195 protein-coding genes, 3 tRNA genes and 2 pseudogenes are annotated in these 213,404 nt (G+C 53.7%); 60 read left to right on the top strand and 140 right to left on the bottom strand.

The features are described 5' to 3' along the window. Nucleotides 1-78: 78 nt before the first annotated feature. From glnK to NP603_RS04710, 3 genes are all read right to left on the bottom strand, one after another. The gene (gene glnK / locus NP603_RS04720) at nt 79-417 is read right to left on the bottom strand and encodes a P-II family nitrogen regulator (protein ID WP_140913263.1); all 339 of its coding nucleotides are present in this window, start codon (nt 415-417) and stop codon (nt 79-81) included. 171 nt (nt 418-588) lie between these two features. After that, on the bottom strand, nt 589-1,992 hold the full coding sequence (locus NP603_RS04715) for an ammonium transporter (protein ID WP_256609769.1): 1,404 nt from the start codon (nt 1,990-1,992) through the stop codon (nt 589-591). A 22-nt stretch (nt 1,993-2,014) separates the two neighbouring features. Further along, complete coding sequence (locus NP603_RS04710; RefSeq protein ID WP_054758519.1) at nt 2,015-2,353, bottom strand: P-II family nitrogen regulator; 339 nt, start codon at nt 2,351-2,353, stop codon at nt 2,015-2,017. A gap of 396 nt (nt 2,354-2,749) precedes the next feature. On the opposite strand from NP603_RS04710, the gene NP603_RS04705 reads away from it, so the two are divergent. The 3 genes from NP603_RS04705 (at nt 2,750) to NP603_RS04695 (ending at nt 6,527) form a co-directional block, all read left to right on the top strand. After that, nucleotides 2,750-4,105 (top strand): porin, encoded by a 1,356-nt coding sequence (locus NP603_RS04705; protein ID WP_256609768.1) that lies wholly within the window; start codon nt 2,750-2,752, stop codon nt 4,103-4,105. 149 nt (nt 4,106-4,254) lie between these two features. Then, on the top strand, nt 4,255-5,664 hold the full coding sequence (glnA, locus tag NP603_RS04700) for a glutamate--ammonia ligase (protein WP_140913261.1): 1,410 nt from the start codon (nt 4,255-4,257) through the stop codon (nt 5,662-5,664). Nucleotides 5,665-5,753: 89 nt separating this feature from the next. After that, entirely contained in the window at nt 5,754-6,527 is a 774-nt protein-coding gene (locus NP603_RS04695; RefSeq protein ID WP_256609767.1) for an exodeoxyribonuclease III, read from the top strand. Here NP603_RS04695 and NP603_RS04690 read toward each other — a convergent pair. Next, the gene (locus tag NP603_RS04690; RefSeq protein ID WP_256609766.1) at nt 6,524-7,711 is read right to left on the bottom strand and encodes an outer membrane beta-barrel protein; all 1,188 of its coding nucleotides are present in this window, start codon (nt 7,709-7,711) and stop codon (nt 6,524-6,526) included. The two genes, NP603_RS04695 and NP603_RS04690, sit on opposite strands and share 4 nt — an antisense overlap. A gap of 133 nt (nt 7,712-7,844) precedes the next feature. On the opposite strand from NP603_RS04690, the gene NP603_RS04685 reads away from it, so the two are divergent. The 6 genes from NP603_RS04685 to NP603_RS04660 all read left to right on the top strand — a co-directional run bounded on the left by NP603_RS04685 (nt 7,845) and on the right by NP603_RS04660 (nt 14,234). After that, nucleotides 7,845-9,143: an ammonium transporter gene (locus NP603_RS04685; RefSeq protein WP_256609765.1), complete on the top strand. Its 1,299-nt coding sequence runs from the start codon at nt 7,845-7,847 to the stop codon at nt 9,141-9,143. 49 nt (nt 9,144-9,192) lie between these two features. Further along, nucleotides 9,193-9,552, top strand: a complete 360-nt coding sequence (locus tag NP603_RS04680; RefSeq protein WP_256609764.1) for a hypothetical protein — start codon at nt 9,193-9,195, stop codon at nt 9,550-9,552. 185 nt (nt 9,553-9,737) lie between these two features. Continuing rightward, entirely contained in the window at nt 9,738-10,793 is a 1,056-nt protein-coding gene (gene glnL / locus NP603_RS04675) for a nitrogen regulation protein NR(II) (RefSeq protein WP_256609763.1), read from the top strand. After that, complete coding sequence (gene ntrC, locus NP603_RS04670; RefSeq protein ID WP_256609762.1) at nt 10,780-12,201, top strand: nitrogen regulation protein NR(I); 1,422 nt, start codon at nt 10,780-10,782, stop codon at nt 12,199-12,201. The genes glnL and ntrC overlap by 14 nt, the downstream gene beginning before the upstream one ends. A 140-nt stretch (nt 12,202-12,341) precedes the next feature. Beyond that, nucleotides 12,342-13,706: a P-loop NTPase family protein gene (locus NP603_RS04665; RefSeq protein ID WP_256609761.1), complete on the top strand. Its 1,365-nt coding sequence runs from the start codon at nt 12,342-12,344 to the stop codon at nt 13,704-13,706. 27 nt (nt 13,707-13,733) lie between these two features. Then, nucleotides 13,734-14,234: a hypothetical protein gene (locus tag NP603_RS04660; RefSeq protein ID WP_256609760.1), complete on the top strand. Its 501-nt coding sequence runs from the start codon at nt 13,734-13,736 to the stop codon at nt 14,232-14,234. On the opposite strand, the gene NP603_RS04655 is transcribed toward NP603_RS04660, so the two are convergent. After that, nucleotides 14,220-15,029, bottom strand: coding sequence for a DUF2066 domain-containing protein (locus tag NP603_RS04655; protein WP_256609759.1), 810 nt, complete (start codon nt 15,027-15,029; stop codon nt 14,220-14,222). The genes NP603_RS04660 and NP603_RS04655 overlap by 15 nt on opposite strands. Before the next feature lie 96 nt (nt 15,030-15,125). Here NP603_RS04655 and purM point away from each other — a divergent pair, with 96 nt between their 5' ends. The 3 genes from purM to NP603_RS04640 all read left to right on the top strand — a co-directional run bounded on the left by purM (nt 15,126) and on the right by NP603_RS04640 (nt 17,487). Beyond that, nucleotides 15,126-16,166, top strand: coding sequence for a phosphoribosylformylglycinamidine cyclo-ligase (purM, locus tag NP603_RS04650; RefSeq protein WP_256609758.1), 1,041 nt, complete (start codon nt 15,126-15,128; stop codon nt 16,164-16,166). A 154-nt stretch (nt 16,167-16,320) separates the two neighbouring features. Continuing rightward, entirely contained in the window at nt 16,321-16,662 is a 342-nt protein-coding gene (locus NP603_RS04645; RefSeq protein ID WP_256609757.1) for a zinc ribbon domain-containing protein YjdM, read from the top strand. A gap of 447 nt (nt 16,663-17,109) precedes the next feature. Continuing rightward, a complete protein-coding gene (locus NP603_RS04640) occupies nt 17,110-17,487 on the top strand; it encodes a hypothetical protein (protein WP_256609756.1) in 378 nt (125 codons plus the stop codon). A gap of 48 nt (nt 17,488-17,535) precedes the next feature. Here the strand turns inward: NP603_RS04640 and trmL are convergent, their stop codons facing one another. The 3 genes from trmL to secA all read right to left on the bottom strand — a co-directional run bounded on the left by trmL (nt 17,536) and on the right by secA (nt 23,400). After that, a complete protein-coding gene (gene trmL, locus NP603_RS04635) occupies nt 17,536-18,018 on the bottom strand; it encodes a tRNA (uridine(34)/cytosine(34)/5-carboxymethylaminomethyluridine(34)-2'-O)-methyltransferase TrmL (RefSeq protein WP_256609775.1) in 483 nt (160 codons plus the stop codon). Nucleotides 18,019-18,025: 7 nt separating this feature from the next. After that, the gene (locus NP603_RS04630; protein ID WP_256609755.1) at nt 18,026-20,527 is read right to left on the bottom strand and encodes a glycogen/starch/alpha-glucan phosphorylase; all 2,502 of its coding nucleotides are present in this window, start codon (nt 20,525-20,527) and stop codon (nt 18,026-18,028) included. 128 nt (nt 20,528-20,655) lie between these two features. Beyond that, nucleotides 20,656-23,400, bottom strand: a complete 2,745-nt coding sequence (gene secA, locus NP603_RS04625; RefSeq protein ID WP_256609754.1) for a preprotein translocase subunit SecA — start codon at nt 23,398-23,400, stop codon at nt 20,656-20,658. Between the two features lie 335 nt (nt 23,401-23,735). Between secA and trkA the strand changes: the two genes are divergently transcribed. Next, nucleotides 23,736-25,091 (top strand): Trk system potassium transporter TrkA, encoded by a 1,356-nt coding sequence (trkA, locus tag NP603_RS04620; protein ID WP_256609753.1) that lies wholly within the window; start codon nt 23,736-23,738, stop codon nt 25,089-25,091. Here trkA and NP603_RS04615 read toward each other — a convergent pair. Genes NP603_RS04615 through NP603_RS04590 form a run of 6 tightly spaced genes read right to left on the bottom strand, consistent with a single transcriptional unit; the run spans nt 25,079 to nt 28,743 of the window. Next, nucleotides 25,079-25,630 carry a hypothetical protein gene (locus tag NP603_RS04615; RefSeq protein ID WP_256609752.1) on the bottom strand — a complete coding sequence of 184 codons (552 nt, stop codon included), beginning with the start codon at nt 25,628-25,630 and terminating at the stop codon, nt 25,079-25,081. The genes trkA and NP603_RS04615 overlap by 13 nt on opposite strands. Next, entirely contained in the window at nt 25,621-26,154 is a 534-nt protein-coding gene (locus tag NP603_RS04610; protein ID WP_256609751.1) for a hypothetical protein, read from the bottom strand. The genes NP603_RS04615 and NP603_RS04610 overlap by 10 nt, the downstream gene beginning before the upstream one ends. 4 nt (nt 26,155-26,158) lie before the next feature. After that, the gene (locus NP603_RS04605; RefSeq protein WP_256609750.1) at nt 26,159-26,533 is read right to left on the bottom strand and encodes a VOC family protein; all 375 of its coding nucleotides are present in this window, start codon (nt 26,531-26,533) and stop codon (nt 26,159-26,161) included. Between the two features lie 29 nt (nt 26,534-26,562). Further along, nucleotides 26,563-27,360, bottom strand: a complete 798-nt coding sequence (locus NP603_RS04600) for a hydroxypyruvate isomerase family protein (RefSeq protein WP_256609749.1) — start codon at nt 27,358-27,360, stop codon at nt 26,563-26,565. Continuing rightward, the gene (locus NP603_RS04595) at nt 27,360-28,238 is read right to left on the bottom strand and encodes an NAD(P)-dependent oxidoreductase (RefSeq protein ID WP_256609748.1); all 879 of its coding nucleotides are present in this window, start codon (nt 28,236-28,238) and stop codon (nt 27,360-27,362) included. The genes NP603_RS04600 and NP603_RS04595 overlap by 1 nt, the downstream gene beginning before the upstream one ends. A gap of 10 nt (nt 28,239-28,248) precedes the next feature. After that, entirely contained in the window at nt 28,249-28,743 is a 495-nt protein-coding gene (locus NP603_RS04590; RefSeq protein ID WP_256609747.1) for a nucleoside triphosphate pyrophosphohydrolase family protein, read from the bottom strand. A 224-nt stretch (nt 28,744-28,967) separates the two neighbouring features. Between NP603_RS04590 and NP603_RS04585 the strand changes: the two genes are divergently transcribed. Further along, a complete protein-coding gene (locus NP603_RS04585; protein ID WP_256609746.1) occupies nt 28,968-31,145 on the top strand; it encodes a TonB-dependent receptor family protein in 2,178 nt (725 codons plus the stop codon). 75 nt (nt 31,146-31,220) lie between these two features. On the opposite strand, the gene NP603_RS04580 is transcribed toward NP603_RS04585, so the two are convergent. From NP603_RS04580 to NP603_RS04565, 4 genes are read right to left on the bottom strand one after another with little or no spacing between them, the layout of a single operon-like run. Beyond that, a complete protein-coding gene (locus NP603_RS04580) occupies nt 31,221-31,472 on the bottom strand; it encodes a GIY-YIG nuclease family protein (protein ID WP_256609745.1) in 252 nt (83 codons plus the stop codon). Between the two features lie 13 nt (nt 31,473-31,485). Continuing rightward, entirely contained in the window at nt 31,486-31,758 is a 273-nt protein-coding gene (locus tag NP603_RS04575; protein WP_256609744.1) for a hypothetical protein, read from the bottom strand. Between the two features lie 22 nt (nt 31,759-31,780). After that, complete coding sequence (gene rnhA, locus NP603_RS04570) at nt 31,781-32,224, bottom strand: ribonuclease HI (protein ID WP_256609743.1); 444 nt, start codon at nt 32,222-32,224, stop codon at nt 31,781-31,783. Nucleotides 32,225-32,227: 3 nt separating this feature from the next. Further along, nucleotides 32,228-32,941: a class I SAM-dependent methyltransferase gene (locus NP603_RS04565; RefSeq protein WP_256609742.1), complete on the bottom strand. Its 714-nt coding sequence runs from the start codon at nt 32,939-32,941 to the stop codon at nt 32,228-32,230. Between the two features lie 185 nt (nt 32,942-33,126). Here NP603_RS04565 and NP603_RS04560 point away from each other — a divergent pair, with 185 nt between their 5' ends. Further along, nucleotides 33,127-34,623: a LysM peptidoglycan-binding domain-containing protein gene (locus tag NP603_RS04560; RefSeq protein ID WP_256609741.1), complete on the top strand. Its 1,497-nt coding sequence runs from the start codon at nt 33,127-33,129 to the stop codon at nt 34,621-34,623. A gap of 149 nt (nt 34,624-34,772) precedes the next feature. Here the strand turns inward: NP603_RS04560 and NP603_RS04555 are convergent, their stop codons facing one another. The 11 genes from NP603_RS04555 to rsxA all read right to left on the bottom strand — a co-directional run bounded on the left by NP603_RS04555 (nt 34,773) and on the right by rsxA (nt 43,604). Then, entirely contained in the window at nt 34,773-35,699 is a 927-nt protein-coding gene (locus NP603_RS04555; RefSeq protein WP_256609740.1) for an HDOD domain-containing protein, read from the bottom strand. 16 nt (nt 35,700-35,715) lie between these two features. Then, the gene (locus tag NP603_RS04550) at nt 35,716-37,011 is read right to left on the bottom strand and encodes a sigma-54 interaction domain-containing protein (protein ID WP_256609739.1); all 1,296 of its coding nucleotides are present in this window, start codon (nt 37,009-37,011) and stop codon (nt 35,716-35,718) included. 325 nt (nt 37,012-37,336) lie between these two features. Then, entirely contained in the window at nt 37,337-37,801 is a 465-nt protein-coding gene (gene bfr / locus NP603_RS04545; protein ID WP_256609738.1) for a bacterioferritin, read from the bottom strand. A 28-nt stretch (nt 37,802-37,829) separates the two neighbouring features. After that, entirely contained in the window at nt 37,830-38,027 is a 198-nt protein-coding gene (locus NP603_RS04540) for a (2Fe-2S)-binding protein (protein WP_256609737.1), read from the bottom strand. A gap of 2 nt (nt 38,028-38,029) precedes the next feature. Further along, complete coding sequence (locus NP603_RS04535) at nt 38,030-38,293, bottom strand: RnfH family protein (RefSeq protein ID WP_054758476.1); 264 nt, start codon at nt 38,291-38,293, stop codon at nt 38,030-38,032. A gap of 12 nt (nt 38,294-38,305) precedes the next feature. Next, the gene (locus NP603_RS04530; RefSeq protein ID WP_256609736.1) at nt 38,306-39,028 is read right to left on the bottom strand and encodes an electron transport complex subunit E; all 723 of its coding nucleotides are present in this window, start codon (nt 39,026-39,028) and stop codon (nt 38,306-38,308) included. Nucleotides 39,029-39,118: 90 nt separating this feature from the next. Further along, a complete protein-coding gene (rsxG, locus tag NP603_RS04525; RefSeq protein ID WP_256609735.1) occupies nt 39,119-39,862 on the bottom strand; it encodes an electron transport complex subunit RsxG in 744 nt (247 codons plus the stop codon). Between the two features lie 8 nt (nt 39,863-39,870). Continuing rightward, nucleotides 39,871-40,932 (bottom strand): RnfABCDGE type electron transport complex subunit D, encoded by a 1,062-nt coding sequence (locus tag NP603_RS04520; RefSeq protein WP_256609734.1) that lies wholly within the window; start codon nt 40,930-40,932, stop codon nt 39,871-39,873. Further along, on the bottom strand, nt 40,929-42,467 hold the full coding sequence (gene rsxC / locus NP603_RS04515; protein WP_256609733.1) for an electron transport complex subunit RsxC: 1,539 nt from the start codon (nt 42,465-42,467) through the stop codon (nt 40,929-40,931). The genes NP603_RS04520 and rsxC overlap by 4 nt, the downstream gene beginning before the upstream one ends. Nucleotides 42,468-42,478: 11 nt before the next feature. Then, complete coding sequence (gene rsxB, locus NP603_RS04510) at nt 42,479-43,012, bottom strand: electron transport complex subunit RsxB (protein WP_256609732.1); 534 nt, start codon at nt 43,010-43,012, stop codon at nt 42,479-42,481. A 10-nt stretch (nt 43,013-43,022) separates the two neighbouring features. Continuing rightward, a complete protein-coding gene (gene rsxA, locus NP603_RS04505; RefSeq protein ID WP_256609731.1) occupies nt 43,023-43,604 on the bottom strand; it encodes an electron transport complex subunit RsxA in 582 nt (193 codons plus the stop codon). A gap of 268 nt (nt 43,605-43,872) precedes the next feature. On the opposite strand from rsxA, the gene nifL reads away from it, so the two are divergent. From nifL to NP603_RS04475, 7 genes and pseudogenes are all read left to right on the top strand, one after another. Beyond that, nucleotides 43,873-45,510, top strand: a complete 1,638-nt coding sequence (gene nifL, locus NP603_RS04500) for a nitrogen fixation negative regulator NifL (protein WP_256609730.1) — start codon at nt 43,873-43,875, stop codon at nt 45,508-45,510. Further along, on the top strand, nt 45,503-47,029 hold the full coding sequence (gene nifA / locus NP603_RS04495; protein WP_256609729.1) for a nif-specific transcriptional activator NifA: 1,527 nt from the start codon (nt 45,503-45,505) through the stop codon (nt 47,027-47,029). The genes nifL and nifA overlap by 8 nt, the downstream gene beginning before the upstream one ends. Nucleotides 47,030-47,378: 349 nt before the next feature. Continuing rightward, nucleotides 47,379-48,455 (top strand): acyltransferase family protein, encoded by a 1,077-nt coding sequence (locus tag NP603_RS04490; protein ID WP_256609728.1) that lies wholly within the window; start codon nt 47,379-47,381, stop codon nt 48,453-48,455. Between the two features lie 95 nt (nt 48,456-48,550). After that, the gene (locus NP603_RS21970) at nt 48,551-48,748 is read left to right on the top strand and encodes a helix-turn-helix domain-containing protein (protein ID WP_371928743.1); all 198 of its coding nucleotides are present in this window, start codon (nt 48,551-48,553) and stop codon (nt 48,746-48,748) included. Continuing rightward, a pseudogene (locus tag NP603_RS04485) lies at nt 48,712-48,846 on the top strand (IS256 family transposase); the annotation flags it as partial. The gene NP603_RS21970 and the pseudogene NP603_RS04485, both read left to right, overlap by 37 nt. 43 nt (nt 48,847-48,889) lie before the next feature. Further along, nucleotides 48,890-49,057: pseudogene (locus NP603_RS04480) on the top strand (transposase); the annotation flags it as partial. An 82-nt stretch (nt 49,058-49,139) separates the two neighbouring features. After that, nucleotides 49,140-50,237: an IS5 family transposase gene (locus NP603_RS04475; RefSeq protein WP_256609727.1), complete on the top strand. Its 1,098-nt coding sequence runs from the start codon at nt 49,140-49,142 to the stop codon at nt 50,235-50,237. Between the two features lie 402 nt (nt 50,238-50,639). On the opposite strand, the gene fchA is transcribed toward NP603_RS04475, so the two are convergent. Both fchA and cysS read right to left on the bottom strand, forming a co-directional pair. Next, nucleotides 50,640-51,269 carry a methenyltetrahydrofolate cyclohydrolase gene (gene fchA / locus NP603_RS04470; RefSeq protein WP_256609726.1) on the bottom strand — a complete coding sequence of 210 codons (630 nt, stop codon included), beginning with the start codon at nt 51,267-51,269 and terminating at the stop codon, nt 50,640-50,642. A gap of 7 nt (nt 51,270-51,276) precedes the next feature. After that, nucleotides 51,277-52,650: a cysteine--tRNA ligase gene (gene cysS / locus NP603_RS04465; RefSeq protein WP_256609725.1), complete on the bottom strand. Its 1,374-nt coding sequence runs from the start codon at nt 52,648-52,650 to the stop codon at nt 51,277-51,279. 112 nt (nt 52,651-52,762) lie between these two features. On the opposite strand from cysS, the gene NP603_RS04460 reads away from it, so the two are divergent. The 6 genes from NP603_RS04460 (at nt 52,763) to NP603_RS04435 (ending at nt 58,664) form a co-directional block, all read left to right on the top strand. After that, a complete protein-coding gene (locus NP603_RS04460) occupies nt 52,763-53,344 on the top strand; it encodes a peptidylprolyl isomerase (protein ID WP_305891327.1) in 582 nt (193 codons plus the stop codon). Nucleotides 53,345-53,383: 39 nt separating this feature from the next. Further along, the gene (locus NP603_RS04455; protein ID WP_256609724.1) at nt 53,384-54,133 is read left to right on the top strand and encodes a UDP-2,3-diacylglucosamine diphosphatase; all 750 of its coding nucleotides are present in this window, start codon (nt 53,384-53,386) and stop codon (nt 54,131-54,133) included. A gap of 413 nt (nt 54,134-54,546) precedes the next feature. Next, a complete protein-coding gene (locus tag NP603_RS04450; RefSeq protein WP_256609723.1) occupies nt 54,547-55,164 on the top strand; it encodes a S1C family serine protease in 618 nt (205 codons plus the stop codon). 30 nt (nt 55,165-55,194) lie between these two features. After that, complete coding sequence (locus NP603_RS04445; RefSeq protein WP_256609722.1) at nt 55,195-56,583, top strand: TIGR03013 family XrtA/PEP-CTERM system glycosyltransferase; 1,389 nt, start codon at nt 55,195-55,197, stop codon at nt 56,581-56,583. 129 nt (nt 56,584-56,712) lie between these two features. Continuing rightward, nucleotides 56,713-57,591, top strand: a complete 879-nt coding sequence (locus tag NP603_RS04440) for a ThiF family adenylyltransferase (protein WP_256609721.1) — start codon at nt 56,713-56,715, stop codon at nt 57,589-57,591. 8 nt (nt 57,592-57,599) lie between these two features. Continuing rightward, a complete protein-coding gene (locus NP603_RS04435) occupies nt 57,600-58,664 on the top strand; it encodes a hypothetical protein (RefSeq protein ID WP_256609720.1) in 1,065 nt (354 codons plus the stop codon). Here NP603_RS04435 and NP603_RS04430 read toward each other — a convergent pair. From NP603_RS04430 to NP603_RS04420, 3 genes are all read right to left on the bottom strand, one after another. Continuing rightward, complete coding sequence (locus NP603_RS04430) at nt 58,659-59,570, bottom strand: class I SAM-dependent methyltransferase (protein WP_256609719.1); 912 nt, start codon at nt 59,568-59,570, stop codon at nt 58,659-58,661. The genes NP603_RS04435 and NP603_RS04430 overlap by 6 nt on opposite strands. A 138-nt stretch (nt 59,571-59,708) precedes the next feature. Continuing rightward, nucleotides 59,709-61,532 (bottom strand): XrtA/PEP-CTERM system TPR-repeat protein PrsT, encoded by a 1,824-nt coding sequence (prsT, locus tag NP603_RS04425; RefSeq protein WP_256609718.1) that lies wholly within the window; start codon nt 61,530-61,532, stop codon nt 59,709-59,711. A gap of 343 nt (nt 61,533-61,875) precedes the next feature. Next, entirely contained in the window at nt 61,876-62,922 is a 1,047-nt protein-coding gene (locus NP603_RS04420; RefSeq protein WP_256609717.1) for an EDSAP-1 family PEP-CTERM protein, read from the bottom strand. A gap of 319 nt (nt 62,923-63,241) precedes the next feature. Here NP603_RS04420 and NP603_RS04415 point away from each other — a divergent pair, with 319 nt between their 5' ends. The 3 genes from NP603_RS04415 to NP603_RS04405 all read left to right on the top strand — a co-directional run bounded on the left by NP603_RS04415 (nt 63,242) and on the right by NP603_RS04405 (nt 66,083). Continuing rightward, complete coding sequence (locus tag NP603_RS04415; protein WP_256609716.1) at nt 63,242-64,342, top strand: ABC transporter permease; 1,101 nt, start codon at nt 63,242-63,244, stop codon at nt 64,340-64,342. Beyond that, nucleotides 64,342-65,085 carry an ABC transporter ATP-binding protein gene (locus NP603_RS04410; protein WP_256609715.1) on the top strand — a complete coding sequence of 248 codons (744 nt, stop codon included), beginning with the start codon at nt 64,342-64,344 and terminating at the stop codon, nt 65,083-65,085. The genes NP603_RS04415 and NP603_RS04410 overlap by 1 nt, the downstream gene beginning before the upstream one ends. Nucleotides 65,086-65,390: 305 nt before the next feature. Further along, nucleotides 65,391-66,083, top strand: a complete 693-nt coding sequence (locus NP603_RS04405) for an HlyD family secretion protein (RefSeq protein ID WP_504137668.1) — start codon at nt 65,391-65,393, stop codon at nt 66,081-66,083. Between the two features lie 10 nt (nt 66,084-66,093). Here NP603_RS04405 and NP603_RS04400 read toward each other — a convergent pair whose 3' ends face one another. The 3 genes from NP603_RS04400 to cysC all read right to left on the bottom strand — a co-directional run bounded on the left by NP603_RS04400 (nt 66,094) and on the right by cysC (nt 68,787). Further along, nucleotides 66,094-67,101, bottom strand: coding sequence for a hypothetical protein (locus NP603_RS04400; protein ID WP_256609714.1), 1,008 nt, complete (start codon nt 67,099-67,101; stop codon nt 66,094-66,096). A gap of 104 nt (nt 67,102-67,205) precedes the next feature. Then, nucleotides 67,206-68,159, bottom strand: coding sequence for a DHH family phosphoesterase (locus NP603_RS04395; protein WP_256609713.1), 954 nt, complete (start codon nt 68,157-68,159; stop codon nt 67,206-67,208). Beyond that, complete coding sequence (cysC, locus tag NP603_RS04390) at nt 68,149-68,787, bottom strand: adenylyl-sulfate kinase (RefSeq protein WP_256609712.1); 639 nt, start codon at nt 68,785-68,787, stop codon at nt 68,149-68,151. Before cysC ends, NP603_RS04395 begins: the two co-directional genes overlap by 11 nt. A 211-nt stretch (nt 68,788-68,998) precedes the next feature. Between cysC and dusB the strand changes: the two genes are divergently transcribed. From dusB to purD, 4 genes are all read left to right on the top strand, one after another. Next, on the top strand, nt 68,999-69,976 hold the full coding sequence (gene dusB / locus NP603_RS04385) for a tRNA dihydrouridine synthase DusB (protein WP_256609711.1): 978 nt from the start codon (nt 68,999-69,001) through the stop codon (nt 69,974-69,976). Then, nucleotides 69,977-70,240 (top strand): helix-turn-helix domain-containing protein, encoded by a 264-nt coding sequence (locus tag NP603_RS04380; RefSeq protein WP_256609710.1) that lies wholly within the window; start codon nt 69,977-69,979, stop codon nt 70,238-70,240. It abuts the gene before it with no gap. Nucleotides 70,241-70,269: 29 nt separating this feature from the next. Beyond that, on the top strand, nt 70,270-71,826 hold the full coding sequence (gene purH / locus NP603_RS04375; RefSeq protein ID WP_256609709.1) for a bifunctional phosphoribosylaminoimidazolecarboxamide formyltransferase/IMP cyclohydrolase: 1,557 nt from the start codon (nt 70,270-70,272) through the stop codon (nt 71,824-71,826). 81 nt (nt 71,827-71,907) lie between these two features. Next, complete coding sequence (gene purD / locus NP603_RS04370) at nt 71,908-73,194, top strand: phosphoribosylamine--glycine ligase (RefSeq protein WP_256609708.1); 1,287 nt, start codon at nt 71,908-71,910, stop codon at nt 73,192-73,194. 69 nt (nt 73,195-73,263) lie between these two features. On the opposite strand, the gene NP603_RS04365 is transcribed toward purD, so the two are convergent. Further along, the gene (locus tag NP603_RS04365) at nt 73,264-73,668 is read right to left on the bottom strand and encodes a septal ring lytic transglycosylase RlpA family protein (protein ID WP_256609707.1); all 405 of its coding nucleotides are present in this window, start codon (nt 73,666-73,668) and stop codon (nt 73,264-73,266) included. 158 nt (nt 73,669-73,826) lie between these two features. After that, nucleotides 73,827-74,189 carry a SirB2 family protein gene (locus NP603_RS04360; RefSeq protein WP_256609706.1) on the bottom strand — a complete coding sequence of 121 codons (363 nt, stop codon included), beginning with the start codon at nt 74,187-74,189 and terminating at the stop codon, nt 73,827-73,829. Nucleotides 74,190-74,590: 401 nt separating this feature from the next. Here NP603_RS04360 and NP603_RS04355 point away from each other — a divergent pair, with 401 nt between their 5' ends. From NP603_RS04355 to NP603_RS04345, 3 genes are all read left to right on the top strand, one after another. After that, entirely contained in the window at nt 74,591-74,788 is a 198-nt protein-coding gene (locus tag NP603_RS04355; protein ID WP_054760411.1) for a hypothetical protein, read from the top strand. A 137-nt stretch (nt 74,789-74,925) separates the two neighbouring features. Continuing rightward, entirely contained in the window at nt 74,926-77,202 is a 2,277-nt protein-coding gene (locus NP603_RS04350; protein ID WP_256609705.1) for a Tex family protein, read from the top strand. A 97-nt stretch (nt 77,203-77,299) separates the two neighbouring features. After that, a complete protein-coding gene (locus NP603_RS04345; protein ID WP_256609704.1) occupies nt 77,300-77,680 on the top strand; it encodes an exosortase system-associated protein, TIGR04073 family in 381 nt (126 codons plus the stop codon). A gap of 48 nt (nt 77,681-77,728) precedes the next feature. On the opposite strand, the gene NP603_RS04340 is transcribed toward NP603_RS04345, so the two are convergent. From NP603_RS04340 to NP603_RS04220, 25 genes are all read right to left on the bottom strand, one after another. Next, nucleotides 77,729-81,175, bottom strand: coding sequence for an AAA family ATPase (locus NP603_RS04340; RefSeq protein WP_256609703.1), 3,447 nt, complete (start codon nt 81,173-81,175; stop codon nt 77,729-77,731). Nucleotides 81,176-81,279: 104 nt separating this feature from the next. Next, nucleotides 81,280-83,310, bottom strand: coding sequence for a tetratricopeptide repeat protein (locus NP603_RS04335; protein ID WP_256609702.1), 2,031 nt, complete (start codon nt 83,308-83,310; stop codon nt 81,280-81,282). A gap of 88 nt (nt 83,311-83,398) precedes the next feature. Then, a complete protein-coding gene (locus NP603_RS21865; protein WP_305891316.1) occupies nt 83,399-83,875 on the bottom strand; it encodes a pilin in 477 nt (158 codons plus the stop codon). A gap of 198 nt (nt 83,876-84,073) precedes the next feature. Beyond that, complete coding sequence (locus NP603_RS04325; protein WP_256609701.1) at nt 84,074-85,699, bottom strand: asparagine synthetase B family protein; 1,626 nt, start codon at nt 85,697-85,699, stop codon at nt 84,074-84,076. 170 nt (nt 85,700-85,869) lie between these two features. Continuing rightward, the gene (locus NP603_RS04320) at nt 85,870-86,892 is read right to left on the bottom strand and encodes a phenylacetate--CoA ligase family protein (protein WP_256609700.1); all 1,023 of its coding nucleotides are present in this window, start codon (nt 86,890-86,892) and stop codon (nt 85,870-85,872) included. A 322-nt stretch (nt 86,893-87,214) separates the two neighbouring features. After that, the gene (locus NP603_RS04315; RefSeq protein ID WP_256609699.1) at nt 87,215-88,243 is read right to left on the bottom strand and encodes a glycosyltransferase family 4 protein; all 1,029 of its coding nucleotides are present in this window, start codon (nt 88,241-88,243) and stop codon (nt 87,215-87,217) included. A gap of 164 nt (nt 88,244-88,407) precedes the next feature. Continuing rightward, nucleotides 88,408-89,613: a TIGR04063 family PEP-CTERM/XrtA system glycosyltransferase gene (locus NP603_RS04310; protein WP_256609698.1), complete on the bottom strand. Its 1,206-nt coding sequence runs from the start codon at nt 89,611-89,613 to the stop codon at nt 88,408-88,410. A gap of 49 nt (nt 89,614-89,662) precedes the next feature. Further along, the gene (locus NP603_RS04305) at nt 89,663-90,790 is read right to left on the bottom strand and encodes a nucleotidyltransferase domain-containing protein (RefSeq protein WP_256609697.1); all 1,128 of its coding nucleotides are present in this window, start codon (nt 90,788-90,790) and stop codon (nt 89,663-89,665) included. A 4-nt stretch (nt 90,791-90,794) separates the two neighbouring features. Then, nucleotides 90,795-91,715: an HprK-related kinase A gene (locus NP603_RS04300; RefSeq protein ID WP_256609696.1), complete on the bottom strand. Its 921-nt coding sequence runs from the start codon at nt 91,713-91,715 to the stop codon at nt 90,795-90,797. Nucleotides 91,716-91,720: 5 nt separating this feature from the next. Then, entirely contained in the window at nt 91,721-91,990 is a 270-nt protein-coding gene (locus tag NP603_RS04295) for a hypothetical protein (protein ID WP_256609695.1), read from the bottom strand. Nucleotides 91,991-92,001: 11 nt separating this feature from the next. Continuing rightward, nucleotides 92,002-92,637 carry a hypothetical protein gene (locus tag NP603_RS04290; RefSeq protein ID WP_256609694.1) on the bottom strand — a complete coding sequence of 212 codons (636 nt, stop codon included), beginning with the start codon at nt 92,635-92,637 and terminating at the stop codon, nt 92,002-92,004. Between the two features lie 87 nt (nt 92,638-92,724). Further along, nucleotides 92,725-94,617, bottom strand: a complete 1,893-nt coding sequence (locus tag NP603_RS04285) for an XrtA/PEP-CTERM system amidotransferase (protein ID WP_256609693.1) — start codon at nt 94,615-94,617, stop codon at nt 92,725-92,727. A gap of 21 nt (nt 94,618-94,638) precedes the next feature. After that, nucleotides 94,639-95,775: a TIGR03088 family PEP-CTERM/XrtA system glycosyltransferase gene (locus tag NP603_RS04280; protein ID WP_256609692.1), complete on the bottom strand. Its 1,137-nt coding sequence runs from the start codon at nt 95,773-95,775 to the stop codon at nt 94,639-94,641. 4 nt (nt 95,776-95,779) lie between these two features. Continuing rightward, the gene (locus NP603_RS04275) at nt 95,780-96,976 is read right to left on the bottom strand and encodes a TIGR03087 family PEP-CTERM/XrtA system glycosyltransferase (RefSeq protein ID WP_256609691.1); all 1,197 of its coding nucleotides are present in this window, start codon (nt 96,974-96,976) and stop codon (nt 95,780-95,782) included. A gap of 2 nt (nt 96,977-96,978) precedes the next feature. Further along, nucleotides 96,979-97,998, bottom strand: coding sequence for a FemAB family XrtA/PEP-CTERM system-associated protein (locus NP603_RS04270; protein WP_256609690.1), 1,020 nt, complete (start codon nt 97,996-97,998; stop codon nt 96,979-96,981). Nucleotides 97,999-98,000: 2 nt separating this feature from the next. Beyond that, nucleotides 98,001-98,864: an XrtA system polysaccharide deacetylase gene (locus NP603_RS04265; protein WP_256609689.1), complete on the bottom strand. Its 864-nt coding sequence runs from the start codon at nt 98,862-98,864 to the stop codon at nt 98,001-98,003. A gap of 16 nt (nt 98,865-98,880) precedes the next feature. Next, a complete protein-coding gene (gene wecB / locus NP603_RS04260; protein ID WP_256609688.1) occupies nt 98,881-99,999 on the bottom strand; it encodes a non-hydrolyzing UDP-N-acetylglucosamine 2-epimerase in 1,119 nt (372 codons plus the stop codon). A gap of 7 nt (nt 100,000-100,006) precedes the next feature. Then, nucleotides 100,007-101,035 carry an XrtA/PEP-CTERM system-associated ATPase gene (locus NP603_RS04255; RefSeq protein WP_256609687.1) on the bottom strand — a complete coding sequence of 343 codons (1,029 nt, stop codon included), beginning with the start codon at nt 101,033-101,035 and terminating at the stop codon, nt 100,007-100,009. An 11-nt stretch (nt 101,036-101,046) separates the two neighbouring features. Continuing rightward, nucleotides 101,047-102,741, bottom strand: a complete 1,695-nt coding sequence (locus tag NP603_RS04250; protein WP_256609686.1) for a TIGR03016 family PEP-CTERM system-associated outer membrane protein — start codon at nt 102,739-102,741, stop codon at nt 101,047-101,049. Then, complete coding sequence (locus tag NP603_RS04245) at nt 102,701-103,609, bottom strand: XrtA-associated tyrosine autokinase (protein ID WP_256609685.1); 909 nt, start codon at nt 103,607-103,609, stop codon at nt 102,701-102,703. The genes NP603_RS04250 and NP603_RS04245 overlap by 41 nt, the downstream gene beginning before the upstream one ends. A 10-nt stretch (nt 103,610-103,619) precedes the next feature. Beyond that, entirely contained in the window at nt 103,620-105,173 is a 1,554-nt protein-coding gene (locus NP603_RS04240) for an XrtA system polysaccharide chain length determinant (RefSeq protein ID WP_256609684.1), read from the bottom strand. A gap of 58 nt (nt 105,174-105,231) precedes the next feature. Further along, complete coding sequence (locus tag NP603_RS04235) at nt 105,232-105,903, bottom strand: polysaccharide biosynthesis/export family protein (RefSeq protein WP_256609683.1); 672 nt, start codon at nt 105,901-105,903, stop codon at nt 105,232-105,234. Nucleotides 105,904-105,924: 21 nt separating this feature from the next. Beyond that, a complete protein-coding gene (locus tag NP603_RS04230; RefSeq protein WP_256609682.1) occupies nt 105,925-108,345 on the bottom strand; it encodes a tetratricopeptide repeat protein in 2,421 nt (806 codons plus the stop codon). 40 nt (nt 108,346-108,385) lie between these two features. Beyond that, nucleotides 108,386-109,123: a PEP-CTERM/exosortase system-associated acyltransferase gene (locus NP603_RS04225; RefSeq protein ID WP_256609681.1), complete on the bottom strand. Its 738-nt coding sequence runs from the start codon at nt 109,121-109,123 to the stop codon at nt 108,386-108,388. Nucleotides 109,124-109,155: 32 nt separating this feature from the next. Continuing rightward, complete coding sequence (locus tag NP603_RS04220) at nt 109,156-109,629, bottom strand: Crp/Fnr family transcriptional regulator (RefSeq protein ID WP_256609680.1); 474 nt, start codon at nt 109,627-109,629, stop codon at nt 109,156-109,158. Between the two features lie 77 nt (nt 109,630-109,706). Between NP603_RS04220 and prsK the strand changes: the two genes are divergently transcribed. Both prsK and prsR read left to right on the top strand, forming a co-directional pair. Continuing rightward, nucleotides 109,707-111,800: an XrtA/PEP-CTERM system histidine kinase PrsK gene (gene prsK / locus NP603_RS04215; RefSeq protein WP_256609679.1), complete on the top strand. Its 2,094-nt coding sequence runs from the start codon at nt 109,707-109,709 to the stop codon at nt 111,798-111,800. After that, nucleotides 111,800-113,167: a PEP-CTERM-box response regulator transcription factor gene (prsR, locus tag NP603_RS04210; protein WP_256609678.1), complete on the top strand. Its 1,368-nt coding sequence runs from the start codon at nt 111,800-111,802 to the stop codon at nt 113,165-113,167. Before prsK ends, prsR begins: the two co-directional genes overlap by 1 nt. 21 nt (nt 113,168-113,188) lie before the next feature. Here the strand turns inward: prsR and NP603_RS04205 are convergent, their stop codons facing one another. The 5 genes from NP603_RS04205 to NP603_RS04185 form a co-directional block, all read right to left on the bottom strand. Further along, complete coding sequence (locus NP603_RS04205; protein WP_256609677.1) at nt 113,189-113,962, bottom strand: PEP-CTERM/exosortase system-associated acyltransferase; 774 nt, start codon at nt 113,960-113,962, stop codon at nt 113,189-113,191. Nucleotides 113,963-114,108: 146 nt separating this feature from the next. Further along, nucleotides 114,109-117,420, bottom strand: a complete 3,312-nt coding sequence (locus NP603_RS04200) for a transglutaminase family protein (RefSeq protein WP_256609676.1) — start codon at nt 117,418-117,420, stop codon at nt 114,109-114,111. Beyond that, nucleotides 117,417-118,673 carry a hypothetical protein gene (locus tag NP603_RS04195; protein WP_256609675.1) on the bottom strand — a complete coding sequence of 419 codons (1,257 nt, stop codon included), beginning with the start codon at nt 118,671-118,673 and terminating at the stop codon, nt 117,417-117,419. The genes NP603_RS04200 and NP603_RS04195 overlap by 4 nt, the downstream gene beginning before the upstream one ends. A 102-nt stretch (nt 118,674-118,775) precedes the next feature. Beyond that, nucleotides 118,776-119,717 carry an alpha-E domain-containing protein gene (locus NP603_RS04190; protein ID WP_256609674.1) on the bottom strand — a complete coding sequence of 314 codons (942 nt, stop codon included), beginning with the start codon at nt 119,715-119,717 and terminating at the stop codon, nt 118,776-118,778. After that, nucleotides 119,711-121,138, bottom strand: coding sequence for a circularly permuted type 2 ATP-grasp protein (locus NP603_RS04185; protein ID WP_256609673.1), 1,428 nt, complete (start codon nt 121,136-121,138; stop codon nt 119,711-119,713). The genes NP603_RS04190 and NP603_RS04185 overlap by 7 nt, the downstream gene beginning before the upstream one ends. Before the next feature lie 224 nt (nt 121,139-121,362). On the opposite strand from NP603_RS04185, the gene NP603_RS04180 reads away from it, so the two are divergent. Next, the gene (locus NP603_RS04180; RefSeq protein WP_256609672.1) at nt 121,363-122,244 is read left to right on the top strand and encodes a carbohydrate kinase family protein; all 882 of its coding nucleotides are present in this window, start codon (nt 121,363-121,365) and stop codon (nt 122,242-122,244) included. 4 nt (nt 122,245-122,248) lie between these two features. Here the strand turns inward: NP603_RS04180 and NP603_RS04175 are convergent, their stop codons facing one another. The 5 genes from NP603_RS04175 to NP603_RS04155 form a co-directional block, all read right to left on the bottom strand. Further along, a complete protein-coding gene (locus NP603_RS04175) occupies nt 122,249-122,983 on the bottom strand; it encodes a DUF5765 domain-containing protein (protein ID WP_256609671.1) in 735 nt (244 codons plus the stop codon). Nucleotides 122,984-123,144: 161 nt separating this feature from the next. Continuing rightward, entirely contained in the window at nt 123,145-124,302 is a 1,158-nt protein-coding gene (locus NP603_RS04170) for an HlyD family secretion protein (RefSeq protein WP_256609670.1), read from the bottom strand. Between the two features lie 6 nt (nt 124,303-124,308). Then, nucleotides 124,309-125,757, bottom strand: coding sequence for an efflux transporter outer membrane subunit (locus NP603_RS04165; RefSeq protein ID WP_256609669.1), 1,449 nt, complete (start codon nt 125,755-125,757; stop codon nt 124,309-124,311). Beyond that, nucleotides 125,757-127,334 carry a DHA2 family efflux MFS transporter permease subunit gene (locus NP603_RS04160; RefSeq protein WP_256609668.1) on the bottom strand — a complete coding sequence of 526 codons (1,578 nt, stop codon included), beginning with the start codon at nt 127,332-127,334 and terminating at the stop codon, nt 125,757-125,759. The genes NP603_RS04165 and NP603_RS04160 overlap by 1 nt, the downstream gene beginning before the upstream one ends. An 18-nt stretch (nt 127,335-127,352) precedes the next feature. Further along, nucleotides 127,353-128,201, bottom strand: coding sequence for a hypothetical protein (locus NP603_RS04155; protein WP_256609667.1), 849 nt, complete (start codon nt 128,199-128,201; stop codon nt 127,353-127,355). Between the two features lie 120 nt (nt 128,202-128,321). Between NP603_RS04155 and NP603_RS04150 the strand changes: the two genes are divergently transcribed. Then, the gene (locus NP603_RS04150; protein WP_256609666.1) at nt 128,322-129,197 is read left to right on the top strand and encodes a LysR family transcriptional regulator; all 876 of its coding nucleotides are present in this window, start codon (nt 128,322-128,324) and stop codon (nt 129,195-129,197) included. On the opposite strand, the gene NP603_RS04145 is transcribed toward NP603_RS04150, so the two are convergent. Then, nucleotides 129,194-130,180, bottom strand: a complete 987-nt coding sequence (locus NP603_RS04145) for a 2Fe-2S iron-sulfur cluster-binding protein (RefSeq protein ID WP_256609665.1) — start codon at nt 130,178-130,180, stop codon at nt 129,194-129,196. The two genes, NP603_RS04150 and NP603_RS04145, sit on opposite strands and share 4 nt — an antisense overlap. 15 nt (nt 130,181-130,195) lie before the next feature. Next, nucleotides 130,196-130,576 carry a group I truncated hemoglobin gene (locus tag NP603_RS04140; RefSeq protein ID WP_256609664.1) on the bottom strand — a complete coding sequence of 127 codons (381 nt, stop codon included), beginning with the start codon at nt 130,574-130,576 and terminating at the stop codon, nt 130,196-130,198. 198 nt (nt 130,577-130,774) lie between these two features. Between NP603_RS04140 and NP603_RS04135 the strand changes: the two genes are divergently transcribed. The 9 genes from NP603_RS04135 to NP603_RS04095 all read left to right on the top strand — a co-directional run bounded on the left by NP603_RS04135 (nt 130,775) and on the right by NP603_RS04095 (nt 136,932). Beyond that, complete coding sequence (locus NP603_RS04135; protein WP_256609663.1) at nt 130,775-131,407, top strand: helix-turn-helix transcriptional regulator; 633 nt, start codon at nt 130,775-130,777, stop codon at nt 131,405-131,407. 124 nt (nt 131,408-131,531) lie between these two features. Beyond that, nucleotides 131,532-132,695: a D-alanyl-D-alanine carboxypeptidase family protein gene (locus NP603_RS04130; RefSeq protein WP_256609662.1), complete on the top strand. Its 1,164-nt coding sequence runs from the start codon at nt 131,532-131,534 to the stop codon at nt 132,693-132,695. Beyond that, nucleotides 132,692-133,534, top strand: a complete 843-nt coding sequence (locus NP603_RS04125) for a D-amino acid aminotransferase (RefSeq protein WP_256609661.1) — start codon at nt 132,692-132,694, stop codon at nt 133,532-133,534. The genes NP603_RS04130 and NP603_RS04125 overlap by 4 nt, the downstream gene beginning before the upstream one ends. Next, entirely contained in the window at nt 133,531-133,797 is a 267-nt protein-coding gene (locus NP603_RS04120; protein WP_256609660.1) for a YbeD family protein, read from the top strand. The genes NP603_RS04125 and NP603_RS04120 overlap by 4 nt, the downstream gene beginning before the upstream one ends. A gap of 8 nt (nt 133,798-133,805) precedes the next feature. Continuing rightward, a complete protein-coding gene (gene lipB / locus NP603_RS04115) occupies nt 133,806-134,420 on the top strand; it encodes a lipoyl(octanoyl) transferase LipB (protein ID WP_371928732.1) in 615 nt (204 codons plus the stop codon). Further along, nucleotides 134,417-135,379: a lipoyl synthase gene (gene lipA, locus NP603_RS04110; RefSeq protein ID WP_256609659.1), complete on the top strand. Its 963-nt coding sequence runs from the start codon at nt 134,417-134,419 to the stop codon at nt 135,377-135,379. The genes lipB and lipA overlap by 4 nt, the downstream gene beginning before the upstream one ends. Nucleotides 135,380-135,743: 364 nt before the next feature. After that, the gene (locus tag NP603_RS04105; protein WP_256609658.1) at nt 135,744-136,043 is read left to right on the top strand and encodes a PilZ domain-containing protein; all 300 of its coding nucleotides are present in this window, start codon (nt 135,744-135,746) and stop codon (nt 136,041-136,043) included. Nucleotides 136,044-136,078: 35 nt separating this feature from the next. After that, nucleotides 136,079-136,483, top strand: a complete 405-nt coding sequence (locus NP603_RS04100; protein ID WP_256609657.1) for a 6-pyruvoyl trahydropterin synthase family protein — start codon at nt 136,079-136,081, stop codon at nt 136,481-136,483. Between the two features lie 2 nt (nt 136,484-136,485). Then, the gene (locus tag NP603_RS04095; protein ID WP_256609656.1) at nt 136,486-136,932 is read left to right on the top strand and encodes a DUF1249 domain-containing protein; all 447 of its coding nucleotides are present in this window, start codon (nt 136,486-136,488) and stop codon (nt 136,930-136,932) included. Here the strand turns inward: NP603_RS04095 and recQ are convergent. Next, entirely contained in the window at nt 136,929-139,064 is a 2,136-nt protein-coding gene (recQ, locus tag NP603_RS04090; RefSeq protein WP_256609655.1) for a DNA helicase RecQ, read from the bottom strand. The genes NP603_RS04095 and recQ overlap by 4 nt on opposite strands. Here recQ and NP603_RS04085 point away from each other — a divergent pair. The 4 genes from NP603_RS04085 to NP603_RS04070 are packed head-to-tail and all read left to right on the top strand — an operon-like array spanning nt 139,063 to nt 142,350. Continuing rightward, nucleotides 139,063-139,347, top strand: coding sequence for a hypothetical protein (locus NP603_RS04085; RefSeq protein ID WP_256609654.1), 285 nt, complete (start codon nt 139,063-139,065; stop codon nt 139,345-139,347). The genes recQ and NP603_RS04085 overlap by 2 nt on opposite strands. Beyond that, entirely contained in the window at nt 139,310-140,896 is a 1,587-nt protein-coding gene (gshA, locus tag NP603_RS04080) for a glutamate--cysteine ligase (protein ID WP_256609653.1), read from the top strand. The genes NP603_RS04085 and gshA overlap by 38 nt, the downstream gene beginning before the upstream one ends. Before the next feature lie 3 nt (nt 140,897-140,899). Then, nucleotides 140,900-141,622 (top strand): phosphoadenylyl-sulfate reductase, encoded by a 723-nt coding sequence (locus NP603_RS04075; protein ID WP_256609652.1) that lies wholly within the window; start codon nt 140,900-140,902, stop codon nt 141,620-141,622. 44 nt (nt 141,623-141,666) lie between these two features. Further along, nucleotides 141,667-142,350: a DUF4336 domain-containing protein gene (locus NP603_RS04070; protein WP_256609651.1), complete on the top strand. Its 684-nt coding sequence runs from the start codon at nt 141,667-141,669 to the stop codon at nt 142,348-142,350. A 178-nt stretch (nt 142,351-142,528) separates the two neighbouring features. Here the strand turns inward: NP603_RS04070 and NP603_RS04065 are convergent. From NP603_RS04065 to NP603_RS04045, 5 genes are all read right to left on the bottom strand, one after another. Next, nucleotides 142,529-142,604: transfer RNA gene (locus tag NP603_RS04065), tRNA-Glu, on the bottom strand. Between the two features lie 70 nt (nt 142,605-142,674). After that, nucleotides 142,675-142,750, bottom strand: a tRNA-Glu gene (locus NP603_RS04060). A 20-nt stretch (nt 142,751-142,770) separates the two neighbouring features. Then, nucleotides 142,771-142,846 (bottom strand) — tRNA-Ala (locus NP603_RS04055). A gap of 50 nt (nt 142,847-142,896) precedes the next feature. Beyond that, complete coding sequence (gene gltX, locus NP603_RS04050; RefSeq protein ID WP_256609650.1) at nt 142,897-144,294, bottom strand: glutamate--tRNA ligase; 1,398 nt, start codon at nt 144,292-144,294, stop codon at nt 142,897-142,899. A gap of 7 nt (nt 144,295-144,301) precedes the next feature. Then, nucleotides 144,302-144,745: a tetratricopeptide repeat protein gene (locus NP603_RS04045; RefSeq protein ID WP_256609649.1), complete on the bottom strand. Its 444-nt coding sequence runs from the start codon at nt 144,743-144,745 to the stop codon at nt 144,302-144,304. Nucleotides 144,746-144,914: 169 nt separating this feature from the next. Between NP603_RS04045 and NP603_RS04040 the strand changes: the two genes are divergently transcribed. Both NP603_RS04040 and NP603_RS04035 read left to right on the top strand, forming a co-directional pair. Then, nucleotides 144,915-146,099: an OmpA family protein gene (locus NP603_RS04040; protein ID WP_256609648.1), complete on the top strand. Its 1,185-nt coding sequence runs from the start codon at nt 144,915-144,917 to the stop codon at nt 146,097-146,099. Nucleotides 146,100-146,218: 119 nt separating this feature from the next. Further along, entirely contained in the window at nt 146,219-146,749 is a 531-nt protein-coding gene (locus tag NP603_RS04035; RefSeq protein WP_256609647.1) for a hypothetical protein, read from the top strand. Nucleotides 146,750-146,790: 41 nt separating this feature from the next. Here NP603_RS04035 and NP603_RS04030 read toward each other — a convergent pair whose 3' ends face one another. The 58 genes from NP603_RS04030 to NP603_RS03745 all read right to left on the bottom strand — a co-directional run bounded on the left by NP603_RS04030 (nt 146,791) and on the right by NP603_RS03745 (nt 210,614). Next, nucleotides 146,791-147,453, bottom strand: coding sequence for a retropepsin-like aspartic protease family protein (locus tag NP603_RS04030; RefSeq protein WP_256609646.1), 663 nt, complete (start codon nt 147,451-147,453; stop codon nt 146,791-146,793). A 137-nt stretch (nt 147,454-147,590) separates the two neighbouring features. Further along, nucleotides 147,591-151,079, bottom strand: a complete 3,489-nt coding sequence (gene dnaE / locus NP603_RS04025) for a DNA polymerase III subunit alpha (protein WP_256609645.1) — start codon at nt 151,077-151,079, stop codon at nt 147,591-147,593. 4 nt (nt 151,080-151,083) lie between these two features. Next, on the bottom strand, nt 151,084-151,674 hold the full coding sequence (rnhB, locus tag NP603_RS04020) for a ribonuclease HII (RefSeq protein WP_256609644.1): 591 nt from the start codon (nt 151,672-151,674) through the stop codon (nt 151,084-151,086). Continuing rightward, nucleotides 151,649-152,419 (bottom strand): acyl-ACP--UDP-N-acetylglucosamine O-acyltransferase, encoded by a 771-nt coding sequence (gene lpxA, locus NP603_RS04015; protein WP_256609643.1) that lies wholly within the window; start codon nt 152,417-152,419, stop codon nt 151,649-151,651. Before lpxA ends, rnhB begins: the two co-directional genes overlap by 26 nt. Next, nucleotides 152,420-152,863 (bottom strand): 3-hydroxyacyl-ACP dehydratase FabZ, encoded by a 444-nt coding sequence (gene fabZ, locus NP603_RS04010; RefSeq protein ID WP_256609642.1) that lies wholly within the window; start codon nt 152,861-152,863, stop codon nt 152,420-152,422. A gap of 107 nt (nt 152,864-152,970) precedes the next feature. Further along, entirely contained in the window at nt 152,971-153,471 is a 501-nt protein-coding gene (locus NP603_RS04005; RefSeq protein WP_256609641.1) for an OmpH/Skp family outer membrane protein, read from the bottom strand. A 79-nt stretch (nt 153,472-153,550) separates the two neighbouring features. After that, nucleotides 153,551-155,884 carry an outer membrane protein assembly factor BamA gene (gene bamA / locus NP603_RS04000; RefSeq protein WP_371928751.1) on the bottom strand — a complete coding sequence of 778 codons (2,334 nt, stop codon included), beginning with the start codon at nt 155,882-155,884 and terminating at the stop codon, nt 153,551-153,553. 201 nt (nt 155,885-156,085) lie between these two features. Next, a complete protein-coding gene (locus NP603_RS03995) occupies nt 156,086-157,387 on the bottom strand; it encodes an NAD(P)/FAD-dependent oxidoreductase (protein WP_256609639.1) in 1,302 nt (433 codons plus the stop codon). Next, complete coding sequence (locus NP603_RS03990) at nt 157,387-157,590, bottom strand: c-type cytochrome (protein ID WP_256609638.1); 204 nt, start codon at nt 157,588-157,590, stop codon at nt 157,387-157,389. The genes NP603_RS03995 and NP603_RS03990 overlap by 1 nt, the downstream gene beginning before the upstream one ends. 91 nt (nt 157,591-157,681) lie before the next feature. After that, the gene (gene rlmB / locus NP603_RS03985) at nt 157,682-158,425 is read right to left on the bottom strand and encodes a 23S rRNA (guanosine(2251)-2'-O)-methyltransferase RlmB (RefSeq protein WP_256609637.1); all 744 of its coding nucleotides are present in this window, start codon (nt 158,423-158,425) and stop codon (nt 157,682-157,684) included. Further along, nucleotides 158,422-160,746 (bottom strand): ribonuclease R, encoded by a 2,325-nt coding sequence (gene rnr / locus NP603_RS03980; protein WP_256609636.1) that lies wholly within the window; start codon nt 160,744-160,746, stop codon nt 158,422-158,424. Before rnr ends, rlmB begins: the two co-directional genes overlap by 4 nt. A 62-nt stretch (nt 160,747-160,808) precedes the next feature. After that, a complete protein-coding gene (locus NP603_RS03975; RefSeq protein ID WP_256609635.1) occupies nt 160,809-162,404 on the bottom strand; it encodes a cyclic-di-GMP receptor FimW-related protein in 1,596 nt (531 codons plus the stop codon). 92 nt (nt 162,405-162,496) lie between these two features. Further along, entirely contained in the window at nt 162,497-162,754 is a 258-nt protein-coding gene (locus NP603_RS03970) for a hypothetical protein (RefSeq protein ID WP_256609634.1), read from the bottom strand. A 133-nt stretch (nt 162,755-162,887) separates the two neighbouring features. Next, nucleotides 162,888-163,334 carry a hypothetical protein gene (locus tag NP603_RS03965; protein ID WP_256609633.1) on the bottom strand — a complete coding sequence of 149 codons (447 nt, stop codon included), beginning with the start codon at nt 163,332-163,334 and terminating at the stop codon, nt 162,888-162,890. A 93-nt stretch (nt 163,335-163,427) separates the two neighbouring features. Continuing rightward, nucleotides 163,428-166,406, bottom strand: a complete 2,979-nt coding sequence (locus NP603_RS03960; protein WP_256609632.1) for a DUF748 domain-containing protein — start codon at nt 166,404-166,406, stop codon at nt 163,428-163,430. A 13-nt stretch (nt 166,407-166,419) separates the two neighbouring features. Next, nucleotides 166,420-168,195 carry a hypothetical protein gene (locus NP603_RS03955; RefSeq protein WP_256609631.1) on the bottom strand — a complete coding sequence of 592 codons (1,776 nt, stop codon included), beginning with the start codon at nt 168,193-168,195 and terminating at the stop codon, nt 166,420-166,422. 218 nt (nt 168,196-168,413) lie between these two features. Continuing rightward, nucleotides 168,414-168,812, bottom strand: coding sequence for an RNA-binding S4 domain-containing protein (locus NP603_RS03950; RefSeq protein WP_256609630.1), 399 nt, complete (start codon nt 168,810-168,812; stop codon nt 168,414-168,416). Beyond that, complete coding sequence (locus NP603_RS03945) at nt 168,805-169,164, bottom strand: rhodanese-like domain-containing protein (RefSeq protein ID WP_256609629.1); 360 nt, start codon at nt 169,162-169,164, stop codon at nt 168,805-168,807. The genes NP603_RS03950 and NP603_RS03945 overlap by 8 nt, the downstream gene beginning before the upstream one ends. Nucleotides 169,165-169,180: 16 nt before the next feature. Further along, on the bottom strand, nt 169,181-170,137 hold the full coding sequence (gene ispH / locus NP603_RS03940) for a 4-hydroxy-3-methylbut-2-enyl diphosphate reductase (RefSeq protein WP_256609628.1): 957 nt from the start codon (nt 170,135-170,137) through the stop codon (nt 169,181-169,183). A 37-nt stretch (nt 170,138-170,174) separates the two neighbouring features. After that, a complete protein-coding gene (gene rraA / locus NP603_RS03935; RefSeq protein ID WP_256609627.1) occupies nt 170,175-170,660 on the bottom strand; it encodes a ribonuclease E activity regulator RraA in 486 nt (161 codons plus the stop codon). A gap of 15 nt (nt 170,661-170,675) precedes the next feature. Beyond that, a complete protein-coding gene (trhP, locus tag NP603_RS03930) occupies nt 170,676-172,031 on the bottom strand; it encodes a prephenate-dependent tRNA uridine(34) hydroxylase TrhP (RefSeq protein ID WP_256609626.1) in 1,356 nt (451 codons plus the stop codon). A 118-nt stretch (nt 172,032-172,149) separates the two neighbouring features. After that, nucleotides 172,150-173,289, bottom strand: coding sequence for a glycosyltransferase family 4 protein (locus NP603_RS03925; protein ID WP_256609625.1), 1,140 nt, complete (start codon nt 173,287-173,289; stop codon nt 172,150-172,152). Beyond that, the gene (asnB, locus tag NP603_RS03920) at nt 173,286-175,241 is read right to left on the bottom strand and encodes an asparagine synthase (glutamine-hydrolyzing) (protein ID WP_256609624.1); all 1,956 of its coding nucleotides are present in this window, start codon (nt 175,239-175,241) and stop codon (nt 173,286-173,288) included. Before asnB ends, NP603_RS03925 begins: the two co-directional genes overlap by 4 nt. Nucleotides 175,242-175,244: 3 nt before the next feature. Continuing rightward, the gene (locus tag NP603_RS03915; protein WP_256609623.1) at nt 175,245-176,408 is read right to left on the bottom strand and encodes a glycosyltransferase family 4 protein; all 1,164 of its coding nucleotides are present in this window, start codon (nt 176,406-176,408) and stop codon (nt 175,245-175,247) included. After that, the gene (locus NP603_RS03910; protein WP_256609622.1) at nt 176,395-177,198 is read right to left on the bottom strand and encodes a class I SAM-dependent methyltransferase; all 804 of its coding nucleotides are present in this window, start codon (nt 177,196-177,198) and stop codon (nt 176,395-176,397) included. Before NP603_RS03910 ends, NP603_RS03915 begins: the two co-directional genes overlap by 14 nt. Nucleotides 177,199-177,307: 109 nt before the next feature. Next, entirely contained in the window at nt 177,308-178,207 is a 900-nt protein-coding gene (locus tag NP603_RS03905) for a class I SAM-dependent methyltransferase (protein WP_256609621.1), read from the bottom strand. After that, entirely contained in the window at nt 178,204-179,604 is a 1,401-nt protein-coding gene (locus NP603_RS03900; RefSeq protein ID WP_256609620.1) for a capsular polysaccharide export protein, LipB/KpsS family, read from the bottom strand. The genes NP603_RS03905 and NP603_RS03900 overlap by 4 nt, the downstream gene beginning before the upstream one ends. Beyond that, the gene (locus NP603_RS03895; RefSeq protein WP_256609619.1) at nt 179,601-180,722 is read right to left on the bottom strand and encodes a polysaccharide pyruvyl transferase family protein; all 1,122 of its coding nucleotides are present in this window, start codon (nt 180,720-180,722) and stop codon (nt 179,601-179,603) included. The genes NP603_RS03900 and NP603_RS03895 overlap by 4 nt, the downstream gene beginning before the upstream one ends. Then, nucleotides 180,715-181,965, bottom strand: a complete 1,251-nt coding sequence (locus tag NP603_RS03890; protein WP_256609618.1) for a glycosyltransferase — start codon at nt 181,963-181,965, stop codon at nt 180,715-180,717. Before NP603_RS03890 ends, NP603_RS03895 begins: the two co-directional genes overlap by 8 nt. 12 nt (nt 181,966-181,977) lie before the next feature. Then, nucleotides 181,978-183,132, bottom strand: a complete 1,155-nt coding sequence (gene wecB / locus NP603_RS03885) for a non-hydrolyzing UDP-N-acetylglucosamine 2-epimerase (protein ID WP_256609617.1) — start codon at nt 183,130-183,132, stop codon at nt 181,978-181,980. Further along, nucleotides 183,132-184,217 (bottom strand): acyltransferase family protein, encoded by a 1,086-nt coding sequence (locus tag NP603_RS03880; protein WP_256609616.1) that lies wholly within the window; start codon nt 184,215-184,217, stop codon nt 183,132-183,134. Before NP603_RS03880 ends, wecB (NP603_RS03885) begins: the two co-directional genes overlap by 1 nt. Before the next feature lie 26 nt (nt 184,218-184,243). Then, nucleotides 184,244-185,029, bottom strand: a complete 786-nt coding sequence (locus NP603_RS03875) for a cephalosporin hydroxylase family protein (protein ID WP_256609615.1) — start codon at nt 185,027-185,029, stop codon at nt 184,244-184,246. After that, nucleotides 185,026-185,934 carry an NAD-dependent epimerase/dehydratase family protein gene (locus NP603_RS03870; protein ID WP_256609614.1) on the bottom strand — a complete coding sequence of 303 codons (909 nt, stop codon included), beginning with the start codon at nt 185,932-185,934 and terminating at the stop codon, nt 185,026-185,028. The genes NP603_RS03875 and NP603_RS03870 overlap by 4 nt, the downstream gene beginning before the upstream one ends. Further along, nucleotides 185,934-187,160, bottom strand: a complete 1,227-nt coding sequence (locus NP603_RS03865; RefSeq protein WP_256609613.1) for a class I SAM-dependent methyltransferase — start codon at nt 187,158-187,160, stop codon at nt 185,934-185,936. The genes NP603_RS03870 and NP603_RS03865 overlap by 1 nt, the downstream gene beginning before the upstream one ends. After that, nucleotides 187,157-187,717, bottom strand: coding sequence for a dTDP-4-dehydrorhamnose 3,5-epimerase (gene rfbC, locus NP603_RS03860; RefSeq protein ID WP_256609612.1), 561 nt, complete (start codon nt 187,715-187,717; stop codon nt 187,157-187,159). The genes NP603_RS03865 and rfbC (NP603_RS03860) overlap by 4 nt, the downstream gene beginning before the upstream one ends. After that, nucleotides 187,704-188,780 (bottom strand): CDP-glucose 4,6-dehydratase, encoded by a 1,077-nt coding sequence (rfbG, locus tag NP603_RS03855; RefSeq protein ID WP_256609611.1) that lies wholly within the window; start codon nt 188,778-188,780, stop codon nt 187,704-187,706. Before rfbG ends, rfbC (NP603_RS03860) begins: the two co-directional genes overlap by 14 nt. Next, a complete protein-coding gene (rfbF, locus tag NP603_RS03850; RefSeq protein ID WP_256609610.1) occupies nt 188,770-189,549 on the bottom strand; it encodes a glucose-1-phosphate cytidylyltransferase in 780 nt (259 codons plus the stop codon). The genes rfbG and rfbF overlap by 11 nt, the downstream gene beginning before the upstream one ends. A gap of 153 nt (nt 189,550-189,702) precedes the next feature. After that, nucleotides 189,703-191,484, bottom strand: coding sequence for an ATP-binding cassette domain-containing protein (locus tag NP603_RS03845; RefSeq protein ID WP_256609609.1), 1,782 nt, complete (start codon nt 191,482-191,484; stop codon nt 189,703-189,705). A 42-nt stretch (nt 191,485-191,526) separates the two neighbouring features. Next, the gene (locus NP603_RS03840) at nt 191,527-192,399 is read right to left on the bottom strand and encodes a class I SAM-dependent methyltransferase (RefSeq protein ID WP_256609608.1); all 873 of its coding nucleotides are present in this window, start codon (nt 192,397-192,399) and stop codon (nt 191,527-191,529) included. Further along, entirely contained in the window at nt 192,396-193,298 is a 903-nt protein-coding gene (locus NP603_RS03835) for a glycosyltransferase family 2 protein (protein ID WP_256609607.1), read from the bottom strand. Before NP603_RS03835 ends, NP603_RS03840 begins: the two co-directional genes overlap by 4 nt. A gap of 130 nt (nt 193,299-193,428) precedes the next feature. After that, nucleotides 193,429-194,499, bottom strand: a complete 1,071-nt coding sequence (locus NP603_RS03830; RefSeq protein ID WP_256609606.1) for a FemAB family protein — start codon at nt 194,497-194,499, stop codon at nt 193,429-193,431. Between the two features lie 3 nt (nt 194,500-194,502). Further along, nucleotides 194,503-195,546: a pseudaminic acid synthase gene (gene pseI, locus NP603_RS03825; RefSeq protein ID WP_256609605.1), complete on the bottom strand. Its 1,044-nt coding sequence runs from the start codon at nt 195,544-195,546 to the stop codon at nt 194,503-194,505. Between the two features lie 5 nt (nt 195,547-195,551). Further along, nucleotides 195,552-196,259 carry a PIG-L deacetylase family protein gene (locus tag NP603_RS03820; RefSeq protein ID WP_256609604.1) on the bottom strand — a complete coding sequence of 236 codons (708 nt, stop codon included), beginning with the start codon at nt 196,257-196,259 and terminating at the stop codon, nt 195,552-195,554. Between the two features lies 1 nt (nt 196,260). Next, the gene (locus tag NP603_RS03815; protein WP_256609603.1) at nt 196,261-196,980 is read right to left on the bottom strand and encodes a class I SAM-dependent methyltransferase; all 720 of its coding nucleotides are present in this window, start codon (nt 196,978-196,980) and stop codon (nt 196,261-196,263) included. 160 nt (nt 196,981-197,140) lie between these two features. Then, complete coding sequence (gene pseG / locus NP603_RS03810) at nt 197,141-198,670, bottom strand: UDP-2,4-diacetamido-2,4,6-trideoxy-beta-L-altropyranose hydrolase (protein WP_256609602.1); 1,530 nt, start codon at nt 198,668-198,670, stop codon at nt 197,141-197,143. Next, entirely contained in the window at nt 198,667-199,956 is a 1,290-nt protein-coding gene (locus tag NP603_RS03805) for an aminotransferase class III-fold pyridoxal phosphate-dependent enzyme (RefSeq protein ID WP_256609601.1), read from the bottom strand. The genes pseG and NP603_RS03805 overlap by 4 nt, the downstream gene beginning before the upstream one ends. A gap of 8 nt (nt 199,957-199,964) precedes the next feature. After that, nucleotides 199,965-200,738, bottom strand: a complete 774-nt coding sequence (locus NP603_RS03800; RefSeq protein WP_256609600.1) for a cytidylyltransferase domain-containing protein — start codon at nt 200,736-200,738, stop codon at nt 199,965-199,967. Next, nucleotides 200,735-201,628 carry an aldo/keto reductase gene (locus tag NP603_RS03795; protein ID WP_256609599.1) on the bottom strand — a complete coding sequence of 298 codons (894 nt, stop codon included), beginning with the start codon at nt 201,626-201,628 and terminating at the stop codon, nt 200,735-200,737. Before NP603_RS03795 ends, NP603_RS03800 begins: the two co-directional genes overlap by 4 nt. Further along, nucleotides 201,625-202,791 (bottom strand): UDP-4-amino-4,6-dideoxy-N-acetyl-beta-L-altrosamine transaminase, encoded by a 1,167-nt coding sequence (gene pseC / locus NP603_RS03790; protein WP_256609598.1) that lies wholly within the window; start codon nt 202,789-202,791, stop codon nt 201,625-201,627. Before pseC ends, NP603_RS03795 begins: the two co-directional genes overlap by 4 nt. After that, a complete protein-coding gene (pseB, locus tag NP603_RS03785) occupies nt 202,788-203,786 on the bottom strand; it encodes a UDP-N-acetylglucosamine 4,6-dehydratase (inverting) (RefSeq protein WP_256609597.1) in 999 nt (332 codons plus the stop codon). Before pseB ends, pseC begins: the two co-directional genes overlap by 4 nt. 61 nt (nt 203,787-203,847) lie before the next feature. Then, nucleotides 203,848-204,396 carry a dTDP-4-dehydrorhamnose 3,5-epimerase gene (rfbC, locus tag NP603_RS03780; protein WP_256609596.1) on the bottom strand — a complete coding sequence of 183 codons (549 nt, stop codon included), beginning with the start codon at nt 204,394-204,396 and terminating at the stop codon, nt 203,848-203,850. Nucleotides 204,397-204,547: 151 nt separating this feature from the next. Next, nucleotides 204,548-205,432 carry a glucose-1-phosphate thymidylyltransferase RfbA gene (gene rfbA / locus NP603_RS03775; RefSeq protein WP_256609595.1) on the bottom strand — a complete coding sequence of 295 codons (885 nt, stop codon included), beginning with the start codon at nt 205,430-205,432 and terminating at the stop codon, nt 204,548-204,550. A gap of 21 nt (nt 205,433-205,453) precedes the next feature. Continuing rightward, nucleotides 205,454-205,960, bottom strand: coding sequence for a hypothetical protein (locus NP603_RS03770; protein WP_256609594.1), 507 nt, complete (start codon nt 205,958-205,960; stop codon nt 205,454-205,456). Beyond that, complete coding sequence (locus NP603_RS03765) at nt 205,957-206,256, bottom strand: nucleotidyltransferase family protein (RefSeq protein WP_256609593.1); 300 nt, start codon at nt 206,254-206,256, stop codon at nt 205,957-205,959. Before NP603_RS03765 ends, NP603_RS03770 begins: the two co-directional genes overlap by 4 nt. Before the next feature lie 2 nt (nt 206,257-206,258). After that, nucleotides 206,259-207,155, bottom strand: coding sequence for a dTDP-4-dehydrorhamnose reductase (gene rfbD / locus NP603_RS03760; RefSeq protein WP_256609592.1), 897 nt, complete (start codon nt 207,153-207,155; stop codon nt 206,259-206,261). Next, nucleotides 207,152-208,222, bottom strand: coding sequence for a dTDP-glucose 4,6-dehydratase (gene rfbB, locus NP603_RS03755; protein ID WP_256609591.1), 1,071 nt, complete (start codon nt 208,220-208,222; stop codon nt 207,152-207,154). The genes rfbD and rfbB overlap by 4 nt, the downstream gene beginning before the upstream one ends. A gap of 77 nt (nt 208,223-208,299) precedes the next feature. After that, complete coding sequence (locus tag NP603_RS03750; RefSeq protein WP_256609590.1) at nt 208,300-208,983, bottom strand: sensor histidine kinase; 684 nt, start codon at nt 208,981-208,983, stop codon at nt 208,300-208,302. Nucleotides 208,984-208,985: 2 nt separating this feature from the next. Next, on the bottom strand, nt 208,986-210,614 hold the full coding sequence (locus NP603_RS03745; RefSeq protein ID WP_256609589.1) for a tetratricopeptide repeat-containing response regulator: 1,629 nt from the start codon (nt 210,612-210,614) through the stop codon (nt 208,986-208,988). Nucleotides 210,615-210,738: 124 nt separating this feature from the next. Here NP603_RS03745 and htpG point away from each other — a divergent pair, with 124 nt between their 5' ends. From htpG to brnA, 3 genes are all read left to right on the top strand, one after another. Continuing rightward, nucleotides 210,739-212,676 (top strand): molecular chaperone HtpG, encoded by a 1,938-nt coding sequence (gene htpG / locus NP603_RS03740; RefSeq protein WP_256609588.1) that lies wholly within the window; start codon nt 210,739-210,741, stop codon nt 212,674-212,676. 152 nt (nt 212,677-212,828) lie between these two features. Continuing rightward, nucleotides 212,829-213,092, top strand: coding sequence for a BrnT family toxin (locus NP603_RS03735; RefSeq protein WP_256609587.1), 264 nt, complete (start codon nt 212,829-212,831; stop codon nt 213,090-213,092). Next, nucleotides 213,082-213,321, top strand: coding sequence for a type II toxin-antitoxin system BrnA family antitoxin (brnA, locus tag NP603_RS03730; protein WP_256609586.1), 240 nt, complete (start codon nt 213,082-213,084; stop codon nt 213,319-213,321). The genes NP603_RS03735 and brnA overlap by 11 nt, the downstream gene beginning before the upstream one ends. The last annotated feature ends 83 nt before the right edge of the window (nt 213,322-213,404 follow it).

Raw genomic sequence — 213,404 nt, 5'->3', positions numbered from 1 at the left:
GCCCTGGTCTGCGTTTTACCCGCAGACCAGGGCGATTTTTGCCGATCTTACGCCCGATCTTGTTGTGCTATCGGTCGATCAAATCGCGTCTTCCCCGGTCTCGCCGGTTCTGATCCGAATGATTTGCTCCAAATTGGTGACGAAGATTTTGCCGTCGCCGATTTTGCCGGTATTGGCTGCTTTGACGATGGTTTCCACCGCTTGGTCGACGATCTGGTCGGCGACGGCGATCTCCAATTTGACTTTCGGCAGAAAATCCACCACGTACTCGGCCCCCCGGTACAGTTCGGTATGGCCTTTTTGCCGACCGAAACCTTTGACTTCGGTGGCCGTGACGCCGGCCACGCCGATTTCGGACAAGGCCTCCCTGACGTCGTCCAATTTGAACGGTTTAATGATTGCTGTAATTAGTTTCATGCTATCCCCAAAATTCGAATGGTTAACGAGCTGTTTCGTGACAGTTGCCGTCCATGATAAATAATTCCGCTGCATCTCACAATTTAGCTCGGCGCAACGCTGCCGCGAAACCCGGGCCGGCCTAACGGGCAACCTCAGAAAAGGCGCCCGTTATTTGCCGGCACCCCGGCGCTACACGTGGTAAGCGGTCTCGCCGTGCTCGGTGACGTCCAGACCTTCGCGCTCGGTCGCTTCGCTGACGCGCAATCCCAGTGCCACATCGGCAATCTTGAAAGCGATGAACGATACGATACCGGACCAGACGATGGCCACGCCCACACCCCAGGCCTGACTACCGAGTTGGGTCAGAATGCTGTAGTCGGGGGCAGTGGCGTTGGTGACGTAATCCCAAACGCCGGAGCCACCCAAAGCCGGACTCGCCACAACCGCAGTACCCAGCGCACCGATAATACCGCCAATACCGTGAACACCGAACGCGTCCAGCGAGTCGTCGTAGTTCAACGCGTGTTTAAGGTAAGTCACCGACCAGAAGCAAACCGCGCCGACCACCAGACCCAACGCGATCGATCCCATCGGACCGGCCCAACCGCAAGCCGGGGTAATCGCAACCAAGCCGGCTACCGCGCCAGAAGTGGCGCCCAACATGCTGGGTTTACCACGCACCAGCCATTCCGCGGCCATCCAGGCCAGGGTCGCGGCGGCAGCGGCCAACAAGGTGTTCAAAAACACCATGGCTGCCAGACCGTTGGCTTCCAGATTGGAACCGGCGTTGAAGCCGAACCAACCGATCCACAGCAAAGAAGCACCGATCATGTTCATCGTAACGCTGTGCGGCGCTATGAACTCTTTGCCGTAGCCTATACGTTTGCCGATCATCAAGCAGCCCACCAAACCGGCGATACCGGCATTGATATGCACGACGGTGCCGCCGGCGAAATCCAAAGCACCTTTTTGGAACAAGAATCCGGCAGTCGCCCCTGCAGTCTCAGCGGCCGCAGCGTCGGTGTAGGCGTCCGGACCGGCCCAGTACCAGACCATGTGCGCCATCGGCAGATAACAAAAACTGAACCACAGCACGGTAAACAGCAAGACCGCGGAGAACTTAACCCGCTCGGCAAAAGCACCTATGATCAAAGCCGGAGTGATTGCCGAAAAAGTCAATTGAAATGCGACGTAAATATATTCGGGCACGTAAGCGCCTTTGCTGAAGGTCGCTGCCATCGAATCCGGTGTGATTCCGCTCAGGAAGGCCTTGCTGAATCCGCCGAAGAACGCGTTGCCTTCGGTGAAGGCGATACTGTAGCCGTAGGTCGCCCACAAAATTGCCGTCAAAGAGAAAATCACGAAAACCTGCATCAAGATCGACAGCATGTTTTTCGCCCGCACCATACCGCCGTAAAACAAGGCCAGTCCGGGTATGACCATCAACGCAACCAGTACGGTCGCTACGATCATCCAAGCGGTGTCACCTTTGTTGATCGTAGCCTGAACCGCGGGCGCGGCCGCTTCTTGAGCCCACGCCGAACCAGAAAGCCCAAACAGCGCCAGTAGCGCCATGCTTGATATATATCTCATTGTTTGTTTCCCCATCTTGATGTTAAAGAGCTTCTTCGCCGGATTCGCCGGTCCGGATTCGAACTACCTGTTCCAAATCGGTGACAAAAATCTTGCCGTCACCGATTTTGCCGGTATTGGCGACTTTGACGATGGCTTCGACCGCTTGATCGAGCAGCGCATCCGCAACCGCCACTTCGATTTTGGCCTTAGGTAAAAAGTCGACGACGTACTCTGCGCCGCGATACAGCTCGGTATGGCCTTTCTGCCTGCCGAAACCCTTAACCTCGGTTACCGTTACGCCCGACACGCCGATATCCGATAGCGCCTCGCGCACATCGTCCAGCTTGAACGGCTTAACCACCGCTGTGATCAGTTTCATGTTCAACACCTCTTTGCTTGAGTTAGTAAAATCCCGCAACCGACGAAGCATGATGCATGCCACTATTTATACCCATGATTTATAAGAGGTTGTACCGAATATGCGCGGGAAACGGGATAGATTCGCACCCCTATGGTGCATTCGCGGTAGCAGCGCACCACGGCGGCTCACATCTTGAGACTTAAAGTCAAACATCGTTGCTAGGTGGTTTCATCTGATTGATTTGGCTGATCGAACGGCGCTCGCACCAAAATGAAGCGATCCCGCAAATTTGCACCGTTTAGGATCAAAAAAATCGAGAATGGCAAACCTATCTTATTGATTTGAGATAAAAATGGAGTTGGCCCCAAAAATGCTTACCTCTATGCAGTAGTCACACACCAAGAGGTAAACCATATGAAAAAAGTCCTTCCATCACTCACGCTTGGCACTCGCGGCTCGTTAGCGGCGGTTATCGCGCTGTGCTGCGGCAGCGCCGTCGCCGAGACTTGGAGCCAGGCTTCCGGCTTGCTAAGCGCTGCCGGCATCGACCCCAACGAAAGCAAGTTCATGAAGGACCACAACCTGAAACTGGGCGGCTGGTTCAACGCCAGCATCGGCGCAAATATGAGCAGCAACGGCGACGGATTCAACGGACCGGTTACTTTCAACGATCGTAGCGGCGAGTTCCAAGTCAACCAGTTCTATTTGTATTTCCAAAAATCGGTAAACGTTAGCGGCGATGCTTTCGATATCGGCGGACGCGTCGACGCGATGTATGGCACCGATGCGATCTTCACACAAGCCTACGGTTCGCCGGGTTTCGACCCTAAAACGCTTGAATCTAGCGAGCGCGGTAGCTGGGACTTGGGCTTGAGCGGCAATGGAGAGCGTTTCTACGGACTTGCTCTGCCTCAAGCTTATGCAGAAATCAACCTGCCCTTCGGTAACGGTATCGACGTTAAACTCGGCCACTTCTACACCCCGATCGGTTATGAAGTCGTTACAGCCCCAGACAATTTCTTCATTACCAAACCTTACACGATGCAATACGGCGAACCGTTTACCCATACAGGCGTGCTTGCCACATACGCAGCAAACGCCAACTGGACGGTCATGGGCGGCGCTGTCACCGGTAGCAGCACCGGCGGCTGGGACGGCAACTGGGATAGGGATCTGGGTAACTGGGCTTGGTTGGGCGGCGTAACCTGGACTAGCGACGACGCCGGCACGTCTCTAGCGGTAACATCGACCGCAGGCAAACGCGCAGAACATGTCAACGACAGCTGGTCGATGTATAGCGTGGTCGGCAAACATAACTTTACCGACAAACTGCATTACATCATCCAGCACGACCACGGCTTCGCGCAAAACATCTGGTTACCTGCTGATGCCAGCGGTAACGGTGACGCGGAATGGTACGGCATCAACCAATACTTGATTTACGACGTCAACGACAAAGTATCAGCCGGCTTACGCGCCGAATGGTTTAGAGACCACAATGGCATACGCGTTTACGGCCCTGGCCGATGCTATGCAGCATCTGCTAACCAAGGCGATAACTTTGCCTGCGGCGGCAACTATCTCGCCAGCTATACCCAAGAAGGCTCCAGCTACTATGCAGTGACTGCAGGCATGAGCTACAAGCCGGCCAAATGGCTGAACTTGCGTCCTAATCTGCGCTACGACTTTACCGACGACGCCAGAGCATTCGATAACGGCACCCGGCAAAGCCAATTCCTGTTTACCGCCGATGTGGTCGTGACTTTCTAAGTCCGGCAAACGGGTTTTAATGCGCTTCCAGGGTGGTTTGGACACCCTGGAAGCTTTGATTTTTCTGGCCCTCGTTAGAAATTGATGCTATCGTAAGCGCCGGTTTTTTAAACCTAAAACAATAACCATCCACTAGGAGATTTTGGCCGATGTCAGTAGATAACGTACTTAAAATGATTCAGGAAAACGACATTAAGTTCGTCGATTTCCGTTTCTGCGATACCCGTGGCAAGGAACAACACGTAACCTTCCCGGCGCACACCATTGACGAAGATACCTTTGAAGAAGGCAACATGTTCGATGGTTCATCCATCGCCGGCTGGAAACACATTAACGAATCCGACATGATTCTGATGCCAGACCCGAGCACCGCCAAAATCGATCCGTTTTTCGACGACAAAACGTTGATCCTGCGCTGCGACATCATCGAACCGAAAGACATGCAAGGCTACGCCCGCGACCCACGCTCTATCGCCAAACGCGCCGAAGCTTACATGCAGTCCACCGGCATCGCCGACACCGCGCTGTTCGGACCGGAAAACGAATTCTTCATCTTCGACGACGTGCGCTGGAGCGCTGGCATGGGCGGCTGCTCATACCAAATCGATTCCGAGGAAGCCGGCTGGAACTCGGAAAAAGTCTACGAAAACGGCAACATCGGCCACCGCCCTGGCGTAAAAGGCGGTTATTTCCCGGTTCCACCAGTCGATTCATTCCAAGACATGCGTTCCGCCATGTGCTTGGTGCTGGAAGAAATGGGTCAAACCATCGAAGTTCACCACCACGAAGTGGCAACCGCCGGCCAATGCGAAATCGGCTCCAAATTCAACACTTTGGTCAAAAAAGCCGACGAAGTATTGGAATTGAAATACGTCATCGCCAACATCGCTCACGCCTACGGCAAAACCGCAACCTTCATGCCGAAACCCCTGGTCGGCGACAATGGCAGCGGCATGCACGTTCACCAATCTTTGGCTAAAGGCGGCGTCAATCTGTTCACCGGCAACCTTTACGGCGGCCTGTCCGAAACCGCGCTGTACTACATCGGCGGTATCATCAAACACGCCAAAGCCCTGAACGCGATCACCAACGCGTCGACCAACAGCTACAAACGTCTGGTTCCAGGTTTCGAAGCACCGGTAATGTTGGCTTACTCAGCGCGTAACCGCTCTGCGTCAATCCGGATTCCTTACGTCACCAACCCAAAAGGTCGCCGCATCGAAGTGCGTTTCCCTGACTCCACCGCTAACCCATACTTGGCGTTCTCCGCCATGCTGATGGCCGGTCTGGACGGCATCCAAAACAAGATCCATCCTGGCGAAGCTATGGACAAGGACCTGTACGACTTGCCGCCGGAAGAAGAAAAAGCCATCCCGCAAGTGGCCTTCTCTTTCGACGAAGCGCTGGATGCACTGGACAAAGACCGTGAGTTCCTGACCCGCGGCGGCGTATTTACCGACGACGTGATCGACGGTTACATCGAGCTGAAAAAACAAGATGTAACCCGTCTGCGCATGAGTACTCACCCAGTCGAACTGGATATGTATTACAGCTTGTAACCGGGCTTTGCGGACTAATTTAGCCCGCTTCCCTAACAAGACCCCGCAAGCCCCCGGCTTAGCGGGGTTTTTTATAGCTTTCAATTTAAATGCGAGTCATTTCAATCAATTTGAACGGCATCCGCTCGGCGGAGCGGAAAGGCTTTTTCAAGTGGCTGGCCTTGCAGCAGGCCGATATCGTTTGCTTACAGGAATTGAAAGCCCAAGCAACCGATATGACTGCCGAAATGTTAAATCCTGACGGTTATTTCGGTCATTTCCATTATGCCGAGAAGAAGGGTTACAGCGGTGTTGGCATATACAGCCGCTGTAAAGCCGACGCCGTAGTCGAAGGTTTGGGCTTTAGCGATATCGATGCCGAAGGCCGCTATCTGGAGATCAGGGTGGGCGACTTATCTTTCGTCTCGTTATATTTACCGTCGGGCTCCAGCGGCGATGCGCGCCAAACGGTAAAATTCAGTGTGATGGAGCGGTTTCTCCCCCATCTGCAAGAAATGCGCAAACGAAGCAATGAAATACTGGTCTGCGGCGACTGGAATATCGCCCATCGGGCTATCGATTTGAAAAATTGGCGCGGAAACCAAAAGAATTCAGGCTTTCTCCCGGAAGAGCGCAATTGGATGACGCGCGTCATCGAAGAACTCGGCTGGGTCGACGTTTACCGGCATTTACACCCGGAAACGACCGAAGAATGTTATACGTGGTGGAGCAACCGCGGGCAAGCCTGGAGCAAAAACGTGGGATGGCGCATTGATTATCAAATCGCCACACCGTCTTTGGCAAACAAAGCCCGAGGCTGCAGAATATACAAAGAACAGCGCTTTAGCGACCATGCTCCGCTGATTATCGATTATGGCGATTAGCGCTTGTCGAACGTCAGCAAGCAACTGAACAAGGCCAGGTGTTGCTCACCGACCAAATCCAAGTCACTGTTTCGGCTGCGGAAAAAACCGCCCTGTTGACCATCGGACTTATCGAAACGGTATTCCGTCCGGAACGCCAATGACGCATAATCCCACGAGACCTTATATTCCACTGTCGCAGTGGTCGCCTTGACCAATTGCCGGCTACCGGTCATACGGCCGTCGCTATCCCAGTAAAGTTCAGGCCTTATCGCCACACTCCAAGGTCCGCCGATATGCCAGCGGCCGAACAATGCAGTTCCCATCCATAGGGCTTGCTTTTCGGAGGAAATATCCAGCTTTTCGGTGCCAACATCGTAAGCCAGCGCCAATGTCAAGCTATCGTCCGCCCACTGCAATACAGTATCGGAAAAATAGCGCCAATAACGGGTATCCACATTGTTTTGCTCGGGACCGGCAAACAGATTCTGCGTCAATTTCCATCGGCCATCGATAGTCCATACCACTTGCGAGCCGTATTTCGGCTGACTGTTACGGTAGGCCAGATAATCGTAATCGCTCAGCAGGTAAAAGCCGCCCGAAAAATGTTGGTTAAACGGATATTGTGCGCCGATTCCAATGAGGTAGTACGGCGAATAATCGGCTATCCACGCCCGGGTATAGTTGAAATTATCTTTGGCAAATGAAGATTCGAAGCCGATGAAACTATTCATCAGGCCGCCAGACAAGGTCAAGCCGTTACCGATCGGGGCAAGATAACTCAAATTAGCCCTAGATACATAACGTAACACGCTGTACCCCGGCAAGCGCTGCTGCGACGGAACTTGGCCATCGTTATCGTAACCCGCTTGCGCGCCGATCTCCACCCCCCAACGCGAACCTTCGTCCGCCGGTTTACGCAGATACAGCATGCCCATGTTGGGTGCGAATGCATTCAACCGTTGCGTAGTCGCCTTACTGCGCCAGTTCAGCGCTCGGTCACTTTGAAAAGCATTGGCGTAACTGACGTCAATCGCCGCGCCGCACTGCCAAGCAGGCTCGGCCGCTGCGGCCGGCAGCGTGATAACACACGACTCGATAAAACAAACCAAGCCTGGATTCAACCCGAGCGCGATCAGATTCCTGGCGAATTCCGCCCTGAATCCGAACTTTGCAAGCAACTTCTTCGATAGCCTATTTTCCATACAATCTGCGCTTACTGCCCTCGGCGAACCCACCCAACCAAATTTGCGAATCTATATTATGTTGTCAAACAAACCATTTTGGTGCAACATTTGCCCCAAACTAGAGCATTTCGCACCATTCCGGAACATCAAAATGCCCATCAATCGCCATTCCCCGTCTGTTTTTGCAGTATTGGCTGTCATTTTTTGGCCTGCCTCGACGCAGGCCGAACAGTTGAATGCCGCAGACACCGCTTGGATCCTGACTGCTTCCGGCCTGGTGCTGTTCATGACCGTCCCTGGCCTAGCCTTGTTTTACGCTGGCCTGGTACGAACGAAAAACGTGCTGTCGGTATTGATGCAATGCTTCGCCATCACGGCCCTGGCTTCCGTGCTATGGCTGATCGCCACTTACAGCCTGGCATTGAGTGATGGTAAAGATTGGCAAGATTGGATAGGTGGGCTGGGAAAAGCCGGATTGTCGACCTTGAATGCCGATAGCCTAAAGGACAATCTCCCGGAAACGGTATTCTGCATGTACCACCTGACGTTCGCGATTTTCGCTCCGGCTTTAATCGTCGGCAGTATTGCCGAGCGGATGAAGTTTTCAGCATTACTTTGGTTTATCGCATTGTGGGAGTTGCTAATTTACGCTCCGGTTTGCCATTGGCTGTGGGGTGGCGGATGGTTACAACAGCTCGGAGCGATGGATTTTGCCGGTGGCATTGTCGTGCATGTCTCAGGCGGAATATCCGCCTTGATTGCGAGTTTGATGGTCGGCAATCGCCGCGGTTTTCCGCGCATCGCAATGCCTCCGCACAATTTAACCATGACCGCCACCGGCGCCGGCATTTTATGGGTTGGCTGGCACGGCTTCAGTGCCGGCAGCGCTCTGATGGCTAACGGCGCAGCCGGCATTGCAATGCTTGCCACTCACATGAGCGCGGCGGCCGGCTCTCTGGCCTGGATGATTATCGAGTGGCTGCGCTTCGGCAAACCAAGCGGCTTGGGCGTTATTACCGGCATGGTCGCCGGCTTGGGCATGGTGGCGCCATCAGCAGGGTTCGTCTCACCGGCTGGCGGATTATTGATTGGCGCAATTGCCGGTAGCGTCTGCTTCGCCACCGTACATTGGTTTAAAAAGCGTTTCGCCGTTGACGACACCTTGGATGTGTTCGCAATTCACGGCGTTGGCGGCATCCTCGGATCTTTGTTGACCGCAGTGCTGGCCGCCGAAGTTCTCGGAGGTACTGGCACGTTGGCCCAAGGAGGGATGATCGGCCAACTTTCCGTTCAAGTAACGGCGGTGCTTTCCGTTGCGGCTTGGAGCGCTGCTGTCAGCTATCTGATTCTAAAACTGTTGGACAAAACCCTACAGCTACGCGTCGACGCCAGCGACGAAACCGAAGGCCTGGATATAGCCCAACACAACGAGCAAGGCTATAACTTTTAATTGAATCCATAAGTTACCTGAAAACCAGAAGCAGCAATCGGGGTTGCCGATGAAACAATCTTTTAAATTAGCGCCGATCAATTGGTTTGGTCCTATGTTATTGGCGATATGGAGTTACACCTATCTGCCGCTTGCACATGCAGTCGGCCTTGAGGATGCCACATCGTTGGTTAAAAACATTATGTGCAAGGATCAAATGACAATAGATCAAGCACTGGAACATACCGTTAAATCCACTTCGCAACGCGACATCGGCTGGCGCTCGTTTCAGGAAGACAACTATATCGATGTCGAACGCGCCATTCTGGTCAGCAAAGCAGTGGAGTTGCGTTACCGTTGGCGAGTTAACGATGATGGCAGCGTGTTGGCTACAAGCGATCGAGCCGAAAAGCTTTGCTCGGCGAATTGAGTTTGCCATCCATAAATTTCCTCCATTGCGACATGCATCAAAATGGTGCATTCGCTCCAGCACTCGCACTAAAATAAACAAACCAAACCGGTTCCGACTGTGGGAATCTGGTCCGCCCGCTCATTTCAAGTATTGGCGTACATATTGCTTGCACTAATCAGGGCTCACAAGGACATCCGTTTCCAGTGCACAAAAAAATACTCGATCACTTAAACGAAGCAATCCTGTTATTCGATAAGGATTTGCGACTGATCTACATTAACCCGGCGGGCGAAATGCTGCTAGCTGACAGCGCCAAGCATCTGCTTGGCCACACGGTGCATAAACTGTTCAAAACCGCACACAGCAGCCTCTTCAACGAATTACTGCCACGCTTGTATATGCTGGAACCTCTGGTCGATAGAGAACTAATCCTAGAACGGCTCAATCAATCGATTACTGTGAATCTGAGCGCGACGCCGTTGCTGGAAGACGGCGAGCTCAGCGAGATATTGATAGAACTGCAGCAAGTAGACCGGCATTTGCGCATTACCAAGGAAGAGCAATTGCTGGCCCAGCAAAATACCAGCCGGATGCTGGTACGCGGCTTGGCGCATGAAATTAAGAACCCCCTTGGCGGGTTGCGAGGTGCGGCGCAATTGCTGGATTTGGAGTTGCAAGATCCGGAACTGAAGGAATACACCCAAATCATCATCGCCGAGTCCGACCGCTTGCAGGATCTGATGGACAAAATGCTGGGCCCGAACAAGCCGGCGAATAAAAGCTTGCTGAACATTCACGAAGTGCTGGAACGCGTCCGCCATCTGGTCGCAGCGGAATCGACCAAGGGTATCGTGCTGCAAACCAACTACGACCCGAGTATTCCAGAGATTTTCGCCGACAAAAACCAGTTGATTCAGGCTTTGTTGAACATCGTCCGCAATGCGGTGCAGGCCTTGCAGAACGACGGCCGGATCACGATCAAGACCCGGGTGCAGCGACATATGACGATCGGCCGTAAACGTTACCGGTTGACGGTGAAAATCGACATTATCGACAACGGTCCCGGCATCAAACCCGAACTGATGGGGCAAATTTTTTATCCGATGATTACTGGCCGCGCCGAAGGCACCGGATTGGGCCTGTCGATTGCGCAATCCCTGATCAATCAACACAACGGCTTGATCGAATGCGAAAGCGAACCCGGCCACACCGTTTTTTCCATTTACCTACCTTTGGAGAAAAATCATGCAAATTCCTGACAAGGTCTGGATTGTCGATGATGACAAATCCATCCGTTGGGTACTTGAAAAAGCCCTGCAGAAAGCTGGAGCCAATACCCAGAGTTTCTCCAATGCCGGCGATTTATTGAAGTCTCTGCCCCAAGGCCTGCCGCACGTACTGATTACCGACATCCGCATGCCGGGGATGGACGGGTTCGAACTTTTGCGCAACATTCAAAACAGCTACCCCGAATTGCCGGTCATCGTGATGACGGCCCACTCGGACCTGGAAAGCGCGGTTTCGGCATTTCACGGGGGCGCCTTCGAATACCTGCCCAAACCCTTCGACGTCACCGAAGTCGTCGAAACCGTGCAGCGCGCCTGCGCCCATAGCCGGCAACGCCACAACGACAGCGCTCAGGAACAGGACCGGATGCAGGAGACGCCGGAAATCATCGGCGAAGCTCCAGCTATGCAGGAGGTGTTTCGCGCCATCGGCCGCTTGGCCCGCTCGCACATTACCGTACTGATCAACGGCGAATCCGGCACCGGCAAGGAGCTGGTGGCGAAGGCCTTGCACCGCCACAGCCCGCGCGCCGACCAGCCTTTTATTGCCTTGAATATGGCGGCGATTCCGAAAGACTTGATGGAGTCGGAACTTTTCGGCCACGAAAAAGGCGCGTTTACCGGCGCCCAAGCCCGCCGCATCGGCCGCTTCGAACAGGCCAACAACGGCACGCTGTTTCTGGACGAAATCGGCGACATGCCGGCCGAATTGCAAACCCGGCTGTTAAGGGTGTTGGCGGACAACGAATTTTATCCAGTCGGCGCCCACACTTCGGTAAAGGTCAATGTGCGCATCATTGCCGCCACCCATCAGGACTTGGAGGCGCTGGTTGCCCAAGGCCGCTTTCGCGAGGACTTGTTCCACCGCTTAAACGTCATCCGCATCCATATTCCGCCGTTGCGCGAGCGACGGCAGGATATCGGCCTACTGATGCGCCATTACCTGTATCAAAGTGCGAAAGAATTGAACACTGAAATCAAAGTGTTAAAACCCGATACCGAGGCTTTCCTGAGCACCTTGCGCTGGCCGGGCAACGTGCGACAATTGGAAAACATTTGCCGCTGGCTGACGGTAATGGCGTCGGGGCGGGAAATTCATATCGAAGACCTGCCTCCCGAGTTGAGTCACAGCCACGCCGAAACATCCGGGAACGAAACCGGCAGCGGCGATTGGGAAAGCCAATTCAAGACCTGGGTCAAACAGCAACTGTCGGCCGGCAAAGTCGACATCGCCAAACACGCGATTCCGTCGGTCGAAACGCTACTGATCGAAGCGGCGCTGAATCACACCCACGGCCGAAAACACGAAGCGGCCTTGCTATTGGGCTACGGCCGCAACACCCTGACCCGCAAAATCAAGGAGCTCGATATCAAGGAATAAGCCGCAGCGCCTGGCCGCTTTTCCTAGAAATAAACTTGCCTGCGGTTTCCGGCAGGTTTTTTTCTCGGTTTAAGGCCGTCGGTGTATACTCCCGCCGTCTGATGGACACCCCACAACCAGTAGCATAAGGTTCACATACCATGGCGGATAAAACGGTAAGCAAGCACCTGACCAATCTCGAACGGCAATTCGCGGCCAACGATCCGATTTTGCAGAAAACCGCAAAAATCTTTCAGGAGTTGGATGAAATTGAATTCGAACTGGGCTTGATCGATAACGACGAAACCACCGCCCGCAAAACCAGTTGGTGGCCGATCGTCAGCACGCTGGGCGGCTATTCCCCTGCCAAGTCCGAATTCATCAACCGCTATCTGGGCGTGCAACTGAACACGTCTCGCCACAAATTCACGGTACTGCAATATACCCCGCAAGCGACGACCGCCACTTTGCCCGGGACCGCGCTGGATGCGGACCACCGCCTGCCGTTCTACCAGATCAGCCGCATACTCGAACAAACCGCGCCCGGCGAGGGCGGCAAAATCAACGCCTACTTAGAGTTGGTGACCGCTAACAGCGCCAAACTGAAAAACAAACTGGTCATAGACGCCCCGGTGTTGAATCCTAACCAGGAATCGCCGGCTTCGGCCCTTTTGCGCAAATACGTAATCGGTGTTTCCGATCTGGTACTGGTTTTCACCGACTTGTTCGAGGCCGACGCCGAACTGATCAAAGACACGCTAAGCACTATCGTCGCCCATCAGGATTCGAATAAATTTCTGTTCGTCATCGACCATTCGGAAATCAATATCGACCCGGCCAAAAGTCAGGAGATCGCAGCATCCTGGCAGCGCCGCCTGGCCGGACTCGGTATACATACCGGCCAATTCGCGGTGCTGTCGCAATCGGGCGATACCATTGCCTTCGACCAGCGCTTCAATAACCTCAATAACGCGCGCTCTTACCGGATCCTCGACTCGCTGGAAAACAGCATACTCGCCATCGACCAAGTCATCATGCCGGAGGTGGAAGATGCGTTGAACACCTGGAAAGAACGCTCAAATGCGTCGACATTGATTGTATTGAGCTTCATTATCATGTTGCTGCTATTTGCCGAAATCGCGGTCGGTATACTCGACTTGGTGTTCGACCCGATCATCGGACCGATCATGGTACTGGCATTAGTCGCTGTCATGACGCCGCTGCATATGATCGTCAGCCGGGTCCATGCCAAATTCGTGATCAAACAATTGTTGAAACGCCAGGACCAACTCAACCTGACCGAAAACCTGGTCGGTTTATTCGAAAAGAGCCTGGGGTTCTGGCGAACCTTGCTGCCAATCACCGACCCGGTCGGCAGAAACAAGAAGAACCGGAAACGTCTGATCGGCCTGATCGAACAAAGCAAGGATCTGGTTCAGGCTTTGAACGACCAATTCAGCCACGTCCAGCAAGTCGACTATCGCGGCCCTTACGACGCTTACCCTTATCCCGAAGCGGAAGAATAAGCCCGAAACCGCCAGAGTATCGAAGCCATGGACATCATCAGACAGTATTTTCCGCTGTGCTGGCTCAATGTCTCGGTGTTGAAGCTGCCCAGATCGACCCGCTTCTTCAAGCAAAACCTGGTTTTTTATTTCGCGATCGTGTTCTTTATCCAGTTCAATATGGTTGACGATATCGATTCGATCTTCGAAGTGCTGCTGGAGACCTTGCTGACCCTGGCTTTTATTGCCGTGGTGCTAATGCTTGATGGCACGTTCCATGCGTTCATTCAAGTATCGTCGGCGATACTGTTCTGCGAAAACGTAGTTGCACTATTCCTGGCACCGATCTTATTCTGGGTAACAGTCGCCGAGGATACTCCCAGTTACATGACGCTCGGCCTATTCCTGCTGTGGGATTTAGTCATTATCGGCAGGATTTTCAAAGACGTATTGCGCGTCAATAACGCGGCGGGCTTGGTCGTGTCGCTTTTCTATTTTTTGACCAGCTACGGCGGCGCCTACGGCATTTACAGCTTATTGGTTGGCTGACGGTTTGACGCCGTAGTAATTCGACAGTACTTGGTAAGCGCCTTCGGCGCCGGCCACCGCCGCAGCCTTCAAAGGCAAACATTCGCTGTTCCATTGCTTGATCTTGCCGTCGAAATAAAACGCCCACTCGCCTTGCCAGCAACCGCCCTTTTTGGCGATACGCCCGGCCATGACCGAGGTCACTTCGTAACGAGCCGAGACAGCCAGCAAATTACGTGAATCTGCACTAAGGACCTCGCTGACCGAAATCTTTTGCTGTTCTTCCAGATCCAGCATCGGATAAATCATCGGTATACCTTTGATTTTTGAGGCGAAAGCCAGAGCACTTTCCACTTCCGGCATGGCATCGGCGTTGTAAAACTGACGCACGCCGTCTTCGTCGACTACCAACCAGACCAAGGTTTCCGGCCGAATCTCGCTCCAGATCCCGACATGGCTATCGCGCATAACTTGCATCAACTGATCTTCGTCGAATTGCACCCGGATCAAGCGCGCCTCATTGTCCGGCTGTTCGTCGGCGGAGATCAGCGAAAATTGCGATTGCTTGACATAGTTTTGCGCACTAGCCAACGCTTGCTGCACGGCAGGAATTTTGGAGATATCTTCCGCTACCAACACCCGACTCAATACCGCATACATGGCCTGCTTGATGGCTTGCAGCCGGTCCTCGGCCGACTGGCTGCGCGCGACCAGTTCGATTTCATATAGTCCCTTCACCTCGACGGCATCGGCATTTATGACTGCCCCAAGCAAACCCAATATCAGCACACATAAACGCACGGATTTACGTTTCATAAAAACCTTGCTCACTCGCCTACCCTGACTCAGCATTAATTCGGAATATAGTACAATATCGGTCGTTTCAACCTGAACTTTAACAAGAGGCCAACATTGAGCGAACAACAAGACCGCCTGAATTATAAGAGCGCCGGCGTCGATATCGAAGCCGGCAACGCTTTGGTGGAACGCATCAAACCCATCGCAGCCAGAACCCGTAATGCAGGGGTGATGGCCGGGCTCGGCGGCTTCGGTTCGCTGTTCGAATTGCCTCTGGACCGTTATAAGCAACCGGTACTGGTTTCCGGTACCGACGGCGTCGGCACCAAATTAAAGCTGGCCCTGGATTTGGATATCCATAACAGCGTCGGCATCGACTTGGTGGCAATGTGCGTCAACGACATCGTCGTGCAAGGCGCGGAACCGCTGTTTTTCCTGGACTACTTCGCAACCGGCAAATTGGCTGTCGATACTGCCGCCAGCGTCATTGAAGGCATCGGCCAAGGCTGCGAACAGGCCGGCGCCGCTTTAGTTGGCGGCGAAACCGCGGAAATGCCCGGTATGTATGCCGACGGCGATTACGACTTGGCCGGCTTTTGCGTCGGCATCGTCGAAAAAGACCGGATAATTGACGGTAGCTTGGTACAGGCCGGCGATAAACTCATCGCCCTCGCCTCTTCCGGCCCTCACTCGAACGGTTACTCCTTGATCCGCAAAATCGTGGCACGCAGTGGACTGGCATGGACCGACGAGGTAAACGGTAGACCGATCGGAGAGACCTTACTGACACCAACCCGCATATACGTCAAGCCACTGCTCGAGTTGCTAAAAACCGTTCCTGTTCACGCCATGGCGCACATCACCGGCGGCGGCATCACCGAGAACCTGCCGCGGGTATTACCGCAGGGTCTGCGAGCCGATATCGACTTGAACAGCTGGCAATTTCCCGAAATGTTCCAATGGTTGCAGCAACAAGGCAACGTTGCATTAGAAGACATGCTGGTGACGTTTAATTGCGGCATCGGCATGATCGTTTGCGTCGCCGCCAGCGACGAAGCAGCCACTCTACAGATTCTAAAACAGCAAGGCGAAACCGCTTTCACTATAGGCGAAATTTCCGCAGGCAACGGCAAGCCGCACGTCCACTATCTTTGACCACACCTAGCCGCGGCCTTGCCCCAATGGACGCTGCCTAAGTTCCATCACGCAGATAAAGCCCGGCAATTGCTAATCATGCAATCGCCGGGCCGCACGTGACAAATCCAAGCTGCATCTAAAGCTCTTTACCGAAACGGACCACTCAACCACGATGAACGATTTACCCAATTGCCCGCAATGCGGCTCAGAATATACCTACCACGACGGCAGCAATTTCGTTTGTTCGTTATGCGCCCACGAATGGCCACAAGACGAAGCCGGCGAAAATAGCGACGACTTGAAAGTAGTCAAAGATGCCAACGGTAATGTGTTGCAAGACGGCGACACCGTCACCGTAATCAAGGACCTGAAAGTCAAGGGTTCATCCTTGGTCGTTAAAGTCGGCACCCGCGTTAAAAACATCCGCTTAGTCGAAGGCGACCATGACATCGATTGCAAAATAGACGGTATCGGTGCGATGAAATTGAAATCGGAATTCGTCAAAAAGGCTTAATCCAGCAAATCAATCCGCATTGCAACGCGCAAAAAAAACGCCCTGCTTGGAGTTTCCAATTAGGGCGTAGCGTCCACACATGAGAACAGGTAGGAGTAACAACACACAACATCAATAATGCAAAGTTGGTGCCAAAACGAAAATACGCCGCTAGCAGCCTTTTTCCGCCGATATCCGGCCAATCTCGCACCCTAAATGCACCACAAGCAGGCAAAATCAGTCGAATCTTGCACCAAAACCAATCTTCGACTCGAACGGAGCGGGTATTCCCCGATACCAGCGCCTCGCATCTGCCGGATATTCTAAATTTGAGTCGGCAACACCCAGCTATCGCGGTTAGATTTGGCAGACTCAATTTTTATGCTTCCGTCCGAAGGCCGGCATGGCAGTTTGGACAGCGCCAGCCGGTTAAATTAATATGGGCGGATATTTCTGACGAGGATCATCATGACCAGAACCGAAGCCATTCTGAATAAGGGCCAAACGCTTTTCGAAGACCATTCCTACATCTTGTTGTGGACCAAATTTCTGGGCCTGAGCCTGTTGGCCTTGACGTCGTATTATGTATACGACAAGCAGAAAAAGACTTTGATCAAACTCAACGGCCGGGAAAAGGCTTATCTGATGGGCGTTTCTTATTACCTGACCAACCAGCACGGCCTGAGCCCGCGAGCAGTGCTCGACAATACCAGCCTATTCAAGGATATATGCCGGGCGGTTGCCGATCGAAACGGCGGCTGTTACAAGAACTTCTTTTCTGAGAATTCGAAAGATCAAGCCAAGAATTACGCTGCGCAAACTTATCGCAAAAATAAGAACGCTTAAGAATAAGTAGGCAAGCGCCGGCGAGCTTTTAAGTCGCTAGCAGGGGATTCAAACCAAACGCGGTTTGATCACGGCGTCCGGAAAACGCAATTGCTTCATCGCTTCGTAAAGCACGATCGCAACGGTGTTGGAAAGATTCAGGCTGCGGCTTTCCTTGCGCATCGGCAGATAGAGCTGAAGTTGGGCCGGATGCACACCGAGAAACGCAGCCGGCAAACCGCGGGTCTCCGGGCCGAACAACAACGCATCGCCCGGCTGGAAATTAACCTCGCTGTAGACCACCGAGCCTTTAGTGGTTAATGCGAACAAGCGGCTGGGCTTGGCTTTTTGCACGTAATCCGCCAAGGACGCATATTGGCGGATATTAACCCACTCGTGGTAATCCAGACCGGCCCGGCGCAAGCGCTTGTCGTCCAGATCGAAGCCCAGCGGCTGAATCAAATGCAGATGAGCGCCGGTGTTGGCGCAAAGCCGGATGATATTGCCGGTATTGGCCGGAATTTCCGGCTCGAACAGGACGATATCCAGCATCGCACCGTTAGTTGTCAACCTTGACCGGCTCCAGCTTCCAGATATCGCGGTTATATTCGCTGATGGTCCGGTCGGTGGAGAACTTGCCGCTGGCGGCGGTATTGATGATACTCATCTTGGTCCAGCGTTCCTGGTCGCGGTAGGCCAGATCCACCCGGCGCTGGGCATCGATATAACTACGGAAATCGGCGAGCGTCATCCACGGATCGTGCGGACTTTTGACCGAACCGATAATGTCGTCGAAGATGCCCGGCTCGAACTGGTTGAAATGGCCGCATTCAAGCAAGCGCATCACGCCTTGCAAATCGGGATCCTGGTTGATGTAGGATTGCGGATCGTAATGGGGCCGTAAGGCTTCGACTTCCGCTTCGGTCAGGCCGAACAGGAAAAAATTCTCCGCGCCGACTTCCTCACGAATCTCGATGTTAGCGCCGTCCAGCGTGCCTATCGTCAACGCGCCGTTCATCATGAACTTCATATTGCCAGTGCCGGAGGCCTCTTTGCCGGCCGTCGAAATCTGCTCGGATAAATCGGCGCCGGGGCAGATTTTTTCCATGGCCGATACGCAGTAGTTCGGCATGAACACCAGTTTCAGTTTATCGCCGACGTCGGGGTCGTCGTTGATCACATTCGCCACGTTGTTGATCAACTTGATGATTTTTTTGGCCATCACGTAGCCGGGCGCTGCTTTGCCGCCGATCAGCACGCAACGATCGACCCAATTGGCGGTATCGCCGCGCTTGATCCGGTCGTACAGATGAATCACGTGCAACACGTTCAGAATCTGGCGTTTGTACTCGTGGATCCGTTTAACCTGCACATCGAACAGCGCGTCGACATTGATTTCGATGTCGTGCTCTTCTTTCTTGTAATCGACTAGTCGCTGCTTGCTGGCCCGATTCAATTCGTACCATTTCTTGCGGAATGCAGCATCCTCGGCGTAGGGCCGTAATTTGGCCAGTTGCGACAGATCGGTGACCCAGGCATCGCCTATCGTTTCGGTGATAAATTCCGCCAATTCCGGATTGCAGCCCGCCAGCCAACGCCGCGGGGTTACGCCATTGGTTTTATTGTTGAATTTATGCGGCCATAGTTCGTAAAAATCCTTAAACAGGCCTTCCTTCAGCAATTTGGAGTGCAACTCGGCGACGCCGTTGACCGAAAAGCTGCCGACGATAGCCAGGAAGGCCATCCGTACTTGTTTTTCGGGGCCTTCCTCGATGATGGACATCCGCGCCATCCGTGGGCCGTCTCCGGGCCAGCGCGCCGAAACCTCGGCCATGAAATGGGCGTTGATGTCGAAAATGATCTCCATCAGCCGCGGCAGCAGGGTTTGCATCAGCCGGACCGACCATTTTTCCAACGCTTCCGGCAACAGCGTGTGGTTAGTGTAGGCCATGGTACTGCGCGTGATATTCCAGGCCTCTTTCCAGGACAGGCCATGAATATCCATCAACAAGCGCATCAATTCGGCAACGGCAATGCTGGGATGGGTATCGTTGAGTTGGAAACAGTTCTTCTCGGCAAATTTGGCAAAGTTGTTGCCGTGGCGGCCCACCCAGTTGGCGATCACGTCCTGCAGACTAGCGGAAGCCAACAAATACTGTTGCTGCAGGCGCAAGGCCTTGCCGTTCTCGTTGGCATCGTTCGGATACAACACCATCGTGATATTTTCGGCGGTATTTTTCTCGGCGACGGCCTCGGCATAGTCGCCGGCGTTGAATTCCTGCAGATTGAATTCTTCGGTGGCTATCGCTTTCCATAGCCGCAAGGTATTTACCGTGCCGTTTTTGTAACCCGGCACCGGCGTGTCGTACGGCATGGCCAACACGTCGTGGGTGTCAATCCAACTCGTGCGTTTATGGCCCTTTTCGTCGATATGGCTTTGGGTGCGGCCGCCGAATTTGATGCGGTGCATGTATTCCGGACGCTCGATTTCCCAGACGTTGCCCATGCGCAGCCAATGGTCGGGACGCTCGACCTGTTCGCCGTTGACGATTTGCTGCGAGAACATGCCGTACTCGTAGCGCAAACCGTAGCCGGTGACCGGTAGTTGCAAGGTGGCGCAGCTATCGATAAAACAGGCGGCCAATCGGCCCAGACCACCGTTGCCCAACCCGGCATCCGGCTCGCTTTCCACCAATTCTTCCATCTCCAGGCCCAAATCGTACAAAGCCTGTTTGACGACGTTATCGACGCCTAGATTCAACATCGCGTTACTCAGGGATCGGCCGATCAGAAACTCCATCGACAGGTAAAACGCTTTTTTACAATCCGAGTCGCGATAGACGTTGTAAGTCTTTTTCCAGCGCTCGACCAAGCGGTCGCTGATGGCTAGCGACAGCGCTTCGTAGGCGTAATGGGGCGAGCGGCAATTTTCGTCGCGGCCGAGCCGGTGGCTGTAGTAGTGCTTGAAATCGGCGATGAAATGCTTTTTTTCCATGCCGAGTTTCGGCAGCTTGGTGATGTCGGCGGCGGGACTGCTTTTATGAAAAACTCTATGCGGCATAGTGATTACCTTTGCAACTAGTGGACTGTTAAGCCTGGTGCCGCAGGATTGGCAACGGCGAGCCGACTTCTAAACTCCGGGCACCGAATCGTTGCGGTGCCGCAGCTTGGGCGGCACCGCAATCCATATCAATCTAGCTTACCATGGCATTGCTTGTATTTTTTGCCGGAACCACAGGGACAGGGGTCGTTACGTCCAACTTTGGCGCCATGGCGGACGAAGGGCTGTTCGGCCAACTCGGATTCCGGCTCGGGCACGGCTGGCGCCGCCTGAGTATCCTCGAATACCGAGTGCGCTTCGGCGTGCTCGAAATGCATTTCCTGTGGTGCTTGGCGCTGTTCGTCGATAGCTTGCACATCCTCTTCCCGCGCGATCTGCACCCGGGCCAAAATCGTCACCACTTCGTGCTTGATATGATCCAGCAAGCTGTTGAACATTTGGAAAGATTCGCGCTTGTACTCCTGCTTCGGGTCCTTTTGCGCATAACCGCGGAAATGGATACCTTGGCGCAATTGGTCCATGGCCGCCAAATGTTCTTTCCAGGCGTTGTCCAGCACTTGCAGCATGACCGATTTCTCGAAATGGCGCATGACTTGGGCGCCTACGGTTTGTTCGCGGCGCAAACTTTCCTCCGCGGCTTTCTCCACGATCAACTGGCGCAACTTCTGCTCGTTCAAGCTGCGATCCCGATCCAGCCACTCGACCAGCGGTAAATCCAAATGGAACTCCTGCTGCAAATGGGCTTCCAGGCCGCGCACATCCCATTGCTCTTCCATCGTTTTCGGCGGAATGAACTGGGTGACCGCCTCGTTCAACACGTCGGCACGAATCGCGGTGATGATGTCGCTGATATCCTCGGCGGCCATCAATTCATTGCGTTGGGCGTAAATAACTTTACGCTGGTCGTTGGCAACGTCGTCGTAAGCCAGAATTTCCTTACGGATATCGAAGTTGCGGTTTTCTACCTTGCGCTGCGCGCTTTCGATCGAACGCGTCACCCAGGGATGTTCGATGGCTTCGCCCTCTTCCATGCCCAGCTTCTGCATCAGAGAAGCTACCCGTTCCGAAGCGAAAATCCGCATCAAATCGTCTTCCAGCGACAAATAAAACCGGGTCGAACCGGGATCGCCCTGCCGGCCGGAACGGCCGCGCAATTGGTTGTCGATCCGCCGCGATTCGTGGCGTTCGGAGCCGATCACGTGCAGGCCGCCGCTGGCCAGGACTTGCTCGTGCCGATCCAGCCAGGCGCCGCGCACGCGCTCCTTGTCGGCTTCGCTGGCATCCGGCCCCAACGCCTCGAGTTCGGCATTCAAATTGCCGCCCAGGACGATGTCGGTACCGCGGCCGGCCATGTTGGTGGCAATCGTCACGGCACCGGGCAAACCGGCCATTTCGATAATGTGCGCTTCGCGCTCATGCTGCTTCGCGTTCAGTACTTCGTGCTTGATGCCCTGCTCGCGCAACATCGCCGAGATCCGCTCGGAATTTTCGATCGAGGTGGTACCGACCAAGACCGGTTGGCCGCGTTTGGCGCAATCCTTGATATCTTCGATCACGGCTTTGTATTTCTCGCGGGCCGACAGGTAGACCAAGTCGCCCATATCCTTGCGGATCATCGGCCGGTGGGTCGGAATCACCACCACTTCCAGTCCGTAGATTTTGTTCAGTTCGAACGCCTCGGTATCGGCGGTTCCGGTCATGCCGGACAGCTTGTGGTACAGGCGGAAATAGTTCTGGAAGGTGATTGAAGCCAGGGTCTGGTTCTCGTTTTGAATCGGCACCCCCTCCTTGGCCTCCATCGCCTGATGCAAGCCCTCGGACCAACGCCGGCCCAGCATCATCCTGCCGGTAAATTCGTCGACAATGATGACTTGGCCGTCTTTGACCACGTAATCGACGTCGCGCTGAAACAATACATGGGCCCGCAATGAGGCGTTCAAGTAATGCATCAAGCGGATGTTGACCGGGTCGTACAAGGTAGAGCCTTCCGGAATCAAGTTTCGCTCGGCCAGCAAGCGTTCGACTTTTTCGTAACCGGCTTCGGTCAGATGAATTTGCCGCTGCTTTTCATCGACCGCGTAATCGCCGGGCATTTTGTCCTGCTGCTCAGGATCTTCGGCTTTTTCCTGCTTGGTCAGATGCGGAATGATGCTGTTGGTGGTCAGATAGATGTCGGTGCTGCCCTCAGCCTGGCCGGAAATGATCAACGGCGTTCTGGCCTCGTCGATCAGAATCGAGTCCACCTCGTCGACGATGGCAAAATGCAGTTCGCGTTGGACTTTCTGCTCCAAGCTGAAAGCCATGTTGTCGCGCAGGTAGTCGAAACCGAATTCGTTGTTGGTGCCGTAGGTGATATCGGCGGCATAAGCGGATTTGCGCTGTTCATGGGTCAAGTCGCTGACGATGACGCCGGTGGTCAAACCCAGAAATCCGTATAGCCGGCCCATCCATTCGGCGTCGCGCCGCGCCAGGTAATCGTTAACGGTAACGACGTGCACACCCTTACCGGGTAGCGCGTTCAAGTATGCCGCCAATGTTGCCATCAGAGTTTTACCCTCACCGGTTTTCATCTCGGCGATCTTGCCGCTGTGCAACACCATACCGCCGATCAACTGCACGTCGAAATGGCGCATGCCGAAAACGCGGGTGGAAGCTTCGCGGACTGCGGCAAACGCTTCCGGCAACAGATCGTCGAGTGTTTCGCCCTGGGCTAGGCGGTCGCGGAACTCCTGAGTTTTGCCTTGCAAGGCGGCGTCGGATAATTTTTCGTACTCGGCGGCCAGCGCATTGACTTTCTTGACCAGCTTGCGTTTCTTTTTGACCAGCCTGTCGTTGCGGCTGCCAACTACCATTTTAACCAGCTTACCCAGCATGATACTTCCAGTGTGAGAGTGAACCAAAGTTTGCGATTATAAACGCTATGAGGCGGCAATGACCAGAAAACACGCCTAACGTAACAGGCCGGCAGACCGGCTGCGATTGGCGCACCTGGTATTCAGGCCGAATCTGTTCGCAACGCGCAGATGCATTCGCTCTTCAACTCCACTGCAGGACTTTTGAACTGCGGCAGCGGTTATCTCCCCTCTCAAGTCTCGGTTTTGCCATGGACATGCCATGCGATCGGCGTATAATCCGCGGCCTTTAAACCAACAGGCGTTCGGTCTCGCGGAAAATAGCCTGAGAGCCCATATTTCCGGCGTTGAGTTATATGAAAATAGTGATACTTGGTGCCGGCGTAACCGGCTCATCGGTTGCCGGCGCTTTGGCCAGCGAAGAGAACGACATTGTCGTTATCGACAAAAATCCCAGTTTATTGACGGAATTGAAAGGCCGCCTGGATATCGCCACGATCGAAGGCAATGCCGCCCACCCCAGCATCTTGGAACAGGCCGGAATCCGCGACGCCGACATGGTTATCGCCGTCACCGACCGCGACGAAACCAACATGCTGGCCTGTCAAGTAATCAATACGCTGTACAGCAAGCCCAAAACCATCGCCAGGGTGCGGGCGATCGACTTTCTCAACCATCCACAACTATTCCAACCCGGCGGCATCGACATCGTCATCAGCCCGGAGCAGGTCGTCACCGAATCTATCCATAATCTGATCAAATATCCCGGCGCTTTACACGTCTCCGAGTTCGCCGACGGCTTGGTCAGACTGTTCTCGATCCGGGTGGTGCCCACCGGCTTTCTGACCGGCAAACGCATCCACGCAGTCAAGGAAAAACTGGCCGATAGCATGATCCGCGTTGCCGCGATTTTCCGCGACGGCAAGGCCATACCAGTGAACGGCGAGGCGGTGATTGCGACGGGCGACGAAGTGTTTTTCGTCTGCCCGCGCGAAAAAGTCCTGAAAACCCTGGTCGACCTGCACAAACTGGAATCGCCGATCAAAACCATCATGCTGGCCGGCGGCGGCCATGTCGGTAAGCGGCTGGGCATTGCGTTACAACACAATTACCAGGTCAAAATCATCGAGAAAGACATCAACCGCGCCCGGGAAATCGCCAACGATCTGCGCCATACCTTGATTTTGCACGGCGATTGCACCGATGAATCCTTGCTGCAGGAAGAAATGATCGAAAACATCGATCTGTTCTGCGCCATTACCAATAACGACGGCATCAACCTGATCGCCGCCGGCCTCGCGAAAAAACTGGGCGCGAAAAAATCGATCTGCCTGGTCAACAACAATTCTTACCTGAAACTACTGGACGGCAGCGACATCGATCTGGCGATTCAACCCAAACTGGAAACCCTGGGCGGCATTTTAAAGCACGTCCGCAAAGGCGATGTGGTCGGCGTCAGTTCGGTTTGCGGCGGCAGCGCCGAAGCCATCGAAGCCATCGCCCACCGCAGCAAGAATTCCTCGTCGGTAGTCGGCTTACGCGTCGACCAAGTCAACTTGCCGGACGGCGTGATTCTCGGCGCTTTGATTCGGGAAAAGGAAGTGATTCCGGTGCATCACGATACCGTGTTCGCGGAGGGCGACCACGTTGTGATGTTCGCGTTGAACAAAAAATTGATTAAGGATATCGAGGAATATTTTCAGCCGATCTGATTATCGAGATCGGCGTCGATACAGGCCAAAGCCCTTTGCGGCAGGCCTTCGGCGACGTCCGACTGTAACCTAGCCCGGCTGTCTTCATGCACCGCTGTCATCAATTGCAGCAACTGCATCTCGATCTTCAACTTCTGCTGCGGTTCGTCCGCTTCCCACATCCGGTTCAGCAACTGCTTCGCGTGATGATGGATCGTGAATGCGACCGCTTCCGGCAAATGGCTGTAGCTGCGGCGCAGCGAATCTTTCAATCTGTCCAACGATTGCAAGTACTGCTGGTAATCCTGCAAGTCTTGTCGGCAACGCGTTTTCAGCATCGCCAGTTCGTTCTGATTCCGCGCCTTGTTCAAAGCCAGTTCATGGGCGAGTTGCTGGCTGCGTTTTTTTAATTCGGCGACCAACTCCTGCTCGGCCAAAGCCTGCTCCCGGCGCAGTTGCTCGAGGTCGTCCTGTCGGGACAAGCGCCAATGTAAATTCTCATCTGCGCTACGGCGCCAAAAGGTCAGGACTTCCGCCAACCAGCGCCGCATCACGAACATGACAATTGTTTGCGTAACGCCAGCATCGCCGCCGCATCCGCCCGTTTGTAATGCTGGCGTAAGGATTTGCGCAGGGACCGATAGGTCGCGGCGGGCACATACTCGCGAGCGGCAGTCAGTTCAGCTTCGATGGCCTGCCGCAATTGCCGCAAATGTTTGCGCTGGTTTGCAGCCGAGAGGCGTCCGCGTTCGATTTGGATCCGATAACGCATTTGTCGCGCCTCAGAGCCGGCGCGCAAGCCGGCGTCGCGGATTTGGTTGCGCAACGCCCACCAACAGCGAATTTCCGCCGCATCGCGCCGAAAATAGCCGCGCAACTCCCGGTACAGCGCTTTTGCCAGGGCAGCCAGACCAAGCAAGCCCATCCCAACCAGCGCAAGTAACAAAAACTTGCCGGCTACGGCATAAAAGAAACCGGCCAGCAAAGCCAAGCCGAGCCGAAAACAGAAAAAACCGGCAACGAACAAAAACATCGCCAGACTGCCTAGCGCCAAACCGCCGTACAAAATGCGCCCGAACGGCATCCGCTCAAACCCGCTCGATGAACTCCAAGGCATTACCGTCGCGATCGCGGCAAAACAAGGCCCGCCGCCCGGAAATGCTCAGGGTATAAGCAACACCGGCCGTCCCCAAATCGCTGCGTAACGCGTCAACCGAATCGATATGCATCGCCACATGGCGGTCGCGGCCGCCGTGGGCCGGGCGACCCGTTGTCGGATCCGGGTTTTCCAGCTCCAGCAAATGAATCTGCTGGTCGCCAATTGCCAGCCAGGCGCCTGGAAACGGCAATGGTGGGCGTTCTATAGGTTGCATGCCGAGGACATCCCGATAAAAATGCAGGGACTGCTCGGTATCGGAAACAATCAAACTAGCATGGTGAATCGTGAAGTTATGCTTGGACATACGCTGGACTATCAAATTAGGTAGGGCGATTATACCGCGCCAGTTCCGCCTGCCGAGCAGCTTTTCAGCCAAGCCAGGCTGTCGGCGGTTGCTGCGCCAGGACGGTATTCGGCCCCGGTCCAACCGGAATAATCGGACTTGCGAATGATTTGGAACAAAGCCGGAAAATCCAGCGAGCCGCTACCAGGTTGGCCCCGCCCCGGACAGTCGGCAAACTGGATATGGCCGATCTGGCCGATGTGGCGGCGCAGAAAATCGGCGCAATCCTCGCCCATCCGGCTCATGTGGTAAATGTCGTATTGCAAGCGCAATTGCGGATGATTCAAGTCGTGCAGTATTTTCAGCATCTGCGCGCTGCTATCGACAATAAATCCCGGCATATCGAAACTGTTCACCGCTTCGAAAACCGTGACGATACCCTGGCCGGCAAAGGCCCGGGCCGCATAATCCAGGTTTTCCAGAAAGGTTGCCCGGTATTGGGCCAGCCGCTCCGAGTTCAGGCAGCGGCCGGGCAACACGTTTATCGCTCCAGGCCGCAACACCTCGGCATAGCGTAGCGCCTGTTCCACTGCCCGTTGAAAATCCTGGCGCTTTTCCGGCACCGCGGCGAGACCTTCGCCGCCTTGCAACAAGGTATCGGCATCGACATTGAACAACACCAGCCGCAAGCCGTTGTCATCCAACAGCTGCCCCAATTCCGCGGCCGGAACGCTGTAGGGGAACTGAATTTCTACCGCATCGAATCCGCTGGCCTTGGCGGCCGCGAACCGTTGCGCCAGCGGATATTCGTTAAATAGCAGGCTGAGATTGGCAGAGAACTGCAGCATCAGGATTGGAGGTATTGCTTGACCAAAGTCGCAGGGTCCTGTTCAAGAAATCCGCGGCTGCCGTGCAATTGCATCAATTGCGCGGCCAAGCCCGACATCGGCACCGCACTGCCCTGCTTGGCAGCCAGTTCGACGGCCATGTTTAAATCCTTCAGCAAGGTTTTCACCCGCCACTTCACCGGCTCGAAGCACTCCGCGGCCATTTCCGGCCCGACGATTTGCAGCGGCTTGGAATCGGCGAAGCCTCCGGCCAAGGCTTCCGGAATTTTGGCCGCGTCGACGCCGGCCGCTTTGGCCAAAGCCATCATTTCGGCGATGGCCAGCACATTGCAACTGACGATCATTTGATTGCAAATCTTGGTAGTCTGGCCGCTACCGACCAGCCCCATGTGCGTCAGGCGGCTATACAAAGGCCGCAACACTTCGCGCGCAACGGCAATATCGGCGGCATCGCCTCCCGCCATGATGGCTAAGGTTCCTTGCTCAGCTCCCGCGGTGCCTCCCGAAACCGGCGCATCGACCCAAGCCATGCCGCAAGCGGCTTTTAACTCCCGGGCCAGCCGCCGCGTGGTTTCCGGATCGATACTGGACAAGTCGATCAGCAATTTGCCCGAACCGCCATAATTCAGCACCTGTTGCACCACCACCTGTTCCACCGCAGCCGTATCGGCTAGACATAAAATCGTCACGTCGGTAGCGCGAACCAGTTCGGCAACGGAACCGCAAACCTCAGCGCCAGCCTCGGCGACCGGATGGGTTTTTTCCGGGTCCCGATTCCACACCCTCACTGCATAGCCGGCCTGCAGCAGACGCAACACCAGTGGCCGGCCCATTAGACCGATGCCGACGAAACCCAACTTGTAGCGTTGTTCTAGCATCGCAGCTGGATTATTCGAACAAAGCCGGACTCAAATCGATCCGTACCGCATCGCCCTGCCCGCTTAGCAAATGGCGCTGCAAAATTTGGAACGCCTGGTCGAAGTCGGCATTGACGAAACGTTGCGCCAGATGCACGCAGATCGAGTACAAACCCGAGTAATGCACAGTTTCGCCGGATGCGCATTGGTTGACCTTATCGGACAAAACCCTGACCACCGATAACACCGAACCGTCCTGCCGCCAATTGGCGGCAACAGCGACTACATCATCGCCGCGGGTCGCGATCGCCGCCAACGCGTTGAACGCCAAGTCCAACAGACCGGCCAGGATCTTTTCCAGATCGCCGGCGGCGATGGCTTTGAAGGTGTCGCTGGCGCAATCCAGCAATAAGGCTTGGCGCAGGACGATGTCCATATCCGACACATGGCCGCTATCGCCCTCTTCCGGTTGGGCGATGCCGAAGCTGTCGTGAAAAGCTCTGACTTGTTGTAGATGTTTATTCATCGGTTTCCCCCCAAACTTAATAAATGACCGGGCATGGTACAGGCGACGCCAAAAAACCGCAAAAAATCCCGCACCTGACCGCATCGAGCCGGCTCGATCTCACCAAAACCAAATAGCAAACAATATGCATTATCATTTACCTTTGACCCCGGCGAACGTATACTTTGGTTAAATTTTGTTAAGCCCCTACTTATTTAAAGAAATTTTCAATCCGGAATCATGCCATGTCGAAAAAACATTCACGCCTACTGATCCCCGGCCAAATCGCTATGATTCTCGGCCATTCCCCGATTTTGCTCGCGGCCGCCGTCGCCGAAGATACGGAGCTGGAGATGCCGGTGGTGGAAATCGTCGAATCCGCCGAAACCATGCAAAAAATCCCCGGCGCCGTCAATGTACTGACCCAGGAAGAATTGTTCGAAAGCCATGTATTTAACGTCAACGAGGCGTTGCGAAAAATACCGGGCGTCAACGCCCGCGACGAAGAGGGCTTCGGCATGCGGCCGAACATCGGTATCCGCGGCATGAACCCCACCCGCTCCACCAAAACCTTGCTATTGGAAGATGGCATCCCGCTGTCGTACGCTCCATACGGCGATAATGCCAGTTATTACCATCCGCCGATCGAGCGTTTCGCCAGTATCGAAGTCTTGAAGGGCCCGTCGCAAATCTTGTACGGACCGCAAACCATCACCGGCACCATCAACTATTTGACGCCGAATCCGCCCAGCAAACCCGGCGGTTATCTAAGCTTCACCGGAGGTACCCGTGATTTTTACGACGGCCATTTCAGCTACGGCGGTACGGTCGGCGATTTCGGCGGCCTCGTCGATATTACCCATAAAGAGAGCCGCGGCGCCCGCGACAATACCCATTCCGACATCAACGACTTCAACATCAAAAGCGTCTACGATATCGACGCGAACAACGCCCTGACCATTCGCGCCAACTATTTCCAGGAAGACTCGCAGTTGACGTATTCCGGCATCACCGACGCCGAAATGCGTAACTTCGGGATTCGCTACAACCCGTTTAAAAACGACTCGATGAAAACCGACCGCTGGGGTACTTCGGTCACCCACCAGTACAGCATCAATAACAACGCCACGTTGACCACCAATGTCTACTGGTCGCATTTCCACCGGGATTGGTGGCGCCAGGCCAGCACGACGACCGATAACCAATGCGGTTTCAATAACGCCAGACTGGCCGGCGTAGAGGTCGACCCGAACAGTTGCAACTCGATTCAGGGCCGGCTACGCGATTACTACAGCTACGGCGTCGAACCGCGCCTGCATGTCAACCATAAAACCCTGGGCATCGACAGCGAACTCGACATGGGCTTCCGCGCCCATTTCGAAGAACAACAGCGGACCCAGGAAAATAAGCAATTTTTGACGGGCACGTTAACATCGATCGCCGAACGTAACGAGCGGGAGACCGATGCCTACTCGGGCTTTGTCCAAAACCGGTTCATACTCGGCGATTGGAGTTTGACGCCGGGCATTCGCATCGAACACGTCGATTTTCGCCGCCTGGATAAACGCACCAATCTCGCCGGCGATACCACGCTGACCGAAATTCTGCCGGCCTTCGGTATCTCGCATGCGCCGAACGACAAGATCACCACCTTTTTCGGCTTTCACGGCGGCTTTGCCCCGCCGCGCGCCGAGGACACCTTGAGCAATGTCGGCACCGTCGTGGACGTAGGGCCGGAAAAAAGCTGGAATTACGAGGTGGGAGTCAGGACCAAGCCTTATAAAGGCGCCAAATTGGATGCCACCTTGTTCCACGCCGACTTCTTGCAGCAAAACGCAGTCGGCAGCATTGCCGGCGGCTCGACGCCGCTAGCGGCCGGACAGGCTTTATACCAAGGCGCGGAATTGTCGGCCCGCCAGGATTTCGGCCCGTTGTTCGACAGCGACCATAACGTCTACCTGCAAGCGGCTTACACTTGGGTCGGCACGGCGGAAATGACCTCAGCGTTCCGCTGCCTGGCGACCGGCACCGATTGCAACAACGCCACGGCAATCGCGATGGCCAACGGCAACTTTGTCGGCAACCGCCTGCCCTACTCGCCGGAGCACAATCTGACCACGACCATCGGTTACGCCCACGCCAGCGGCTTCGACCTGCATTTGGAGACGGTTTACGTCGGCGAGCAATTCAGCGATTTTGCCAATACCGGCACCGCGCCGCTCAACGGTAACGGCCAAATCGGCAAAATCGACGACTACGTGGTGTTAAACGTGGCGACGACCTACCACGCCAAACCGATCAACACCGATTTCTTCGTATCGCTGAAAAATCTACTCGACGAGACTTATATCGTGGATCGAACCCGCGGCATCCTGCCCGGCTCGCCTCGTTTGGTCCAGGCCGGTTTTAAAGTCAATTTTTGATAACAAGCCGGCCAACTTGCGGCTAACAGGGACCTAGCCACCGGGTAATTGCAAGCCCACCACAAACTTGTTCGCTTAGCGGGCCGATTGCAGCATTGCCAGCTTTTCCGCCCGCGCCATGCGCTTGATCTCAGCCTCTCGCCGGCTGGCGGTCACCCTATCGTGTTCGGACTCCGTGTAAACGACCCGAACGGGCTGTTTGGTTCTGAAATACTTGGCGCCTGTGCCGGCCAGATGCTGGCGAAAACGCCGTTCGACATCGGTAGCGATACCAGTATAGAGGCTACCATCGCAACATTCGATGATGTAAACCGACCAACCCGCCATCGCGCCGACCGCGTCAAGCCGCCTTATTCAACCAGGCATTGACCGCCAGCGCCGACGATGCCCCGAAGGCGATGTAGGCGTATTGGACGATGAAAACCAACACGCCGTTCTGGGTGTGGCTGGCAGTATCCTTGATCGCGGGCGTCACGATCAGGGTCCACAATACCGCCGCCAAAAAATAAACCACTACGCCCGACACCGCCCAGGAGATCGCTGGCCGTCCCGAACGCGGTGCCGTGTTGTAAAACCATAACGCGATTAATGCTGCCGCTACCGAACCTATCATTTCGCACCTATTGTTGTATTGTTTAAGAACCGGATAATCGGACAATGCCTTGGTTTGCCAACTGGTCGGCGCGTTCGTTGCCGGCAACGCCGGCATGGCCCTTAACCCAGACCCAATCGATCCGATGAAGTTGTATAGCCGCATCCAAGCGCCGCCATAATTCGACGTTTTTCACCGGTTGGTTAGCTGCGGTTTTCCAGGCGCGCTTTTTCCAATTGGGCATCCACTCGGTAATACCCTGCAACACATATTTGGAATCGGTATATAGCCTGACGTTACAGGGTTTGTTTAACGTTTCCAAGGCTTGAATCGCCGCCATCAACTCCATCCGGTTATTGGTGGTTTCAGCTTCGCCGCCGAACAATTCTTTCCGATAAGCCTTATATTGCATGCACACTCCCCAGCCGCCCGGCCCGGGATTACCCTTGCAAGCACCGTCAGTGTAAATATTGACCGTTTCCGCCATCTATCAATGATCCTCATGTGAACGCGACTCCAAGCCTGCCGTCGCAGCCGCTAATTTGGTTTTCCGCCGTTTTTCCACCGTCAGGGGAATCAGAGTGTATTGCCTTTTTACAGCCCTGATGCCGTAGGCCATCGCGAATAACGATCCGAGGCCGAATTGGAACTTACCGTGAGAAATAGTGTAACTGTCAAGACCGAACTCAGCGGCGGTCAACAGTTCGAAATTCATCAATTTTAACCAGTCCAACATCCGCGCCTTGGTTATAAAATGGGCTCGCCAGGAATCGGTCAATTTTCTGTCCCACAAAAACTGGAATCGCACCGCCAAGCTGAATGGGCTGAAATTCAATACCACCAATTCGCCGCCCGGTTTCAACACCCGGTTCACCTCGCGCAGAGTCTGAAATCGGCGCGCATCGAACTCGAGTATATGCGGCAATATTACCAAGTCCATCGACTCGGTCTGGATCGGCAAATTAAAAGCCTTGGCGGCGACTTTAAGCGCATCTGCATCACCCAGCGCCTTGCGATCAACAATCAAATAATTGCGATAAAGCGAAAAATCGACGAACTCGCTCTCCCACCCCAGTCCGCCGATTTGCAATTGGTTTTGTTTGCAACTGACGGTAATCGAACGCTTCAGGTAGCTAGCCTCCATGGTTTGCAACAGCTTTCCCCTCGGGGTTTGGTATAGCGCAAACAAGAATTGTCTTTTCATCTATTCAACCGATAAGGCTATGTTTTTTTGGCTATTTCGGAAAGCCATGCTAGGATCTAATTTTTTTATTTTAGCGAGTTCAGACAATGCCCCGCTCAATTTCTAAAAAATCAGCCCGTCATCTGTCTTATCTACTACCTATTTTGCTGGTTACAGGGTGTAGCCAACAAGCTCAGAAAGACCACTTGACCCAGTCTTCGACGAGCAAGTTTTCCGTATTTACCCGTAATGGCAAAGGTGCAGGCTCATCTAAAAAACCCGCAGCGGCCAAAGAACATAACACGCTGTGGGACAGAATGCTGTCGCTGTATGCGTTGCCGGATATCGACCACCCTCGGATTGACCGCGAGCTGAACTGGTACTTGCGCAATCCGGACTATCTGTCGCGTGTACAACAGCGGGCGGAGCCCTATTTGTATTTCATCCTGAACGAAATCGAAGCCAAAAATATCCCCGGCGAGTTGGCTTTGTTGCCGGCCGTGGAAAGCGCTTTCCGCCCGGACGCGATGTCGCCGGCACAGGCATCGGGTTTGTGGCAGTTTATTCCGCCGACCGGCAAGCTGTACGGCCTGAAACAAAATAGCTGGTACGACGGCCGCCGCGACGTGGTCGAATCGACCCAGGCCGCCACGACGTTTTTAAAAGAGCTCAGCGAAACGTTCAATAACGACTGGCTGCTGGCGTTGGCGTCTTATAACGCCGGCAAGGGCAACATCAAAAATGCCTTGGATCGGAATATCGAGCGGGGCCAGCCCACCGATTTCTGGTCACTGGATCTGAACAGCGAAACCGCGGCTTATGTGCCCAGGCTATTAGCCATCGCAAAAATTTTCGCCAACCCGGAGAAGTACAACGTCAACCTGCACCAGTACGCTAACCAGCCTTACTTCGAACTGGTCGACGTAAAATCTCAGATTGACTTGGGCAAAGCCGCGGAATTGGCGCAAACCCCGCTAGACGATTTTCTGAAGCTGAATCCAGGCTACAACCGTTGGAGCACCGATCCGAACGGCGCCCAACATTTGCTGATCCCAATCGACAAAGCCGACAAATTTAAAGAAAAACTGGCGGAACTGCCGCACGAAGAACGCATCCGTTGGGAACACCATACGGTTGGTAAGAAAGAGACACTGAAGAGTATTGCCAGCAAACACCACACCACGGTCGAAGAAATTGCCAGCGTCAACCATCTCGAAGACGAATCAGTGGCGCAAGGCAAAATCTTGCTGATCCCAGCGTCGAACCAGTCGCAAAAAGGCGAAGCTACCAGCGTAGCCGCAGCAGCCCCTGCAGTACAATCGCCAGCCCCGGTACAAATTGCCAAACAGATGTATATCGTCAAGAAAGGCGATACACTATCCCAAGTCGCTCAGCACTTCTCGGTGGATCAGGACGACATCGTGAGCTGGAACAAGCTACCGAAAAAGACAGGATTGAAACCTGGCCAAAAACTGACTATCAAAAAGACCAACGGCGGCATTACCGTGGCTTCAACGGTTCCAGCCATCAAGCAAATCAGCTACACGGTCAAACCGGGCGACACCCTGGGCCAGATCTCGAAGAAATTCAACGTCAATGTCACCGAATTGCGCAAATGGAACAACGTGCCGCGCAACAAAGCCGACATAAAACCCGGCTCCAAGTTAAAAATCTTGGTGGAAACCAACCATTCATCGACTTAATCGGGATTATACCAGCCTGTTCGGCGCATAGCCTTGCGCCGCCGCCCCTACTCGCGGCCGAGTGGTAAGCAGCGGGGGTTTAGGTGGCTCTTGCCAACCCTAGGCCAACCCGCCAACGCCATGACCAATTCGACGGGGCGATCCTCCGCTCAATCAGTCAATTGCTCGGCAGTTGCCAGAATGTAACTAATCTCGTCGTTTTGACTGTCGAGAATGCGCTGGCAGACCGCTTCGTCCAGTCCCAGTAGCGCAGGCACGTCTTCCGGACAAAGCTGGTTCGCCGCATCGCCTATGCCCAACTTGCCCAACAGACAATCGCTGTAGAAGGTCAGCAAGTTCAACAGATGATGTTCGCCACGGTAACAAGGGTTGTGGTGATGGTAGACAATATCGGTAATCGTCCGCGGCATCGACCAGACATTCATTAGCCAAGCGCCGATTTCGGTATGGTTTAAACCGAAGGCGAAATTTTCCAGATTAAAGATCGCCAGATTCGGATTGGCGTTGATCAGGCCGCTCAGGTAATTGAATTCGTCGAGAAAACGGTGGCCCAACAGCGGAAAACCGATGTTGTGCATCAACCCGGCCAGAAACAATTCTTGCGAATTCGGCCGCATCGGCTCCGGCATCGCCGCGGCCAGTTGCGCCATCAACCGGGTGCTGGCCAACGCGTGGGTCCAAAACATCCGGGTCCCGATCTGTCCCTCCTTCGGCGATTTCAGCGGTGCCAACACCGCCAGGCCCAGCGCCAGATCCAATACGAAATTAAACCCGAGCACCCTACTGATCGCATCATGCACGGTCGTGATTTTGCCGCGGTAGCCGTACAACGAGGAACTGGCCCAACGGATGATCTGGGCAGTCAAGAGCGGGTCGAGCTCAATAATTTCGGCCAACTTGGCAACGTCGGCGTGCGGGTCGCCGATCAGATTCAGGATGCGCATCGCACTACCCGGCAGCGGCGGCAAGGCTTTGATCTGGGCGATCGTTTCCCGCATGTCGCGCGGCGGCGTGAAGCCGTTGCGCTGCTGGTTGCCGATGTTGTCTAGCGTCCAGTTGATTAAATTGGATTCCATCATCGTATCCGGTGGCCTAACTCAAGTGAAGCCGATTAAGTTTACGGTATAGCGTTCTTTCGCTGATATTCATTTCGGCCGCGATCAGTTTACGGTTGCCCTGATATTTTTTCATCAAACTACCGATAAATTCGGCTTCGTACTGGGCAAGCCCGGTGAGTTGCGCCGATTCCGGTTTCGCGTCGACGGCGTTGCCGCTATTGCCATTTTCGACCGGACGCTGCATGAAGTGAATGTCGCCATCCTGTATCTTGTGATCCTTGCACAATCCGGCGGCTAATTGCAGACAGTTACGCAACTCGCGAATGTTCCCCGGCCAGTCGTATTGGATCATCTTCACCAACGCCGGTTGCGTCAAGCTATAGCCGGCACCTCCTGCCGCGAGTTGACCCAGAAAATAGTCGATCAATACCGGTAAATCCTGTTTGCGCTGGCGTAACGGCGGCGTCTCCACCGGGAACACCGAGAGTCGGTAAAACAAATCCTCGCGAAACTGGCCTTGCTTGACCATTTCCGCCAAATTCCGATGCGTCGCACAAACCACCCTGACTTTGGCTTTTTGCATCGCAGTGCCGCCTACCCGGCGAAATTGGCCGCTTTCCAGGGCTCGCAGCAGTTTGGGTTGTTGCGACAATGGCAAATCGCCGATTTCGTCGAAAAACAAAGTCCCGTTGTCGGCCAATTCGAATAGGCCCTTCTTTGCCGCCGTAGCGCCGGTAAACGCGCCTTTTTCATGGCCGAACAATTCGCTTTCGAACAAGTCTTCACCCAGGATGGTACAGTCGACAATGACGAATTCGCCGTTCGCCTGTTTGGAATTCCGGTGTACAAACTCGGCGGCCAGTTCCTTACCGGTGCCGGTTTCGCCGAGCAGCATTACCGCCGCTTGAGTTTCCGCGGCTTGGCACAGCCGGGTTCTAAATTCGTTGAATACCGCCGACTTGCCGACCATCATCGCCGCGGAATCGGCGGACGGGCATTTGTGAAGCGGCGTCTGCACTTCGCCGAGATACAGAGTGGCATCGGCATCCAACAACGGAAAACCGCGCACATTCAAAGAATACGGCGCCTCCGCGTCACTGTAATCCGGATAAACCCCGGCGTACGACTCCAATGTCCTGAACATTTTCCGGTGCCGGCAATCACGGTTGTCTGCACAGCAAGGTTTACCCACCCTGCTCTGCCGCGTCGCGCCGAAACCCAATTCCCAAGCACGATTGACCGCCACCACATTCAAATCGGCACCGATAATGACCAGCGGCAAGTCGTGAGTTTCCAGCAAGGATTCCAGGGTAAAAGCACTCTGCGGCATACGCTCCATTCCAGCAATAGGGATTGAAAAATCGGCGGCCTTTAGCCGTTATGCGCCAGCGAGCGGGATGCGATACGCCAAAACATCCCTGAATCGACCAACCTGAGGGCGCCACTGCCGGTCGGAATAAGGATAACCTATTAGGACCGACTGTTGGCAACGGGCGGAAAATATTAGCTTGTAATCGCGGGAGATAGCGACAAAGCGTTATCGCTAAACGCTGAAAACGGAATTTTGGAACAACGCACTGAGGGATACTACCTGGATGAATCGTCCGCGCCTGGAAAGGCTAAACGGCGCAGACGATGCGCAGGAATATCGGACGTTACATTTGCGATTGCAAATAGTTTTGCAAGCCGATTTTTTCGATCAAATCCAACTGGGTTTCCAGCCAATCGACATGTTCTTCCTCGCTTTCCAGTATGTGCTCCAGCACTTCGCGGGAAATGTAATCGTTGACCGATTCGCAGTAAGCGATCGCTTCTTTCAACAGCGGCAACGCCAGCAGCTCCAACTTAAGGTCGCATTCCAGCATTTCCCGCGGATTTTCGCCTATCATCAAGCGGCCCAGGCTTTGCAGATTGGGCAAACCTTCCAGAAACAACACCCGCTCGATCAGTTTGTCGGCGTGTTTCATTTCGTCGATCGACTCGTGGTATTCCTTTTCGTTGAGTTTTTGCAAACCCCAGTTCTTGAACATCCGGGCATGCAAAAAGTATTGGTTGATCGCGGTTAATTCGTTTTCCAATACCTTGTTCAGGTATTCGATAACTTTTTTGTCCCCTTGCATGTCTATTCTCCTGGATTGTGGTGTTTGGTCAGTGCCGATCGTTGGCCGCTTGGCGCAAGCGTCCGGCAGATTTATCGGTCAAGATTCTGGCAATGTCCTTGTTGCATTTGCCGCAGTCGCCACCCACGCCGAAACAATGGAACAACTGCTTGCGCGAACATAGCCCTCTGGCGATCGCGGCATCGAGCTGGCTATCGGTCACCGCTTTGCAAATGCAGACATACATCGTTACGCCACCCGCCGCCGCTGAACTTGGGTAGGATCGGCAGTGATTTTGCGGTAGATCTCCACCCTATCGCCTTCCTTGACCGGCGCATCCAGCTTGGCTAGTTTACCGAAAATACCGACTTTTTGCGTTTCCAGATCAATCTCCGGAATTTGCTTCAACACGCCGGACAACTCGATCGCATCGGCGATGGTGCTGCCCTCGGGCACTTCCAGACGCAACCAAATTTGCCGATCGGCCTGTGCGTAACATACCCCTACATTCATCTTCGACTCCTGTTATTCCACCGCGACCGCATCCTCGTCGACCACCTCTACCGCCGCCTCCACTAGCGGGGCCGGCTTGACCGCAATTCTGCGATCCAACAGCCGCTTCAAGGCAACCATGAACCCGAGCATGATAAAGCCGCCCGGCGGCAACGCCATTAGTAAAAAACCTTTGTATTCCGGTATCAACACGGTCTCCAGAAAGCGAAAACTTTCGCCAAGCAGAACCGAAGCGTTGGCAAATAAAGTACCGGTCGAACTAATCTCGCGCATCGCCCCCAACACTACCATCGCTCCGGTAAAGCCGACGCCCATCATCAGACCGTCCCACATCGACGGCATCACCGGTTGTTTGGAAGCAAAGGCTTCGGCACGGCCCAGAATCACGCAGTTGGTCACGATCAACGGGATGAACAAGCCCAACACTTTATGCAATTCGTGCATCCAGGCATTCAGAAAAATATCGACCAGCGTCACCAGCGCCGCAATCAGCAGCACGAAAATCGGAATCCGAATTTCCGACGGGATCAAATGCCGGCTGACCGAAACCGCGGCGTTGGAAGCCACCATCACCACCATCGTTGCCAAGCCCATGCCCAAGCCGTTGGTCGCAGTGCCGGTGACGGCCAATAACGGACACAGCGCCAAGTTCTGGGTCAGCACCACATTGTTGTCCCACAAACCGTCGCGGGCGATTTTTCGATATTGTGCAGAGAATAGAATCGACAGATTCATGACAGCTACGCTCCCTTATAAAAACTGTTTGCGCTTTGTGCCTAATCGGCACCGACGCAGTCGGCGCTCGGCGAGCTTGCTAACAGACGGTTAACCGGCAGCCAGCAATTCCGCCTGGTGCAACTTGTAAAAATCCAAACCGCGCTTGATCGCCTGCACCACTTTGCGCGGCGTGATCGTCGCGCCGCTGAATTGGTCGAACACGCCGCCGTCTTTCTTCACGGCCCATTGTTCGACGGTCAGGTTATCCAGCGATTTGCCGTTGAATCCCAATACCCATTTCGATTTGGTGACTTCGATCTTGTCGCCCAGGCCGGGAGTTTCGACGTGAGAAATGACCCGCACGCCGAGAATTTCGCCGTTGCGGTCGACGCCCATCACCAGAGTAATCGGCCCGGCATAGCCGTCCGGCGCGACGAATTTAAAACATACCGCATTGACGATCCCAGCTTGCTTGGCTAAATACACCTCGATTTGCTCGCTTCCAAGATTGTTATCGCGGGCATCCAGCATCACACTGTCCTGCAGCAGATCGTTATCGTGCAATTCGGCCGGCACTACCTGGGCCAAATTGGCCTGCAAATCTTCGCGCAAGCGCAATTCGATCACGCCGCGGGTGGCCAGGTCGGCAACACCCAACAGAATCGCAGCCAACAGCGCAAACCCGGCTAATACGCCGGCCTGAAATTTAACTTGCGGCCTTAATTGCTGCAGGTTGTCGGGTTGCAGCCACTGCGCCAGCTGCTGCCGGAACGACGCCCAACGTTGCAATGCCAAAGCCAACAATTCGCCGGCTTTCAGCCTAGCTTGAGGTTTTACGGGTTCGGAACTCATGGCCGGCCTCAGGAGTTGGAAATGTCGAGCGGCTTGCCGTTACGGTAACGGCCGTAAATCCGCGGACGGATGTAATGGTCGATCAACGGCGTCACGGCATTCATCAACAAGATTGCAAAGCCGGTGCCTTCCGGATAGCCGCCCCAAGTGCGGATCACGTAAATCAACATGCCGCAGCCGGCACCGAAAATAATTTGACCCAACGGCGTATTCGGCGAGGTGACGTAATCTGTGGCGATATAAAAAGCTACCAGCATCACCGCACCGGAATTCAAATGCACCCAGGGCCCGAGATAGTGCTGGCTATCCAGTAAATGAAACAGGCTCGACAACAGAACAATACTCAGCAATAACGATACCGGAATATGCCATTTGATTACGCCCTGCCACATCAACCAGATGCCGCCCGCCAAAAGCAGCAACGACGAAGTTTCGCCCAGGCTACCCCGCTCCCAGCCGATGAAGGCCAGAAAACCGGAATATTCCAACAAACTGCCGGGAAGCAAGCGGCCTTGGGAGAATTCGGTTTTAACGTAACCTAGCGTGGTGGCGCCGGTCACGGCATCGGCATTCGGCAAACTGCCGAAGGTAATACCCAAACTCTCGATTACCCCTGGCCCGGTAAACAGCGGCGAAACGTTGGCCCAGGTCGTCATCTCAATCGGAAAAGAAATCAACAAAGCCACCCGCGCCAGCATGGCCGGGTTGAACAAATTCTGTCCCAAACCGCCGTAGACGTGTTTGCCCAACACGATTGCAATCGCCGCGCCGACCACGCCTATCCACCACGGCGCCCAGGGCGGTAACGTCATCGCTACCAACAAGCCGGTGACGATAGCTGAGCCGTCGCGCAGAAACGGCAACGCGGCAACTCCTTTCACTTTCAGACTAAACGCTTCGAATAGCAGCGCAGCCGCCACGGTTGTTGCCAGCAGGTATAAGGCCGGCCAACCGAACAAAAATATGCCGCAGGCGATCGCCGGCGCCATGGCCTTTATCACCAGCCACATGATTTGATCCACGCGGCGGCTGACCGCAGTATGCGGTCCGCTGATCGGTTTGCTGCTCATGCGGTCTCCTCGGCGGCAACGCCTGGGGCGGTTTTTTCGGTACCTTCTGCTTTAGCTTGCTGCGCCTGCTGTTGGGCGGCCAACCTGGCGGCGCGGGCCTCGGCGGCACGCTGGGCTTCGGCTTCGGCCTCCAAGCGAATGCGTTCCATCCGGTGGTTGCGGTCTTCGATCAAGCGCTTGGTTTGCTCGGCTTTATGTTCGGCTTGTTGGCGCTTGACCAGTTCGCCGGACGCGAATTTGAAGTAATGCACCAACGGTATATTGGACGGACAGACGTAAGAACAACTGCCACAACTGATGCAATCCTTCAATCCCAAATCCACCGCCGCATCGAGTTGGTTGACCTTAATCCGGCTGGCCATCTCCAACGGTAACAGCCCGACCGGACAGGCCGTCACGCAGCTCGAGCACCGAATGCACGGTTGCACTTCCGGCTCTTCGATGTCGGCATGCGACAGAGCCAGTATGCCGTTACAGGCTTTGACCACCGGCACCTCGGCAATCGGTAACGCATCGCCCATCATCGGCCCGCCCATCACCAGTCGCGCCATTTTGGCTTTGTCCAGGCCGCAATAGGCCAAAACTTCCGACATCAGCGTGCCGATCGGCACTTCGACGTTCTGCGGCTTTGCCAACGCCGCACCGGACACCGTCACCACCCGGCTGATCAACGGCTGCCCCAAACATACGGCTTTATAAACCGCATAGGCTGTGGCGACGTTATGCACCACGACGCCGATGTCGGTGGCGCGGCCATCGGCAGGTATTTCCTGGCCGGTCAGATAGCGCAACATTTGCCTATCCCAGCCCATCGGATAGCGGGTAGGCACTTGCGAGACGACGATGTTAGGTAAATTCCGGGTGGCCTCGCGCATCGCGGCAAAGGCTTCCGGCTTGTTGTCCTCGATACCGACCAAGGCTTTGGGAGCATCCATCCCGCGCAGCATCAGCCGGATTCCGGCCACTATCTCGGCCGCCCGCTCCTGCATCAACCGGTCGTCGCAAGTCAGATAGGGTTCACATTCGCCGGCGTTGATCAGCAAGGTATGAATCTTGTTTTTGCGGCCCAGACTCAGCTTCACGGCCGACGGAAAAACCGCGCCGCCCAGACCGACCACGCCGGCTGCGCCGACCCGCAGGCAAATTTCTTCCGGATCGAGCTGAAACGGATCTTCCACGACATTCAACTCCGCCCATTGCTCGAGGCCATCGCTTTCCAGCACAACGGTGCGTATCGGTAAGGCCGACGGGTGCGGCGCCGGAAAGTCCTTGACATCGACGATGGTACCCGAGGTCGGCGCATGCACCGGCGCCGAAATCGTGCCTTGGCTGTAAGCCAGCAATTGGCCTTTCAACACCTTGTCGCCGACCATGACTAACGGTTCGGCCGGTTTGCCGACATGCTGCTGCACCGGGATATAGAGTTTCTTCGGCAACGGAAAATCGGTCGCAATCGGCAGCGACGAGGTCTCGGTTTTATGCTCCTCGGCATGAATGCCGCCGCGCAAGCGGGGATTTTCGAACAATGCGAACATAGGCTACTCCGTCAGGCGGCCAGCGGTTTCGGCCAGCGCCAATTGCGCAGGGTCACTTCGATCGGATACATTTGCAGACATTCGGTTGGGCAGACTTCGACGCATTTTTTGCAGCCGATACAGGCATCGGCGACAACGGCATGGATTTGTTTCGGCGCGCCGACGATCGCATCGGTCGGGCAGACCTTGAAGCAGCGGGTGCAACCGGTGCAGGTTTCCTCGCTGACCCGGGCCACCATCGGCTCCTGGTCCTGAGTCTGGCTCAAATCGACTTCCACGCCCAATAACTTGGCCAGTTGTTCCACCAGCGACGTACCGCCCGGCGGGCACAAAGTCACCGGCGCGGCACCCGACACGACGGCTTCGGCCGCGGGCCGGCAGCCGGGAAAACCGCATTGGCCGCATTGCGAACCGGGCATCAACGCCTCCACTTTTTCGATCAGCGGATCGGCCTCTACTTTCAAATACTTTCCGGCAATCCCCAGCGCCAATCCCAGCAGTAACCCCAGCGCAGTCAAAACAACGATGGCGGACAGTACGTACATAATGCGCCTCTTATTTAGTATAAAGACCCGCAAACCCCATGAATGCCAGCGATAAAATGCCGGCGGTGATAAAAGCGATGGGCGTCCCCGAAAAAAGCGCCGGTACCGCCATGAGCGCCAAGCGTTCACGCAGACCGGCGAAGAGCACCATCACCAGGGTAAAACCCATTGCCGAGCCAAAGCCGAATAGCAGGCTTTGCACGAAATCGTATTTCTGCTGGATGTTGAGCAAGGCCACACCCAGTACCGCGCAATTGGTCGTAATCAGCGGCAGGAAAATCCCCAGCACCTGGTACATGACCGGACTGGTTTTATGAATCACCATTTCGGTGAATTGCACCACGGCGGCAATCACCAGAATGAATCCCAACACCCGCAAAAAACCGATATCGAACGGTATCAGCAGCCGGTGTTCCAATACCCAACTGGCGGCCGACGCCAGCGTCAACACGAAGGTGGTGGCCAAGCCCATGCCCAGCGCCGTGTCGAGCTTGTTGGAAACGCCCATGAACGGGCACAATCCGAGAAACTTGACCAGCACGACGTTATTGACCAACGCCGTACCCAATATCAGAAGTAAGTATTCGCTCATCGCTTCGAACCTGGTGTTTTGCTTACTCTGCAGCATCATTTGTGCCAACGTCGCAAACGTCCGCCAGCTCACCGTTTTAGTGCAAAAACACCAAAATCGGCTCCGAAAAACTCTGTGTCAAAAAATACAGAGGCGAAACAACCGGGTTCAAAATTGTCGCAAACCGCACAAATCGTCGGGATTTAGGCGGCGACACCGGGCAAATTTGTATTTGGCGCTCAAATTGCTAGCTTTTTGTGAATTCATAAATCAGCCGAGACCCGTGCGCATGAGCAAATCGACTCCAGACTTTCTGCAAAGCCAGATCGCCAGCGACACCGCCGAACTGTTAACGGCAAGCGCCGGAAACGCTCCCGCGATGGCGATTGCCAAAAATCCAAGTAAAACGTTACCGTTTTCGTTGTTCGTCAAGGCCGTCGAGCAGGCTCCGGTAGCGATTTCGATTACCGACAAGAAAGCCAATATTCTTTATATCAACGATGCATTCACCGAAGTCACCGGCTATAACGCCGCCGAGATTTTGGGTAAAAACGAATCGCAACTGTCCGACAAATCCACGCCGAGACAGATCTATTACGATTTGTGGCACACCATTTCTCGCAAACAGGTCTGGCACGGGCAATTGGTCAACCGGCAAAAGCTGGGGCAGCGTTACTTGGCCGACTTGACCATCGCGCCGATGCTCGATGAAAGGGGCGCGATCAGCCATTACATCGGCATGCACCGCGACGTAACCCAGGCCCACTATGCCGAACAACAGGTCAATAACCAGAAGCAATTGATCGAATCGGTGCTGAACGCATCGCCGGTAGCAATGGCGGTTTTGGACAGCGACAAACGCGTGGTGCTGGACAATCAAATGTACAAGATGCTGATCAGCGAATTGGACAAGGACGAGCCGGCGTTGTTTTTTCTGGATGCACTGGAGCAGGAAATGGGCGATCTGTGGGGCGGCAACGTCAACCGCCAACACGGTTTCTCCAACCGGGAAATCCGTATCGAAGGCAGCGGCCTGCGCGGGGCGCGCTGGTTTTCCTGCTCCGGCAACTGGTTCATCGAAAACGACGTCTGCGCCGACAGTTTTTTTGCCCGCCAATCCAAGGATTACTTGTTATTGACGATCAACGACATCACCACCCTCAGGCGACAACAGGAAAAGCTGCAGGTACAGTCGCTCAGAACCCTGCTGGCCGAAGAGGAACACATCCGCAGTATTCGCGAGACCTTGCTGGGAGCGATGCACCAGATCCGCCAGCCGTTGAATCAAATCAACGCGGCGATCCAGATAATGGGCCAGCGCAACGATGCCAGCAACCGCCCGCTGCGCGAGTTGCTCGGTCAAGTGCAAAAGATGGGCGAAGAAACCCTGGAAACGCTGCAGCGCTGCGTGCCGGAAATTCCGGAAGCGGCCGTGGTTCCGGTCAATCTGAACCAACTGTTGCACGAAGTCATGCTGTTACACAGCAATAAATTCCTGGCCAACGGCGTCGTGGTCGATTGGCTGCCGAATCCGGTGTTGCCCAGCGTATTGGGCTCGGAGAACAAACTGCGGATGTTGTTCAAACAATTGATCGATAACGCGGTCGATGCGATGAACCGCGCCGGTAGCCGCGAACGGTTGATCAAAATCACCACGGCGACCGATCGCGACTGGGTCAACGTCAGCATTTCCGACAGCGGGCCGGGGATTCCGGCCAACCAGCGCAGCAAGGTATTCGAACCTTTCTTCACCACCTCGCAGAATCTGAAAGGCGCGCAGGCCGGCATGGGCTTGGTGATGGTCAAGGAAATCGTCAACCAGCACAGCGGCATGATCGAGATCGATCCCGATTACCAAAACGGCTGCAGTTTCAAACTCAGTTTTCCCTGTCAAAAAAATTCGGCCATGGTGAGCATCCATGAGTGAACGATTATTACTGGTCGAGTCGGAGCTGGACACGCTCTACATGGTCAGCCAATTGCTGAACAGCACCCACGATTTGCGTAGCAAACTGAAAGGCATTTTGGAGATTTTGCACAAGCGCAGCGGCTTGCGTTTCGGCATGATCACATTACGCGACATCGAAGACGACAGCATGGGCATTTGCGAGATTTACGGCGAAGGCATCGACCGCTCGGTACGTTACCAGCCCGGCGAAGGCCTGGTCGGCGCCATTCTCGACGAAGGCAGCACGATTGTGGTCGAACGTATTGCCGACGAACCGCGATTCCTGAGCCGCTTGGGCGTTTACGATCCGGACCTGCCGTTCATCGGCTCGCCGCTGGCGGTGGAACAAGGCGAAGTGGTCGGGATTCTGGCGGCCCAACCCTGCGACGCCACGTTTCTGGGCGAACGCGCCCGTTTCATGGAAATGGTCGCCAACCTGATCGCGCATAGCGTCAACATGCTGCGGGTCATGGAACGCAAGCAAAACGAGCTGGTGAACGAACGCGACTATTTGAAGCAGACCCTGGTCAAGAATTACCGTTTCGAGAACATCATCGGCCACTCCGAGCCGATGCTGAAGGTTTTCGACATCATTCGCCAGGTGGCGAAATGGCACACCACGGTGTTGATCCGCGGCGAATCCGGCACCGGTAAGGAAGTGGTCGCCAGCTCGATCCATTTCAATTCGGCCTGCGCCAACGGCCCGTTCCTGAAACTGAACTGCGCCGCGCTGCCGGATACCTTACTGGAATCGGAATTGTTCGGCCATGAAAAAGGCGCATTCAGCGGCGCGATCGGCCAACGTAAGGGCCGGTTCGAATTGGCCGACGGCGGCACGCTGTTTCTCGACGAAATCGGCGAAATCTCCGCCTCGTTCCAAGCCAAGTTGCTCAGGGTATTGCAAGAAGGCGAGTTCGAACGGGTCGGCGGCGTCCGCACGCTGAAAGTCAACGTCCGCATCATCGCCGCGACCAACCGCAACCTGGAGCAGGAAGTGGCGGACGGCAATTTCCGCGAGGACTTGTATTACCGGCTTAACGTCATGCCGATCAATATGCCGCCGTTGCGCGAGCGGATCGAGGACATTCCGGAACTGTCGGCGTTTCTATTGAACCGGATATCCAAACAACAGGGCGGCCGGCCGCTGGAAATCAAGGAAAGCGCGATCCGCATCCTGATGAAGCACGACTGGCCCGGCAACGTACGCGAACTGGAAAACCGGCTGGAACGCGCCGCGATCATGAGCGCCGACGGCATCATCGACCGCGACGTCATTGCCAGCACCGGCCTGGAAAACGAAATCGGCATCAGCCGCACGCCCCAATCGATCAAGCACGTCGATCTGCACGATGAGAGCATGGACGAGCGGGAACGGGTGATCGCCGCGCTGGAGCAAAGCGGCTGGGTGCAAGCCAAGGCCGCCCGCTTGCTGGACATGACCCCTCGGCAAATCGCTTACCGGATCCAGACGTTGAATATCAACGTCAAGCAAATCTGATTCGTGACCGAATTCCTGATGGAGCAGAGCGCCCCGAACGGTGAACTCTACCCATCAGGCGAGCGGAAACACATCATATTGGCAAGACAACCATGACCGACGAAGGCTGTCCCTGCCGTGCCGTCTTAATAACCCAACTCCAATGCTTGATCACGCAAACGGCAATTTTTCGCCTACCGTTTTCGCTTCGCCCAGGCCTTCTGTTATAGTCCAAGCGCTACAAGGCGTAACTTGTTTGCCTATACTCTGCTGACTACTTCAGCCGACTCAGGCAGATAAACCCACTCAACCGGTCCGGATTCGAATTCCGGATAAAAATATTCGCATTTTTCAATATTAGACAACATCCATGAATTGGCCCAACAACCCGTTTACGCTAACTCATGCCGACCATAACACGATAGTTTCGATGGAAGGGATTCGCGGCTTTGCGGTATTTTTAGTCTTTTTAGTGCATTACACCACGCTCGCAAACCCCTGGATTGATCCGAACAGCTTGACTTTTAACCTTTCTAAATATCTGCTTGGCGTAGGACATATCGGCGTCGATTTATTCTTTGTGCTGAGCGGTTTTTTGATATATGGAATGCTGATTAAAAAAAGAAAGCCTTTCCTGACCTATATCAAACGTCGAATACAGAGAATTTATCCGACATTTACCGTAGTATTTATTATTTATCTGCTATTGTCCGCAGTTTTTCCAAGCGAATCGAAAATACCACAAGGACTGATCCCGGGCGCAATTTATATTGCAAAGAACTATTTGTTAATGCCGGGACTGTTCGACATTCAGCCGATAATAACCGTCGCCTGGTCGTTGAGTTACGAGTTTTTCTATTATTTAATAACGCCGTTTATAATATTTTGCCTAAACTTAAGATCCTGGCCAAGCGAGCTGAGGATTACCTTATTCTTGCTGCTTAGCATATTGTTTTTCTTTTATTTTAACCATTATCCGGGGCACGTTCGGTTGCTGATGTTCGTTTCCGGTATATTACTCTACGAAACGGTCAGCAACCATCCCCCGCAAAAAACTTTGCACCTGGGCTTTCCGGCGCTTTTGCTGGCAATCGCTTCAATTGCCGTAATCGACAATTTGAATATTAACGATTACTGGCGCTACCCGATCATATTTGTACTTTTTTATCTTTTTTGCCTGGAATGTTTTTCTCCGCCTAATTTTACTGCCCGACTGTTCTCCTTGAACCCAATGCGCTGGCTGGGAAACATGAGTTATTCGTATTATCTTATACACGGACTGGCATTGAAATTCATATTCCTGGTTATTAAACATTTTTATCCGCCACTCAACGAACAAACCTGGCTATTTTGGGCGTTTCTTCCGCTAGGGTTTTTCCTAACGTTAATTCCGTCAGCTTTGCTATTTGTTTACGTTGAAAAACCCTACTCGCTTAATAGCAAGTAATGCAACCGCTAACAGGCTGGTGAAAAACCCCAAAGCCAAGCAATCCAAGAAGGCTGATTCAAAAGTGAAGTGCAACACCCAAAAGCCAGTAAGGTATGCACATGGAAATGACTTCAAAACACTATCAACAGCTTCATCCTGAAGATCGAGTCACAATCAGCAGTCTGAAGCAACAAAACTACAGTATCCGAGCGATAGCGCGATTTCTACAACGCTCCACCAGCACCATTAGTCGAGGGCTTCGGTGTAACGGTACGATCGAGCATTATCGAAACTGTTTTATCTGGCGCTGATGAATATCAGTAAAAAATGGACCATGCCATTACATGACTGGAAAGCGGCTTTAAATCGGTTTAGCATTCAATTTGAAGACCAGATGCTGAACCGTTAAAACCCCGTTTACTCAAAATTCAGGACACCCTCCCGCTCTCGGCAAAGGCCATACCCAAAGCCTCAAGCGACGCAAAATCGTCGAAGAAGCCTTTGGCTGGGTCAAAACGGTCGGTGGTCTGCGTAAAACCCGTCACATCGGCTTAGCCAAAGTCGCTGGTCAAGCCTTATTTTGCATCGCCGCCTGTTTATGCCCTTTAGCAGGCTGGTGAAAAACTCAGAAAGGCAAGCAATTCAAGGTCGGAAGCTGCCGGCAACTGGTAAAATAGGCTACCTAAATTTGGAGATGCTCCAATGCGCGGACACGATGCCATCCAACACAGCTGGTTCAGCTATGTCAGCCTGGAAGACCGTATTCCCAAACAGCATCCGCTACGCCGCTTACGGCTATTGGTCGATGGCGTCTTGGTCGCAATGGATGCTGTGTTCGCCGAGCGTTACTCCCACACCGGTCGCCCGTCGATTGCCCCTGAAAAATTGCTGCGCGCCTTGCTGTTGCAAGTGCTCTATACCGTTCGCAGTGAGCGACAGTTGATGGAACAACTGGACTACAACCTGCTGTTTCGCTGGTTTGTCGGTCTGGGCATTGATGACGCCGTTTGGGAGCGCAGCGTCTTTAGCGCCAACCGCGAGCGCCTATTGTCTGAATCCCTCAGCCGCGAATTTTTCACCCGAGTGCTGGCCATAGCGGAATGGCAAAACCTGGTGTCCGACGAACACTTCAGTGTCGACGGCAGTCTGATCGAAGCCTGGGCCTCGCACAAAAGCTTGGTAAAAAAAGACGGTAGCGGCTCAGATAAGCCCGCCGGCCGCAATCCCGAGGTCGACTTCAGCGGCGAAAAGCGCAGCAACGCCACCCACCAAAGCACGACCGATCCCGAAGCGCGGCTCTACAAGAAAGGTGAATACACCGAAGCCAAACTGCGCTACATCACGCATGCCTTGTCCGAGAACCGCAATGGCCTGATTGTCGATGTCGAAACCACCCAAGCCACCGGCACCGCCGAAATCGAAGCCGCCCAAAAAATGATCAAACGCCGCGTGCCCAAAGGCGGCAGCGTCGGTGCCGACAAAGGCTACGACCAACCGGCGTTCGTCAACCAACTCAACGCGCAAGACATCAAAGCCCATGTGGCCCGCAAAAAGACCGGCAGTGCTGTCGATGGCCGCACCGCTCGCGGCAAAGGCTATGCCCAAAGCCTCAAGCGCCGCAAAATCGTCGAAGAAGCCTTCGGCTGGATCAAGACTGTCGGAGGCCTGCGCAAAACCCGCCACATTGGTTTAGCCAAAGTGGCAGGCCAAGCCTTATTTTGCTTTGCCGCGTACAACCTGACACGGCTGCTGAACTTACTGGTATTCACGCCGAAACCGGCGTGGGCTAAGCCCACCTAGGGCGAAGTGTGCCTGAAGGCCGCTCAAGGACGGCTTCAGGTGGATAAAAAGTCCTCGAAACAGAGGCCTAACCGTTGAAACTCGATTTTATGACTGATTTCAACGCGAAAAAATCACGAGAACCGTGGGTAAGGGAAAATAGGCGCGAGTTTTTCACCAGCCTGTTAGGGTATAACTTGACGCGGTTGCTCAACCTGCTGGCGTTCACACCAAAACCGGCGTGCGCCCCGGTACTTAGGGCGAAGTGCGCCTGAAGACCGTTCAAGGACGGCTTCAGACGGATAAAAAGCCCTTGAAACGAGGGCGCATTTGTCGAAACTAGGACTTCAGCGCTCATGTGAACGCAAAAAATCACGGCAACCGTGGGTGAGGGGGATTATCGGCGGTTTTTTCACCAGCCTGTTAGAGCTTATCCCTAACAGTCTGATAAATGTCTGCGGCGGCGCGCTCTGCGGATTCAAGCAAACCGCCAAGTTCGGCCAATTGCGCTTCGGCAAAAACGCGATCTTTCAAGCTGGCGGCATTAATCTGGACGTTCAATGCCGCACTCTTTAAGCCGGCGTAGGCGGCCATAACCGCGACGCCGGCATCGCTAATCACGCCCAGATTGCCTTTCTCGGCGGCAATCCGACTCAATTCAACGGCCTTAGCGCAGGCCTTGGCGCACGCCAACGGCACCAAAGTCGCTTCTTTCAACACCGATTGGATTTGCTCGCTACGATAGGCCTTCTCCTGATCGCTGTTTTTCGGCAGCCCATAACACGCCATCAATTTGTCGAAGACGTCGACATCGGCTTTTATCATGCCGATCAGCGTTTGCCGCAAGGTTTCGGCTTCGACCAGCAAATCTCTCAACTCCGGTTCCACTGCGGCATATTTGGGCTTACCTATCGTCAGATTGCACACCATGCTGACCAAAGCCGCAGCTTGAGCCCCCATTACTGCCGCGGCGCTACCGCCGCCGGGCGTGGCTTGTTTACTAGCCAGTTCGTCGAGAAAAAGTTCTATCGATTTGTCTTTAATTTCGCTCATGTTTTCCTCAAGCTTCCCGGCGCCAAGTCGTTTTGCCGCCGACCACGTCTTCCAGCAATATGCCCTGAGATTTCAATTGGTCGCGAATGGCATCCGCTTGGGCCCAATCTTTTTCGGCTTTTGCGGCTTTGCGAGCTTCGATCAAGCGTTCGATCTCCGCTTCGTCCAAACCGCCCTGCCCGGCCCCACCCTTGAGAAATTGTTCCGGATCGTCTTGCAACAGGCCCAGGATCGCCGCGAGTTGTTTCAAGGTCGCAGCCAACAGGGTTTTGTCCTCGGCTTTGTTCAATTCCCGCGCCAATTCGAACAACACCGCCAGCGCCACCGGGGTATTGAAGTCGTCGTCCATCGCCTGCTCGAAGCGCTGTTTGAAATCGGCGTCGATATCGACATCGACCACATCGACGCCCCTCAGCGCGGTGTACAACCGGGTCAATGCCGTTCCGGCTTCGTCCAGATGCTCATCGGAATAATTTAACGGACTGCGGTAGTGGCTGGACAGAATGAAAAAGCGGATCACTTCCGGCCGGTACTGTTTCAACACTTCGCGCACGGTAAAGAAATTGCCCAGCGATTTGGACATTTTCTCTTCGTTGACCCTGACGAAACCGTTATGCATCCAGTAGTTGACGAAGGTTTCTCCAGTGGCACCCTCCGATTGGGCGATCTCGTTTTCGTGATGTGGGAACTGCAAATCCATACCGCCGCCGTGAATGTCGAAATGGGCGCCCAGGCAGCAGGTCGACATCGCGGAGCATTCGATATGCCAGCCCGGCCTGCCCAATCCCCAGGGCGACTCCCAAGCCGGTTCGCCGGGCTTGGCCATCTTCCACAATACGAAGTCCAACGGGTCGCGTTTGGCGTTGTCGACGTCGACGCGTTCGCCGGCATTCAGATCTTCGATGTTCTTACCGGACAACTTACCGTATCCCTCAAACTTAGCGACGGCATAAAACACGTCGCCATTGGCGCCGACATACGCATAATCCTTCGCAATCAGCGCACCGATCATCGCGATGATGTCCGAAATCGATTGCGTGGCTTTGGGCTCGCGGTCGGGCGGCAATACTGCCAGCGCCCGCTCGTCTTCGTGCATTGCCTCGATAAAGCGTGCAGTCAGCGCGGTAAATTCTTCGCCGTTCTCGTTGGCGCGCTGAATGATTTTATCGTCGATATCGGTGATGTTACGGACGTAGGTCAACTCGTAACCGGAATGCCGCAAGTACCGCGCCACGGTATCGAACACGACCATGACCCGGGCGTGACCGATGTGGCAATAGTCATAAACGGTCATGCCGCAGACGTACATACCGACTTTGCCGGGCTGTTTCGGAACGAATTCTTGCTTACTACGGGTTAGAGTATTGTAGATTTTTAACATGTAAGAAGGCGTAATGACGGCAAAACACCCAGCAATCTACCAAGATTCGAACTTCTCTTTCAAGATAAAAACACATAGAATTCAAGGCTTGCTGCTATTTTTGGGAGCGGTCATGCGCGCAACTCTGGTTTACTTGATGCTGTTTTCAATCTCAACTCTTTCATTTGCAACAGAAAATAAAATGTCCAACACACATACCAAAGTCAAATTAACCACCTCTCTCGGCACCATCGCCATCCAGCTGGAGGACGAAAAAGCCCCGGCATCAGCCGCAAACTTTGTGGCCTACGTCAAACAAGGTTTTTACGAGGGGACCATTTTTCATCGGGTAATTCCCGGCTTCATGGCCCAAGGCGGCGGTTTCGATACCTCGTTCAACCAGAAAGCGACCAATGCCCCGATCAAAAACGAAGCCGACAACGGCCTGAAAAATAAACGCGGCACCCTGGCAATGGCGCGTACCAACGATCCGCATTCCGCCACCGCACAATTTTTCATCAATTATAAGGACAACTCCTTCCTGGACCACACCAGCCCGACGCCCAGCGGTTGGGGTTATGCCGTGTTCGGCGAGGTCACCGAAGGCATGGACGTGGTCGACGCGATGGCAAAACAACCGACCGGAAATCGCGGCATGCACCAAGATGTACCGAAAACCGACATCGTGATCGAGAAAGCAGAAATTGTCGAATAAGGAACTCGCCGCGCCCCATCTGTTGGCGCGGCAACATTCGTGAAAGACATACTGTTTATATCCGACCTGCATCTAGCGCTGGAGAAACCTGAAATTCTCCGGCGCTTTTTTCATTTTCTGCAATACCGCGCCAGCTTAGCCGATACCTTATATATACTCGGCGACCTGTTCGACGCATGGATAGGCGACGACGATAATACCCGGCCCACCCGAGACATCAAACGCGCGCTGAAGCAGCTCACCGCTTCCGGTGTCAAAGTCTATGTCCAACAAGGCAACCGCGACTTTCTATTGGGCCAGGCCTTCTGCGCCGACACCGGTGTTTCGCTGTTGGACGATTTCGCCGTCATCGAACTGGACGGCCAGCGGGTATTATTGACCCACGGCGATTTACTGTGCAGCGACGACAAGGCTTATCAGGCGTTCCGGATCAAATCTCGCAGCCGCGCATGGCAAGACGCAGTACTGAACAAACCTCTTTGGTTAAGACTGATAGCCGCCCGCTGGTACCGTTTGCGCAGTTATTTTCATAAACGGGGTAAATCCTACGAAATCATGGATGTCAACCAAGACACCGTCATCGCAGCCATGCGCGACTATGATTGCCGGATACTGGTTCACGGCCACACACACCGGCCGGGTTTACACGAATTTAGGCTGGACGACTTACCGGCAAAACGTTACGTGTTAGCGGATTGGCGCCCCGAATCGGCGGGAGTGTTGTGCTGGAAAAACGGGGCTTTTATCGAAGAGGAAATCGGATCAAAAAACCCGGCAGTTCGTCGTTAATCGTTGTATCGAAACCGATTCCCGAATTTAGCGTCGAACCGCCGAAAACGGATTACTATCTCCGTCTGCAAAGACCGGCAAATTAGCGACAAGTTCATCCGCCGACCGAGAATGGTCGGTGCAACCCGCTAAGATCAGGAGCGGCTAGCCGCACACGAAAACGAATACGCCCCAGCGCAATGCCAATCACATTAAGTTGCGCTACACTCTAACGAAAACATGTCCCACAGGGGCCTCGGCATCCATAAACCATGAAAAACCGCACACCGTATTTCCCGATCGCTTTCCTGGCATTGTTACTATTTTCCGCTGGGGGCTACGCCAGCGAATTTAACCTACCGGACATATTAAGCCGAATTAAACCTGGGATTGTGGCGATAGGCACCTATATGCCCAGCCGCAATCCGCGGGGGGTGTTTCTCGGCACCGGTTTTGTTGTTGCCGATGGCAGTAAAGTAATCACGAATGCCCATGTCACAGCGAAAAAATTGGATGGAGCCCATCTAGAGCGCTTTGCGGTGTTCTACCGGGACGAACAAAAAGAACAGATGCAGGTTGCCGAACTCCGCGCGACCGATGAAGACCACGATCTGGCACTGCTGAGTGTCGAGGGCCGAGCCCTGCCGGCGCTTGAAATCGGCGATTCGCAGCGTGTCCGCGAGGGCGAACAGTATGCGTTCACCGGCTACCCAATCGGCATGGTATTGGGTCTTTATCCGGTCACGCACCGCAGCATTATCGCCGCGATATCGCCTAATGCCATCCCGGCTATTGCCAGCAACCAGTTGAATGTCAACATGTTGAAACGCCTGCAAACCCCATTCGATGTGTTTCAATTAGACGCGACTGCCTATCCGGGCAATAGCGGCAGCCCTCTGTATGACATAAAGTCAGGTAAGGTCATCGGCATCATCAACAAGGTGTTCGTCCAGGGCAGCAAAGAGAATGCGATTTCGAACCCTAGCGGCATTACTTATGCAATTCCTTCCGAACACATCAAGACACTGTTGAACCAAAATGCGGCCCAATAACCCTACCCCGAAAGCGCGAAAACTTGAACCATGATTAGAATTTTTCGGCATTACATATCGACCGCGTACCTATGGCTACTATTCGCTGAAGCCTTGGTGTTTTACTCGGCGATGTACATCGGCGCTGCGGTCCGTTTCCTTTACACTGCTGCGTGGTATTCGCAACCGGAATTGGCGTCATCTGCCTCGGTATTTTCAGTTATCATGACAACCAGTTGTTCCGCTCTAGGCCTTTACCGAAAAACCCTGGACAAAGAGGAATACAATATCCTCCAAAGAATTAGCGTCAGCTTTGCGGTCGCAGTATTCATCCTGGCATTTACCTACTACATCATTCCGGAACTCATGCTGGCCCGCAGCGTGTTGATTTCGGCAATCTTATTTTCTTTTGCCGGCCTACTGCTTACCCGCTATCTGTTTTACCGCTTTGTAAATCTGGAAAACCTAAAGCGCCGAGTCCTGGTAATCGGCTGCGGAGAACGAGCCGGCGAGTTGAGCGTGGTTAATTCCAGTTACGTTTATAAAGGATTCGAAATCGTCGGTTACATAACATTGGAAGACGAACCGGTCGCAGTGCCGCATGCCATCGCCCTGAACGATAAAATTAGATTGACCGACATCGTCGAGGCAGCGAATGTCGACGAAATCGTGATCGCGGTCGACGATAGGCGCAAAAAGTTGCCGGTCGAGGAACTACTAGACATCAAAATGTCTGGTGTACAGGTAATGGATTTGCAGACCTTCTACGAACGGGAACAGCGGCTGGTGTTTCTTGCCGCCCTCACCCCAAGTTGGCTGATGTTTTCCGACGGCTTCGTCAATAACGGTATGCGGCCTATAGTCAAGCGCAGCTTCGATATTATCGCCAGCCTGTTGCTGCTGGCCGTGAGCTGGTGGTTAATGCTGCTGACCGCACTGGCCATCTATATCGAAAGCGGGTTCGGCGCGCCGGTGTTTTACCGGCAAAAACGTGTTGGCTACCGCGATGTCCCGTTTTATGTCATCAAGTTCCGCAGCATGCGGGTGGATGCGGAAAAAAACGGAGCGCAATGGGCCAGCCAAAGCGACGACCGCGTCACCAAAGTCGGCAAGTTCATCAGAAAATACCGGATCGACGAGTTACCGCAATTGTTGAATGTGCTCAAAGGGGATATGAGCTTCGTCGGCCCCCGTCCGGAGCGACCGGAATTTGTCAAAGGTTTCGAGGACACCATCCCCTACTATAAGGAACGGCACCGGGTAAAACCCGGCATCACCGGCTGGGCCCAGCTTTGTTATCCTTACGGCGCCAGCGAATTCGACACTCGGCAGAAGCTACAGTACGATCTTTACTATGTCAAAAACTACAGCCTGTTTCTAGACTTGACGATAATGCTGAGCACGGTCGAGGTGATCTTGTGGGGTAAAGGAGCGAGGTAAGTCAAACTGATAACCGCAAGGCATTTGCATGGTACCCGTACTAAACGTTGGCAATCATTTTCGGGTAAAAAAACCGCGGCAAGTTACCTCGAAATCAAGCCAACAATTATTGTTAATAATCTGAGATTTATGTCTAACGAATTTAACTACAATCTAGCGTTTTCTAGAAACATTGGATGGATTACGGAAAATGAACAATCATGTTTGCGGCAAAAAAAAATAGCCATCGCAGGTTTGGGCGGAGTTGGCGGAAGCCATCTGCTGACTCTAGTTCGACTAGGGATTATCTCGTTCAACATTGCAGATTACGATAAGTTTGAATTAGCCAATTTTAACCGGCAAGCCGGCGCCAGCATATCTAATTTGAACAAACCAAAGACTGATACTCTAGAAGCGATGGCGCTAGATATAAATCCTGAATTACAAATTAAAAAATTTGAACACGGTATTAATGAACAAAACCTGGAAGAATTTCTCAAAGATGTAGATATATACGTAGATGCTTTAGATTTTTTTGCTTTTGATGCCAGAGAAAGAGTATTCGCTTATTGTGCAGAAAATAATATTCCTGCTATCACTGCCGCTCCTCTAGGTATGAGTACTTCGTTGCTGAACTTCATCCCTGGAAAAATGACTTTCGAGGAATATTTTCAATTGCACGACAAATCCCCAGTAGAAAAAATATTTTATTTTCTGTTGGGCCTATCGCCAGCTATGCTGCAGCGTGGGTATCTTGTCGATCCAAGCGCGGTTGACTTGATCAATCACAAAGGCCCATCAACCCCAATGGCTTGTGACCTCTGTGCCGGAGTGGTCGGCACCCAAGTTTTGAAGATACTCTTAAATCGAGGCCCGATTCTTTCTGCTCCCTGGGGACTACAATTTGATGCATACAGGAATAAACTCGTAAAAACTTGGCGGCCAGGAGGCAACAAAAACCCGATCCAGAGACTTGGAATCGCTTTGGCAAAAAAGCAATTCTTAAACCAACAAATCCGAAAAAAGTAGCATAAACGATGAATGCTCAACATCTAAATAGTATAATTGAAGCGGCAATCAGAGCGCCTTCTGGTGATAATATTCAACCATGGACCCTTAAAACATCATCTTATCCTCCTTTTACAATTGATGTATATAACTTACCAGACAAAGACCAATCCGTTTACAACTACCAACAAAATGCCTCCTATATTGCACACGGGGCACTCATTGAGAACATCATTATTTCAGCAAAATACTTTGGGTACTCAACTGATATAAAGCTATTCCCAGATAAAGCCGACTCAAATTTTGTCGCAAAAATAAAGCTCTCGGAAGCATCTGAGGAAAAGAGCCTTCTTTACGATGCCATATTCAAAAGATGCACCAATAGATACCCATTTAAAGCCTATAACATTCCAACGGAGAACATTAAGGCGCTTTCAGAAATCGGAAACGATATTGACGAAATAAAAATACACATAACTTCCGATCATTCATTTGTAAATGAGTTAGCTAAAATACTTGGATTCAACGACCAGTTGGTCTTTGAAAACAAACTACTTCATGAATTCGTATTTAAACAAATTCGGTGGAGTAACGCTCATGCCAAAGCTACGCTTGATGGAATGCATATTGATACGTTAGGACTTAATTTTCTGGAAAAAAAATTATTCCCGTTAATACAGAACTGGTCAGTAGTTAGACTACTTAATTACGCTGGACTGTCTAGAATAATTGGGCTAAAAGGGAGATATAATTGCAGGAGCGCTTCAGCTCTGGGAATGATTACAGTAAAAACAACAGACAAAACCAGCCTAATACGGTGCGGACAAGCTGTACAACGAATTTGGCTAGAGGCAACACGTCAAGAACTGGCTTTCCAGCCAATAGTTGGATTACCGTTGTTAATGTTTCAACTAAACCAGAAACATACCCCCAACGTATCCATCAACCATTTAGAAAAGATTCGAGCGGCCGAACGAAATCTAATTAATTTATTTAATATCGGCTCTCAAGAATTATTAGTATTTGGCTTTCGAATAGGTAAAGCGCGCCCCATTGCGACACGGACATACAGAAAACCTGCCAACCCCTTATAAATAGTTTGTTTTAAGCCCACCCAATCTGAAAAATAGCATTAGATCCTTTAAATCGGTTTGATGAAAATCTGGCATGCTCTTCACCATTGCCTTAAATTGATTTCGTAAATCCGGATCAAGCTCTCGACGAGCAGGTGATTTAATAGCCATCATATAAGGCATTGCTAATGTTTTATAAAATTTACCTGCTCCAGCCAAATGCTTTTGATAGAGCTCTTTAAAGTCATTAGGCCAAAAGGCTGCCCGCAATGAATATAGGTAATCTAGCGTAAACAACTCAGCCTGCCTATCAGCATATTGATACGCAAAATCTCGAATCGATTGCTCGGATTTTAAATGCCCAAAATCGACCAAATAAATCCCCCCTCCCGGTTTTAAAATACGTTTAATTTCCGAAAAAGTACATTCCAACGCATCAAGATCTGGCAAATGATGCAACACAACCGTACTCATAACCGCATCAATACTTTGGTCTGAAATCCCAGCAAGGCGAGTGATGTCGCCTTGCTGGAATTCCATGTTTTTTAAATTTTGCTCAGTTGTATACTTCCGAGCTCGACTGAGCATCTCGTCCGACAAATCCATCCCAATAAAATTTGTGTTCTGATTCAAACGAGCAACCATCGCGAGTTGAGTTGCAGGGCCACAACCCAGGTCAAGCACGGTATCCCCCGGCTTTATAACTTCACAGATTTGGGCACAATGAAAAAGATACACCGGAGCCATCACACCATCTTCGCGGCCAGCACGAGAATAAGCGTCGACTTTTTCAGGGTCATCCATGACCAAATCAGGCTCAGTTTCCCGTAGCGCAGTTTGTTTTACAAAAAATTCTCGAAAAAAAGCTTTAATAACTGTACTGCTAGGCATATTGATCACCAAAAAAGCAGGAATGTACTTTAACAAAGCACATCCACCACAAAATTCACTGTATTAGCAGAAACAAGGTAAAAGCTAGCAAACTTTGTGAAAATTCATATAGTTAATATATAGGCATTGCGGCGAGTTAATTAATTAAAAAACATGCAGCAAGCTTACCGTTATTTATTGCACCTCTAATTTATTAAGAAGCTGATTACTCAATTCACGTTCCTTAAAATCCCGCTTGTCAGCCAACATTTTTCTTAACAGTTCTTTAGCTTCCTCGTTATTAGTACCTACCAAGGATTTCGCCAAATGATATTTTATAGCAGTATTATCAGGCGCCAAACTCACTGCATCGCGCAATAATTCAGTAGCTTTTTCAGCCATACCCTTCTTCAAAAGGACCATAGCAAAAGTATCGATGAACAACGGATTTTTAGATGCGCTGTTATAGTTTTTTTCGGCAAGATCAATAGCTTTATTCAACTCACCCTTTTCTGACAACAACCACGCTAAGTTATTTGAAACATCGAGCCTTCCAGGCTGCAATTCCAACACTTGGGTATAATATTTTTCTGCCTCATCTAATTGATTTTTACCTAGCAACATATCAGCAAGAGTAATCTTTACGGATATATCATTTGGATGTTTTCCAATCCAATCTCGTAATACCCCGTATCCAGCATCAGATTTCTTACCTGCAATTAATGCAAATGCGAGCTGTATTACCAGCTGTGGATTATCAGGCTGTTTGCTTAATGCTGATTTAAAGTGAGTAACAGCTTCTTCGAACTTATTTTGGCCTACAGCGATTCTACCTTTCAATTCTGGAATTTGTACACCGTCAGCATTAGACAATTCCAATTCTTTGATAATGTTTTGAGCTAATTGCAGTTGTCCGGTAGCAGCCAGCAATCTTGCGCGGACAAATTTAGATGGTTCGTGATCGGGCTTGAGTTTAAGGGCGCTTTCAATTTCAGTAACTGCAAGATCGCTTTGCTTAAGATTTTCATATAGCAGCGCTAAATTGTAATGAGCGCTTACCCTGTCAGGAGAAAGCTTTACGGCTGACTCCAAAAGTGGCAACGCCTTTCCAAAATCTCCGTTTTGCATATGAACCACACCAGCCAATTCCACTACGTCAACTTGCTCCGGAAAGCGATTTAGCGTTCCAGACAAAACCGCCAACGCCTTTGCCGCTTGATTCGCGCTTAAGTAAATTTGTACCAAAGCCATTTGCCTACGAAAATCATCGGGTTTCTTAGAAATGGAAGATTCCAAAGTGGAAACCGCGCTTTCAAATTTCCCGTTTTTGACATCTAAATTAACTAGGCTATATAAAGCAACCAAATTATCAGGATTATTTAAAACTATATCATTTAACAATGCCCTCGCATTATCCTTTTGCTTTTTCTCAAGATAAAGTTGCGCCAAGTTAATGCCAGCGTCAGCATCGTAGGGTCTGATTTCGAGTGCCTTTTCGAACGATGCTTGTGCCTTGTCAAATTGCTTTAAGCCACCATTAGCAATCCCAGCTAAAGTGTATCCTTCAGGGACATTAGGCGAATATTTTTGGATTTTAGTTGCAACTTCCAACGCTAATGCGAATTCTTTTGTACTCAGATAACTTTGAGCCAATACAACTCCAGCTACTGGTAATGAAGAATCCATTAACCAAGCCCGGTTTAACTTTTCTCGTCCCGATTGCAATTTACCGGCGGCCAATTCACTTACCCCTTGTTCAATCATTTCACGAACGGCATTACTGTCACTAAGCTCACTCATTAAATCACTAGCACTAAAATAATCCACAAACGACGAATCAAATCCTTGTTTGAACGTTGAAGTGTCAAAGACGTCCGTTACAATCGGCGCGGTTGCAGAATTGCCTGATAGAGGTAGAAAAGCTAGATTGAAGATCAATGCTACAACCTTCATACGACGAAGCGATATTGCATTGCCAAGCAAACTAAACATTATGTATTGTTTCTTATCTGGATTCATAATTTGAAATCGCCCTATGTACGTGTAACTGGACTTAAACATAACCGCGTTCACCCTAACTGTCAAAACAAACCGTAAACATGCTCGACAGCGCAAAATACGGCGACGCCTTGATCCGTTACGATTCGCTGTCGGACAGCTTTTTCTGCCTTAAGCAGGGGCAGTTTGCGATAAAGTAAACCAGCCAGCTGTGTAGCCAAACTGGACCGAAATCGATTGAATTGCGAGCAATTCCAGACTATCCGCACCTGTAAGAAATACTGACACACAATGACAACAAAAAACCGCCTGCCCGGACTCCTCCAGACAGGCGGTCAATTGACAACCTAAAATCGGGTTGTGTTTATGCTGCGATAGATTGCCGGCGCATCTTACGTGACGAGCTTGCAGCAAAACCAAGCAAACCGATACCTAACAACGCCAGTGATTGCGGCTCTGGGACTGTTCTTAATTCAACATCTGCGCTGGTGGTAATTTCAGCAAAAAGATTGTAGCTGACTCCAGCAGTCAAGGCCTGTGTCCTGATTATTTGATTGGTTGTAACCAGCGTTCCATCTGGATTTACTGCTGCATTTGTGTTTCTAGTTCTGACTATGCCATCACCCGGCGCGTCATCGGTAACGCCGTTATTGAAGACATAGTTACCGAGCGCGTTAACCCAAGGATTAATAAATGGATTAACTTGAAACAAACCATCACCTGGACCGTTAGTTTCAACCAACGTAAACGTGATCGAAAAACCCGCATTTGAACGCTGATCAGCACCAGCAGTCAAGTAAGCAGCTAAATAAGTCCCTGCGTCGAAAGAAAACACCAACTCACCATCTGTAGTCGGCACAAATGTAAACTCGGCCGTCAGCTTACTAGTGCTATTGGTACCTGCAGTACCCGTGGTACTATCCAGAGACGCATAAGAAGCATTATGCAAACTTGCCGAAGTAGCAGCAAGTCCTTCAAAGTTCAGAATCGGCGCACCAATCTCATTTGAACCGGTTGCCGAAAAATTCCCGCCAGTAATAGGCAGTGATACAACCTTAAAGTCTGTTGGAGAGGCTGCAGTATTGCCTGTAATATCAGCATTCAACGATGCTGGTTGAATTACACCTACGCTGGAATTAATTGCAAGAGTTTCACCGGTGCTTGAAGAAGCAGTGTCTGTATCCGAAGCCAAGCCTACAAAAGCAGTAGTTCTTTGCGAGCTGTTTACGGTTAGCACGTCAAAATCAGTTGCCGCGTCAAGCTGAGTCGTGCCATCCGCTTTAAAAATCTTAAAATTCTCAAAAGCGACAATAGATTGCGCTGAAGCCACGGGTACAGCCTGCGCGGAAGTGGCGGTCAAGCCGCCTAACAACAGCGTTGAAATTATCGCCGCCAATTTACTAGTTTTCATGAGATTTCCCCTCAAAGACAATGTTTAGTGAATGCACAATAACAGTAAGCACAACAGATGCCATATATTTATTTTTATAATAATTTCAATAATTTATAACACTACCCCCAGCCGCACCCAAAAAAGAATGCCTTCTTGTGTAAATGATTCTGACAACCCCAGCTAGGAATTCGTATAAGCCCCTATAGACCAACAGCCCATGTTTTAGCCGCTCAGACTGTGAGATTCAGATATATACTTGATTTAATTACGTAGCAACCCAGAAACCTAATTAGTCTCAAATATCGTGACATCTACAATCATACTGACCGCGGGAAGGATGTTGCTTTACAACCGTTCTCGGTTCGCCATGACCATTCTCGGTATATCGCTTGCCTATTTCCTTGCCGCAGCACAAGTCGGCCTGTTGGTCGGCTGGATTCACACCAATAGTGCGATTATAAATCACGCCGGGGTCGATATTTGGGTCATGTCCAAAGGCACCAGAACGTTGGATTACGGCACAGCTATTCCCAGACAACGTATCCAGCAAACACTGAGCGTGCCAGGAGTCAAATGGGCAGAGGGCATGCTAGTTGGGTGGGTTAATTGGCAACACCCCGAAGGGAAGCGCATCACAGTTGAGGTTATCGGTTTGGATAACGGCAACGCCGGAGGCCCTTGGCGGATGTCCGAAGGTGACATTTCCGCAGTACATTTGCCTGAAACGGTGATCGTGGACGAATTGTCCAGACAGGCACTAGGGATTATAGAGCTTGGTCAAGAGACGGAAATGGAAGGAAAACGCGTGATAATTGGAGGATTTTCTCAAGGAGTTCGGACCTTTACTGCTGCGCCGTTCGTGTTCACATCAATCGAAAACGCCCTGGATTACGTTCCCTACTACCGAGACGACGAAATTTCGTTTGTTCTCGTCAATTGCGAAAACGCTGCGGAGGTGAAATCCGTTCGCGACCGAATCGCTATGGAGATTAACGATGTCGAAGTTCTGACCACCGAGGAATTTGCCGATCGCTCGGTAAAATACTGGATGCTGGAAACGGGTGTGGGCATCACGGTCATTATTACTGCGTCATTGGGTCTGCTGGTCGGAGTAGTAATCATGAGCCAAACGTTGTTTTCCATCACTCAAGACCACATCAACAACTATGCCACGCTTCTAGCACTCGGATTTCATCAAAAATCGCTTAGAAGCATAATTTTGACCCAAAGCCTTATTTTAGGGGGGGGAGGCATCACAATTGGCTCTTTGCTGTTCGTGATCTCCTGCCAATTAACCGCACTCAGCCCGATCCCTTTAGAAACAACCCCCCTTGTTTCGACCTGCCTAACTTTGTTTTCGATGTTATTTTGCGTCGCCGGCTCCTGGTTCTCGATCCGTGCCGTTTTTAAATTAGATCCAGTCTCGGTATTTCACTGATGAAAAACGTTTTGGTCTGCCGGGGAATAACCAAGAGTTACGGCAGCGGCAACCTTGTCGAACAGGTGTTAAAGCGCGTCGATCTGGAATTCTCTCAAGGCGAGGCATCGGTGCTAGTCGGCCCATCGGGCTCCGGAAAAACCACGTTACTGTCGATTCTTGGCTGCCTTTTGGAGCCAAGTTCCGGCGAGTTACTGGTCGAAAATAGTGCTGTCAATTTTTCCGACAAGAGCAGCCTAACCGAGGTGCGCCGGCAAAAATTGGGTTTTATTTTCCAACAGGCCCAACTACTACCTTTTCTGACGATTGATGATAATTTATCGGTGGTCGGACGCAATGCCGGTATGGAACAAACCGATATCGACCAGCGTGTGAACAAACTACTGGATAGGCTGCAACTTCAACCTCTTCGGCATAAGTATCCGACGCAATTGAGCGGTGGACAACGCCAACGCGTAGCGATCGCCCGGGCATTGCTGCATCGCCCTTCTATTGTATTGGCCGACGAACCGACTGCGGCGCTCGACTGGAATACTGGTAAAACGGTAGTCGAGCTATTACTGGAGCAAGCCCGAATTGAAAATGCAGTCCTGGTCGTCGTGACTCATGACACCAGAATGCTGCCGTTGTTCGATAGAATTCTGTCAATTGCCGACGGCCTATTGGTTGAGCGTCAGCAAACTGCGGCAACGGAAAATACTTTCTATACTGAAACCAATTTGGACCACCCTCCCGGACTTTAAATATGCGACGTTCTGCCTCATTGATTACCGCTTTGCTGATGACTCTCGGCAGCCCTTTGCTTAAAGCCGACCAGTCCGGACCGGAACCGCGAAGGATACAAGGTATAGGTTACGTTGAGCCGGCCAACGAAATTCGCCGAGTGGCATTCAAACACCCCGGAATTCTTGGTGAATATAAAGTCGAACTAGGCCAACGGGTTAAGGCCGGCGATATCCTCGCCGCTCAAAAAAACGCCGAAGAGCAACTCGCGGTGACCGTAGCGGAAGCCCAATTAGCCGCCGCGAAAGCCGATTTGGAAAAAGTGATGGCAGGCATTAATCCCTACGAAATCGAAGCCAAAAAAAACGCGCAAAAGGTATCGGCCTTGGATGCCGAGTATGCGCGCCGCAAACTCGAACGGATCGACCGGCTACAGAATAGCAAATTCGCTTCGGAAGACGAGCGCGATCTGGCGGAAACCAGTGCTAGGCTTAAGCAAGCTGACAGTCTTCGCCTATTATCGGAAACCCGCTATCTGACAAACTACGTCCGCGACGTCGACAAACAAGCCGCCCTGGCGCAAGTGACGGTTGCCGAAGCGCGGTTAAAAGCGGCTCAGCAAAGTCTCGCTGAAACATTTCTCATTGCCCCGATCGATGGCACCGTGCTGGAAAATATATTGCGCGTCGGCGAGTCGACATTTTCGACCAGCAGCCCGGAGCCGGTATTATTACTGGGCGATCTGAGCAAATTGCGCGTGCGCGCGGAAGTGGACGAGAACTATGCGTTATTGCTTCGTGCCGGCCAAAAAGCAACTTTGTTTGGCCGAGGATTGGGTGAAAAAGAAATTCCCGCTCGCGTTTCTTTAGTTAAACAAATCATGGGCAAAAAGACCGTTTTCGCCAAAACAGCTACCGAACGCAAGGATATCGACGTTATTCAAGTTTTTATCGACCCTGAATCGCCTTTACAGGCGCCGGTTGGGCTTGAAGTCAACGTTAAAATTGAGTTGAATTAAGCGGTGATATTTAGCTCAAATCTTGCTTGATAAAAAACCTGAAGACACGCCAGATTAAGCCACTCATAAAAATAGCCAACATAGCATATATAATATTCTTTACCGTCATAATCCTTAGGATTAGACCGAAATAACTATTACCAACAAATTCATGCTCGAGGTTCCCGAAATTCTGCTCTGGGATGTTTAATACGGCTTTACCACTGCTGCCAGGCGACGGTTTATCCAGATCATCCTGAAACATTGAATTTCTGTTCGGCGCGCCTGACGCATTGCTCACCATAATGCTCGCACCGAATTGATGATTCAACCCGTCAATACCCCTGTATCCGTCCGAGAAAATACTGTGGCTAAAGTCGTATTGCGCCATCTTTGCATAAATTAAGTTATCAATTTCTTTGATATCGTAATAAGTCCACAAAAGCTTGCTATATGTAGCAGCCCCTATCGTATCGCGAACCGAATCGAGTACGTCTTCATAAAAAACTTCCACACTGGGTTCGGAATAAGGTGGAGTAGCAATAAGTTTTTCTCTAGCCAATCCGAATTGGTAAGCAGAAGGCCTAGCCATTCTGCCGGCAAACACCGACTCAATCGATATATAACTTTCTTGTGGCAAAGCGACTCGTCTGAGCGTCGCATCGGGAGCGGGTTCGGGCTCTCCCGCTTTAACAATTCTATCTTTATGCCATTCATGATTGTTTATGGTGCCGGCTGCACTATTCTTAAAACTGTCTGCCGTCTTATTTACTTCTGTGTTTTCTTTGACCGATATCGGTTTAACGATTTGGGTATCCGCCTCTAAACCAAACGAGATCAAAACTCCTATAAGCACTAAACAGTAGCCCTTATTGCTACAGGCATTGAAAAACGCACGATCACGCTTGCCAGACACGCACTGCCGCGATGCCAGGCAAGAAGAAAAAATAGAATATAAAAAATAAAACATTATTCTCCGCACGGAGGCAATAAATAAAAAGAATACCACAAAGCGTGAAAACTTCAGCCACCATTCCAACTACAACACCTACAATGACAATATAGAACCTTATTTTAAGAATATCTTTATCTTTACCTTCCCCATAAGATGATAAAGATTTTTCAAGATTCCATCGGCATAAATTATGGGTATTTAGCCTGGAGCGCCAAAATAAAATCGCCGATATTCTCTTCACAAAGATTGTCTATTCCTGCAGCGGCTTTACGCCCTCCGCCGTGGAATTGCCTACACAACTCGTCCGCTCCCGTTTTATTATTCAAAGGGGCACGCAGGCTTACCTGAAATCCTCCATTCCGATTCCGGCTCAAAATGGCATGCGCCCTGTCCGGACGGCGATTCGCCAATTCGTTCGCCCAAACGCCACCGACACGCCGTGCCCATTTCTCATCAGGCAACATGAATACCGCAATGCTATCGGTTTCAAAGCACGCTTCGATTTGGGCGGCCGACAACATGTCCTGGGCATAACCATCCAGCAACTGTTCGTACAACTGCGGTTTATCGCCGATAAACTCCAATGGAGAACGATAGCCTATTAATTCCTTGTACAACAAATCGGGCGCTATATGCAGATCGCAAATATCGTTACCGTATGCGTTGTAATTGATACATATTCCTAATTGCTTTAAATCATGCAATTCTCGAGCCGAGATATTCAACGTTTTGGCCGCCTCACTGGCTACGGGCTCCAAATTGTCGCCGAAAGCCCCTGTTATTGCCCAGGCGGTATAACGCGAGCCCAAAAACCGGTCCATCAATAGACTGGTACAAACGTTCGCACCGGTATCGATTGCGGCCTTCAGACCAGGGTGGCTGGGTATCTCCCCGGAAAAGTGGTGGTCCATGTAAAAAACTTCGACACCGTTAACCAACAACCGCATCAGCGCATCTCGATTGCGATCCAGCGACACGTCGAGCACGACCACCTCGTCGCCGGATTCAGCCACCACCCGGCTAAGCAGCCCGATATCACGCTTAACCCCGGTCACGAGCTTAGATTCTCGCGGATATGCCAGCCGCAATTGCAGCAGACTGCAAATGCCATCGGCATCTCCGTTGAATACGTCAATATTCATCCGCCCGTTCCCTTACCCGTGGCAGTTCGATCACGCCGCGTAGGACCAAGAACTGCATCACTGTGTCCACACAGTCTGCCAAGCTGTCCCGCCCGGTTTCTACTACTAAATCTGGATGTTGCGGTACCTCATAAGGTGATGAAATTCCGGTAAACCATTTGATTTCACCCAGTCTGGCTTTTCGGTAAAGTCCCTTAGTATCGCGCCGCTCGCAAACAGCCAATTCGCAATTGCAATAAATTTCGATGAAATCGTTTTCTGCCACTAATTGCCTGGCTTGCAAACGTTCCATCTGAAACGGGGAAATAAACGCCGTCAACGTGATTACTCCAGCCTCCAACATCAATTTGGCGACCTCAGAGATGCGCCGGATATTCTCGCGGCGATCATGGTCGCTGAACCCCAAATCCGTGCATAGACCCTGCCTGACATTATCACCGTCCAAAACGAACGTACGGCAACCAAGCTGGTGCAAACGCTCCTCAACCGCGTGAGCTAAGGTCGATTTACCGGAGCCCGATAAGCCGGTGAACCACAAAATCGCCGACCTATGCCCATTCAGGACCTCCCTGTGCGCCCGCTTAATCCCGGCATGGTGCCAAACCACATGCTTATCCGTATTTTCCATAACCACTCGCTTTCTCCATATAAAACCGCTTGCTCCCTGACTGGACTCAAGAGCCGGACACACCAAGACCCGGCGCAGGGGCTCGCATTCCATCCGCCACGTTTCGCACCCGAAACGCTTCGCTCGGCGAAATCGCCGATCCCCGCAGAGATTTCGCCAACGCCGTGTTTTAAGGTATCATTTGCGGCCCTTTCGGCTAGCCCGGCGATTCATGAAGATCGGCCCATACATACTTCCCAACAACGTCATTTTAGCCCCGATGGCGGGCATCACCGACAGGCCGTTCCGGCAGTTGTGCAGCGAATTTGGTGCCGGGCTGGTTGTCTCGGAAATGCTAATTTCCAATACTACCCTGCAGAACCATCCGCGAACGCTTAAGAAAGCCGACCTCTCCGCAGACACCGGGCTCCGCTCGGTGCAAATTTTGGGTGCCGACCCTGCGCAAATGGCGGCAGCCGCCAAGCTTAACCAGCAGCGCGGCGCGCAAATCATTGATATCAACATGGGCTGCCCGGCCAAAAAAGTCTGCTCGACTGCCGCAGGGTCGGCGCTATTAAGAGACGAACCGCTGGTAGCGCGGATTCTGGAAGCCGTTGTCGCTGCGGTCGACATACCGGTGACCTTAAAAATCCGTACCGGCTGGAACCCACAGAATCGCAATGCCGTGAAGATTGCCAGAATAGCCGAGCAAAGCGGAATCCAGGCACTCACGATACACGGCCGCAGCAGGGCTTGTAAATTCGAAGGCCATGCCGAATACGAAACCATCAAAAGTGTAAAACAAATAGCCAAGATTCCCATCATCGCCAATGGCGATATCGACAGCGCCGATAAAGCTAAACAGGTCCTGGACTACACCGGTGCCGACGCAGTGATGATCGGCCGCGCCGCGCAGGGACGCCCCTGGATTTTCAGAGAAATCACGGCAAACCTGCAAGGTACGCCACAGACACCGCTGAGTTTGACCGAAATCAAAACCGTCATCGCCAGGCATCTGGAGAATTTATACAGTTTCTACGGCAAAGACACTGGTGTTAGAATCGCCCGTAAACACATCGGTTGGTATTTCGATCGTTTAGGTGCATTGCCGGCCGCGCAAAAACTGGCGATCAATCAGGCTCAAGATACCAGGCTACAACTTGATCTGGTCGACGCATCTTTTAACCTATTTTCGCCAAGAGCCACCTAGATGGTAACACCGCCCTCTCCCAAAGATGCCGCTAGCGACCTCACCCTTTCTGACCATGTCCGCGATTGCGTCGAGGAATATTTCGAGCATCTAAACGGCCATGATTCTACCGGTCTTTACCATTTGGTTTTGGCCGAAGTCGAAAAGCCGCTACTTGAAACCACTTTGAAACATTGCGATTTCAACCAAAGTAAAGCCTCAATTATTCTGGGTTTAAGCCGCAGCACATTGCGCAAAAAGCTCGAACATTACGGCATCAGTTAACGTCTTCTTTTACCTTTTTTGAGGTTTGCATGAACAAAAAAGTGACCCGCGCGTTGGTCAGCGTCTCCGATAAAACCGGCATTTTAGAATTTTGCCGCGGCCTGAACGGCCTGGGAATCGAATTGCTCTCCACTGGCGGTACCGCGAAATTACTGGCCGAGCACAATATCGCCGTCACCGAAGTCTCGGACTACACCGGTTTTCCGGAAATGATGGACGGCCGCGTCAAAACTCTGCACCCTAAAGTACATGGCGGCATTTTGGGCCGCCGCGGAATCGATGACGCGGTGATGGCGGAAAACGCTATTCAACCGATCGACATGGTCGTCGTCAATCTTTATCCCTTCGAACAAACCATCGCCAATCCGAATTGCGATTTGGAGACCGCGATCGAAAACATCGACATCGGTGGCCCGACCATGATCCGCGCCGCAGCCAAAAACCATGCAGATGTCGCAATCGTGGTGGATCCGGCCGACTACGCAGCCGTTCTCGAAGAACTGCAAACCGGTAACGCGACTCTAAGCCACGAACGCCGCTTTCGACTGGCATTGAAAAGCTTCGAACACACTGCCCGCTACGACACCGCGATTTCGGCTTATTTAGGAAAAATACTGGACAGCGGTTTTCCGGAAACGCTAAACCTGCAGTTTCACCGCTTGCAAACCATGCGCTACGGCGAAAACCCGCATCAAACCGCGGCGTTTTACCGAGATAAGACGCCGCCTGCCGGCAGCATCGCCGCGGCTAAACAATTGCAAGGCAAGGAACTGTCTTACAACAACATCGCCGATGCCGATGCCGCACTGGAATGCGTTAAAGCGTTTTCCGAGCCGGCCTGCGTGATTGTCAAACACGCCAATCCCTGCGGCGTGGCGGTCGGAGCCGATATTGGCGATGCTTACAATTCGGCCTACGCAACCGACCCTACCTCGGCATTCGGCGGCATCATCGCCTTCAATCGCGAACTGGACCCAACCACCGCCGCCGAAATCGTCGGCCGTCAGTTTGTCGAAGTCATCATAGCTCCGGCAATCTGTGCCGATGCAATAGCCGCTCTGGCCAAAAAACCGAACGTCCGGGTATTGAACTGCGGTTATTGGCACGACTCGGCAGGCACGCAGTTGGATTTCAAACGGGTGGGCGGCGGCTTGTTGGTGCAGGACAAGGACACCGGCAATATCGCCGCGGCGGACCTGAGAATCGTCAGCAAACGCGAACCGACCGAACAAGAATTGGCCGACTTGTTATTTGTCTGGAAGGTTGCCAAATTCGTCAAGTCCAACGCCATCGTTTACGGCAAACACGGCCGGACCATCGGCATCGGTGCGGGCCAAATGAGTCGGGTCTATTCGGCAAAGATTGCCGGCATCAAAGCGGCTGACGAAGGACTGGAAGTGACAGGCTCGGTCATGGCCTCAGACGCTTTTTTCCCGTTCCGCGACGGTATTGACGCTGCGGCGGCGGCCGGCATTACCGCGGTGATACATCCGGGCGGTTCCATGCGCGACGCCGAAGTAATCGCCGCTGCGGACGAGCATAATATTGCGATGGTATTGACCGGCATGCGCCATTTTCGGCATTGATGCACTGCAGCCTCTCCGATTCATACCAAGATAGGCCGGCGATACCGGCCCTGTTTTCCCAACACATTTTCGGTAAGTCTCATGAAAATCCTGATCGTCGGTAGCGGCGGGCGCGAACACGCCCTGGCCTGGAAAGCCAAACAATCTCCCAAAGCCACCCATGTGTTCGTAGCCCCCGGCAATGCGGGCACCGCGCTGGAGCCCGGCATAGACAACGTCGACATTCAAGCCGACGACATTAATGGCTTGCTGAATTTTGCCCAAGCTCGGGCCATCGATTTGACCATCGTCGGCCCGGAAGTACCGCTGGTGCTGGGCATCGTCGACCAATTCCAAGCCGCGGGCCTAGCCTGTTTCGGCCCCAGCGCAAAAGCGGCGCAACTGGAAGGTTCGAAATCGTTTTGCAAAGATTTTATGGCCCGCCACGGCATCCCTACCGCCGCCTACCAGACCTTTACCGACACCGATCAAGCCATTGCCTACATTCGTAGCCAAGGGGCGCCAATCGTGGTTAAGGCCGACGGCTTGGCTGCCGGAAAAGGTGTCATCGTTGCCCAGACCGAAGATCAAGCCATCGAAGCGGTGCAAGACATGCTTTCAGGCAACAGTTTCGGCGAAGCCGGCCATCGGGTGGTGATCGAAGAGTTTTTAGCGGGCGAGGAAGCCAGCTTTATCGTCATCGCGGACGGCGAACACGCGCTGGCAATGGCGACATCGCAAGACCACAAAGCCCGCGACAATGGCGACCAAGGCCCAAATACCGGCGGCATGGGCGCCTATTCTCCCGCCCCGGTAGTGACTCCGGAAATCCACCAACGGGTAATGAACGAAGTCATCATGCCCACGCTACGCGGCATGCGCGAAGACGGCAACGAATATACCGGCTTCCTCTACGCGGGTCTGATGATCGGCAAAAACGGCACAATCAAAGTATTGGAATACAACTGCAGGTTTGGCGATCCGGAAACACAACCGATCATGATGCGTTTGAAAAGCGATCTGGTCGAGTTGTGCCAAGCGGCATTGCAGAAAACGCTGGACAGAATCGATACCGAGTGGGACCAACGAGCGGCTTTAGGGGTCGTACTGGCGGCGGGCGGATATCCCGACGCTTACGCCAAAGGCCGGCCGATCAACGGCTTGCCAACTGAACACGCCGATGACGCCAAAGTTTTTCACGCGGGCACGAAGATGGAAGGCCGGCAAATCGTCACGGCGGGAGGACGAGTTCTCTGCGCATGTGCTTTAGGCACCGATATAGCGGAAGCCCAACATAAAGCCTATGCCTTGACTCACACAATTGATTGGCAGGACGTATATTACCGGGACGATATCGGTTATAAAGCCATCCGCAATACGCAGGGGTAGCCGGTAACCGACAAGATAACCAGCTTATCCGGCAGCACCGCCGCACGGGTAAGCTGGGTATTGCAACAGCTAAGCGTCGCCGAAACGCAACACTTCCAACTTCACTTTAGCCAAACCGGCCTGTACGAAGCCAAGCTGTTTTGCAGCCTGCTTGGACACATCCAACAGTCGCCTGTTGCTGTGGCTTGCCCGGCTATTAATGCGTAGATCGACACTGCGGTTATTGGACAAGTTGACAACTCGCACCAACGAGCCGAAAGGCAACGACGGGTGAGCCGCCGTAAGCGCATTTTTATCGTAAACCTCACCGTTCGCTGTCCGCTGACCATGCATTCTGTCGCTGTAATACGACGCAATGCCGCTTTGTTCAATGGAAAGCAAACCATGCTTCTCTGTTTTCGCATAACTAACAGAGCTAACAGACGCTAGGCTAGCTGATAGCGTTAAAAAAGCTATCCCTTTCGCTTTTCGCATCCTACCCTCCTTTCGTTAAGTATTGACAGGAGGTTCAGAGACTAACCCAACAGGTGAGACATGACAAGCTTTTTTCGTTAGTCCTCAGTATTTTGCGCCTGTCAAGACTTATTTTTATACACCACAAACACTTCTTAAGGCATTGATATTAAATAGCTTCATAAAAAGAAAAACGCCTGCTTATGCACCGCCACCCCGGCGATGTAAAAGAAAACCAGCACTGCACCGGAAAATGCCAACCAACGTTGCTGCCCGCCACGCCGAATCGCAACCATGCCCAGCCCGATGAAAACCGGCAGCGCAAGCAGCTTGGCGACAATCCAACCAAAACTACCGGCCAACCAACTGCCTTGAAACACCAAAACAATGCCGCTAAGCAACAACAGGCTCGCCAGTATGTGCGGTGCTATCTTCAATAGCGGGCGCAGCAGCAAATCCGGCTTGACTTGCGCCGCGACCACTCTGGCAATAAAGCTTACTGCAACCAATGCTACAAAAAGCAAATGTAAATGTTTGACCATAGCCCGTCCCGTAATGTTGTGCTCGTAAGGTTCTAGCATCGATTTTAAAGACTCAATGCCATTCGGTAAGCGGCTAATGCTAACATGCGTTTCCGGTTAGCAATAACGATTCAGCCGCACTGATTCGTCGCCTGCCGATTGAAAACTTGACTTCAACACCCTGCTCCCAACCAGCGAAGCGATTCGCCACGCTCGGCCGAACTAGTCGAAGCCGGCAGAGAATGCACTCAATCCACTGATACCACACAAAAATTTCGCCGCCGAAAAATATTGTTTTGACACAAAACAAATTTAAGTGTAAAAAATGCGCCGTCGACTAACAATAATACTAAATTCGACATACAACTCGAGTTGCCCCTGTTTAGGGCTAATTATTACAACAACAAGATGAGGATTAGAAAATGGCTGAACAAGAAAAAGACAATACCTTTACCGTAGTTGCTGTTGTTACTGCAATTGCTATTGCCGGCGTCGTAATGTTGAAACAAGACGAAACCAAACACTTGAAATACAGCGGCGAAACCAGTGCTGCTGCTGAAGCTCAAGTTTTGGCTAAGCATAAAGATTTCAACAACGACGTACTGAGCCAAGCAAAATAATTAATTTGCTTTAGACTTCAAGCGCCAGCTGCCTTGTAGCTGGCGCTTTTTTATGCCCGCCATTTTCCCTCCACAGCTTTTTCATCCGCTACCGCTACGATAAAATCGCCAGTTTTACCTAATCGAGTAAAACACTGATGGATGTCATCCAAGTTATCGCCGCAGAACTCTCCGTAAAACCGCAACAAGTCGCCGCCGCCGCTGCATTACTGGACGAAGGCGCCACCGTCCCGTTCATCGCCCGTTACCGCAAAGAAGTTACTGGTGGCTTGGACGATACCCAACTACGAAATCTGGAAGAACGCTTAGTTTACCTGCGGGAGCTCAACGACCGCCGCGACTCGATTCTCGACAGCATCCGTTCCCAAGGCAAACTGACTCCTGAATTAGAGCGAGCAATCCGGGATGCCGACACCAAAACGCTGCTGGAAGACTTGTACCTGCCTTACAAACCCAAACGCCGTACCAAAGCGCAAATCGCCCGGGAGGCGGGACTTGAACCGCTAGCGGACGCCTTGCTGCAAGATCGCGAATTAATTCCGGAACACGCCGCCGCCGCTTACCTCGATCCTGAAAAAGGAGTGTCTGATGTTACGGCCGCTTTGGATGGAGCAAGGCAAATCATAATGGAACGAATTTCCGAAGATGCCGAATTGCTGGCCGAGTTGCGCGAACGCATCTGGAATAAAGGCATCCTGCACGCAACTGTTGTGTCGGGCAAAGAAACCGAAGCCGCCAAATTCAAGGACTATTTCGAGTACGGCGAAGCGATTAATAAAATTCCGTCCCATAGGGCTCTGGCACTATTTCGCGGCCGGAACGAAGACCTACTCACACTGACGCTAAAACCGGCAGAGCACGACCAAGACGAGCACCAGCTTTGTACCCAGTTTGTCTGCCGCCATCTTCAAGTCAGTGACGTCCAGAAACCCGCCGACGCCTGGTTGGCAGAAACTGCCCGTTTCGCCTGGAAAATCAAATTGTTCACCCGCATCGACATGGACTTGAAGATGCGATTGAGAGAGTCCGCAGAGCAGGAGGCCATTAAAGTGTTTGCCAGCAATCTACGCGATTTATTGTTGGCGGCACCCGCAGGTCCGAAAACAACCATGGGGCTAGATCCTGGGATTCGTACCGGCGTAAAAGTGGCTGTTGTTGACCCAACCGGTAAATTGCTGGCGACCGACACTATTTACCCGCACCAACCCAAAAACCTGTGGGATCAATCAATTGCGACATTAGCCAAGCTCATGGCGCAACACAACGTGCAACTGGTCAGCATCGGCAACGGCACGGCCTCCCGAGAAACCGATCAGCTGGTAGCCGATTTAATGAAACGCCACCCGGAATTGCATTTCCAGAAAATCGTCGTATCCGAAGCCGGTGCCTCGGTGTATTCAGCTTCGGAGTTGGCGGCCAAGGAATTTCCCAATCTCGACGTCTCGCTACGCGGCGCCGTATCGATTGCGCGCCGATTACAAGACCCATTGGCGGAGTTGGTTAAAATCGATCCCAAATCCATCGGAGTCGGTCAGTACCAACACGATGTCAACCAGTCGCAATTGGCGCGCATGCTGGACACCGTAGTCGAAGACTGCGTAAACGCGGTCGGCGTCGACGTCAACACCGCATCTGCCGCCTTGTTGAAACAAGTTTCCGGCCTGAACACCACCATCAGCGAGAATATTGTCGCATTTCGCGACACCAACGGCCCATTCAGCAATCGCACCCAATTGAAAAAGGTGCCGCGCCTGGGCGACAAGGCGTTCGAGCAAGCGGCAGGATTTTTACGCATCATGAACGGCGACAATCCGCTGGATGCCTCTGCGGTGCATCCCGAAGCTTATCCGGTCGTCAACGCTATTTTGGACGACACCGGCAAATCGATCCGTGACTTGATCGGCCAAAGTCAATTCCTACGCAGCCTGAATCCGGCGAACTACACTAATGCCGAATTCGGCTTGCCGACCGTCAGCGATATTCTGCAGGAACTGGAGAAACCTGGACGTGATCCGCGACCGGAATTCAAGAGCGCTCAATTCAAGGAAGGCGTGGAGAAAATCACCGACCTGCTACCGGGCATGAGCCTGGAAGGCGTAGTCACCAATGTCGCCAACTTCGGCGCCTTTGTCGACATTGGCGTCCATCAGGACGGACTGGTACACATCTCGCATTTAGCTGACGAGTTTGTCAAAGATCCGCGCAGTGTCGTCAAGGCCGGCGACACGGTAAAGGTGCGGGTACTGGAGGTAGACGTCGCCCGCCAGCGCATCTCCTTGAGCATGAAAAAAGACATAGACAGCAGCGACTTCGTGCGTAGCGAAAAGTCCGTCAAAAGCAACCAGAAGCCGAAACCGCAGCCCGTATTACAGAACTCCATGAGCTCTGCGTTTGCGAAGGCCTTGAAAAAGTAATCCGATTAAGCTCTGCTATAATTTTGGCTGAACCGCGGCGGGCCTAGCATGCGCCAAGCCTGCCGCGACGCGAAATGGGATTTTTACAGGACATACCATGAAACAAGCTACCCGTAACGTAGCAGTGTTGCTGTTAACAGCCAGCGCTTGCTTTAGCCACCCGGCACAAGCCGACGATCAGGAAAGTTACGGCCAAACCTTCGGCCGGAAATTGAGTACCGGCTTGGCCAATATCGCCACCTCATCGCTAGAAATCCCGAAAAACATTATCATCGTCAATAATCAGAGCAACGTAATATACGGTTTTATCGGCGGGACTTTGAAAGGCTTGCTCAACATGGGCGGCCGGATCGGTGTTGGCGTTTTGGATCTGGTATCGGCACCGATCCCCACCCAGCCGATCGTTTACCCGCTGTATGTCTGGGACAATTTCGATGCCGAAACCACTTACGGCAAAGCGTTTCGTCCCAACCAATAAGCCGATCTGTTTCCGGCGGCTTCGAGCAATACGCAGGCGCCGCCGGCTTTAAGCCACCAGCTTCAATTCGCTCAAGCCGTTGGCTTTTTTCACCAACTCGATTTGCGTTTTGATGCGTTTTTTCACGGCATCGACATGGGAAATCACACCAACTGTTTTGCCTTGAGTCGACAACCCTTCCAACGCGCTCATTGCCAGATACAGCGCCTCGGCATCCAGATTGCCAAAGCCTTCGTCCAAAAATAACGAATCGATAGCCTTACCGTTATTGGCGATTTCCGCCAAGGCCAAAGCCAACGCCAAACTGACGACGAAACTTTCGCCACCCGATAACGTTTTCGGCAAGCGACGCAGGTTTCTGTGCTTGGTATCCTCGATTTCCAACGCTAAACCGTGGTCGTTTACTGCACTTCTGACGTAATAACGCCCGCTGAGCTTCTCCAGAATTTGATTCGCCTTGGACATCAACTTGTCGACCAACAATTGCTGAATACGCCTGCGCAAGCCGCCCGGCTCGTCGGCGATCAATTTCATATCGGCTTCTGCCTGACTGTACAGCGCCAACTGCTCGCTCAAGCGAACTTGCAATGCCTGGAGTTTCTCCCTATAGGCTTGCTGCTTATCCAATTTGTTTTCCAGGCTTTGGATTTCTTGTTCGGCGATTTCGATTTGCCGCACCAAACTCTGCAACGAGGCCACCAGACTTTCTTCGTCGGTATCAGCCATCGCCGCCAACACGCCGGCTTCCCGTTGCAACTCGTCGCTTAGTTTGGCTAACGATTCCGCAGCCGATACTCTGAGGCCGGCCTGATGCTCTAGTGCAGCCTCGATTTGCTGGCGGTTGTCGATTAGCGTCAAAGCAGCTCGCAAATCGTCGATATCGGCAAAGTCGCTTCCAGCCAGCTTGCCGACCACCAAGCGATACATCGCCTCGAACTCGATTTGCTGCGCCGACAGCACCTTTTCGCAATCGACGATCAACTTTTGCTTTTCAATGATCGCCAAATGCAGACCCACAGATTCTTCGTTCTGCAACCCCGTGGCGTAGTCGGCAAGCTTAGTTTGGTAGTCGATGATTTTCGCCTGCGCCGCCCGCAACTTTTCCTGTAGTGCTGTTATTTCCTCCGACAAACCGCTTTGTCTCAGCTCACGAATTTGATAATCCTGCCGCCGGGTGTTGAGTTTATCGAATAGTAGGTTTTCCTTACCTTTAGCAGGAAACTTTTCACCCAACTGTTCAAGCTGCTTTTCCAATTTTTCGGTTAGCGCTTTCTCCTCGGCTTTCAAACCAGCAAAACGCTGTTCCACTTCCACAAATTCGGAGGGCCGATTATTCCATGCTTCTTCCAGTTGCAGGACGGACGCGGCCAACTTTTCCAACGCCACTTTTTTTGTGTCGATTTCCGCCGACCACTTCGCCACATTACGCTGTAATTGCGCATGTTGGCTGACCAGATTCTTTATTTTCTCCGATTCTTCAGTCTCGTTGGCCAGCAAACGTTTTTGCAATGAAAGATTCTCGATCGTCAGCTCCGGGCTGAATACGTTAAGCCGATTGACCAGCAACTGCCAATCGGAACGCATTTGCTGCAATCGCTGTTCTCGAGCGGAAACTTGCGCTCCCTTCCTTTCCGCCGCTACCAGTTGAGAAGACAGTGTTTCGATCGCGGCTTTTAAGGTCTGCATCTTACCGCGCTGGTCAACCAAGGCTTTTTTGGCATTGGTCTGCGCCGGCGGTTTGGTCAGATAGGGGTGATGCAGCGAGCCACACAAATAGCACGGCTGACCCTCCACCAGTTTGCTGCGCTCGCCGGCAAATCTTTTCAGCAAAGCTTCGTTGGCTACCGCTTGCTCCAATGCTTTCCCGATATTGTCTTCCCGGCTTAATTCTTCGCGCAGTTCATCCAGACGCGCTTTTAACTGATCGGTTTCGGGCAAATCCACTTGTTTGCCGCTTCCTGAAAACCAATTAAAAAAACCTTTCTTGCTGAATTTGGCGTTGACTTCGGCTATCGACAACAGCTCGCGAAAATCGTTAACCCTCCCCTGTTGCTCAACCGCCAATTCTTTCAGCTCATCGAAACTTTTGCCCTGCGCGAGATCGGCCATAGCTTTATTCGCGCCGTCGACCTTGACTTCTAATTCCGCGATCTCGCCTTTGGTAGCACTTAACGCCGACTTGTTCTTTTGCATGGCCGTCGTCGTAGTCTTGCTCCAACTGGCTTGGTTCTTCTGCTTGCCGGACAACTCGGCCAACTCCGCACGAAGGTTACGCAAACGCGGAATGTCCGGAAAATCGCTCAGCAATAACGCATCGCGACTCTGCTGTTGCAACCAGGTTTCGACTTCCGCCAACGCAGCTTTCTTTTCGGCCAGTTGCGACTCCAACGCCTGCGCCAGCTCGGATTCGCTGGGCAGCATTAACTTCAGGTCGCTGATTTTCAATTTCAGCGCATCGATTGCCTGTTTTTGCGACGCCACAGATTTGCCGTCCAGCTCCGAAAGGACGACGCTGGCCGCTTCCTCCCCCAATTGCCGGCGTAACATTTCAAGTTCCTGTCGGTAAGCAGCGAGATTGGCTTGACTCTGTTCGAGCTGGATTTGCTTCGCATCCAACGAATTCAATTCTTCCCGGAATTGCTCCGCATTCTCCAAACCGGCAATCTCCTCCAAGGCCATCTGTAATTGTTGAATCTGATCGTCGATTTGGCGAAGCTGGCTCGTCAGTTGAATTTGCCGATTTTGCAAAACCCGGACATTTTTCACGTCGCGCAATTGTTTTTCGACCACATTGTGCTGTGCTTTAAATTCCTCCGCCTGCTGTTTGAAATCGTCCAAATCGTGTTCGGCAGCTTCTACAGCCTCCGGGCTCAACACCGGAATCGATTCGATATCCTGTTGCAACTGGGCCAAGCCGGCACGAGCCGATTGGTAATTGGCTTCCACCTGTTGCCGATACTCCTGGTAAATATCCGTGCCGCTGATTTTTTCCAGAATGTCCATGCGCTCGCTATCCAGGGCGTTCAAAAACGCAGCGAAATCGCCTTGCGGCAGTACCATGGATTTACTGAACTTATGAAAATCCATGCCGGTTAATTCTGCAATACGATTCCTGACCGAATTCGGCGTGTCTGCCAAGATCTCCTGCTGTTCACCATCTAATCGGGCTAGGGCCATGTTGGGCTGCAACACGGAATCGCCAGCACGTTCAACGCGCCAACTGGAGCGGAATTTTTCGGCACCGAGCGTGAATTCGACTTGCGCAAGACTATCGTTAGTCTGCTTGGTCATCACATGCTCAGCCGGCTTATCCAAGCGAAAAGTCTCGCCGTACAAGCCAAGCGTGATCACATCGAGAATACTGGTTTTGCCGGAACCGTTCGGCCCGGTGATCGCAAACACGCCGCTGTCGGCAATCGGCCCTTGGTCGAAATCGATCCGGCCTTCGCCTTCTAGGGAGTTGATATTTTTGAAGTTGATATTGAGTATCCGCATGATCCCAGATCTTTATGTTGGCTTTGACTCCACTGAAATCGCATCTAACAATAATGATGCATCGAGCCAAGTACAGCCATTATTGTACACTGCTTGACCCATCATCAGTTGCCAACCCCATTCCCCGCCTTCAGGCTTGACATGACATCTCTAAGTTTCTGAAATTCCTTCAGATCATGCCCAGTAGCCACACCCAAGGCTTCAGCCTCCTGCAAAGTTTGCTCCGCCTTTTCGAAATCGTTCAGAACAACATACAAATGTGCTTTCTCAGCACGCAGATACATCCAAGTTGGATACAGTGAAATAGCCTGATTCAAGCCATCCCAGGCCTGTTCCTGGTTCCCTAAGAAGAAATTAATCTTGGCTTGAATCAGATACATCATCGGCACATGAGAAAATCCGGGTTGGTTAATTGCCCCGGCAATCCATTGCAACACACTGGGACCGATTCCCTGGCACATATGGTGTTGATCTATTACGCAATTCGCTGCCGAACGGATTGAAGTCATGGTCCGCAGAGAAAAAGTCTTATCGGCCAGCCGTCTCATTATTTCATCGTTAACCAATTGCATTAAAGACTCGATATAGTTTTTCTCGAGTACTAACGGATCATCGTAACGACTGGGCAAAACAACATTTTCATTTACTTGAGGGATATCCAGAGAATGGATAAAGCTATTAAGCTCGATAAACATATCAATTAATGTAGACACCTCAAACATATCGAGTTGAGATGCTTTTATTAAGTGGCTATAACTTTCGGGGTTAGCGCCAACTCTTAGTTCAAGATTCTTTGCATATGCACTATTAGCACGCATCGACTCGGGATGATTTCTAACCTCAAAATAAGTAAAGCTATTTGTGTTTGACCACACAGCGGCCCGTGCATATGTTACGAAAGCCACGCTAATAGCAATAGAAATATAAAAACTGTTCACCATCAGTTTACTGGCTCGAGCTTCAAGCGTTTTATAAGACAGAAAAACAAAACCAATGATAACGCCAATACTAGGAAGATAATTACGATGTTCGTACACTAGCTCAAGCGGAAAAACAGTGGATTCCATTAAATGCCCAACAAGAAACCACAAAATCGAAAAACTAGCAAATGCATATTTTTTTCTCACATTACTATTTATCGCAACACCAATTAAAAAAAACACACAAACCACTGCAAAAAAAGTGGTTTTTGGCAAAAACAAACCTCTACTAATCAAAAAATCATCATGCGCCAAACTTAATTCGGTATTATCAGGATAAAACAGCAACCTAAGGTAATAAAACAAGACCCTAGCTTCGGTCAGCAGTCGCTCTATCAAATTGAAATTCCGAACCGTATAACCTTGCAAAAGATATTTTGGAAAAAATGTATAGTATCCAATTAATATCAGAACAGGGATAATGGCAATAATAGAATAATAGATTAACAGTCGTAATCGCGTTTTCCTACAATCAATGGAGGGCAACAAAGTTACTTCACTAATAAAAATAAGAAGCGGCAACAAGAGTGCATTCTCCTTACATAACCCTCCCAAAATAGTTCCGCCTATTGCCCCTCCCCACATAAGGATATAACCAGTCGGCTTGTTCAGACTCATCCTGCCTTTCAAAAACACAAGAAATCCCACCAGCATGAAAAGACAAGCCAAACTATTCATACGTTGCACAACGTATAACACTGAAGTTAATTGTAAGGGATGCAACGACCAGATTAACGCACTCCAGAACGCTATTATTTTGGCAGGAGCAGATTTATCGTATGCGCGAATCAAAAACAGAACGCAAAAGAACAGCAAAATACCGTTCACTGCATGAATTGCAATATTAGTTAGCCTGAAGGGAATCGGATTAAACTTCTGATCGGAGAAATAATAGTTGAGTGCAAAACTCAAGCTAGCCACAGGCCTCTTCAGTGGCCCACTGCTATTATTTGCGCTCCAAGCAGCACTCAACTCATTAAGACTAAGGCTATGTAATTGTATGCCACTGTTGTCTAGAATATTGGGGAAGTCATCTGCCAAAAAGGGGCCATCCTTACCCGGCAGATAAACCACAAAAACCGCCGCCATTAAAGCAAATGACAACATAATGCATAAAATAATATTTTCCCGATCACTCTGAAATGAAGCTTTCATTTAAATTCAGCGATTATAACTTGCAAAACCTTTGAAAAATAAAAAAGGGGGCAATGCCCCCTTTACAAATTAAATCGAATTAAATCGATTAAGACTTAGGCTGATACTTAGCTGAAACCGTACCATTGAAAGTGGTCGAGGTCGGCGTTGTAGTGGTGTACCAAGCCATGCCTGTTCCCGGAGTGCAAATACCCCGGTAAACTACAGTGGCATTAGAGTCAACCGAACTACCAATCTTTTTGTACTGGATTGTTACCGTAGCACCTGTAGCACTTGTACCGCTGAAGGTAACGGCGCTAACGTATTTACCGGTAATTGCTGTTGCAGTACTTAATCCCATGTCGCCGTTTGTAAGCCCACTGGCCAAAGTCTGTTCGCTACAGGCTACACCTCCAGCCGTCAACGCCGGAGACGCCAAACTTGGACCTTCGGAGACTTTGGATTTAACCGTGTAGTCTTGATATGCCGGAATGGCGATTGCAGCCAATATACCAATGATCGCGACCACGATCATTAATTCGATCAAGGTAAAACCTTGTTGTGATTTTTGTAATTGCATATTCATAAAAACTTCCTTAAAAGTTAACGGGATTGAAACTCGGGAAGAACAATACAATTTACGTGCCAAATCGATTGATGCCGCAGACTTGGCTGGGCTCGGGCGATAAGACGGCAACTTGCCCCCGTCCGCTATTTGCCACACCCAAACGACAATCTGAATCTTGGCCAAAACTGACGTTTTTTGTCACCCTGCAACTTCTGTTCAGTAGCCTTTCCCGACAAACCAAAACTCCAGCATCATCAGTATCCATATCAGTTCGCCGTAATAAGCCGCGTGAACACTTTGATGCATCTTGATTGCGTGTTCCAGAAATTCCGGCTGAAAAAACTCCCGCTTTCCCAAATCGCGAACGGCTTGGTACGCCATTTGTTTCAAAGGCTCGTGGTCTTTCAGCCAAATGCCGAACGGCAATCCGAAACCGTGTTTGGATTTATTGATGATGGGTTCGGGCAAGAAATCGGCCATTGCCTGTTTGTAAAACCAGCGCAGTTTCTGGCCTCGGAGTTTGTCGGCCGACGGAATTCGGCAAGATAAGTCGATTATGCGTTGGTCGAGCAACGGATAACAAACTTCGACTCCAGCCATTTCGCACATCCGATTGACCTTCACCAGATCGTTATCGTGCAGCGTCGTTTTCCAATCCATATAAAGCATGCGGTTCAAAGTGCTAGCATTTGCCGGCCGCCAGTAACTTTCCCGTAAGGAAAATAACGGAGCTGTGGAATCGACTTGGGCCAAAAAGTCGGCCTGAAAAATATCAGCAGCGGCATGCCGGTGCAAGAAATTGTAATCTTGCAAGCGATCAGGCATCGGCGCATTGGCCTGTTCGACATATCTTTTTATTTTGAATGGAATTTTCTGCTTGGCGATCGCATTGGGCAAGCCACCCAACATGCCTTCGAATCCTCTTGCCATAAACTTCGGGAAGCGATGGTAAGCCTCGAACAACATCTGCTTGGCATAGCGCTCATTGCCGGCAAAAATTTCGTCCCCGCCGTCACCGGCCAAAAGCCGATTCACACCACTCTCTTTTGCCAGCTTCGCGCAGTAATAGGCGGCGAGCGCCGATGAATTGCCGAACGGCTCGTCATAATATGCTGCAATCGCCGGCACGGCATTAACGGTATCTTCCGGGGTAACATAATAAACATGGGAGCGGGTATTAAACGCGGCTACCGCAATGTTGGCGTATTCGATTTCATCGTATCCAGCGACTTGAAATCCCATCGAAAACGTCTTGGCCTTGCCCGGGAATACTCGCGCTAACGCTCCGGCAACGCTAGAACTGTCCAAGCCGCCACTCAGAAATGCACCGGTATTCTCTTCGGCACCGACCCGCTGTTTTACGGCTTCGATCAAAGATTGTTGCAAATCCCGCCCAGATTGGCGTAAGTCGCAATCAATTTCAGAAAACTCGGGCTGCCAGTAGCGTTCGATTTCAATTTGGCTATTGTGGTAACGTAAACACTGTCCGCCCTCTAATTTTTTAACCTGCCGGTAAATGGTGTTCGGGCTGGGGCAATGGTTGAAATAGACATAATCGAAAACCGACTGCGGCAATATTGCATTGCTCACGTAAGGGTGGCGCACGACGAAATCGGCGCTGGATCCAAACACCAGCCTATCTTTGGTTTCCGCGTAGTAAATATGGCTTAGTCCAATCGGATCGGTTACCAAAAACACTTTTTGTTGCCGCTCATCAATCACTACTAAATTGATCACATCAGGCCTTTGCAGCAAGCCATCGATACCTTGGCTTAGATAGGCGTCAAGCAATAACGCCAATCCGTCGGAAGGATATGCCGATTGCAAAGCAAGCAATAACACGTCGCCGCTTCGCCGGCAATTTGCCGAGTCCGCCAGCAAAGCGTAACCCGACCCAATACACGGATCACCGTGAATCTGTCCAGCCATTTGCCCAAGTGTCGCAATCGCCGCCCCCGTTTCGGAAACTGCCCCCATCCATCCCGCAAATTTTGTCATAGCTGCTGTAGAAATTATGGTTTTACGTGGCTGATCACATACCGAAATTTGCCGGACCGCTCTTTGGGAATGTAATCGGTATATTCAATATTTACCGTCACCGCCTGGCCGAGGCGTTTTTTAAATTCCGCGACGATTTTATGCTCAGCATCTTCTCGGTAATTGGCGGATTTAACGATTTGTACCGTGGTTTTATCCAGACTTTCTTGGGTAATTTTAAAAGCCTCGACACCTTCCAGATCGCGAAGGACATAGATCAAAGCCAAACCGTGCAGTATGGTGCCGTCGAGCGCGACCACGAAGTCGGTCGTGCGCCCCTGGATCTCTTCCAGTAGCGGCAAACCGCGGCCGCATCCGCAAATTTTCTCGGACAATATCCCCATGTCGCCGGTACGGTAACGAATGAAAGGAAAGTCGCGGGTTGCCAAATGGGTAACGACGATTTCGCCCAATTCGCCTTTAGGCAAGGGCTTGCCGTCTTTATCCACGATCTCGACGATTATATCTTCCGCCGTAATATGCATGCCGCCCTGTGGACACTGGTGAGCAATGAAACCGGCATCGCGGCCGCCGTAACCGTTTGCCACCGGACAGCCGAACACGCTCTCGATTTTTTCCCGCTGGTGATCGTAAAGTCGTTCGGAGGTAACAAAGGCCACCTTCACACCCAAACCATCCACCCTCACTCCGGTTTGTTCGGCGCGGCTGGCAATATGGGCCAAAGCCGAAGGGTAACCGAACAACATTTTGGGTTTGATACGCTGTAATTGGCGAATGAAACCGTCGACTTTTTCCGCCGACATTTCGAATGCGGGAATTAAATGCGTCCGTAACAGTTTATCTCGCACCAGACGAATTTTATCTTGGGCACCCAACTCTATCGGCGAACCCCAAATCACCGCCTCCGGATCGCCGATATCGACGCCCCACCAGCGAGTTGCCCGCCACTTAGCGGCGACGTCGTGGCTGACGCGGCGCCTGCCGATATAGAAAATCAGCGGCTCTCCGCTTGAGCCGCCGGTGTTGAATCTGGCCAAACCAATTGCATCGTCGGCCTTAAGCTCATCTAAATGAGTCCTTATATCCGACTTGGTCAATAAGGGTAATTTCGTTAACTGGTCTGTACTGCTGATATTAGTAACATCAAAACTTAATCGTTCGAACAAACGACGGTAATAAGGAACATGAATATTGACATCATTCAAAAACCGACGCAGGCTTTCTAGTTGCCGATATTTAATTTTATCAGGTGTTAGCCACTGGCTAATCTCCATCTGTTTTCTCAGTGCAACGGTATTGTGTCTTTTAAAAGCCTCATGAACAGGAAAAATAATGTTCGAACACAGCCAGGTGTAGCCATCATTCTGCATTTATCAACTCCTTATACAATCCAAGCCATTGCTCCTTGACCGCGACCCACCCATACTGCTTTGCCACAGCAAAACCGTTAACAGCCAGCTTATGGTATAAATCAGAATTATTAACTAATTTGAGTATTGCATCCGCCAGCATTTGGGGATTATTAGGTTTAACAATTAAGGCACTTTCATTATCTTTGACAATAAAAGGTATTCCGCCAACATTGGTTGTAACCACAGGTAAACCGCATGCCAACGCCTCTAAAACGGAGTTTGGCATATTATCTACGGTAGACGGATTTAACATTATATCAGCCTCGTAGTAGAGTTTAGCGACATCTTCCGGCTCTAATTTTCCGGCAAACTCAACACTATGGGATAACTCTAGCGCTTCCGTCAAAGCTACCAATTCATCCCGCAAAGGACCTGAACCTGCTATTACGATTTTTACATCAGGTAAAGTTGATTTCAAAATAGCGACAGCATGTATAGCCGTATCAATTCCATATATTTTCTCCAAATTGCGTGTAACCACCAACCGAAGATTTCTATCATCAGATATATTGCGAGATCTGAATTTAAACCGTTCTAAATTTATAATATTCGGTATGATTTTGGCCTTAAAACCAAAAAGGTCGAACACATTAACGAGAAACATTGATGGGACCACAATTTCAGAGGCTCTGTTCAGAGAGGGAGCCACCCAGCGCATTGAGGCCTTGAAATAACGTTCTGCGTCTCCACCGCGATAATTGACTACAACGGGGACTTTTCTAATCCATCCAATCCAAATTGCTGGCGCTGCGTAAAGCTGCCATGACCATCCAGAATTCGCCATGACATGCATACAATCTACGTTTCCAGCCAACCGCCAAAGCTCCAGCACATAAGGTAGCAGGCGCGCCAAGGCCCTTAATCCCTTCAAATTCGACACCCAAGACCATCGATAATCTGCATTAGTCCGGACCACTGTTACTTTCAAGCCTTCGGAAATTAGCAAGGCACTTAATTGCTTTGTTTGATTTGCCATCCCTCCGAAAGGGGGGGGCAGAGGTCCTATCAATCCGATGTGCATATTGTTAATTGTTAAAAAGGGATTGATTAGAGGTTAGCTTTGTCGAAGGCAACCCGTCATTAGCATTTCTAGGTGGTTCTAGTAGCCGCAGGCGATCTGACAACACGGTAAAACCCTATTTAATTGCTTGCCGAAAATCTGCCATACACTTCGGAATACCGAGCCACACTTTTGCTCCAACTCCGCTCTTGTTCGACAAAGCTTCTGGCGTCTGCACGTATTTTCTCAATATTGCCGAGATTGATTACGTTAATTACTGTTTTAGCGAGATCTACGCTGTCTCCAGCTCTAAACAAGTACCCAGTTTCCTTGTCTAGAATCAGCTCCTTATGCCCCCCTACATCAGATGCAATCACTACACGACCTTGCGCCATTGCTTCTAAAGGCTTTAACGGCGTAACAAGATCGGTTAACCGCATCGATAATCGAGGGTATATAAAAATATCCACCAAGTTGTAATAACTCTGAATTTGATCGTGCGACACCCGTCCCGGCATCACGACCCATTCCTGTAAACCGAGCGCCGCAATTTTTTCGGCAATTTGAGTTTGTTGAGGCCCACCACCTACCAATAGTAAACGCACGTTCGGTTGATGCTTGGCAATCTCCGGCAGCGCGTCCAGCAATAACAGCAGACCCTCGTAAGCATAAAACGACCCGATAAACCCCAACACGATTCTATCGCGCAGTCCCAAGTGCTGCAGCAGATCTGGATCCGCCGACTCGCCGCAACTAAACTTGTCGAGATCCACGGCATTGGGAATGACGGTAATTTTGTCAGCAGCAATACCGCGCCCAATGATGTCTCCCCGCAGGCCCTCGCAAATTGTAGTCACCGCATCGGCGTTTTTGAATACATATGTTTCCAGATATCGGGTCAAGCGGTAGCGGACGCTAGCTTCTTGCGTGGTACCGTGATCAACGGCCGCATCTTCCCAAAACGCTCTGCATTCGTAGACTAATGGCAATCGATATTTTTTTGCCAGCCTCAAAGCGGCTAAACCGTTCAACGCCGGCGAGTGGGCATGTAAAACATCAGGCTTGATTTGGGGGATGATTTGATCCAAACGCCGATAAAGGCTTTCAACTATAGCCCACTGGTTAACAACCGGGAGATTGGCTATCCACTCCTGAGGCTTAGCCGAACGGTAAAAACTCAAACCGTCAACCTCTTCCAAATCCGTAGCGGCGCCCAGATGTTTGGCGGAAGTCACATGGTAAGTGTCCCAGCCCAGTTTGCGCTGCTGCTCCAAAATAGCCCGCGTCCGGAAGGTATAGCCGCTGTGCAATGGAATGGAGTGGTCAAGAATATGCAGTATTTTCATGTTCTAGTTTTATAGTTGAGTCCAGTCCGCATGATTGATTCCGAACTTTTTATCGATGGTCGGAGCCACTACCACTTTTATATAGCCTACCCAAAGCCTTACGCGAGAGATGGGGCAGCAGCAAGCGCAGCGGCATACGCAAGTAATGCCCTCTTATATACACCAAAAAACGGCTCAACCGAGATGGCAAATTATCGATCAAAGGATGCTTCGGCCAAACTGCCCAGTAGTATAGCTTGGTAAGAAACACCTCTGGCATTGAACCTAAATTGGCATTAACTCTGATACGTTGAAAAAATTCCTCCGGAACATAAGCACCCAAAATATCTCGTAAACAAGATAGCGCTAGAAACACAGGCCAATTGAGGCCAATCGCATCGGTACGTTCGGCGAGGAGAGGCCAAAACTCGGTTCGGTCGCGTGAAAACTGCCGAATCAAAGCATCCAAGTCGAATAAATCACGCAATCCATTACGCATTTCACTCTCATAAAACAAATGGGTAGCGCTGTGAATCACCATATCCACGGGGGACAAAACCTGGAATCCCGGTACAGAGGAAGGCACGGCGTCTGCAAAAAACAGCTCAATCGTTGGGCAGTAGCGTGCGGTGAGGGGCAAAATATTATGATGCAAATCAACCACAGTTCCTCTTCCTCGATGGACCATTGGAGGGATTTCATGCATCCACTCGCGATAGTAGCGCTGATCATAGGAATCAACGCCCTCTGCTCCCCATCCCTTTAACATCAAGGCAGCCTCTGCCGCAGGAATAGCAGTCTTTGGAACTAACAGATCCAAATCTCCAAACACTCGCCCACCGGCAGCCTCTAAACTTTGCACTGCGTAAGCGGCGCCTTTGAGCAGCACCTTGGGTGCGTCCAGAGAATTCAACGCATCCCCCAAATGCTTCACTTCCCAGCGAATAGCTTGCCGCTGGTGATTGGCCAACAAACGAGCCGAGACCAGATGAGGGAGGGCTTTATCGGGAACGTGCGACGTTAATTTGACAGTATCGATCGCCTCAGCTAGCCGCCCGATTAAATTGCTGACTCTAGCCAGCCTAATTAAAGTATCCCACTTGGCTAGCGGTAACTCAGATAAGCAAACCGGGTTTTGCAGAGCGTTGACTAATAATTGTCGACCAGTCAAGTCGTTGGCTTTTGCAGTAAGAGCCATTCGACTACCCCGTTAGCGAATCAAAAACATCGATAGCATCTTTGAGTTGGCTGTAAACAAAATCGTAGCAATCGCAACGATCGACAAGCCTAGCCACCAAATCGAAACCCGCTTCTCCCAATGCGCTGTAATTGAAAGCATTGTCTGCCAAGTCAATAAAGGTTTGCGACTTATCGCGCGGCGAAAGACAAGGTTCGGCGCCAGCGACATACTTAGGAAAAATGATCCAACGCGGCACAGCATGTTCCAACATTCTGACGACGCTCTCTTCGGGTGGTGCAACATGGGTTACTCGACCTTTGGTTGTATCGAAAACCTCAGGTCCCCAAATTGCTTGCGGCACGAATTCCCGAATAATATCGATAGAGGCATTCTTTAGGTTGATAGGCCGGGCCAGGGCTTTAGCCTCCAGCGTTTCCAAATCCAGCAGGGTAAGTTCATCTGATAGTAAACGCCATCCGCGGAATGCAAGAGCAGCGCATAGCGTGCTTTTGCCTGTGCCGGGAGGTGCTGGAAAAATTACCGCCTGACCGTTACGTTCAAGAGACGCTGCGTGGATCGTAAACCATTGATGACATGAGGCCACGATAATCCAATTCAGCCCCCATTCCAGCAAGGCTGGCGCTTGACTCAGGGGAAGTGGCTCAAATGGCTTTTCGCCATCAATTACAAATTCCGATTGGCGACGAAACCAACGCCTCAGATTGCTGGGCGCAGAAATTTCCACATGGAAATCCGCAAAATCAGGATTGAGTTGAAATGGATGGTTAGTGTAAAGGGTATGAAGGGAATGCGCTACGGAGGAAAACTCCGAGCGACACTTAAAAGTCATTTCTCCAATTCTAATTGCTAAATTTCCCTGTTTAATAAAACTAGCAAATTGCGCTAAAGTCAGTTGCGAGATACGACCAATATTATTTGCCACAATAATCAATCTGACAAAATAGAAACCCGCTTCAATTGAGCCAAAGCTTGCGTAATATCATCAATTGAATAATCGGAGCGCATAGTTGCAACACGTTCGGCCAGTTGTTGTTCATTCCCAGTTTCAAGATCGCTAGCAAGGCGCTCAACAGCTGCAAACACCGACAATGTTAATGAATCCAATCTGTAGGTATACCCCGAGCTGCGATCAAATATTACACCGCCATCTTCAAAAAAATATGCTTTAAGCTCCGCAAAGCGGTCTTTAACGGCCATCCTCGAGTCGGCTAAGGGGCAATATAATTGGTCTGATAATAAGACACGATATCCCCTGCATACCATTTAACCCCTGCAAACGGTTCATAAAAACCGTTCGTAACATATTCTTCCCAGATCGATACAACTTTTTCTTTGGTAAGGACATTTGTTGGAATAAAACCATTTACGCAATTTAAGTAGGCACCAATGGTATGAAAGGCTAGTTTGGAAGGATCGCCAGATCCATTTAGGCCAAGCACTTCTAGTAGCGTCCGGCTACGAAGATTAAGACCGGTCCCCGTTTCAAACAATGTGCCTTTAGCAGTACTGCCCCTCTTGAACAGAGGATGGAATGGCGTGCTAGGCGGAACTGAGGAAGGCCAATTATAAGAAGGCATCAACGGATTCGTCTGCGTTTTGTAATTTCCAGGCGAAATACCGTTACACTCACCGTAATTCCCATTTTGCGAAACGCTTGTGTTCTTAGACAATGAACGGGACGGAGAAAAACAGACGCCTCCGGCCATCGCCGGACGGCTTATAAGCGTCATGACCAGCGGGGAAACGATTCCGGCCTTGGCGAATGAACGTCTGGATTTAACTACCGACCGATTTTCATCGCTTGAATCAGTGGCTTGCTCCGGTTTTCGGTCATTTGATTTCATGTCAATCACCCTAATTATTTGAACCTCTTCACACTTTAGCAAAGAGAACTAAACGTGTCTATTGCACGCTCGTACAAGACCGAAAAATCATCCAACCAAATTATTCCTCAGAAACGCCTCAAACATCAATAATGACCAAATGGGCGCACTGTAATCGCGCAATCCAGATTGATGCTGGCTAACGATGTGTTGCAAATAACCACTGTCAAACCAACCGGTGTTCTGTAGCGTATCGCCAAGCAACGTATCGCGTACGCGCTGTTTTAAAGGCCCCCTGAACCAAGCGGATAGCGGCACCGAAAATCCCATTTTCGGTCTGTACAGAATGTCATATGGCAAATAGGGTTCCAATGCTTTCTTGAAAACGTATTTGCCTTCTCGTCCTTTTAACTTCAAATCCGGCGGTAACGTAGCCATCCATTCCACTAACTTGTGATCCAACAGCGGTACACGCACTTCCAGCGCATGCGCCATACTGGCTCTGTCGACTTTGGTCAGTATATCCCCAACCAAATAAGTTTTTAGATCGAGATATTGAACCATCGACAACGGATCGTCTGGAGCGGTCTCACGGTAACGATGAAACACTTCGACAGCCTGATAACCTTGCAAATCGCGCTTCAAACGCTCGCTGAACAATTCCGCTCGCATCGCATTCGGCAACACCGAGACACTATGGAAATAACCGGCCATTGAATCCCTGCCGATAGATTCCAACGTCGTTTTGGCGCGAAACACCTTCGGCGCCCAGTCCAGTTTTGGATACACCTTGCCAAGTGTAGAAAACAACGGCATACGCAAAGCGTCCGGCAAGATCGATCGCATGCGTTCTTCGTAGGTATGCCAACGGTAGCGGCGATATCCGGCAAGATTCTCGTCGCCACCGTCACCCGACAGCACTACCGTGACTTGCTTTTTGGCTAATTCGCACACCCGATAAGTCGGCAAAGCAGAGCTGTCGGCATAAGGTTCGTCGTATAAACCGGCAAGCTGTTCGATCAAACTAAAGTCGTCCGGATCGACCTGCTCTACGCGATGGGCAGTATGGTAGCGCTCGGCCACTCTGGCAGCAAACTCCGACTCATTAAACTTTGGATCACCAAACGAAATTGAGCAGGTATTCACCGGATCATCCGACAAACCCGCCATCAGCGCCACAACGCCGCTGGAATCGACGCCGCCGGATAAAAACGCTCCCAACGGCACATCTGCAACCATCCGAATTTTTACCGCTTCGCGTAAGCGGGAAACTAATTCCTCGCCCGCCTCGACTGCATTGACGTTAGCAACCGGTTTAAACGTAACGTCCCAATATTGTTTGGGTCGAAAATTTACGTCGCCCCGCTTAATGGTCAAGCAGTAACCAGGCTCCAATTTGTAGACGCCGCGGTAGATAGTTTTCGGATCTGGGATATAGCCAAAACTGAAATAGTCCTCTATCGCTGTTGGATCGGGATCTTTCGGCAACAATGGGTGTTGGGTTAACGCCTTCAACTCCGAACCGAAAATAAAATGCCCATTCGGTAATTCCGCATAAAACAGCGGCTTGACGCCAAGGCGATCGCGTGCCAGGAACAAGGTTTGCTTGACTCTGTCCCAAATGGCAAAAGCAAACATACCGCGCAAGCGTTCGACACAAGCTTCTCCCCAAGCCTGCCAAGCATACAAAATTACTTCCGTATCGCAATGCGTTCTAAAGCCATACCCCAACGCTTCAAGTTCCAAACGCAATTCCGGAAAATTGTAGACTTCGCCGTTATAGGTTAAGACAACGTTCCCGTCCTGGCTGTGCATCGGTTGCTGTCCACTGGACAGGTCGATGATCGATAACCGGCGATGGCCGAATCCCAAGCCTGGTTCGGTATGCAGTCCCCCCTCATCCGGGCCGCGATGGAACTGGGATTCGTTCATGCGCGACAGCAAACTGCGGTCTATTTCGCTCAATCCCCGAATATCGAAAATACCTACTACGCCGCACATATAAAATCTCTCCGCCCCAAATTATTGTCGGTCATACACTTGCTGGTAGCGAACCACCATACTGTCGATAGAAAACTCGGCCAGAACCCGTTTTAGCGAAGCCTCACCAAAACGGCGGCGGCGGCGTTCGTCCAATGCCAACTCATTCAGCGCCGAAGATAATCTCGCGGCATCCCGGGCGGGAACCAATCGCCCGGTCTCACCATCGACGACAAGTTCGGGATTGCCGCCGACTCGGGTGGCGATGACCGGCAAACCGCTAGCCATCGCCTCCAGAATGGTGTTAGAGATGCCCTCGGCCGCCGAAGGCAAAACGAATATATCCATGGCACGCAGTATAGTCGGAATGTCGCTTCTCTCACCCGGCGCCCACACGCTATCCGCCAAATTTGCGGCAGCCAGCAAATCCATAGCCTCAGCTCTCAACGGACCATCGCCGATAAGAAACAAGCGGCAACGTGCGGCGAATTCGAGCGATTGTTGGCAACTATTGATAAAGGCACGAACCAAGGTCATTTGATCTTTGACCCCATGCATCCGGCCAACGGTACCGATTACCAGTTTATCGTTCAAGTCCAAACCACAACCATCGGGAACAACTTTCTCGCCAACGGCAGGATAAAATACGGTTGTGTCAACCCCATTACAAATGCGCGTAATCTTGTGCGCCGGAATCCCCACCCTATCCCGCAAGTAATCCTGCAAATGCCGGGACAATGGAATAAAGCGATGGATAATCCTGCCAATGATTCTGCGCAACCACTGATATTTAACGTTACTGCCATCGGGATCGAACACATCCCATCCGTGCTCGCCATGAATCCGATAACGAACATCCGCTAATAAAGCACAGACCTGGTATTCGATGGCTGCTAAATTCCGGGTGTGCACGACCGCCGGGCGCAATTGTTTCAACAACCGATAAACAGTATAGAACGAGCGCCAGTCCTGGCCGGGCCGTTTATGCAATTGAAAGATTTCGACGTCGGCCCTACCGATACGTTGGCTGAAATCGGTACTTTCGGTCAAACAGATAATAGCGTGGCGATAACTTTGTGCCGGCAACTTGTTAATGATATTAACCAAGCCGTTCTCGAGCCCGCCAACTCCCAATCGGTAAATAATATGCACAATCAAACGCGGCTTCGCTTCGCCCATCCCGTTATTCTCCAGACAGCATATGCTGCAACCGACGACCATTTTCCGCCCAACCGAAGTGTTGTCGAACGTAGCGGCGGTTAGCTTCGCTCTGGGCGCAGCGGTTTACCAGCAATGCTAAAACGCACTCAGCGTAATCTTCAGGGGTATCCGCTATCACCAATTGCAAATCCTGATCCGGGGGAATGCCTTCCATTGCCGCTGACGATGCGACGACAGGCTTGTTCATCGCCAAAGCTTCCAAAACCTTATTTTGTATGCCTCTGGCAATCCTTAACGGCGCAACAACTACATCGGCGTAAGCCAAATAAGGGCGGACATCGTCGACGCGGCCGGTCACGACCACCGCTGAATCGTTCTCAGCCAGTTGCAGAATTTCTCTGGCCGGTTTGGAACCCACGATATAAAAACGTACTTCCGGGCATTTCGCTGCAATTAAGGGTAAAACCTGCTCCGCAAACCATTTGACTGCATCAACGTTGGCCCAATAATCCATTGCCCCGGTGAAGACTATGGACTTGCTTTCCGAAGAAAACGGAAGTTGGTAATCAAGTGCAGGGTTAAAGCGCTCCGTATCGACCCCGTTATTGACAAACGTAATTTTCGGGACGGATTCAGGGGCCAAAGTTTTAAATAAATCAGCTTCCTGTTCCGACACGAATAGAGTGGCTTCCGCACGAGCGGCAGTTCTGCGCTCGTATTCCAATAATTTCGCCGCTTCCCGCCGATAAACCCAGCTAGCCGGCCAAGTCTTGCTAAGGGCATATTGGCGCCACTTATCGGAATCGACATCGACAAAATCGGCGACAACAGTCAGCGAAGTATATTTTTGAACGTACTGCGCCATAGGCGATGAAAATATCAGAGCCCGGTCGATGGACTGCTCCCGGATAGTATCGTCAACCCAAGCCTGCAACCTGGCATCACGGTAATAAGGCAAACTCAAGGCTTCATTGGTAACCAGCCCTGCCAAGCTATGGATTTTCGCCAGACGCGGATTCAGATCGATACAACAGATCTTTTTGCAAATACCGGACAAGGTTTCGATATGTTGGAGATCATCAGGGTCGTCTATAAACGTACCCAGATAAACCTCATATTCGGCTACCAAAGCTTGTAAAAAATGGAAGGAACGAATCTTGTCGCCCTTATTAGGCGGATAAGGAATCCGGTGGACTAAATAGAGTAATTTGGGCTTCATGTTTAACCCAAGTCTTTGGCCAACCAAGGTCCAATCAATTGGCTTATTGGAAGCGGCAACTTTTTCCAGGCGGCTATAAAAAGTTGGTATTTTGGATTCAGCGGATTGATTTCAGGAATTTGTTTTGCGGCTACCAAATCGATTTCGTAGAACAGTGGCTCGGGTTCGAAACCCCAATGTTTTTTGAACCGATAGGATCCGGTACCGATTTTGCTCCGGCCGTAATCGAAAATCTTGCAGCCTTTTTCCACCGCACGCCGCATGACTTCCCAATACATAAAATCGTTACCTTTTAAATCGCGGGCAGCGTCCACGCCTCCACCGTAATACGGCAATACTTCGTCCATGAAATAAAAACTCATGACACTGGCAATCAAGCGTCCTTCATGTTCAACGGTCAGAATTTCGCAATCTTTGCCAAAAACATCTTTCAATATTTGAAAATATTTTTTCGGAAAAACCGGCGTACCCAGATTTCTGACACTTTCCGAATAGGCAGCGTAAAGGCGATCGACATTATCGTCGATCACACTACCCAGACCGGCCTTGATACCTGCTCTGACCATTGCCCGCTGTTTACGCGGGATCGCATTTAGATTCTTTTCAACGTCAGGATCGAGCTCCTTTCTGAATGTGACGTATAGTTCTTTATGCGGCCAATCGGGATGCGCCTGTTGGCGGTTTCTCATCTCCAAACAATCGACACCTAAATCGCGGGCTAATTGCTGAGCTTGGGCCTGTAAAGCCTGAAACGCTTGGTCGTTACTCGCCAGGATACCGCCGTAAACACAAAAGGCATTAGAAACCAAGCTGTTGCCAAACAGTACACTTTTGATATGCGTTAATGGCAAGACCCCGGTTACCTGGCCATCCTGCTCGCAGTAATAGTAATAAGTCGGATGTCCGAACGCCCGCTTTATTACTTGCTGCCAAGCCGCCAAGTGAAAAAAACTACCGCCGGCTGCCGCCATGACATAGTTATCCCAAACCTCTGCTTGGGCGGGCTCTAGCAATTTGATCATGGTTAATGCGGACAGTCAGATTTGGTTAGAAATACATTGCGCATCGTATCCCACGCAAAATCGGCTAACAGGTTATCCAACCTGTCGTGCATTTTGCCGAGATTCAGATAATGTCTGAAGCGAGTCTTGAACGATAATCCCTGTTGTTTGGGTTGTTCAGGATCAATTTCCCAGGGATGAAAATAGAAAATGCCAGCTTGTTTTTCTCTGTTATTGATAAAGAAGTAGGCCCACTTCGAGAATGAGTAGGGATATAACCGAAAGAACCCACCGCCCCCGCACGGAATATTCCGTTGGAACAGATGCAAAGTCGTTATCGGAATTTCCAACAATCCGGGAGCATTCTTGGGCCGGTAAGCGAAACGCGGGGCATCCGGCATACCATACAAATCGTGTTTTACCGGATAGATGCTGGAACTATAGGCAAATCCTTCTTCCTGCAAAACTTCCAAAGCCCATAAATTTTTCGCGCCTATAGAATAACTAGCGGCACGGTAGCCTATCACGGCTTGACCAGACACATCCTCCAGAATCCGTTTACTCAGGCGCAGGTCTTCTCGAAACTGTTCCGGCGTCTGTTCAGTCACCCTGGTGTGCTGATAACCGTGCGACGCAAGCTCGTGTCCGTCGGCGACAATTCTGCGTACAAGGCCAGGATACCTCTCACCAACCCAACCCAAAGTGAAAAATGTGGCTTTGACTTGTCGCTGTTGAAATAAATCGAGGATACGATGAGTATTTTGCTCAACTCGATGCGGCAGAGTATCCCACCGATCGCGGGCGATATACGGTTCGAATGCCGAAACCTGGAAATAATCTTCAACGTCCACCGTCATCGCGTTGATTGGCTTTATCGCTACGTTCATCGGTTTACTAGCCTGCCTACAGATAATGTCGCAAAATTTCATCGACTATTCTGACAGCCGCCCGCCCGTCCCAGTATTCGGGGACTCGACCGGTTTTACCGCCAGTAGCCAAAATATCGGCAACACATTCCATGATCTTATCCGGATCACTTCCCACAATAGTATTGGTGCCTTCAGTCACCGTTATAGGTCGCTCGGTATTCTCCCGCAAGGTAACGCACGGCACACCCAAAGCGGTCGTTTCTTCCTGCAACCCACCTGAATCGGTCAGGACTAATTGGGCAGACTGCATTAATCCCAATATCTCCAGGTACCCAACTGGCGGAAGCAACACAATTTCCTGACTCGACAACTCGGATAACAAACCGGCTTCATTGAGCTTTTGCTGCGTCCGCGGATGTACAGGGAACACCACCGGCAATTTACGGCTGATATTCGTGATTACCGAGACCAAGCGGGACAGAATCTCAGGATCGTCGACATTGGACGGCCTGTGCATCGTTAGCAACGCATATCTTTTTTTGCAGATTGGTAATTCGACACCGTAACGTTGCAAAATTTGTTCTAAAGAATCGGCCTGCTGACAATTCGCCAGCAACGAATCGATCATGACATTACCGCTGAACTTGATACGTTCAGGAGCTATTCCTTCTCTGACTAGATTGGCTTGCGCCGCCCGTTCAGTTGTAAACAATAAATCGGAAATCTGATCTGTTAGCACGCGGTTGATTTCTTCAGGCATATCGCGATCAAAACTACGCAATCCTGCTTCAACGTGAATCACGGGAATGTTTTTTTTGACGGCCACTAAGCCGCATGCGACGGTAGAGTTAACGTCGCCGACCACCAGGACCGCAATTGGCTTGACTTCGTCCAGAACCGGTTCGAAACGTATCATAACATTCGCGGTTTGCACGGCGTGACTCCCGGAACCCACCCCCAAATCGCGATCAGGCTCCGGAATACCCAATTGCCGGAAAAATGTGTCCTTCATCGACTGGTCGTAATGCTGACCGGTATGAACTAAATAAGGTACAACCCGATCTTTCGCTAAAAGCAATTGCCGGATAATCGGCGCCATCTTCATAAAATTCGGCCGGGCGCCAACGACACAAACGATAGTTTTCGGCATCATTGAGAACCTATTGAGAATCCGTCGTTTCGCCGTAAACGCTGTCCATGTCCAACTGCAACAGGATCGCCTTTCTGAGCAGGGCTTTCTCTTTGCTTACGTTATTTCTCAGGTTCTCTACGATCGTTTCCAACCGATCCAATCTCTGCTCAAAACTAGCATCGGCGTTCAAAATACGACTGGAAGTTGAGGAAGGCAAATGTGCGTCTTCCTCTCCAGACTCAAGCAGCATTTCTTCTTTGACCTCAACAATCACTTTTCTGACGGCTTCTTCGTTCAACAGCGCCAATTCTTCCAGATAACCGAACAGCAATAAACGATCGCACAGCGAGTTAATTCGCCGCGGAATGCCGCCAGTAAATTCATGAATTGAATCGAACACTCCCGGCGCGAATTCCGGCGTTCCGCGCCAACCGGCCGTCTGGAGCCTGAATAAAATATATTCTTTGGTCTCTTCCAGATCCAGGGGATCGAGTTGGAATGTAGAAACTATACGTTGCTTTAACTGTTCCATGTCAGCCGCATAAATGGTTCTCTTCAGTTCCGTTTGACCAACCAAAAATACCTGAAATACTGGATTACCGTTTACATCCAGGTTAGTTAGCATCCGAAGTTCTTCCAGCGATTGCTTCGGTAAGTTTTGCGCTTCATCGACGATCAACAACAATCGCCGTCCTTCCCGCGCTTTTTCGACTATAAATTTTTCAAAGCCCGAGAGTAAACTGGCCTTATCCGTTAACGAGAAGGTGAAACCGAAGGTCGAGGCTGCCATCCTCAACGTATCTTCAGGTCCGACCTGCGAAGTCATCATTACGCCGATCAGCAATTTGTCCTTATTCAAATTCTTGATCAAACTTTTTACCAGCATCGTCTTACCAGTACCAGGCGACCCGATGACCAACACAAAGCCTTCACCTTGCGTTAAACCATAATGCATATAAGCCAACGCGCGCTTGTGAACAGAACTTTGAAAAAAGAAATCAGGATCTGCGCTAAGCTGAAAAGGCTTTTGCGTGAGATTGTAAAAACCGTCGTACATTGTCGAATTATTCAGAAACGAACGTTGAAGTTAGCTGTAGCGCGGTTTTCAGTATAATCGAAAGTTGAAGTATTCGAACTTTGGTTGATGTGACGAAGTTCCACGCGGGTGTTCATTAACAGCGGTCGCCCTAAATTGATAGGAATTGCACGAGTCAGGCCCAACGCGACATCGTATCTGGTGTTGTCAGCCAACTGGCCTTCATTATGCTGCCATGAAGGCCTGAGATAAAAATCCAGTCTTGGCTCAACTTGCCACTGCCACCCTCCAGATATACCGTAAGACATATCTTCTCCTGCTCGAAGTTCGTAAGACCGCCTTTCGTTATAAATCGAAGCACTGTATGTGCTTTTACCGGTCTGATAACCGAATGAAAGAGCACCTCTTCTCCTAATGATTACATCGTTCACTAGATCGAAGGGGTTCGAAACAAGTCGAGAATTGTTAAAATTAGGACCGGGAATTAACCGAGCTCCAGTCGGATCGGATGGGTCGACCATCAAAAAACCCTGGGCTATCAAATCCTGAGTATTTATCACCTGACTCAAGTTTCCTGATGCATCCCTGATAAAGTATCCCTGTTCAGTCAATAATTGCTGAGTAGTGGTGGTCTCCTGGTTATAATTAAACCCAATATTAGCTTGCTTAAATTGGTATCTAAGATTGGCATCCCAAGAGTCACCGGTATTAAGCCCTATGTCTTTATTACGGTAGGTAATCGTAGAACTCAAATTGCTTGACGGATTAAATTGCAGCGTGGCGTGTTTGTTATTACCCAAACCCACTTCCAAAGAATACCAACGGCTAGGATTCCAACGCCCCCCCAAAGTGTAGAAAAAACCGTTTCGAATACTATTCTGGGTTGTCTGATAATCATTATTTTCGAATCCAGCCTGCCCGAAAACACTAAACTTTCTATTCAAGAAATAACGCATATCTCCTTGATATTGTTCAAACCGAACATCCTGCCCTGTTCCCCTGGTTTGTTCAGTCGATGAATAATTCAATGCCCAATTCATACTACTAAAAAAAGATCCACTCGATAACCGAGCTTGGCGCGTAATAGTGTCTGAGTCCGTTACAAAATTGTCCGGAACGACATTCGCAACCTGAGAGCCACCAGTATTGTCGAATGACGACCGACTGTATCCGACTTTGAACAATCCATTTCCAAACTGACCAAAACGAGGCGTCCAGTATGGCGATATGCTAAAATTTTGATTCTCGACCCGGCCGCCGGCTCCGGAAATATTGTCGGCGGCAACAAAAGCATTACTTATATTTTGCTGACTTATTGAACTTGTAGTCTGTAAAAACAGAGTATTTCTGACCGCCTGATACAAAGAGTTCATATTCAGTTGATGATTAAAATCCAATTCATCACGACCACCAGCATTGTGCAAGCTTTGCAACCTGTAATTTAAATTAAAATTGCTCCATGGCGACGAACCGTTTATGGCAAGCCCGGGAGCGACCTCCGTGACAAATCCACTTTTTTTGTCGACATTTGAAAGATTTATATTATCAGTAAAAGTCTCACTAGCAGATAAACTTGGATTAAGACGCCATTCGATTCCGTAACTGCCACCAGAATGGCAAAAACAAACTAGAAAACCAGCAAAAACTCTCCCGCCATAAGCTGCCCGAAGTCGTGAATAAGGGAAATCAAAAATGCCCATATTTACCATAACTGTAATTATGACCATATATGTCGATTTCTTTTCGTGTTTTATTTAGAAGCGTCATAACCACATCGCAGTTACTCAACTTGGAAACCGCTTCATTAACCACGCTTTGCGGAGTAACTTCTGCGGCTATAACAAGCACAACCTGACCAACAAGTTCAGCCAAAATCTGTGCCTGCGTCGCAACCAACAAAGGAGGCGAATCGAAAATTACGATTCGATCTCTATAGCGGCGGCTAACTTCCTCGGCGAACAAGTACATTCTTTGACTGGACAACAACTCAGTTGAAAATTTATGCCGCTTGCCCGCAGTAATAATACTTAAATTGGGCAAATCAGTTTTCAACAGAATATCGGAAAAATTAACCGTATCATCTTCCAAATATTCTATTAAACCACGAGAATTATCAATTCCAAGCTGTTTAGCAACATTAGGTTTTTCAACATCGGCATCAATGAGGAGAACACTCTTATCTCTTTCATTGGCAATACTCAATGCCAAATTAATTGAAACAAATGTTTTACCCTCTCCGGGCAAACTACTACATATCAAAATCAAATTCGAGCGATTAATACCATTATTTTCAGACCCTTGTATATTGTTAACCAAAGGTCGCTTAACCACCCTAAACTCTTCAGCAAGTTGAGACTTGGCATTATTACTATCAATGAAACCATTTTCTGAAAGCGCCTGCCAATCGATATTGACCAACCTATCTGTAACAACCTTGTTCTCTACTTCGACATTCGGAGCACCTGATGCAAATAAACTGGGCTCAGACACCCCTTGACCATTAGCGACATCCAATTTGACCGTCTCGGCCGACTGGCTATCTATTACCAGACCTTGCTTGGCGGCCTTCTTCAGCGCGTTTTCAATAATACTCATGATTTACGCCTTACTTTAGTATTTCTAGCGCCATAAATCCAATGTATCCGGCGACCAACAACAGCAAAGTCGAGACCATTATCCAGTCTATATTTGTTGATTTACTTATGCCCTGGGAAGTCAAAGAAATACTCCCTAAAGAAGGGAGCCCCGTCACAACTCTCACTTGTCGCGCTGACATGAATACCGGACGAATAAAATAAATTAAAAAAGCAACGCAAAACCCTATTACAACGCTAACTAATAACGCTAATGAATAAAATAACTTTCTGTTAGGGAAGCTAGGCTTATCCGGTTTACTCGGCGGATCGGCGATTTTGAATTTCAATCTTGAAGTTTGATCATCCACCCGTTCGGTGATATGGGCCTGCTCCCTTCTTTCTAACAACTCTGAATACTTGCCACTAATCGTTTCATAATCCCGATTTAAATTTTTCATTTCTGTCTCGATAGTCAACCTTTCATTCAAACCCTCCTCTAGTTTGGCAATTCTTTGGCGGATAGACTCTACCAGCGCTTCATTTGAAGCAACTTCGGCCTGGGCATTATCGAAGCCCATTTTAAGCGCCTGGACGTAAGGGTTCGTCATTTTGGCCGGCGCTATCGAAGACTGGTCTTCGCTTTTGCTTTCCTTATTCGCCAACGCTTGTTTACTTGCCAATTCCTGCTCTTCTTGCCCCTTCAAAGTGTTTATCAATTTATCGATTTCTATGATAGATGGATGTTTTTCGGTATATTTCAACAATAATTCTGTTCGCTTGTCCTTTAGCGATTCAATTCTCGCATTATCAGCAGAAGAGACTTCTTGCGATGCGGTGGGAATACCCCAGTCCTCGTCCGAGTCGCGCACTTCCGCTACCTGTTCTGCCAGCACATCTCTGCGAGAGATCGCTTGTTGAAGCGCGGTATTAGCATCCTGATACTGCTCTTTCATCTTCTGTAACGCCTGAAATTGGTCAGTATCGTTCAATAAATCCATATTAGTTCGTTTAAACTCCTCCTTTGCCTTTTCCGCATCCTGCAGCCTGATTTCATAATCCCGAATTTGTTGTTCGATGAATCTTTGCGCGTCGCTGGCATCCGCCAAAGCTTTACCTTCAGTTTGTTCTGAAAACACCGTTAACACTGCTTGAACGACACTCCTGGCAACTTCAGGATCTCTGGAACTGAATGCTATGTCGAATATATCTCCCCGACCACCAGCGATAGTAATATCTTTTTTAAGCCTCTCAATTAAATCCGATTTTCCACCAAATTCTTCTTGAATTCGACTCAACTGTGACAACTCGATGATTTTTTCTAAATTCGGCCGAGTAAACATCAACTGCTGAATTATTCGTATTAAAGAAGATATATCTGGCTCAATTACCATACCTCTCATTAGAGGCCTAATCACAGTTGCTGAATCTATATGAACTTTTGCTTTAGATTCAAACCTATCTGGTATCATAAAAATATAAGTCCAAGCACCTATGCAAACTGCTAGAGCAAATATAAGGGCCACTCGTTTATATTTAAGCGTACCTTTTAAATAAAAGTAAATTTCGGAGAGATCTTGCTGCATAACTAAAAGACCTTAAACTTATTCAAAATTAATATGACCCAACGCCCCGAAAAATATATTAAAAATAAGCATCGGGAATAATCAAAATATCCCCAGGCATCATCAAGGCATTAGCCGTCAAATCAGCATTATCAATAAGATCATTAATTCGCACCGCATAAGACTTAAGCTCCCCGTTGATATTGCGTATAACACTGGCCCTGTTTCCATCGGCATACTGATCGAGTCCGATTTGAATAATTACATCCAACAAAGTCATACCTCTTTCGTAAGGTATTGACTTCCCCTGGTAGCGACCAATCCCGCCGCCACCAGCCCCTCCAGCGCCACCGCCGCCGCCAGCTCCGCCGCCGATTCTACCGATGATTCTAATCTGCTGATCCCTAACACCTTTGAAACCTCCAACCATAACTACGACCTGAGGACTTTTAACATAGGTAGACAGTACCTTTTCAATATCCCTCGCCAATTCGAAAGGCGTTTTACCACTCGCCAAAAGCTCCTCGACCAAAGGAACTGTTATTTTTCCATCAGGCCTTACGGCTGCCGACGTCGATAGTTCAGGATTTCCCCATACGAATATGTTGACACTATCTCCGGGCCCGATTCGATAGGTGTAGTCGGAAGCTTGCTGTATGTCTTCAAGCAATGGCTGTGCACATCCGAAAAAAAACGCGCAAGCTAGCACTACACCCCAAGCAACAAAGAACTTTTTGAAAATTATCAACATGGCCTACTATGAATGTCTAATTTATTTAGTTACGGAATGTTCAATCTCGATCAGCATCTTCTTGGCAAGATCCTGTCCGGAAAAGCCTTTCTTCTGCCTATCTGATAAAGCGATAGCTTGCTTTAATTCGGATACCGCAGTTGCTTTGTTGCCACTATGGAAGTGAGCAATACCTAAATGGTACCTAACCTCAGGTAATTTCGGCTCTTTAATGACGAGTTCTTCCAGTAACTTTAGTCCCTCTGCAACTTTACCGGATCGCACAAGAGCCCAAGCATAAGTATCTTGAAAATAGGGGTTATCGGAGTCTTTAATCCTCTCGGCCAAGGTCATACCTTTGCCCAAATCATCTTGATTATCCGATTCTAAAAGTAAAGACGACAAATTATTGATAGCAACGTCGACATCAGGATGCCTATCAAGCAATTCCTCGTATATTTTCTTTGCATTCAGCTTTTCGTTGGCTTGCTCGTAGAACCCTGCCAACGCCAAAGCTAACTGCAAATCGTCCGGATTGACTTGTAAACCTTTTAAATATGTTTGTCTGACGGATTCACCGTTTTCACCAGATAAGACTTGGACCTTAGCCAAGGCCAAATAACTGGAAACCGATTTAGGGAATCTATCGATTTGCCCGGTGAGTAGTTTTTGGGCTTTTTTGTAATCTTTATTACCCAAATAAACGTCGGTCAAAACGCCAACAATTGCAGAACTATCCGGATACTTTTCATGGTGCTTTTCCAAATAGAAAACTGCCTTTTCCTTCTGTCCGGACGCATCATAGCTTCGCGCTAGGTTTATCAGAGAGTTGATATGCCCTGGAAACTCTTGCAGTATCTTTTCGTATAATCCAATTGCATCGGTGTATTTCCCTCTACCTTGCAAAACATTTGCTTGAAGATAAATCGGCACCGCTTTTTCTTTGGAAAATAGCGCTATTTTATGCACGACATCCTGTGCCTGATCCCAGCGTTTTTCTATAATATCGAGCTCTGCCTGGCTGATAAGGAAATTAATTTGATTTGGTTTTAATTTTAGAGCTTTATCCAAGACTTGCCTCGCAATGTCTCTTTGCCCAGCCAGAATATATGAACTAAAGGTATTGGTAAAAGCGACTAAGTTTACCGGATTAACTTCCAGCGCTTGCTTGAAATATTTATCAGCAGTCTTGCGATCTTTTTTAACTTGGTATGCCTGCCCTAAAAGAGCGTATACCTCGTCTAAATTTGCTTTGTCCCAGACGAGCTTGTTGAGTAACGTGACAGCCTCGTCAGGATTGTTTTCCACCAACAATAGCCTTGCTCTCAAGAGCTTGGCCGGAACAAATTCCGGATTCGACGCAAGCATTTGATCAACAATACCTTTTGTACCATCGTATTGCTTGGCTAGCATGGAGGTTTCCGCTATTAAAACTTGTGCCGTTAACCCCAAATCGCTATTCCCTTCAAACGCAACGACCTTCTCCAATCCATTTTTGGCGGCGTCTATAAACCCGTTTGCCATCATCCACTTCGATAACTCGACAATCGGAGCAGTTTGACGCTGATGACGATTTACCATAGACTCATACTCTACAGGCACTCTATCTTTGGCTTTGGCATTAAGAAACTCTAGCAAAGTAATTTCAGAATCGGGCTTATAACCTTCCTTATCGATAACATCGCGAAGTAAGGATTCTGCCGAATCCAACTTGTCCGTCATGGAATAAATAGAAGCCAGACTCAGCTTGAAATTATTGTTATCCGGGTATAACCCGACGAGACTCTTATAATCTTCAATTACTTTATCAACATCACTGTTAGCTGCATTTATTTTTACCCTAAACAAACGTAAAGCTATATTCTTACCATCTTTACTTAAGCCTTTCTCGATTAAATTCAAAGCCTCGGCTGTCCGATTTGCTTTGTAAGCCAAAGCCGCCGCTAAAGACAATACATCGACGTTGTCTTGGTTATTCTTCAAAAGTTGCTGTACAATTTTTTCGGCTTGATCGGCTTTCTCCTGCTTGACATAAACAGAAGCTTCAATGATACGCGCTTCCAAATTATCGGAGTCCTTAGCCATTACCGCTTTCGCCTGCTCTAAAGCTTTCTCCAAATCGCCAAACAAAACGTGCAGCTTTCCCAGCTTTATTTTGGCATCAACTAGGCTCTCGTCCAATTCGAGAGCTCTAATCAAATTTTGCTTCATAGCCTTGTAATTGTTGGCCTTCTCATCCAGCAAAGCCATGTAATAGTAAGTTTCTCCTCTTTTGTCGTCACTTTGGTTAGCGCTTTTCAACTCCAGGAAAGCTTTATCCAACTCCCCTTTCTCGATGAAGTCTTTCCCTTTTTGCAGATGGCTGTCGGCAGTTTCAACCGGCGAATTACACCCGAACAAAAGCAGGGCACAGATCAACGCCAAACTTTTATCGACATTATCCTTATATTTTCTTATCACCACTTACCAGTACTCCAAAAATACAATTACAATTTCCAGTACATCATTCAGCGATGTTTTGTTTGATCCATGTATACAGCTCGCGCAACTCCGCATGCATGTTTGCCAACACCGATTGCGTTGTAATAAAGTAGGGTGCGCGAATGCCATGATAGTCAATGTCTCTACCGACCCGCTGAAAATCAATACCTGACCGATGCATCATTCTCGGTAAAAACGGCTCCATCATAGCAAACACGTTGGTTCGCCTATCGATTTCTGTCAAAACGGTTGCAGCAAAAAAACACGCGACCGCAATACTCGAAAAAGTCCTCTGTTCTTGCGCGGAGAAATGCAACCCATTAATTTCGCCGAAACGAGTCAAGCTCTCACCCGTCCTTCTGCGAAAAGCCCCATCGACCGCCAATCTGGAAATTTCGCACACCGTGCTCCTGTCAAGCTCAAGTTTGCCCAGCGCATTGCGGTCCAAGCTTTTGCCGCAGTATTTTTCCAATGGCAACGGAGCTTCGGATTCAGCGCCCAATGCGGGAACCAACCTGACGCAACCGGCGGGCAAGCCGGTTTGGACGTGCGTAATCAAACAATGGCGGGAAATTTGATCGTACTCGTCAACCTCGAGTTGGTCTATAAAATGCTCCTGCGATTCATACTTAAATTCTTCGCAATACACTCTGTATCTTATTCGAAAGACTTGCTGTTTTTGAGCAACGGTTTCCGCTAAGGAAACCTTAAAATAGCGACTAAAGCTTTCGGCTAATGACAGCTTTTGTGCAACGTCCATTCTACGCGCTCTCTAAATAGTTCGGCTATCGACTACAAATATTTATCGATATCATGAGCTTTAATGCCCCACGCCAATAAATGCTCGATACGATCGTTTGCCAAACCCAACCGCCTCGACATTGTTTGAAACAACTCTTTCAGAAACAAATATCCCTCAACAGGATGGTCGTCCATGTAAACGCTCAACATGTCGCTCCGAATTTCCAGCAACTGAACGTCAGTCACAGAAATAACCGATGCCGTACGTTCCCTCGATTCATAAAGACATACGTCCCCGAAAACCGCTCCGGCTTCCAGATCGCACAAACCGGGGCTTACCCGTTTATTACCGTCCAGTTCCGCTCCACCCAAAACCCTGACAAGGCCTTCTTCCAAGTAAAACAAAGTTTTTCCTCGATCACCTTTCTTGACAATAGTGGCGCCCGCACCGAGCCTGTATCGCCTCCAAGCGCAACCCTCTTTAAACAACGGATTCTTAAGCACGTCACTAAGTATCTCTATCATCGGATGAAACCATATCAATAACGCTGGCTCGCTGGTTATAATTGCCAAGGAAGAGTGGAACCACCAACGACCGGCAGATGGAAAACTACATTTATTACAGCTACTTGACCGCCAGCGTCGCGTATGGACTCTTATTGGTTTTCGTTATCTTCAACAAAAACCGGCATTACCCTTTCATAATAGCAGTTCTCTGCTCGGCCATATGGTCAACGAGCGTGACGTTTGCTACGAAAAGTAGCCACCACTTTTTTGCCGACACGCTAGCTCATGAAACCATACGCAATGGATCTTGGTTTTTTTTGTTAGGAGCCTTGCTTTCCAAGCAACGTTACAACAATTACAAGCAATTATTCTTAGGTCGAACCAGTATAGCGATCACAGCATTGGTTTTGATAATTCTAAGTTTGGAATCATTCCCGCAATCGTTGAAATTGGCTACAAGCATCATGGATACCGATCCTAGATTTGCCGGACATGTCGTCTTTGCGGTTCTTGGATTAATTCTGGTTGAGCAACTTTACCGAAGCACCCCATTAAAACAGCGGTGGAACCTAAAATTCCTCTGTGTAAGCCTCGGAGCGGTTTTTGCCGTTGACTTGCTGGTTTACAGCAAATCTTTATTGTTCAACCATCTGGACTTTGCACTTTGGCAGTCACGGGGCATCACAAATGCCCTGATAACCCCATTTTTGGCAATTACATCTACCCGGCTTAAGCTTAACAGCGGGGGCACGGAACTGACAACACCCCGTAAAACTATTTTTTACACCACAATTCTATTCGGGTGTGGCGTATACCTAATTTTGATGTCATTTGCAGGGTTTTACATCAAACGCGCCAATACTGAATGGGGAGAGACGGCGCAGGCCGTGTTCATATTTCTCGCTTTGTTGTTATTGATCGTACCGTTCACATCAGGCAAGATCAGGGCCTTGACCAAAGTCTACTTTAGCAAGCATTTTTTTCATTACAGTTACGACTACCGCGAGGAATGGCTCAAAATCAGCAAAGCCTTGGCAAAACTGGAGTCCCTGGAAGAATTGAAAGGTTTCATCATCAGTACGTTGACCGATTTAGTGGAAAGCACGGGCGGCGGATTGTGGCTAAAAAACGATCAAGGTAGGTTTTTCCTGGCCGCCGAACAAAATCTGAGATTAACGCCGCAGGAAATCGATTACCTGCACAACGTCGGCGACCTCCCTCTCTATTTGGCCAACAAACAGTGGGTTATAGACTTCTTTGAACTATCTCATGCCCCCGAGGTTTACGATGACATCGACCTTTCGCCTTGGTGCTACGAAGATAGCCAAGTCTGGCTGATAGTACCGTTATTCCACCTGAACAAGCTGGAAGCGTTCGTGGTACTGACCCAAGCCAGGGTCCCCAGAAAGCTGAATTGGGAAGACCACGACTTATTGAAAACCGTAGGCATGCAACTCGCCAACGCGTTGGCCCTGAACCGCGCTAGTGAGGAATTGGCCAACAACCGTCAATTCGAAACCTACCATCGGTTATCCGCATTCCTGGTGCACGATTTGAAAAATTTAGTCGCGCAAATCTCATTGATTGTCAGAAACGCGGAAAAACACAAACATAATCCGGACTTTTTCGACGATACGATCGACACGCTAAATAACGTCGTCAAAAAAATGCACCACATTGTGGAACAATTGAAACAGGGAGAACCGCAAGCCGCAACCAATAGCGTAGTCAACCTAGCCACCATTGTCCGCTCTATTGCTCAGCAGCACTTGGGATCGCCGCCGGTGACACTGGACACCAATCTCGACGAATGCCCTGTATCGGCGGACAAAATCAAACTGACCAATATACTTACCAACCTGGTACAAAACGCCCAGGACGCAACGCGAAACAGCGACGGCTGGGTTAAGCTTGAATTAACAAAAAACCAAGACTATGCTCAAATCAAAATCATGGATAACGGCGTAGGCATGAACCAGCAATTCATATCGGAACGCCTGTTCAAACCGTTCGACACCACTAAAGGTAACGCCGGCATGGGAATAGGCGCTTACGAAGCTCGGGACTATATAATCAAAAACTCGGGCCACATTCGTGTCGACAGTAAACCGGGCATGGGCACTACATTCACAATACAGCTTCCATTAGCGAAACGCATTTCCGATACCCCCAAGGAATTAAGGAATTAATGACCCAATCGAGACTATTGCTCGTTGTCGAAGACGACCCGGGCTTGCAAAAACAGTTGAAATGGAGCTTCGAAAACTACGAAGTCGTCGTTGCTGGTAACCGGAACGAAGCCATTGCCGCAATCAGAAGGTATACGCCCAGCGTTGTTACTCTGGATTTGGGATTGCCGCCGGATCCGACCAATGCCAGCGAAGGCCTGGCTACATTACGGGAAATTCTGGCACTGGCCCCAGCCACCAAGATAATTGTCGTTACCGGCAACGACGACCGCGCCAACGCGATTCACGCTGTAGCACTGGGCGCCTACGATTTTTACCAAAAACCGATCGACCCAGACATTCTCGGTTTGATAATCGAACGCGCCTTTCAATTGGATGCGTTGGAACGCGACTATCAAAACCTACAATTGCAGAAGCCGCTACACGGGGTAATTGCCACCAGCCCGCAAATGCAGGCGGTAATGCGGATGGTCGAGAAAATTGCCCCAACCCAAGCCACGGTTCTACTGCTTGGCGAAAGCGGCACCGGTAAAGAACTGCTGGCCAAAGCGCTGCACCGGCTCAGTTCCCGGGCCGATCAGCCGTTTGTCGCCGTTAATTGCGCGGCGATACCTGAAACCCTGCTGGAAAGCGAATTGTTCGGCTACGAAAAAGGAGCGTTTACCGGCGCGGTGGCTCAAACCAAAGGCAAAATCGAATACGCCCAGGGAGGCACCTTTTTTCTGGACGAAATCGGCGACCTACCTTTCGCGTTACAAGCCAAATTGCTTCGTTTCATACAGGAACGCGTAATAGAAAGACTGGGCGGCCGCAAGGAAATCCCGATCGATGTCCGAATCATCTGCGCGACCCACCGAAAATTACCCGACCTGATCGATCAAGGCACTTTCCGCGGCGACTTGTATTACAGGCTGAGCGAAATCGTCGTGGATATTCCGCCTCTGCGCGAACGCGAGGGCGACATTACCACCATCGCCAATGCTTTACTGCAACGCTACTGTCGGGAAAACAACATGAAGGAAAAACATTTTTCCCATGATGCCGCACAAGCGATGGAAGCCTATCACTGGCCCGGGAATATCAGGGAGATGGAAAACAAAATCAAACGGGCGACAATATTGTCCGACGGCAACTTCGTCACCGCCGCCGACTTGGAGATCGGACTCCCGGCTGAAAATACCATGCCGCTTAACCTGAAATCGGTTAGGGAAGCCGCCGAAACCGTAGCCATCAAACGCGCCCTGAATTATGCCGATAACAACGTATCTGAAGCAGCTAAACTGCTGGGAATAACCAGACCCACGCTGTATGGTCTGTTCGAAAAATACGGCTTACAAGGGCTGGTCCGAAACCATTCCGAAGATTAACCTCGCATTCTCAGCAAGCAATCAAGCACGGGACACGAAAGATACGACCCCGATTTGCCGCAAGTCCCGGCCGCCGTAGCGAACCGCACGCGTCTCAGCCAATTCCGAATACAAGCGGTAATCTTGTTTATAATCTTGTAGCCATAGCGGGTTTTGCAAAATGTGCTGGACACTCAAACGGTAGGGCGTGCGCTGTCCGCGGTGATCGCAAGCGTCGCCGATTTGACGCATCCGAAAACCTTCCTTATTGACAAAATACGCCAGCGCCGGCGTTACGAAAATAAACCAATCGTCAATGCCGTTTCGCGCCGAGTATACCGTCGCCGCCCGGTAAAGCCCCCACATGATGCTTCTATTCAGGTTTCGGTAATCATGTAAAAAACTGATATTTCCCGGCTTAGCCTCAAACTGGGAATGAGTTTTTCGTAGCGCAAAACGCCTGGCCTCTTTAACCACACAGAGCCGAGAAATTTCTACGGCCTGACCGTAACAGGCCTTGGAAAGACTGCGATAAGGCGTGCAATGCTCCTCGAAAGGGAAACGTCGCCGATCCGGCTTGACCAGCCGTAACGCTCCTAGCCATTCCCCACTAAATTTATGCCTGACTAAGAAATGTACCGAGTAAGCGTCCCACTCGTCGCGTTCGAGTCCGTCCGGGAAAAGCTGCTTGTCTTCGAAGCCCATCTCATCGCAATAGACTCGGTAGCGGATGCGGTAATGGATTTCTTTTGCCTCAGGCGTATCGGCTAAAAAAACCTCGAAACAGCCGTCAAAAGTAGGCGGATTATGAGTCACGCGGCACCACACTTAATAAATTTGTTTAACAAGTTCAAATAACTATGGAAACTTTTTCACAAGCTATTTCAAGATGGTATATCAATTCTATTAATTTTAAAACCGCTTGACAAAAAACCTTCACCGCCGCCGAGATGGCAAGTTAGCTAGCGGGCATTCCAGCGCAAATCCAGAGTCAACGGATAATCCCGATTTAGCTCTTCGGCAGGCACTTCCACCGCTCCGGTACTCGGCGTGTAACCGTGCCGCAAAAACCGGCTAACCCGCCGGCCTTCGGCTTCATAGGCGTTCACCGGCAAGGTATCGTAGTTGCGCCCTCCGGGATGACTGACGTAGTACGTGCAACCACCCACCGAACGCCCGTTCCAGGTATCTATCAAGTCGAATACCAAGGGGGCCTGTACACCGATGGTCGGATGCAAGGCCGACGGCGGATTCCAGGCCCGGTAACGAATGCCGGCCACCATCTCGCCTTGCTTTGCCGTGGGCTGCAGCGGCACACGCCGTCCATTACAACTTAGTAGATAACGCTCGCCCATCGCGCCATTCAGCGAAACTTGCAGACGCTCGACAGAAGAGTCGACATAACGTGCGGTGCCGCCACTAGTGATTTCCTCGCCCAACACATGCCAAGGTTCGATTGCCTGATGCAAATCCAGCTGCAAATCGCCTACCCGCAAACTACCAATGTGCGGAAACCGGAACTCCAGAAACGGCGCAAACCATTCGCTTTTGAAATCGTAGCCGGCCGTCTGCAGATCGAGCACGACATTCTTTATGTCGCTGGCAATGAAATGTGGCAGCATATATTTGTCATGCAATTGCGTGCCCCAGCGCACCAAAGGTTTCCGGTATGGCTGACGCCAAAACCACGCGACCAATGTTCTGAGTAACAACATCTGCACCAGACTCATCCGGGCGTGCGGCGGCATTTCGAAAGCGCGCAATTCCAATAGACCCAATCGCCCCGAGTCGCTACCGGGCGCGTAAAGCTTGTCGATGCAAAACTCGGCGCGGTGGGTATTACCGGTCATATCGACTAACAGATTGCGCAACAGCCGGTCCACCAACCATGGCGCCGGCACCTCCCCCTCCGGCATCTGTTGGAACGCTATTTCCAGTTCGTACAAGCTGTCGTTACGAGCCTCATCAACCCGCGGCGCTTGGCTAGTCGGACCGATGAACAACCCGGAAAATAGATAAGATAAAGCCGGATGGTGCTGCCAATAGGTGACCAAACTACGCAACAAGTCCGGACGGCGCAGAATTGGACTGTCTGCCGGGGTGATTCCGCCCAGCGTGACATGGTTGCCGCCACCGGTACCGGTGTGGCGACCGTCCAACATAAATTTTTCGGTACTCAAGCGGGTCAAGCGCGCATCTTCGTAAAGCGTTGTCGTATTTTCGACCAATTCTCGCCAACTGCCGGCGGGATGAATATTGACCTCTATCACCCCCGGATCGGGCGTCACCGGCAAGCGGATCAAACGCAAGTCGTGCGGCGGCTGGTAGCCTTCGATCACCACCGGCAGTTTCAAGGCCGCGGCGGTGGCTTCCACCGAGGCGATCAAATCCAGATAGTGCTCCAACTCGTTGGTCGGCGGCAGGAACACATACAACCGCCCTTCCCTGCTCTCCACCACCAGTGCGGTATGCGGTATCCAGAGAGGGTCGTTCGAGTCGCGCTTGTCCACTGCATCCATTTCAGGCGGATGCCATTCTTGCTTCGCCGTCTGGCTATAGCGCCGGCTGACTTCCGAGTCGATATCGCCTAAAGGTTCGACCGAATCGTACAAACTGCGCTCGACCGGTTGCTCCCGGCGCTCGAAGGGTACCCACGGCAAACTGTTCAACGGCAAGCGCAAACCCATCGCCGAATCGCCTGGCAACAGATACATCTCCCCGCGACGGAAAGACCAGAGCGCGCTGCTCCAGGATCGATTCTTGTAACTCCAATGCAATGGTAACGCGAAGCCGACCGGAGCTCCTAAATTACCACTCAAGACCCTGGCCAGACGCTGCCGCTCCAGGTCGTCGGTCAGGTCCGCCTGTTTCGGGTCCAGATTGGCCGGCAACAGGCTTTCCTGGTGCAAATAATGTAAAGGATCTTCGTAACCGGCAACGATACAGTTGGCCTTCAAGCCCAAACGCTTGATCAACTCGCGCATGAACGACTCGGCTTGTAACGTCGCGAATCCGTAATCCCGGCTTTCGTCGGCCAGCAATCCCGGATTTTTCCAGACCGGTACGCCGTCCTTGCGCCAGAAACAAGCCAGCTGCCAGCGCGGTAACGCTTCGCCCGGATACCATTTGCCTTGGCCGAAGTACAACAAACCGCCCGGTGCAAAACTCTCGCGCAATCGCCGAATCAATTTGCCCGCCAGCTTACGTTTTTCCAAGCCGTCGGCAGCCGTATTCCATTCCGGCGCATCCATGTTGTCGATCGAGACGAAAGTCGGCTCGCCGCCCATCGTCAGCCTCACGTCTCCGGCCAGCAATTCGGCGTCGACTTTCTCGCCCAGAGCATCGATCTCGGCCCATTGCCGTTCGGTGTAGGGTTTGGTGACGCGCGGATCTTCATGAATCCGGCTGACGCGGTTGGCAAATTCGAAGCGCGTCTGCGCCTCTCCGGTAAATCCGCCGCTGACCGGCGCCGCACTGACGTAATCGGCGGTACAGGCCAACGGTATGTGCCCTTCGCCGGCAAACAACCCCGAAGTCGGATCCATACCGATCCAGCCGGCGCCCGGAATGTAGACTTCGGCCCAGGCATGCAGGTCGGTGAAATCGTGGTCGGTACCGGACGGCCCGTCCAGCGCTTTGACGTCGGCGACCAGTTGCACCAAATAACCGGACACAAAGCGCGCCGCCAAGCCCATGTGTCGCAGCACTTGCACCAACAACCAACCGGAGTCGCGGCAGGAGCCCAGTTTCTTTTGCAAAGTCTCCTCGCAACTTTGCACACCCGGCTCCATCCGGATCGAGTAAGCCACCGCCTGATTGACCGCCCGGTTCGCCGCAACCAGAAAATCCACCACCCCTTGTTCGTTACGCGGCAAAGTTTTCAGAAAATCGATCAATAACGGACCTTGTTCGCGAATTTCCAGATAAGGTGCCAGTTCCTTGGCCAGTTGCTCCGGATACTTGAACGGATATTTCTCGGCGTATTCCTCCAGGAAAAAATCGAACGGATTGATCACGGTCATTTCGGCGATCAAATCCACCTCAATCGACAGTTCCCGGGTTTTTTCCGGAAACACCAACCGGGCCAAATAGTTGCCGAACGGATCCTGCTGCCAATTGATAAAGTGTTTTTCCGGTTTGACCCGCAGCGAATAAGCCGAAATCGGCGTCCGCGAATGCACGGCCGGCCGCAGGCGCAACACGTGCGGCGTAAGTTGCACCGGCTTGTCGTAGAAATAACTGGTCTTGTGGTTTATCGCGACCCGAATACTCATGCATTCACCAATGGATTGGCGGCTTCGCTTTCAGCCTGTAATAGACGCAAGTTTTCCTCCACGCCGGCGGCATGGGTCAATTCGGCAACATTCTGCTTGGTAAAGAAACCGTCGAAATCGCCGAACCGCTGCACATATTCGATAATCAACGACGAATGCTCGGAAGCGCTGGAAAAAATCTGCTTCAACCCTTCTTCCCGCGAGCCGATCACGTCGAGCAGGAAATCCTTGCCTCGGGCCCGAATCGCATCCACCACGTAATCGATATTGGCCCGGTTGCCGGTCTCGCCGTCGGCGACCGCCAGCGCTAAGTGGTGCAGACGCGGCCCGTAATTGCGTACGAAGTTTTCGGTCGGCGACGGCAATCCCACCAAATGGTTGACGAAATACGGCTGGTTTGCCGCCGTGAACACCTTGGCCGGACTGATGCGCTCGTCGGCATAATGGATGCTCTTGGTGACGTTGGTCGACGAATTCTGGTTGACGATATCGTACGAACCCCAATAGTAATAACTGGACAACGTCAGATATTCCAGGATAGCCACTTCCCGGTTCTGGCTATAGACCCGCGTCGCCAAATGATCGATCGGCCTGATCAGCTTATCCAGCCCCAATTCTTCCTGAATGGCTTTGGCCTCGTGATAACCGCGATTGACCTCATCCAGGATCACACTGTTGCCCAGGGCGTAAACCCGAATGTCTTCCGGCGGCCGCTCCCAATAGGCGACGATGTTATGCGTGTACGGCGACGGCTTGACGATCGCCATATTACCGGGCAGTTCCAGTTTACGAATCTGATCCTGATTGAAAAAACGGATTTCCCGGCTTTTTTGCTGCTCCACCACTTCGTGCAGATTGCTGACCCGGAAAATCTCGCCCATATAGCGCGAGTTGGGTTTGTGCGCCCCTATCGGATAGACCTCGTTCAGACTGCGAAAAATATCGCCTCGCCCCGGATCGCGCACTTCCCGCACCAGCAAGTCCGGCGACTCCATATCGATGCGCAGGATATGGGTCCAGTGCGACTCCGACTCCAACGTCACCAGATAATGGTAGGGCGTCATCAAGGCCAACTCGCTGACGTAAGCCGCCGAACAGCCCGGCTCGACTGTAATCATCAACGCATCGATCTCGCGAATCATTTCGGTCAATCCGGTGCGGTCGCGGTTTTCCAACAAGCCAACCAGAAACTCGTCGAACCAAGCCGAGTTGGCCTTATCGCCCTGCTTGGGGTGAATCAATGAATTAACCATCCTGTTTCCTCTAACACTTGTTGTCCGTTTCGCATTTATTGCAGACATCTTCCGCGACTCGCTTGCACCGAGGCATTGCGTCGGCCGTCGTAACCCGACAGTTCAGTCCGGGCTGTTCAAAAACGCGCGCTGGATCTCGATACCGAGTGCGTTGTTGCGGGCGATAAAATCCTGCAAGAACTCGTGCAATCCGCTATTGAAGATGTGGGTAATCCGGCCGAAATGCAGCCGGGCATGGTTCTCGCCGGCCAGACGCAAACATTCGCAGCCGGGCTGACGGCAAAGTTGCTCCAGTATCGGCTCCAACTCGTCATAACAAGCATGCAGCGAACGCGGCATGTCGTCACGTAGCACCAACAATTCGGCGACTTTGGTCGGTTCTATCGTATCCCGGTAAACTTTTTGATAGGCCTCGAACGCCGACACCGAGCGCAACAACGAACTCCATTCGTAGTAATCCACCTCGGCGGCCGGATCTTCGTTGGGCAGCAGCAACTGAAACTTGGCATCCAGCAGCCGCGCGGTATTGTCGGCGCGTTCGACGAAACTGCCCAGCCGCACGAATTTATAGCCGTCGTCGCGCAACATGGTCCCGAAGGTCACGCCGCGGAACAGGTGCGAGCGCGATTTGACCCAATCGCAGAACTCGCCGATATCGGCTTCGCGCAGACCGAGCCGGATACGTTGCCGTAATTCCAGCCAGAGGGCATTGACCGTTTCCCACATCTCCGACGACATCGCCACCCGCACCGCCCTGGCATTCTCCCGGGCAGAGTTGAGCGCGCTGACGATGCTGGATGGATTGCGTTCGTCCAGGGCCATGTAATGCATCACGTTCTCCGCCGTGTAACTGCCGTAATCGCGTTCGAATACGGCAACGTCGTCGGCAATCAAGACCGGCGGTTTCCAGCGCGCCGCTTCGTCGTAGGCGCTGTTGGCGACCAGCGACATGCGGTCGGTCACATCCAGCACCCGAGCCATGTTTTCGGCACGCTCGATATAGCGCGCCATCCAATATAAATGATCGGCGGTACGGCTCAGCATGGTTTATCTCCGTTCAACACCCAGGTGTCCTTGGTACCGCCGCCTTGCGAAGAATTGACCACCAGCGAACCTTCCCGCATCGCCACCCGGCACAATCCGCCCGGCACCAGCGTTACGGTTTTGCCGGACAACACAAACGGCCGCAGATCGACGTGGCGCGGCGCCACACCTTGCTCGACCAAGGTAGGACAGGTCGACAAGGCCAAGGTGGGCTGGGCGATGTAATTGTCCGGTTCGGCCAGAATCCGGGCCCGGAAATCTTCGATTTGCTGCTTGGACGCAGTCGGGCCGACCAGCATGCCGTAACCGCCGGAGCCCTGCACCTCTTTCACGACCAGTTCGGCCAGATGCTCGAGTACGTATTTCAAGTCGTCCGGATTTTCCAGTTTGTAGGTCGGCACATTGGACAATATCGGCTCCTCCCCCAAGTAAAAACGCACCATTTCCGGTACATAGGTATAAGTCGATTTATCGTCGGCGACGCCGGCACCGATCGCATTGGCCAAGGTGACGCCGCCGTTGCGATAGACCGAAACCAACCCAGGTACGCCGAGCATGGAATCTTCGCGGAACGCCAACGGGTCGAGAAAGTCGTCGTCGATCCGGCGGTAAATCACGTCGACCCGTTTCGGCCCCTCGGTGGTACGCATGAACACGGCATTGTCCCTACAGAACAAGTCCTGACCCTCCACCAATTCGATACCCATTTGTTGCGCCAAAAATGCGTGCTCGAAATAAGCGCTGTTATAGGCGCCCGGCGTCAACAACACCACCACCGGATCGTGCACACCAGGCTGCGCCACGGCGCGCAAGTTGTTCAACAACACCTGCGGGTAGTGTTCGACCGGCGCCACCGCGTAACGGCGGAACAATTCCGGAAACAGCCGCATCATCATTTTGCGGTTTTCCAGCATGTAGGATACGCCGGACGGCGTGCGTAGGTTGTCTTCCAACACGTAAAACTGGTTTTCCGCGGTGCGGACGATATCGATACCGGCGATATGGGCGTAGATGCCGCCCGGTACGTCAACGCCCTGCATTTCCGGCCGATACATTTCGTTTTCCAGGATGCTCGCCGGCACGATGCCGGCCTTGATAATTTCCTGGTCGTGGTACAAGTCGTTCAGGAAGGCGTTCAAAGCCGCGACGCGTTGAATCACGCCGGCGGAAAGCTGGCGCCATTCGTTAGCCGCCAGAATGCGCGGAATGACGTCGAATGGAATCAAGCGTTCGGCACCGGCTTCCTCACCGTAAACGTTGAACGTGATACCAACCCGCCGGAACAGCATTTCCGCTTCGCGGGATTTCTGCATCAGTTGAGCATGATCGACGCCTTTCAGCCATTCCGAAAACGGTTGATACAGCAGCCGCACCTGGCCGTCTCCGGCCCGCATTTCATCGAAAATATTTTGTGTATTCATGACTTAACCCACAGCAAACCACATGCCAAACAAATTAATACTGATTTATCAGCCGGTTAAATAGGCGTCGGAACACAACCCGAAACGAATGCACCAATCCGGTGCGAAAGACGCCAACAGCCGCCCTTAAAACGACCGTCAGCCCGTTTGCTAACCGCAACGGATTGCCATTTTCCGGCCGATTGGCTAAGGTTGCCGCCCCACACCTATATGAGGCTGACACCATGCCGGCAGATTCGATAACCATTTTCGGCGAAGCGCTGTTCGACTGTTTTCCGGACGGCAGCCGGATTCTCGGCGGCGCGCCGTTCAACGTTGCCTGGCATTTGCAAGGCTTGGGCGCCGCCCCCTTATTCGTCAGCCGCATCGGCCGGGATACGGCCGGTTCGGAATTGTTGGCGGCCATGCAAAACCAGGGCATGCGCCAAAATGGGGTGGAGGTAGACGCCGACCGACCGACCGGCAGTGTCGCGGTTAGTATCGACAACGGCCAACCGACTTATCATATTCTGGAACAACAAGCCTACGATTACATTGCCGCCGCGGAAGTGTCCGCCAGCACCGAACTTGGCCTGCTCTACCACGGTAGCCTGGCGCTGCGGCATGGCGTATCCCGCGCAACATTTGATCAGATGAAACGCAACTGGCGCGGCCCGGTGTTTTTCGACGTCAATCTGCGTGCGCCGTGGTGGGATGCGGACGACATTCACAAATGGATAGCCGGTGCCGACTGGTTGAAGCTGAACGACGAAGAACTGGCTTTATTGCTGCCGGAGGGCCATGCCATCGACAGCAAGCTGCAGCTATTGCAACAACGCTACGATTTGCTGGGCGTGGTGGTAACTCGCGGCGAGCATGGCGCACTAGCGCTGACCGATCGCGGCGAATTTGTCGAAGTGGAGCCGGCCACCAGCGTGGCCGTAGTCGATACGGTCGGTGCCGGCGACGCCTTTGCCGCGGTGTTGTTGTTGGGGATAGCCCACGGCTGGCCGCTAGCGCTGGCGCTGGAACGCGCCCAAGATTTCGCCTCGGCCATCGTCGGACAGCGCGGGGCCACGGTACGCGACCCCGAATTTTACCGGCGGTTCAGAGAAGCCTGGCATTGACCGGCTAAGACTCCTGCCGCGCCGGCACACCATCGGCCGAGTTAACGTCCCTGCCAATGAAAATCTTTTTGAATTGCGGCATGAAGCTGGCCGTGATCGGAATCGAATAAAAGCAGTACATCGCCGCCGCTTCGCCGGTCGACACGCCGAACAGCCACTGCGGCACGAACAAGGTCATCAGAGCGCCGAAGCAATGGTAGGTGCCGATCCGCCAATTGTTTTTCCAGACGAAAGCGCTGAACGCCAACGCAAACAACGAGCCGTGGGTAACCAGCAAGCCAAACGCGCTGGAGATCGCATAGCCGATATGGTAAATGCCCATGAACAGGCAGGACTGCATGCGGCCGATGAAATTGGGATCGATAGCGAACAACTGCCAATCGTTGGGCAAGCGGGTCAGAATCAAGAACAAGCCGCTCAGACTGGAACCGACGAAAAAGGCTTTGCGTAAGGCATTGCGATCGGTCGAATAAGTCGCCAAAGCCGGCATGATCGCAAAAGCCTGCAAGCTGATGTGCACCGACGACAATTCGCTGAGCAATAAATTAGTGCCGTAGCCGCACTGGTCGGCGACCGGGTAGGCGAAATACTGAATGAACTCCATCAGCGAGAAATGGAAAATCGCATAGGCCCGGGCCAGTCTGACCCAGAAGGTTTCGTCCTTATCCAGAAAAGTGACGCTGGACGCGACCAAGCCGGCCACCCCCAATCCCAGAGACATATTGGCGCTAAAACACATGGTTAATCCGTGAGCTAAACATTCGAGAAAGCCGCCCCTATCGGGCTGGCGGTTAAATTTGTTGTTATGGTTATATTAACCAGCCGGAGAAGATACACGGACAGACCGCGAATTGCAGCATTTTTTACGGTTATTCCATTGCCCTGCGGCAGCGGATTCGGTCAGGAGCGGTTGGCTGCGATAATCTCGCGGATTTTGTCCTCGACGCCGTCCAGTTCGTGGTCGTAAATATCGGTGCGGTAGGCGGCTCCGGCCAGTCTCACCTCCGATGCCAACGCCGATGTACCGGTGTCCGCAATACGCACCCGGGTCAATGTCGACAAACCCGGCTGCAACGGCGCGGCGCGCAATTCTTCCGGCGCCAGCGCAATCCGTACCTGCACCCGCTCGGCGATGTGAATGAAATTGCCGGTGGCGTTATCGGTCGGCAACAGCGCGAAACTGCTGCCGGAACCGGGATTCAAGCCCTGTACCCGGCCGTGGTACAAACGTTCGCCGCCGAAGGCATCGACCCGAATCTCGACGGCCTGGCCCGGTCGAATATCGGCAATCTGGGTTTCCAGAAAATTGGCTTCGACCCAGAGCTCTTCCAGCGGCACCACCACCATCAACGCCGCGCCGGCATGTAAATTGTCGCCGACCTGCACCTTGCGCTTGGCGACATAGCCCGCCACCGGCGCCCGCACCTCGCGCCGCAGGTAATCCAAATAGGCACGGCGCAAGCGGCTCTTGGCCTGTTCCACCGCCGGATAGTCTTCGACACCGGAATCGCGCAACTGGGCAGCCACGCCGTCCTGCTCGGCGCTGGTCTCGCGTATCGCCGCCGCCAATTCGCGCAATTTGTCTTCGGCATTCTGTACTTGCTGGTCGGACACCGCACCGTCGCCGGCCGCGGCTTTAAAGCGCTGTAAATCGTGTTCAACTTGAGTCACTGCAGCTTGCTTGGCCACCAGGCGCTGTCCCAAACTCGCCAGCCGGGCTTTCAAGGCATAAAACTCGCGCACGGTTTTAGCCAACTCGGCTTCAGCCTGTTGCACCGCTACCCGCGCGTAGCTGCCGTCCAGCCGCACCAGCACATCGCCTTTGTTAACCGCTTGGGTATTCTCGGCCAGGATCTCGACCACCGTGCCGTCGACCTGGGCCTTGACCCCGATCAAATGCCCAGCGATGAAGGCATCGTCGGTCTTTACCCAATCGCGTTGCGTGAGCCACCAATAGAGTCCGTAAGCAAGCGCGGCCAGCAGCAACATCATGGTGACAAAGCGCAGCCGGCGGCGACGCTGCTGGAGAATCTCGCGCGGGCGAATCGTTTTCTGCATAGGGGTTCAGGGTTGGTTTGCGGATTCGGCGGCTGCTTGGTAACCGCCGCCCAAGGCTTTGATCAGGCTGACCGCGATTTTATGTTGTTCGGCCGCCAAGCCGGCCAGCAGCAGGCGCTCGCGATTGGCTTCGAGCCGCGCCAGCACAGGCTTGCCGCGATCGTGCAAACCGTTGCGGGTCAGGCTGTCGCTGAGCCGGCTTTGCGCTTCGGCGGCCGCCAAAGCTTGCTGCTGTGCGGCGACTTTGACGGCCAGTTCGCGCCAACGGCTCAAAGCGTCGGCAACATCCTGCACCGCACGCAACAAGCCGGCGTTATAGCGCTGTACCGCCAAGTCGTAGCTGGCTTCCCGGTAACCGAGTTGGGCGCGCAAGCGGCCGCCCTCGAAAATCGGCAACTCGATGGACGGGCCGACGGCATAGGCCAGACTCGAGCCTTGCAAGGCAATATCGATCAGGCTGACGCTGTGAAAGCCGGTGAAAGCCAGCAAATTGACATCCGGATAAAACGCGGTTTTGGCGACATGAATATCCTCGGCGGCGGCCTCGGCTTGCAAGCGCGCGGCATGCAGATCCGGCCGCCGCGCCAGCAATCGCAACGGCAGATCAGCCGGCAAGGCCAGCGCTTGCGGAACGACCTTGGCGTCGATACCGATCCGCGTTCCCCAATCGGCACCCTGCCCGGCCAACGCGGCCAATTGGTTACGGCGTAATTCCTGTTCGGCGCGCAAACCGGCCGCCGCCTGTTGGGCCGCGCGCAGATTGCGTTCGGCTTGCCACAGCGGCGTTTCGCCAATCAAACCGGCGGCGCGGCGGCTCTGTTCCAACCGGTAAAGCGTCTCCCGGTCGGCGACGATATGTTCCGCCAATTCTGACTCTTCGGCGGCTGCCAGCAAATCGAAATAGGCTCCTGCCACGGCCACGGCCAGTAACAACCGGGCGTCGGCCAGTTCGGCACTGGCGGCCAGCGAGCGATCGACCGCACTTTGCAAACTGGCCTGGTCGCGCCCCCAAAAATCCAGGTGGTAGCGCAGCACCAGCGGGTTGACCAACAAGTGGCGGAAGTGCTGGCCGGCGAATTTGGCCTGCACGCTGTCAGCGGAAAAGCGTTGCGCGGCAAAGCTGACGTTGGCGTCTATCGTCGGGTACAGGTCGGCGGCTTCGAAATCGGCCAAGGTTTCGGCCTGCTGCAAACGGGCCTCGGCGACTTTCAGATTGGGATTGCCGGCCAGTGCGGTTGCGATCAAGCCGTTCAACGTGGCGTTGCCGAAAGCCGTCCACCAGCGCTGCTCCGGCCAACGGTCTTGCGCGGCCATCTCGGCGCTGGTACGCGCCAAGGTTTGCTCGGTGGCCGGCATCGGCGCCAGTTGGGCGCGCTGGCTGTCCTCGCCGAACAAGGCGCAGCCGCCCACACTGAACGCCAAAAATGCCAAGCCAAACCGGCGCGCCACGGCCATCAGGCATCCTCCTCTACTAACGCTTCTTCCAGCGCGCGCTGCATGGCCGGAGCGGCACGAAGCGGGGCTCGGGTCGGCTCGGCCAACCAAACCAAGGCCGCCAGAGCGACGAAAACACAGCCGGCCAGCCAGAATGCATCGTTCAAGCCGCGGATGGCTTGAGCCTTGCCCGCCAGTTTGGCGAATTTGGCCAGCGCGGCATCGGCCTCGAAGCCGCCGGCCAGCAAAGTTTGCAGCGCGTCCGCACCGGCATCCGACCAGGCGTCGCGGTTTTCGGCGAAACGGGTCATATGCAACGGCGTGCGCCGGTAGAAAATCACGCCTTGCAAGGCAATGCCGATCGCGCCGGCGGCGATACGCAACAGATTGGCCAATTCCAGCGCCCGCCAATGCCGCTCGGCCGGAATACCGTGCAACAGCAACGCCGTCAACGGCACGAAAAAACTGCCCAGACAGGCACCCTCCAGCAGTTTCGGCCAGAACAACTGGGCAAAACTGTCCGGGTCGTCGAAGCGGCTCAACCAAAAATAAGTGGCGGCAAAACCCAACAGATTGGCGCTGGCCAGCAAACGGGCATCGACCCGTTTGACTACCTCATGAAAAATACCGGCCATCGGTTTGGCGAAAATCGCCATCGGCAAAAACACCAGGCCGGCCAGAAACGACGAGTAACCCAGCGCCAGTTGCAATTGCACGATCAGCAAGGACAACAAACCCTGAAAACACAGAAAACCGACGCACAAACCGATCACGCCGATCGTAAAATTGCGTCGGGCGAACAAACGAATATCCAGAAACGGCCGGCGGCAACCCCATTCCCAAATCAGCCAGTACAGCAGTAACGCGGCCACGCCGACAGCCAGCGCCAGGATATAGCCGGAATTGGCCCAGTCCCAGTCATTACCCTGGTTCAGAATGGCTTGCACGCCAAATAAAATCAGTATCGCCATGACGCAACCCGGAACATCCAAGCGTTGCCGCAGGTGCGGCCCGCCGCGGCCGTACAGCAAGGCGCCCAACAAGCCGGCAATCGCCAACGCCAACGGCATATTGCCCCAAAACAGCCAGCGCCAACCCAGCGTGTCGGCCAGCCAACCGCCCAGCGGCGGGCCGAAGGTGAACGGCGTCAGGGTAAACAAACTCCAGACACCGATAGCGAGCGACTTGCGTTTTTCCGGATATTCCTTAAGCAACAAGGCCTGGGCCAACGGCAGGGTCAGGCCGCCGCAGAAGCCCAGTACCACCCGCGCCGCCAAATACAGATGAAAGTCCTCGGCCAACGCACATAGCCAAGAGGCCAACGCAAAACCGGCAAACGCCCAGATCAGCGGCCGATATTCGCCGAATCGCCGGCCCAGCCAGCCGCCTAACGGCAAGGCCAGGGCCAACGCGATCATATAGTCGGTCTGGGTCCAGGTGCCGAAGCTGGGCGGCACGCCCAAACCGGCCGCGACCCTTGGCAGCATCGCGATATAAGCGCCGGCGTTGAAAATCACCAAGGCATGGCCGCCGCCGAGCAGCAGGTTGAATAAACTGAAACGCCAGCCGCGCAGCCGTTTCGGATAATCGGCGCTCATCGTTGATCCGGCGCGGCCTCAGCTCTGGTCCGCGCTTGGCAAACTGCGCAACCCCAAATCGCCCAGAGTTTGCCGCAACAGCGGTACCGCCATATCGGCAATCAATTCTCTAAATGCCTTGCCGTCGTACTCGAGCGAAGCCAAAGCGCCATCGTCGACCCGAAAACTCTCGGCATGGGTACGGGCCAACACCCGGCCCGAGGCCGGATCGATCAACTTCAGCATTAGTTGCAACGAGGTTTGGCCTTCGAAGATCCGGTAGCGGCCGACCGCCAGTTCCAGCACCGCATCGTAACGGCCCCGGTCAGCGTAGTCGGTCGCGGCGCTGTCCAGAGCGTACCAGGATTGAACGGCTCGATGCCACTGTTGCAGACTGGCGTCATCGGCGATCGGCAAGCGGTACTCTTCGCGGCTCAATACCGCGTTGCGGTTTGAGGCGACCAGCAAATCGGCCAGCCTATCTCCGGCCATTAACGCCGGCGTCCAGACCGATTCGCTCGCCGCCGGTCCGGCGGCGGTAGGCGGTAGTGCGTCCAGCTTCGCCTGGGTATCGTCTTCGTTATCGACCCTACCGGCAACGATGATGCCCCCTGCGGTTCGGTAGCGCTGAGTTTCCAGCGTCACACCCATCGCCATATTTTGAGCATGCCGATAGGCCGCATCCCGCTGTTCCAGCAAATCCGGAATCACTTCCAGCGGCGCTGCCGCAACCGGCACTATCAATACCGAACCGATCCGCTGGCTTTGGACTTGCACCGGCCTGACGGCCGGCGCCGAGCACGCAGCCAGCAGCCACGGCAAAACCAATCCGGCCAGCCAATTTGGGTTAACGCCAACAATTTTTTTCAAAACGAATAAAGTTTTCATCGCGCCCTCCGGTTAATAAATACCATCGAATCGATACGGCTCTACTATAAAAACCGAACTGCTATAAGACAAACGATATTTATTGGAGTTTAATATCGAAAACATCAATACTAAAACCTTATGGATATCGATCAGATCAGAACCTTTTTGAGCGTCGCCGCCAACGGCAGTTTTCTGGAAGCCGCCAACCGCCTGTACGTGACCCAATCGACGGTCAGCACCCGGATTCAACGCCTGGAAGCCTATTTGGGCGTCACCTTGTTCGTGCGCAACCGGGCCGGCGCCAGCCTGACCCAGCCCGGCCAACGCTTTTTACGCCACGCCAAGGCCTTGTTGCTAACGCTGGAACAGGCCCGCCACGATATCGGCTTGCCCAGCCGCTTCCGCGACAGCGTCAGCATCGGTGCCCGCATCGCCTTGTGCGAAGGCTTGCTGCCGGAATGGATAAGTGCGATTCGCCGGCAAATGCCGGATGTTTCGATCCGCACCGATATCGGCTTCGAGGAAGACTTGATGCGCAGCCTGATTTCCGGCGCGCTGGACATCGGCATGATGTATACGCCGCAGCACAGCCCGGGCCTGCTGGTGGAGCACATATTCGACGAAACCCTGCTGCTGCTGAGCACGGATCCGGACCGGCCCTGGCCCAACGACGACTACATCTACGTCGATTGGGCGCCGGGTTTTTACGCCCAGCACAGCAACGCCTTTCCGAACCTGGAACGCTCGGCGCAAGTGGTTAACATCGGCTGGATGGCGCTGCAATTGATCCTGGCGCAAAACAGCGGCTCCTGTTTTCTGCCCATCCGCCTGGCGGCACCGTTGCTGCAATCCGGCCGCTTGCATCTGGTGGCGGATAGCCCACGTTTCACGTTGCCGGCTTACATAGTGTCCGGCCGCGACAACGACTCGGCGGTGCTGCGACAAGTGCTGGCTCAACTGCGCGGCCTGGCCGCCGCCGAACGGCAACGGGATTATTCGGCGCTCGGCGGTTAGTCCAAAGTGGACGACGCCACATGAAACGCGTCGGCATAAATATCGTCGAATTTGGCGCCATTCAGGAAAGCCTGGCGTTTACTCTGCTGCACCATGTCCGGATGGCCGCACAAATAGACCCTCCACCCCTTCAAATCCGGCAATTGCTTCATCGCCACGTCATTGGCCCGGCCGCCGGCGACGCCATCCGGGGCATCGCCGCGCGATACGCAGGGCGTGTAATGGAAATTGGCATGTTGCGCCGCCAGGCCGCGCAGCTCATCTATCCAATACAAACCGTCCATTTCCCGGCTACCGTGGTAGAGATGGATCTCACCAGCGTGGCCGTGGTGCAAGGCCTCGCTGACGATACCCGCCAACGGCGCCAGGCCGCTGCCGGTGCCGATCAACAACAAATTGCGCGGCTGGCCGCTCGGTAGGTAGTAACACAGGCCTTGCGGATCGGATACTTCCAGAGAATCGCCGACTTTCAGTTCGTCGTGGGCCCATGCGCTGAAGCGGCCGCCGGCCAACCGGCGAATATGTAAGGTCAAGTTGCGGGCGTGGACCCGGTTGTTGGCGATCGAATAACTGCGCTGCAAACCGTCGCCGCGTTTCAAATTGACGAACTGGCCGGCGTAGTAGTCCAGCGCTTCGTCGGTACGCAAGGTCAACAACAAAGTCTCGGCGTTGAGCAATTGCTTGCCGGTCACCGTGGCATGACAAAAACGCTGCTCCGGCGAGCCGATACCGATCGCCATATCGCGTTCCGGATAGCACAGACAGGTCAAGAAGTGGTTCTGATGGCGCAGCACGTCCTTCAAGCCGGCTTGGGCCGCGACCGGCGGCGCGCCGTCCAGGCTGCGGGCGATGCAGCTCTGGCAAGAGCCCTGCCGGCAACCGTAAGCAATCTCGACCTGTTCCCGCAGCAAAGCTTCCAACACCGATTCGCCCGGCTGGCAAAACAACTCGCGCCGGCCGACGCTGATCTTGCGTGTTTGCATGGACTGTATCTCCCCTTATCGGCCCAGCACGTCGTTGCGGGTAGTTTCGGCAATCGCCGCGACTTGTTGTATCAGCGCCTGGGGCACATGCAATTCCTGCAAGGTCGTCGCCAGATTTTCAACCACTGCATCGAAATGGGAATCGTCCAGGCCCAGCTTTTTCACCAGATGGGCATGGGCTTGGCGCATATCGGCGCCCGAATAATTGTTAGGGCCGCCGAAGGCCATCGTCAAAAACGCTTTTTGTTTGGCGGCCTGTTTATCCATATCGGTGTTGTCGAAAAAGCGGTTGATGCGATGGTCGCTCAACACTTTGCGGTAGAAGATATCGACCGCAGCGTTGACCGCGGCTTCGCCGCCCAGTTGTTCATACAGAGTTGCAGTGGTTTCGCTCATATTGTTCTGCCTATATGGAGTGGATGAATCGGTTACGGCTTGTCGAAGCCGGGAGCAGAATAAGCCAATCAGCCAACTTTTACAATATTTGTATTATAAAACTTATTTATATTAGCTATCGACCTTTCCGATACTTTGCCGAGCACCGATTCCGGCATAGAATTGCGTCATCTCCAGCCTTTGATTTGCAGCATTGCCATGACTCAACCCAGCGGCACCCGCCAAGAACAAATCCTGAATTTGCTGCTAGCGGCGGCAAACGGGCTCAGCATCGACGAATTGGCCGCCGAAATGCAGATTTCGCGCAATGCGGTGAAGCAGCATTTAGTGGGGCTGGAAAAACAACAACTGGTCGCCGAAGCAGCCTTGAACAGCACTGGCGGGCGGCCGGCGCGCAGCTACAAATTGACGGAACAAGGCCGCAACCGCTTACCCAAGCAATACGGCTGGTTCTGCCAGTTATTGCTGGCGGAATTGAAGGCCGAACTCGGCGAAGCCGCCCTGCGGCAAATGCTGGGGCGGATGGGCGCCAATCTGGCGCAATCGTTGGCACCGCAATTCAGCGGCAAATCTCCGCAGGCGAAGCGTCTGGCCTTGGTCGAATTGATGCAAACGCTGGGCTACCGCGCCGAGTTGGAAACCGATGACGGCCAGACCAGCCTGAAAGCGGTGAACTGCGTCTACCACGACTTGGCCCAGCAAATCCCCGAACTGTGCGAATTCGACCGGGTGCTGATCGGCACGTTACTAGATAGCACCATCAAACAAACGGCTTGTATGGCACAACAGGATTGCGCCTGCCGATTCAGGATTTGCGCCGGCGAACGCTAGCGGTCGGACGCCGACCGGAATGCACACCGCTTTCGTATTGCGGCCCCGGCGTTCGGGTTTTTCTAAGCGGGAGCCGGGGGTGTTACAATAGCCGCTTCCCGAACGACTTTTGAATACCGCAATCATGAGCCAACCTCTTCGCATGACATTCAGCCTGTTTGGCGGGCTGCTGTTACTGTTCACCAGCCTGTCTTTGCCAGCCGCCGGCCCGATTTTCACCCCGGCCGCCCCCAGCGTCGCCGCCTCCAGTTACTTTCTGATGGATTTCGACAGCAGCCGGATTCTGGCCGAGAAAGATGCCGACAAGCGCGTCGCACCGGCCAGCTTGACCAAAATCATGACAGCCTACGTCGTGTTCCGCGAATTGAAAGCCGGACATTTAACGTTGGACGAAAAAGTCACCATCAGCCAGAACGCCTGGGAAACCGGCGGCTCGAAAATGTTCGTCGAAGTCAACAAGCAGGTCCGGGTCGAAGACTTGTTGCAGGGCATGATCATCCAGTCCGGTAACGACGCCAGCGTAGCCTTGGCCGAACACGTGGCCGGCAGCGAGCAAACTTTCGCGACGATGATGAACGAACAAGCCAGCCGCCTGGGTATGGCCAACAGTCATTTCGAAAACGCCACCGGCCTGCCCAGCCCTAATCATTACAGTTCCGCGCGGGATTTGGCGCTGTTGGCGCAGGCGGTGATCCGCGAGTTTCCAGAGTATTACCGTTGGGATTCGCAAAAGGAATTCACTTACAACGGCATCACCCAGCAGAACCGCAATCTGCTGCTGTGGCGCGATCCGTCGGTCGACGGCCTGAAAACCGGCTTTACCGACGATGCCGGCTATTGCATGGTGGCTTCGGCCAAACGCGAGGACATGCGTCTGATCTCGGTCGTGATGGGGACCGCCAGCGCCAATGCCCGCTCCAACGAAAGCCAGTCTTTGCTGAATTACGGTTTCCGCTTCTTCGAAACCCACCGTTTGTATGAGGGCGGCAAACCTTTGGCCGAAACCCGCATCCGCAAGGGCGTGACATCGAAATTGGCCGTCGGCCTGGCGGAAGACTTATATGTGACGGCACCGCGCAAACATTTCAACGAACTGAAAGCCGAAACCCAGATCGATAAAGGCGTGTTTGCCCCGCTCAACAAAGGCGATACGGTGGGCACCCTAAATATCTCGCTGACCGGCGAGACCGTCGCCAATAAACCGCTGGTCGCCCTGGACAGCGTGGCCGAAGGCGGCTTGTTCCGCCGCCTATACGATGCCGCGATCGGCTTTTTGGAGAAAGAATGACGCAACAAGTCTATCTAAACGGCGAATATCTGCCGCTGGCAGAGGCTAAAGTGTCGGTGCTGGACCGCGGCTTTTTATTCGGCGACGGCGTTTACGAGGTGATTCCAGCCTACAAGGGACGCCTGTTCCGGCTTGAAGACCATATCAACCGGTTGAACAACAGCCTGGCCGGCATTCGCTTGCCGTTAAACTGCAGCGTGGCCGAATGGGAAGCGATATTCCGGCCGTTGTTAGCCACCGACGGCCGAGACCAATACATTTACCTGCAAGTTACCCGCGGCTGGGCGCCGAAACGCGACCATGCCTTTCCAGAACACACCACGCCAACCGTGTTTGCGATGGCGGCCGATATCCAACCGTTCGCCGGCCGTAGCGAAGGTATCAAAGCGATTACGTTGGACGATACCCGCTGGCAATTGTGCGACATCAAAGCCATCACGCTATTGGCCAACATCCTGCTGCGCCAGGAAGCCGTCGACCGCGGCTGCGCCGAAGCGATACTGGTCAAAAACGGCTATGTCATAGAAGGCGCGGCCAGCAACGTGTTTGCCGCCATCGACGGCGAACTGATCACGCCGCCGAAAGGCCACGAAATTCTACCGGGCATCACCCGCGACGTAATTCTGGAATTGGCGGAAGCGCACCAAATCCCGTACCGGGAAGACATCATCGCGCTGGAAGCGCTGCAACAAGCCAGCGAAGTCTGGGTGGTCAGCTCCACCCGCGAAATCGTACCGGTGGTAAATCTGGACGGTGCGGCGATCGGCGACGGCAAACCCGGCCCGCTCTGGAAACGCATGGACGAATTGCTGCAAGCTTATAAGAACTCCCTGTCATGAGCGAATCCGAATCCTTACTCGAATTTCCCTGCCAATTTCCGATCAAAGCCATGGGCAGAAGCCGCGACGATTTCGACGCGATCGTAGTCGAAATCATTCGCCGCCACGTACCGGACATCCGCGAGGGCGCCGTCACCAGCCGCCCGAGCAAAGGCGGCAATTACACGGCGGTTACGGTCATTATCGAAGCCACTAGCCGCGAACAACTGGACGCAATCTATCTGGGGCTGACAGCCTGCCCGGACGTGTTGATGGCGCTCTAATCTCGCACGTGAACGGCAACACCGAACTGCGCCAGTTGGGCCTGCGCGACTATGTAGAAGTCTGGCGCGACATGCAACAATATACGGCCGAACGTACGCCGGACTGTCCGGATCAGATCTGGATCGTCGAACATACCCCGGTCTACACGCTAGGCCTGAACGGCAAACGCGAACACCTGCTGGGCAACACCGGCATACCCATCGTCGATTCCGACCGCGGCGGCCAAGTCACCTACCACGGCCCCGGCCAGCTGGTGGTGTACCTGTTGGCCGATTTACGCCGCTTGAACCTAGGCCCGCGGCAGATGGTCAGCATTCTTGAAAACGCCGCCATCGCCACGCTGAGCCAATACGGCATCTCGGCAGCGGCAAGACCCGATGCGCCGGGGGTGTACGTCGCAGGCCGCAAAATCGCTTCGCTCGGGTTGCGGATCAAACGCGGCTGCTGTTACCACGGCATCAGCATCAATAACGCGATGGATCTTGGCCCGTTTCGAGACATCAATCCCTGCGGCTACCCCGGAATGCAAGTGACCCAACTCGCGGATTTGGGGGTTAACATATCGACTCAAGAACTGGCGGTACCGCTGGTCCACCAATTGCTGAAGGCTATCGAACCATGACATTCAACGCCCCGTCCCGAACCACTCCGCAAACCCACCAACGCAAGGCCGACAAGCTGTCGCGGATACCGGTTAAAGTGGAACAGACCGGAGAACCGCCGCTGCGCAAGCCGGATTGGATCCGGGTCAAACTGCCGACCGGCGACCAAGTCAACAAGATCAAGCAATCGCTGCGCGAACACCGTTTGCATAGCGTCTGCGAAGAGGCCGCCTGCCCCAATCTGGGCGAATGTTTCAGCCACGGTACTGCAACCTTCATGATCATGGGCGATTTATGCACCCGGCGCTGCCCGTTCTGCGACGTCGCCCACGGCAAACCGCAGCCACTGGACCCGGAGGAACCGGCCAATCTGGCGGCGACTATTGCGGCGATGGGTTTGAAATACGTCGTCATCACCTCGGTCAACCGCGACGATTTGCGCGACGGCGGCGCCGGCCACTTTGCGGCCTGCATAGCCCAAGTCCGAGCCGAGTCGCCGCAAACCACGATAGAAATTTTGGTGCCGGATTTCCGCGGCCGGATGAGTAGCGCGCTAGACATTTTGCAAAACCAACCTTGCGACGTGTTCAACCACAACCTGGAAACGGTGCCGCGCCTGTACCTGCAAGCCCGCCCCGGCGCCGACTATTCGACCTCCCTCAAATTGCTGGAGCAACACCAACTGCGTTTGCCGGAAGTACCGACCAAATCCGGCCTGATGCTGGGCATCGGCGAAACCGAGGCCGAAGTGGTACAGGTGATGCGGGACTTGGTGGCCCATGGTTGCAGCATGCTGACGCTGGGCCAATATCTGCAACCGAGCAAGGACCATCTGCCGGTTCGGGAATACATCCATCCGGACCAATTTACGCGCTACGCCGAGATCGCCCGCGAACTAGGCTTCCGCCAGGTGGCCAGCGCACCGCTGGTGAGATCGTCTTACCACGCCGATTTGCAGGCCGCCGGCCTGGCCGAATAAACGGATTCGGGACATCCTGCCCAGCTACCGCCGCGGCCAATCTGCTTGACCCTAGAAAGAGCCGTTGACGTGTGTTACGGGCCGTTCGTCCTGAGCTTGTCGAAGGATGGGCGGGATTTTTTTCGGCTCGACTGCTTTTTCTGGGTTGAAGTATACCCGCTCCCACCGCAGCGGCACGTAGTACAAATTTTGCATAATCCCAAGCCGGACCGGCACAGGCGAGCGAAATTCCAGAGCCAGCCAACAAAACCCGCAGATTGGGCAAAGCCGCCGCGTTTTCCTGCCCTGAACCGGTTTTTTTTATAGTAAACTCCCGCCAATTGTTCGTTTACCCACAACGCTCACTTCGAATCGGAGGAACTCAATGCTGACTCATGACGAAAAACGCGATTACATCCGCATGGATGTCGACTGTGACATTACCTACCGGCTCGCCGATTCGGATCAAGTCAATACCGGCAGATGCACCACGCTTAGCGGCGCCGGCGTCTCGTTTATCGCCAACCGCCCGTTCGATATCGGTCTGGCCCTGGAAGTCAGCATTCTGCCGAAAACCCCGATTACGCCGCCGATGACCGCGTTCATCGAAGTGGTGCGCAGCGTCAAGCAAAGCGACGGCAGTTACGAAATCGCCGCCTCGATCAAAAGCATCAAAGGCAATTAAGGACTCATTCGATAACGACAAGGACGTGGCAAGCCATGTATATCATCACCAAAGAAGTTTACTTTTGTTACGGCCACCGCCTGATGAATCATCCGGGCAAGTGCCGCAACTTGCACGGCCACAGCGTCAAAGCCAGCATTTCGATCCGCCAGGAACAGCTGAATTCGCAGGGCATGGTCTGCGACTTTTCCGACGTCAAAGCCTGCGTCGAGAGTTTTATCGACGACATCCTCGACCATAATTTTCTGCTGCACAAAGACGACCCGATCATTCCGGCGCTGATCGCCAATGACGAACGATATCTGGCGATAGACGAGCATCCCACCGCTGAAGTACTCAGCAAAATGATTTACCAGTACGTCAAACAGCAAGGCTTCAACGTCGATCAAGTAGTGCTGTGGGAAACCGCCAGTGCCAACGCCTGCTACCGGGAAGACTGAGCATGAGCCTGGTGCAACCGGTCAATACCTCGTTCTGCCTGGAAAAGCTGTGCGAATCCAATTACCAGAAATTGTTCAAGTTAATTCCGAACTTGCGTTCCTTCGATAAATCCGCGATCGGCCTGACCCAGAACAAGCCCGCCTTATATTTGGACGTGCTGGAACGCAATCCCTACACCTTGACCATAGAATTGACCCACTGCTTCAATCAACAGCGCTCGGAACTGGTGGTGCCGGCGGTCAGAATCCGTATTTACCTCGACGCTCAATTGGCGGAAGTGATCCGCGACAACGATCGGCCAAACGTCGATCAGGTTTATCAGGATCGGGGCAATCTGGTGGAAATCCGCGATTACAAGTGGCGCTTGAACTACTTTCTGCAGAAATGGCTAGACCATTGCCTGAAAACCGAATACCGCTTCCAACTGGCGGAGGCAGTTCAAGCCTAGGCCGTCTGGCGCTGTAACGCGGCGCGGACGCAGCGCAATATGCCGTAGCTATAGGCCCCGGCCAACCGTTCGTAAACCGGCTTCAACGCATTGCGTTGCTCATCCGGCAGTTCCAGTAAAGCGGCCTCGATGTCGGACAGTTCCGCCGGCGACAGGGCTAACACGTCACCTACCTCCACCAAACCGGACTCCAGGGCTTTGGCCATATGGTTGTAAACCGTATCCTCGGTCAAGCTCCGCTGCCGCGCCACCTGCTCCACGCTATAGCCCAAGCGAAACAAATCCAGGCTCTCGGTGACGGTATCGGAGCGGGAACCGGGCTCCGCCGCGGTATCGAACTCGGCCAACACTGCCAGAAACTCGTCGCCGTACAATTCCAGCTTGCGCTGGCCGATGCCGGAAATCAGCCCCAACTGCTGGTGGTTGTGCGGCCGGGACTCCACCATCGCCATTAACGTCGCGTCGTGAAAGATCACATAGGGCGGCACGTCCTGCTCGTCGGCCAACTGTTTGCGCTTGGCCCGCAACGCGTCCCACAGGGCCGTGTCCGCCGCGCCGCCCGGCTGGCGTTTTTCGTATTTCTCCCGGCGGGTTTTGGCGCTTTGCACATCCTTGCGCAGCATCAAGGTTTGCTCGCCGCGCAGCACCGGCCGGCAGGCGTCGGCCAGACGCAAACTGCCGTGGCCTTCGAAGTCGATCTCTACCAACGATTTGGCCACCAGTTGCCGGAATACCGAGCGCCAGCGTTTTTCATCGAGCGCCTTGCCGATGCCGAAGGTCGACTGCCGGTCATGGCCGAATTGCTTGATGCGTTCGTCGTCCTTGCCGAGCAAGACGTCGATCAAATAGGTCACGCCGAAGCGCTGACCGGTGCGGTAGATACAAGATAAGGCCTGCTGCGCGGCGAGACTGCCGTCCCAGGTCGCGACCGGCTCCAGGCAGGTATCGCAATTGCCGCAGCCATGTTCCAGCACATCGCCGAAATAGCCGAGCAAGGCCTGGCGCCGGCAACTGACCGTTTCGCATAAGGCCAGCATCGCATCGAGTTTGTGCAGCTCCACTCGTTTATGCGCCGCGTCGGCGTTGGATGCGCCCAACATTTGCCGCAAAGTCAATACGTCCTGCAAACCATAGGCCATCCAGGCATTGGCCGGCAGGCCGTCGCGGCCGGCGCGGCCGGTTTCCTGGTAATAAGCCTCGACGCTCTTCGGCAAATCCAGATGAGCGACGAAACGCACGTTCGGTTTGTCGATGCCCATACCAAAGGCGATGGTGGCGACGATGATCAGGCCGTCCTCCATCAAAAATTGGTGTTGGTTTTTCTGGCGTTGCTGGTGATCCATGCCGGCGTGATAAGGCAACGCCCGCAGGCCCTTTTGGTTGAGCCAGTCAGCGGTTTCTTCAACTTTTTTGCGCGACAGGCAATAAACGATGCCGGTATCGCCGGGATGCTCGCTGCGGATAAAACTCAGCAATTGTTGGCGGGCATTATCCTTCTGCACGATCCGGTAGCGGATATTGGGCCGGTCGAAACCGCTGACGAAGACTTGGGCTTGTTCCAGTGCCAAGCGGCTAATAATTTCCTGGCGGGTTCGCTCGTCGGCGGTTGCGGTCAGCGCGATCCGTGGCACCGTCGGAAACTGCTGGTGCAACACCGACAATTGCAAATAATCGGCGCGGAAATCGTGGCCCCATTGCGATACGCAATGCGCCTCGTCGATCGCGAACAAGGCAATTTTGCAGCGGGCAAACAGAGCTTGGGTCCGGGGATTGGAGAGCCGTTCCGGCGCGATATACAACAGATCCAAATCGCCGTTCTGCAATCGCTGTTCGATGTCGCGCACTTGCTCCAAAGACAGAGTGGAATTGAGGTATGCCGCTCTGACGCCGAGTTGGTGCAAGGCGCTGACCTGGTCTTGCATCAAGGCAATCAGCGGCGAGATGACGATGCCGACTCCGTCCATCACCAACGCCGGAATCTGGTAACACAAGGATTTGCCGCCGCCGGTCGGCATCAGCACCAATACGTCGCGACCGGCAATCAGTTGTTCGATGATGGCTTGCTGCTGGCCACGAAAACTGTCGTAGCCAAATACGTTACGCAGTGTGTCGAGCGCTCGATTCTGGGTCATGAACTGGGTGTTGGGCGTTGTCGCCGAAAATGCGCGATACCGGTCAAACGGCTATTACACCACATCTGTAGCGACAGGACATCGGCACGGAGGCTCGCGCTCAGCTAGTCCGGAAATCTGGCTTGAGATCGGCGGCGTTGCCTCACTGCTGGTAACGTCGCTATCGCCCGATTTCAATAAACCGAGCGCCAACCCTTATAATGGCCCGCTAACCCAAGACGCCATGGGCGCCAACCTTTTCTTCTATGATTATTACTTACTGCCGACTACCCGACCGTCTTAAATATCTGATCGACCGCGACCAGCAATACCTGTTAAAGCAGGGTCTGAAAGGCATCGAGAAAGAAAGTCTGCGCATCACCGAACAGGGCCTGATCGCACAAACGCCTCACCCGCGCGCCTTGGGTTCCGCCTTGACCCACCCGCACATCACCACCGATTATTCGGAAGCGCTGCTGGAGTTCATCACGCCGCCGTTCCCAGACATAAAACAAACGCTGCATTTCATGCATCAAATCCACCAATTCGTTTACCCGCATCTGGGCGACGAAATGTTGCTGGCCACCAGCATGCCGTGCGGTATCGACGGCGATCTGAGCATTCCGATCGCCCAATACGGCACCTCGAACATCGGCAAGATGAAACACATCTACCGCAAGGGCTTGTGGCACCGTTACGGCCGCACCATGCAGGCGATCGCCGGCATTCATTTCAATTATTCGGTACCGGAAGCGTTGTGGCCGGCACTGCACGGTTACGACGGCGGCGACTTGGCGCTGGAAGACTTTATTTCCAAATCGTATTTCGGCTTGATTCGCAACTTCCACCGCCAAGGCTGGCTGATTTTGTACCTGTTCGGCGCATCGCCGGCCATCTGCAAGACTTTTTTCAAGAGCCGGCCGCAGTTGATGCAACAATTTAAGGAATTCGACGACCACACCGTGTACCACCCCTACGCGACGTCGCTACGGATGAGCGACATCGGCTACAAGAGCAAGAACCAGGCGGGCTTGAAAATCGACTACAACTCGCTGGAAGGCTACGTGCAAAGCCTGAGCGCGGCGATCAATACCCCATACCCGGAATACGAAGCGATCGGTGTCAAGGTCGACGGCGAGTATCAACAGCTCAATACCAACATTCTGCAAATCGAAAACGAGTTTTACAGCACCATGCGGCCGAAACAGATCGCCAAATCCGGCGAGAAACCGACTTTGGCCTTGAAGCGACGCGGCGTGTTGTATGTGGAAATGCGTTCGCTGGACCTTAACCTGTTGAATCCGATCGGTATCGATGAGAGCACGGCCCGCTTCATCGAAGCATTCTTGCTGTACTGCCTGTTGCACGATAGCCCGCCGCAAGGGCCGGACGAATTTCAGATCAACAACAGCAACCAGTTGCTGGTCGCCAACCAGGGCCGCCAGCCCGGATTGGAACTGAACCGCAACGGCACGCCGATCACACTGCAAAACTGGGCGCACGATATACTCTGCGCGATGCAACCGATCTGCGCGGTACTCGATCGCGGCAGTCTTGACCGTCCATACCAGTTAGCCTTACAGCAGCAACTCGCCGTGGTCGATAATCCGGCGTTGACACCGTCGGCGCGCATTCTGGCCTGCATGCGCGAGAACGGCCAGGAGTTCGGCTGCTTTGCCAGCAACACCTCGGCCTTGCACAAACATTATTTCAACGCCGAACCGTTGGATGCCGACAGCCAACGCCAATTCGAAGAGCTGGCCGCCAGCTCGCTGCAGAAACAAGCCGAAATCGAAGCCGGCGACAAACTCGACTTCGACGAATTTTTATCCCGCTACTTCGCCCAGAACTAATTTATGACCACATTCGATCTGAACACCGCCCAAACCGAACTGCAAGGCAAAAATCCGCGCACCATTCTGAAAGCGGCGCTGAACCATTTCGATAACATCGCCATTTCTTTCAGTGGCGCCGAGGATGTGGTGTTGATCGATATGGCACTGAACATCCGGAAAGACATTCAGGTGTTTTCTTTAGATACCGGCCGCCTGCATCCGGAAACCTACCGCTTCATCGAAAAAGTGCGCAAGCATTACGGCATCGCCATCGATATTTTGAGCCCCGACCGCGAACAGCTGGATGCCTTCGTTAAAGAAAAAGGCCTGTTCAGTTTTTACGAAGACGGCCACCAACAATGTTGCGGGATCCGGAAAGTCGAACCGTTGCGCCGAAAGCTGGCCACGCTGGACGCCTGGATCACCGGCCAACGCAAGGACCAAAGCCTGGACACCCGCGGCGACGTTCCGGAAGTGCAGCTCGACGCCGGCTTCTCCGGCCCGGGGAAACAACTGATTAAATTCAATCCGCTGCTGAACTGGTCGTCAGCTCAGGTCTGGGATTACATCGAAGCATACCGGGTACCCTACAACGACTTGCACCAGCACGGCTACATCAGCATCGGTTGCGAGCCTTGCACCCGGCCGGTGCTGCCCAACCAACACGAACGCGCCGGGCGCTGGTGGTGGGAAGACAGCGCGAAAAAGGAATGCGGGCTGCACGGCGGCAATGTCAAACAATAGACTGTTGCCGATGGTTCTACCCGCTTGCGAATGAGGATAACGGTATGGCGCTAGAAACAATCGTTCCCGGCCAAATCTGGCACGCCCAACAAACCTTGACGTTCGGCATATTCGACATCCGTAGCCGGGCCAGTTTTGTCAAACTGGCCGACGGCGTGATTTGGGTGCATTCGCCAATTCAGCCGTCGCCCGAATTGGTTCGGGAAATCAACGAGATCGGTCCGGTAAAATATGTGGTTGCGCCGAACAGAAGCCATCATTTGTTTTTCTTGCCTTTTTTGCAGGCCTTCCCCGATGCCCAGGGCTTCATCGCTCCCGGTTTGACTGAAAAGCGCCCGGACTTGCAAAATTATCCCCTTTTACCGGCGGCGGAGAACGCGCCGTGGACGGCGGAATTGGAAAGTCTGTTCATCGAAGGACTACCTGTTATCAACGAGACCGTTTGGTTTCATAAGGAGAGCGGCACGCTGATTTTAACCGATCTGTTGTTTTGCTTCGGTAGCGAGAACAGCTTAGCGGCGCGCGTTGCCGCCTGGGTACTCGGTGTCTACCGCCGTCTGGCAATGTCGCGGACCATGAAACAGTTGGTGCGAGACAAGGCTGCGCTGGCACGCTGCGCCGACCGGATTCTCGCTTGGGATGTTCGCCAAGTCGTGCTGGCGCACGACCAAATCATTCGGACAGACGCCAAACGACAGCTCGCAGAAGCGTTTAGGCACTTAGCTTAGGGCGTTATAGAGCCGTCGACAGGAGCAACCATCGGAATACGCAAACACGATAATCTCAGGACCGTTGCTCTAACGCATCAAATAGCCGCGAATGCAACAACTTTGGCCCAGCTATACTACCGAGTAGCGCACCGAACAAGAAGAAAGCAAACGTTGCTGCCGGAAAAACAAGAGTGATTGGCGTCCCCACGGGGGTTCGAACCCCGGTTACCGCCGTGAAAGGGCGGTGTCCTAGGCCACTAGACGATGGGGACACAGGACTTTTTGCAGAAATTCTGCCTATTTTGATTTGCAGCTGTCGATAGCTACTGGCTTTAGCCAGATTGGCGTCCCCACGGGGGTTCGAACCCCGGTTACCGCCGTGAAAGGGCGGTGTCCTAGGCCGCTAGACGATGGGGACTTAGGACTAAATCAACTATTTGGTGGAGCCAAGGAGGATCGAACTCCTGACCTCTTGCATGCCATGCAAGCGCTCTCCCAGCTGAGCTATGGCCCCGTAGTTGAGTCCTCGTATTATACGGATATTTAGGGCCTTGTCCAGAAAATTTATAATTTTTTTATAAACTCGATCGCCCGATCCAACCGATTCAAGGTTTTTTCGCGCCCGAGCAACTTCAAGGTCACGTCGATGGCCGGCGACACGCTGCCGCCGCACACCGCTACCCGCAACGGCTGCGCGACTTTGCCCAGGTTTAGTTGCAACCGCTCTGCACTATCTAGCACAACCTGATGCAGCGCTTCGGTCTCCCAGCCTTCCAGCGCACTGAATTGATCGCGCAAGTGCTGCAAAACGGCATCGACGCCAGCCTTGAAATTCTTCTTCACGGCCTTGTCGTCGTATTCGTCAAACTCACGGTAGAAATAGACGCTGTCGTTGGCCATGTCCACCAAAGTCTTGCAACGTTCGCGCTGGGCTTTCACCACCTCGCTCAGCGCCGGGCCGCAGGCCGGATCGATGCCGCGCTCGCCCATGTGCCAGGCCAAATGCCGGGCCACATGCGCCGGGTCGGAGTTCATAATGTATTGATGATTCAACCAAACCAGTTTGTCGGTATTGAAGGTGGACGCCGAGACATTGACTTTCTCAAGTTCGAACAAGGCGATCATTTCGTCGATCGAAAACAACTCCTGATCGCCGTGCGACCAGCCCAATCGGACCAGATAATTCAACAAGGCTTCCGGCAGATAACCGTCGTTGCGGTATTGCATGACACTGACCGCGCCATGGCGTTTGGACAGACGCGCACCGTCCGGCCCCAGAATCATCGGTACATGGGCATAAATCGGCAATTGCGCGCCGAGGGCTTGCAAGATATTGATCTGCCGCGGCGTATTATTGACATGGTCGTCGCCGCGGATGACATGCGTGACGCCCATATCCATATCGTCGACCACGACGGTCAAATTGTAGGTCGGCGTGCCGTCGGAACGGGCGATGATCAAATCGTCCAATTCTTTGTTGGCGACGACGATACGGCCTTTCACCAGATCGTTTATGACCACCTCGCCGCTCTCCGGATTTTTGAAGCGCACCACCGGCTCCCCGCGCGGATCGGACACGCCATGGCGGCATTTACCGTTGTAACGCGGCTTTTCCTTGTTGGCCATTTGCTGCTCGCGTAACGCATCGAGTTCCTCACGGCTGCAGTAGCAATAGTAGGCGTCGCCTTGGTCGAGCAGTTGCTGAATCACTGCTTTATAACGGTCGAAACGCTGGGTTTGGTAAAACGGGCCTTCGTCGTACTCCAAACCCAACCAGGTCATGCCCTCCAGAATCGCGTTGACCGATTCCTGGCTCGAGCGCTCCAGATCGGTATCCTCAATCCGCAAAATAAAACGACCGCCGTGCTTACGGGCATACAACCATGAAAACAATGCGGTTCTGGCGCCACCGACATGGAGGTAGCCGGTGGGACTCGGAGCAAATCGGGTTCTTATACTCATTATCGGATTATCGGGTAGTTAAAAATTTCTTGGCGTACTCGCCGGGAATAGAGCGCGATGCGCTCAGCCGCATCGCCTGGTAGTTGAATTGCACGCTGCCCTTGGCGGCATCGTTTTTGCCCAAAATAGCCAAAGAAGTGCCATGGCCCTGGGCCGCAGCCTTTTCGTACCATTGGGTTGCTTTGTCGCGGTCGCTGGTAACGCCCAAACCGCGATCGTACATCGCCGCAAGCGCGACTTGAGCATCGACCAAACCTTGATTGGCTGCCTTTTCCATCCAATGCGCGGCTTGTTGCTCGTCCTTCAGCTCGCCGTCCCGACCCAGCAGCAAACGCGATGCCAGTTTGGCTTGAGCCAAAGCGTTGCCTTGTTCGGCCGCCTGTCTTATGTCGTCGGCGAAGGCCGGATTGATCTGCACCAATAGCAGACACAGCACTAGCAAGTTACGCATCGAATACCCCCTGGAAAAAATCAACGGCACGGCCAAACCGCTATTATTTCACGGCGCTTGGCCCATTTGAATGAACTATATGAAAATAAGGGATTGATGTTAGACTTTGCCCATCAAGGCAATCACTCCAGCCTTGCCGCCCAAGAATAACAACCAGGAGAACTAAGATATGAAAACAAACCTAATGATTACGGCCGCTGCTCTGGCCGGAGCGGTATTATCAGGCTGCGCTACCCAGTCGAGCAATAACTTCCCGCCGTTCCAGGCCGAAGATCTGAACGCGTTGGTCAAATCGGGCAGACTGGTACAAAAAACCAACAGTTTCCTGGTGGTGAACGACTCTTCCTCATCCATGAGCCGAATTTACCTCAATTCCCAGGATTACAGCGGCACCAAGCTGGATGTCGAAAAAGCTCTGCTGAACAAATTCAACAAATCGATTCCGTCGATTCCATTGATGTCCGGCTTGCGCAGCTTCGGTTACGGCCCCTGCCTGAACTGGAGCGCCACCAAACTAAACCAGCCGGTGCAAAACTACACCCAAGCCGGCTTCGACAGCGCAATCACCTCTTTGCAATGCTCCAGCGGCGGTACGCCGTTAGCCGATGCGCTGCAAGAATCCAGCCACGATTTGGCTAACGCCTCCGGCAATATCGCGATGATCGTATTGAGCGACGGCATCGAGGAAAGCTCTCCGGCTCCGACCGCCGAAGCCCTGAAAGCCCAATACGGCGACCGGCTGTGCATATACACGGTTTGGGTCGGCAATGACCAAGACGCCGCCGGCCAAGCCGTACTGCAAAGCATCGCCGATGCGTCCGGTTGCGGTTTCTCGACTACCGCCGACGCGATCAGCACTCCGCGCGGCATGAGCGACTTCGTCAAAAACGTTTTCTTCAAAGCCGGTACGCCTGTCGCCGATTGCTCTAAGCTGGACGATGACAAAGACGGCGTCAACAACTGCGCCGACAAATGCGCCGATACGCCGAAGGGAGCCATTGTCGATAAAAACGGCTGCTGGGCATTCCGCGGCCTACTGTTCGATTTCGACAAAGCCGACATCAAATCCAAATACAGCCCGTTGATCCAAAATGCGGTGGAAGTGATGAAATTGAACCCCGGTTTGACCGTCGAAATTCAAGGCCACACCGACAGCTACGGCACCGACGCCTACAATGAAAAACTGTCGCAACGCCGTGCCGATGCGGTCAGAAACGAGCTGATTAAACAAGGCGTTGACGGCAAACGCCTGACTGCCGTCGGCTTCGGCGAATCCAAACCGGTGGAAAGCAACGATACCGACGAAGGTCGCGCTTACAACCGCCGCGTCGAGTACAAACGCACCGACCGCTAACTGCTGCCTTAGCGTGTAGTCCAAGAAGGGAGGCTCAGGCCTCCCTTTTTTGTGTCAAGCGGCGACGCAACTTGACCGGCGAGTTCACGCAGACGGGCGAAGCCAACCAGGAGCAAAGTATGAAATACATCATCAAGCAAATCGGCGAAGACTTTATCTTCGATGAACTGGAAGCCGCGCGCCGGCAATTTATCGGGTCGTTGAACTATTCGATGGAAAGCGCGAAATTCGTGTTCGATAAAAACGCCAAAGACCCGCTCGATTTTTACATTGCCTACGATTTCCAGCAGAAAGACGGCGAACCGGTGGTGTACGGCTTTAATTTGCGCGACGAGTTGCTCAAGGCCTTCAAGCTGGACACCGACAAGTACCACAATTCCAAATTATTGTTGAGCATTGGCCAACACCTGAAATCGCTAGCCGACGAACTGGCAGAACGCTACGATCCGGAGCCGCCCAAAACCATTGCGGAAGAAATCGGCAAACAACAGGACGCCTACGCCAAAAGCGTCAACCGCTCTTACCGCGAGGTATTGCGGGAGGCGAAGGCCAAGGACGCAGCGGAACGCCAAACCGCCGGCAATTCCGATCCCGGCCGCCAGGACCGCCACCTCTGGCAAACCCTGATGTTAAAAGGCCGCTTTAGATAAAGGCACTAGCCAGGGCAACCGTCGACGCCGGCTGAAAACGGTCAATTGCCGAACCTGGTCACGCAATGGTTGCTTGCGTCGCATTCCACGGACTTGGTGATCGGATTCGGCGACACGTAATCCATCGATTGCGGTTTGTTATTAGCATCCGCCCCCGGTTCCGGCGGCACCGCTACCTGATCTTCCAAATGATTTTGTTTGATCAGTTGCCGATTCAGATGCAAGGTCAGCGTATCGCCCGATTGGGTCATTTTGAAGAATCGCAGCGTATTCATCCCCAACAATATTTCGCTCAGGTGTTGGTTCAAAACCGCTTCGATGTTCCTCAGCTCGGCATTGCCGATTCTAAGGCTGTCTATGGCCGTCAGTTTGTCGAAGGTTCTGCCGCCGGCCGTGGCCGTATCGACTTGCCTGCCGAACGGCAGGCGCGCCTGTAAAGCGAACTTCATCGGTATCACTGTCAAGGTCGCTCCGGTGTCGATCAGGAACGGCAACTCCGTACCGTTAATCGATAATTTTCCGCGAAAATGGCCGCTGTCATCGGCGCGCAGAGTAATACCGCCTGGCAGATCGCCTTTGCCGGCTTCCGGCCGCCGATTTTCTGCGGCTGCAGCGTCGTCGGCCCGGACGGAGAAAACAGACAATAACAGCATCAAGTAAGCGGCACCGGCTATACCGCGGATAAAACCCATCGAATCAGCCATGTTCCCTCCCTCAAAAATTCGGCCGGGGGTTTGGCTGCCCCGCCCGGCAGGTTGGAGCAGCCTAGCACTATCCGGGCAAATTCCAAATATTCGATGGCTTCGGCTACCTGAGAGGGCGGTTGCCAGAACCGCTCCGATCAATAGCGGACCGAGACCCGATCTGCACTAAACAGTCGGCGCAGACGAATCAACAGTTCGTCAGCCGGGCGCACCCGCCATTCGTCGCCTAATTTCAGCGCGGCCTTGTCGTCCGCAGTACGGTATTCCAGTTCGACCGGGCATTGCCCGCCGCGGAACGGCAACAGCGTGTCGCGCAAACGCGCCAGCCAGTCGCCAGGCAATTCGGCGTTCGCGACATCGATTTGCAGCGTTATGCTTCGGGCAAATATCTCGCGCGCCTCTTCCATGCCGTACAGTTTCTCAGCGGTCATGCGTAGACTGTTGGTAAAGTCGTCCATGGCCAGCGAGCCTTCCGCAATCAAAATCGTATCCTTGCTCAACAGATTCCGATATTTATCGAAAATGCCGCTGAACGCCGCGACTTCCAGCCGGCCGGTACGATCATCCAGCGTAGCGAAGCCCATCATCTTGCCCTGCTTGGTCTGGCGGGTGCGCATTTCCACGATCAAACCGGCGACGCGGGCCTCCATCTTGCCGCGAGTGCGGCCGGCATCCACTTCCAGACTGCCCAGCGTGCCATGGGTAATGTGCTTCAGCTCCGGCAGGTATTCGGCAATCGGATGGCCGGACAAGAACAAACCCAGGGTTTGTTTCTCGGCTTCCAGCTTTTCCTTTTCGGTCCACGGTTCGACAACTGTGGCGTAAGCATCGGCCTCGTTGTCGCTTTCCTCGACTTCCACGCCCAGCCCGAACAAGTCGTTCTGCCCGGCCAGCGCCATCTTGCCATGCTGCTCGGCGACGCGTAGCGCGGTAGTCAACTCGGCCATGTGCGCGGCACGGTTAGGGTCGATCGAATCCAACGCGCCGGCCTTGATCAACGCCTCTAAAACCCGACGGTTGACCTTGCGCAGATCGACCCGCTTGCACAGGTCGTATAAGCCGGAATACGGCCCGTTAGCTTTGCGCTCCTTCAGCAAGTCGTCGATCGCGTTTTCGCCGACGCCCTTGATCGCGCCGATACCATAGACGATCTGACCGTTATCGTTAACCGTAAAACGGAAGTCGGACAAATTGATATCGGGCGGACAGATTTGCAGTTTCATCTCCCGGCATTCTTCAATCAACACCACGACCTTATCGGTGTTGTCCATGTCCGACGACATCACCGCTGCCATGAAGGCGGCCGGGTAATGCGCTTTCAGCCAGGCGGTCTGGTAGGCGACCAGCGCGTAAGCTGCCGAGTGCGACTTGTTGAAACCGTAGCCGGCAAACTTTTCCATCAAATCGAAGATGTAGGTCGCAATGCTCTCGTCGATCTGGTTCTTGATCGCGCCCTCGGTGAATTTGGCGCGTTCCTTGGCCATTTCTTCCGGCTTTTTCTTACCCATCGCCCGGCGCAGCATGTCGGCGCCACCCAGGGTATAGCTGGCCATTTCGCGGGCGATTTGCATCACCTGCTCCTGGTACAAAATCACGCCGTTGGTCGGCTTGAGAATGGGCTCCAGCAGCGGATGGGCATACTCGGCCTTGGCGCCGTGCTTGACGTTGATGTAGTCGTCAACCATGCCCGACTCCAGTGGGCCGGGTCGGAACAGCGCCACCAGCGCGATGATGTCGTCGAAGCAATCCGGCTTCAGTTTTTTAATCAATGCCTTCATGCCGCTGGATTCGAGCTGGAACACCGCCGTGGTCTGGGCGTTCTTCAGCAATTCGTAGCTGGCCAAATCGTCGCGCGGAATCTGGGCAATGTCGATCGGCGGCTCGCCTTTCTCGGCGCGCTGGCGATTGATGGTCTGTAGCGCCCAGTCGATGATGGTCAGCGTCCGCAAGCCCAGGAAGTCGAACTTGACCAAACCCACCGCCTCGACGTCGTCCTTGTCGAATTGGGTCACCAGGTTGCCGCCGCCCTGCTCGCAATACAGCGGCGAGAAGTCGGTGAGCTTGGTCGGCGCGATCACCACGCCACCGGCGTGCTTGCCGGCGTTGCGGGAAATCCCTTCCAGGGCGCGGGCCATGTCGATCAGCTGTTTGACTTCCTCTTCGCTGTCGTACAAATCCTTCAACTCGGCGCTTTCCTGCAAAGCCTTGTCCAAGGTCATACCGATTTCGAACGGTATTAATTTCGCCAGTCGGTCGACAAAGCCGTAGGCATGGCCCATCACCCGGCCGACGTCGCGGATTACGGCCTTGGCAGCCATCGAACCGTAGGTGATGATCTGCGAGACATGGTCGCGACCGTAATGGCGGGCGACGTAATCGATTACCTCATCGCGGCGTTCCATGCAGAAGTCGATATCGAAGTCCGGCATCGACACCCGTTCCGGATTCAGGAAGCGTTCGAACAGCAGATCGAACTCGATCGGATCGAGGTCGGTGATCTTCAAGGCGTACGCCACCAACGAGCCGGCGCCGGAACCCCGACCCGGCCCGACCGGAATATCGTTATTCTTGGCCCACTGGATAAAGTCGGCAACGATCATAAAGTAGCCGGGGAAACCCATCTGCACGATCACGTTCAGCTCGATTTCCAGACGTTCGTCGTAGACCTTGCGGTTTTCCTCGAACGTACCCTTGCCGACCGGAGCATGCTGTTGCAGACGTTCTTCCAGACCTTCGCGCGAGGCTTGCTTGAAATAGTCGGCCAGCGTCATGCCTTCCGGCACCTCGAAATCCGGCAGAAAATTCTCGCCCAAACGCAATTCGACGGTACAACGTTTGGCGATTTCGACGCTGTTTTGCAAAGCTTCCGGAATATCGGCGAACAGCTTGGCCATTTCTTCGGCGCTACGCAGATACTGCTGATTGGTATAGTCTTTCGGCCGCCGGCTATCGTCCAGCACCCGGCCTTGGTGAATGCAAACCCTTACTTCATGGGCTTCGAAGTCGCTTGGGTTCAAAAAACGCACATCGTTGGTGGCGACGACGGGCAAGTCCATTTCGGCCGCCAACTCCACCGCCAGACCGATATAGCGTTCCTCGTCCGGCTTGCCGACGCGTTGCAATTCCAGATAAAAACAATCAGGGAACAAACCGCTCCAAAACTCGGCGCAGGCGCGGGCCTGAGCGCGATTCTCCACGAGCAGCGCGGCACCGATATCGCCCTGCATCGCCCCGGACAACGCGATCAAGCCATCGTGGTTTTCGGCAATCCAATCTTTCTGCAGCATCGGAATGCCCTGGTGTTGGCCCTCCTGGTAACCGCGGGAAACCAACTCGGTCAGCGTCACGTAACCCGGCTGATTGCGGGCCAGCAAGGTCAAGCGATGCGGTACAGTCGGTTCCTCGGGGTTATAAATCCAGACATCGGCTCCGGCTATCGGTTTGATGCCGGCGCCTTGCGCGGCCTTGTAGAATTTGACCAGCGAGAACAGATTGCACTGTTCGGTGATTGCCGCAGCCGGCATTTGAAATTCGCCGAGCTTTTTCACCAGTGGCTTGATCCGGACGATGCCGTCGACCAGCGAAAACTCGGTATGGATACGCAGATGGACAAAGCTCGGATTCATCGGCTTAGAGAAATTTTTTCACCGGAGCATAGGAGCGGCGGTGTTGCGGCGAGACGCCCAGTTGCGCCAATGCGGCCAAGTGGGCTTGGGTGGGATAACCTTTGTGGCCGGCAAAATGGTAACCCGGGTATAGACGATCCAGTAGCGCCATTTCGCTGTCGCGAGCGACCTTGGCCAGAATCGAGGCAGCGGAGATTTCGGCGATCAGCGCGTCGCCGCCGACGACGGCTTCGCCGGGACACGTTATGCCGGGCAGGCGATTGCCGTCGACTTTGATGTAATCGGGCTTGATCGGCAATTGGGCATAGGCACGCCGCATCGCGACAAAGGTCGCTTGCAGGATATTGATGGCGTCGATTTCGCTGGCTTCGGCCCGGCCGATCGCCCAGGCCAAAGCCTTGGCCTTGATCTCTTCGGCCAATACGGTACGGCGTTTCTCACTGAGCTTTTTCGAGTCGGTCAATCCGGCAATCGGCTTGTCCGGATCCAGAATGACCGCCGCGGCGATGACCGGGCCGACGATACAGCCACGCCCTACTTCGTCGATGCCGGCGACCAGTAGCGGGGAGCTAGCGGAGGATGCCGCGCGTGACATTGCGCAAGAAACTGACCATATTGGAAAGTTCGTTGCTTTCGCCGGCCATGCCTTCCATTTCTTCGATCGCGTCTTCCAGGCGCAGATTGCTTTTGTACAGGATTTTGTAGGCTTGGCGAATCTGGCGGATCACTTCCGGAGACTTGCCGTTACGCTCCATGCCGACCGAATTGATGCCGTGAGGACGGGTCGGCCGACCGCCTACCATCACGTAAGGCGGGATATCCTGGGTAATCGCACTACCCATCGCCGAGAAGCTGTATTCGCCGATCTGGGTAAACTGGTGCACCAGAGTGAATCCGCCAAGAATGGCGTGGTCGCCCAGGTGAACGTGGCCGGCGATCGATGCGCCGTTGGCCATGATGACGTGGTCGCCGATCACGCAATCGTGGGCAACATGGGTATAGGCCATAAATAAGTTATCGCTACCGATCAAGGTCAAGCCTTGATCCTGTTGCGTACCGCGGTGCATCGTGCAGAATTCGCGGATCACGTTGCGATCGCCGATTTCCAGCCGGGTGATTTCGTCGGCGTACTTCTTGTCTTGCGGATCCTCACCGATCGACGAGAACTGGTAAACCCTGTTGTCGCGACCAATCGCGGTCGGCCCTTTGATCACGACGTGCGGCCCGATCTCGGTACCGGCATCGATTTGTACGTCGGGGCCGATCACGGTGAACGGGCCGACGCGAACGTCTTCGGCCAAATCGGCCTTCGGATGGACTATCGCTCTGGCATCGATCATTTACGCCACCGATACTGCACACATGATCTGCGCGCTGGCCGCCAATTCGCCATCGACTTCGGCCCGACAATCGAACGACCACAGATGGCGTTTATGTTTCAGGTAAGTCACGCTCAGGCGCAACTGATCGCCCGGCACCACTTGCCGCTTGAAGCGGGCATTATCGATTCCGGCCAAGTAATAGACGGCGCCCTCGCCCAACTTGTCGTCGCTTTGCGAGGTCAGTAACGCCGTGGCTTGAGCTAGCGCTTCCATGATTAATACGCCGGGCATGATCGGTTGATTGGGAAAATGCCCCTGGAAGAACGGTTCGTTGAAAGTGACGTTTTTAACTGCCGTCAAACTGACGCCGGGCTCGCATTCGACCACTTTGTCCACCAATAGAAACGGATAACGATGCGGCAATAATTTCTGTATTTGCAGAATATCGAGTGTTCCGGCCATAACGATTAGATGAAGAGAGGTGGACTGGAAAGCCTGGGAGACTCAAGCCTTCCTTAAAAAACTGAACGGCGGCTTTCCAGCTTTTCCGCAGGAAAACCGCGAAGAACTTACTGCGACAGAGTTTCCAGCTTTTGTTGGACCCGGCTGGTGACGTCGATTTGGTCGTTGGCATAAATCACGCCGTCGGTCAGTAACAAATCGAAAGACTCTTCTTTGGCCAGCGCTCTGACGGCCTCGACGATGCGTTTTTGCAGATTGCCCAACTCTTCGTTACGGCGCATGTTGAAATCTTCGCTGAACTCCTGCTGGGCTCTGGCGGCATCACGTTTTTTATCCAGTACGTCCTTTTCCAGTCTGCGGCGCTCGTCTTCGCTCATTACGGCGCTGTCGCGGCTCAACTTTTCTTCCAGGGTTTTAATTTCTTTTTGCTGGGCAACCAACGCTTTGTCCCGGGGTGAAAATTCGGTTTCCAGGCGAGTTTTTGCTTTTGCCGCTTGCGGGGCTTTCTCTAAAACCTTGGCGACATTGACAAAGCCGATTTTCAGCTCTGCATGGCCCACTCCCGCGAAAATCATCAGCATTAAAAACAACGAAATTCTATTTTTCATGGTTAAAACCATCTCCGGTCAATTGTGAATTAAGACAAAACGCAGCGGCGATTATAGGGCAAAACCGGCCTGAACTGAACTAAAATCCGGAACCGAAAGTAAACTGAAAGGCCTGAGTCCGGTCGGTATCTTCGGTATTCATCGGCTGGGCGACACTAACGGCCAAGGCACCGAACGGCGACAGCCATTCGCCGCTCAAACCGACCGAATAACGGAAGTATTTCTTCAAATCGCCGGTATTCAGCCCCGGGGCCAAGGTACCGGCGTCGATAAACGAGCCGATCCGAACCGACTTGACGTCGCTCAAGAACGGTACCGGGAAAAACAGCTCGGCCTTACCGATCATTTTGGTGGACCCGCCCACCGGCCGTCGGAAAGTATTGGTCGGGTTCAAGGCATTGGTATCGATAATGCCGAGCGTGTTCTGCATGAAGCCGCGTACGTCGTTGGTACCGCCGGCGAAATAGTTTTCGAAAAACGGCAGTCCGGATGCGCCGCCGTAACTGTCGCCGTGCGCAACTTCGCCCAGCAAGCGGAAGGTAAAGTCGTTGGACAGCGGGAAATAGTGCTGGTGTTTGTAGCCGATCTTGAAATATTCCAAATCGCTGCCCGGCACAGTGATCAAACCGGACAACCGTTGCTGGCCACCGCTATGGGCGAAGGTAGCCCGGTCCAGCGTATCGTGGGTCCAGCCCATCGACGTCGACAAGGTATTGAAACTTTTCGAGCGGGTTACCAGCGGATCACCTTGATTGAATCCCAAAAACTTCAAAATCGTGTCCGACGACAACGTCGTATTCTCGATTTCGGTCCGCTTCAATTCGACGTCGAAACCGATCCGGTCGAATTCGTTCAACGGAATGCCGAAATTGACGCCGGCATTGGTGATGTTGGTGTTGTAACTGGCCAGGTTGGCGGCGTAAGCGTTGCGCGAGGTATAGCCCAGATTATAGCCGAGCGCCACGCCGTCCAGCGTGTAGTACGGGTCGGTAAAGCCCAGGTTGTAACGGGTCAAGATGCTGCTGTTGTTGAAGGCGAAATCGACGCGCTTGCCGGTACCGAAAATATTGTCCTGCGACACGTTGGCGTTGAAGATGATGCCTTGCACCTGCGAATAACCGATACCGGCCTGCAAGTTACCGGAAGCTTTTTCCTTGATCGTGTAATTGACGTCGATCTGATCGGCGGCACCGACCACCGGCGGGGTTTCGACGCCGACCTCTTCGAAATATCCCAAACGGTCCAGACGGGTTTTGGTACGCTCGATCTTGCTGCTGGCTGCCCAGCTCGACTCCATCTGCCGAGCTTCGCGGCGGATAACCTCGTCGCGGGTCTTGGTGTTGCCCTTGATATTGATGCGTCGGACGTAGACCCGCTTACCCGGGTCGACGAAAAACGTCATCGCCACGGTTTTGTTTTGTTCGTTGATCTCCGGCACCATGTTGACGTTGGCAAAGGTATAGCCTTCATCGCCCAGCCGATCGGAAATCGCTTTGGAGGTTTCAGTTGCGTTCTTGCGCGAGAAAATTTCGCCGGGACCGACCTTGACCAGTTTGATCAACTCTTCCGGGGGCACGATCAAATCGCCCGACAACTTGACCTTGTCCAGCATGTACACGTCGCCTTCCTTGACGTTGATCGTAATGTAAATTTCCTTCTTGTCGGCCGTGATGTCGACCTGGGTGGATTCGATCGAAAAATTGATATAGCCGCGGTCCAGGTAATAAGAGCGCAGCTTTTCCAAGTCGGCGGAAAGCTTTTGTTTCGAATATTGGTCGTCTTTCGAATAAAACGACAGGAAGTTGGTCGTGCTTAATTCGAATTCCTTGCGCAGCACGTCGTTGGAAAACGATTTGCTGCCGACGATATTGATCTGCTTGATCTTGGCGACCCGGCCTTCGGAAATGTCGATGTGGATGCCGACCCGGTTACGGGTCAGTTCGGTGACTTCGGTCTTGATTTTCAGCCCGTACTTACCATGGCTGAAATATTGGCGGCGTAGTTCCTGCTCGACTTTGTCCAGAATTTGCTTGTTGTAGACTTTACCTTCCGCTAAGCCGATCTTCTTCAAGGCCTCGGTCAGATCTTCCTTCTTGATGTCCTTGTTGCCTTCGATCACTACTTTGGCGACGGAGGGCCGCTCGACAACGCTGACGATTAAGGTCCCACCGTCGCGTTCCAGTGCAATATCCTTGAAAAAACCGGTATTGAACAACGCCCGGATCGCCTGGGCCTGTTTATCTTCGGTGAAGGTTTCGCCGACGTTGACCGGCAAATAGTTATAGACGGTACCGGCTGAAATCCGTTGCAAACCCTTGACCTTGATATCCTCGACTACGAAACTGCTCGCCTGGACAGCTTTGCCGGTCAGCATGCTTAATAACAGGATTTGCAAAAGCGGGTTTTTCTTCACGCAGTCAACCAGGATCGATAAATGCCTCGATTGTAACATGCTGTTTTGCTATTCCCGCGCCTTCCAGGGTAAATACTGGTTAATTTTGGCCGAAAAATTGCTTTCTTATTTGCTTTCAAATGCAAAGCAAAACATTAGAAACAAACCTGCAAAAAATAGCCGATAACATATTGAATTACAAAAATTATCGACACCTGTAGATCAAGCAAAACTGTCCGCAACCAAATTGCGGTACACGATTTGCGCATATTCGGCTTCAGCGCGCTCGGCTTCGGCATTGTTTCCGACACTAACCCCGCCCGCCCCGCTGACCGAGTTGATCGTATTGCCGGTATCGGGCTTGTACACGCCGGCCACCGAAATACCATGCTCCGGCGTGACCAAGCTGTAACAGGTATTCAGCCAATGCGCCTCGGCTAACGGCTGTTCCCGCAACAGCGACACAACCGCGAAGGCACAGGCTTTCGCTTCTGAATTGGCGGCAAAGGCTGACTTCGGGATCGGCGCATAATTGGCCGCATCGCCGATTACATGGACAAATTCATCGAACGTCGATTGTGCGGTGGCCGGCCGGACCGGACACCAGCCGCCGGCATCGGCCAACCCGCTTCGCCGCGCAATCGAACCGGCCGTTTGCGGCGGAATGATATTAAGCACGTCGCCGGTAAAACGGTCGCCGAACTCGCTGGCCAGGATCTTCGAGTCTGCATGCAATTCCAACAAAGGATTGTCGGCCAGACTGTGCCATTCGATCAGGCTATTCGGCGTCCCGTATCCGTAATGCTTGGCCCAGCCGGCCTCGAACAAGGCCTGTTTGGAAAAACTGCGCTTGGCGTCGAGAATCAGAATCTTGGCCCGCGGTTTATGTTGCTTCAGCCAGAATGCCATCATGCTGGCCCGCTCGTAAGGTCCCGGCGGACAGCGGTACGGGTCCGCCGGCACCGCGATCAACACCACGCCACCTGCGGGCATGGCCTGCACTTGCCGCAACAGGGTCAAGGTCTGCGGCCCGGCCTTCCAGGCGTGCGGGAAGCGTTCGGCGGCGGCTGCATCGTAACCGGCTATCACATCCCAGCGAAAATCGATCCCGGGCGCCAGGACCAGACGGTCGTAAGCCTGAGCGCCACCGCTTTGCAACTGCACCCGTTTCCGGGACAAATCCAATGCCGTAGCGGTATCGGCCACAACTTCCACGCCATAGCGGCTGCGCAGCGCCTGATAATCCACACTCAGCCGTTCCATGTCGCCCATCCCGGCAAACAGCCAATTACTGGCGGGACAGGTGGTGTAGCGGGATTGCGCTTCGACCAGCGTGACCCGAATCCCGCCATCCAATATTTTCAGATATTTGGCGACGGTAGCGCCGGCGAAACCGCCGCCGACCACGACCACCCGCGGTTCGGCAGGATCCGATAAAGGCCACCGGCTGCAGCCGGTCAGTAAGCCGGCCCCCAACCCGACACAGCCGGTCAGAAATCGACGCCGCGATAATACGGATCGCATCAGTGCCGGCCCAGATAGGCAGCCACGGCGGCCAACTCGGCGTCGCTATATGCCTTGGCCAGCCGCGGCATCAACGTTGCATTCCGCCTGTCGTACTTAAACGCCAACAAGGCCTGTTCCAACTCGGCGGTGCTGATACGGCCAAGCTCGGGCAAACGGCTCACCGCCGCCTGGCCGCTAGCGTGGCAATTCAGACAGTTCATGGCAATGGCCTGGGCGGACAAATCGCCTCGTACCGCCGGAACCGGAAAAAGCGCCAGAGCGCAAACGATGCCGCGCAGCCGCCGCATACCGCTAGACCAGATGTTTTTGCCGAAAGATTTCGTACATCAACACCCCGGCCGCGACCGAAACGTTCAGGCTTTCCACCTGGCCCAGCATCGGAATTTTGACCAGAAAGTCGCAGTGCTGCCGAGTCAGATGGCGCATACCGCTGCCCTCAGCGCCCATCACCAAAGCCAATGCCATATCCAGTTTCATGTCGTAGACGGTCTGCTCGGCTTCGCCGGCCGCGCCCATGATCCAGATATTTTGTTCCTTCAACCAGCGCAAACTCCGCGCCAGATTGGTGACTTGGTACACCGGCACCGTTTCTGCCGCACCACTGGCGACCTTGCACACCGTCGGCGTGATGCCGGCCGCATTGTCTTTGGTAACGATGACACCGTGGGCGCCGACCGCGTCGGCCGTGCGCAGGCAGGCGCCGAGATTATGCGGATCCTGGACTTGGTCCAAAATCAGGTAAAACGCCGGCTCGGTTAACGCCTCGACATCGCTCTTCAAACGGTCCTCGCTGCGCATGGCCGGTAATTCGACGGCAACGACGATACCTTGGTGGTTCTTGCCGTCGGCCAGCTTATCCAACTTCTTGCGCTCGGTTTTTTCCAGACCGACGCCAAGTGCGGCCAGCTCGTCGAGCAGCGGTTTCAGGCGGGCGTCCTGCCGCTGGCCGTCGACCCAGGCGCGGCGGATTTTTTGCGGTGAGTACTCCAAGGCAGCTTGCGCAGCATGGATGCCGAACAGGTGAGTCAGATTCATGAGCGGCGGCGTTTCCTGGATTTAGATTTGGCTTTAGCGCCGGTCTGCGCCGGCTCGGCTTTGGACTTCTTGGCCTTTTTCTTGCCGTTATCCTTGGCCGGCGCGGCCTTGGCCTTGGCTTTTCTGCCGGTCTGCACCAGTTCGAAATCGATTTTCTTGTCGTCCAGACTGACCCGCACCACCCGAATCCGTACGCTATCGCCCAAACGATAACGGATACCGCTACGTTCGCCGTAAAGCTGATGCTTGCTGGCATCGAAATTGAAATAATCGTCCTGCAGCGAGGCGATATGCACCAAGCCCTCGACATAGATAGCTTGCAATTCGACGAAAAAGCCGAAGCCGGTCACGGCGGAAATTACGCCGGCGAATTCCTCGCCGATCTTGTCCATCATGTATTCGCACTTCAACCAGCTGACCACGTCGCGAGTGGCCTCGTCGGCCCGACGTTCGTTGGCCGAACAATGTTCGCCCAGCAGCACCATGTCGTCATGGCTGTAATGGAAGGTATCAGGTTTATGGCCGGCCAGACAATGCCGGATCGCCCGATGCACCAACAGATCGGGATAGCGCCGGATCGGCGAGGTGAAGTGGGCGTAGGCATCCAGCGCCAAACCGAAATGGCCTTTGGTCTCCGGACTGTAGACTGCCTGCGACATCGAGCGCAACAACAGGGTCTGGATCAAATGCGCGTCCGGGCGCTGCTGTACCGATTCCAGCAAATGCATATAGTCTAACGGCGTCGGTTCGGCCTTGCCGCCCAGATGCAAGCCCAATTCGTTCAGAAAGGTCTTCAACGCCAGCAGTTTTTCCGCGCCGGGACCGTCGTGGACCCGCAGCAGGCGCGGCATTTTCTTGCGATTCAGGAAGCGCGCCGCCGCAGTGTTAGCGGTAATCATGAATTCTTCGATCAATTTATGCGCATCGTTGCGCACCAGCGGTACGATTTCGGCGATCTTGCGCTCGGGCCCGAATACGATTTTAGTTTCCTGGGTATCGAAATCCATCGCCCCGCGCAGTTCGCGCTGCTGGCGCATGACTTTGTACAAATCGTATAAAGTCTGCAGATGCGGCATCAGGTCTTGATGCTTTTTAATCAGTTTTTGATCGCCGTCCACCAACATTTTGGCCACGGCACTGTAGGTCAAGCGAGCGTGGGAGCGCATCACCGCTTCGAAGAAGCGCGAGCGCAACACCAGGCCTTCGCTGCTGATCAACAACTCGCAGACCATGCACAAGCGGTCCACGGCCGGGTTCAAAGAACACAGGCCGTTGGACAGGATTTCCGGCAGCATCGGAATCACTTTTTCCGGAAAATACACCGAAGTGCTGCGGTTCTTCGCTTCATCGTCCAACGCGGTACCGACTTTGACGTAATGCGACACGTCGGCGATCGCCACCAGCAATTTCCAGCCTTTCGGCGTTTTTTGGGCGTAAACCGCATCGTCGAAATCGCGGGCATCTTCGCCGTCTATCGTTACCAACGGCAATTGGCGAATATCCTCACGCCCCTGTTTGGCCTGTTCCGGCACTTCCGGAGTCAAGGACTTGATTTCCTTGAGCAACGCATCCGGCCATTGGTTCGGCAAATCGTAGGAACGAATCGCCATCTCGATTTCCATGCCCGGCGCCATGTGCAGACCCAACACTTCGCTGATGCGTCCGATCGGCTGGCAATGGGCACTGGGTTGCTGCAGAATTTCGGCGACGACGATCTGGCCGTTCTTGGCGCCGCCGGTGTCCTCCTTGGCGATCAACACTTCGTGGTTGATCTTCTTGTTGTCCGGCACCACGTAGGCGACGCGGCCCTCGGTGAAAAAACGGCCGACGATCTGGTGCGTGTTACGCTCGGTAATCTCGATCACGGCAGCCTCGCGGCGGCCGCGGCGGTCGACGCCGCTGACGCGGGCAATCACCCGGTCGTTCGGCATCAGCGGCTTCATTTCCCGCGGCGACAGAAACAAATCTTCGCTGCCATCGTCAGGCTTCAGGAAGCCAAAACCTTCCGGATGGCCCAGAATTCGGCCGGCAATGGTGTTGTGCCCGGAACCGATGCAATACTTTTGCCGACTGTTAAAGCTCAATTGACCGTCGCGTTCCATGGCTCTGAGCCGGCGGCGCAGCGCTTCCTGGGCATCGGCCGATTCCAGCCCGAATTGCTGGGCGATTTGTTGGCGTCTTAAAGGTTTGCCGGCTTGCTGGATCAGCTCCAGGATCAGTTCGCGGCTGGGGATGGGGTTCTCGTATTTTTCCGCTTCGCGTTCGGCGTGCGGATCGACGAAAGTCGAAAAATCAGCGGGTTGATCGCTATTGGTGGTCATTGAGTCCGTCGCTTGGCAGCCACGCCCCCGCAATACGATGTATCGGGCGCTTGTGGCATGGGTTATATAAAGTCATAGCCTTTCTTCTTGGGTTGTTGCGGTATGGTGGATTCGTCCAGAATCCGCCGGCACTCGAATTGCCAATACCCGAGGCCGATATTGCGCCGGCCGTTGAGGATGATCGGAAAATTCTCGTTGCCCATGTACATCCTGAGCAGGTCGCCGTCTTTCAATCGAAAAGAATCCATAATGATATAACTCTTCTCGCCTTCGTGGTCTTTCGCGCCGTAAATCAAGGCCTTTTTGCGTTCGTCGCCGGGCAAGGCATCCAGCGCCTGGTAGGTCACAGCGTAAGCCTGGGCGGCGATGACCATCAACTCGAAGATCAGCTTGCTATCCTGTTTGGGCACCAATATTTTGCATACCACGCCCAACGCCCGTTGCTGAGGCAAGGCGTCGATCTTTCTGAAGCTGACCAAGCTGCCGATCGACAACACGCCTTCCTGGTCGAAATTGCAGGACAGCGCGCGCTCCGAATCGGTTTCGGCGCGTTTTTCCAAGCCGGAACCGGAGCCGGCGCGCGAGGTATCGAGCAAGTCGAAAGTGGCTTCCAGGCCGATCGCCACGTAGCGGTCGAGCCGGTCGCTAAAATACACCGAACCTTGCGGCTCCTTGCCTTGCCAACGTTGCACCAGATAATCGAACAACTCCGCCGGCAGACGCTGCTGCTGGCTTTTCTCCATTTCCAGCGAACTGAAGCGGGCTTCGTCCTTACTGGAAAACTTGTCCGGATGTTTGAACACTTTGGTCAATTTGCTCAGATTCAGATATAGCATCGCCGAATCCGAGCGCCTATCGCTTTGCCCGTTGTTGGTCAGAAAGGCCGGCGGCAAATCCTCGTCCATCAGAATCGAGCATTGCACGGCTTGCCCGGCGACCGGTTTGGTTTCGATCTCCAGCAGATCGGCGATTTTTTCGATGAACTCGTAAACCAACTGGAATTCTTTCTGCATCAACCCCGACGGATAGGCCAGACTCAGCAACAGAATTTGTTTGTAACTGTCCTCGATCGACGACTGCTTGCTGAAAATGCCGCCTTGGTCGGCCACTTTGACATCGGCCTTGCCAAGTTTTACCGCCAATTTGTAGAGCGAATGCAAGTCGATCCAAATCCAATCCGGGATCGGATAACTCATCATATAGTGGGTAACGACGATACGGCTCAGGCCCTTGATCGTGCGCTGGATAGACAACACGGTCGGCTTGGCCTGCAACCAGCTGACTTCGCGACGCGTCAGTTCCCTGGCCACATTCCAGTAACCAATCGTGAATTGGCGTTCAATGCTGCAGGTCAGACCGAAAATTTTCTTCTCGTTCTCGCCTTTCGGAAAACCGGACCGGGTCAGGCGAGAGCGTAGATAGTCGTCGATCAGAAAGAAACTGTCTCGGAGCAGTTCCAGTGCATGCAGGCGTTTTGCCGCCGGCATTTCCACCGTTACCAATTCGCCCAGCAACTCATAGAACAACCGCGCCGCCAAACCGGGGTTGGCGGCGGGAAGCTCGGTAATCCATTGTTTCAGCGCGTCGTCGCCGAACGAAGCCAAAAGTTGCGGATCGTTTTTTTGCTCGGGAATGACTAGAAAGAACGAGTTTTTCACAAACAGCCCAAATTATGTACGCCCTCGGCGCGCTCTCGGTACCGGTGCAGCCAAGGCGATCCGGCAACGCAACCAACTATAGACTCCATTTTTTAGAAAAGCGCCTCGTCGTCAACCATAGGGCTCTGCAATGCATTCATATCGTTTCTAAGCTGCTTTCTGGCAAGCAATTTGGCTTGTACCCGCTCCGGTAACTCGGTGAAGATCAGCACTTGCTTTGCCACCAGCAAATCGACCAAATCGTCGATCACCCGCACCATCTCGCTGTCGGTATCGGACAAGGCCTGGCGGGCCTCCTGCTCCGACCGGGCCTTAGCGTATGCCAGCCATTCCGGATGATCGGCAGCCAACCATTCTCCGCCAAAACCGGCACTATCGCTTGCCGCGGATATAGCACCGTCTGAGCTGCGTCGGACGTAAGGCATGGTTAAACCGGCTGTTCGGTTTGACTGTAACAGCCAAACCAATAATCACGACTCGGCATCAGCGCGGAGAAATGGTCAATGCCCCCAAGGTCACGCCGATATCGATCCCGCGACCTTTGCCGGACAATGCCAGCGAGATTTCGCCGCGGGTCAATACTTGGGCATCCACCGACTTGGTGGCGCCGGCATGCCCTTCCAAAGCTACATAATTGCCGTATATTTCGTTTAAATTCTTCACTTCGGAAAACACCCCGGTACCCTCGATTTCCGATTTGCCGATGGTAAAACCGATACTTTTCGAGGCTAAGGCCACCTGCGCGCGTTGGCCGTTACTGCAACTGATATTGCCGATACCGTCGTATTGCTTGTAAACCAAAGACCAACCGCTGAGTCTATAAGTCATCGTGCACGACGCTAGCGATTGCGCCGCTACCGGAACCGGAGCAAACACGCCCGCCGCGCAAACGGCCAATACCGGTATCGATCGAAATAGCTTGGTTCTCATGTTTACTCCATTGGTCAATAACGCTTAACAAACTCCGCCGCTTGCCTGCCTCGGCGGAAAAAATGGACCTATCTTACACCGCCCGGCCAAGTTTTACGGCGCGGCGTTCAATGTCAACATCGAACTGATGCCGTCGGCGGCTTCGTCCTGGCTCAACTCGGTGGCCAGAATGTAGACTCTGTCGCGACTTATGCCGCCCGGCTCCGTCACGTATTGGGCGATATGGTTGGCCCGGGCCACGGCCAAATCGTTGAGCTTCAGCGGGTCCGGTTGAAAAATGCCTTCCAGCCGCTCGCGCGCCAGCGTGTAGAAATCGGCATCGGGATTGCTCTTGATGCGCGGCTTGCCAAGCAAACTGCGTTCGAAGTCCTGCGGAAACACTTCCGCGAAAAACTTCGCCAGCAAGCGCTTGTAATCGTCGTCGGAAAGCTGAATATATTCATGGCGAATCTTCTGACCCTGGTCGCGCAGTTCGCCGGATTTCATTTTTTTCAGCACGTCCTGCAACGCCGAGAAGCGCATCGCCGGCCAGTCCAGATTCTGGTAGGCGATACCTTTGATCTCCAGCGTCAAATCCGGCTTGCTAAGCAGTGCCTTGCTCAACTCGCCCAGTTTGTCCGCCTCTTCTTTGGCCAATTCGGCGCTGCCCGGTGTAAATTGCACGGTGCTGAAATCCTTGTCGTCGCTCAGCAACGAAGCGATGGCCTTGAACGGCGACAGCGCCACCTTCTTGACCAGATTGACCAACACGTCGCGCACCAGCGCACCGATACTGAATTGCGGGTCTTCCAGACTACCGGTAATCGGAAAATCGAGATTGATTTTACCGTCGGCATCTTTCAGCAGGGCAATCGCCAGATGCAACGGTAGCGACACCGCATGCGGGTTCTCGACCTGTTCGCCTAAGGTCAATTGGTCGATGAACAGTTTGTTCTGCACCTCGAGCTGGCCGCTCTTGATCTTGTAATGCAGATCAAGGGCCATCTGGCCCTTCTCGATCCGGTAGCCGGCAAATTCCGCCATGTACGGCGTAATCAAGGGCAGCGGCATATGGGTAAAATTCAGCGCGATATCGGAATCGCCGCTCTGGAACTGGTATTTGCCTTTGATACCGACCAAGGCCATATCGTAAACCTTGCCTTTCAACGCCATCGTTGCCGCGGCATCCTTAGCCGACGAAAATCCGTTGACCTCGCCGTTCAAGCCGTTCATCTCTGCAACAAACGGCAATATCAACGAATAGTCTGCGAAATCGGACTTGCCGTTACGCATTTCGATCTTGCCGATGCTGAGGCTAGGCTGATCCGTGCCGGCTGTTGCAGCGGCCGGTTTCGCGGCTGTTTTTGCGGACTTTGCAGGTTTAGCCGATTCGGGTTTTTGCTGGACTAAAATGTCGTCGACATTGGTACTACCGTCCTTCTTGATATTGAAGCGGAAGTAAGGCCGTTCCAATAACACTTTGGCCAATTTGTAGTCCTGTGCGGCCAAGTCGATAGCAATACCGTCCAGCGCCAAATTCGACCACTTCAAAAAATCCTTGTTTTTCAATTGGTCGCGGGTCAACAAATTGTCGATATCGGCATCGCCGTTAAACGTGAGCTGAAACGGTTCGGCCACGGCCAGATGCAGTTTGCCTTTGGCATTGAAATCGCCGTCGACGACTTCGAGTTTCAGATAAGAGTCCAAGTAAGGCTGGAACGGTTTTAACTGCAGATTTTTGATTTGCACATCCCAATCGGCCGCAAAAGGTTGCAACGCCATGTCGCCGTTCAGTGCCAGACTGCCGGTTTGGTTCAATCGAGTACTGAATTGCAACGGCAATTTGCCAAGCAGATCGGAACCGAAATTTTGCAGCTTGCAATTTAACTCGCTGAGTTTGAATTCGACGGGCTTGGTTTGGCTAAAATCGGTGAAATGGATTTGGTAATCGTGCAATGCCAGTTCGCCCAACCGAACCGTCCACGGTTTGCCGGGCTCTGCGGCAGCCGGAGCGCCGGCGCCAGTTTGCGCCGAACCTGCCGAAGAAGCGGCAGCATCTTCGCCGAACAAAGCTTGGTAATTGACCGTACCGTCGGCCTGCAACCAGGCCTGTATTGCCGCATTGCGGCTGGCCACTGCGGCGATGTTCACCGTCTGCCCGTTGATATCGACGCCGATGCCGTCGACGGCCAGTTCCGGCAAGTCGATCAAAGGCTTGCCACTGGTTTTTTCTACGACCGCCAATTGCTGCAACGCCAGCGCGCCGTTGTGCAACATCACCGCCACTCCGGATTCGGCGGCGGTTAAATCGTAATCGATTTGCAACCCGGCTCGGCCGGCGCTTATTCGTATCGGCAACTCCTGTAAAAACAACTGCCAAATTTTATCCAAACCGATGGCGTCGAGTTGCAGGTGGCCTTTGGAAGCCAAGGGTTGCAGACTAAAATCTCCACTCCATTCGATGTTGCCGCCGGATTCGACGCCCAACGCCAACTTGCCGTTGCCGGCCTGCTCGGCCTGGGTACTGATGTCCTGCAGCGTTAAATTGACCGGCAACAAGGTTTCGGTCAGGGTTTGGCCGGTCGAGGCATCCAGCCAGGCAATCCTGCCGTCGGCGATCACCGCACGATGAATCAATAACTTGACCGGGCCGGCATCGTTATCGGCCGCAGCAGGGGTTTGCTCTACTTCGGGCTGCTCCGGCTGCAGATCGGCAAAATTAAAACTGCCGTCGGCGCGGCGGGCGATATTGAATTGCGGTTTGGACAATTCGATGCTGTCGACAACTGCGCCGCCCAACTTGACCGATTCCCACAGCGCCAGATCGATCCGCAACGCTTCGAACCCGGCCAGGAATTGGCCGTCGCCGGCCGATAACGAGAACTCCCGCAACTCCAGCACCCAACTGAACGGATTCAACCGAATCTCTTGCAACTGCGGCGTCTGCCCGGTTTGTTCCTTGACGATTTGCGGAAGCTTGCTCAGCGCAATTTTCGGCAGCAGGTAAAAACCGGCCAGGGCATAGGTTGCCACGCCAGCGGATACTGCCGCGATGGCAATCAAGGTTTTTTTCCGGTTGATCGTGATCGGCATCGCTTATTTCAGGTCAATGCAGCCGGTTGACGAATTCGGCGTCTATCCGGCAGCCGCCCAAATCCGGATAGTCGGTCAGATTTTGTTCGAAATCGCGAAAAGAAGGGTGTTGAAACGCCAAACGGCTAATCTTGCCCTGCACCAGTTCGAATTCCAGCGCACCGCCTTTTTCGCGCGGGCTGCCCGGTTTAGTTGCGAACAGCATGATACCGATATTCGCCAGCGGCTGGCCTTGTTCCTGCGCCGGCCGCGCACAACTGAAACTTTCGACGTTCAGAGCTGCGAAGACATTAGCCAATTGCGCCGCAGTGACCACAACGCCGTCGTCGGGAATTGTCGGCACTTGCAACAAAGCCTCCAAGCCGAAGTTACTCAAATGGTTCTGCAGCAATACCGAGCCGTTGCCGGATTTTTCGGTATTCAGCAACGGATACAGTTGCCGGGCCGCTTCGTCCTTATTCGGATTTTGCAGCGCAGACAAAAATTGGCGGGCCGCGGACTGCACCGGACTGATCACGCCCTCTTTCTTCTGCCGGGAGCTGGCCAGATTATCCCAGTCCTGCCCGGTATTAACCGGCAACCGCATGGTTTTCATGGCCGCATAGTCCTCGGCGGCCAGACATGCGGAAAAATCCTTGGTCCGGTACTGTTCCAGCAGTTTCGGCCGAATTTCGTCGGCCATGGCCTTCTGAGCGGAAATATTGAAATTTTTCCAGTCGGGCGATTTAGCCAGGAAATAATACAACACGGCATTGCGGTCGAATTTGTTGAAACCCAAATCCTTCATGACCAATTTCAGGCGCCGGCATTGGCTCTCCACATCTTCATAGTTGCGCCAGTCGGGTTGCAAATTAGGCTTGGCGGCCGGATCGACCTGGTTGATCAACTGTTGCAGACTGACCTCGCCGTTGGCGGTCTGAATCGTCGCACGCCACAACTCCTCCAACGATAAATCGTGAGCGTCCGGAATGGCGTCGCCGCCGGTTTTTAACAACAGCGACGTGGCGACCTCCGGATAAATCCGCAATTCGCCGAGCAGCCGGGTTTCCGAACTCCAGGCTTTCCAACCGCCTTCGACCACTTCATAGACCGCCAATCGGCTCTGGCTAAAATTGCCGCTATCTCCGGCCAACGCCACACTAGCAGGCAGGGAATGAGTTTCGGAACTGTATTTGCCGCTGGCGGCCGGCGTTTTGGCAACGACCTGCGGGCTGGTCTCGACCCAATTGCCGGCCAGTTTGCCCATCACCGCCATGCCGGCGCCGACGCCGGTCAACGCAAACAAACCGCTGGCGGCATTGACATCCTCGACCAGTTGGGAAAGATTGGCTTCGTGGCTGTTGCTGGTGAAAAAATTGTAATCGATCAGCGTATCTTTGCCGGTATCCAGCCTCAACCACGGCGTCAGGTTGGCTTTTTTGGTCTCCAACTTGAAGTTGCACTTGCCGGTGGTCGCTTGATACAGAAAACCGCTCACTTCGCGCTTCAACTTCAAGGTCTCGTTGTGAACGCTGAATACCAAAGCAGCCGACAAATCGCCGTTCTCGTAATGGCCGCCCATTTCGTTACAACCGCCTTTCAGCGCACTGTCGCCCTTGAATTCGAAATCCGAAACCAACTGCACGTAATAATCGTCACCGCCGACAGCAGTTTGGCCGCGCAAGGGCTTGATCGGTAAGGTTTCGGTTTTGGGATAGTCCACCGCGATTTGCCGGGTCGTGGCACAACCGGCAATCAGACTACCGGTAATGAGCGTGACGGGTAGTATTAACAATCGGCTGATCGGCATTAATGGTCCTAAATGAAATGTGGCGATGTCTGACGGCCGGCGGCGGCGGCGGCGGCCGATATTTTCAAGCTAATGGCTGACGCTTAGGCCTGTCTTAACGGATTACGCCAGCAAGTCTATTACAAATCTTGTTGGCTTAATCCACTACGTTAAGTCGGGAATAATAAAATGAAGTCGGCAACGTGGCTATGGTTTTATCCGACGGCAGTGACCTCCGGTTATAACGAGTCCTGCTTGAACCGATGAATTTGACGGCGTTGTTTTTTGTTGGGTTTATGTTCGCGCTCGGAAGGGTGTTGCAGCGCCTGTTGCTGTTTGCGCAATTCGATTTGCTGATGGCGCTTTGCCGCGCTAGCCGCATCTTCGTGATAAAGCCCGGCCGCTTCCGGGGCAGGACGCCGCTGCTTGTTCAGATCGGTTACCCGCACCTCCCAGGTGTACTGATCCTTGGTCACAGTGACCAAATCGCCGATTTTGATATCTTTCCCCGGCTTGCAACGCTGGCCGTTGACATGGACCTTACCGCCGTTGACGGCATCGGCCGCTAGACCGCGGGTTTTGAAAAACCGCGCGGCCCACAGCCATATGTCGATCCGGATTTGGCTTAACTCATTCAACCTTGAGTCCACTCTCCGCCCAAGCCTTGAAGCCCCCGGCCATGCTAACCGCGCCGGAATATCCCAACTGGTTCAGAACTTGGGTTGCCAACGCGGAGCGACCGCCGCTCTGGCAGTAGACGACGATGCCTGCATCCTGCTTACCTTGGAAGGCCGGATGGCCGCCGATTTGAAACTCCAATACGCCGCGCGGAATGTTGACTGCTCCCGGCAAGTGGCCGGCGGCAAATTCGGCCGGCTCCCGCACATCGAGCAGTAAGGCGCCGGACAGCCTGGCATTCGCCGCCGCGACGTCGATTTCGGTAATCTGCTGCTTGGCGGCAGCAACCAGTTCCTGAGCTGTGATTGGCATAAATTGCTCCTAAAAATCAGGCTTCCATGGCTTTTTTCAATTCTTTCGGAATCGAAAACACCACTTTTTCCTCGATACCTTTGTTTTCGCGCACGGTGGTATTTTCGCCACCCCACTCCTTCAATTGGTTGATCACTTCCTGCACCAGCACTTCCGGTGCCGAGGCGCCGGCGGTGACGCCGACCACTTCGATACCGTCCAACCATTCTTGTTTCAAGTCCTTATAAGTATCGATCAAGTAGGCCGGTTTGCCCAATTGCTCGGCAATCTCCCGCAGCCGATTGGAATTGGAACTGTTCGGCGAACCGACCACCAGAATCAGGTCGGAGATTTTGGCTAAGTCATGTACGGCGTCTTGCCGGTTTTGCGTGGCGTAGCAAATGTCGTCTTTCTTTTGTTCCTTGATCGACGGAAATTGCTCGCGTAGCGCGTCGACCATGACTTTGGTGTCGGTCATCGATAACGTGGTTTGCGTCACGTAAGCCAGATTTTCCGGGTTATTGACCTTCAGGTTTTTGACGTCTTCCGGCGTTTCGACCAGATAAATATCGCCGTGCTCGGTGCATTTGTCGTATTGGCCCATCGTGCCTTCGACTTCGGGATGGCCGGCGTGGCCGATCAAAATCACTTCCCGGTCTTGCTTGGCATGCTTGGCCACTTGCATATGCACCTTGGTCACCAGCGGACAAGTCGCATCGAATACCGTCAACTGGCGTTCCTCGGCTTCTTTCTGCACGGCCTTGGACACGCCGTGAGCACTGAATATCAGGTAAGAGCCGACCGGCACGTCGCTGAGTTCTTCGATAAAAACGGCACCCTTTTCCTTTAAGCCATCGACTACGGTGCGGTTATGCACCACTTCATGCCGCACATAGATGGGAGCACCAAACGTATCGATCGCTTGATCGACGATTTCGATGGCCCGATCGACGCCGGCACAGAATCCACGGGGGTTAGCGAGTACTATTTGCATATTCTTGAGTGTTTTACTGGGTTAAGACGGACGAATTCTAATCCAATTTCGCATCCGAGACGATAATTCCGTCGCCATCGGCATATAAATAATGGTCTTTTTTGAAATTGACGCCGGCAAACGTGATCATCACGTCGCGGTCGCCGTGGCCGTGCTTGTTGCTGCGTAACGGGTTCGTGTTCAACGCCATCACGCCGATCGGCAGTTGCCGGATCAGCTCGGAGCCGCGGATGCTGCCGTAGACCACGATACCCTGCCAGCCGTTCTCCAGCGCCAAGCCGGCCAGGGTGTCGCCCATCAGCGCGCAGCGCTTGGAACCGCCGCCGTCAACCACCAATACGCGGCCATCGACTTTCTCCGCCAACACGGCGCGGACCAGCGAATTGTCCTCGAACACTTTTAAGGTTGTGATCTGGCCGCAAAATCTCCGGTTACCGCCGAAATGGCGCAACACCGGCTCTGCCACCTGAAAACTGTCGGTTTGGGCAAAACGGTCGCATAAATCCGCCGTATCGAAGTTCATACTCGCCTCCGCGAATCAGTAATAACGGGCCAACAAACCGTAATCGCACTCGGCGGTCGGCAACGGAATCTTCACTTCGTAGCCGCCGCCGGCCGCTTCCTGCATCGGCTGACCGTATTTATCGACCATGTGTTCCACGACGATATCCCGGTTGCCGCTGGGCAGAATCAGTTCCAATTTGTCGCCCAGTGCAAACTTGTTTTTGACGCTGACATCGGCCATACCGGTCGCGGCATCGAAACCGGTGATTTCGCCGCAAAACTGTTGTTGGTGGCTCTTCGAATAGCCGGACAGATAGTTTTGGTGTTCGTGGGTGTGGTGGCGCTGGTAAAAGCCGTCGGTATAGCCGCGGTTGGCCAGGTTATCCAGAATGCCGAGCAATTTCGGCTGGAACGGCCGTCCGGCTAGAGCATCGTCGATAGCTTGGCGGTAAGTCTGCGCGGTACGCGCCACATAAAAATGCGACTTGGTACGGCCCTCGATTTTCAAACTATCGACGCCGATTTCCACCAAGCGTTGCACATGCTCGATCGCACGCAAATCCTTGGAGTTCATGATGTAAGTGCCGTTCTCGTCTTCCATGACCGGCAACAGCTCGCCCGGGCGCCCTTCTTCTTCCAGGAAATAAATATTGTCGGCGAGAGGATGGCGCTCGGCGCCGCCGCAACTCGCAGTGTTTAGCCCCTGGTTCAAATCGTTCATGGAAATAACCGCGCTATCGGCCAACAAATAATCGCCCTCGGCGTTTTCCACCGCCGGTTTGGTATCGTATTTCCAGCGGCAGGAATTGGTACAAGTGCCTTGGTTAGGATCGCGATGATTGAAGTAGCCCGACAGCAAGCAGCGGCCTGAATAAGCGATACACAACGCACCATGCACGAAAACTTCCAATTCCATATCGGGGCATTGCTGGCGAATCTCGGCGATCTCGTCCAGCGACAGTTCGCGCGACAGAATCACCCTTTCCACGCCCATGCTTTTCCAGAACCGGACGCTGGCATAGTTGACGGTATTGGCTTGCACCGACAAGTGAATCGGCATCTCCGGCCATTGTTCGCGGGTCATCATGATCAACCCCGGATCGGCCATGATCAGCGCATCGGGCTGCATCGCGATGATCGGCGCCATGTCCTTCAAAAAGGTTTTGATCTTGGCGTTATGCGGAATCACATTGGCAGCCAGGAAGAATTTTTTCCCCAACCGGTGCGCTTCGGCTATGCCCTTGGCCAGATTCTCGGATAGAAAATCATTGTTGCGCACCCTGAGACTGTAGCGCGGCTGTCCGGCATAAACCGCATCAGCACCGAATGCAAACGCGTAACGCATATTGCGCAAGGTACCGGCGGGAGAAAGAAGTTCGATGTGTTTCATGTCAGCTCGAGAAAAGGAAATGGCCGCCATTTTAGCAAAATTTCCGGCAAAATCAGGCCACTACAGAAAATGACATCCGGATAGCGAGGCCGCACGCAGGCAAACCGGCGCGATGCCGTCAAGCCGCACTGGTGGCGGCGAGCAATTCGCGGTAAACCGCCAGATGAGAGTCGACGATCGCTGTGACGGCATAACGCCGTTCGGCCAGTTGCCGGCCGCGCCACCCCATCTCCCGGCGTAATGCATGGTCGGCCAACAAGCGCCGAATCGCGTCGGCCAGGCCGGCGGCGTCCCTTACCGGCACTAACAAACCACTGATACCGGCTTCGATCGCATCCCGACAACCCGGCACGTCGGTAGTAATGACCGCCCGCCCGCAGGCGGCCGCCTCTTCCAAGACTCTGGGCAAGCCCTCGCGATAGGAAGGCAGTACCACGATATTGGCAGCGGCCAATAATTGCGGCATATTTTTTTGAAAGCCGAGAAATTCGATATTCGGATCGGCACGCAACGCTTCGACTTCCTGACGGCTCAGACTGGAAGGATTGCCGTCATCGCGGTCGCCGACCAGCACAAAGCGCGCGTCGCCACCCTGTTCGCGCAGCAAGCGGGCGGCCTCGACGTATTCCCTCACGCCTTTATCGTACAGCAAGCGCGCCGCCATCAACACGACCGGCCGGCCTTCCGGCTCCGGAATGACTACGAAGCGCTGCAAGTCGACTCCGGAACCGCGCACCAATACGGTGTTTTCCGGCAGGACGACGCCTAGCCCGACCATCAGATCGCGATCGGTCGGATTCTGAAAGATCACGCGGATATTCCGGTGTCCCAGCGCCAAACGGTATAGCCGGGAAACCAAAGCTCGGAGTATCCGGGTTTTAAGCCGGGTATCGGTAAACAGATAGCCCATACCGAATACCGCCGCAACCACGGCCTTGACCCCGGCCAAGCGCGCGGCGATGCCACCGTACAAAATCGGCTTTACCGTCATCAGGTAAACCAGATCGGGTTGCACCCGCTTGAATAGCGCATACATCGCCCGGAGCGCTGCCAGCTCCGCCATCGGGTTTTGGCCGCTCCGGGTCAGCACCAGCTCGTGATAGATAAAACCGAGCTCGCGGATTTCCGCCACCCGCGTCCCGGGCGGGGTCGCAACGTGGACTTCGTAACCCTGTTTCAGCGCGCCGCTGGTTTCCGGCAGCCGGTGCAGCAGAAAAAAATCCAGGTCGTTGCAGACCACCAATAGTTTGTTACTCATTGCTGATCTAGCCAGGCATTGAACATCAAAACATCCCACAACAAAAATCGCCAATTCCGCCGACCGGACAAATGCTCGGCCCATTTGCGCCTGATCGGCTCCGGATCGAAATAACCGTCGCGGCTGAGCCGCGAGCGGTCGAGCAAGGCCTCGGCCCAATCGCGCAATGGCCCGCGCAGCCACTCTTCGAGCGGTACCGCAAAACCCATTTTCGGCCGTTCGATCAATTCGCGCGGCACATGCCGGTACAACACCCGGCGCAACAGCCATTTGGCTTCGCCGTCACGGACTTTCATCTGCCGCGGCAATTTCCAGGCAAACTCGAACAAACGATGGTCAAGCAGCGGCACCCGGGTTTCCAGGCCGACATTCATTGCCGCCCGGTCGACCTTGACCAGAATGTCGTCCGGCAAATAACTGCAGCTATCGAACAACATCATTTGTTCGAGCAACTCCGGCAAAACCGGCCAACTTTTCAGCAACGCATCTCCAGAGTCGCCGTCGAGCACCACATCTGCCGGTTGCCAATGGCTGATCAGGTTCAAGTACAACTCGGCCGGATTGGCGCTATGTAACAAGCCAGCCCCTTTATGAATCTTGTCCCCCGGGAAACCGCTACGCGTGCCGGCCGGCAACAAGGGCTGGACAACAGCGTACAGAGCGTCCCAGCCTTTGACCGGTACGCCGCGTAAAACCCCGGCTAGCGCATTCCGCAGCGGCAAAGGCACCGCTGCCAGCTTGGCCCATAGCCGCTGCGCCATCCGGTAGCGGCCGTAGCCGCCGAACAATTCGTCGCCGCCGTCGCCGGACAACGCTACCGTAACCTGCTGCCGGGCCATGCGCGAAACCAGGCTTGTCGGCAATTGCGACGAATCGGCAAACGGTTCGTCGTAAATCGCCGGCAACTCGGGAATGATGGCCAATGCGTCATTGGAGCTGACGTAAAGCTCGCTATGCTCGGCACCCAAATGCCGGGCCACCGCCTTTGCGTAGCGGGCCTCGTCGAACGCATCCTCGCCAAAGCCGATGGTAAAAGTCTTGACCGGCGGTGCACCCGCAGCTCGCGCCTCGGCCTGCATTAACGCGACAATCGTCGACGAATCCACGCCGCCCGACAAAAATGCACCCAATGGCACATCGGCCACCATCTGGCCGCGCAAGGCCTCGCGCAACTTTTGTTCCAGCGCGTCGGCCGCCTCGTCTGCGGAATTAAACGTAAACGGCTCGGCCAAGCCGTCTCTAGCCGCAGCGGCTGCGGACCAGAACAGATCGGGCTCCGGCAAACTGCCTGAGGCAATCTGGCTACGGTCGAAGGTTAATAGACTGCCCGGAACCAACTTGTTGATCCGGCTATAAATACTGTACGGGCCGGGAACGTAGTTATGCCGCATGTACAGCGCCAGGGCTTGGCGATCAATGTCGCCGACGAAACCCGGAATTGCCCGCAAGGCTTTCAGTTCCGAAGCAAAAGCCAAACCGCCGGCTACCCGACCGTAATACAGCGGCTTTTCGCCCAAGCGGTCGCGCGCCAACGACAGCTCGCGCGTTTCCCGATCCCATAAAGCCAGCGCAAACATACCCACCGCCGACTCCAGCGCTTTGCGCAAACCCCAGGCGGCGATGGCCGCCAATAAGGTTTCGGTGTCGGAATGCCCGCGCCAAACCGGGGCCTGCCCGGAGCGCTCGAGTTGTTCGCGCAACGCCGGATGGTTGTAAATTTCGCCGTTGAAAACGATGGCATAGCGCCGACAGGACGACAGCATCGGTTGATGCCCGGCCGGCGACAGGTCGACGATGGACAGCCGGCGGTGCACCAAGCCGATCCCATCCTCGGCACTCCGGAAAATTCCGCTGTCGTCGGGGCCGCGACTGCGAATCGCATCGCCCATCGCTTGCAAAACCGCTTCCGGGTCGGACAGGCCAATGCCGAAAAAACCCGCTATGCCGCACATCGCTTAAGCATCCTCGGCCGCAGCCAAACTGCGGTATAGATCTTGATAACGCTGTGCCACCGCTTGAATCGAAAACTGCTCCAGCACCCGCTGCCGGGCCTGCATACCAATCGCCTGTCGCCGTTCCGGCGCCAAATCGAGCAGTTCGCCAATTGCGGCCGCCAACGTCTGCGAATCCTCGGCGACAACGACTCGGCCGCCGTCGCCCAAAACCGCCGCGGAATCGCCGACATCGGTCACCACGCACGGGACCGCGCAACTCATTGCTTCTCCGATCGCGTTGGCAAAGCCTTCCGAAACCGAGGGCGTGACGGCGATATCCAGCGCGGCAGTGATACTTGCAATATCCTGGCGCTCACCCAATAGATGCAAACGACCCTGTAAAGCGGAGCTGCGTTCGGCGTCGACAAACAAGCGGTTTTGCGAGTCGACCCCACGACCGGCCAACACGAAATGCACATCGTTGCGCCGCTCGGCCAACAGCTGGGCGGCCTTTAGAAAATTGGCATGGCCTTTCATCGGATCGTAGCGGGCGACCATGCCGACCAACACCGCTTGCGGCTGCAAGCCGAGCTCTTCCCGTAATGCAGTCCGCGCCGCCGGCTCCGGCCGGAATACGTCGGTGTCGAAACCGTTCGGCAGCCAATCGCCGCACTCCGGCGCATAACCTATGTTTTCGTGGTGCTGTCTGGCGGTTTGCGAGTTGTACAGGATTTTGGTCGCCGCTCCGGACAACCAGGCACACATGCGGATGATTTTCGCGGTACCCGGCTTTTCTTTATTGATGTCGTAAAGACTCTGCCGTACACCCCAGATCAACGGTACCCGCCGGCCGATCAGCCAGCGGCCTACCCAGGCCGCAAAATTGCCGTGGTACATCCAGCCTTGCACAATATCCGGCCGTGCCGCGAGCAAATATTTGCGCAAACGGCCGACGGCTTTCAAGCCGCTCGCCGGCGACCGAGCGCCCAAACACAATACCGGTATGCCCAAGGCGCGGATATCGTCCGCAACCGGCCCGTCGCCAATCAGGCAAACTACCCGCATGTCGAACCGCTCCCGGTCGGCATGCGCCAGCAATTTCCACAGCATACGCTCGGCACCGCCGACGTTCAGGCCGGTGATGACGTGGACGACGACGATGCGATTGGCGTTAGCGGTTGGCAAGGCGGAACACGAATTCGTTACAGCCCATGCGGCCGCCGCAAGTCGTCATTTCGGTCAACGTAAAACCGCGATCGCGGAAATGAGCGAAGACTTGTTCCGGCTTGGCCACTTCGAACGGATAACCGCCCAACCAATCGATCATGTCGTACCAGATCGTCATGCCGCGCTCGATCGACAGCCGTCCGCTGGCAGCGCGCACCAGCCAGCGCAGGCCCAGCAAGTAAGGCGCATGGCATGCGATCAACACCGGTTTGGCAATCCTGCTGCGGTTGTACAATCGTTTGACCCAGGTCCAATAGCGGCTGATCCAGCCCTGGTCGTTGTAAATCGCGATAAACAGCAAACCGCCCGGTTTGACGCAACCGGCAATATTGGCAAATGCCGCAGCCATATCGCCGGTATGGTGTAACACGCCCCAGGAATAGACCACATCGAAATCGCCCAATGCCGAGACATAGCCTCGATCCAGTACCGATCCGCTCTCGATCCGCCAGCGTTCGCAGTCCGGAAATTTAAGCTGCTTGATCCGTTCGGTACATTTAACCGAACTCGGGTCGAAATCGAAGGAATGCACCGTTGCCCCCAGGCGCGCCGCCGCCAGCGAAAACAAGCCGCTGCCGGAGCCCGCATCGAGAAAGGTCTTGCCCTGCAAAGACTCGACGCCCAGCATCCGTTTCAGCGACGCCTCCGCCGCGGCGATTTTTTCATCCGACAGCTCGGCCAAGAAACGCGCCCAATTTTCGCCGAATTCAAAACGTTCTCCGGACTCGACCTCAGCCGCGTGCCCCATGCCAATTCTCCCCTATTCTCAAAACGTTGCGGACAAGCCGCACCCCAAATTTGCCGATTCCGGCCTCTGGCCGGATGCCTGAAGTGCCGTTACGCATAAGCAATCCAAACTATTTCCGCAACAGTTTTTTTAAACCGTTTACCAGGCAGCGGTAAGGCCGGCCCAACACTTTGAAGCGCCAGGCCTGACTCATGTGCAACCAGTAGTCGCGGCGTGGAAACGCCCGCGGCGCACCGGTTTGGCCGGGTTTTGCCAAAATCATGATCGAGCCTTTCAATCGGCGGCGGGCAATCACGACGAAGCCTTCCTGCTCCAGGAGATAGACCAGCGCATCAGCACTCGGATACCAGGTGTGTGCATACCCCGGACAACTGTCGCTCAACGACGACAACAAATCGCTGACGATAACGGCGAACAGGCCGTCGGGCTTCAGCATCGCCGCCACCTGCTGCACGAACTGCCGCGGCCGGCTGACGAAATAAATCGCATGCGCGATCGAAACCACATCGAAAGCAGCCCCCGGCTGCAAATTCTCCACCTGCCCTATCGTCACCGACACTCCGGCTTTTTCGTGGAATTGCCGCGTGTTCGGATCGGCATCGACCCCTTCCGCCTGCCAGCCCTTATCGCGGAACAGGGCGACGGTTGCACCCAGTCCGCAGGCAACATCGAGAAAATGTTGCATATCCGGCCGTATAAACGGCGCGACAAAGTCGTAAGTCCGCTGCGCCCAAACTTGGCTGGCCTGCCAACGGCCTTGCCAAACAGCCTCGGCCTCGGCGGCAGGCGTATCATCGATTACCCGGTTGCGATCCCAATATTGCTGTAGTTCCGCCAGCGACACCGTCTGCGTCGGGAAGGCATTGCCGCAAGTGCCGCATAAACGCCAATGGTAACCGGCGGTTTTCAACACCCGCAGCCCGGAGTCGGGGTCCCGGAACGGTATCGGCCTGGACCGCTCGGCAGCGCAAATCGGGCAGACATAGGCTTGTTGGGGCACTGTATTCATTTGCCCACTCCGTCGATAGCCCGGCAATGTTGTATGAAGCCTTCGGCAAACGCGATTACATTGCCCTCGCGCAATACCGGTTCGCCGGCCATGCCCGGCGAACCGAATACGACGTTCTTACGTACCGAAAACACGCGGGCCAGAAAATCGACAATGTCGGCGTCGTCGACTTTGCCATCCAATTTCTCGGCAATTTTGGCGCGTAAATCGCGGAGATTGCAGACGCCGCCCAAAGCCTCGGAAAAAAAGGCGTTGCCCAAGGTAATCGACGGCCGACCCAGCAGATAGGCTTCGAAGGTGGCGGTGCCGGTCACTGAGATCGTGATCCGCGCCCGTTTTACGATTTCCGCCGACGGCATCGCGTAATGGGCCACCACGACACCGGATTTATGCAGCAACTCGCGGACGAAACTGCCGCTTCGCAGCAGTATGCAGGCCGGGTGTTCTTTGATCACTAAAACCACGTCGCTGGGCAACGCATGTCGAATCGCATCGATTGCCCGCATCTGATCGACGAAATACGGCGCCGGGGTATTTATCGAAGACTCGGGCGAATACTGCAACGGATAAAACACGAATTTTTCCGGGAGCTGTTCCAAACCGGTAATGTCGCATAGCCGTTGGTTTTTCCAGCGCCGCAAATTCCAAACAGCGTCCCGCAGCCAAGGCAGGTTATTCAAAAACGCCGCACGCAGGTAATCCCATTCGAAGCTTTCCCTGGCGTCGAACCGGCGTTGTAACGCCAAGCCCACGCGCTGCAGCAATGGCTTTTGAAATGCAGACAGAATGTTGTCTTCCGCTACGGCCTGGCCGACCGCCGGCGCTTTTGGCGCTTCCCGGAACTCTCGGAGAAACCGTTCGCCGGACTGCCTGGCAGTCGAATCGCCCGCATTCGCATACGACGGCAAGGACTCACTATCGTCCGGCGAAAAAAATATTCCGCCCAAATTGCGGCAATGGGTCGGCACGACGACCGGTATGCCTATCTGTTTGGCGCACGCCAGAAACACCTTGCCGTCCAGACCTTCCACCTGCGAGATCAGCGCATGGCTCGGCGCGAAGCGCGCCATGAACCGTCTGGCACCGCGGTACAGGTTCATCGCCCGTTGCAATTGGAGCTGCGAGCGGGCGAATTTGAAATTGCGTTTTTCGCTGTCGATATCGCGGTGCAGGCTGCCCGGATACAGCAAAACTTTCTCTTCCGCAGAGCAAGAGCCATCGTTGCCGTTCAACACGAACACGTTGTCCCGGCCGAGCAGCGACACCATCAAGGCCTCGTGGTGCGGCGACGACAAGATAATCGCCCATTCCACTTCCGGATAGCGGCGTCTGGCGTATTCGATCACGTGGTAAAACAGTATCGGGAACGAGCCGAACCCGTGCAAAATCACCCTCATTTCAGATATTCCTCGATTGGGCCGAAATTTTCCGCAGACAAGGCTTGCCAGCAGGCAAGATTGGCGCCATCGACCATTCGGCCCGCTGCTCCCCCTATCGTCGCGGCGATCAACCCAGCGCGCGCCTCGGAAAGCGAAAGAAACGGCATACCGGCATCCAGGCAAAAATCCGACAGCTTGCTATCGCGGCCAATCCCGACAAACGGCAGGCCCAGCAAAGCCGCCATGACCAGACCGTGAAACCGCATACCGACAACGATATCGAGTTCGGCGAATTGCCGGCACAATGCATCCGGGTCCGACGAAACCCTGAGCAGTTCGACGCGCTCGCCGGCGATGCCGACGGCCTGCAGCAACTTGGTATCGGACACGCCAGCCTGCGGATCGTCCAGCTCTTGAAACGACAACAGCCGGATCGACCAACCATTGTCGCGTAATTCCGCCAAATCCGCGGCAAGAACGCTAAAAAAATGCGGATACGCGCCGGTCGCGGCGCCGATATCGCTGGCCGCCAACGTGACGCCGACAGTTTTGCCGGCCGAGGTTGTCGGCACCGTCGGCAACTGCAATGAGAACACCAGATCAGCCGTACGCCTGACGCGATTGCCGCCGATCACCTGCCGGCAATGGCGCCACGACGAGGCGTCGCGCACGGCAAAATCATCGCTCAGCGCCAGGATCGCCGCCATTAACAATCTGGCCGAAATGCCGGGCATTTCGGCGACGCCGGCCCCCAGCACAAACACTCGGGCGCCTCTGAGCCGGGCTTGAACGACGGCCAGGAAAATCAACACCAGATTGGTCAACGCGCCGCCGCGGGCGTGAAACAGCGTACCGCCACCGAAAACCATGGCCCGGCAACCGGCCAGCGACCGCCAATTGACCGCCAGATAGTCGAGCAGGCGCCGCCACTTCGGCAGATTCGGCTGCAACAGAATCCGCTCCTGGCAGCTGAATTCGACGTTTTCGCTTTGCAAGTCGGCTACCGGATGCAGGCTGCGCACGACAAAACTCGAATCCGGCGCCGCCGAGCGCAAGCGCCGCAAAATCGCCGCCAACAGCAAATCGTCGCCGACGTTGCCGAAGCCGTAATAGCCGTAGAGAAAAACCTTACCCATCCGCAGCGCTGCCGGCCAGTTCGCCGAGAATAGAACGGAACCTTTCCGCCACCGCATCGGCGCTGTAAGCCGCGCGCACTTGCGGATCACCCCAGGCCGACGTAATTCCCGCCGCCCTGCGCTCGCGAATAGTTTGCAAAACCTGCTGCAGAGACTCGGCGATTTCGGCCGGCCGGCGCGGATTGGCGACGGCGCCGCCGAGCTTGGAAATTAACTGCGCCGATGCGCCGGGCGGTACGATGCCGAAAATCGGCACGCCGGCTCCCAAATAATCGACCAGCTTCCCGGGCAGAAACACGCTTAGGTCGTCCGGCGCATCGATCACCAATAACAAATCGGATTGCTTCATCAATGCCAGCGAGGCCGAATAATCGACGGTAGGCACCACGGTTACCAATCCGTCCGGCAAGGACCGGTAGGCCGCCGATGTCAGCATCCTGGGCGGCACTCCGCCGACCAATTCGATGCGGACGCCGCACAGTTCGTCCGGCCGCTCGCGCAGAATGGCCGCCAAAGCCTCGAACAACGGCTGCGGCGACCGGTGGCCGTAGAAATTCCCCAAATAACGGATCAACAGCGGCGCATCCGGATCGCGTGGCGAGTCGCCGTAAGCGCCGGGCTCGAAACCGTGCGGCAGGACCCGGGCCTTCTCCCGCCACGCCGCGGGATATTTGGCCATCACCAAATCCACGGTTTCTTGCGAGGTAAAAATGATGCGATCGGCGGCGGCAACCACTTCGCGTTCCAATTGGCGGTTACGGATGTTCGCCAGGAAAAACCGGCGCCGGAACGGGTTATCCGCCCAGGGATCGCTGAAATGCGCCACCCACGGCAAACCGTAGCGGCGTTTCAAACGCAGGCCGAGCAGATGGTCCGACATCGGCTCGCCGAAGCTCAGCAAAGCGTCCGCCGCAAAATCGCCCTGCGCCAAGCGCTCGACCACGACACGCTCGGCCAGCGGCACCCAGCCCAGGAATTCGTCGGGGGCCCGCGCGTACAAGGGCAGCAGATTCGCCGCAATTCGATGCCACAGGCCGGATAAGGGCGCACGGTACGCCACCGGCAATCTAAACAGTAAGCGGCTGTCGAAATCGGGATACGCATCCAGCCCGTTCGCCAAGGCCTCCACCTGGCCCGTGACGGCGGCTATCGGCAGCCGGGCATGGTAAAGCAGACGGCCGATCTGGATAGCTTGCGAATAGAGATTGGGCGGCAGCACGTAGGATACGGCAAGTAGTTTCATAGTAAGGCGCGGTCAAACCGGGGAATGGGCGGCGATGGCATCGATAATCCGTTCCGACGCCAGTCCGTCGCCGTAAACATCGGCACGATCCGCCAGCGGCCAGCGGCCTTCCAAGGCGTCTATCGTATAACCGGTTATTTTAACGGGATCGGTTCCGGCCAGGCGAATCAAACCGGTTTCGAGGCCCTCGGTCCTCTCGGTCTCGTCTCGCAACACCACGACGCGTTTGCCCAGACTCGGCGCCTCTTCCTGCACGCCGCCGGAATCGGTCAAAATCAATTCGGCGTCCGCCATCAGGCTGACGAACGGCAAATATTCCAAAGGCTCGATCAATTGAACGTTGGCGATACCGCTTCCCAGCAGCCTGTTTACCGTTTCTCTGACCCGCGGGTTCGGATGCACCGGGTAAATAAAATCGTAACAGGGAAAACGGCCGGCAAGCTGCAATATCGCCGAGCAGATGGCCTCCAGACCGGCGCCGAAACTCTCCCGCCGGTGGCAGGTGACCAGTACGTAAGGCCGGCGCTCAGACAAGTTCACGGCTTTCAAACCGGCCGCGTTCAATAATTTCGCCGCCCTGTCCCGCAACATCGCGTCGTCCGTCAAGCGCTTAACCAGGCCCTTCAAAGCGTCGATGCCGGTATTTCCGGTCACCAACATTCTGTCCGGTGGGATCCCTTCGGCCAGCAGGTTTTCCGCGGCAGACCGGGTCGGCGGAAAATGCAGCGTCGCCAATTCGGAGACCAGCCGCCGATTCATCTCCTCCGGCCACGGAGCATAGATATTGCCGGTGCGTAAGCCGGCTTCGACATGGGCTACCGGCACCTTCCGGTAAAAAGCCGCGAGTGCCGCGGCAAAACTGGTCGTCGTATCACCCTGCACCACGACCCAATCCGGCCGGCAGCGGTCCAGACAATCCTGCATCCGCGTCAGGATATCGACGGTGATCCCGGTCAGGGTTTGTTCGGCACGCATGATGTCCAAATCGAAATCGGCATGCAAGCCGAACAACTCCAACACTTGATCCGACATCTGCCGATGCTGGCCGGTGTTGCAAACCAGAAAATCGAATTGGCTCCGATTTTTGCCGGCCAAAACCAAAGGCGATAGCTTGATCGCCTCCGGCCGGGTACCCAAAACCACCAAAACCGTTCTTGCCGCTGCCATTAACGTTTCCAAAACCTGGAGAGTTGACCCAAAAACTGCGCTTCATGGGTTTTGCAAAACCGTACCGACGGCAGTTCGACCAGGATGTAACTCAGATAAGCCACCCAGGTCGACACCACCACCACGACGGCAACAGCCAGCAGATTGCCAGCGAGGCTCTGCTGGCGGCCGATCCATTCGAACGCCGAGTAACCGACCAGCGTGTGGTACAAATAATTGCTGTAGGAAACCTTGCCGAAAAACGCCAGCAAAGCCATCGAGAATCCGGATTGCAAAAGTCCGGCCATGGCCGCAGCGCCGCCGAGAATATAGGCCATCGACCAAAGCGGATAGATGCCGTCGAACACGGCAACGTTAAGTCCGGCCAGCAAGGCGGTCAAAGCCAACCTTAACAGGCTTACCCCCGCCCAATCGGATTTCTCCGCCTGAAACACCTGGATGCCGACAAAAAAAACCGGAAAAAACGTCAATAGCTGACTGGCCTGCCCCCTAAGCACAAACATCGCAGCATTAGCCAGGGTAAACAATACCGGTGCCGCCGAAACGAAACGATTCTTTAAGAAATGGGAGTACAAAGCGATAAACACGTAAAACTTCACTTCGATCAACAGGGTCCAATATACGTTGCTGACATTCGGTAACCTGAACAGGTCGGACAGCATCGTAAAATTGGCCAGGTAGGTCGCATTGGAGTGGATTGCCAAACCGAAACCCAGTTGGCCGGCAATGAACAACACCAGCAGGTTCAACCAATACGCCGGAAAAATTTTGAAAAACCTCCGGCATAGAAATGCGCCGATATTGCAGTTCTGTAAGCTCTTGAATATCAAGTATCCGCTTAGCAAAAAGAACACAATCACGCCGCCCCTGCCCATGGTGGCAAACGATGTTGCCAAGTTGCCGAAGACCAAGCGCTGCGGCAGAAAATGGCCGCAAATCACCATCAAAATGGCGATGCCGCGAAAAAAATCCAGAGTTGCGATACGTTCGCCGCGTTGCGCCACGGCAGTCGGAGCACCGGCAAAACCGGCATTGGCGACAACAGCGTGGGCAATCGGCACAGAAAGACCAGGAAAATGGGGCATCGGCAAGGCCGGCGGTCGAACTGCAGTTAGCGCAGGCGTTTCAAAAAGCCGTCCGGGGCCACCGAAATCTGCAGTTTATGATCCAAACCTTTGTCGATCTCGAATTCGGGATGCGACTGCAAATATTGCCTGACCGCGGTTTTCGGATTGTCGCCCGGCCCCCAAGGACGATCCGGGAACAGATCGGCCGGCATGTCCTCTACCATGGTATCGAACACCACGCAGTAACTGCCTACCGTCGTCAGCGGCGCGTAGGCTTCCAGCTCGGCCAGCACGTGCTCGTGGGTGTGGTTGGAATCGAGGCACACCAAAATCCGCTGCGAACCTTCCGCGCGAGCTTTGACCTCGGCCACGGTTTCCGGGGCGATGCTGGAGCCCTGGATCATTTCGATCCGCGAGCTCATCGGATGGGCTTCGATCGCCGCCCGGTTATGGGCGCGAATATCGATATCGATGCCGATCACTTTGCGGCGGAAATCGCGCAGATTCAGCGTCTGCTCGCCGGCTTCGATCGCTTCGGCCATGTCCAGCAACGCCAGCATCGATGCGCTGAAAATCAATGATCCGCCGTGAGCGATACCGGTCTCGACGATCAGGTCGGGCTTGACCGACCAAATCAGCTCCTGCATCGCCACGATATCCTGCGGGTACTGAATGATCGGCCGCCCCATCCAATCGAACTGGTAAGAATATTTGCCGGCTTGAGCGAAATTCATCCAGGCGCGAGTCAGCTGTTCGCCCGCATTGTTTGCCGCGAAAGCCTGGCGGATAGACTCTCTTTCATGCGCAAACTGTGTTACCGGATCCATCATTCACTCCCCTTCAATTCGTTAATTTTAATTCGGTAATCGGCAAGGCCGTCGCGGATCGATATCCGTGCGGCCCAACCGGTTGCAGCCAGTTTATCCGCGCAGCCAACCAGCAGCAGCGGATCGTATTCGGCCACTGGCACGGCGCCGAATTCGACAGCCGGCACGGCTTCGAACAAACCGGCGCAGATCGCCACGATATCCGCCAGCCGCATAGGTTCGCCCGACGCGATGTTAAACACGCCGGCCGCCGAAGTATTTGCCGCCAAATGGGCGAAAGCCGATGCGACATCGCTGGCGTGCAGAAAATCGCGAAACTGCCGGCCGTGGCTGCACTTCAAAACTTCGCCCCGGGCCATGGCTGAGAGCACGGACGGCACGAATCGCGCCGCCGGTTCGCCCGGCCCGTACGGCGTAAAAATCCGCCCCCACACCCATTCGATGCCGTTGTCGCGGCAAAAACCTTCGGTAAATTGCCGGGTGGCATCCTTACACTTGCCGTACAGCGTTACCGGCGCAGTTGGCGTTTTGCCTTCGACGCAATAGCCGTAATTCCAGTCGTACTCGGCGCAGGTCCCGGCAATCACCGCCCGCTTGCCGCCAAATTCTTTAAATGCTGCCAGCAAATTCGCCGTCGCATCGCACCAGGCAAAATTTTCGGCTGCGGTCCAGAACCGGCCGTGCTCGACGAACCAGGCCAAATGAATCAAGCACTCGGCTTCGGCTTGGGCCATCGCTTGCCTGGCTTGGCCGACATCCAACAAATCGGCCTGCAACCAGGTCAGGCCGGGCTGCGGCGCATGATCGGAACGCCTGGAAACGGCAGCCACCTGATGGCCCTGCGCCAGCAGGATCGACAACAGATAACGGCCAATGAAGCCGTCGGCACCGGTAACCGCGATTCGCATTAGAGGACCGTTAACTCCGGCACGGCAATGGCGAAACGGCCGCCCCAATCCCGCACGTAATCGAGTTGCGCAACCACTTCGCGCTGCAAATTCCACGGCAATATCAGCACATAATCGGGCTTATCGCGTTGCAAATGCTGCTCGTCGACAATCGGTATCCGGCTGCCGGGCAGCCATTTACCTTGCTTGGCCGGATTGCGGTCGACGACATAGGCAATCAGATCCGGCCGCACGCCGGCGTAATTGAGCAAGGTATTGCCTTTTGCCGCTGCGCCATAAGCCGCGACTTTCTTGCCGTTGCGGGCCGCGTCCAGCAAAAAGCTTAGCAGATCGTTCTTCAACGCATCGGCCCGCTTCTGGAATCCGGCGTAAAAAGCCACCCCGGCCATGCCGGCCTGAACCTCGCGCCGCAATAACTCGGCCACGGCTGGCTCGACCGGCTGTGCGCCGTCGGCGGTGCGCTGGGCAAACACCCGCAAGCTGCCGCCATGGGTCGGTAATTCCTCGACATCGAATACCGTCAAACCGTTTTCCGCGAATATCCTTTGCACGGCGGTCAACGACAGATAGGAAAAATGCTCGTGGTATATCGTATCGAACTGATTGCTTTCGATCAGATTCAGCAAGTGCGGAAACTCGAAGGTCGCGACGCCGGCCGGCTTCAGCAACACCGCAAAGCCGCGGACGAAATCGTTAATGTCGGGGACATGCGCCAGCACATTGTTCGCCGCCATCAAATCGGCCCGGACGCCTGCGGCAACCAGCTGCTCGGCCAATTGTGCGCCGAAAAACTCCTCGACCACCTGCAAGCCCTTATCGCGGGCAGCTTGGGCGGTGCTTGCGGTTGGTTCGATACCTAATGCGCCTATCCCGCGTGCCTGCACATATTGCAACAAATAACCATCGTTCGATGCCACTTCCACCACCAACGACCCGGCATCCAGACCGAAACGCCGGACCATCGCCGCGACGTAATTTTCAGCGTGTTGCAGCCAGGTCGACGAGAACGAACTGAAATAGGCGTAATCGGCCGAAAAAAATTCGGCGCAATGGGCATAATCCTCGGTTTGCACCAACCAGCACTGCTGGCAGACCAGTACCCGCAACGGGTACCAGCGTTCCGGCGCATGCAAGGTTTCGGCGGTCAGATAGGAATTCGAAGGCGGCGCGCTGCCCAGATCGATCAGCGGCAGAGAGAGTTCGGAACCGCAATGACGGCATTTCATAGCTCGATACCTTGAAAATCGGATGGTAGGTTTGAGTGTTGCCGATCGCGCTCCGACATTTCGGTAATCGCCAACGGCCAATCGATAGCCACTCTCGGTTCCAACGCATGCAACGCACCTTCCGCACTCGGCGCATAGGCCGCGCTATGCAAATACAACAATTCGCAGTCGTCCTCCAAAGTCTGGAAACCGTGGGCGAAACCTTGCGGAATCAGCAGCGACTCGCGGTTATTAGCTGACAATTCCACGCCGTACCAGTGTAGAAAGGTCGGCGAACCGCTGCGCAAATCGACCGCAACATCGAATATCCGCCCGCGAAGGCAACTGACCAGTTTGGTCTCGGCGTGGGGCGAATACTGGAAATGCAGGCCCCTGACCGTACCGCGGCGGCGAGTCAGCGTCTGGTTGATCTGAGCGATCGGTTCCGAAAAGCCGGCAGCGTTTAATTCGTCCGCGCAGAAAAACCGGGAAAAATAGCCGCGACTGTCTTCCGAACAGCGCCGCCGAATCAATTTCAATCCGGCCAACGGCGCCGCGATGACTTCAAATTGCGCCAAGACCGTCTCCATGCGGCGCTCGCCGGTAATCCCGAATTTGTCTGACGCTGAACTCGGCCATGTCCTCGCCGTTGCGCCAAGCTTGGTGCCAGGCGGCAGTTTTTTCGATGGCAATCTGCAAGCGCCAGCGCGGTTGCCAAGCCAAACGCTGCCGGGCTTTGCTGCTGTCCAGGCTCAGAAAATGCGCTTCGTGCAGATCGCTCGGTTCTGAACGCCAATTCAGAGTCGGGAAGCACTTCGCCAATTCGCCCAGCAACCAAGCCACCGGCTTGGCGTCCTGTTCGTGCGGTCCGAAATTCCAGCCTTCGGCGAATGACTCGCCATGCTCGAATAAATGCTCAGCCAACACCAAATAGCCGGATAGCGGTTCCAACACATGTTGCCAGGGCCGCGTCGCATTCGGTGCCCGAATCACCAATTCTTCGCCGCGGTCCAACGCACGCAGCGCGTCCGGAAGCAAACGGTCTTCCGCCCAATCGCCGCCGCCGATCACGTTGCCGGCACGGGCCGAGGCCAAATGCACACCCGCCTGCGCCAGAAACGACGCCCGGTAAGCGGCCGTCACCAATTCCGCACAGCCTTTGCTGGCCGAATAAGGATCGCGGCCGCCCATGGCTTCGTTCTCGCGGTAAGGCCACAACCACTCGCGGTTTTCGTAACACTTATCGGTGGTAACGTTGACAACGGCGCGGACCGTGCTTTGCCGGCGCACCGCCTCCAGTACATTTACCGTTCCCAGCACGTTGACCTGAAAAGTCTCGACCGGCTCGCGGTAGGAATACCGTACCAAAGGTTGGGCCGCCAGATGCAAGACGATATCAGGCCGGGCCTGGTCCAGCGCCGCCGCCAAAGCAGGCAGATCGCGAATATCCGCCAGCACATGCGCGGCGAGCAGCGATTCCACGCCGGCCTCGACAAACAGCGCCGGTGCAGTGGCCGGAGGCAAGGCATAGCCGTAAACCGTCGCGCCCAACGAATGCAATAGCATCGTCAACCAGGAACCTTTGAAACCGGTATGGCCGGTGACGAACACCCGCTTGCCTTGCCAGAATTCAGGATTCATGCCAAACCTTCCACGGTGCGGCCCCGGATTGCCACAACTCCTCGAGCTGATTCTTGTCGCGTAGCGTATCCATCGGCTGCCAAAAGCCGGCGTGTTCGAACGCCATCAGTTGGCTTTGCTGCGCCAAACGGGTCAATGGCTCGGCTTCCCAATGGGTTGCATCGCCGTCGATGTACGTCACGCACTCGGGAGATAACACGAAGAAACCGCCGTTGATCCAGCCACCGTCGCCTTTCGGTTTTTCCATGAAGCCTTTGACCCGGGTTCCGGCCAAATCCAAGGCGCCGTAGCGCCCGGCAGGCTGGACGGCGGTGACGGTGGCCAACTTGCCGTGGCCTTGGTGAAAGCGAATCGCAGCGGAAATATCGACATCGGCCACGCCGTCGCCGTAGGTGAAACAAAATGCCGTTTCGTTTTGCAGATAGGCGGCGACCCGTTTCAAGCGGCCGCCGGTCATGGTGTCGTCGCCGGTGTCGACCAGCGTCACCCGCCAAGGTTCGGCGTAGCGGTGGTGGACTTCCATTTGGTTTTTTTGCATGTCGAAGGTGACGTCCGACATATGCAGAAAATAATTGGCGAAATACTCCTTGATGACATATCCCTTGTAACCGCAGCACACGATGAACTCGTTAATGCCGTGCGCGGAGTATATCTTCATGATGTGCCACAGAATCGGCTTGCCGCCGATTTCGATCATCGGTTTGGGGCGGGAAACGGTTTCTTCGCTGATGCGGGTACCGAGCCCGCCGGCCAGAATGACTGCTTTCATGAATCAACTTTAAAAAGGTCGGCAGCCAATCGGCGGGGCTGTAACGGACGCACCATTTTATTTTTCAACGCGAGCGAGCTAAAGAAAAAACGGTGGATGATACACGATAGGCCGACGGCTTTCACCTGCGAAATTTGTGGATTCCCAGGCCTGTCAAACTTCGGCAGGCTCGCGCTTGCGCAGTTCCTCGACCAGCGGCGCCACCTCGGCATAGCTGCCGATCGCGGCCAGGCGGCCGGCGTCCATCAAGACGACTTTGTCGAACCCAGGCAGAACGTCCCAGTTATGAGTCACCGCGACCACCGTTTTCCGGAAGCCAATCGCGCACAATTTTTCGAACAAGCGGGCCGACAATATCGGGTCCAAGGCGCTGGACGGCTCGTCGAGCACAACGATTTGCGGGTCGTGGTACAACGCACGGGCGATCGATATGCGCTGGGCTTCGCCACCGGAAAGCGCCACGCCCCCACTGCCGAGGACAGTAGCCATTCCGCGCGGCAAATTGCCGACCACGTCGCCGGCCAATGCAAAATCGGCAACCTCGCGGCAGCGCGGTTGATCGATCGCGTCGGCCGGAATGCCGAACGCGATATTCTCGGCAACCGAGGCACCCAAGATCAGCGGCGCTTGCGGCGCGTAGCCGACCAATTCGGTCGCCCATGACAATCGTTGATCGGCAAGCTCGATCCCGTCGATCGCAATCGTTCCGCTTGCAGCCGGCACCAAACCCAGGATCAAATCGAGCAAGGTACTTTTTCCGCTCCCGGAAACGCCGACGATCGCCACTTTCTCGCCGGCAGCGATCTGTAACGACACACCGGCAAGCGCCGGGCTATCGCTGCCCGGATAGGTATAGGCCACATTTTCGAAGACCATGCTCCGGTCAAAGCGCTCGATCCTGGTGACGCCCGCCGTCCGCGCCCTGGCTTCCGCCAGACATTGGCCGAGATATTCGACCGCAGCGGCATTGAATTTCAGAATACTCAGACTGGCGTAAACCTGCTGCAAATTGGGCAGCAGGCGGTAGCCGGCGTAAGCGAACAAGGCGATGAACGGTACCAGCGAACGGTATTCGCCGCCGCTCCAGGAACGGTAAATCGGCAAAGACAACAACATTGAGAACGCCAGCAACTCTATCAGGTATTTAGGGATCATCGGATACACCCTGGAAACCTGATCGGCATGGTGGTATTCATCCAACCAGCCGCACACGCCGCCGACGAAGTAATTCAGATTGCCGCGTACCAACACTTCCTTGGCCGAAGCGAACAGATCGGTAGCCGCACGGGTGGCATTTCCGGTAGCGTGCAAAATCGCCTCGCCGGCTCCGGCCATTTTCTTTCTCAATACGCGAAAGAACAACGAGTACATGACGATGGCCGCCAACCCGAAAACCGCGGAAAATAACGGCGAAACCAAAGCCAGCAGCACAACGACCAAGGCAACCTGAAAGGTTTTACTGACAATCAGGCACAACTGCAGGATGCCGCCCGACACGGCCCGATCGATTTCTCTGACCACGTAATTGGCATGAATCGTCGGATTCTGCGACCGCAAAAACGGCAAGCCCCTGGCGAAAAAGCTCAGCGATAATTCGCCGGCCAATCTGACGCCCAACCGCGCCGAAAACCGGATCGACAACCACATCGACGCCAAGCCGAGCACGTTGCCGAACACGAACAAAAACAACACGACCAAGCCCACCACGTGTACCGGTATTTGCTCCAGCGGCACGGGACTGACCAGTGCGAACAACTGGCCGGTCGAGGATTTGGCCAGTGCCGACGGATCGGACAACAAGGCGACAAAAGGCATGATCGACGCGACGCCGAGCATCTCGAACACGCCCAACAACAGATATAAAGCGACCAAGCCAAAAAAACGCCGATGCCAATCTTCCGGAATGATTCTGAAAACCAGCATCAAAAAGCGCATTTTTGCTCCTTAAAACGACAGCCCATCGGCTCGCTTCCGCGACTAACGTTTAAAGATCAACGCTTGCCCGGTAGGCAACGGTAACAGAGTGCCGTCCTTATCTTTCAACCACTGCAGAATCAGATTGCGGGTATCTTCGTAACCGGGCCAGGCGTAATCGTCGAACAACACGACGCCGCCCGCAACCATACGCGGCCAGAAAAAGTCGAGTGCGGCGATGGTCGGCGTCGCCGAATTCAAGTCGATATGCATCCACACAATCGCCTCGGGATTTTCCGAACCGGCAAACGATTCCGGAATGTAGCCCTTGTTGAAGCGCACCCGATCGCCGAACATGGCCAGATTGGCCCGGGTGACGTCGACGTTCAGATACGCATATTCGCCTTGGTTGCCCTTCTCGCTTTCCAGCAACAAATCGCCGCGCATCGCCTCCCAAGCGTCGTACAGGTAAGCGCCCCAATCGGAGCCGCCACGGGAAGCCGCATTCAACGCAAAAAAAGAAGTCAGGCCGTCGCAAACCCCGCATTCGACGAAATTATGTGTCCCGCGCGGTGCGTATTTGGCGGCAAAAGTGGCGCTCCAGAAGACGATGTAATGCCGCCACATCAACGAATTCAACATGCTCAGCCGCTCGGCCGGCTTGAATTGGGTCAGTTTGAATCCGTCGTTTTTAACCAGTTCGGTTAGCTGGCCGCAGGTTTCGTTGAAAGCGAGCTCAATGTCACCCAGATCGGTCGCGCTGCCCCACGGCGTATGGGTAAAGGTCGACATACCCCAGCCTTGAAAAGTCGGGGTAAAGCCGACGCGCAACAGTTTCCTTAGTAGCGGCGCATCGGCAAAGAAGCTTTCCACCTTTTGCTTCGACCCCGGATAGTTCGTATACAGCCAATCCTTGATTTTGGTTTTTACGCTCATTTCAGACCTTTTTTCAGTGTGTTTAATCTTTGGCTCAAAATCATGCCGAGCCGGCGGCAAAACAAATAACCCACCGCAACCGGCGAGAACAGTACGCCGGGCCAACTGGCGGCGGAATACGCGGCATGGGCAAACCGGTTCGCCATTTGCAAGTGGACCGAGACATACATCAGTAACAACCACAGATGGCGCCAACCCAAACTCGGCGAATGCGGAAACGGCGCTCGGCCGCCGACGAAATGCACGGTATTTTCGCTACTGGCGTTGCAATATCCGCCCGAACTCAACAGGCCGAAAATAAAGGCGTAACTGACGAAATTATATTCAAGAAACGGCCAATCCGCGGCCAGCTTCGGCGGTATCCGCCAAAAGCGTAACAACGCGGCCAACCTCCGGCCCAATGCGGTAGGAAACAGTCCATAGAAGACGGCATCGGTGTCGAGACGAACGAAATTGGCCATCGCCGCCACTCTGCTTGAAGCCGTTGCCATTTCCTTGACCACGCGGTCGTCGCTAGCGGTTTCGGCATCGATAATCTCGCAGCGGCCGTATATCAATGCCGCCCCGCTTTGTTCAGCTTTGGCCACTATATGTTCCAAATACTCCGTGCACCAATAATCGTCGTCGGCCAGCCAGATGAAGTACCGGCCGGTGGCGGCATTCAAAGCCGCCCGGAAATTGAAAAACGCCCCTTGGTTGACCGGATGGAACAAGCATTTGATGCGCGGATCGTTAGCCGCAAATTCATCGATGATGTGCCGGACTCGCGGATCGGTACTGCCGTTATCGCTAACGATAATCTCCAGGTCTCGATAGGTTTGCGAGATCGCCGATTCGATGGCCCGCTTCAGCAACTCCGGCCGGTTATAAGAGACAATGCCTACGGAAACATTTGCCATCAACAAGCTCCTTGCCGGCTCGGCAAACTGCGACCGCTGCACTTTCCACGGAACGGGCTGGATGTTATCGAGTGCATGGCATAGCGATAGGCGGATGTTTGTTCGCAGGACAGGTTCCAGGACCCAGAAATCAATGGCATAGGCTGGCGGTCAAGCGGTAGCACGGGAAAATATGCGAGGCGAAACCCTGTTTGAATTCGGCAATCCGCAGCTCCTTCTCGCTGGGCGGCGGTTGATCGCCGGGATAGGGCCGGGCGCCGATTTTGTACCAACGGACTCCGCGGCTTTTCATTTCCTCTATGGCCCGGTATTGCACGGCATGCCCCAAGGGTTTGTCGAATAGCGCCCTATCGTAGGCAGCCACGGCGTATACGCCCTCGTCGCGGCTCACTTGAAAAAAACCGCCGCCGACCATGCGTTGCGCGCCGTCGCGCAGATACACCAGAAACGCATCGCCGGACGCGACGGCTTCGTGTTGCCAGCGCCAACTGTCGTCGCTCCGCGTAACCTTGCCGGCGACTTCGCGGTGCAGATTCTTGAATTCGTCCCAGACCCGATCGTCGCGACCGTCCAAAACCGCGATCTGCCAGAGTTTGGCGCCCAACGACACCAAAGGCCGGTAACTCTTACGAAAGCCGGATTTAATCTCGGCAACGGAAGGATGCAAATCGATAAACAATTCGTAGCCACAAGTTGCGGTCGCACCGCGGCACAAAGCCAAGTGCTGCCATTCGCTGACGCCGGGCCGATTTTCGAATGCAGCCAGCGACTGCCATTGGCCGATGTCGAATTTGCGCGCCAGCGTAGCGACGAAATCCAGGCAACTTTGCAACAGCTTTTTTCTGACGTTTGCCGTCAGCCCGGCAACGAACAGCGGCGGCAACAGCGCATCGCCGTTGCTGCCGATGCGCGCGTTACCGACGAAGCAAAGGCTCAGAGGCCAGATGCCGCAGGGATGCTTGTCCTGGTAAAGCACTAGCGACAGGTCGAATAGCTGCTGCCCGCTGCCGCGCCAGTAAGCCAACTGGTAGTCGGTCATGGCCCTGCTATACGCCACCGGCAGATATTCGGCGCGATCTGCCGAGTTATGCCAACTATCGCGATCTTCCAAGTACGGCCGGGCCTTCAAATTCGCCGCCGCCAAAGCTTCATCGAGATCGAAAGGTAAGCGCTTAGCCCAAGGTTGTTCGATTTCCGCCATTACTCAGCCGAGCAAATCCCAGGACATCGGTGTACCCTTTTTCACGTCGCGGTTGACCTTGCGCCCCAGCAAGGTTTCGTAGTATTTGGGCGGCAAACCCAATCCCGGCCTGACGCAACGCAGATTCTCGACAGTCAAGGTTTCGCCGGCGGCGACGTCGCGGGCAATGTAAATCGAGCGGCGAAATTGCAGCGATTTTTTTTCGGCTTCCGTTACGCCATAGCTGATTTCGCCCAAGGCCTGCCAGGCACGCTCGGTTTCGACCACTAATGTCGCCATTTCCGCCGGCTCCAGCGAAAATGCGCTATCGACGCCGCCGTCGGCGCGACACAGCGTAAAGTGTTTTTCGATGACACTGGCGCCCAACGCGACGCTGGCCACCGCGACGCCGGTACCCATGGTGTGGTCGGACAAGCCCACTTCGCAGCCGAACAGTTCGCGCAGGTGCGGAATGGTGCGGATATTGGTGTTGTCCGGCGTGGCCGGATAGGAACTGGTACATTTCAACAGCACGATGTCGTTGCAGCCGGCTTCGCGCGCCGTCCGCACCGTATCGTCCAATTCCGCCACGGTTGCCATACCGGTGGAGATAATCATCGGTTTGCCGGTTGCCGCCACTTTCCGAATCAACGGCAGATGGATGTTTTCGAACGAGGCGATCTTGTAACAAGGTACGTTCAGCTCTTCCAGAAAATCGACTGCTGTCTCGTCGAACGGCGTCGAAAAACCGATCATCCCCAGTTCGCGGCAACGGTCGAAAATGGCTTTATGCCATTCCCACGGCGTATAGGCTTGCTGATACAGCTTATGCAGCGAGGTACCTTTCCAAAGCGAACTCGGATCGGAAATGAAAAACTCGCCTTCGCCGACGTCCAACGTAATGGTGTCCGCGGTATAAGTTTGGATTTTCAGCGCGTGTGCGCCGGCCTGGGCGGCGGCGTCGACGATTTCCAGCGCCCGTTCCAGCGACTGGTTGTGGTTGCCGGACATTTCGGCGATTACGAAAGGCCGATGGCCTGTTCCAATGGGTCTGTTTGCTATTTGCATATACGTTAACTATCAGCTTTGTGTATGTATCGGCCCAATATGAAAGCCTCGGCCGCGGCAACGCCTATCGTTGCCCCCCGCCAGCGGGCCAGATGTTCCAGCGCGGTTACGGAACGGGCGTGCGGCCAGGGCCGCATCTCGCTGGCATAGGCATTCAAGGCTTTGAGCTTCAATGGCAAATAGGCGGAAATATCGACAAACCAATTCGGCGCAAACACCGGTGCCGACACCGGCGGCTGCCATTCGGTGCTGGACGCCACTTCAAAGAACAACAAGGTCGACACCCGTTGCCCGGGAATCGGTCGGCAAGCAGTCACGACGGCCTCATGAATACGGCGGTGGTCGATATTCACGTCGCCGGCATGGTGGGTATACACGATCGTAGACGCATTCGCTTGCACGAAGGCCTCGACAATTTTGACCACATCGAGCCTATCCAGCGAATCCATCCTGTTGTCCGGCAGATTATTCAGGGTCAATGAGGTGACGCCCAGAATATCGTTGGCGTTATGGGCTGCTTTAGCCAGCTCGGATAAATCGGACTGGCATTTGCCGCGATCGGCCATGCCGTCCCGACTGGTAATGCCTTCCGCCAGAATCAGTACATGAACCTGGTCGCCTTTGGCAATATGGCCGGCGATGGTACCGCCGCAGCCCAGAATTTCATCGTCCGGGTGGGCGGCGATGACCGATACGATCTCAGTTTTCGCCATCTTAAAATTGCGACTGTCCGATAATCAGATAGCCGTTCTTCTCGTATTCGAAAAACCCGTTCTCGGTGATTTTATTCTCTACAACCGCAGATAGCTGTTGTTCGACTGAGGCGTTGTAATACGTCGTCGATCGGTAAAAACTGGCGAAATCGGCGACGGTCGGAATTCTGACCACGTTGTGAAAGAAATGAACGGTAACGTCCCAGAAATGCTTTCTAAAATACGGCTCGAGAACATGCGGCCCAAATTCCATACATTCATCGACTCCGCCCGGTATTTCGGCAAACTGGCGTACGAATTCGACCATGCCGTGCGGTGCGTTGGGCGTAAACACCGCCAAGCGGCCGTTGGGTTTTAGGTGTTTGCGCATCGTGTCCAGCACTGCTATGCGCTCGGCCGAGTAATACAGCGCATAACTGGACTGGGCCAAATCGTATTGTTTGACGGCAAATTGCTGATCGATAACGTCGGCCAGTTTCCCCATATCGGAGACGGCTGCCGACAAACAGGGGCTATTCCCGGATTTACGGATCAATTCGGCTACCGAATCGGCGGCAATATCCAGCGCCGAAACGCTACCTTCCGGCCCGACGCTCTTCAGGAATGGGATCGACTGTGCACCGGTGCCGCAGCCGACATCCAGAATATCTTCCCCGGCTTGCGGATTTAACCGCGCCATCAACCACGAGTCGAAATCGGTGGACTGAAATTTTTTATTCATATCCAGTCTCGTTTCCAAACTGGCCGTCGAGACGGCACGCCCCATCAATTGATTGTCGTAAACTTGTTCAGCCATATTAATTTATTCGCCACCTTATTTTTTGATCGTTAATCGATTACCGTTAAAAACCAACAAACGAAAATCGCTAATTTTTTAACACCTAATCACCAGCCAAAACTTTCTTAAAAGTTAAAACCGATTCTTTAAATCCAGCCTTAACGAAGGCCCACTTCGATGCACTATTTTCGCAAACGACTTCCGCTTTCAGTTCGGTTACCAGCGGGCGATATTGTTTAAGCCAGTGTTCGCCTGCCGCCAACAGAGCCGAACCGTATCCCAATCCGTGCTTTTGCGGATCGAGATAAATCGAAACCGTCGCAACCTGCTGACTGATATCGTAACGCAAAACACCGATGGCTTCGTCCGCTTCCTGGCCGATCAACAACACGCAATCGGCGCAATTCAACTTGGCCAAAAACCACTCGCGATGACGTTCCCAAGCAATCGCTTCATTGTTGAAGAAGAATTTTCGCGTGTTTTCGTCGTTACGCCAACCGAATACCCGTTCGCAATCGCTTTGGTCGGCCAACCGCACTTGCAACCGGCGGCGAAAAAGTTGATTGCAAACCCTGGCAGTACCCGAGCCGTCGGCAACCGAAACAGCCGAATCGCTCATATTCGACACTAACCACGGAGAACATATAACAAGCCGCAACGCACTTGCCACCAGCTCTAATGAAACCCGTTCCGCTGCTCCCAGATAAAGGATCGCGCCCTGCTTGGCCATGGCCTCGCATCCGGGCTGCTGGTTGGCAGCCACGCTGATGGCGATGGTCGGCAAGCCCAGACAACTACGTTCCCACATCGCGCCGCCGCCGGCTCCGACCGACAGATCGGCATTTGCCATCAACTCCGCCATATTGCTGACTTGGCGATATAGGGTACACGCGGGCAAGTGCTCGGCTAATTCCAGCAATTGCGGGTAATGCGGATTGGCGCCGCCGACCACGACGTCGACGGCCAATTCGTCGCGAGCCAGACTCTTTAACGCCAGCAACACTTTTGCGGTTTCGTTGCTGGGGTCGCCGCCGCCGAAGAAAACCAGAACGCGCTCGACCGCACCGGACCTGATCCGCGCCGCCGCCCTCAGGGCTTTAAATTCCGGGCGCAGCAACGCATACTTGGACCCAATCAGCTTGGTTGCCGTGGACGGCAGCAAACCGTCGTAACGGGTTTGCCCGATTTGGTCTTGCAGATTTTGGTCCAACAACAAGTCGCAATCGTGCCGCCGGTCCGCCAAATCGTCGATCACCATGATGCGCCCGACCATCGGCCGCAATATTGCCTGCCATTCCGCGTCGATGGCGTAATGGTCGACGATCAGCCAATCGGGATCGCCAAACTGCCGCAAAGCCGCAGCGGTTTGTTGGGCATCCTCGGTTTGCGTTGTTCCTAACCACGCGGCATGGGCAAGCCGGGTATCGGGAGCGGACGTCGGTTCCGGCAACCGCAATAACAGATGGCCGGAAGCCTCGATCAGCGAAAACAGATTGCCCGGATGTTCGCGGCTGATGAATGCCACCTCGGCACCGCGCTCGCGCAATGCATCGGCCAGAGTCAGGCAACGCATCACATGGCCGCTGCCCATCTGCACCGAGGCGTCGGCGCGAATCGCGACTTTCAAACTCATCTGACCTTGAACAACGGTTCCAGCGCCTGGCAACGCAGCATTTTCTCTAACGAACGCTCCTTGACCGCCGCAACCAATAGTGGAATCACCTCATCGTAGGCTGCAAACAATTGATCCAGATCGCTGTCGTGATGGCTATAGCTCATGTTGTGGGAGCCGAAGGCCAGAATGCCTCGATCCAGCATCTCTTGCATGAACAGAGTTTTCAATTGCCAGGACGTGTACGGCTCGGCATCCTTGATCAACAAAAAGCTCCAGGCTGGATGGCCGGAGACGCTGATGAAATGCTCTGCACCGTTTGCGGCTATCACTGCATGCAGACGCTGGATGATTTTTTCGCCTTGCCGGCGCATCGTCGCCACGACCGGTTCGCGCTGCAATTTCTGCATCGTCGCCAATGCCGCCGCCAACGACAAGGTTTCGCCGCCGAAGGTAAACGAGAAGAACACTTCTTCCATCAATTGCATCAAGTCCGCCCGCCCGGCGACGGCGGATACCGGATAACCGTTGGCCAAGCCTTTGCCGAAGGTCGCTAAATCCGGCGTCACCCCGAAATATTCCTGGGCGCCGCCGTTGGCATAGCGAAAGCCGGTGATGGTTTCGTCGAAAACCAACACCGCACCGTGTTTGTGGGTTAATTCTTTGACATTCTGCAGAAACCCGTCCTGCGGCTCGACCACATTCATCGGTTCCAGAATCACCGCAGCGATCCGGTCCGGCCACTGCTTGAACACAATGTCCAGCGAGGCGATGTCGTTATACATGAAGGTATGCGTCAAATCGCGGGTGGCTTGCGGCACGCCGCGGTTACGCAAAGTGGAACCGATATACCAATCCTGCCAGCCGTGGTAGCCGCAAACCGCGACATGGTCGCGGCCGGTATGGGCGCGCGCCAGGCGAATGGCGCCAGCCGTGGCGTCGGAACCGTTTTTGCCGAATCTGACTTGTTCCGCACAAGGCACCAATTCGCAGATTTTTTCCGCGACCTGCATTTCGATCGGATGCGGCAAACTGAAAATCACGCCGTCTTCCAACTGTGCCTTGACGGCTTCAGTGACGTCAGGATCGTTGTAGCCCAGGGTGACGGCACAAAGTCCGTTGATGAAATCGACGTACTCGTTGCCGTCGACGTCCCAAACGTGGCTGCCGCGCCCGCGCTGAATGAAATACGGCGACACGCCGAACGGGTATTGGGTTTTACTCTTGCTGAAAGTTTGAGAACCGAGCGGAACGGTTTTCAGCGCGCGTTCCAGTAGCGTTTCGGAGTTGCGGTAACGTTCTGACATAAGGGCTATTAACTTGCGAGGTTTGACGATGGCGGCGCTTCGGCGGCAAGGGATTTAAGATAGCCCTCGTTGCGTTGATGCTGCGTATTCCAGTTGACTAGTTCCGGGCGCTCGGCCAATAAACGCAAGATGTCCGGCGTCGAGAAATCCGGATTCGCCGGGTACAAAGCGGCATAAATCTGCGAGACCAACTCGAAATCTCGGGGTTCGTCGACAGTCCAGCGCAGATGCGACAAGTCTTCGCGATTGAGAAAATGGCCGATATTGAAGCGCTCCGGCTGCTGGTGAATGAACGGCATGACGTGTTCGCGTTGCGACGGCAGCTCGGCCTCGCGCCAAGCCTGCTCCAGGCAGGCAAAGCGGCAGATTTCGACATCCAAGCCGTCCGGGAAGGTCGGCTGTATGGCGTTACTGGCATAGTCGTAAGCGCCGGCCAGATAAAATTCGATGACTTGGTCGATTAAACCGGGATCGGCCAACGGACAATCCGCGGTCAGCCTCACCACGTGATCCGGGTGGTAACTCTCTGCCGCTTGATAAAACCGGTCCAGTACGTCGTGCAGATTGCCGCGAAAGCAATCGACTGCATGCTGCTCGCACAAGCTTGCTATCGCATCGTCCGCCGTCTCGCTGCTGGTAGCAACCACCAGTTGGTCGATGTGACTGACTTTTTGCAGCCGCTCGATTTGCCTAAGCAACATTGGCTCCCCCAACAGTGGCATCAACACCTTGCCGGGCAAGCGGGACGACGACACCCGAGCCTGTAATATGGCTAATATCATGATTTTCCTGGTTCCAGTCGCCACAAAGCCGGATTGACTATCGCTTCTTCGCCGATGGCGAACCCGGCAAACTCGCCGCAATCGAGCTCGACGTTGGCGGCGTCGCAGATATCGCGCAGTTGCTGCGCATTGTTCACGCCGCAAATGATTTGATCGATTTCGGTCAAGCCGGATACGAATCCCACTGCGGCTTGGAGCGGTGCCAATCCGCGGGCGCGAATAAATGCGCGATAGGATTCGAGAACATGCCGCACCGGAGCGAAATACGCCGGAATTTCCGACACATCCATCAGCAACAGGCCCTGCAAAAATACCGAGCGGGCATGCACCTCGACTCCGGCCGATTTTAGTTTCTGCAAATGGCCGCTAACCAGCAAGCGCTGATCCAAAACACTGATCGGAAGTTGCACCAAATCGATATCAAACCGCTGCAGAATTTGGTCTATCTGCGCCGAGTCGTACACCGAAACCCCGATCTTGGCAACCAAGCCTTGCTGCTGCAAACGGGTTAAGGCAGCCATTAATCGTTCGCCGCCGGGCACGAACAGATCGTCCGCCCGATGAATCAATAAGCCGTATACCGAATCGCAGTTCAGCTTTGTTAACGACTCGTGGAAGACTTGTTGCAATCGTTCGGCATCATCGGCATCCAAAACCGGTTTGGCAAATTGCGGGGTTTTGGTCACGATATCGAACCCGGCAGCGGCCGGCAAACAATTGCCCAACACCTGTTCGCTATCACCGTAAAGGCTCGCCGTATCCAGCACTCGAACCTTCAGCTCACCGGCCGCCGCCAGAATAGCGGCGACTTCGACGGCTGGCGTTTTGCCATCTTTATTCGAAACGCCGTAATCGACGCCGAATTGCACGGTACCCAAACCGATCTTCATTGCAATTGTCCGCGCAACGCTGCGACAACGCGGTCTTGGTTAGCTTCGGTCAAGGTCGCATAGAGCGGCAGACTGATCGCGGCACGGTAATAACGTTCAGCTTCCGGAAAGTCTCCGGGCTGGAAACCCAGCTGTCGGTAATACGGCTGCAAGTGCACCGGAATGTAATGCACGTTGACGCCGATACCGGCTGCGCGCAGGCCTTCGAACACACTCAGTCTGCTGTAAGAAGAGACACCTTCCGGAATTCTGATCGGGTACAAATGCAACGCGGAATAATTGTCCGGGTGCTGCCAAGGAATCTCAACCGGTAACGCCGACAACAAACTGTCGTAACGCGCTGCCAGGCGCTGCCGGTTTGCCACGAATTCGTCCAACCGCGATAGCTGGCTCAAACCCAGAGCGGCCTGGATATCCGTCATGCGGTAGTTGTAACCGAGCGCAATCTGTTGGTAATACCAAGGGCCGTCGGCCTGGTGCGTCATTTGCGCCGGATCGCGGGTAATGCCGTGGCTGCGCAGCAGGGCCAGCTTATCAGCCAATTCGGTATCGTTGGTCAGCGCCATACCGCCCTCGGCGGTCGTGATGATTTTGACCGGATGGAAACTGAATACGGTGATATCGGAATAGCGGCAATTGCCGATCGGCTGGTTCCGGTATTTTCCGCCGATCGCGTGCGAGGCGTCTTCGATGATTTTGAAGCCGTATTTTTCGCTTAAGGCATGGATCGCCGCCATCTCGCAGGATTGCCCGCACAGATGCACCGGAATCACCACCTTGGGTAGTTTCCCGTCCCGTTCGGCTGCTTGCAGTTTCTCTTCCAATGCGGCGACGCTGAGGTTGTAAGTACGCGGATCGATATCGACGAAATCGACCTTGGCACCGCAGTACAACGCGCAATTGGCGCTGGCGACGAAGGTAATCGGGCTGGTCCAGACCAAGTCGCCGGGCCCGACGCCCAACGCCAGGCAAGCGATATGCAGCGCCGAGGTCGCACTGTTGACGGCAAAGGCATGGCGCACGCCGCAATATTCCGAAACTGCGGTTTCGAAAGCCGGGACTGCCGGCCCTTGCGTCAGGAAATCGGACTTTAAGACATTGATGACCGCCTGGATGTCGGTTTCGCTGATATCCTGGCGGCCGTAAGGAATGAATGCGGTCATATTTTGCCGACTTTATCGCGGTTCTGTTCCAGCCAGGCCTGTAACTCGGCCACGCTCATCCATTCCGTGTTGTTATCCGAACAATAGACAAAATCCGGCGCAACCCGCACCCCCTGGTTGATGCGCTCGGGATCGGAACTCCAGTTGTGAATCGCCGGCAGAATTTTGTAGTAGTCGTCGTACTCGTAGGTATAAGGCGCGTCTTCCAGCCCTATCATCTGTTCGTGCAATTTTTCGCCGGGGCGAATGCCGACGATTTCGTGCTGCGCATCGGGAGCCACCGCACGGGCGATATCGACGATATTCATCGACGGGATTTTCTTGACGTAAATTTCGCCGCCGACCATGTCGTCGAAGGCGCGCCAGACCAAATCCACGCCTTGCTCCAACGTGATCATGAAGCGCGTCATCCGGGCATCGGTGATCGGTAACACGCCTTTATGGGCGATGGATTGGAAAAACGGAATCACCGAACCGCGCGAGCCCATCACATTGCCGTAACGCACTACGGCAAACCGGGTTTCGTTTTTGCCGGAATACGAATTGCCGGCGACGAACAATTTATCGGAAGCCAGTTTGGTCGCTCCGTACAGATTGGCAGGGCTGCTGGCTTTATCGGTAGACAACGCCACTACGCGCTTCACACCCTGGTCGATACAGGCGTCGATCAGGTTCATCGCGCCGATGATATTGGTCTTGACGCATTCGAACGGGTTGTATTCCGCAGTCGGCACGATTTTGGTCGCCGCGGCGTGTACGACGTATTCGATACCGTTCAACGCGCGGGCCAGACGGTCTTTATCGCGCACGTCGCCGATAAAAAAGCGGACGCGCGGGTCGTCGCCGTACAACTTCGCCATTTCCCACTGCTTCATCTCGTCGCGGGAGAAAATCACCAGGCGGCGCGGATTGTATTTGGCCAAGGTCAACGGCACGAAGGTGTGGCCGAAGGAACCGGTACCTCCGGTAATCAGTATGGTTTTGTCGCGTAGCATATTATTTGAAAAGGAATTTTATAGAGCCCGAAACCGTATGGATCGCAAGTACCCGGCTCGCTCAATCGAACATTTCGGCTTCCGCAAACGGTTGTCCGGCAAGATCTTTTCCGGAGAGAACTGGTTCGCCGGCAGAAGGCCAATTCACTTGCAGACTCTTGTCGTTCCAGGCAATACAGCGCTCGTGGTGCGGCGCATAGTAATTAGTGGTTTTGTACAGAAATTCCGCAGTATCGGACAGCGTCACGAAACCGTGGGCGAAGCCTTCCGGTATCCACATTTGCCGCTTGTTATCGGCCGACAATATTTCGCCGACCCATTCGCCGAAGGTTGGCGAGCTTTTGCGAATGTCAACCGCAACGTCGAATACTTCGCCCTGCACGACCCGGACCAGCTTGCCCTGGGCCATCGGCGGCATTTGGTAATGCAAACCGCGTAACACGCCTTTTTGCGATTTCGAGTGGTTATCCTGCACGAAGTTGGCCTCGACTCCGGTCAACTCATTGAACAGTCTTTGGTTGAAACTTTCGAAAAAAAAGCCACGCTCGTCACCGAACACTTTAGGAGTAAACAATACGACATCGGGAATAGCTAGGCGGGTGGCTTGCATGACTTATCTAAAATTGAAACGAAAGTAACTACGGTTGATCAGTAACACTTTAAACTAGGACGACAAACCGCTCGATTGGCGAACCCTCAGAGTCGTTCGGATTTGATATCGTTTCGGGATATCGCAAATAGCAATCAACCAAACCGGCCAATCAAAACACCTGCTTGTTAAGCAAGCCCAACAAATATTGGCCGTAACCGTTCTTTGCCAGCGGTTTGGCCAGTTTTTCGATCTGCTCGTCGCCAATCCAGCCGCTACGCCAGGCAATTTCCTCCGGGCACGATATTTTCAGGCCCTGGCGAGACTCGATGGTTTCGATGAAATTGCTGGCTTCGATCAGACTGGCGTGGGTACCGGTATCCAACCAGGCGTAGCCGCGCCCCATGATCTCGACATTCAGTTGCTGTTGCTCCAGATAGACCCGGTTGACGTCGGTGATTTCCAGCTCGCCGCGCGCTGACGGCTTCAAATTGGCGGCGATATCCACCACTTGGTTATCGTAAAAATACAAGCCGGTCACGGCGTAATGGCTCTTCGGCTGCGCCGGTTTTTCCTCCAGCGACAAAGCCCTACCCTCTGCGTCGAAGCTGACTACACCGTAACGCTCCGGGTCCTGCACGTGGTAGGCGAAAACCGTCGCACCGTCAGCTCGATGATGCGCCGTTCGCAGTTGTTGGTACAGATCGTGGCCGTAGAAAATATTATCGCCTAAAACCAAGGCGCTGGGATTGGCACCGACAAATTCCCGGCCGATGATGAAGGCCTGCGCCAAGCCGTCGGGGCTGGGTTGTACCGCGTAATGCAAATTCACCCCCCAATCGCTGCCGTCGCCGAGCAACTGTTGAAACAACGGCGTATCTTGCGGCGTGGAAATGATCAGAATGTCGCGGATCCCGGCCAACATCAACGTGCTGAGCGGATAATAAATCATCGGCTTGTCGTAAATCGGCAGCAATTGCTTCGATACCGCTTTGGTAACCGGATACAAACGGGTACCGGAACCTCCTGCCAGAATAATGCCTTTACGCTGAGTCATCGTTATTCGAACCGGGTTAGATTAAAGTCTTTTGGCTTGCGGCGATGGCAACGATAGACGCTCGGCCTCGCCGGCCACCGCGTTAACGACAGCCAACAACATATCGGTTGCCGTATTAGCCGACAACAGCGTCTGTAAGAACAGTTGGCTATCGATCATATATTCATGCACCAATAAATTCCGTAACTTTCTGGCCGCTATAAATTTTTCGGCATTCTCCAGCCAATCCATTTTCTCGGCAAATGCCAACATATCCAACAACGATTTCGGATTTTCACCCAACAAGGCTGCAAACCGCGGAATAAGTTTTTCGCCGATAAAGTCCTGTAAGCGGCCGAATCGGCTCACAAACGCATCGATTTTTTCCGCCCGTTGTTCATTTTGCTCCAACTCGTTTACCCAATCGGCATCGATGCTTTCATCGAACAAGGTACTTTGGGTATAGCGTAAATGGCTGGCTTCCTTGCGGGCTATCGCCAATGCCAACACCGCGTCTTCGGCATATTCCGCTATATATCTGATGCTCAAAGATATACCCCGGTGCGCGCGGCAACTTCGAAAATCCGCGCAGTCGGCGTATTGGCATCCTTGACCAGCACGTCGATCTTACGGTCACCCAAGGCCAGCACCAATGCGGCATAAATTCGGCAAATGACATCTGCCCGATTCGGCAAGACCTGATCCGTTTCAAAATAAAGATCGATATCGCCGCCTTTGCCGTCATCCTTGCTCCGCGAACCGAATAAGCAAACCCGAGCCTTGTCGCCTAAAAATCTATGCGCCGTGCCGCGAATAATCCGGACTTGGTCGTCAGTCAAACGCATGGCTATTTGCCGTACAACTCGGCCAACATGCGCTCGACCCCTGCCTGCCACGGCGGCAAGCGCAAATCGAACGCGGCTTGCAATTTCTCGATATTCAACCGCGAATTCAACGGCCGTTTGGCCGGTGTCTGATACGCGCTGGTCGGGATCGCGGTGATCGCCTGCTTCGGCGTCTTCAGTGCGACGCCGGCCTGGCGGGCGAAATCCAGCGCAAAGTGTGCGTATTCGTACCAACTAGTCTCGCCGGCCGCCGTTAGATGATAGACTCCGGCAACATCCGGAGTCAGCAATGCGGTGCGGATGGCGTGAGCCGCAACATCGGCCAACAACTCGGCGCCGGTCGGCGCGCCGATCTGGTCGTCGATCACCGACAATTGTTGGCGTTCCTGTGCCAAGCGCAACATGGTCTTGACGAAATTGTTACCGCGCGCCGCGTAAACCCAACTGGTACGGAAGATTAGATGGCGGCAAGCGCTAGCTTGAATCGCGCATTCGCCGGCCAGTTTGGTCTGGCCGTAGACATTCAGCGGCCCGGTCGCATCGTCCTCGCGCCAAGCCCGATTGCCGCTGCCGTTGAAAACGTAGTCGGTCGAATAGTGCAGCAGCCAAGCGCCGCATTCAGCCGCCGCTTCCGCCATCGCCCGCGGCGCCGCGCAGTTGATGGTATTGGCGAGTTCGATTTCGGCTTCGGCCTTGTCGACCGCCGTGTAAGCGGCGGCGTTGACGATTACATTGGGGCGTAGAGCCCGTATTGTAGCCGCGATGCCTTCCGGATTGCTCAAGTCACCGCAGTGCTGCCGATCCTGGCGGTCCAAGGCCAGCAATTCGCCTAGCGGCGCCAGACTGCGCTGCAGTTCCCAGCCGACCTGGCCGTTCTTGCCGAACAGTAAGATCTTCACACGGCCCGCCCGGCGTAATTTTTATCCAGCCAAGCCTGGTAATCGCCGGATAACACATTGTTGACCCAGGACTGGTTATCCAGGTACCACTGCACGGTCTTGCGTATCCCGGTTTCGAAGGTTTCCGCCGGTTTCCAGCCCAGTTCCCGCTCCAACTTGGTCGCGTCGATCGCATAGCGGCGGTCGTGGCCGGGACGGTCTTTGACATAGGTAATTTGCTCGGCATAAGACTTACCGTCGGCACGCGGCTGCAGTTCGTCGAGTATCGCGCACAGCGTATGCACCACATCCAGATTGGCCTTTTCGTTCCAGCCGCCGACGTTGTAGACCTCGCCGAGTTTGCCGGCCGCCAACACACGCCGAATCGCGCTGCAATGGTCTTTGACGAACAGCCAGTCGCGGATTTGCTGGCCGTCGCCGTAAATCGGCAACGGCTTGCCGGACAACGCGTTCTGAATACAGAGCGGAATCAATTTTTCCGGGAAATGGTAAGGGCCGTAATTATTCGAACAGTTGGTGGTTAACACCGGCAAGCCATAGGTATGGTGGTAAGCGCGCACCAGATGGTCGCTGGCGGCCTTGCTGGCCGAATACGGGCTGTTGGGCTGGTATTGGTTGGTTTCGGCGAACGGCGGATCGGCTTTTTCCAGCGAACCGTATACCTCGTCGGTGGAAACGTGCAGGAAGCGGAACGCCTGTTGCTCGGCGGATTGCAGATTGTTCCAATATTCGCGGACCGCTTCCAGCAAACGAAAACTGCCGACGATATTGGTCTGGATAAAATCTTCCGGCCCGTGTATCGAACGATCGACATGAGACTCGGCGGCGAAATTGACCACGGCGCGCACTTGGTGCTGATTCAGCAAGCCCAGCACTAAATCGTAATCGCCGATATCGCCGTGCACGAATACGTGACGGGCATCGGCTTGCAGCGAGGCCAGATTTTCCGGGTTGCCGGCATAGGTCAGCTTATCCAGATTGACGACGGTTTCGTCGCTCTGCGCCAGCCAATCCAAAACGAAATTGCTGCCGATAAAACCGGCGCCGCCGGTGACTAAAATGCTCATATGCAAAGAATAGTTAAATGTACTGTTCCAAGGCGTTTCGCCGCGCTGCCCGATATTGTAACTTAGTAACGGCGGATTCAAGGCAAAAATAGCCGAAACCGGGCTCCGCCCAGCCGACTCGAATTATCGATCGTCACGTAACCGGAACGGCCGGCGTTTTTGTGCAGGCCGGCAATCACCGACACGAAATACAGGCCCAGACCGGTATTGCCGTTGACCCAATCCAGATCGGCGGCATTGTTCAAATCGGCTTGCAGAAAATGCGGCGGATAACCGGCGCCGTCATCCTCTATCGCGATGCGCAAGTAGTCGCCGTCCTGCTCGGCCGAAACCAGCACCGCATGCCGAGTATAGCGCAAGGCGTTGTTCAGCACCGCCGCCAAGGCATTGGCAACATTGGCGAAATCGCAAAAAGCCGGCAGGTCGTCGGCACAATCCAGTCGCAATTCGACATTGTGTAGCACCGACAGCCGCGCCTGTTGATGCACCGCTTCCTGGAGCAAATCCAGCGCAGGATACTCGTCGACGACCAAGCTGAATTTATTGGCGCCCACTTTGTACAGCACCAGCAATTGCATCAGACTGTGGTTGATGCGGGCCGCCTCGAATTCCAACAGGCCCAAATCGGCGGTTTCGCCCTGCAGTTTGGCGGAGAACTGGCGAATCAATTCCAGCAAGGTACCCAACGAGTTTTTGATGTCGTGTACGGTAAACGCCAGAATGGTCGGAAACAACGTATCGTTGTCGAAGCGGCCGGACATGGTCACGCCTTGGCCGCCGCCGGCCGGTGCAATTTGCCGAACTCCATTTGCAACATGCCCAGCTTATGCTGTTCCACCCCCAATTGCTTGGCCTTCTTGAGCAGCATTCTGGCCCGCCGCTCCTTGTCGTCGTCGGCAGGGTTCGCTTTCAGGTCGTGGATGATGATTTTCAACATGTTCAAAATGATGGTCTTGTTTTCCGGCATCGTCGCAACCGCCTGTTCGAATAATTCCAGCGCCTCCTTGAATTTACCCTGCTTGTACAGCGCCACACCTTTGTTATTGGTTGCGATCAAAGCCTGCCGGGTTTTTTGAATCTGAATTTCCGAATAATTGTGCATGCCGATCCCGCTTTGCATAGCCCGCAAATTGTTCAGAAATTGCTCGTCGTCGATATGGTTCTGGATCAACCCGTGCAGGATGGCTTCGGCCTTGTCGTGCTGTTGGTTCAAAAAACACGCGCGAGCCACGTCCAACTGCAACTCCCGCGGCGCTTTGCTGCCCAAGCGGCCGCAAAGATCCAGGGCTTTATCCAAAGCCTGCTGCGCGGCTTCCTCGTCGCCCTGCGCCCGGTATAGATCCGCCTCTACCGTTGCCGCCCGCAGTTCGGCTTCCGGCTGATTGGCATATTCCTGGCGCATCTCGTTCAAGGTCTTCAAGGCTTCCTCGCCGGCATTGGTTTTGGCGTACAACTTGGCCAGACCGGCATAATCGCTGCAGGAACGGTGCACCGAATACTTGCCCAGTTTTAGCGCCGCCTTGTAGGCTTTCTCAGCCGCTTCCAGATTGCCGTTCTTATCGGCGGTTTCCGCGAACTTCTTCTGCCGCAAGATCGATTGCGGCGACAATTCCAGGGCTTGCTGCAACACCTGCTCGACGTCCTGATGCCGGTCCAGCGCTTCGTAGGCTCGAGTCAGCCAGTCGTAACACTCCATCAGCATCGGATTCTCCGCGACCAGACTTTGAAAGCCGGCTATGGCCTGCTCGATGTTATTGTTTTGAAAATCGATTACGCCCAACCCCACACGGGCCCACGGCAAATCCCGCTGCTGCAATACTTCGCGGTAAATCTGCCGCGCGGTTTCGAAATCGCCGGCGGAAATAGCCAGTTCGGCGCGCGTTTTCAATAGATGCAGACGCATTTTCAGGTCGCCGCGCTCCAACAGCGCGTCGCAGCGCCGAACCGCCTGTGCCAAGTCACCCTTGGCCATGGCTTTTTCGATGCCGGCCAGATAGTCGCGGCGGGCGAAGTGCCGGCTCAGGCGGCTGATCAACTGTTGGGCGTTGAACGGCTTGGTCAGGTATTCATCGGGTTTGCTATCCATCGCGCCCAGTACGGCGCCAGTGGATTGTTCGGAACTGATCAGAATGAAAATGCTGCGGTAATCGATCAGCTTGCGATGCCGCGCTTCCTCCAATACCTGCTGGCCGTTCTTGCCCGGCCCAAGATTGTAGTCGCACAACACGATCTCGAACGTGGTTTTCACCATAGCGTTGATGGCGGCGACACCGTTGTCGGCCTCGACTATCGTGTCGGCGTTCAAGCCGTACAACATATCGCGTATTGATTTACGAATCACCGGATTGTCTTCGACAATCAGAATCGGCTTACCGGCTAAACTCAATTTCATGGGCGAGAATCATCTAACGAAACCATAACACCGCTTGCCCCGAATGCCGCGACCGCGGCCTTGAAAAATTTAACGGCCATCCCCAATTTGCCCAAGTCCACTTTACAACCAGAAGAGTATAGACATGACTGTTGAGGCAAACAAACAAACCCTAGGTTTTCAAACCGAAGTAAAACATTTGCTGCACTTGATGATTCACTCCTTGTACAGCAACAAGGAAATCTTTTTGCGCGAGCTGATCTCCAACGGTTCCGACGCCGCCGACAAACTGCGCTTCGAAGCCCTGGCCAATGACGGCCTGTACGAAGGCGACAGCGAACTGAAAATCCGCGTCGATTTCGACGAAGCCAAGAAAACCATCACCATCACCGATAACGGCATCGGCATGAGCCGCGAGGAAGTGCAGGACCACATCGGCACCATCGCCAAATCCGGCACCAAACAATTCTTCGAACGCCTGACCGGCGACCAGGCCAAGGACAGCGAATTGATCGGCCAGTTCGGCGTCGGCTTTTACTCGGCCTTCATCGTCGCCGACAAAGTCACGCTAACCACGCGCAAAGCCGGCGCGCAGCACGACCAGGGCGTGCGTTGGGAATCCGACGGCCTGGGCGAGTACAGTATCGAATCGGTCGATAAAGCCAGCCGCGGCACCGAAATCGTACTGCATCTAAAAGAAGGCGAAGACGAGTTTCTGAGTGCCTGGAAACTGCGCTCCATCATCAAAAAGTATTCCGACCACATTTCTCTGCCTATCATCATGAGCAAGGAAATCCCGGCCGAGAAAGACGACGACGGCAACGAAACCGCGCCGGCCCGGGTCGAAGACGAAACCGTCAACAGCGCCTCGGCGTTGTGGACCAAAGCCAAAGACGACATCACCGAAGAGCAATACAACGAATTCTACAAACACGTCGGTCACGACTTCCAGGACCCTCTGGTCCACGTCCACAGTAAGGTCGAAGGCACCAACGAATACACCCTGCTGCTCTACGTTCCGGGCCGGGCGCCATTCGATTTGTGGGACCGCGATGCCAAGCACGGCGTCAAGTTGTACATCAAAAAAGTCTTCATCACCGACGATGCCGAACAACTGATGCCGCGCTACCTACGCTTCATTCGCGGCGTGATCGATGCCGACAGCCTGCCGCTGAACGTGTCGCGCGAGATCCTGCAACAAAGCAAGCAGATCAGCAACATTAAGGCCGGCGCCGTGAAAAAAGTCTTGGGCATGCTGGAAGACTTGGCCGAGAACGACGCCGAGAAATATCAAAAATTCTGGGAGCAATTCGGTAACGTCATCAAAGAAGGCCCGATCGAAGACTTCAAAAACAAGGAACGCGTCGCCAAGCTGCTGCGTTTCTCGTCGACCCATACCGACGACAAAACCCAGAACGTATCGCTGGCCGACTACGTCAGCCGGATGAAGGAAGGCCAGGAAAAAATCTACTTCATCACCGCCGACAGCTTCGCCGCAGCCAAAAGCAGCCCGCATCTGGAAGTGTTCCGCAAGAAAGGCATCGAAGTGTTATTGCTGACCGACCGCATCGACGAATGGCTGGTATCCAGCCTGACCGAGTTCGACGGCAAGCACATGCAATCGATCGCCAAAGGCGAGCTGGACCTGGACAAATTCGATACCGAAGAAGAGAAGAAACACCAGGAAGAAGTCAGCAAGGATTTCGAATCGGTGGTCAAACAAATCAAGGACGTGCTCAGCGATAAAGTCAGCGAAGTCAAAATCAGCCACCGTCTGACCGACTCCCCAGCGTGCTTGGTAACCGGCGCCTACGACATGAGCCTGCACATGGAACGGATCATGAAGGAAGCCGGCCACGCCGGCGGCATGTTCGGCATGGGCGGCAACAGCAAGCCGATCTTCGAAATCAACCCGGACCACGCCATCGTCCAGGCCCTGAAAAACGAGCAGGACGATGCCCGTTTCGCCGACATCAGCCACATCCTGTTCGACCAGGCCATCCTCAGCGAAGGCGGCCAACTGGACGATCCGGCAGCGTTTGTGCATAAGTTGAATGGGTTGTTGCAAAACCTATTGAAGTAGGTTGGGTTTACCCCAAGGGCATAAAAGGCGCCAGCCTTAACCCAACACGTTGGCTTTCGATAGGGTTGGGCTTTTGAGCTAACCAGCAAGTAGCCACTTAAAAAGGCCGGGAAACCGGCCTTTTTACGTTTTAATGGTATAGTTTTTATATCATGTTTAAATTTGAATTCGACGAAGCTAAAAGCCGAAGCAATTTGGAAAAGCATGGTATCGATTTCATTGACGCCCAAGTGTTATGGAACGATTCCCGGCTGCTACAAATTCCGGCAAAAACGGAGGACGAGCCGCGCTTCTTGGTAATCGGCGTCATCAAGCGCAAACATTGGTCCGCAGTAATCACATATCGCGGCGACCGTATCCGCATCATTTCTGTTCGTCGTTCACGTGCCGAAGAGGTAAAATTGTATGAAAGCTGAAGAGTTCGACAAACAATTCGACAACGACATCGACATCAGCGACTCGCTGGATTTGTCGCAAGCTCAACGCATTATGCAAACCCAAAAGCGGGTCAACGTCGATTTCCCAGCCTGGATGATCGATTCGTTAGACCGCGAAGCGGGAAGACTCGGCGTTACCCGGCAATCCGTTATCAAAATGTGGCTGGCCGAGCGGCTGGAAAAATCGTCTCTTTCAACTAACTCGTAAAGGGCGAATCGGCATTCGCTCTGCCCGGAGCCAAATTTTGTTCGACCAGGCCATCCTCAGCGAAGGCGGCCAACTGGACGATC

The sequence above is a fragment of the Methylomonas aurea genome (assembly GCF_024505045.1).
GTDB lineage: Bacteria > Pseudomonadota > Gammaproteobacteria > Methylococcales > Methylomonadaceae > Methylomonas > Methylomonas aurea.
This window is presented reverse-complemented; position numbering and strand designations above follow the sequence as displayed.

Excerpts from the sequence above, each read along its gene's own strand:
- glnK (WP_140913263.1), bottom strand. The coding sequence starts at position 417 with ATGAAACTAATTACAGCAATCATTAAACCGTTCAAATTGGACGACGTC.
- NP603_RS04715 (WP_256609769.1), bottom strand. The coding sequence starts at position 1,992 with ATGAGATATATATCAAGCATGGCGCTACTGGCGCTGTTTGGGCTTTCT.
- NP603_RS04710 (WP_054758519.1), bottom strand. The coding sequence starts at position 2,353 with ATGAAACTGATCACAGCGGTGGTTAAGCCGTTCAAGCTGGACGATGTG.
- NP603_RS04705 (WP_256609768.1), top strand. The coding sequence starts at position 2,750 with ATGAAAAAAGTCCTTCCATCACTCACGCTTGGCACTCGCGGCTCGTTA.
- glnA (WP_140913261.1), top strand. The coding sequence starts at position 4,255 with ATGTCAGTAGATAACGTACTTAAAATGATTCAGGAAAACGACATTAAG.
- NP603_RS04695 (WP_256609767.1), top strand. The coding sequence starts at position 5,754 with ATGCGAGTCATTTCAATCAATTTGAACGGCATCCGCTCGGCGGAGCGG.
- NP603_RS04690 (WP_256609766.1), bottom strand. The coding sequence starts at position 7,711 with ATGGAAAATAGGCTATCGAAGAAGTTGCTTGCAAAGTTCGGATTCAGG.
- NP603_RS04685 (WP_256609765.1), top strand. The coding sequence starts at position 7,845 with ATGCCCATCAATCGCCATTCCCCGTCTGTTTTTGCAGTATTGGCTGTC.
- NP603_RS04680 (WP_256609764.1), top strand. The coding sequence starts at position 9,193 with ATGAAACAATCTTTTAAATTAGCGCCGATCAATTGGTTTGGTCCTATG.
- ntrC (WP_256609762.1), top strand. The coding sequence starts at position 10,780 with ATGCAAATTCCTGACAAGGTCTGGATTGTCGATGATGACAAATCCATC.
- NP603_RS04665 (WP_256609761.1), top strand. The coding sequence starts at position 12,342 with ATGGCGGATAAAACGGTAAGCAAGCACCTGACCAATCTCGAACGGCAA.
- NP603_RS04660 (WP_256609760.1), top strand. The coding sequence starts at position 13,734 with ATGGACATCATCAGACAGTATTTTCCGCTGTGCTGGCTCAATGTCTCG.
- NP603_RS04655 (WP_256609759.1), bottom strand. The coding sequence starts at position 15,029 with ATGAAACGTAAATCCGTGCGTTTATGTGTGCTGATATTGGGTTTGCTT.
- NP603_RS04645 (WP_256609757.1), top strand. The coding sequence starts at position 16,321 with ATGAACGATTTACCCAATTGCCCGCAATGCGGCTCAGAATATACCTAC.
- NP603_RS04640 (WP_256609756.1), top strand. The coding sequence starts at position 17,110 with ATGACCAGAACCGAAGCCATTCTGAATAAGGGCCAAACGCTTTTCGAA.
- trmL (WP_256609775.1), bottom strand. The coding sequence starts at position 18,018 with ATGCTGGATATCGTCCTGTTCGAGCCGGAAATTCCGGCCAATACCGGC.
- NP603_RS04630 (WP_256609755.1), bottom strand. The coding sequence starts at position 20,527 with ATGCCGCATAGAGTTTTTCATAAAAGCAGTCCCGCCGCCGACATCACC.
- secA (WP_256609754.1), bottom strand. The coding sequence starts at position 23,400 with ATGCTGGGTAAGCTGGTTAAAATGGTAGTTGGCAGCCGCAACGACAGG.
- trkA (WP_256609753.1), top strand. The coding sequence starts at position 23,736 with ATGAAAATAGTGATACTTGGTGCCGGCGTAACCGGCTCATCGGTTGCC.
- NP603_RS04615 (WP_256609752.1), bottom strand. The coding sequence starts at position 25,630 with ATGTTCGTGATGCGGCGCTGGTTGGCGGAAGTCCTGACCTTTTGGCGC.
- NP603_RS04610 (WP_256609751.1), bottom strand. The coding sequence starts at position 26,154 with ATGCCGTTCGGGCGCATTTTGTACGGCGGTTTGGCGCTAGGCAGTCTG.
- NP603_RS04605 (WP_256609750.1), bottom strand. The coding sequence starts at position 26,533 with ATGTCCAAGCATAACTTCACGATTCACCATGCTAGTTTGATTGTTTCC.
- NP603_RS04600 (WP_256609749.1), bottom strand. The coding sequence starts at position 27,360 with ATGCTGCAGTTCTCTGCCAATCTCAGCCTGCTATTTAACGAATATCCG.
- NP603_RS04595 (WP_256609748.1), bottom strand. The coding sequence starts at position 28,238 with ATGCTAGAACAACGCTACAAGTTGGGTTTCGTCGGCATCGGTCTAATG.
- NP603_RS04590 (WP_256609747.1), bottom strand. The coding sequence starts at position 28,743 with ATGAATAAACATCTACAACAAGTCAGAGCTTTTCACGACAGCTTCGGC.
- NP603_RS04585 (WP_256609746.1), top strand. The coding sequence starts at position 28,968 with ATGTCGAAAAAACATTCACGCCTACTGATCCCCGGCCAAATCGCTATG.
- NP603_RS04580 (WP_256609745.1), bottom strand. The coding sequence starts at position 31,472 with ATGGCGGGTTGGTCGGTTTACATCATCGAATGTTGCGATGGTAGCCTC.
- NP603_RS04575 (WP_256609744.1), bottom strand. The coding sequence starts at position 31,758 with ATGATAGGTTCGGTAGCGGCAGCATTAATCGCGTTATGGTTTTACAAC.
- rnhA (WP_256609743.1), bottom strand. The coding sequence starts at position 32,224 with ATGGCGGAAACGGTCAATATTTACACTGACGGTGCTTGCAAGGGTAAT.
- NP603_RS04565 (WP_256609742.1), bottom strand. The coding sequence starts at position 32,941 with ATGAAAAGACAATTCTTGTTTGCGCTATACCAAACCCCGAGGGGAAAG.
- NP603_RS04555 (WP_256609740.1), bottom strand. The coding sequence starts at position 35,699 with ATGGAATCCAATTTAATCAACTGGACGCTAGACAACATCGGCAACCAG.
- NP603_RS04550 (WP_256609739.1), bottom strand. The coding sequence starts at position 37,011 with ATGCCGCAGAGTGCTTTTACCCTGGAATCCTTGCTGGAAACTCACGAC.
- bfr (WP_256609738.1), bottom strand. The coding sequence starts at position 37,801 with ATGCAAGGGGACAAAAAAGTTATCGAATACCTGAACAAGGTATTGGAA.
- NP603_RS04540 (WP_256609737.1), bottom strand. The coding sequence starts at position 38,027 with ATGTATGTCTGCATTTGCAAAGCGGTGACCGATAGCCAGCTCGATGCC.
- NP603_RS04535 (WP_054758476.1), bottom strand. The coding sequence starts at position 38,293 with ATGAATGTAGGGGTATGTTACGCACAGGCCGATCGGCAAATTTGGTTG.
- NP603_RS04530 (WP_256609736.1), bottom strand. The coding sequence starts at position 39,028 with ATGAATCTGTCGATTCTATTCTCTGCACAATATCGAAAAATCGCCCGC.
- rsxG (WP_256609735.1), bottom strand. The coding sequence starts at position 39,862 with ATGAGTTCCGAACCCGTAAAACCTCAAGCTAGGCTGAAAGCCGGCGAA.
- NP603_RS04520 (WP_256609734.1), bottom strand. The coding sequence starts at position 40,932 with ATGAGCAGCAAACCGATCAGCGGACCGCATACTGCGGTCAGCCGCCGC.
- rsxC (WP_256609733.1), bottom strand. The coding sequence starts at position 42,467 with ATGTTCGCATTGTTCGAAAATCCCCGCTTGCGCGGCGGCATTCATGCC.
- rsxB (WP_256609732.1), bottom strand. The coding sequence starts at position 43,012 with ATGTACGTACTGTCCGCCATCGTTGTTTTGACTGCGCTGGGGTTACTG.
- rsxA (WP_256609731.1), bottom strand. The coding sequence starts at position 43,604 with ATGAGCGAATACTTACTTCTGATATTGGGTACGGCGTTGGTCAATAAC.
- nifL (WP_256609730.1), top strand. The coding sequence starts at position 43,873 with ATGAGCAAATCGACTCCAGACTTTCTGCAAAGCCAGATCGCCAGCGAC.
- nifA (WP_256609729.1), top strand. The coding sequence starts at position 45,503 with ATGAGTGAACGATTATTACTGGTCGAGTCGGAGCTGGACACGCTCTAC.
- NP603_RS04490 (WP_256609728.1), top strand. The coding sequence starts at position 47,379 with ATGAATTGGCCCAACAACCCGTTTACGCTAACTCATGCCGACCATAAC.
- NP603_RS21970 (WP_371928743.1), top strand. The coding sequence starts at position 48,551 with ATGCACATGGAAATGACTTCAAAACACTATCAACAGCTTCATCCTGAA.
- NP603_RS04475 (WP_256609727.1), top strand. The coding sequence starts at position 49,140 with ATGCGCGGACACGATGCCATCCAACACAGCTGGTTCAGCTATGTCAGC.
- fchA (WP_256609726.1), bottom strand. The coding sequence starts at position 51,269 with ATGAGCGAAATTAAAGACAAATCGATAGAACTTTTTCTCGACGAACTG.
- cysS (WP_256609725.1), bottom strand. The coding sequence starts at position 52,650 with ATGTTAAAAATCTACAATACTCTAACCCGTAGTAAGCAAGAATTCGTT.
- NP603_RS04460 (WP_305891327.1), top strand. The coding sequence starts at position 52,763 with ATGCGCGCAACTCTGGTTTACTTGATGCTGTTTTCAATCTCAACTCTT.
- NP603_RS04445 (WP_256609722.1), top strand. The coding sequence starts at position 55,195 with ATGATTAGAATTTTTCGGCATTACATATCGACCGCGTACCTATGGCTA.
- NP603_RS04440 (WP_256609721.1), top strand. The coding sequence starts at position 56,713 with ATGTCTAACGAATTTAACTACAATCTAGCGTTTTCTAGAAACATTGGA.
- NP603_RS04435 (WP_256609720.1), top strand. The coding sequence starts at position 57,600 with ATGAATGCTCAACATCTAAATAGTATAATTGAAGCGGCAATCAGAGCG.
- prsT (WP_256609718.1), bottom strand. The coding sequence starts at position 61,532 with ATGAATCCAGATAAGAAACAATACATAATGTTTAGTTTGCTTGGCAAT.
- NP603_RS04420 (WP_256609717.1), bottom strand. The coding sequence starts at position 62,922 with ATGAAAACTAGTAAATTGGCGGCGATAATTTCAACGCTGTTGTTAGGC.
- NP603_RS04415 (WP_256609716.1), top strand. The coding sequence starts at position 63,242 with ATGTTGCTTTACAACCGTTCTCGGTTCGCCATGACCATTCTCGGTATA.
- NP603_RS04410 (WP_256609715.1), top strand. The coding sequence starts at position 64,342 with ATGAAAAACGTTTTGGTCTGCCGGGGAATAACCAAGAGTTACGGCAGC.
- NP603_RS04405 (WP_504137668.1), top strand. The coding sequence starts at position 65,391 with ATGGCAGGCATTAATCCCTACGAAATCGAAGCCAAAAAAAACGCGCAA.
- NP603_RS04395 (WP_256609713.1), bottom strand. The coding sequence starts at position 68,159 with ATGAATATTGACGTATTCAACGGAGATGCCGATGGCATTTGCAGTCTG.
- cysC (WP_256609712.1), bottom strand. The coding sequence starts at position 68,787 with ATGGAAAATACGGATAAGCATGTGGTTTGGCACCATGCCGGGATTAAG.
- dusB (WP_256609711.1), top strand. The coding sequence starts at position 68,999 with ATGAAGATCGGCCCATACATACTTCCCAACAACGTCATTTTAGCCCCG.
- NP603_RS04380 (WP_256609710.1), top strand. The coding sequence starts at position 69,977 with ATGGTAACACCGCCCTCTCCCAAAGATGCCGCTAGCGACCTCACCCTT.
- purH (WP_256609709.1), top strand. The coding sequence starts at position 70,270 with ATGAACAAAAAAGTGACCCGCGCGTTGGTCAGCGTCTCCGATAAAACC.
- purD (WP_256609708.1), top strand. The coding sequence starts at position 71,908 with ATGAAAATCCTGATCGTCGGTAGCGGCGGGCGCGAACACGCCCTGGCC.
- NP603_RS04365 (WP_256609707.1), bottom strand. The coding sequence starts at position 73,668 with ATGCGAAAAGCGAAAGGGATAGCTTTTTTAACGCTATCAGCTAGCCTA.
- NP603_RS04360 (WP_256609706.1), bottom strand. The coding sequence starts at position 74,189 with ATGGTCAAACATTTACATTTGCTTTTTGTAGCATTGGTTGCAGTAAGC.
- NP603_RS04355 (WP_054760411.1), top strand. The coding sequence starts at position 74,591 with ATGGCTGAACAAGAAAAAGACAATACCTTTACCGTAGTTGCTGTTGTT.
- NP603_RS04350 (WP_256609705.1), top strand. The coding sequence starts at position 74,926 with ATGGATGTCATCCAAGTTATCGCCGCAGAACTCTCCGTAAAACCGCAA.
- NP603_RS04345 (WP_256609704.1), top strand. The coding sequence starts at position 77,300 with ATGAAACAAGCTACCCGTAACGTAGCAGTGTTGCTGTTAACAGCCAGC.
- NP603_RS04340 (WP_256609703.1), bottom strand. The coding sequence starts at position 81,175 with ATGCGGATACTCAATATCAACTTCAAAAATATCAACTCCCTAGAAGGC.
- NP603_RS04335 (WP_256609702.1), bottom strand. The coding sequence starts at position 83,310 with ATGAAAGCTTCATTTCAGAGTGATCGGGAAAATATTATTTTATGCATT.
- NP603_RS21865 (WP_305891316.1), bottom strand. The coding sequence starts at position 83,875 with ATGAATATGCAATTACAAAAATCACAACAAGGTTTTACCTTGATCGAA.
- NP603_RS04315 (WP_256609699.1), bottom strand. The coding sequence starts at position 88,243 with ATGGCAAATCAAACAAAGCAATTAAGTGCCTTGCTAATTTCCGAAGGC.
- NP603_RS04310 (WP_256609698.1), bottom strand. The coding sequence starts at position 89,613 with ATGAAAATACTGCATATTCTTGACCACTCCATTCCATTGCACAGCGGC.
- NP603_RS04305 (WP_256609697.1), bottom strand. The coding sequence starts at position 90,790 with ATGGCTCTTACTGCAAAAGCCAACGACTTGACTGGTCGACAATTATTA.
- NP603_RS04295 (WP_256609695.1), bottom strand. The coding sequence starts at position 91,990 with ATGGCCGTTAAAGACCGCTTTGCGGAGCTTAAAGCATATTTTTTTGAA.
- NP603_RS04290 (WP_256609694.1), bottom strand. The coding sequence starts at position 92,637 with ATGAAATCAAATGACCGAAAACCGGAGCAAGCCACTGATTCAAGCGAT.
- NP603_RS04285 (WP_256609693.1), bottom strand. The coding sequence starts at position 94,617 with ATGTGCGGCGTAGTAGGTATTTTCGATATTCGGGGATTGAGCGAAATA.
- NP603_RS04280 (WP_256609692.1), bottom strand. The coding sequence starts at position 95,775 with ATGGGCGAAGCGAAGCCGCGTTTGATTGTGCATATTATTTACCGATTG.
- NP603_RS04275 (WP_256609691.1), bottom strand. The coding sequence starts at position 96,976 with ATGAAGCCCAAATTACTCTATTTAGTCCACCGGATTCCTTATCCGCCT.
- NP603_RS04270 (WP_256609690.1), bottom strand. The coding sequence starts at position 97,998 with ATGATCAAATTGCTAGAGCCCGCCCAAGCAGAGGTTTGGGATAACTAT.
- NP603_RS04265 (WP_256609689.1), bottom strand. The coding sequence starts at position 98,864 with ATGAACGTAGCGATAAAGCCAATCAACGCGATGACGGTGGACGTTGAA.
- wecB (WP_256609688.1), bottom strand. The coding sequence starts at position 99,999 with ATGATGCCGAAAACTATCGTTTGTGTCGTTGGCGCCCGGCCGAATTTT.
- NP603_RS04255 (WP_256609687.1), bottom strand. The coding sequence starts at position 101,035 with ATGTACGACGGTTTTTACAATCTCACGCAAAAGCCTTTTCAGCTTAGC.
- NP603_RS04250 (WP_256609686.1), bottom strand. The coding sequence starts at position 102,741 with ATGGTCATAATTACAGTTATGGTAAATATGGGCATTTTTGATTTCCCT.
- NP603_RS04245 (WP_256609685.1), bottom strand. The coding sequence starts at position 103,609 with ATGAGTATTATTGAAAACGCGCTGAAGAAGGCCGCCAAGCAAGGTCTG.
- NP603_RS04240 (WP_256609684.1), bottom strand. The coding sequence starts at position 105,173 with ATGCAGCAAGATCTCTCCGAAATTTACTTTTATTTAAAAGGTACGCTT.
- NP603_RS04235 (WP_256609683.1), bottom strand. The coding sequence starts at position 105,903 with ATGTTGATAATTTTCAAAAAGTTCTTTGTTGCTTGGGGTGTAGTGCTA.
- NP603_RS04225 (WP_256609681.1), bottom strand. The coding sequence starts at position 109,123 with ATGGACGTTGCACAAAAGCTGTCATTAGCCGAAAGCTTTAGTCGCTAT.
- NP603_RS04220 (WP_256609680.1), bottom strand. The coding sequence starts at position 109,629 with ATGATAGAGATACTTAGTGACGTGCTTAAGAATCCGTTGTTTAAAGAG.
- prsK (WP_256609679.1), top strand. The coding sequence starts at position 109,707 with ATGGAAAACTACATTTATTACAGCTACTTGACCGCCAGCGTCGCGTAT.
- prsR (WP_256609678.1), top strand. The coding sequence starts at position 111,800 with ATGACCCAATCGAGACTATTGCTCGTTGTCGAAGACGACCCGGGCTTG.
- NP603_RS04200 (WP_256609676.1), bottom strand. The coding sequence starts at position 117,420 with ATGAGTATTCGGGTCGCGATAAACCACAAGACCAGTTATTTCTACGAC.
- NP603_RS04195 (WP_256609675.1), bottom strand. The coding sequence starts at position 118,673 with ATGGTTAATTCATTGATTCACCCCAAGCAGGGCGATAAGGCCAACTCG.
- NP603_RS04190 (WP_256609674.1), bottom strand. The coding sequence starts at position 119,717 with ATGCTGAGCCGTACCGCCGATCATTTATATTGGATGGCGCGCTATATC.
- NP603_RS04185 (WP_256609673.1), bottom strand. The coding sequence starts at position 121,138 with ATGAATACACAAAATATTTTCGATGAAATGCGGGCCGGAGACGGCCAG.
- NP603_RS04180 (WP_256609672.1), top strand. The coding sequence starts at position 121,363 with ATGCCGGCAGATTCGATAACCATTTTCGGCGAAGCGCTGTTCGACTGT.
- NP603_RS04175 (WP_256609671.1), bottom strand. The coding sequence starts at position 122,983 with ATGTGTTTTAGCGCCAATATGTCTCTGGGATTGGGGGTGGCCGGCTTG.
- NP603_RS04170 (WP_256609670.1), bottom strand. The coding sequence starts at position 124,302 with ATGCAGAAAACGATTCGCCCGCGCGAGATTCTCCAGCAGCGTCGCCGC.
- NP603_RS04165 (WP_256609669.1), bottom strand. The coding sequence starts at position 125,757 with ATGGCCGTGGCGCGCCGGTTTGGCTTGGCATTTTTGGCGTTCAGTGTG.
- NP603_RS04160 (WP_256609668.1), bottom strand. The coding sequence starts at position 127,334 with ATGAGCGCCGATTATCCGAAACGGCTGCGCGGCTGGCGTTTCAGTTTA.
- NP603_RS04155 (WP_256609667.1), bottom strand. The coding sequence starts at position 128,201 with ATGAAAACTTTATTCGTTTTGAAAAAAATTGTTGGCGTTAACCCAAAT.
- NP603_RS04150 (WP_256609666.1), top strand. The coding sequence starts at position 128,322 with ATGGATATCGATCAGATCAGAACCTTTTTGAGCGTCGCCGCCAACGGC.
- NP603_RS04145 (WP_256609665.1), bottom strand. The coding sequence starts at position 130,180 with ATGCAAACACGCAAGATCAGCGTCGGCCGGCGCGAGTTGTTTTGCCAG.
- NP603_RS04140 (WP_256609664.1), bottom strand. The coding sequence starts at position 130,576 with ATGAGCGAAACCACTGCAACTCTGTATGAACAACTGGGCGGCGAAGCC.
- NP603_RS04135 (WP_256609663.1), top strand. The coding sequence starts at position 130,775 with ATGACTCAACCCAGCGGCACCCGCCAAGAACAAATCCTGAATTTGCTG.
- NP603_RS04130 (WP_256609662.1), top strand. The coding sequence starts at position 131,532 with ATGAGCCAACCTCTTCGCATGACATTCAGCCTGTTTGGCGGGCTGCTG.
- NP603_RS04125 (WP_256609661.1), top strand. The coding sequence starts at position 132,692 with ATGACGCAACAAGTCTATCTAAACGGCGAATATCTGCCGCTGGCAGAG.
- NP603_RS04120 (WP_256609660.1), top strand. The coding sequence starts at position 133,531 with ATGAGCGAATCCGAATCCTTACTCGAATTTCCCTGCCAATTTCCGATC.
- lipA (WP_256609659.1), top strand. The coding sequence starts at position 134,417 with ATGACATTCAACGCCCCGTCCCGAACCACTCCGCAAACCCACCAACGC.
- NP603_RS04105 (WP_256609658.1), top strand. The coding sequence starts at position 135,744 with ATGCTGACTCATGACGAAAAACGCGATTACATCCGCATGGATGTCGAC.
- NP603_RS04100 (WP_256609657.1), top strand. The coding sequence starts at position 136,079 with ATGTATATCATCACCAAAGAAGTTTACTTTTGTTACGGCCACCGCCTG.
- NP603_RS04095 (WP_256609656.1), top strand. The coding sequence starts at position 136,486 with ATGAGCCTGGTGCAACCGGTCAATACCTCGTTCTGCCTGGAAAAGCTG.
- NP603_RS04085 (WP_256609654.1), top strand. The coding sequence starts at position 139,063 with ATGAACTGGGTGTTGGGCGTTGTCGCCGAAAATGCGCGATACCGGTCA.
- recQ (WP_256609655.1), bottom strand. The coding sequence starts at position 139,064 with ATGACCCAGAATCGAGCGCTCGACACACTGCGTAACGTATTTGGCTAC.
- gshA (WP_256609653.1), top strand. The coding sequence starts at position 139,310 with ATGATTATTACTTACTGCCGACTACCCGACCGTCTTAAATATCTGATC.
- NP603_RS04075 (WP_256609652.1), top strand. The coding sequence starts at position 140,900 with ATGACCACATTCGATCTGAACACCGCCCAAACCGAACTGCAAGGCAAA.
- NP603_RS04070 (WP_256609651.1), top strand. The coding sequence starts at position 141,667 with ATGGCGCTAGAAACAATCGTTCCCGGCCAAATCTGGCACGCCCAACAA.
- gltX (WP_256609650.1), bottom strand. The coding sequence starts at position 144,294 with ATGAGTATAAGAACCCGATTTGCTCCGAGTCCCACCGGCTACCTCCAT.
- NP603_RS04045 (WP_256609649.1), bottom strand. The coding sequence starts at position 144,745 with ATGCGTAACTTGCTAGTGCTGTGTCTGCTATTGGTGCAGATCAATCCG.
- NP603_RS04040 (WP_256609648.1), top strand. The coding sequence starts at position 144,915 with ATGAAAACAAACCTAATGATTACGGCCGCTGCTCTGGCCGGAGCGGTA.
- NP603_RS04035 (WP_256609647.1), top strand. The coding sequence starts at position 146,219 with ATGAAATACATCATCAAGCAAATCGGCGAAGACTTTATCTTCGATGAA.
- NP603_RS04030 (WP_256609646.1), bottom strand. The coding sequence starts at position 147,453 with ATGGCTGATTCGATGGGTTTTATCCGCGGTATAGCCGGTGCCGCTTAC.
- dnaE (WP_256609645.1), bottom strand. The coding sequence starts at position 151,079 with ATGAATCCGAGCTTTGTCCATCTGCGTATCCATACCGAGTTTTCGCTG.
- rnhB (WP_256609644.1), bottom strand. The coding sequence starts at position 151,674 with ATGTCACGCGCGGCATCCTCCGCTAGCTCCCCGCTACTGGTCGCCGGC.
- lpxA (WP_256609643.1), bottom strand. The coding sequence starts at position 152,419 with ATGATCGATGCCAGAGCGATAGTCCATCCGAAGGCCGATTTGGCCGAA.
- fabZ (WP_256609642.1), bottom strand. The coding sequence starts at position 152,863 with ATGGCCGGAACACTCGATATTCTGCAAATACAGAAATTATTGCCGCAT.
- NP603_RS04005 (WP_256609641.1), bottom strand. The coding sequence starts at position 153,471 with ATGAAAAATAGAATTTCGTTGTTTTTAATGCTGATGATTTTCGCGGGA.
- NP603_RS03995 (WP_256609639.1), bottom strand. The coding sequence starts at position 157,387 with ATGCGATCCGTATTATCGCGGCGTCGATTTCTGACCGGCTGTGTCGGG.
- NP603_RS03990 (WP_256609638.1), bottom strand. The coding sequence starts at position 157,590 with ATGAACTGTCTGAATTGCCACGCTAGCGGCCAGGCGGCGGTGAGCCGT.
- rlmB (WP_256609637.1), bottom strand. The coding sequence starts at position 158,425 with ATGAATCTGACTCACCTGTTCGGCATCCATGCTGCGCAAGCTGCCTTG.
- rnr (WP_256609636.1), bottom strand. The coding sequence starts at position 160,746 with ATGACCACCAATAGCGATCAACCCGCTGATTTTTCGACTTTCGTCGAT.
- NP603_RS03965 (WP_256609633.1), bottom strand. The coding sequence starts at position 163,334 with ATGAGAACCAAGCTATTTCGATCGATACCGGTATTGGCCGTTTGCGCG.
- NP603_RS03960 (WP_256609632.1), bottom strand. The coding sequence starts at position 166,406 with ATGCCGATCACGATCAACCGGAAAAAAACCTTGATTGCCATCGCGGCA.
- NP603_RS03955 (WP_256609631.1), bottom strand. The coding sequence starts at position 168,195 with ATGCCGATCAGCCGATTGTTAATACTACCCGTCACGCTCATTACCGGT.
- NP603_RS03945 (WP_256609629.1), bottom strand. The coding sequence starts at position 169,164 with ATGCCAATCACAGCTCAGGAACTGGTTGCTGCCGCCAAGCAGCAGATT.
- ispH (WP_256609628.1), bottom strand. The coding sequence starts at position 170,137 with ATGCAAATAGTACTCGCTAACCCCCGTGGATTCTGTGCCGGCGTCGAT.
- rraA (WP_256609627.1), bottom strand. The coding sequence starts at position 170,660 with ATGAACTTCGATACGGCGGATTTATGCGACCGTTTTGCCCAAACCGAC.
- trhP (WP_256609626.1), bottom strand. The coding sequence starts at position 172,031 with ATGAAACACATCGAACTTCTTTCTCCCGCCGGTACCTTGCGCAATATG.
- NP603_RS03925 (WP_256609625.1), bottom strand. The coding sequence starts at position 173,289 with ATGAGTAACAAACTATTGGTGGTCTGCAACGACCTGGATTTTTTTCTG.
- asnB (WP_256609624.1), bottom strand. The coding sequence starts at position 175,241 with ATGTGCGGCATAGCGGGTTTTTTCGGCATTGGCCTGTCCGACCCGGAA.
- NP603_RS03910 (WP_256609622.1), bottom strand. The coding sequence starts at position 177,198 with ATGGGGCACGCGGCTGAGGTCGAGTCCGGAGAACGTTTTGAATTCGGC.
- NP603_RS03905 (WP_256609621.1), bottom strand. The coding sequence starts at position 178,207 with ATGAATACAGTGCCCCAACAAGCCTATGTCTGCCCGATTTGCGCTGCC.
- NP603_RS03900 (WP_256609620.1), bottom strand. The coding sequence starts at position 179,604 with ATGAGGGTGATTTTGCACGGGTTCGGCTCGTTCCCGATACTGTTTTAC.
- NP603_RS03895 (WP_256609619.1), bottom strand. The coding sequence starts at position 180,722 with ATGGGTAAGGTTTTTCTCTACGGCTATTACGGCTTCGGCAACGTCGGC.
- NP603_RS03890 (WP_256609618.1), bottom strand. The coding sequence starts at position 181,965 with ATGAAACTACTTGCCGTATCCTACGTGCTGCCGCCCAATCTCTATTCG.
- wecB (WP_256609617.1), bottom strand. The coding sequence starts at position 183,132 with ATGGCAGCGGCAAGAACGGTTTTGGTGGTTTTGGGTACCCGGCCGGAG.
- NP603_RS03880 (WP_256609616.1), bottom strand. The coding sequence starts at position 184,217 with ATGCCCCATTTTCCTGGTCTTTCTGTGCCGATTGCCCACGCTGTTGTC.
- NP603_RS03875 (WP_256609615.1), bottom strand. The coding sequence starts at position 185,029 with ATGATGGATCCGGTAACACAGTTTGCGCATGAAAGAGAGTCTATCCGC.
- NP603_RS03870 (WP_256609614.1), bottom strand. The coding sequence starts at position 185,934 with ATGCGAATCGCGGTTACCGGTGCCGACGGCTTCATTGGCCGTTATCTG.
- NP603_RS03865 (WP_256609613.1), bottom strand. The coding sequence starts at position 187,160 with ATGAAATGCCGTCATTGCGGTTCCGAACTCTCTCTGCCGCTGATCGAT.
- rfbG (WP_256609611.1), bottom strand. The coding sequence starts at position 188,780 with ATGAATCCTGAATTCTGGCAAGGCAAGCGGGTGTTCGTCACCGGCCAT.
- rfbF (WP_256609610.1), bottom strand. The coding sequence starts at position 189,549 with ATGAAAGCAGTCATTCTGGCCGGCGGGCTCGGTACCCGCATCAGCGAA.
- NP603_RS03845 (WP_256609609.1), bottom strand. The coding sequence starts at position 191,484 with ATGCGCTTTTTGATGCTGGTTTTCAGAATCATTCCGGAAGATTGGCAT.
- NP603_RS03840 (WP_256609608.1), bottom strand. The coding sequence starts at position 192,399 with ATGAGCGTAAAAACCAAAATCAAGGATTGGCTGTATACGAACTATCCG.
- NP603_RS03835 (WP_256609607.1), bottom strand. The coding sequence starts at position 193,298 with ATGGCAAATGTTTCCGTAGGCATTGTCTCTTATAACCGGCCGGAGTTG.
- NP603_RS03830 (WP_256609606.1), bottom strand. The coding sequence starts at position 194,499 with ATGGCGGAAATCGAACAACCTTGGGCTAAGCGCTTACCTTTCGATCTC.
- pseI (WP_256609605.1), bottom strand. The coding sequence starts at position 195,546 with ATGCAAATAGCAAACAGACCCATTGGAACAGGCCATCGGCCTTTCGTA.
- NP603_RS03820 (WP_256609604.1), bottom strand. The coding sequence starts at position 196,259 with ATGGCGAAAACTGAGATCGTATCGGTCATCGCCGCCCACCCGGACGAT.
- NP603_RS03815 (WP_256609603.1), bottom strand. The coding sequence starts at position 196,980 with ATGAATAAAAAATTTCAGTCCACCGATTTCGACTCGTGGTTGATGGCG.
- pseG (WP_256609602.1), bottom strand. The coding sequence starts at position 198,670 with ATGAGTTTGAAAGTCGCGATTCGCGCCGACGCCTCGGTGCAGATGGGC.
- NP603_RS03805 (WP_256609601.1), bottom strand. The coding sequence starts at position 199,956 with ATGTCAGAACGTTACCGCAACTCCGAAACGCTACTGGAACGCGCGCTG.
- NP603_RS03800 (WP_256609600.1), bottom strand. The coding sequence starts at position 200,738 with ATGATATTAGCCATATTACAGGCTCGGGTGTCGTCGTCCCGCTTGCCC.
- NP603_RS03795 (WP_256609599.1), bottom strand. The coding sequence starts at position 201,628 with ATGAAGATCGGTTTGGGTACCGTGCAATTCGGCGTCGATTACGGCGTT.
- pseC (WP_256609598.1), bottom strand. The coding sequence starts at position 202,791 with ATGACCGCATTCATTCCTTACGGCCGCCAGGATATCAGCGAAACCGAC.
- pseB (WP_256609597.1), bottom strand. The coding sequence starts at position 203,786 with ATGCTACGCGACAAAACCATACTGATTACCGGAGGTACCGGTTCCTTC.
- rfbC (WP_256609596.1), bottom strand. The coding sequence starts at position 204,396 with ATGCAAGCCACCCGCCTAGCTATTCCCGATGTCGTATTGTTTACTCCT.
- rfbA (WP_256609595.1), bottom strand. The coding sequence starts at position 205,432 with ATGACTCAGCGTAAAGGCATTATTCTGGCAGGAGGTTCCGGTACCCGT.
- NP603_RS03765 (WP_256609593.1), bottom strand. The coding sequence starts at position 206,256 with ATGCGTTTGACTGACGACCAAGTCCGGATTATTCGCGGCACGGCGCAT.
- rfbB (WP_256609591.1), bottom strand. The coding sequence starts at position 208,222 with ATGAGCATTTTAGTCACCGGCGGCGCCGGTTTTATCGGCAGCAATTTC.
- NP603_RS03750 (WP_256609590.1), bottom strand. The coding sequence starts at position 208,983 with ATGTCCGGCCGCTTCGACAACGATACGTTGTTTCCGACCATTCTGGCG.
- NP603_RS03745 (WP_256609589.1), bottom strand. The coding sequence starts at position 210,614 with ATGAAATTGAGTTTAGCCGGTAAGCCGATTCTGATTGTCGAAGACAAT.
- htpG (WP_256609588.1), top strand. The coding sequence starts at position 210,739 with ATGACTGTTGAGGCAAACAAACAAACCCTAGGTTTTCAAACCGAAGTA.
- NP603_RS03735 (WP_256609587.1), top strand. The coding sequence starts at position 212,829 with ATGTTTAAATTTGAATTCGACGAAGCTAAAAGCCGAAGCAATTTGGAA.
- brnA (WP_256609586.1), top strand. The coding sequence starts at position 213,082 with ATGAAAGCTGAAGAGTTCGACAAACAATTCGACAACGACATCGACATC.